At 72.1% G+C, this 229208-nt stretch carries 202 protein-coding genes, 2 tRNA genes, 3 rRNA genes, 1 pseudogene and 2 riboswitches (2 of these 210 running past the window's edge); of the genes and pseudogenes, 93 read left to right on the plus strand and 115 right to left on the minus strand.

Annotated features, from left to right (window positions below; translation table 11 throughout):
• Both ACTFAP_RS09140 and ACTFAP_RS09145 read left to right on the plus strand, forming a co-directional pair.
• On the plus strand, positions 1-2459 hold the 3' portion of the coding sequence (locus tag ACTFAP_RS09140; protein WP_500468765.1) for a bifunctional glycosyltransferase/CDP-glycerol:glycerophosphate glycerophosphotransferase. Its footprint begins 325 nt before the window's first position; the window shows 2459 of its 2784 coding nt (coding positions 326-2784); its start codon lies beyond the left edge, outside the window; it ends in the stop codon at positions 2457-2459.
• A complete protein-coding gene (locus tag ACTFAP_RS09145) occupies positions 2459-3601 on the plus strand; it encodes a glycosyltransferase (protein WP_500468766.1) in 1143 nt (380 codons plus the stop codon). Before ACTFAP_RS09140 ends, ACTFAP_RS09145 begins: the two co-directional genes overlap by 1 nt.
• Before the next feature lie 6 nt (positions 3602-3607).
• On the opposite strand, the gene ACTFAP_RS09150 is transcribed toward ACTFAP_RS09145, so the two are convergent.
• The 6 genes from ACTFAP_RS09150 to ACTFAP_RS09175 all read right to left on the minus strand — a co-directional run bounded on the left by ACTFAP_RS09150 (position 3608) and on the right by ACTFAP_RS09175 (position 12943).
• Positions 3608-4081, minus strand: a complete 474-nt coding sequence (locus tag ACTFAP_RS09150; protein WP_500468767.1) for a hypothetical protein — start codon at positions 4079-4081, stop codon at positions 3608-3610.
• Positions 4082-4164: 83 nt separating this feature from the next.
• Positions 4165-5979, minus strand: coding sequence for an alpha/beta hydrolase (locus tag ACTFAP_RS09155; RefSeq protein ID WP_500468768.1), 1815 nt, complete (start codon positions 5977-5979; stop codon positions 4165-4167).
• Positions 5976-6395 (minus strand): hypothetical protein, encoded by a 420-nt coding sequence (locus ACTFAP_RS09160; RefSeq protein ID WP_495684177.1) that lies wholly within the window; start codon positions 6393-6395, stop codon positions 5976-5978. Before ACTFAP_RS09160 ends, ACTFAP_RS09155 begins: the two co-directional genes overlap by 4 nt.
• Before the next feature lie 120 nt (positions 6396-6515).
• The gene (locus ACTFAP_RS09165) at positions 6516-11489 is read right to left on the minus strand and encodes an NAD-glutamate dehydrogenase domain-containing protein (RefSeq protein WP_495684178.1); all 4974 of its coding nucleotides are present in this window, start codon (positions 11487-11489) and stop codon (positions 6516-6518) included.
• 273 nt (positions 11490-11762) lie between these two features.
• Positions 11763-12449, minus strand: a complete 687-nt coding sequence (locus ACTFAP_RS09170; protein WP_495684179.1) for an HAD family hydrolase — start codon at positions 12447-12449, stop codon at positions 11763-11765.
• Positions 12450-12490: 41 nt separating this feature from the next.
• Positions 12491-12943 carry a DUF6912 family protein gene (locus tag ACTFAP_RS09175; RefSeq protein WP_495684180.1) on the minus strand — a complete coding sequence of 151 codons (453 nt, stop codon included), beginning with the start codon at positions 12941-12943 and terminating at the stop codon, positions 12491-12493.
• Between the two features lie 118 nt (positions 12944-13061).
• On the opposite strand from ACTFAP_RS09175, the gene ACTFAP_RS09180 reads away from it, so the two are divergent.
• Positions 13062-13565: an Rv3235 family protein gene (locus ACTFAP_RS09180; RefSeq protein ID WP_495684181.1), complete on the plus strand. Its 504-nt coding sequence runs from the start codon at positions 13062-13064 to the stop codon at positions 13563-13565.
• 524 nt (positions 13566-14089) lie between these two features.
• Here the strand turns inward: ACTFAP_RS09180 and secA are convergent.
• Positions 14090-16870 carry a preprotein translocase subunit SecA gene (gene secA / locus ACTFAP_RS09185; protein ID WP_390123163.1) on the minus strand — a complete coding sequence of 927 codons (2781 nt, stop codon included), beginning with the start codon at positions 16868-16870 and terminating at the stop codon, positions 14090-14092.
• 123 nt (positions 16871-16993) lie between these two features.
• Between secA and ACTFAP_RS09190 the strand changes: the two genes are divergently transcribed.
• Complete coding sequence (locus ACTFAP_RS09190) at positions 16994-18214, plus strand: DNA glycosylase AlkZ-like family protein (RefSeq protein WP_495684182.1); 1221 nt, start codon at positions 16994-16996, stop codon at positions 18212-18214.
• Positions 18215-18263: 49 nt separating this feature from the next.
• Here the strand turns inward: ACTFAP_RS09190 and ACTFAP_RS09195 are convergent, their stop codons facing one another.
• The 6 genes from ACTFAP_RS09195 to mtrA all read right to left on the minus strand — a co-directional run bounded on the left by ACTFAP_RS09195 (position 18264) and on the right by mtrA (position 25188).
• Positions 18264-19016: a response regulator gene (locus tag ACTFAP_RS09195; protein WP_030725009.1), complete on the minus strand. Its 753-nt coding sequence runs from the start codon at positions 19014-19016 to the stop codon at positions 18264-18266.
• A 149-nt stretch (positions 19017-19165) separates the two neighbouring features.
• Complete coding sequence (hpf, locus tag ACTFAP_RS09200; protein ID WP_495684183.1) at positions 19166-19861, minus strand: ribosome hibernation-promoting factor, HPF/YfiA family; 696 nt, start codon at positions 19859-19861, stop codon at positions 19166-19168.
• A 158-nt stretch (positions 19862-20019) separates the two neighbouring features.
• Positions 20020-20757, minus strand: coding sequence for a ComF family protein (locus ACTFAP_RS09205; protein ID WP_500469440.1), 738 nt, complete (start codon positions 20755-20757; stop codon positions 20020-20022).
• A gap of 46 nt (positions 20758-20803) precedes the next feature.
• Entirely contained in the window at positions 20804-22654 is a 1851-nt protein-coding gene (locus tag ACTFAP_RS09210) for an LpqB family beta-propeller domain-containing protein (protein ID WP_495684184.1), read from the minus strand.
• Positions 22644-24509 (minus strand): MtrAB system histidine kinase MtrB, encoded by a 1866-nt coding sequence (gene mtrB, locus ACTFAP_RS09215; RefSeq protein WP_500468769.1) that lies wholly within the window; start codon positions 24507-24509, stop codon positions 22644-22646. The genes ACTFAP_RS09210 and mtrB overlap by 11 nt, the downstream gene beginning before the upstream one ends.
• Before the next feature lies 1 nt (position 24510).
• Entirely contained in the window at positions 24511-25188 is a 678-nt protein-coding gene (gene mtrA, locus ACTFAP_RS09220; protein WP_386541107.1) for a two-component system response regulator MtrA, read from the minus strand.
• A gap of 194 nt (positions 25189-25382) precedes the next feature.
• Here mtrA and ACTFAP_RS09225 point away from each other — a divergent pair, with 194 nt between their 5' ends.
• The 5 genes from ACTFAP_RS09225 to ACTFAP_RS09245 are packed head-to-tail and all read left to right on the plus strand — an operon-like array spanning position 25383 to position 30866.
• The gene (locus tag ACTFAP_RS09225; protein WP_500468770.1) at positions 25383-26636 is read left to right on the plus strand and encodes a DUF7544 domain-containing protein; all 1254 of its coding nucleotides are present in this window, start codon (positions 25383-25385) and stop codon (positions 26634-26636) included.
• Positions 26637-26675: 39 nt separating this feature from the next.
• Positions 26676-27341, plus strand: coding sequence for a DUF4129 domain-containing protein (locus ACTFAP_RS09230; protein ID WP_500468771.1), 666 nt, complete (start codon positions 26676-26678; stop codon positions 27339-27341).
• The gene (locus tag ACTFAP_RS09235; RefSeq protein ID WP_500468772.1) at positions 27338-28579 is read left to right on the plus strand and encodes a DUF4350 domain-containing protein; all 1242 of its coding nucleotides are present in this window, start codon (positions 27338-27340) and stop codon (positions 28577-28579) included. Before ACTFAP_RS09230 ends, ACTFAP_RS09235 begins: the two co-directional genes overlap by 4 nt.
• Positions 28576-29559, plus strand: coding sequence for an AAA family ATPase (locus tag ACTFAP_RS09240; RefSeq protein ID WP_390123143.1), 984 nt, complete (start codon positions 28576-28578; stop codon positions 29557-29559). The genes ACTFAP_RS09235 and ACTFAP_RS09240 overlap by 4 nt, the downstream gene beginning before the upstream one ends.
• Positions 29559-30866: a DUF58 domain-containing protein gene (locus ACTFAP_RS09245; RefSeq protein ID WP_500468773.1), complete on the plus strand. Its 1308-nt coding sequence runs from the start codon at positions 29559-29561 to the stop codon at positions 30864-30866. Before ACTFAP_RS09240 ends, ACTFAP_RS09245 begins: the two co-directional genes overlap by 1 nt.
• A gap of 22 nt (positions 30867-30888) precedes the next feature.
• Here the strand turns inward: ACTFAP_RS09245 and ACTFAP_RS09250 are convergent, their stop codons facing one another.
• Positions 30889-31752, minus strand: coding sequence for a LysR family transcriptional regulator (locus ACTFAP_RS09250; protein WP_436980628.1), 864 nt, complete (start codon positions 31750-31752; stop codon positions 30889-30891).
• Positions 31753-31897: 145 nt separating this feature from the next.
• On the opposite strand from ACTFAP_RS09250, the gene ACTFAP_RS09255 reads away from it, so the two are divergent.
• Positions 31898-32770 (plus strand): aldo/keto reductase family oxidoreductase, encoded by an 873-nt coding sequence (locus ACTFAP_RS09255; RefSeq protein WP_500468774.1) that lies wholly within the window; start codon positions 31898-31900, stop codon positions 32768-32770.
• Positions 32771-32863: 93 nt separating this feature from the next.
• Here the strand turns inward: ACTFAP_RS09255 and rrf are convergent.
• From rrf to ACTFAP_RS09275, 4 genes are all read right to left on the minus strand, one after another.
• A 5S ribosomal RNA gene (gene rrf, locus ACTFAP_RS09260) occupies positions 32864-32980 on the minus strand.
• 50 nt (positions 32981-33030) lie between these two features.
• Positions 33031-36153: ribosomal RNA gene (locus ACTFAP_RS09265) — 23S ribosomal RNA — on the minus strand.
• Between the two features lie 188 nt (positions 36154-36341).
• Positions 36342-37871 (minus strand): 16S ribosomal RNA (locus ACTFAP_RS09270).
• The 16S, 23S and 5S rRNA genes sit together here, the layout of an rRNA operon.
• 484 nt (positions 37872-38355) lie before the next feature.
• Positions 38356-39363, minus strand: a complete 1008-nt coding sequence (locus ACTFAP_RS09275; RefSeq protein ID WP_390121875.1) for a stage II sporulation protein M — start codon at positions 39361-39363, stop codon at positions 38356-38358.
• A gap of 38 nt (positions 39364-39401) precedes the next feature.
• Between ACTFAP_RS09275 and ACTFAP_RS09280 the strand changes: the two genes are divergently transcribed.
• Positions 39402-40244 carry an RDD family protein gene (locus ACTFAP_RS09280; protein ID WP_500468775.1) on the plus strand — a complete coding sequence of 281 codons (843 nt, stop codon included), beginning with the start codon at positions 39402-39404 and terminating at the stop codon, positions 40242-40244.
• Here ACTFAP_RS09280 and ACTFAP_RS09285 read toward each other — a convergent pair.
• From ACTFAP_RS09285 to ACTFAP_RS09315, 7 genes are all read right to left on the minus strand, one after another.
• Positions 40228-40854, minus strand: a complete 627-nt coding sequence (locus ACTFAP_RS09285) for a hypothetical protein (RefSeq protein ID WP_500468776.1) — start codon at positions 40852-40854, stop codon at positions 40228-40230. The genes ACTFAP_RS09280 and ACTFAP_RS09285 overlap by 17 nt on opposite strands.
• 48 nt (positions 40855-40902) lie before the next feature.
• Entirely contained in the window at positions 40903-42333 is a 1431-nt protein-coding gene (gene ahcY, locus ACTFAP_RS09290; RefSeq protein WP_500468777.1) for an adenosylhomocysteinase, read from the minus strand.
• A 215-nt stretch (positions 42334-42548) separates the two neighbouring features.
• Positions 42549-43763: a mannose-6-phosphate isomerase, class I gene (gene manA, locus ACTFAP_RS09295; RefSeq protein WP_500468778.1), complete on the minus strand. Its 1215-nt coding sequence runs from the start codon at positions 43761-43763 to the stop codon at positions 42549-42551.
• Between the two features lie 19 nt (positions 43764-43782).
• On the minus strand, positions 43783-44937 hold the full coding sequence (locus ACTFAP_RS09300) for an SIS domain-containing protein (RefSeq protein ID WP_500468779.1): 1155 nt from the start codon (positions 44935-44937) through the stop codon (positions 43783-43785).
• Positions 44934-45116, minus strand: a complete 183-nt coding sequence (locus ACTFAP_RS09305; protein ID WP_030735568.1) for a Trm112 family protein — start codon at positions 45114-45116, stop codon at positions 44934-44936. Before ACTFAP_RS09305 ends, ACTFAP_RS09300 begins: the two co-directional genes overlap by 4 nt.
• Positions 45117-45233: 117 nt before the next feature.
• Positions 45234-46604: a phosphomannomutase/phosphoglucomutase gene (locus ACTFAP_RS09310; RefSeq protein ID WP_495684198.1), complete on the minus strand. Its 1371-nt coding sequence runs from the start codon at positions 46602-46604 to the stop codon at positions 45234-45236.
• A gap of 30 nt (positions 46605-46634) precedes the next feature.
• On the minus strand, positions 46635-47072 hold the full coding sequence (locus ACTFAP_RS09315) for a DUF3499 domain-containing protein (protein WP_234306938.1): 438 nt from the start codon (positions 47070-47072) through the stop codon (positions 46635-46637).
• 153 nt (positions 47073-47225) lie between these two features.
• On the opposite strand from ACTFAP_RS09315, the gene ACTFAP_RS09320 reads away from it, so the two are divergent.
• Positions 47226-47681: a metallopeptidase family protein gene (locus ACTFAP_RS09320; protein WP_390121885.1), complete on the plus strand. Its 456-nt coding sequence runs from the start codon at positions 47226-47228 to the stop codon at positions 47679-47681.
• Between the two features lie 6 nt (positions 47682-47687).
• Here the strand turns inward: ACTFAP_RS09320 and ACTFAP_RS09325 are convergent, their stop codons facing one another.
• The 3 genes from ACTFAP_RS09325 to ACTFAP_RS09335 all read right to left on the minus strand — a co-directional run bounded on the left by ACTFAP_RS09325 (position 47688) and on the right by ACTFAP_RS09335 (position 53312).
• A complete protein-coding gene (locus ACTFAP_RS09325) occupies positions 47688-49202 on the minus strand; it encodes a DUF5719 family protein (protein WP_500468780.1) in 1515 nt (504 codons plus the stop codon).
• Entirely contained in the window at positions 49199-52846 is a 3648-nt protein-coding gene (locus ACTFAP_RS09330) for a glycosyltransferase (RefSeq protein ID WP_500468781.1), read from the minus strand. The genes ACTFAP_RS09325 and ACTFAP_RS09330 overlap by 4 nt, the downstream gene beginning before the upstream one ends.
• Positions 52847-53048: 202 nt before the next feature.
• Positions 53049-53312, minus strand: a complete 264-nt coding sequence (locus ACTFAP_RS09335) for a WhiB family transcriptional regulator (protein WP_019435379.1) — start codon at positions 53310-53312, stop codon at positions 53049-53051.
• Positions 53313-53785: 473 nt separating this feature from the next.
• Here ACTFAP_RS09335 and ACTFAP_RS09340 point away from each other — a divergent pair, with 473 nt between their 5' ends.
• The 6 genes from ACTFAP_RS09340 to ACTFAP_RS09365 all read left to right on the plus strand — a co-directional run bounded on the left by ACTFAP_RS09340 (position 53786) and on the right by ACTFAP_RS09365 (position 59042).
• Positions 53786-54274 (plus strand): cysteine dioxygenase, encoded by a 489-nt coding sequence (locus tag ACTFAP_RS09340; protein WP_386540831.1) that lies wholly within the window; start codon positions 53786-53788, stop codon positions 54272-54274.
• A gap of 12 nt (positions 54275-54286) precedes the next feature.
• Positions 54287-55252 (plus strand): 2-phospho-L-lactate transferase, encoded by a 966-nt coding sequence (gene cofD, locus ACTFAP_RS09345; protein WP_390121888.1) that lies wholly within the window; start codon positions 54287-54289, stop codon positions 55250-55252.
• Complete coding sequence (locus ACTFAP_RS09350) at positions 55249-56559, plus strand: coenzyme F420-0:L-glutamate ligase (RefSeq protein ID WP_500468782.1); 1311 nt, start codon at positions 55249-55251, stop codon at positions 56557-56559. The genes cofD and ACTFAP_RS09350 overlap by 4 nt, the downstream gene beginning before the upstream one ends.
• 84 nt (positions 56560-56643) lie before the next feature.
• A complete protein-coding gene (locus ACTFAP_RS09355; protein WP_500468783.1) occupies positions 56644-57957 on the plus strand; it encodes an AAA family ATPase in 1314 nt (437 codons plus the stop codon).
• 76 nt (positions 57958-58033) lie between these two features.
• Positions 58034-58567, plus strand: coding sequence for an RloB family protein (locus tag ACTFAP_RS09360; protein ID WP_500468784.1), 534 nt, complete (start codon positions 58034-58036; stop codon positions 58565-58567).
• Between the two features lie 88 nt (positions 58568-58655).
• Positions 58656-59042 carry a hypothetical protein gene (locus tag ACTFAP_RS09365; RefSeq protein WP_500468785.1) on the plus strand — a complete coding sequence of 129 codons (387 nt, stop codon included), beginning with the start codon at positions 58656-58658 and terminating at the stop codon, positions 59040-59042.
• On the opposite strand, the gene ACTFAP_RS09370 is transcribed toward ACTFAP_RS09365, so the two are convergent.
• The gene (locus ACTFAP_RS09370) at positions 59012-60013 is read right to left on the minus strand and encodes an LCP family glycopolymer transferase (RefSeq protein ID WP_495684205.1); all 1002 of its coding nucleotides are present in this window, start codon (positions 60011-60013) and stop codon (positions 59012-59014) included. The genes ACTFAP_RS09365 and ACTFAP_RS09370 overlap by 31 nt on opposite strands.
• Before the next feature lie 81 nt (positions 60014-60094).
• Between ACTFAP_RS09370 and ACTFAP_RS09375 the strand changes: the two genes are divergently transcribed.
• Positions 60095-61120, plus strand: coding sequence for a glycosyltransferase family 2 protein (locus tag ACTFAP_RS09375; RefSeq protein WP_500468786.1), 1026 nt, complete (start codon positions 60095-60097; stop codon positions 61118-61120).
• A 4-nt stretch (positions 61121-61124) separates the two neighbouring features.
• Here ACTFAP_RS09375 and ACTFAP_RS09380 read toward each other — a convergent pair whose 3' ends face one another.
• From ACTFAP_RS09380 to ACTFAP_RS09395, 4 genes are all read right to left on the minus strand, one after another.
• A complete protein-coding gene (locus ACTFAP_RS09380; RefSeq protein ID WP_500468787.1) occupies positions 61125-62678 on the minus strand; it encodes an LCP family protein in 1554 nt (517 codons plus the stop codon).
• A 127-nt stretch (positions 62679-62805) separates the two neighbouring features.
• Complete coding sequence (locus ACTFAP_RS09385; protein ID WP_495684208.1) at positions 62806-64668, minus strand: LCP family glycopolymer transferase; 1863 nt, start codon at positions 64666-64668, stop codon at positions 62806-62808.
• Positions 64669-64784: 116 nt separating this feature from the next.
• On the minus strand, positions 64785-65003 hold the full coding sequence (locus ACTFAP_RS09390; protein ID WP_400012338.1) for a hypothetical protein: 219 nt from the start codon (positions 65001-65003) through the stop codon (positions 64785-64787).
• Positions 65004-65042: 39 nt separating this feature from the next.
• Positions 65043-65798: a TIGR03089 family protein gene (locus ACTFAP_RS09395; RefSeq protein ID WP_400012337.1), complete on the minus strand. Its 756-nt coding sequence runs from the start codon at positions 65796-65798 to the stop codon at positions 65043-65045.
• Positions 65799-65925: 127 nt separating this feature from the next.
• On the opposite strand from ACTFAP_RS09395, the gene ACTFAP_RS09400 reads away from it, so the two are divergent.
• Both ACTFAP_RS09400 and ACTFAP_RS09405 read left to right on the plus strand, forming a co-directional pair.
• Positions 65926-67179, plus strand: coding sequence for a peptidoglycan recognition protein family protein (locus ACTFAP_RS09400; protein ID WP_500468788.1), 1254 nt, complete (start codon positions 65926-65928; stop codon positions 67177-67179).
• Positions 67180-67223: 44 nt separating this feature from the next.
• Positions 67224-68150, plus strand: coding sequence for a DNA-3-methyladenine glycosylase family protein (locus ACTFAP_RS09405; RefSeq protein WP_436980605.1), 927 nt, complete (start codon positions 67224-67226; stop codon positions 68148-68150).
• A 55-nt stretch (positions 68151-68205) separates the two neighbouring features.
• Here the strand turns inward: ACTFAP_RS09405 and ACTFAP_RS09410 are convergent, their stop codons facing one another.
• Entirely contained in the window at positions 68206-68733 is a 528-nt protein-coding gene (locus ACTFAP_RS09410) for an acyl-CoA thioesterase (RefSeq protein WP_390121899.1), read from the minus strand.
• A gap of 99 nt (positions 68734-68832) precedes the next feature.
• Between ACTFAP_RS09410 and ACTFAP_RS09415 the strand changes: the two genes are divergently transcribed.
• A complete protein-coding gene (locus tag ACTFAP_RS09415; RefSeq protein ID WP_500468789.1) occupies positions 68833-70104 on the plus strand; it encodes an LCP family protein in 1272 nt (423 codons plus the stop codon).
• A gap of 115 nt (positions 70105-70219) precedes the next feature.
• On the opposite strand, the gene ACTFAP_RS09420 is transcribed toward ACTFAP_RS09415, so the two are convergent.
• A complete protein-coding gene (locus ACTFAP_RS09420) occupies positions 70220-71563 on the minus strand; it encodes a nucleotide sugar dehydrogenase (RefSeq protein ID WP_495684211.1) in 1344 nt (447 codons plus the stop codon).
• Between the two features lie 104 nt (positions 71564-71667).
• On the opposite strand from ACTFAP_RS09420, the gene ACTFAP_RS09425 reads away from it, so the two are divergent.
• The gene (locus ACTFAP_RS09425; protein ID WP_495684212.1) at positions 71668-72828 is read left to right on the plus strand and encodes an acyl-CoA dehydrogenase family protein; all 1161 of its coding nucleotides are present in this window, start codon (positions 71668-71670) and stop codon (positions 72826-72828) included.
• 25 nt (positions 72829-72853) lie between these two features.
• Here ACTFAP_RS09425 and ACTFAP_RS09430 read toward each other — a convergent pair whose 3' ends face one another.
• The gene (locus ACTFAP_RS09430) at positions 72854-73618 is read right to left on the minus strand and encodes a TetR/AcrR family transcriptional regulator (protein ID WP_500468790.1); all 765 of its coding nucleotides are present in this window, start codon (positions 73616-73618) and stop codon (positions 72854-72856) included.
• A gap of 108 nt (positions 73619-73726) precedes the next feature.
• On the opposite strand from ACTFAP_RS09430, the gene ACTFAP_RS09435 reads away from it, so the two are divergent.
• Both ACTFAP_RS09435 and ACTFAP_RS09440 read left to right on the plus strand, forming a co-directional pair.
• Positions 73727-74689, plus strand: coding sequence for an ATP-binding cassette domain-containing protein (locus ACTFAP_RS09435; protein WP_500468791.1), 963 nt, complete (start codon positions 73727-73729; stop codon positions 74687-74689).
• On the plus strand, positions 74686-75486 hold the full coding sequence (locus ACTFAP_RS09440; protein ID WP_500468792.1) for an ABC transporter permease: 801 nt from the start codon (positions 74686-74688) through the stop codon (positions 75484-75486). The genes ACTFAP_RS09435 and ACTFAP_RS09440 overlap by 4 nt, the downstream gene beginning before the upstream one ends.
• A gap of 123 nt (positions 75487-75609) precedes the next feature.
• Here the strand turns inward: ACTFAP_RS09440 and ACTFAP_RS09445 are convergent, their stop codons facing one another.
• From ACTFAP_RS09445 to ACTFAP_RS09460, 4 genes are all read right to left on the minus strand, one after another.
• The gene (locus ACTFAP_RS09445; protein WP_495684216.1) at positions 75610-76392 is read right to left on the minus strand and encodes a peptidoglycan DD-metalloendopeptidase family protein; all 783 of its coding nucleotides are present in this window, start codon (positions 76390-76392) and stop codon (positions 75610-75612) included.
• A gap of 5 nt (positions 76393-76397) precedes the next feature.
• A riboswitch (cyclic di-AMP (ydaO/yuaA leader) is annotated at positions 76398-76569 on the minus strand.
• A gap of 303 nt (positions 76570-76872) precedes the next feature.
• The gene (locus ACTFAP_RS09450; RefSeq protein ID WP_495684922.1) at positions 76873-78084 is read right to left on the minus strand and encodes a membrane dipeptidase; all 1212 of its coding nucleotides are present in this window, start codon (positions 78082-78084) and stop codon (positions 76873-76875) included.
• 5 nt (positions 78085-78089) lie between these two features.
• Entirely contained in the window at positions 78090-78629 is a 540-nt protein-coding gene (gene purE / locus ACTFAP_RS09455; RefSeq protein ID WP_500468793.1) for a 5-(carboxyamino)imidazole ribonucleotide mutase, read from the minus strand.
• On the minus strand, positions 78626-79774 hold the full coding sequence (locus ACTFAP_RS09460) for a 5-(carboxyamino)imidazole ribonucleotide synthase (protein ID WP_500468794.1): 1149 nt from the start codon (positions 79772-79774) through the stop codon (positions 78626-78628). The genes purE and ACTFAP_RS09460 overlap by 4 nt, the downstream gene beginning before the upstream one ends.
• A 311-nt stretch (positions 79775-80085) precedes the next feature.
• On the opposite strand from ACTFAP_RS09460, the gene ACTFAP_RS09465 reads away from it, so the two are divergent.
• Positions 80086-80556 (plus strand): GtrA family protein, encoded by a 471-nt coding sequence (locus ACTFAP_RS09465; RefSeq protein ID WP_390121909.1) that lies wholly within the window; start codon positions 80086-80088, stop codon positions 80554-80556.
• On the opposite strand, the gene ACTFAP_RS09470 is transcribed toward ACTFAP_RS09465, so the two are convergent.
• From ACTFAP_RS09470 to ACTFAP_RS09485, 4 genes are all read right to left on the minus strand, one after another.
• Entirely contained in the window at positions 80532-81791 is a 1260-nt protein-coding gene (locus ACTFAP_RS09470; RefSeq protein WP_495684220.1) for an ATP-binding protein, read from the minus strand. The genes ACTFAP_RS09465 and ACTFAP_RS09470 overlap by 25 nt on opposite strands.
• Before the next feature lie 10 nt (positions 81792-81801).
• Positions 81802-82479 carry a response regulator transcription factor gene (locus tag ACTFAP_RS09475; RefSeq protein WP_390121911.1) on the minus strand — a complete coding sequence of 226 codons (678 nt, stop codon included), beginning with the start codon at positions 82477-82479 and terminating at the stop codon, positions 81802-81804.
• Between the two features lie 68 nt (positions 82480-82547).
• Positions 82548-83087 (minus strand): ATP-binding protein, encoded by a 540-nt coding sequence (locus ACTFAP_RS09480; protein WP_500468795.1) that lies wholly within the window; start codon positions 83085-83087, stop codon positions 82548-82550.
• A gap of 243 nt (positions 83088-83330) precedes the next feature.
• Positions 83331-83711, minus strand: coding sequence for an STAS domain-containing protein (locus ACTFAP_RS09485; protein WP_386536618.1), 381 nt, complete (start codon positions 83709-83711; stop codon positions 83331-83333).
• 246 nt (positions 83712-83957) lie between these two features.
• On the opposite strand from ACTFAP_RS09485, the gene ACTFAP_RS09490 reads away from it, so the two are divergent.
• Positions 83958-84872, plus strand: coding sequence for an RNA polymerase sigma factor SigF (locus ACTFAP_RS09490; protein ID WP_390121914.1), 915 nt, complete (start codon positions 83958-83960; stop codon positions 84870-84872).
• 81 nt (positions 84873-84953) lie between these two features.
• On the plus strand, positions 84954-85625 hold the full coding sequence (locus ACTFAP_RS09495; protein WP_495684223.1) for an MOSC domain-containing protein: 672 nt from the start codon (positions 84954-84956) through the stop codon (positions 85623-85625).
• Here the strand turns inward: ACTFAP_RS09495 and ACTFAP_RS09500 are convergent.
• The 5 genes from ACTFAP_RS09500 to hutU are packed head-to-tail and all read right to left on the minus strand — an operon-like array spanning position 85622 to position 91221.
• A complete protein-coding gene (locus ACTFAP_RS09500) occupies positions 85622-85768 on the minus strand; it encodes a hypothetical protein (RefSeq protein WP_495684224.1) in 147 nt (48 codons plus the stop codon). The genes ACTFAP_RS09495 and ACTFAP_RS09500 overlap by 4 nt on opposite strands.
• A gap of 59 nt (positions 85769-85827) precedes the next feature.
• On the minus strand, positions 85828-86997 hold the full coding sequence (gene hutI / locus ACTFAP_RS09505; protein WP_500468796.1) for an imidazolonepropionase: 1170 nt from the start codon (positions 86995-86997) through the stop codon (positions 85828-85830).
• Positions 86998-87008: 11 nt separating this feature from the next.
• Positions 87009-88361, minus strand: coding sequence for a formimidoylglutamate deiminase (locus tag ACTFAP_RS09510; RefSeq protein ID WP_500468797.1), 1353 nt, complete (start codon positions 88359-88361; stop codon positions 87009-87011).
• A complete protein-coding gene (locus ACTFAP_RS09515; protein WP_495684227.1) occupies positions 88352-89560 on the minus strand; it encodes an allantoate amidohydrolase in 1209 nt (402 codons plus the stop codon). The genes ACTFAP_RS09510 and ACTFAP_RS09515 overlap by 10 nt, the downstream gene beginning before the upstream one ends.
• Complete coding sequence (hutU, locus tag ACTFAP_RS09520) at positions 89560-91221, minus strand: urocanate hydratase (protein ID WP_500468798.1); 1662 nt, start codon at positions 91219-91221, stop codon at positions 89560-89562. Before hutU ends, ACTFAP_RS09515 begins: the two co-directional genes overlap by 1 nt.
• A 109-nt stretch (positions 91222-91330) precedes the next feature.
• Between hutU and ACTFAP_RS09525 the strand changes: the two genes are divergently transcribed.
• Positions 91331-92683, plus strand: a complete 1353-nt coding sequence (locus ACTFAP_RS09525; protein ID WP_500468799.1) for a type III PLP-dependent enzyme domain-containing protein — start codon at positions 91331-91333, stop codon at positions 92681-92683.
• Between the two features lie 45 nt (positions 92684-92728).
• Here ACTFAP_RS09525 and ACTFAP_RS09530 read toward each other — a convergent pair whose 3' ends face one another.
• Positions 92729-93589, minus strand: a complete 861-nt coding sequence (locus ACTFAP_RS09530) for a MurR/RpiR family transcriptional regulator (RefSeq protein WP_500468800.1) — start codon at positions 93587-93589, stop codon at positions 92729-92731.
• A gap of 102 nt (positions 93590-93691) precedes the next feature.
• On the opposite strand from ACTFAP_RS09530, the gene ACTFAP_RS09535 reads away from it, so the two are divergent.
• Positions 93692-94159: a hypothetical protein gene (locus tag ACTFAP_RS09535; protein ID WP_495684231.1), complete on the plus strand. Its 468-nt coding sequence runs from the start codon at positions 93692-93694 to the stop codon at positions 94157-94159.
• A gap of 304 nt (positions 94160-94463) precedes the next feature.
• Here ACTFAP_RS09535 and ACTFAP_RS09540 read toward each other — a convergent pair whose 3' ends face one another.
• Positions 94464-95861 carry a cystathionine beta-synthase gene (locus ACTFAP_RS09540; RefSeq protein WP_495684232.1) on the minus strand — a complete coding sequence of 466 codons (1398 nt, stop codon included), beginning with the start codon at positions 95859-95861 and terminating at the stop codon, positions 94464-94466.
• A 221-nt stretch (positions 95862-96082) separates the two neighbouring features.
• Between ACTFAP_RS09540 and ACTFAP_RS09545 the strand changes: the two genes are divergently transcribed.
• From ACTFAP_RS09545 to ACTFAP_RS09570, 6 genes are all read left to right on the plus strand, one after another.
• A complete protein-coding gene (locus ACTFAP_RS09545; protein WP_495684923.1) occupies positions 96083-97183 on the plus strand; it encodes a GDSL-type esterase/lipase family protein in 1101 nt (366 codons plus the stop codon).
• A 279-nt stretch (positions 97184-97462) separates the two neighbouring features.
• Positions 97463-98683, plus strand: a complete 1221-nt coding sequence (locus tag ACTFAP_RS09550; protein WP_500468801.1) for an acetyl-CoA C-acetyltransferase — start codon at positions 97463-97465, stop codon at positions 98681-98683.
• A 261-nt stretch (positions 98684-98944) separates the two neighbouring features.
• Positions 98945-99847 (plus strand): hypothetical protein, encoded by a 903-nt coding sequence (locus ACTFAP_RS09555; RefSeq protein ID WP_495684234.1) that lies wholly within the window; start codon positions 98945-98947, stop codon positions 99845-99847.
• Positions 99848-99917: 70 nt separating this feature from the next.
• Entirely contained in the window at positions 99918-100226 is a 309-nt protein-coding gene (locus tag ACTFAP_RS09560) for a nuclear transport factor 2 family protein (protein ID WP_436980586.1), read from the plus strand.
• A 125-nt stretch (positions 100227-100351) separates the two neighbouring features.
• Complete coding sequence (locus ACTFAP_RS09565; RefSeq protein ID WP_400012311.1) at positions 100352-100825, plus strand: carboxymuconolactone decarboxylase family protein; 474 nt, start codon at positions 100352-100354, stop codon at positions 100823-100825.
• A gap of 43 nt (positions 100826-100868) precedes the next feature.
• A complete protein-coding gene (locus tag ACTFAP_RS09570) occupies positions 100869-101234 on the plus strand; it encodes a hypothetical protein (RefSeq protein WP_500468802.1) in 366 nt (121 codons plus the stop codon).
• A 77-nt stretch (positions 101235-101311) separates the two neighbouring features.
• On the opposite strand, the gene ACTFAP_RS09575 is transcribed toward ACTFAP_RS09570, so the two are convergent.
• The 6 genes from ACTFAP_RS09575 to ACTFAP_RS09600 all read right to left on the minus strand — a co-directional run bounded on the left by ACTFAP_RS09575 (position 101312) and on the right by ACTFAP_RS09600 (position 105854).
• The gene (locus ACTFAP_RS09575; protein WP_390121928.1) at positions 101312-102175 is read right to left on the minus strand and encodes a Bax inhibitor-1/YccA family protein; all 864 of its coding nucleotides are present in this window, start codon (positions 102173-102175) and stop codon (positions 101312-101314) included.
• A gap of 125 nt (positions 102176-102300) precedes the next feature.
• A complete protein-coding gene (locus ACTFAP_RS09580; RefSeq protein WP_500468803.1) occupies positions 102301-102927 on the minus strand; it encodes a TetR/AcrR family transcriptional regulator in 627 nt (208 codons plus the stop codon).
• A 514-nt stretch (positions 102928-103441) separates the two neighbouring features.
• Positions 103442-103684 (minus strand): hypothetical protein, encoded by a 243-nt coding sequence (locus ACTFAP_RS09585; RefSeq protein ID WP_500468804.1) that lies wholly within the window; start codon positions 103682-103684, stop codon positions 103442-103444.
• Positions 103681-104175: a hypothetical protein gene (locus ACTFAP_RS09590; RefSeq protein WP_500468805.1), complete on the minus strand. Its 495-nt coding sequence runs from the start codon at positions 104173-104175 to the stop codon at positions 103681-103683. Before ACTFAP_RS09590 ends, ACTFAP_RS09585 begins: the two co-directional genes overlap by 4 nt.
• Before the next feature lie 165 nt (positions 104176-104340).
• Positions 104341-105564 carry a helix-turn-helix domain-containing protein gene (locus tag ACTFAP_RS09595; RefSeq protein ID WP_500468806.1) on the minus strand — a complete coding sequence of 408 codons (1224 nt, stop codon included), beginning with the start codon at positions 105562-105564 and terminating at the stop codon, positions 104341-104343.
• Positions 105565-105772: 208 nt separating this feature from the next.
• Positions 105773-105854, minus strand: a tRNA-Leu gene (locus ACTFAP_RS09600).
• A gap of 458 nt (positions 105855-106312) precedes the next feature.
• Here ACTFAP_RS09600 and ACTFAP_RS09605 point away from each other — a divergent pair.
• Positions 106313-107092: an ABC transporter ATP-binding protein gene (locus tag ACTFAP_RS09605; RefSeq protein ID WP_200366735.1), complete on the plus strand. Its 780-nt coding sequence runs from the start codon at positions 106313-106315 to the stop codon at positions 107090-107092.
• A gap of 95 nt (positions 107093-107187) precedes the next feature.
• Entirely contained in the window at positions 107188-109722 is a 2535-nt protein-coding gene (locus tag ACTFAP_RS09610) for an ABC transporter permease (RefSeq protein ID WP_500468807.1), read from the plus strand.
• Here the strand turns inward: ACTFAP_RS09610 and ACTFAP_RS09615 are convergent.
• Entirely contained in the window at positions 109709-110980 is a 1272-nt protein-coding gene (locus ACTFAP_RS09615) for a class I SAM-dependent methyltransferase (protein ID WP_500468808.1), read from the minus strand. The genes ACTFAP_RS09610 and ACTFAP_RS09615 overlap by 14 nt on opposite strands.
• 285 nt (positions 110981-111265) lie before the next feature.
• On the opposite strand from ACTFAP_RS09615, the gene ACTFAP_RS09620 reads away from it, so the two are divergent.
• The 4 genes from ACTFAP_RS09620 to ACTFAP_RS09635 all read left to right on the plus strand — a co-directional run bounded on the left by ACTFAP_RS09620 (position 111266) and on the right by ACTFAP_RS09635 (position 113005).
• Positions 111266-111655 carry a hypothetical protein gene (locus tag ACTFAP_RS09620; RefSeq protein WP_500468809.1) on the plus strand — a complete coding sequence of 130 codons (390 nt, stop codon included), beginning with the start codon at positions 111266-111268 and terminating at the stop codon, positions 111653-111655.
• A gap of 202 nt (positions 111656-111857) precedes the next feature.
• Entirely contained in the window at positions 111858-112370 is a 513-nt protein-coding gene (locus ACTFAP_RS09625) for a hypothetical protein (protein WP_495684244.1), read from the plus strand.
• Positions 112327-112806 (plus strand): hypothetical protein, encoded by a 480-nt coding sequence (locus ACTFAP_RS09630; protein ID WP_500468810.1) that lies wholly within the window; start codon positions 112327-112329, stop codon positions 112804-112806. The genes ACTFAP_RS09625 and ACTFAP_RS09630 overlap by 44 nt, the downstream gene beginning before the upstream one ends.
• Positions 112807-112852: 46 nt before the next feature.
• On the plus strand, positions 112853-113005 hold the full coding sequence (locus ACTFAP_RS09635; RefSeq protein ID WP_495684246.1) for a hypothetical protein: 153 nt from the start codon (positions 112853-112855) through the stop codon (positions 113003-113005).
• Between the two features lie 49 nt (positions 113006-113054).
• On the opposite strand, the gene ACTFAP_RS09640 is transcribed toward ACTFAP_RS09635, so the two are convergent.
• Complete coding sequence (locus ACTFAP_RS09640) at positions 113055-114443, minus strand: NAD(P)/FAD-dependent oxidoreductase (protein WP_390121939.1); 1389 nt, start codon at positions 114441-114443, stop codon at positions 113055-113057.
• 287 nt (positions 114444-114730) lie between these two features.
• Here ACTFAP_RS09640 and ACTFAP_RS09645 point away from each other — a divergent pair, with 287 nt between their 5' ends.
• Positions 114731-114871, plus strand: coding sequence for a hypothetical protein (locus ACTFAP_RS09645; RefSeq protein WP_158708063.1), 141 nt, complete (start codon positions 114731-114733; stop codon positions 114869-114871).
• Here the strand turns inward: ACTFAP_RS09645 and ACTFAP_RS09650 are convergent.
• The 8 genes from ACTFAP_RS09650 to ACTFAP_RS09685 all read right to left on the minus strand — a co-directional run bounded on the left by ACTFAP_RS09650 (position 114868) and on the right by ACTFAP_RS09685 (position 123553).
• Positions 114868-115806: a Ppx/GppA phosphatase family protein gene (locus ACTFAP_RS09650; protein ID WP_500468811.1), complete on the minus strand. Its 939-nt coding sequence runs from the start codon at positions 115804-115806 to the stop codon at positions 114868-114870. The two genes, ACTFAP_RS09645 and ACTFAP_RS09650, sit on opposite strands and share 4 nt — an antisense overlap.
• Entirely contained in the window at positions 115803-116351 is a 549-nt protein-coding gene (locus ACTFAP_RS09655) for a DUF501 domain-containing protein (protein WP_495684249.1), read from the minus strand. Before ACTFAP_RS09655 ends, ACTFAP_RS09650 begins: the two co-directional genes overlap by 4 nt.
• A gap of 13 nt (positions 116352-116364) precedes the next feature.
• On the minus strand, positions 116365-116871 hold the full coding sequence (locus tag ACTFAP_RS09660; RefSeq protein ID WP_390121941.1) for an FtsB family cell division protein: 507 nt from the start codon (positions 116869-116871) through the stop codon (positions 116365-116367).
• 94 nt (positions 116872-116965) lie between these two features.
• Positions 116966-118246: a phosphopyruvate hydratase gene (eno, locus tag ACTFAP_RS09665; RefSeq protein ID WP_030735770.1), complete on the minus strand. Its 1281-nt coding sequence runs from the start codon at positions 118244-118246 to the stop codon at positions 116966-116968.
• A gap of 271 nt (positions 118247-118517) precedes the next feature.
• Positions 118518-119207 carry a transglycosylase family protein gene (locus tag ACTFAP_RS09670; protein WP_453872628.1) on the minus strand — a complete coding sequence of 230 codons (690 nt, stop codon included), beginning with the start codon at positions 119205-119207 and terminating at the stop codon, positions 118518-118520.
• Positions 119208-119210: 3 nt separating this feature from the next.
• A riboswitch (cyclic di-AMP (ydaO/yuaA leader) is annotated at positions 119211-119356 on the minus strand.
• A 342-nt stretch (positions 119357-119698) separates the two neighbouring features.
• Positions 119699-120667 (minus strand): transglycosylase family protein, encoded by a 969-nt coding sequence (locus ACTFAP_RS09675; RefSeq protein WP_500468812.1) that lies wholly within the window; start codon positions 120665-120667, stop codon positions 119699-119701.
• A 242-nt stretch (positions 120668-120909) separates the two neighbouring features.
• A complete protein-coding gene (locus tag ACTFAP_RS09680; protein ID WP_500468813.1) occupies positions 120910-122160 on the minus strand; it encodes a cytochrome P450 family protein in 1251 nt (416 codons plus the stop codon).
• Between the two features lie 10 nt (positions 122161-122170).
• A complete protein-coding gene (locus tag ACTFAP_RS09685) occupies positions 122171-123553 on the minus strand; it encodes a histidine kinase (protein ID WP_495684252.1) in 1383 nt (460 codons plus the stop codon).
• Between the two features lie 191 nt (positions 123554-123744).
• Here ACTFAP_RS09685 and ACTFAP_RS09690 point away from each other — a divergent pair.
• A tRNA-Gln gene (locus ACTFAP_RS09690) sits at positions 123745-123817 on the plus strand.
• A 93-nt stretch (positions 123818-123910) separates the two neighbouring features.
• On the opposite strand, the gene ACTFAP_RS09695 is transcribed toward ACTFAP_RS09690, so the two are convergent.
• The 3 genes from ACTFAP_RS09695 to ACTFAP_RS09705 form a co-directional block, all read right to left on the minus strand.
• The gene (locus tag ACTFAP_RS09695) at positions 123911-125176 is read right to left on the minus strand and encodes a serine/threonine-protein kinase (protein WP_500468814.1); all 1266 of its coding nucleotides are present in this window, start codon (positions 125174-125176) and stop codon (positions 123911-123913) included.
• Positions 125173-125685 carry a hypothetical protein gene (locus tag ACTFAP_RS09700; protein WP_495684254.1) on the minus strand — a complete coding sequence of 171 codons (513 nt, stop codon included), beginning with the start codon at positions 125683-125685 and terminating at the stop codon, positions 125173-125175. The genes ACTFAP_RS09695 and ACTFAP_RS09700 overlap by 4 nt, the downstream gene beginning before the upstream one ends.
• Positions 125686-125858: 173 nt before the next feature.
• Complete coding sequence (locus ACTFAP_RS09705) at positions 125859-127727, minus strand: N-6 DNA methylase (protein WP_500469443.1); 1869 nt, start codon at positions 127725-127727, stop codon at positions 125859-125861.
• A gap of 193 nt (positions 127728-127920) precedes the next feature.
• On the opposite strand from ACTFAP_RS09705, the gene ACTFAP_RS09710 reads away from it, so the two are divergent.
• A complete protein-coding gene (locus ACTFAP_RS09710; protein WP_500468815.1) occupies positions 127921-128541 on the plus strand; it encodes a DUF4352 domain-containing protein in 621 nt (206 codons plus the stop codon).
• Positions 128542-128669: 128 nt separating this feature from the next.
• Here ACTFAP_RS09710 and mfd read toward each other — a convergent pair whose 3' ends face one another.
• A complete protein-coding gene (gene mfd / locus ACTFAP_RS09715) occupies positions 128670-132212 on the minus strand; it encodes a transcription-repair coupling factor (protein ID WP_500468816.1) in 3543 nt (1180 codons plus the stop codon).
• Positions 132213-132429: 217 nt separating this feature from the next.
• Between mfd and ACTFAP_RS09720 the strand changes: the two genes are divergently transcribed.
• Positions 132430-132927 carry a hypothetical protein gene (locus ACTFAP_RS09720; protein WP_390121952.1) on the plus strand — a complete coding sequence of 166 codons (498 nt, stop codon included), beginning with the start codon at positions 132430-132432 and terminating at the stop codon, positions 132925-132927.
• 27 nt (positions 132928-132954) lie between these two features.
• On the opposite strand, the gene ACTFAP_RS09725 is transcribed toward ACTFAP_RS09720, so the two are convergent.
• A complete protein-coding gene (locus tag ACTFAP_RS09725) occupies positions 132955-133575 on the minus strand; it encodes a TetR/AcrR family transcriptional regulator C-terminal domain-containing protein (RefSeq protein WP_495684258.1) in 621 nt (206 codons plus the stop codon).
• A gap of 67 nt (positions 133576-133642) precedes the next feature.
• The gene (locus ACTFAP_RS09730) at positions 133643-136240 is read right to left on the minus strand and encodes an ABC transporter permease (protein ID WP_500468817.1); all 2598 of its coding nucleotides are present in this window, start codon (positions 136238-136240) and stop codon (positions 133643-133645) included.
• A 234-nt stretch (positions 136241-136474) separates the two neighbouring features.
• On the opposite strand from ACTFAP_RS09730, the gene ACTFAP_RS09735 reads away from it, so the two are divergent.
• From ACTFAP_RS09735 to ACTFAP_RS09750, 4 genes are all read left to right on the plus strand, one after another.
• Complete coding sequence (locus ACTFAP_RS09735; RefSeq protein WP_500468818.1) at positions 136475-137602, plus strand: acyltransferase family protein; 1128 nt, start codon at positions 136475-136477, stop codon at positions 137600-137602.
• Positions 137603-137666: 64 nt separating this feature from the next.
• Positions 137667-138992, plus strand: coding sequence for a DUF6716 putative glycosyltransferase (locus tag ACTFAP_RS09740; protein WP_500468819.1), 1326 nt, complete (start codon positions 137667-137669; stop codon positions 138990-138992).
• Positions 138993-139116: 124 nt separating this feature from the next.
• The gene (locus tag ACTFAP_RS09745) at positions 139117-139776 is read left to right on the plus strand and encodes a SurA N-terminal domain-containing protein (RefSeq protein WP_495684261.1); all 660 of its coding nucleotides are present in this window, start codon (positions 139117-139119) and stop codon (positions 139774-139776) included.
• Entirely contained in the window at positions 139773-140756 is a 984-nt protein-coding gene (locus ACTFAP_RS09750) for a nucleoside triphosphate pyrophosphohydrolase (RefSeq protein ID WP_500468820.1), read from the plus strand. The genes ACTFAP_RS09745 and ACTFAP_RS09750 overlap by 4 nt, the downstream gene beginning before the upstream one ends.
• A gap of 52 nt (positions 140757-140808) precedes the next feature.
• Here ACTFAP_RS09750 and ACTFAP_RS09755 read toward each other — a convergent pair whose 3' ends face one another.
• Positions 140809-141324, minus strand: coding sequence for an SUKH-3 domain-containing protein (locus ACTFAP_RS09755; protein WP_495684924.1), 516 nt, complete (start codon positions 141322-141324; stop codon positions 140809-140811).
• Between the two features lie 75 nt (positions 141325-141399).
• Positions 141400-141807 (minus strand): annotated as a pseudogene (locus ACTFAP_RS09760) (YwqJ-related putative deaminase); the annotation flags it as partial.
• A gap of 164 nt (positions 141808-141971) precedes the next feature.
• Here ACTFAP_RS09760 and ACTFAP_RS09765 point away from each other — a divergent pair.
• The 7 genes from ACTFAP_RS09765 (at position 141972) to ACTFAP_RS09795 (ending at position 150151) form a co-directional block, all read left to right on the plus strand.
• Positions 141972-142946 carry an HNH endonuclease gene (locus tag ACTFAP_RS09765; RefSeq protein WP_495684263.1) on the plus strand — a complete coding sequence of 325 codons (975 nt, stop codon included), beginning with the start codon at positions 141972-141974 and terminating at the stop codon, positions 142944-142946.
• Between the two features lie 7 nt (positions 142947-142953).
• Positions 142954-145506 (plus strand): SUKH-4 family immunity protein, encoded by a 2553-nt coding sequence (locus tag ACTFAP_RS09770; protein WP_500468821.1) that lies wholly within the window; start codon positions 142954-142956, stop codon positions 145504-145506.
• 123 nt (positions 145507-145629) lie between these two features.
• The gene (glmU, locus tag ACTFAP_RS09775; protein WP_500468822.1) at positions 145630-147096 is read left to right on the plus strand and encodes a bifunctional UDP-N-acetylglucosamine diphosphorylase/glucosamine-1-phosphate N-acetyltransferase GlmU; all 1467 of its coding nucleotides are present in this window, start codon (positions 145630-145632) and stop codon (positions 147094-147096) included.
• A 131-nt stretch (positions 147097-147227) separates the two neighbouring features.
• Positions 147228-148205 (plus strand): ribose-phosphate diphosphokinase, encoded by a 978-nt coding sequence (locus tag ACTFAP_RS09780; RefSeq protein ID WP_390121963.1) that lies wholly within the window; start codon positions 147228-147230, stop codon positions 148203-148205.
• A 174-nt stretch (positions 148206-148379) separates the two neighbouring features.
• Positions 148380-148970: a 50S ribosomal protein L25/general stress protein Ctc gene (locus ACTFAP_RS09785; protein ID WP_495684266.1), complete on the plus strand. Its 591-nt coding sequence runs from the start codon at positions 148380-148382 to the stop codon at positions 148968-148970.
• Positions 148971-149036: 66 nt separating this feature from the next.
• A complete protein-coding gene (gene pth, locus ACTFAP_RS09790; RefSeq protein WP_390121967.1) occupies positions 149037-149624 on the plus strand; it encodes an aminoacyl-tRNA hydrolase in 588 nt (195 codons plus the stop codon).
• A 44-nt stretch (positions 149625-149668) separates the two neighbouring features.
• The gene (locus tag ACTFAP_RS09795) at positions 149669-150151 is read left to right on the plus strand and encodes a hypothetical protein (RefSeq protein ID WP_500468823.1); all 483 of its coding nucleotides are present in this window, start codon (positions 149669-149671) and stop codon (positions 150149-150151) included.
• Between the two features lie 10 nt (positions 150152-150161).
• Here ACTFAP_RS09795 and ACTFAP_RS09800 read toward each other — a convergent pair whose 3' ends face one another.
• A complete protein-coding gene (locus ACTFAP_RS09800) occupies positions 150162-151106 on the minus strand; it encodes a DMT family transporter (RefSeq protein WP_500468824.1) in 945 nt (314 codons plus the stop codon).
• Positions 151107-151188: 82 nt separating this feature from the next.
• On the opposite strand from ACTFAP_RS09800, the gene ACTFAP_RS09805 reads away from it, so the two are divergent.
• Entirely contained in the window at positions 151189-151506 is a 318-nt protein-coding gene (locus ACTFAP_RS09805) for a hypothetical protein (protein ID WP_500468825.1), read from the plus strand.
• Positions 151507-151889: 383 nt separating this feature from the next.
• Positions 151890-152618 carry a hypothetical protein gene (locus ACTFAP_RS09810; protein WP_495684269.1) on the plus strand — a complete coding sequence of 243 codons (729 nt, stop codon included), beginning with the start codon at positions 151890-151892 and terminating at the stop codon, positions 152616-152618.
• Here the strand turns inward: ACTFAP_RS09810 and ACTFAP_RS09815 are convergent.
• Together ACTFAP_RS09815 and ppc are read right to left on the minus strand one after the other, a co-directional pair.
• Positions 152567-153268 (minus strand): hypothetical protein, encoded by a 702-nt coding sequence (locus tag ACTFAP_RS09815; protein WP_495684270.1) that lies wholly within the window; start codon positions 153266-153268, stop codon positions 152567-152569. The two genes, ACTFAP_RS09810 and ACTFAP_RS09815, sit on opposite strands and share 52 nt — an antisense overlap.
• A 160-nt stretch (positions 153269-153428) precedes the next feature.
• Positions 153429-156182 (minus strand): phosphoenolpyruvate carboxylase, encoded by a 2754-nt coding sequence (gene ppc, locus ACTFAP_RS09820; RefSeq protein ID WP_400012266.1) that lies wholly within the window; start codon positions 156180-156182, stop codon positions 153429-153431.
• 255 nt (positions 156183-156437) lie between these two features.
• Here ppc and ACTFAP_RS09825 point away from each other — a divergent pair, with 255 nt between their 5' ends.
• Together ACTFAP_RS09825 and ACTFAP_RS09830 are read left to right on the plus strand one after the other, a co-directional pair.
• Positions 156438-157529: an acyl-CoA desaturase gene (locus ACTFAP_RS09825; RefSeq protein ID WP_500468826.1), complete on the plus strand. Its 1092-nt coding sequence runs from the start codon at positions 156438-156440 to the stop codon at positions 157527-157529.
• A 7-nt stretch (positions 157530-157536) separates the two neighbouring features.
• The gene (locus tag ACTFAP_RS09830; RefSeq protein WP_030735868.1) at positions 157537-158232 is read left to right on the plus strand and encodes a TetR/AcrR family transcriptional regulator; all 696 of its coding nucleotides are present in this window, start codon (positions 157537-157539) and stop codon (positions 158230-158232) included.
• A gap of 180 nt (positions 158233-158412) precedes the next feature.
• Here ACTFAP_RS09830 and ACTFAP_RS09835 read toward each other — a convergent pair whose 3' ends face one another.
• From ACTFAP_RS09835 to ACTFAP_RS09850, 4 genes are all read right to left on the minus strand, one after another.
• Entirely contained in the window at positions 158413-158817 is a 405-nt protein-coding gene (locus ACTFAP_RS09835) for a rodlin (protein ID WP_030735870.1), read from the minus strand.
• 139 nt (positions 158818-158956) lie between these two features.
• On the minus strand, positions 158957-160819 hold the full coding sequence (locus tag ACTFAP_RS09840; RefSeq protein WP_500469445.1) for a rhamnogalacturonan lyase: 1863 nt from the start codon (positions 160817-160819) through the stop codon (positions 158957-158959).
• A 121-nt stretch (positions 160820-160940) separates the two neighbouring features.
• Positions 160941-161300: a VOC family protein gene (locus ACTFAP_RS09845; protein WP_500468827.1), complete on the minus strand. Its 360-nt coding sequence runs from the start codon at positions 161298-161300 to the stop codon at positions 160941-160943.
• A complete protein-coding gene (locus tag ACTFAP_RS09850; protein WP_500468828.1) occupies positions 161297-162118 on the minus strand; it encodes a trans-aconitate 2-methyltransferase in 822 nt (273 codons plus the stop codon). Before ACTFAP_RS09850 ends, ACTFAP_RS09845 begins: the two co-directional genes overlap by 4 nt.
• A gap of 87 nt (positions 162119-162205) precedes the next feature.
• Between ACTFAP_RS09850 and ACTFAP_RS09855 the strand changes: the two genes are divergently transcribed.
• From ACTFAP_RS09855 to ACTFAP_RS09865, 3 genes are read left to right on the plus strand one after another with little or no spacing between them, the layout of a single operon-like run.
• The gene (locus ACTFAP_RS09855; protein ID WP_400012260.1) at positions 162206-162703 is read left to right on the plus strand and encodes a MarR family winged helix-turn-helix transcriptional regulator; all 498 of its coding nucleotides are present in this window, start codon (positions 162206-162208) and stop codon (positions 162701-162703) included.
• A 52-nt stretch (positions 162704-162755) separates the two neighbouring features.
• Positions 162756-163688 (plus strand): SDR family NAD(P)-dependent oxidoreductase, encoded by a 933-nt coding sequence (locus ACTFAP_RS09860; RefSeq protein WP_500468829.1) that lies wholly within the window; start codon positions 162756-162758, stop codon positions 163686-163688.
• A gap of 55 nt (positions 163689-163743) precedes the next feature.
• Positions 163744-163872, plus strand: coding sequence for a hypothetical protein (locus ACTFAP_RS09865; RefSeq protein WP_500468830.1), 129 nt, complete (start codon positions 163744-163746; stop codon positions 163870-163872).
• 12 nt (positions 163873-163884) lie between these two features.
• Here the strand turns inward: ACTFAP_RS09865 and ACTFAP_RS09870 are convergent, their stop codons facing one another.
• Together ACTFAP_RS09870 and ACTFAP_RS09875 are read right to left on the minus strand one after the other, a co-directional pair.
• The gene (locus ACTFAP_RS09870) at positions 163885-164328 is read right to left on the minus strand and encodes a PIN domain-containing protein (protein WP_500468831.1); all 444 of its coding nucleotides are present in this window, start codon (positions 164326-164328) and stop codon (positions 163885-163887) included.
• On the minus strand, positions 164325-164585 hold the full coding sequence (locus ACTFAP_RS09875; protein WP_390121979.1) for a ribbon-helix-helix domain-containing protein: 261 nt from the start codon (positions 164583-164585) through the stop codon (positions 164325-164327). The genes ACTFAP_RS09870 and ACTFAP_RS09875 overlap by 4 nt, the downstream gene beginning before the upstream one ends.
• A 169-nt stretch (positions 164586-164754) precedes the next feature.
• On the opposite strand from ACTFAP_RS09875, the gene ACTFAP_RS09880 reads away from it, so the two are divergent.
• The 4 genes from ACTFAP_RS09880 (at position 164755) to ACTFAP_RS09895 (ending at position 169178) form a co-directional block, all read left to right on the plus strand.
• Positions 164755-165723, plus strand: coding sequence for an arsenic resistance protein (locus ACTFAP_RS09880; RefSeq protein WP_500469446.1), 969 nt, complete (start codon positions 164755-164757; stop codon positions 165721-165723).
• Positions 165724-165864: 141 nt separating this feature from the next.
• On the plus strand, positions 165865-167952 hold the full coding sequence (locus ACTFAP_RS09885) for an ATP-binding protein (protein WP_500469448.1): 2088 nt from the start codon (positions 165865-165867) through the stop codon (positions 167950-167952).
• 172 nt (positions 167953-168124) lie between these two features.
• Positions 168125-168550: a hypothetical protein gene (locus tag ACTFAP_RS09890; protein WP_500468832.1), complete on the plus strand. Its 426-nt coding sequence runs from the start codon at positions 168125-168127 to the stop codon at positions 168548-168550.
• A gap of 145 nt (positions 168551-168695) precedes the next feature.
• The gene (locus ACTFAP_RS09895) at positions 168696-169178 is read left to right on the plus strand and encodes a hypothetical protein (protein ID WP_500468833.1); all 483 of its coding nucleotides are present in this window, start codon (positions 168696-168698) and stop codon (positions 169176-169178) included.
• A 60-nt stretch (positions 169179-169238) separates the two neighbouring features.
• Here the strand turns inward: ACTFAP_RS09895 and ACTFAP_RS09900 are convergent, their stop codons facing one another.
• A complete protein-coding gene (locus ACTFAP_RS09900) occupies positions 169239-169889 on the minus strand; it encodes a LuxR C-terminal-related transcriptional regulator (RefSeq protein WP_390121984.1) in 651 nt (216 codons plus the stop codon).
• 328 nt (positions 169890-170217) lie between these two features.
• On the opposite strand from ACTFAP_RS09900, the gene ACTFAP_RS09905 reads away from it, so the two are divergent.
• Positions 170218-171120 (plus strand): sterol desaturase family protein, encoded by a 903-nt coding sequence (locus ACTFAP_RS09905; RefSeq protein ID WP_500468834.1) that lies wholly within the window; start codon positions 170218-170220, stop codon positions 171118-171120.
• Here the strand turns inward: ACTFAP_RS09905 and ACTFAP_RS09910 are convergent.
• The 12 genes from ACTFAP_RS09910 to rsmI all read right to left on the minus strand — a co-directional run bounded on the left by ACTFAP_RS09910 (position 171090) and on the right by rsmI (position 183398).
• Positions 171090-171422: a hypothetical protein gene (locus tag ACTFAP_RS09910; RefSeq protein WP_500468835.1), complete on the minus strand. Its 333-nt coding sequence runs from the start codon at positions 171420-171422 to the stop codon at positions 171090-171092. The genes ACTFAP_RS09905 and ACTFAP_RS09910 overlap by 31 nt on opposite strands.
• Positions 171423-171457: 35 nt before the next feature.
• Positions 171458-172594, minus strand: a complete 1137-nt coding sequence (galK, locus tag ACTFAP_RS09915) for a galactokinase (protein WP_500468836.1) — start codon at positions 172592-172594, stop codon at positions 171458-171460.
• The gene (galE, locus tag ACTFAP_RS09920; RefSeq protein ID WP_500468837.1) at positions 172591-173565 is read right to left on the minus strand and encodes a UDP-glucose 4-epimerase GalE; all 975 of its coding nucleotides are present in this window, start codon (positions 173563-173565) and stop codon (positions 172591-172593) included. The genes galK and galE overlap by 4 nt, the downstream gene beginning before the upstream one ends.
• A complete protein-coding gene (gene galT, locus ACTFAP_RS09925; RefSeq protein ID WP_400012247.1) occupies positions 173562-174617 on the minus strand; it encodes a galactose-1-phosphate uridylyltransferase in 1056 nt (351 codons plus the stop codon). Before galT ends, galE begins: the two co-directional genes overlap by 4 nt.
• A 389-nt stretch (positions 174618-175006) precedes the next feature.
• Positions 175007-175696, minus strand: coding sequence for a LuxR C-terminal-related transcriptional regulator (locus tag ACTFAP_RS09930; protein ID WP_030735914.1), 690 nt, complete (start codon positions 175694-175696; stop codon positions 175007-175009).
• The gene (locus ACTFAP_RS09935) at positions 175693-177363 is read right to left on the minus strand and encodes an outer membrane protein assembly factor BamB family protein (RefSeq protein ID WP_500468838.1); all 1671 of its coding nucleotides are present in this window, start codon (positions 177361-177363) and stop codon (positions 175693-175695) included. The genes ACTFAP_RS09930 and ACTFAP_RS09935 overlap by 4 nt, the downstream gene beginning before the upstream one ends.
• Before the next feature lie 97 nt (positions 177364-177460).
• Entirely contained in the window at positions 177461-179326 is a 1866-nt protein-coding gene (locus tag ACTFAP_RS09940; protein ID WP_500468839.1) for an ABC-F family ATP-binding cassette domain-containing protein, read from the minus strand.
• Between the two features lie 2 nt (positions 179327-179328).
• Positions 179329-180264: a 4-(cytidine 5'-diphospho)-2-C-methyl-D-erythritol kinase gene (locus tag ACTFAP_RS09945; protein ID WP_495684283.1), complete on the minus strand. Its 936-nt coding sequence runs from the start codon at positions 180262-180264 to the stop codon at positions 179329-179331.
• A 203-nt stretch (positions 180265-180467) separates the two neighbouring features.
• Complete coding sequence (rsmA, locus tag ACTFAP_RS09950) at positions 180468-181328, minus strand: 16S rRNA (adenine(1518)-N(6)/adenine(1519)-N(6))-dimethyltransferase RsmA (protein ID WP_500468840.1); 861 nt, start codon at positions 181326-181328, stop codon at positions 180468-180470.
• Positions 181321-182163, minus strand: a complete 843-nt coding sequence (locus ACTFAP_RS09955; RefSeq protein WP_495684285.1) for a TatD family hydrolase — start codon at positions 182161-182163, stop codon at positions 181321-181323. The genes rsmA and ACTFAP_RS09955 overlap by 8 nt, the downstream gene beginning before the upstream one ends.
• Before the next feature lie 37 nt (positions 182164-182200).
• Entirely contained in the window at positions 182201-182488 is a 288-nt protein-coding gene (locus ACTFAP_RS09960) for a hypothetical protein (RefSeq protein WP_200366657.1), read from the minus strand.
• A 31-nt stretch (positions 182489-182519) separates the two neighbouring features.
• The gene (gene rsmI / locus ACTFAP_RS09965) at positions 182520-183398 is read right to left on the minus strand and encodes a 16S rRNA (cytidine(1402)-2'-O)-methyltransferase (protein WP_495684286.1); all 879 of its coding nucleotides are present in this window, start codon (positions 183396-183398) and stop codon (positions 182520-182522) included.
• A gap of 31 nt (positions 183399-183429) precedes the next feature.
• Between rsmI and ACTFAP_RS09970 the strand changes: the two genes are divergently transcribed.
• Both ACTFAP_RS09970 and ACTFAP_RS09975 read left to right on the plus strand, forming a co-directional pair.
• On the plus strand, positions 183430-185175 hold the full coding sequence (locus ACTFAP_RS09970) for a phospholipid carrier-dependent glycosyltransferase (protein WP_495684287.1): 1746 nt from the start codon (positions 183430-183432) through the stop codon (positions 185173-185175).
• Positions 185176-185239: 64 nt separating this feature from the next.
• On the plus strand, positions 185240-186877 hold the full coding sequence (locus tag ACTFAP_RS09975; RefSeq protein ID WP_500468841.1) for a penicillin-binding transpeptidase domain-containing protein: 1638 nt from the start codon (positions 185240-185242) through the stop codon (positions 186875-186877).
• 72 nt (positions 186878-186949) lie between these two features.
• Here the strand turns inward: ACTFAP_RS09975 and ACTFAP_RS09980 are convergent, their stop codons facing one another.
• Complete coding sequence (locus ACTFAP_RS09980; protein ID WP_500468842.1) at positions 186950-187720, minus strand: hypothetical protein; 771 nt, start codon at positions 187718-187720, stop codon at positions 186950-186952.
• A 164-nt stretch (positions 187721-187884) separates the two neighbouring features.
• On the minus strand, positions 187885-190119 hold the full coding sequence (locus ACTFAP_RS09985; RefSeq protein WP_495684297.1) for an MMPL family transporter: 2235 nt from the start codon (positions 190117-190119) through the stop codon (positions 187885-187887).
• A gap of 178 nt (positions 190120-190297) precedes the next feature.
• On the opposite strand from ACTFAP_RS09985, the gene ACTFAP_RS09990 reads away from it, so the two are divergent.
• The 3 genes from ACTFAP_RS09990 (at position 190298) to ACTFAP_RS10000 (ending at position 194577) form a co-directional block, all read left to right on the plus strand.
• Positions 190298-193642 carry a S41 family peptidase gene (locus tag ACTFAP_RS09990; protein WP_500468843.1) on the plus strand — a complete coding sequence of 1115 codons (3345 nt, stop codon included), beginning with the start codon at positions 190298-190300 and terminating at the stop codon, positions 193640-193642.
• Between the two features lie 76 nt (positions 193643-193718).
• Positions 193719-193904, plus strand: coding sequence for a hypothetical protein (locus tag ACTFAP_RS09995; RefSeq protein WP_200366641.1), 186 nt, complete (start codon positions 193719-193721; stop codon positions 193902-193904).
• Positions 193905-194031: 127 nt separating this feature from the next.
• Complete coding sequence (locus ACTFAP_RS10000) at positions 194032-194577, plus strand: pyridoxamine 5'-phosphate oxidase family protein (protein ID WP_500468844.1); 546 nt, start codon at positions 194032-194034, stop codon at positions 194575-194577.
• Between the two features lie 96 nt (positions 194578-194673).
• On the opposite strand, the gene ACTFAP_RS10005 is transcribed toward ACTFAP_RS10000, so the two are convergent.
• The 4 genes from ACTFAP_RS10005 to ACTFAP_RS10020 all read right to left on the minus strand — a co-directional run bounded on the left by ACTFAP_RS10005 (position 194674) and on the right by ACTFAP_RS10020 (position 199868).
• The gene (locus tag ACTFAP_RS10005) at positions 194674-196065 is read right to left on the minus strand and encodes an LCP family glycopolymer transferase (protein WP_495684300.1); all 1392 of its coding nucleotides are present in this window, start codon (positions 196063-196065) and stop codon (positions 194674-194676) included.
• A gap of 88 nt (positions 196066-196153) precedes the next feature.
• Positions 196154-198868, minus strand: coding sequence for a magnesium-translocating P-type ATPase (mgtA, locus tag ACTFAP_RS10010; protein WP_500468845.1), 2715 nt, complete (start codon positions 198866-198868; stop codon positions 196154-196156).
• Complete coding sequence (locus ACTFAP_RS10015; protein ID WP_495684302.1) at positions 198852-199238, minus strand: metalloregulator ArsR/SmtB family transcription factor; 387 nt, start codon at positions 199236-199238, stop codon at positions 198852-198854. Before ACTFAP_RS10015 ends, mgtA begins: the two co-directional genes overlap by 17 nt.
• 33 nt (positions 199239-199271) lie before the next feature.
• Complete coding sequence (locus ACTFAP_RS10020) at positions 199272-199868, minus strand: TetR family transcriptional regulator (RefSeq protein WP_495684303.1); 597 nt, start codon at positions 199866-199868, stop codon at positions 199272-199274.
• A gap of 94 nt (positions 199869-199962) precedes the next feature.
• On the opposite strand from ACTFAP_RS10020, the gene ACTFAP_RS10025 reads away from it, so the two are divergent.
• Positions 199963-200955 (plus strand): ABC transporter permease, encoded by a 993-nt coding sequence (locus ACTFAP_RS10025; RefSeq protein WP_500468846.1) that lies wholly within the window; start codon positions 199963-199965, stop codon positions 200953-200955.
• A gap of 13 nt (positions 200956-200968) precedes the next feature.
• Here the strand turns inward: ACTFAP_RS10025 and ACTFAP_RS10030 are convergent, their stop codons facing one another.
• The gene (locus ACTFAP_RS10030; protein ID WP_495684305.1) at positions 200969-201463 is read right to left on the minus strand and encodes a GNAT family N-acetyltransferase; all 495 of its coding nucleotides are present in this window, start codon (positions 201461-201463) and stop codon (positions 200969-200971) included.
• 162 nt (positions 201464-201625) lie between these two features.
• Here ACTFAP_RS10030 and ACTFAP_RS10035 point away from each other — a divergent pair, with 162 nt between their 5' ends.
• The 5 genes from ACTFAP_RS10035 (at position 201626) to ACTFAP_RS10055 (ending at position 208255) form a co-directional block, all read left to right on the plus strand.
• The gene (locus ACTFAP_RS10035; RefSeq protein ID WP_500468847.1) at positions 201626-202435 is read left to right on the plus strand and encodes an exodeoxyribonuclease III; all 810 of its coding nucleotides are present in this window, start codon (positions 201626-201628) and stop codon (positions 202433-202435) included.
• 202 nt (positions 202436-202637) lie between these two features.
• Positions 202638-203624, plus strand: coding sequence for an ABC transporter permease (locus tag ACTFAP_RS10040; protein WP_390122014.1), 987 nt, complete (start codon positions 202638-202640; stop codon positions 203622-203624).
• Positions 203625-203689: 65 nt separating this feature from the next.
• Positions 203690-204565: an ABC transporter permease subunit gene (locus tag ACTFAP_RS10045; RefSeq protein WP_495684928.1), complete on the plus strand. Its 876-nt coding sequence runs from the start codon at positions 203690-203692 to the stop codon at positions 204563-204565.
• 14 nt (positions 204566-204579) lie between these two features.
• Positions 204580-206244, plus strand: coding sequence for an extracellular solute-binding protein (locus tag ACTFAP_RS10050; protein WP_500468848.1), 1665 nt, complete (start codon positions 204580-204582; stop codon positions 206242-206244).
• Between the two features lie 133 nt (positions 206245-206377).
• Complete coding sequence (locus ACTFAP_RS10055; RefSeq protein WP_500468849.1) at positions 206378-208255, plus strand: Dyp-type peroxidase; 1878 nt, start codon at positions 206378-206380, stop codon at positions 208253-208255.
• A gap of 12 nt (positions 208256-208267) precedes the next feature.
• On the opposite strand, the gene ACTFAP_RS10060 is transcribed toward ACTFAP_RS10055, so the two are convergent.
• The 4 genes from ACTFAP_RS10060 to ACTFAP_RS10075 all read right to left on the minus strand — a co-directional run bounded on the left by ACTFAP_RS10060 (position 208268) and on the right by ACTFAP_RS10075 (position 210766).
• Positions 208268-209341: an LLM class flavin-dependent oxidoreductase gene (locus ACTFAP_RS10060; RefSeq protein ID WP_500468850.1), complete on the minus strand. Its 1074-nt coding sequence runs from the start codon at positions 209339-209341 to the stop codon at positions 208268-208270.
• A 182-nt stretch (positions 209342-209523) separates the two neighbouring features.
• On the minus strand, positions 209524-209730 hold the full coding sequence (locus ACTFAP_RS10065) for a DUF397 domain-containing protein (RefSeq protein WP_500468851.1): 207 nt from the start codon (positions 209728-209730) through the stop codon (positions 209524-209526).
• Entirely contained in the window at positions 209727-209942 is a 216-nt protein-coding gene (locus ACTFAP_RS10070) for a DUF397 domain-containing protein (RefSeq protein ID WP_500468852.1), read from the minus strand. The genes ACTFAP_RS10065 and ACTFAP_RS10070 overlap by 4 nt, the downstream gene beginning before the upstream one ends.
• On the minus strand, positions 209918-210766 hold the full coding sequence (locus ACTFAP_RS10075) for a helix-turn-helix domain-containing protein (protein ID WP_500468853.1): 849 nt from the start codon (positions 210764-210766) through the stop codon (positions 209918-209920). Before ACTFAP_RS10075 ends, ACTFAP_RS10070 begins: the two co-directional genes overlap by 25 nt.
• A gap of 136 nt (positions 210767-210902) precedes the next feature.
• Between ACTFAP_RS10075 and ACTFAP_RS10080 the strand changes: the two genes are divergently transcribed.
• Entirely contained in the window at positions 210903-211136 is a 234-nt protein-coding gene (locus ACTFAP_RS10080; RefSeq protein WP_432746619.1) for a hypothetical protein, read from the plus strand.
• A gap of 510 nt (positions 211137-211646) precedes the next feature.
• Positions 211647-212537, plus strand: a complete 891-nt coding sequence (locus ACTFAP_RS10085) for a protein kinase (protein WP_500468854.1) — start codon at positions 211647-211649, stop codon at positions 212535-212537.
• On the opposite strand, the gene ACTFAP_RS10090 is transcribed toward ACTFAP_RS10085, so the two are convergent.
• A complete protein-coding gene (locus tag ACTFAP_RS10090) occupies positions 212516-213373 on the minus strand; it encodes a putative RNA methyltransferase (protein ID WP_500468855.1) in 858 nt (285 codons plus the stop codon). The two genes, ACTFAP_RS10085 and ACTFAP_RS10090, sit on opposite strands and share 22 nt — an antisense overlap.
• Positions 213374-213591: 218 nt before the next feature.
• Here ACTFAP_RS10090 and ACTFAP_RS10095 point away from each other — a divergent pair, with 218 nt between their 5' ends.
• From ACTFAP_RS10095 to ACTFAP_RS10125, 7 genes are all read left to right on the plus strand, one after another.
• A complete protein-coding gene (locus ACTFAP_RS10095) occupies positions 213592-213918 on the plus strand; it encodes a WhiB family transcriptional regulator (RefSeq protein WP_436980512.1) in 327 nt (108 codons plus the stop codon).
• A gap of 84 nt (positions 213919-214002) precedes the next feature.
• Complete coding sequence (locus ACTFAP_RS10100; RefSeq protein WP_030736007.1) at positions 214003-214254, plus strand: type B 50S ribosomal protein L31; 252 nt, start codon at positions 214003-214005, stop codon at positions 214252-214254.
• 54 nt (positions 214255-214308) lie between these two features.
• On the plus strand, positions 214309-214848 hold the full coding sequence (locus ACTFAP_RS10105; RefSeq protein ID WP_390122020.1) for an MSMEG_1061 family FMN-dependent PPOX-type flavoprotein: 540 nt from the start codon (positions 214309-214311) through the stop codon (positions 214846-214848).
• Between the two features lie 64 nt (positions 214849-214912).
• Complete coding sequence (locus tag ACTFAP_RS10110) at positions 214913-215950, plus strand: FecCD family ABC transporter permease (protein WP_400012218.1); 1038 nt, start codon at positions 214913-214915, stop codon at positions 215948-215950.
• Positions 215947-217008, plus strand: coding sequence for a FecCD family ABC transporter permease (locus tag ACTFAP_RS10115; protein ID WP_400012216.1), 1062 nt, complete (start codon positions 215947-215949; stop codon positions 217006-217008). Before ACTFAP_RS10110 ends, ACTFAP_RS10115 begins: the two co-directional genes overlap by 4 nt.
• A gap of 58 nt (positions 217009-217066) precedes the next feature.
• Entirely contained in the window at positions 217067-217870 is an 804-nt protein-coding gene (locus ACTFAP_RS10120) for an ATP-binding cassette domain-containing protein (protein ID WP_495684316.1), read from the plus strand.
• Positions 217871-217891: 21 nt separating this feature from the next.
• On the plus strand, positions 217892-218908 hold the full coding sequence (locus ACTFAP_RS10125) for an iron-siderophore ABC transporter substrate-binding protein (protein WP_500468856.1): 1017 nt from the start codon (positions 217892-217894) through the stop codon (positions 218906-218908).
• An 81-nt stretch (positions 218909-218989) separates the two neighbouring features.
• On the opposite strand, the gene ulaA is transcribed toward ACTFAP_RS10125, so the two are convergent.
• From ulaA to ACTFAP_RS10145, 4 genes are all read right to left on the minus strand, one after another.
• Positions 218990-220396 carry a PTS ascorbate transporter subunit IIC gene (gene ulaA / locus ACTFAP_RS10130; protein WP_500468857.1) on the minus strand — a complete coding sequence of 469 codons (1407 nt, stop codon included), beginning with the start codon at positions 220394-220396 and terminating at the stop codon, positions 218990-218992.
• A 124-nt stretch (positions 220397-220520) separates the two neighbouring features.
• Entirely contained in the window at positions 220521-220802 is a 282-nt protein-coding gene (locus ACTFAP_RS10135; RefSeq protein WP_019433515.1) for a PTS sugar transporter subunit IIB, read from the minus strand.
• Positions 220799-221254 carry a PTS sugar transporter subunit IIA gene (locus ACTFAP_RS10140; protein ID WP_500468858.1) on the minus strand — a complete coding sequence of 152 codons (456 nt, stop codon included), beginning with the start codon at positions 221252-221254 and terminating at the stop codon, positions 220799-220801. Before ACTFAP_RS10140 ends, ACTFAP_RS10135 begins: the two co-directional genes overlap by 4 nt.
• A 34-nt stretch (positions 221255-221288) precedes the next feature.
• A complete protein-coding gene (locus tag ACTFAP_RS10145) occupies positions 221289-222017 on the minus strand; it encodes a GntR family transcriptional regulator (RefSeq protein ID WP_386533655.1) in 729 nt (242 codons plus the stop codon).
• Positions 222018-222262: 245 nt separating this feature from the next.
• Here ACTFAP_RS10145 and ACTFAP_RS10150 point away from each other — a divergent pair, with 245 nt between their 5' ends.
• The 4 genes from ACTFAP_RS10150 to ACTFAP_RS10165 all read left to right on the plus strand — a co-directional run bounded on the left by ACTFAP_RS10150 (position 222263) and on the right by ACTFAP_RS10165 (position 227087).
• Positions 222263-224290: a thiamine pyrophosphate-binding protein gene (locus ACTFAP_RS10150; protein ID WP_495684319.1), complete on the plus strand. Its 2028-nt coding sequence runs from the start codon at positions 222263-222265 to the stop codon at positions 224288-224290.
• Positions 224287-224937: an HAD-IA family hydrolase gene (locus ACTFAP_RS10155; RefSeq protein WP_495684320.1), complete on the plus strand. Its 651-nt coding sequence runs from the start codon at positions 224287-224289 to the stop codon at positions 224935-224937. Before ACTFAP_RS10150 ends, ACTFAP_RS10155 begins: the two co-directional genes overlap by 4 nt.
• 65 nt (positions 224938-225002) lie before the next feature.
• A complete protein-coding gene (locus ACTFAP_RS10160) occupies positions 225003-225485 on the plus strand; it encodes an HIT family protein (RefSeq protein ID WP_500468859.1) in 483 nt (160 codons plus the stop codon).
• Positions 225486-225734: 249 nt separating this feature from the next.
• Positions 225735-227087, plus strand: a complete 1353-nt coding sequence (locus ACTFAP_RS10165) for a carboxyl transferase domain-containing protein (RefSeq protein ID WP_500468860.1) — start codon at positions 225735-225737, stop codon at positions 227085-227087.
• A 33-nt stretch (positions 227088-227120) separates the two neighbouring features.
• Here the strand turns inward: ACTFAP_RS10165 and ACTFAP_RS10170 are convergent, their stop codons facing one another.
• Together ACTFAP_RS10170 and ACTFAP_RS10175 are read right to left on the minus strand one after the other, a co-directional pair.
• Entirely contained in the window at positions 227121-228626 is a 1506-nt protein-coding gene (locus ACTFAP_RS10170; protein ID WP_500468861.1) for a cytochrome P450 family protein, read from the minus strand.
• A gap of 65 nt (positions 228627-228691) precedes the next feature.
• Positions 228692-229208: the end of a right-handed parallel beta-helix repeat-containing protein gene (locus tag ACTFAP_RS10175; RefSeq protein WP_500468862.1), read on the minus strand. 1838 nt of this gene lie beyond the right edge of the window; 517 of the gene's 2355 nt are visible here — the last part of the coding sequence; its start codon lies off the right edge, out of view; its stop codon occupies positions 228692-228694.

Here is a 229208-nt window from a genome sequence, read left to right on the forward strand (position 1 = left end):
CCCTGCTGCTGACCGCCGAGGCCACCGGCGTCGACTTCGTCACCGGCGAAGTCACCCGGGTGAACGAGGAGAACGGCGCCCGCGGACTGTGGTACCCCGAACTGTTCGACAGCGACGTACGCGTGGTGGACGGCATCGCGCGGGCGCCCGAATTCTTCACCGACCACCTGTCCACCAACAAGCTCTACCGCGCCGCGTTCATCGCCCGCCACCGGCTGCGCTTCCCGACCGGCATGCACTACGAGGACCAGTTGTTCACCGCGAAGGCGTTCACCCTCGCCGACCGCTTCGCCGTCGTGCCCTGGCCCGTGTACACCTGGTACCTCGCCCACGACCCCGGCCAGCTGTCCATCTCCTCCAGCCGGCACAAGATGGCCAACGTCCGCGACCGGGTACACGCCGCCCGGCTCATCGACACCTTCCTCACCGACAGCGGCAACGCCGCGCTGCGCCCCGCCAAGGACACCAAGTTCCTCCGCCACGACCTGCGGCTCTACCTCGGCGACCTGCCCTTCCGCGACCCGGCCTGGATCGAGGAGTTCACCGAGGTGGTCTCCGAGTACCTCAGCACCGGGATCACCCCGCAGGCGCGCGCCGAACTCCCCCGCGAACAGCGCGTCTGCCAGTACCTGCTCACCGCCGGCCGTTTCGAGGACGCCCAGGCCGCCGCCCGCACCCTGGGCCGCCCGCTGCTCGCCCCCCGCGCCGTGGTCCGCGACGGCGAACGCACGTACTGGGGCGACCACCTGCCCGACGACCCCGACGCGCTCGCCGAACTCGACATCACCGAGTGGCAGCTGGACGCCCAGCCCTTCACCTCCCGCCCCGTACGGCACGAGCTGACCCGGGTCACCACCGCCGGCGCGAGACTGCGCCTCGGCCTGCGCACGTACGACCCGGCCCGGCTGCTGGCCGACCCCGACGGCATCACCGCCGAACTGTGGCTGGCCGCCGCGGGCGAGCCGCTGCGCGTCCCCTTCGCCTACGTGCCGGCCGGAACCGACCGCTACGAGGCCGACATCGAGGTCGACCTGCGCAAAGTGCCCATGGCCGCCAAGGGGTTCAAGGGCCGCCGCCACCCGGTGATCGCCCTGGAACGGCTCGGCCTGCGCCGCACCGACATCCTGCTCGCCCCCGGCGATCTGCCCGCCCGCCGCACCCGGCTCGCCGGACACTCCATCGGCGTCGCCGTGGAGGAACGCGGCGCCGGCCGCCTCGAACTCACCTGGTCCCGCTCCGGACTGCTGGCCGGCGCCGAGGTCATCGCCCCGACGCTCGGCCCGGTCCGCCGCAAGACCGCCCGCATCAGCCGCCGGCTGTCCGGACCCCGCCTGAAGACCTGGACGTACCAGGAGCTGAAGCGGCTGCCCCGGGACCGCGACCTGGTGGTCTTCGAAGCGCTGGAGGGCCGCGGCTACGCCGACAGCCCCCGCTACATCTACGAGGAACTGGTGCGGCGCGGGCTGCCCCTGAACGCCGTGTGGTCCCACGCGGGCGACCCGTCCGGCTTCCCGCCCGGCGTCCCGCTGGTGCGGCGCGGCAGCTGGGAGTACGTACGGACCCTGGCCCGCGCCCGCTACTGGGTCGACTCGCACGGCTTCCCCGCCGCGTACGGCAAGCCGCGCGGCACCCGCTACCTGCAGACCTGGCACGGCCAGGCGTTCAAGCACATGGGCTTCGACATCCCCGAACTGCGCTTCGGGAGCGAGGAGAAGCAGCGCCTGCACCGGGACGCGGTCGCCCGCTGGGACCTGCTGATCGCGCCCAGCGAGGAGTTCGAGCGCACCTTCGTCCGGGCCAACGGCTACACCGGTGAACTGCTGCGCTGCGGACTGCCGCGCAACGACGTGCTGGTGCGCTGGCGGGAGGTGGAGGCCAGGGACCGGGCCCAGGCGGCGCGGGTGCGGCTGCAGATCCCGGACGGGCGCAAGGTACTGCTGTACGCGCCCACGTTCCGGGACGGAGCACGCGGCTCGGGCGCGTCACTGCGGGTGGACCTGGCCCAACTCGCGGCCGGCATCGGGCAGGAGTGGACGATCGTGGTCCGCCCGCACTACTACGAACGCTTCGAAGTACCGCGCGAGGTGGCCCCGGTGGTGCGGGACGGGCGCGGCTTCCCCGACATCAACGATCTGCTGCTGGCCTCGGACGCGCTGCTGACGGACTACTCCTCGGTGATGTTCGACTACGCCAACCTGGGGCGGCCCGTCCTGCTGTTCGCCGACGACTACGAGCACTACCGCAACAGCGCGCGCGGCGCGTACTACGACCTGGCGGAGATCGCGCCGGGCCCGGTGCTGACGGAGACCGGGGAGCTGGTGGAGGTGGTGAACGACCTGGACCGGGTGCAGAAGGAGCACGCCGACCGGTACGCGGCGTTCCAGAGCCGCTTCACGACCTACGAGACCGGCGGCGCCAGCTGGGCCGTGGTGGAACGCTTCTTCGAAGGAATCGCCTGATGAAACACCGCAACATCTTCCTGACCGGCATCGACGTGGACTCCATGGGCGGCTCCCAGCGGGTGCTGCACACCCTGGCCCAGGGGTTCGCCGGGCGCGGGCACCGCGTGGAGCTGATCGGCATCCGGCCGAGCCCCGAGCCGCACACGTACCAGCCGGACCCCGGCTACGGGCACACCACGCTCTACCCGGAGCCGGCACCCGAACCGTGGCGGGCCAACACCTTCGCCGAGCGGCTCAACTGGTCCCGGATGAGGGAACAGCGCGCACGGTCGGACCACCGCGACGAGGCGCTGGTGAAACTGAAGGAACGGCTGGCCGCCGTCGACACCGGCTACCTCATCATCGGCTCACCGTGGGCGGCCGACTGGCTGCGCGCCGCCGAATGGCCGCATCTGCGCGGCATCGGCCAGTACCACGAGTCGTACGAACAGGCCCGGGCCTCCGCCAACCTGCGGCTGATCCTGCGGCACTACCCGGAGCTGGAGAAGTCCGTCTTCCTCAGCGAGGGCGACGCCGCGCTGTTCCGCCGCGACCGCCTCCCCAACGCCGCCACCATCCCCAACCCCCTCCCGTTCAGCCCGGGCCCCGCCGCGCGTCTGGACACCCGGCGGATCGGGGCGGTCGGCCGCCTGGAACCGGTCAAGCGCCTGGACCGGCTGATCGACGCGTTCGCGGACACCACCACCCGGGCGCCCGACTGGGAACTCCACCTCTTCGGCGACGGCCCGCTGCGCGGCACGCTGGAGGCGCACGCGGCCTCGCTCGGAGTGGCGGAACGGGTCCACTTCCGCGGCAGCGTCCAGAACATGGCCGCCGCCTACCGCGAACTGTCCCTGCTGGCCCTCACCAGCGACCGCGAGGGCCGCCCCATGGCGGTGGCGGAGGCGGCGGCCTGCGGCGTCCCGACGGTGAGCTTCGACCTGTCGGCGGGAGTGCGCGAACTCGTCAAGGACGGCCATACCGGCACCCTGGTCCCGCCCGGCAACACCCACGCCTTCACCCAGGCCCTCACCCACCTGATGACCGACACCCCCCGCCGCCACCACTACGGCGCGGCGGCCCGCAACCACGTGGCCCCCCTGGACCTCCCCCGGGTCCTGGACCGCTGGGAAACCCTCTTCGAGGAGATCGACCGCTGACCCGACTCAGAACTCATTCTTGGGGCTCTGCCCCTGCGGCGTGCTGAAGCAGGCGGACGTCAAAGAGACCAGCAGGAGAGAATCGGCGTCCGTCTTGCCCGCCAGAGTCACGTAAACGGCGTATTCGACATCGGTGTTCTCGAGCAACATCATGGGAGACCGGTTCGCGTTGTTCGCCTCCCCTTCCTCGACAACCGTCCACCCCTCCTGCGGAAGCGATTCCCGAAGGCGCTCCATTCCCTCCCTCAGGGCCTCCCTGGGGACTCCGCGGATGGACCACGGGTGATGGATCTTGTAGAGCCTTTCCTTGTCGGGGTCCTCTTCACAGATGGTCACGCCAGGCCCTGGCTGAGATGCCTCACCCTGGACGGAAATGATGTCGAACAGCCTGCTGGAGAGTTGCCTGGCCGCCTCACGGGAGTCGTCCACGGAACTCACCGTCGGCGCGTGATCCAGTTGTTCTTTTCCGGGTTCATCCATGACCGAGCACCCCATACACCACAGCGTGAGACCGACAACACCCATGATTGCTTTGTTCCGCCATGGACCGCTCTTCACCGTATTCACTCCAGACCGACCTCATCGTATCGGCCGACGACAACCCATGACTGGTTGACCAGACTCGTCGATCCTCTGTCCCAGTAACCGCTGTGGCCGATGGAGTCGGTCTCCATCCGATTGGCCCCGAACAACCGGTCGGACGGAACATTGGGAACGAAATCGGGGTCCACGTACGGTATCCCGAGCGGCCCTTGGTGGATGCCAAAATCACTCTCACCGTGATACCACCGCCCAAGATCCGGGACTTTGTCCCCCTCACCGATCAGATCGTCCCCGGAAAAGGGCCCGGCCGCCATGGACCACACGTGCTCGCTGCCGATACCGAGGTCGTCCGCACGCGACACCAGCATGCCGGGACTTCCGACCGCGATGATGTCGTCCGGAGCAATGCCGCCTTCCTTCGCCGCGGCACCCACCACCGTGCTTCCGTAACTGTGCCCGATGACCGTTGTATGGCTGGCGTCGGGCCCTCCCTGGACAGCTTCCACACCCGCGGTGAAGCGACTCAGCCCGGGTGCGGCGTCGTAGGCATAGCTGCGCTGTGTCGCGTCGGGAAAGACGTCCTGCGGCGCGTCATAACCTATCCAGGTAATCGTCGAGACGGAATCACCCCCTGCTACGGCGTTACTGGAACGCCACAGGTCGACCATGCGGTTGATGTCACCCGCCGCACCGGAGAGATTGGACCCCGTTCCCGGCACGTAGATCGCGGTGTGGTCAGCGTGGTCCGGATTTCCGTTCGCCACAATGGCATGACCGAGACCCTCCGTGTCAAAGCCGAGGAGGTATGCCTCGGGAAGAGCCTCCCCGCCGTCGGCCGGGGTCCCGGACTGTGCGAAGCGAGCGTTGATGGCATCGATTCCGGCCAACTGCTCTTGGAGCTGCTCGCGACGCTCGTTCCATTCGCCTCGGCCCATGCCCCCGGGTTCCCCGAGCGACGCCGCCAGGGCGAAATGTTCGGTCAGTTCTCCCCGCAGCCGGGCCTCCTCCATCTGCAGGACGGAGCGGTTGGCCATGTCCCGTGTCTCGGACGGCAGGCCGTCCAGGGCGCCGATCTCCGCAGGGCGCAGAGCCAGGAACGCGTCCTGCTCGGCTTCCGTCAGGCCACGCCACCAGTCCGCGTTCTCCTCCGGCGTCCCCCCTGCGGGGATGTCGCCGACATCCCCGATGCCCCGGATCGAGGTGGCCGCCGTCTCCAGGTCGGACTGGGCGTCCCGCCACATCGCGTCCGTGATCACGATGCCCCGGTCGCAGACCAGTTCGCGCAGGGTGCGGGCGTAGCGCGTGTCGATGTCGGCCGCGGCCTGGAGTACGCCGCCGATCCGGTCCGCCAATTGCTGGGCCACCATCGGATGCCCGAACAGCGGCAGCCCGACGCGGTCCAGGATGCGTCCGAAGACGGAACCGGAACGGACGGCGGTGCCCGCCTCGTAGCGGACACCGCCGTCCTCGTCCAGCGTTTCGGGGTAGGAGACGCTGCCGTCGTCGGCCACCGGGTACCCGTGCTCCGCCGCCTCCGTGAGCGAGGAGCGCAACCGCGCGCGTACCTCTGCCAGTTCCTCCGCCAGGCCCAGCAACGCGGCATGCACCAGGCCGGCCTGGAGCCTGGCGTACTCGCAGTTGTCCGCGATGAGCTGCAACCGGGTCTCGGCGGCCGTCGCCGTCTCGCCGGTCAGTTTCTCCCGCAGCGGCGCGAGCATCTGGCGGTCCACGTGCGCCCGCCCGTTCTCGCCCCACTCGACGACGGTCCGCCACTCACCGGCGCGCGTCGTCAGGACGTCCGTCCGCAGGTCCCGCAGCTGGGCCACGGTCATCATCGGGCGGTGTCCTCGGCCAGCACCTCATCGGCCCAGGACGGGTTCGCCCGCTGGAGGTCGGCCTGTGCGCGCGCCTCCGTTTCCGCGAATCCGCCCGCCGCCGAGGTGAAGCCCTCGCCCAGCCGCACGCACTCCTGCTCCACATCGCCCAGCCGGTCGCGCCAGCTGCTGAGCACCGAGCGCAGCGCCGTCTCGGACTCAAGACCGGTGCCCGTCTCCTCGCCGTCCCCCCGCAGCCCCGGCAGCACCACCTGCGTCAACTGGCCGCCCAGCGCGGTCGCGTCGGAACCCAGCTGAGTCAGCGTCCCGCCGTCGATCTCCAGGTCGAACATCCCGGCGCCGCCGGCGCCTTCCGGTCCCGGCCCCTCGTCCCACGCGTTCAGCCGGGTTCCCACGCCCTCATCCTGCGATGTCACCGCATCCCCCTCCAGATCGGACATCCGGGTTCATCGCAGGATGCTAGCCAACGCGAAGGGCCCGCGCATGAGTATCGCTACTCAGGCGCGGGCCCTTCGGCACCGCCCGGGGGCCTTCGGTCAGCGGTTGCTGCGCAGCAGGGTGCGCATCGTGCGCATCGCCACCGACAGGTTCGCCAGATCGAAGGTGTCCGAGGACTGGATCTCGCGCAGCGTGGCCCGGGCACGGGTCAGGATCGCCGCGTGCCGGCCGGCCCAGGCCGCGTACAGCTCCTCGGGGCCCGCCTCGGACTCGCCCGCCGCCAGCACGTCGGCCGCGATCAGCTGGTGCGCCGCGTACAGGTCCTCGCGGATCGCCGTGCGCGCCATGGACTGCCAGCGGTCGGCGCGCGGCAGTTCGCTGATGCGGTCCTGGAGCTGCGAGATGCCCAGCTGGTCGCTCAGGTGGTAGTACACCTCCGCGACGTCGAACAGCTCACGTCCGCTGCGGTCGGCGACCGCCACGATGTCCAGGGCCGAGAACGCCGCCGAGAACCCCGCGACCTGCTGGGCCAGATCCGCCGGTACGCCGTTCTCCACCAGCTCGTCGAACATCCGGCCGTGCAACTCCAGGTCCTGGCCGCGCAGCAGCTTCGGCAGCTCGGCCCACACCTGGGCGACCCGATCCTCGAACAGCTCGATGGTGTCGCCCAGTTGCAGCGGCTGCGGCCGGTTGTTCAGCAGCCAGCGTGCGCCGCGTTCGACCAGCCGCCGCGAGTGCAGCCGCAGCCGGGTGACGACGTCCGCCGCCACCTGGTTGTCGAGCCGCTCCGCCGCGTCCCAGATGGTGTTGAGGCCGAAGATCGCCCGCGCCGCGGTGTGCGCGCGGATGATCTCCTCCGTGGAGGCGCCGCTCTCCTCGCCCATGCGGTGCACGAACGAGCTGCCGCCGGTGTTGACGGTGTCGTTGACGAGCAGCGTGGTGATGATCTCGCGGCGCAGGGTGTGGCCCTCGATACGCTCGGGGAACCGTTCCCGCAGCGCGGTCGGGAAGTACTGGGCCAGCAGCCGCTTCACGTACGGGTCATCGGGCAGGTCGCTGCCGATCAGGTCCGCCGTCACCGACAGCTTGGCGTACGCCAGCAGCACCGACAGTTCCGGCTGGGTCAGCCCCTTGCCGGCCGCGCGCAGCTCCCAGATCTCCTCGTCGGCCGGCAGGAACTCCAGCCCCCGGTCCAGCCGCCCGTCGGCGGACAGCTTCCGCATCAGCCGCTGGTGGGCGAGGAGCAGCCCGGGCGCGGTGGCCTCGCTGTTGGCCAGCGCCACGTTCTGCGCGTAGTTGTTGCGCAGTACCAGCTCGGCGACCTCGTCCGTCATCGCGGCCAGCAGCGTGTTGCGCTGCTTGAGCGTCAGATCGCCGCCCGCCACCAGCGAGTTCAGCAGGATCTTGATGTTGACCTCGTGGTCGGAGGTGTCCACCCCGGCGCTGTTGTCGATCGCGTCGGTGTTGCAGCGGCCCCCGGACTGCGCGTACTCGATCCGGCCGCGCTGGGTGAGGCCGAGGTTGCCGCCCTCGCCGATGACGCGGGCCCGTACGTCCCGGCCGTCGATCCGGATGGCGTCGTTCGCCTTGTCACCGACGTCGGCGTGGGTCTCGCCCGACGCCTTCACGTAGGTGCCGATGCCGCCGTTCCACAGCAGGTCGACTGGCGCCTTGAGGATCGCCTTCATCAGCTCGGCCGGGGTCATCGACACGATGCCGGGGCTGATGCCCAGCGCCGCGCGCACCTGCGGGGTGATCGCGATGGACTTCGCGGTGCGCGGGTGGATCCCGCCGCCCTTGGAGATCAGCTCCGTGTCGTAGTCCGCCCACGACGAGCGCGGGAGGTCGAACAGCCGCTGCCGCTCCGCGTACCCGACGGCCGCCTCGGGCTCGGGGTCCAGGAAGATGTGCCGGTGGTCGAACGCGGCCACCAGCCGGATGTGCTGGGACAGCAGCATGCCGTTGCCGAACACGTCGCCGGACATGTCGCCGATCCCGGCGACCGTGAAGTCCTGGCGCTGGGTGTCGTGGCCCAGCTGCCGGAAGTGCCGCTTGACGGACTCCCACGCGCCGCGCGCCGTGATGCCCATGCCCTTGTGGTCGTAGCCGGCCGAGCCGCCGGAGGCGAACGCGTCGCCCAGCCAGAAGCCGTAGGACTGCGCGACCTCGTTCGCGATGTCCGAGAACGTGGCCGTTCCCTTGTCGGCGGCGACCACCAGGTACGTGTCGTCACCGTCGTGCCGCACCACGTCGCGCGGCGGGGTGACCTCGCCGTCGACGAGGTTGTCGGTGATGTCCAGCAGCCCGCTGATGAACGTCTTGTAGCAGGCGATGCCCTCGGCCAGCCAGCCGTCGCGGTCCTCCGCGGGGCTGGGCAACTGCTTGCCGACGAAGCCGCCCTTGGCGCCCACCGGCACGATCACCGTGTTCTTGACCTCCTGGGCCTTCACCAGGCCCAGGATCTCGGTGCGGAAGTCCTCCTTGCGGTCCGACCAGCGCAGCCCGCCGCGCGCCACCTTCCCGAACCGCAGGTGCACGCCCTCCACGCGGGGCGAGTACACCCAGATCTCGTAGGCGGGGCGCGGCTGCGGCAGGTCGGGGATGGCCTGCGGGTCGAGCTTCAGCGACAGGTACGGGTGCGGGTTGCCCTCGTCGTCGCGCTGGAAGTAGTTGCAGCGCAGCGTGGCCTTGATGACGGTGAGGTACGCCCGCAGGATGCGGTCCTCGTCGAGGTTGACGACCTGTTCCAGGGCGCCGTCCAGCTCCTCCAGCAGGCCGTCGGTCAGCTCCCGTCCGGCGCTGACGCGCTGCGGGGAGAGCCGGGCCTCGAACAGCGAGACCAGCAGCCGTGTGGTGTGGACGTTGCGGCGGAGCGTGGCCTCCATGGTCTCCCGGGCGAACCGGGCGCCGGCCTGCCACAGGTAGCGGGAGTAGGCGCGCAGCACCATCGCCTGCCGCCAGGTCAGCCCGGCGGAGATGACCAGCGCGTTGATGCCGTCGTTCTCGGCCTGCCCGGTCCAGGCGGCGGCGAACGCCTCCTGCACCCGTTCCCGGGTGTCGCCGCCCAGCAGCGGCGCCAGCGCCTCGGGGATCCGCAGCCCGAAGTCGTAGATCCAGGCGGGAGCGCCGTCGGTGGGCCGCAGCTCGTAGGGCCGCTCGTCGACGACCTCGACGCCCAGGTGCTGGAGCACCGGCAGCACGGCGGACAGCGAGACGGGCTCGCCGCGCCGGTAGATCTTGAACCGGCGCTCACCGGTGGCGGCGCCCACCGGCTCGTACAGGTTGAGGGCGAAGTCGGCGCCGGGCTCGCCGGGGCGCAGCCCGATGACGTACTGGAGGTCGGCGACCGCCGCCCGCGGCGGGAAGTCCGCCTTGTAGCCCTCGGGGAACGCGTTGTGGTAGCGGCGGCTCAGTTCCGCCGCCTGCTCCTCGCCGCACTCGTTGAGCAGCGCGTCGGCGAAGCCGTCGCTCCAGGAGCGGGACGCCTCGGCGAGCCGCGCCTCGATCCGGTCGACGTCGGCCTCGGTCAGCTCGGGCAGGTCGGTGCCCGGCTCCACGCGGACGACGAAGTGCAGCCGGGAGAGGACCGATTCGGTGTTCCAGGCGGTGAAGTCGACGGAGGAGCCGTCCAGTTCCTCGGTGAGGATGTCGATCAGCCGCATCCGGACCGAGGTGGTGTAGCGGTCGCGCGGCAGGTAGACCAGCGCCGAGTAGTACCGGCCGTACTCGTCCTGGCGCAGGAACAGCCGCAGCCGGCGGCGCTCCTGGAGGTGCAGTACGGCGGTGGCGATGGAGCGCAGCGTCTCCACCCCGGTCTGGAACAGCTCGTCGCGCGGGTAGGTCTCCAGGATCTGGAGCAGGTCGCGTCCGCTGTGCGAGTCGGGCGCGAACCCGGCGGCGGACAGTACCTCGGAGACCTTGCGGCGGATGACGGGGACCCGGCGCACCGACTCGGTGTAGGCGGCGGAGGAGAACAGCCCCAGGAAGCGCCGCTCCCCGACCACGCGGCCGTCGGCGTCGAACTTCTTCACGCCGATGTAGTCGAGGTAGGAGGGGCGGTGCACGGTGGCGCGGCTGTTGGCCTTGGTGAGGATCAGCAGCTGCGGCTCGCGCGCCTTGGCCCGCGCCGAGGGTGACAGCCGGGCGAACGCCGGGGAGGCGGCCGGGTTGAGCGGTACGGGGTAGGCGGGGTGGCCGTCCGGGTACTGCTGCGGGTCGGAGCGCAGAATGCCCAGGCCGCTGCCGGGGACGGCGCGCAGTTCGTCGTCCTCGGCGCCGTTGTGCCGGGTCAGCTCGTACTCGCGGTAGCCGAGGAAGGTGAAGTGGTCGGCGGCGAGCCAGCGCAGCAGCTCCCGCGCCTCCTCCACCTCCTGCGAGCGCAGCTCGTCGGCCTTGGGCTCGGTGGGCAGCTCGTCGGCGATGCGCAGGGCGGCGCCGCGCATCTTCTGCCAGTCCTCGACCGACTCGCGCACGTCGCTGAGGATGCGGCGCAGGTCGGCCTCGATGCGGGTCAGGTCCTCGCGGTCGGTCTCGCGGTCGATCTCGACGTGGATCCAGGACTCGGTGACGGCGTCGGCGGGCAGTTCGGCCGGGTCGTAGGTGGTGGCGGACGGGCCGAACGGGTCGCGGCCGGCGTCCAGCACCTCCAGGAGCTTGCCGGCGACGTCGCGGCGCACGATCACCTGAGGGTGGATCACGATGTGGATGCCGCGTTCCTGGCGGGAGAGCTCATTGGTGACGGAGTCCACCAGGAACGGCATGTCGTCGGTGACGACTTCGACCACGGTGTGGCTGCACGTCCAGCCCATCTCGTCGACGGTCGGGGTGTAGACGCGGACGTTGGCGGTGCCCTGCGGGCGGGTGGCGGCCAGCCGCAGGTGGGCGCGGGCGGCGCCGTACAGGTCGACGGGCTCGCGCTCGCTGACGTCCTCGGGCGAGATGTACTGGTAGTACCGCTGGAGGTAGGCCGTGAACGCGGCGGCATCCATGCCCGCCGGCCCCCCATCTCCCACCCCTACCTCGGCGGCCTGCACCAGCAGTGCGGCTTTGGCTTCATCCAGCTTGGTGTGCATGTCCTCAGGCTCCTGTCGCGCGCCGTTGCGTGACGTCGGGAAACGGTCACCGGGCAGCGCTCGATCTCACGTGACGGATGCTCCCGGCGAAGAACGGATCAGTGGCGGACCTCGCCCCATGAACCGGGCCCCGAGGGGAGGCGGCACCGCCTCCTGCCGATATCGCACTGATCACGTGAGCAAGGCTATCGCTCCCGGTGGGACGAGCGGATGAGAACGGTGTGAACAAAATCGCAGTACAGGGCCGGTTCAAAGCACCCGGCGTGGCGCTGCTCACGCCGCCAGCTCCGCTGCCAGGTCAACCGCTTCGGCCAGCGTGTCCACGACGGGGACGCCGGCGCGCTGAAGACTGCGACGACTGTGCGAACCGCCTGTATACAACACGGCGTGCGCCCCGATGTGCGCGGCGGCCCGTGCGTCGTCGACGGCGTCACCGATGACGACGGTCCGTGCGGGGGGCACGGCCCCGAGGGCGGCCAGGTGACGGGCCATCTGCTCGGCCTTCCCGATCCGGTTGCCCTCCCCCGTGCTGCCGTCGACGCGGGTGAAGTGGCCGGCGATGCCCATGCGGCTGACCAGCGGGGTGAGCTGGTCGTGCAGGGCCAGCGAGCACAGCGACTGGGTGTGCCCGGCCCCCCGCCAGGAGACCAGCAGGTCGGCGGCGCCCTCGGTGAGGGCGGCCCGCGCCGCGTGGGTGGCGTAGTGCGACTGGAACGCCGCGTCCAGCCGCAGCCACTCCGGCTCGCTCAGCTCGCGGCCCAGCAGCTGCCGGTAGAAGTCGGGGATCGGTATGCGGTACTCCTCGCGGTACCGCTCCACGGTGATCGGCGGGGCCTCGAAGACGGCCAGGCAGGCGTTGACGGACTCGACGACCACGTCGGTGTCGTGGAGCAGGGTGCCGTTCCAGTCCCACACGATGTGGGCGGAGCGCGGCGCGGGGATCTGGGTGTCCGGAACCATGCCTCGACGGTACGGGGCGGCACTGACAGGCGCGAAATGTATTAGAGGAGGTGGGGGATCTCCTGGACGCCGTACCACAGCAGTTCGTGGCCGGGGTCGGTGTCCCCGTCCCCGGCGGTGGCGGCCGCGGCCACGGCGGGCTCGGCGTCGGCGGCGTCCAGGTGCACGGAGGCGAGCCGGGCCAGCGGTACGGGGGCGGTGAGCGTGACGGCGCCCGGCTCCCGGGGGTCGGCGTCCACCGCACCGTCCGCGACCTCGGCGACGACGACCACCCGCCGCCGCGGGGCCGCCGGATCAGCGGCGAGCAGCCGCAGCGCGCCCGCCGCGGCCTCCCCGAGCGCCCCGTACTCCAGCTCCTCCTCGTCGGCCCCCTCGCCGTACCAGTCGCGCAGCGCCGGCGTGACGGCGAAGGCGGTCAGCGGCGCGGGCCCCAGCTCTCCCGAGCGGTGCAGGGCGGCGAGCCCCGGGAGGGTGAGGGGAACGTAGACGCGCATGACTGCCGCTTTCATCACAGGACTTGACGGGTGAGGAGTCCAGGGTACGCCTTGCCGCTCCGCGATCGCATGACTACACTGCGTCATAGTTACTCGCCAGTACACGCAGGGGGACGGCATGCGCGCCAGCACCAGCGGATTCGACCGACGCCCCCGGCCGGGCGCCGGACCCGTACCCCGGACGCGGCGCACGGACTCCCGCCGCCCCGGCGTCCCGCTGCCCCGCACGGCGGGCGGCGTGCGGACCCCGCAGCACTGGTTCGCCGAACGGCTGCTGCTGATCCTCAGCGGGCGCCGCCCCGTCCACCTGCTGCTGGGGCACACCACGGCCGAGGCGTACGAGGCGCTCATCCACGCCGCCGACCACGCTCCCTTCGCCTCCTCCGGAACCCCGGTACTGCGGCGGGTGGGCGCCACCCAGCCGGCCCCCGGCGCGGTCGAGGCGTTCGCCCGCGTGACGGTGGGCGAGCGCACCCGGGCCCTCGCCTTCCGCCTGGAACAGACGCCCGCCGGCTCCTGGCGGTGCGCGGCCCTGGAACTGGACACGATGCACCCGGGCCACCAGGACCCGCCCCACCCCACCGCACCACCCCGCCACCGCCCGGACGGCCGCCGCCGCTGAGCCCCCGGGGGGCCGGCGGCGGGACGGTTGGCGTTCGCCGTCGTACGTGTCGGGACGCTGCCGCACCCAACCCGGCCCCCGGGGGCCACCGGCCCGCCGCCCGTAGGGCGCACGGGCCCGGCGGGCGGCTGTCGCGTGCAGTGCCGCTCACCGGACACGCCCCGGGCGGGCAGCCCCGGCGGGCACGGCCTCCGCCGCCCCCGCGCAGCATGGAAGGCCCCAGACGGACCCCCCGCGCCAACCGCCTCCAAGTCACCCGAGGGCCCGGGCGAGCCCCATCCCGCACGGAGAGCGGAAGGCCGGGGGAGTTCGCCCCGGCCCTACCAGCTGGAGCGCACGGACCGCGTTGCCCGGTGGCCGTCGGTCGTCAACCTCGGAAGACCTGTGAGGTCGCCCTCCCGGGGGATCTCGCCCCCCCCACAACGCCCGGAGGGGCGGTGGGAACGGCCTCCCGGCCGTTCCCACCGCCCCTCCGGCGGTTCACCGTGCGCCGCGCCCCGTGCGGGCGCGGCGCACCGTGTGCGTCACTTCTTGCGGCGCCGGCCGCCCTTCTGGGCCTTGCGGCGGTCCGCCCGGCCACCGGTCACCGGCTGGTCGGCGTCGGTCACGACATCGCTCTCCACGACGCCGCCCTCCCCGTCCACCGACGGAGCCGACAGGTGCAGCCGGTCCGCCCGCTTCGGGGCCTCCAGGCCCTTCGCCAGGATCTTCGGCGCCGCCCCGCCCTGCTCCGCGCCCGGAGCCGCCGCCTGGACCGGAACCTGCTCGACCTTCCGCTCCACCTGGACCTCCAGGTTGAACAGGTAGCCGACCGACTCCTCCTTGATCCCGTCCATCATGGCCGTGAACATGTCGAAGCCCTCGCGCTGGAACTCCACCACCGGGTCGCGCTGCGCCATCGCGCGCAGCCCGATGCCCTCCTGGAGGTAGTCCATCTCGTACAGGTGCTCACGCCACTTGCGGTCCAGCACGGACAGCACCACGCGCCGCTCCAGCTCGCGCATCACCTCGGCGCCCAGCTCCTCCTCGCGGGCCCCGTACTGCTGGTGGATGTCCTCCTTGATGGACTCGGAGATGAACTCCGGCGTCAGACCGTCCCGGCCGTCCGCCTCCTCCTCCAGGTCCTCGACGGTGACCTTCACCGGGTAGAGCTGCTTGAACGCGCCCCACAGCCGGTCCATGTCCCATTCCTCGGCGAAGCCCTCGACGGTCTCCGCCTGGACGTAGGCGTCGATGGTGTCGTCCATGAAGAACTGGATCTGCTCGTGCAGGTCCTCGCCCTCCAGCACCCGGCGCCGCTCGCTGTAGATGACCTCGCGCTGCCGGTTCAGGACCTCGTCGTACTTGAGGACGTTCTTGCGGATCTCGAAGTTCTGCTGCTCGACCTGGCCCTGGGCGGAGGCGATCGCGCGCGTCACCATCTTGTTCTCGATCGGCACGTCGTCGGGCACATTGGCCATGGCCATGACCCGCTCCACCATCTGCGCCTTGAACAGCCGCATCAGGTCATCGCCGAGCGAGAGGTAGAACCGCGACTCCCCCGGGTCGCCCTGTCGTCCGGAACGGCCGCGCAGCTGGTTGTCGATACGCCGCGACTCGTGCCGCTCGGTGCCCAGGACGTAAAGCCCGCCCAGCTCCTTGACCTCGACGAACTCGTCCTCCACGGCCTTCTCGGCGCGCTCCAGCGCCTGCGGCAGCGCCGCCGCCCACTCCTCGACGTGCTCGGCCGGGTCCAGGCCCTTCTTGCGCAGCTCGGCCTCGGCGATGTCGTCCGGGTTGCCGCCCAGCTTGATGTCGGTACCACGGCCGGCCATGTTCGTGGCCACCGTCACCGCGGCCTTGCGGCCGGCCTTGGCGACGATCGCCGCCTCCCGCTCGTGGTTCTTCGCGTTGAGCACCTCGTGCCGCACGCCGCGCTTGTTCAGCTGCTGCGAGAGGTACTCGGACTTCTCCACGGAGGTGGTACCCACCAGCACCGGCTGCCCGGAGCGGTGCTTCTCCACGATGTCCTCGACGACCGCGTTGAACTTGGCCACCTCGGTGCGGTAGATCAGGTCCGCCTGGTCGATGCGCGCCATCCCCCGGTTGGTGGGGATCGGCACCACGCCCAGCTTGTAGATCTGGTGGAACTCGGCGGCCTCGGTCATCGCCGTACCGGTCATCCCGGACAGCTTGTCGTAGAGGCGGAAGTAGTTCTGGAGGGTGATCTTGGCGAGCGTCTGGTTCTCGTCCTTGATCTTCACCCCCTCCTTCGCCTCGATGGCCTGGTGCATGCCCTCGTTGTAGCGGCGGCCCGCGAGGATACGGCCGGTGTGCTCGTCGACGATCACGACCTCGCCGTCGATGACGACGTAGTCCTTGTCGTTCTTGTAGAGCTCCTTGGCCTTGATGGCGTTGTTCAGGTAGCCGACCAGCGGGGTGTTCACCGACTCGTAGAGGTTGTCGATGCCCAGCCAGTCCTCGACCTTGCTGACGCCGGCGTCGTGGATGGCGACGGTGCGCTTCTTCTCGTCCACGTCGTAGTCGCCGGTCTCGGCGATCTGGCGGGTCGGCTGCGCCGCCTCGCCCTTCTCCAGGCGCTTGACCAGCTTGGCGAAGTCCGCGTACCACTTCGTCGCCTGGTCGGCCGGGCCCGAGATGATCAGCGGGGTGCGCGCCTCGTCGATGAGGATCGAGTCGACCTCGTCCACCACGGCGAAGTTGTGGCCGCGCTGCACCAGTTCGTCCTTCGACCACGCCATGTTGTCGCGCAGGTAGTCGAAGCCGAACTCGTTGTTGGTGCCGTAGGTGATGTCGCACGCGTACTGCGCCCGCCGCTGCGCCGGGGTCATGCCCGCCGTGATGCAGCCGACCTCCAGGCCCAGGAAGCGGTGCACCCGGCCCATCCACTCCGAGTCACGCTGGGCGAGGTAGTCGTTGGTCGTGATCAGGTGCACGCCCTTGCCGGACAGCGCGTTCAGATACGTGGGCAGCGTACCGACCAGCGTCTTGCCCTCACCGGTCTTCATCTCGGCGACGTACCCCATGTGCAGGGCGGCACCGCCCATCAGCTGCACGTCGTAATGGCGCTGCCCCAGGACCCGCTTGGCGGCCTCCCGGACCGTGGCGAACGCCTCCGGCAGCAGGTCGTCGAGCGACTCGCCCTCGGCGATGCGCTCCTTGTACTCGTCGGTCAGCGCCCGCAGCTCCGCGTCGGAGAGATCAAGGAAGTCCTCTTCAATGGAATTCACCTGAGCGGCGATGCGGTGCAGCTTGCGCAGGATCTTGCCTTCGCCTGCACGCATGAGCTTGTTGAAGACGGACACGAGGGCTGGTCTCCTTGGGTCGGGCCTGCTGGGTCGCGGGCACAGCGAGAATGGCCCCGCCGCACCGGCCATGGTATGCGAGCGCCGACGCGACTGTCAGTGGTCGGCCCTACGATCGCCCGCATGACTGTTGCTCCTCCACGTCTGACCGCCGACGAAGCCCGCCGGATCGCCCTGCGTGCCCAGGGACTGCTGGGGGCCGTCGACCGCAGAGCGGGCGTGCGCGGGATGCTGCGCCACCTCGGCCAGGTCCAGCTGGACACCATCTCGGTGCTGGCCCGCTCGCACGAGCTGCTGCCCTACGCCCGGCTCGGCGCGGTCGGCCGGGACGCGGTGGAGGGGGCGTACTGGTCGGGCGGCACCGCTTTCGAATACTGGTCGCACGCGGCCTGTGTGCTGCCCATCGAGGAGTGGCCGCTGTTCGCCTTCAGGCGCCGCGCCTTCCGCGAGCGCGAGTCCTGGCACCACGGGCTCGGCGAGGGCGTGTACGAGCGCGTCATCGATCAGCTGCGGGCCGAGGGGCCGCTGACCGCCACGGAGCTGGGCGGGGCGAAGAACGGCGGCCCGTGGTGGGACTGGAGCGATGTCAAGGTCGCCGTCGAGCGGGCACTGATGTTCGGGGAGGTCGTGTGTGTGGAGCGCCGCGGCTGGAAGCGGGTGTACGACCTGGCCGAGCGGGCCGTCCCGGACGCCCTGCTCCACGACGACCTCGACGACACCGCGTGTCTGCGCAGGCTGGTCGCCCAGTCGGGGTCGGCGCTGGGCGTGGCCACCCAGGCGGATCTGGCCGATTACCACCGGCTCAAGGGCGCCCAGGTCGCCTCGGTCGTCGAGGACACCGGTCTGGTGGAGGTCACCGTGGACGGCTGGGAGCCGCCGCGCGGGCGCGGCGACGGCCGCAACCGCGTGTGGGCCGACCCGGCGGCCCTGGCCACCGCGCCGCGCGGCCGGCACCGTACGACGCTGCTCTCCCCGTTCGACTCCCTGATCTGGGACCGCGCCCGCACGGAGCGGATGTTCGGCTTCGTGCACCGCCTTGAGGCGTACGTGCCCCGGCCGCGCCGCGTCTACGGCTACTTCGCCATGCCGCTGCTGTCCGGCGGGCGGCTGCTGGGCCGGGTGGACCCGGCGCGCGAGGGCAGCACCCTCATCGCCCGGCATGCCGCCTTCGAGGGCACCACGGAACGGGCCGCCAAGGCGCTCCCGGCGATGGCCGAGGCCCTGGTGGAGGCCGCCGCGTGGGTGGGCGCGGACACCGTACGGGTGGAGCGCACCACCCCGGAGCAGCTGCACGAGCCGCTGCGGCGCGCGGTGGGCGACGCCTTCCGGGCCGCCTACCGCTGACCGGCGCGCGCACCGGACCGCGCAGCCAGCACAGTCCGCGCGGTCCGGCTCAGCCGGTCTCCAGGTCCAGGATCTTCTCCCGCATCGCGTACACCACGGCCTCCATCCTGGAGTGCAGCTGCAGCTTCTCCAGGATGTTGCGCACGTGGTTCTTCACGGTGTTCTCGGAGATGAACAGCGCCTTGGCGATGTCCCGGTTGTTCTTGCCGGTGGCCACCAGCTTCAGCACCTCCAGCTCACGGTCGGTGAGCCGGGGCGCGGGCACCAGCCGCCGCTCGTCGGTGCGCTGGATCATCGACTTGAACTCGGTGAGCAGCTTGGCCGCCATCGAGGGGCTGATCTGCGACTGCCCGTCGGCCACCGCCCGGATCGCGGCGGTCACCTCGTCGGTGGAGATCTCCTTGAGCAGATAGCCGGTGGCCCCGGCCTTGATCGCGTCGTAGAGGTCCGCCTCCTCGTCGCTGATCGTCAGCATGATGATCCGCGCGCTGGGGGCGACCTCCTTGATGGAAGTGCACGCCTCGATCCCGCCGCGCCGCGGCATCCGCACATCCATCAGCACGATGTCGGGCAGCAGGTCGGCGGCCTTCTCCACCGCCTCGGCCCCGTCCCCGGCCTCCCCGATGACCTGGATGTCCTCCTCCTGCGCGAGCACGATCTCCAGGCCGCGCCGGAACAGTTCGTGGTCGTCCACCACCAGCACCCTGATCGGCTCCCGCCGCTCGGGCGCGCCCTGCGGCGCCTCCCGCCGCGACGGCTCCGCACCGGTGCGGGGCATCACGGGCCCGAAGCCGTCCACCATCGTCGTATCCCCCTGCACAGGCCGGTGCCGCCCACCGGACAACGGATGGCCACCGTACGCCGGTTGGCAGGACCATGATTCCATGACGGGCGCCCCCGCCGGGTCCATGATCCGGCCAAGGGGCGCCCTTCATCAGCGGGTGGCGGAGGCTAACCTCCCAGCGCCGCTCCCGCACCGACCGGGGCGTGCTCCGCCAGCGGATCGGCTTCCAGATGGATCACGCCGTAGTCGTACCCGTGCCGCCGGTAGACGACGCTGGGCTGCTTGGTCTCGATGTCGACGAACAGGTAGAAGTCGTGCCCCACCAGCTCCATCTCCTCCAGCGCCTGTTCCAGCGACATGGGGGCGGCGGTGTGGGTCTTCTCCCGAACGACGAGCGGCCCGTCGCCCTGTACCTCGATCGATCCGGTGCGGCGTACGGTCACCGCGGGCTCCGGCTCCTCGGGGCCCGCGCCCAGCTCGCCCTCCTCGTTGATCACCGCGGCGTCGGGGACGGCGTCTCCCACCTCGCTGGCGGGGATGCGGCCCTTGCCACGACGGCACTTGCGCTTGTCATGCTGCCTGCGCAACCGGGATTCCAGCTTCTCGACGGCCAGGTCGAGCGCACCGTAGGGATCGGCCGCCGACGCCTCCGCGCGGACCACGGGTCCGCGGTGGCGCAGCGTGATCTCCACCCGGTCGGAACGGTCGGCCTGACGCGGGTTGTGTTCCTTGGACACTTCCACGTCGAGGCTGGTCACCTTGCCGTCGAATTTCTGGATACGGTCCAGCTTCAGCTTTTCGGCCACGTGCCTCCGGAATCGCTCCGGTACCTCCGTCTTGCGGCCTTTGACGACGATGTCCACGCAGAACTCCGTTCCCGGATCGCCCCGCCTGCGCCGGCGGAGCAGCTCCCTTGGTACAGAACGAATGTGCACTTTTTACGGTGGTTCGCACCACCACGCCTTGTATCGAAAGTACCTCCAATGGCCCATCCAAGACACCCTTACCAACGCGTAGACCCCTACCCAGGTTCCTCACGGGCACTCCGTGTCCCCGCGACCACCGCCGCTCCCAGCAGCCGGCCACCCGCCGCCCGGACCGCGCGCGCCGCCTCGGCAAGGGACGCACCGGTGGTCACCACGTCGTCGACCAGCACCACCGATTCACCGTACGCGAGCACCCGACCGCCCTCCGCGGTCAGCGCGCCCGCCAGATTGGCCCTGCGTGCCTCCGCCCCCAGGCCCGCCTGATCGGCCACCGTGCGTCGCTGCCGCAACACCGGCAGCACCCGTACCGCCAGACCCTCGCGTCGCAGCCGCGCCGCCGCCGCCACCGCGATCCGGCGCACCGGATCGTGCCCGCGCCGCCCGGTGGCCGCCCGCGCCGAGGGCACCGGGACCAGCGCCAGCACCTCACCTCCGGCGCCGCGCCCCACCGTGTCCGCCACCCGCTCGCCGTGCGCCCGCACCGCCGTTACGCTCAGCGCCAGGGCCCGGCCCAGCGGCGCGGCCAGCGCCAGCGCCCCGCGTTCCTTGTGCGCCAGGAGCACCGATCTGGGCTCACCCGCGTACTCGACCGCCGCGTACACCGGCGGCAGCCCGGCCGGCTCCGGCGCCGGCCGCACCCTGCGCGCCGTCCCGGCCAGCGCCCCGTACAGCAGCGCCCGGCAGCCGGTGCACAGCACCGCCCGAACCGCGCCGCACCCGGCGCAGCCCGCCGGCAGCACCAGATCCCCGATCTCCCGCCACCAGATGCGCAACGACTCCACCGCCCACGTACCGGACCCGCCCGGTCGTGTTCCGGGCCTACCCCGGGTAGAACGGCGCCGACCCCTGCTCGGTCACCAGCCTCCACTGGTCCTGGAGCCGGACGATGCCGTCGGCGGTCTCCGCCAGCAGCGGCAGGGTGTCGTCCTCGGACGCCGCGAGCCCGGTCACCAGGCCCGGCATGGTGGAGGAACTGGCCGGTGAGCCGTCGGTGGCCAGGTACTGCAACTGCTCCACGCCGTCCGCCGGGCGCCCGACGACGACCAGTTTGCTGACCCCCGCCCACGAGGCCGCCGTGACCTTCTCCAGGACCGGGGTGACCGCGCGCAGGCCCTGGACGGAGACCTCGACCGCCTCCCCGGCGGCGGCCCGGTGGATCCGGCCCATCCACAGCGTGGCCGAGCCGTCGTCCCCGGCCAGCAGCATCGCGAGGCGCACCCCGTCCGAGGCGACCCGTACCGAGGCGATGTGCTGCCCGGCCGGCAGGCCCTCCACGGTGACCTCCTGCGGGCTGCCCACTCCGCCGGACAGCCGCAGCAGCCGGGGGCCGGCCGGGTCCCGGTCGGCGACCCACAGGTCGCCGAGCCCGTCCCAGCTGGGGCGGGACAGGCCGGTCTCCGGGTCGGCCGAGGCGCTCAGCGTCAGCGGCTCGGGGGTGGGGTCGGTGCCCCACATCTCGGTGACCAGCAGCGATCTGCCGTCCTCGGTGATGCCGGCGGCCCGGTCCTCACCGCGGCTGACGGCGGCCTCGCGCAGCGGCACGGCGCCCTGCCCCAGCGCGCCGGTGACGATCTGCGGCTCGGCGTCCACGTCGGGGACCGTCAGCAGCCGGTCCTCCCCGTCCAGGAAGTACGAGCTGCCCGTGCGCGCGTCCAGCTGGCCGGGCGCCAGGCCGTTGGCCTCGGCGCGCGAGAGCGAGCACAGCCGGGAGCCGTCCGTACCGTCGGTCAGCCGGACCTCGGAGACCTCGCTGGAGGACTGCTCCTGCACGGTGTGCAGGACCTGTGCGCCCATCAGTTCGCAGCGGTCGCGGTTCAGCCCGGGGTCCACACCGGTCAGTGCCACGGTGAGCGTCCCGGAGTCCATGGTGATGGCGTTGCGCTCCGGCGCCAGGCCGACGTCCTGCGGGATCTCGGTGCGCACCACCGGGGCCAGCCATTCGCCCGGCCCGTTCAGCAGTTCCCTGACGGCTTCCCCGACCGGGTCGATGCGCCAGCGTACGTAGATCGGGTCGGCGACCAGCGCCTTGGCGGTCTCGCCCGCCTTGCCCGTCTCCGGGCCCCAGTCCGCGTAATAGAACGTGTTGACGGAGTGGTAGTTGCGCTGGAAGTCGGCCTCGCTCATGATCAGGCCGTCCGGCAGCTCGTCGATCCGCCACTCGCCCTCGACCCGCTGGAGCCGGAACGGCTCCCGGTAGCCGCCCTCCTGCGGGGTGTACCCGTGTGCGGCGTCCACCGTCGCCAGCAGCGTTCCCCCCACGTCGACGACCGCGGTCTCGGCGCTCTCCGCGGCGTCGCCCTCGGCGGCCAGCAGGTCGCCCTCCGGCAGCCGGCTGGTGAAGTTCGGCCCCGACGCCAGCACCGTGGTGCTCGCGAACGGGTCCCACACCTGCTGCCGCTGCGGCGTCAGATACTCGCGCGCCGTGTCGAACTGCGCCTCGTCGCTGGTGATCGCCTCCAGGAAGCCCCGGACGATCTCCTGCTGCGTCGCGTTCTCCTGCGGCGAGACACCGAAGATCCGCACCGGGGACTCGTTCTCGGCGCGCTCGGCCGCGTCCACCCGCTGCACCGGACCACTGGAGGGCATCGCCGCGCAACCGCCCACCAGCAGTCCGCCGGCCAGCAGCACACCGACCGTCTTCACGCCGCCCCGCCACCGCTCACCTGCCACGGCCGCTGTCCTCCTCCACCGTCGACACGGAGCCGGACGGACCGGAACCGCCGGACCCACCGGACCCACCGGACCCACCGGAACCGCTGGACCCGCCGGCCGCACCGGACGCGCCGCTGCCCCGGCCCTGCGCCGGAATCGCCACCGTCCGCCGCCGCGCGTCCCCCGGCTCCAGCGGCAACGGCGACCCGCGCAGCGTCCCGCCCGCCACCTTCGGCAGCGTCAGCCGGAACTGCGCGCCCCCGCCCGGCTCGCCCCACGCCTCCAGACGCCCGCCGTGCAGCCGCGCGTCCTCCACCGCGATCGACAGCCCAAGACCCGTGCCACCGGTGGTACGCGCCCGCGCCGGATCGGCCCGCCAGAACCGGTTGAACACCCGCTCCGCCTCGCCCTCACCGAGCCCGATCCCGTAGTCGCGCACCGCGAGCGCCACCGCGGAACCGTCCCCGGACTCCGCCAGCCGGATGACCACGTCACGGCCCTCGCCGTGCTCGATGGCGTTGACCACCAGATTGCGCAGCACGCGCTCGATCCGCCGCGCGTCCACCTCGGCGACCACCGGTGCCTCGGCGCCGCGCACCAGCAGCGCGCTGCCCTTGCGCTCCGCCAGCGGCTCGGCGCCCTCGATCACCCGGTGGACCACGTCGCGCAGATCGCTGTGGTCCGCCTCCAGGCTCGCCGCCCCCGCGTCGAACCTGCTGATCTCCAGCAGATCCGCCAGCAGCGACTCGAACCGCTCCACCTGGCCGAGCAGCAGCTCCGCCGAGCGTGCCGTCACCGGGTCGAACTCCTCGCGCGCCTCGTGGATGACCTCGGCGGCCATCCGCACCGTGGTGAGCGGGGTCCGCAGCTCGTGGGACACATCCGAGACAAATCGCCGCTGCATCCGGGAGAGATCCTCCAGCTGGGAGATCTTCACCTGGAGATTGCGGGCCATCTTGTTGAACGACTCGCCCAGCCGCGCGATGTCGTCCTCGCCGCTGACCTTCATCCGTTCCTTCAGCCGCCCGGCCGCCAGCCGCTCGGCGATCCCGGCCGCCATCCGCACCGGCGTCACGACCTGGCGGACCACCACCCAGGCGATCGCGCCCAGCAGCACCACCAGGAAGATCCCGGCGGTCGCGATGGTCCCCATCACCAGGCTGAGCGACTTCTCCTCCTGCGTGAACGGGAAGAGGTAGTACAGCTGGTACTGGCCGTTGTCGTTGTCCGTCAGCCGCCGGCCCACGATCAGCGCCGACTCCGAGCTGCCGTCCGGGCGCACGATCGTGCCGTACTGCCGGTGCGTGGCCGGGTCACGGTCCAGCGCCTGCCGCAGCTCGGCCGGGATGCTCTCCTCCGGCCGGATGTCCGCCGACGCCCGCGGCCCGCGCATCGCCGCGCTCGGCTCCCCCGTGAACGGGGTCGACGACAGCTGCGAGCTGAGCGCCACCACCGAGTACACACCCTGGCCGCCGGAGGCCAGCTGTTCCACGATCCCCGTCATCCACGACCCGGGATCGGTGACCCCCTGGCCGGTGACCGGGTCGGAGCCGTCGTGCGCGTTGTTCGCCAGGTCCTCGGCGACCGCGAACCCGCCGTCGGCCTGGCTGATCGCCGTCTGCCGCTTCGCCTCCAGCAGCCCGTTGCGCACCTGCCCCATGACGACGATGCCCAGCACGAGCACCACCGCCACCGACATCAGCAGTGTGGTCGCCACCACCCGCAGCTGGATATTGCGCCGCCACAGGCGCAGCACCGGCAGCAGCGGGCCACGCGCCCACCGGCCGAATATCCGCATCGCGGGCTGGGCCCGGCCGCTCGTCGCCCCTCCGGGGAGCAGCCGGGAACCACGCCGCCACAGCCGGGCACTCACCTCAGCTGGATCCGGCCTTGTAACCGACCCCCCGCACCGTCACGACGATCTCCGGCCGCTCCGGGTCCTTCTCCACCTTGGAACGCAGCCGCTGCACGTGCACGTTCACCAGCCGCGTATCGGCCGCGTGCCGGTACCCCCACACCTGCTCCAGCAGCACCTCACGCGTGAAGACCTGCCACGGCTTGCGCGCCAGCGCCACCAGCAGGTCGAACTCCAGCGGGGTCAGCGAGATCGTCGCCCCGCCGCGCTTCACCGAGTGACCGGCCACGTCGATCACCAGATCGCCGATGGCCAGCTGCTCGGGAGCGGGCTCCTCGGACCGGCGCAGCCGCGCCCGGATCCGTGCCACCAGCTCCTTGGGCTTGAACGGCTTGACGATGTAGTCGTCGGCGCCCGATTCCAGGCCGACCACGACGTCCACCGTGTCGCTCTTGGCGGTCAGCATGACAATCGGCACCCCGGACTCACCGCGGATCAGCCTGCACACCTCGATACCGTCCCGGCCGGGCAGCATGAGGTCGAGCAGCACCAGATCCGGCTTGATCTCCCGGAAGGCCGCCAGCGCCTTGTCGCCATCTGCCACGAACGACGGTTCGAATCCCTCGCCGCGCAGCACGATGCCGAGCATCTCCGCCAGCGCGGTGTCGTCATCGACGACGAGTACGCGTCCCTTCATGCCTTCATCATCCCATCCCCTGATCGTGACTTCCCCGAACGTGATCTGGAACACATCCCGGCCTCGTGCCCATCCGTCCCGGGTACGGGAACTACCACAGCCCGAACACCCACCGGCACGCCATGGCACGATGTGCACCCAGATCCCGTTGAAACAACAAACACCGAGCAGTACGAGCGTAGGAGTACGAAGCCGTGAGTGACGCGCCAGGCTGGACCTCGCCCGGCTCCCAGCCGCCCGAGCACGACCCGGACACCACCACGGCCCCGCCCGCGCAACCGCAGCCCGGCGCCCAGCAGCCCGCGCAGCCGCAGGGCTGGACCGCCGGCCCCGGCGTCCCGCCCCAGGGCGGCCCGTACGGCCAGCCCGGATACGGACAGCAGCCAGGACCGTACCCCGGCCAGCAGCCCGGCGGCCCCGGCCACCACCCAGGCTACGGCCAGCAGCCCCCCGCCGGCTGGGGCGCACCGCCCCCCACCTGGGGCCCCAAGGAGTACGCCGCCAAGCCCGGCGTCATCCCGCTGCGCCCGCTCGGCCTCGGCGAGATCCTCGACGGCGCCGTCTCCACCGCCCGCGCCCACTGGCGCACCGTCCTGGCCATCTCCCTCGGCATCGCCATCGTCATCCAGCTGCTCTCCGGCGTCGCCATGAAACTGTGGCTCTCCGAGAGCTCCGGCATCGCCGCCCTGGAGAACAACCCCGACCCCACCACCGAAGAGCTGCGGGACGGCCTCCTGGACCTCGGCGCCTTCAGCTCCGTCGCCGGCATCGCCATGCTGGTGGGCAGCGTCCTGGCCACCGCCATGCTCACCATCGTCGTCAGCCGCGCCGTCCTGGGCCGCAGCGTCACCCTCGGCGAGGCCTGGGACGACTCCCGCCGCCAGCTGGGCCGGCTCCTCGGCCTCACCCTGCTCACCGGCCTCGTCATCGTCGCCGCCGTCTGCGTCCCCGTGCTGCTCGGCGTCCTGGTGGGCAGCCCCGGCCTCGCCATCCTCGGCATGATCGCCGGCATCATCCTCGCCGTCTGGCTGTGGGTACGCCTCTCCCTCGCCGCCCCCGCCCTGATGCTCGAACGCCAGGGCGTCTTCACCGCTCTGCGCCGCTCCTACAAGCTCGTCAGCAACTCCTGGTGGCGCATCTTCGGCATCCAGCTGCTCATCACGATCCTCATCACGATGGTCGCCGGCATCCTCGAATTCCCCTTCACGATCCTCGCCGAACTGGTCGGCTCCGGCAGCGTCGACGGCTTCATCAGCGGCTCCCTGGCCGACGTCACCTGGACCTACCTGCTGATCTCCGGCATCGGCGGCGTCCTGGGCTCCGCCATCACCCTCCCCATCAGCGCGGGCGTCGCCGCCCTCCTCTACATCGACCTGCGCATCCGCCGCGAGGCCCTCGACCTGGAACTGGCCCGCGCCGCCGGCATCACCCCGCACCCGGGAAGCTGACACCATGCAGGGGGCCGGGACCGGGGGGAGAACAGCAGCATGATCAGCGTCATCATGACCGGAGACGGCGACGGACCGCCGCTCACCATCGACCGCGAGGCCGCCCGCGAGGCGGCCGAGCGCGAACTGTCCCAGCAGATATACGCCGAACACGAACCCGGCCTCGTCCGCCGGGTCTTCAACTGGGTCCTCGACCAGATCTTCGGCGCCCTCGAATCCGTCGCCTTCCACGCCCCCGGCGGCTGGCTCGGCGTCTTCATCCTCACCCTCGTCGTCATCGGCCTCCTCATCGCCCTGCGACTGCGCCTGGGCGCCCTGCGCACCGCCCGCTCGGGCACCGGCGGCGCGCTGTTCGAGAACCGCCCCCGCACCGCCGCCGAACACCGCGCCACCGCCGCCCGGCACGCCCAGCTCGGCCAGTGGGACCAGGCCGTCCAGGAACAACTGCGCGCCCTCATCCGCTCCCTGGAGGAACGCGCCCTCCTGGGCCCCCGCCCCGGACGCACCGCCAACGAGGCCACCACCGACGCCGCCCGCGTCATGCCCGCCCTCGCCACCCGGCTGCGCGCCGCCGCCACCACCTTCGACGCCGTCACCTACGGCGACGGCCGGGCCACCCCCACCGACCACCACGAACTGCGCGACCTGGACGAGACGGTGCTGCGTACCAAACCCGACCTCACCGGCGCCGGAGCCCCCCGATGACCGCCACCGACACCGGCACGGACACCGGAACCTCCGTCTCCCCCGACGCCCGCCGACTGTGGCGGCGCGGCCGCGGCCTGCTCATCGCCGCCGCCGCCCTCCTGATCACCGGCCTCGTCCTGGCCCTGTTCCGTTCCGGCGACAACGGCACCCTGCACCCCGGCTCCGCCGCCCCGCTCGGCAGCCGCGCCATCAGTCAGCTCCTCACCGACCACGGCGTCGACATCACCGTGGTCCACACCTCCGAAGAGGTACTCGCCGAGCTGGACCGCCTGGACCGGAACGACTGGCCCGCCGCCACCCTCCTCATCACCCACCCCGAAGACCTCGCCCCCGAACGCCGCGACGCCCTGCGCCGCGAAACCCTGCGCACCGGCACCCGTACGGTCCTGGCCGGCGCGGGCCCCGACACCGCCGCCGCCTTCACCCCCGGCATCGAGGTCGCCCCGTCCGCCCCCACCGGCGAACTCGACCCCGGCTGCGCCACCGACCTCACCGAGCGGGCCGGCAGCGCCCAGCTCGGCGGCCACCGCTACCTCCTGCCGCCCGACACCGACCGGGCGACCGCCGCCGCGGCCTGCTACCCGTTCGCCGGACTGCCCACCCTCGTCACCCACCACGCCGGCGGCCCCTCCGAGACCGTCCTGCTCGGCGCCCCCGACCTGCTGTACAACGCGAACCTGGACGCGTACGGCAACGCCTCCCTGGCCCTGCAACTCCTCGGCGCCCGCGAGCACCTCATCTGGTACCTGCCCACCGCCGCCGACGCCCCCGGCAGCGGCGCCGACCGCAGCCTCACCGACCTCATGGCCCCCGGCTGGCGCTGGGCCGCCCTCCAGCTCGCCATCGCCGCCGCACTCACCGCGTTCTGGCGCGGCCGGCGCCTGGGCCCCGTCGTCACCGAACGGCTCCCCGTCTCCGTACGCGCCGCCGAAACCACCGAGGGCCGCGCCCGCCTCTACCACCGCAACGGCGCCCGCGACCGCGCCGCCGAAGCCCTGCGCTCCGCCGCCCGCACCCGCCTCGCACCCCGCGTCGGCGTCGCCCCGGCCGCCGCCCACACCCCCGAGGACCTGCTGCACGCGCTCGCCGCCCACACCCACCGGGCCGCCGCCGACCTGCACGCCCTCCTCTTCGGCCCGGCCCCCGCCGACGACCCCGCGCTCGTCGCCCTCGCCGACGACCTCGACGCCCTGGAAGCAAGCCTCACCCCCGACCCGAAGGACCCGAGCCAGTGACCAGCCCGACCGGAACCGCCGAGCCCACCCCGTCCTCCCCCCGCACCGCCCTGGAGGCCCTGCGCGGCGAGATCGGCAAGGCCGTCGTCGGCCAGGACGCCGCCGTCACCGGCCTGGTCGTCGCCCTGCTGTGCAAGGGCCACGTCCTCCTCGAAGGCGTCCCGGGCGTCGCCAAGACCCTGCTGGTCAAAACCCTCGCCACCGCACTCGAACTCGACACCAAGCGCGTCCAGTTCACCCCCGACCTGATGCCCTCCGACATCACCGGCTCGCTGGTCTACGACACCCGCACCGCCGAGTTCTCCTTCCAGGCCGGCCCGGTCTTCACCAACCTCCTGCTGGCCGACGAGATCAACCGGACCCCGCCCAAGACCCAGGCCTCCCTGCTCGAAGCCATGGAGGAACGCCAGGTCTCCGTCGACGGCACCCCGCGCCCGCTCCCCGAGCCGTTCCTGGTCGCCGCCACCCAGAACCCCGTCGAGTACGAGGGCACCTACCCCCTCCCCGAGGCCCAGCTCGACCGCTTCCTCCTCAAGCTGACCCTCCCGCTGCCCAGCCGCGAGCAGGAGATCGACGTCCTCAACCGGCACGCCGCCGGCTTCGACCCCCGCGACCTGGCCGCCGCGGGCGTGCGCACCGTCGCCGGCCCCGGCGAACTCGCCGCCGCCCGCGAGGAGGTCGCCAAGGTCACCGTCTCCCCCGAGATCAGCGGCTACGTCGTCGACCTGTGCCGCGCCACCCGCACCTCGCCCTCCCTCGCCCTGGGCGTCTCCCCGCGCGGCGCCAAGGCCCTGCTGTCCACCGCCCGCGCCTGGGCCTGGCTGTCCGGACGCGCCTTCGTCGTCCCCGACGACGTCAAGGCCCTCGCCCTGCCCACCCTGCGGCACCGCGTCCGGCTGCGCCCGGAGAGCGAGATGGAGGGCATCAGCGCCGACACCGTCATCACCGGCCTCCTCGCGCACGTCCCGGTCCCCCGCTGATGGCCCTGACCGGACGCACCGCCCTCATCGCCGCGCTCGGGGCGCTGATCGCCGGCCTGCTGCCGGGCTGGGGCGGCATCGCCGCCGTCTGCCTGCCGCTGCTGGCGGCCATCGGGTACGACCTGCTGCGCGCCGCCCCGGTCCGCACGCTCCACCTGAGCCGCCCCGCGTCGGTCTCCATCCGGCTGGGCGAGAGCGCGGAGGTGGACCTGACGGTCACCAACCTCTCCGGACGGCCGCTGACCGCGGACCTCAGGGACGCCTGGCCGCCCAGCAGCTGGCAGCCGGGCACCCAGTACGCCGCCGCCCGCCACCACCTGACCGTCCCGGCCGGCGAACGCCGCCGCGTCACCACCGTCCTGCACCCCACCCGCCGCGGCGACCACGCGGCGGTACGGGTCACGATCCGCTCGCACGGCCCGCTCGGTCTCGCCGCCCGCCAGGGCAGCCACCGCGTCCCGGGTACGGTCCGGGTCCTGCCGCCGTTCAGCAGCCGCAAGCACCTGCCGTCCAAACTGGCCAGGCTGCGCGAGCTGGACGGCCGCACCAGCGTCATGCTGCGCGGCGAGGGCACCGAGTTCGACAGCCTGCGCGACTACGTGCCGGGGGACGACATCCGTTCCATCGACTGGCGGGCCACCGCCCGCCAGTCCGCCGTGGCCGTCCGCACCTGGCGCCCCGAACGCGACCGCCATCTGCTGCTGGTCCTGGACACCGGCCGTACGGCGGCCGGCCGGGTCGGCGACGTCCCGCGCCTGGACGCCGCGATGGACGCCTCCCTGCTGCTGACCGCGCTGGCCGCCCACGCGGGCGACCGCGTCGACCTGCTGGCCTTCGACCGCCGCACCCGCGCCGCCGTACGCGGCCGGACCGGCAAGGACGTGCTGCCGGCCGTCGTCCAGGCCCTCGCACCACTGGAACCCGCGCTGATCGAGAGCGACATGACCGCCCTGGCCACCGCGGCCCGGGCCGGCGCCCCGCGGCGCTCGCTGATCGTGCTGTTCACGACGCTGGAGACCGCCCCGGTGGAGATGGGCCTGCTGCCCGTACTCCCGCAGCTGACCCAGCGTCACACCGTGCTGGTGGCGGCGGTGGGCGACCCGCGCGTCGAGGAGATGCGCACGGCCAGGGGCACCGCCACCGCCGTCTACGAGGCGGCGGCAGCGGCCCAGCACGACGAGGAACGCCGCCGGACGAAGGCCCGGCTGGCCCGGCTCGGCGTCACGGTGGTCGAGGCCCCACCCGCCGACCTCCCCCCGGCGGTGGCGGACGCGTACCTCTCACTGAAGGCGGCCGGCAAACTCTAGTGCCCGCCCGGGACGCCGCGCGTCACAACCGGGTGGCCGTACGGACCAGCCCGGCGAGGGCCAGCGAACGGCTGTGCGCGGGCCAGGCGATGTGCGTGACGACGGGAGGCGCGTCGCTCAGCGGGACGGCGGCGTGCTCGGCCCACAGCCAGGCGCGGGCCGAGTCGGGGAAGACCGCCACCGTACGGCCCAGGGCGATCAACTGGGCCAGCTGCGTCTGATCGTGGATCTCCGGCCCCGGGCCGGGCGGGTACGTGCCGTGCCGGGCCCACCGCGCGAGCGGCAGACCGGGGATGCCGGCGACCTCGGCCAGGGACAGCGAACCGCGCGCCGCGAGAGGGTGCCCGGCCGGCAGGACGGCGATCTGTCCCTCGGTCCTGAGTTCCTCGCTGTCGAATCCGGCGAGGGAGTTGAACGGGGCGTGCATGAGCGCCACATCGGCACGACCGTCACGCAGCATCTCGCCCTGCTCACAGGTACCGCTCGGCAGCACCTCGATCTCGGCGGCGCCCGGCCCGGCCGCGTAGGCGTCGAGGAGCGCGTGCAGCAGGTCGTGGGACGCGCCCGCCTTCACCGCCAGCACCAGACGCTCGCCGCCGCCCTCGCGGTCACCGGCACCACCGGCGCGACGGGCACGGCGGGCGGCAGCCGTGGTCGCGTCGAGGGCGGCACGCCCCTCGTGCAGCAGGACCTCGCCCGCACGCGTCAGCCGGACGCCACGGCGGTTACGGGTCAGCAGCGGGACGCCGATCCGCCGCTCCAACTGCTGGATCGCCCGCGACAGCGGCGGCTGCGCGATCCCGACGCGCTCGGCGGCACGGCCGAAGTGCAGTTCCTCGGCGACGGCGACGAAGTACCTCAACTCACGGGTCTCCAGGGTGTCCACGCCCTCACTCTAGACCGGTGATACCGGCCAGGTATCACCGTGCACCGGATGGGTGTTGGCCGCACGGCGCGTCCGCGGGCGAGGATCACGCTGAACGGCTCACCGAGCCTCAGCGGCCATCCGGCCCAGCGAGAAGGACACCGACATGACCACACCCTCCACGTCACTGCCCGGCGGCACCTGGGCCCTGGGCGATCTGACCGTGACCCGCTTCGGTTACGGCGCCATGCAGCTGGCCGGCCCAGGGGTCATGGGCCCGCCCGCCGACCCTGCGGGGGCGCTGGCGGTGCTGCGCGAGGCCGTCGCCCTGGGGATCAGCCACATCGACACCGCGGGCGCCTACGGACCACGTGTCACCAACCGGCTGATCCGCGAGGCGCTGCATCCCTATGCCGCACCCCTGCGCATCGTCACCAAGGTCGGCGCCGTGCGCGACGAGCGCGGCGGCTGGATCCCCGCCCGCCGGCCGGAGGAACTGCGCGACGCGGTACGGGAGAACCTCGAGGACCTGGGTCTTGACGCGCTCGACGTGGTGAACCTGCGGCTCGGGGATGCCCAGGGCCCGCGTCAGGAATCGCTCGCCGAGCCCTTCGAGGCTCTCCTGGAACTCCAGCGGCAGGGCCTGATCCGGCACCTGGGCGTGAGCAACGCGACGGCGGAACAGGTCGCCGAGGCGCGGGCGCTCGCGCCGATCGTGTGCGTGCAGAACATGTACAACCTCGCCCACCGCCAGGACGACGCACTGATCGACGAGCTGGCCGGGGCGGGCATCGCCTACGTGCCCTTCTTCCCGCTCGGTGGCTTCACCCCGCTGCAGGCGACGGCGCTGTCCGCCGTGGCCGACCGGCTGGCGGCGACGCGGATGTCGGTCGCCCTGGCGTGGCTGCTGCGGCGGTCGCCGAACATCCTGCTCATTCCCGGTACCTCGTCGGTGGCCCACCTGCGCGAGAACGTCGCCGGCGCGGGGCTCACGCTCTCCGAGAAGGATCTCGCCGAACTGGACTCGATCGGCCGGTAGCTCCGGTAACTCCGGCAGCTCCGAGGGCACAGAAAAACAGAAAGAGGCCCGTTGGGGGATCGAAATCCCCCAACGGGCCTCTTCTCAAAGATTGTTCGGCGGCGACCTACTCTCCCACACGGTCCCCCATGCAGTACCATCGGCGCTGAAAGGCTTAGCTTCCGGGTTCGGAATGTAACCGGGCGTTTCCCTTTCGCCATGACCACCGAAACTCTAAAAGGTTGTCATTCGAAAAAAAATCACAGTGGACGCGAGCATCTGAGGACAAGCCCTCGGCCTATTAGTACCAGTCAACTCCACCTCTCACGAGGCTTCCATATCTGGCCTATCAACCCTGTCGTCTACAGGGAGCCTTACCCCATCAAGTGGGTGGGAGTCCTCATCTCGAAGCAGGCTTCCCGCTTAGATGCTTTCAGCGGTTATCCCTCCCGAACGTAGCCAACCAGCCATGCCCTTGGCAGAACAACTGGCACACCAGAGGTTCGTCCGTCCCGGTCCTCTCGTACTAGGGACAGCCCTTCTCAAGACTCCAACGCGCACAGCGGATAGGGACCGAACTGTCTCACGACGTTCTAAACCCAGCTCGCGTACCGCTTTAATGGGCGAACAGCCCAACCCTTGGGACCAACTCCAGCCCCAGGATGCGACGAGCCGACATCGAGGTGCCAAACCATCCCGTCGATACGGACTCTTGGGGAAGATCAGCCTGTTATCCCCGGGGTACCTTTTATCCGTTGAGCGACGGCGCTTCCACAAACCACCGCCGGATCACTAGTCCCTGCTTTCGCACCTGCTCGACCTGCCAGTCTCACAGTCAAGCTCCCTTGTGCACTTACACTCACCACCTGATGACCAACCAGGCTGAGGGAACCTTTGGGCGCCTCCGTTACTCTTTAGGAGGCAACCGCCCCAGTTAAACTACCCACCAGACACTGTCCCCGATCCGGATCACGGACCCAGGTTAGACATCCAGCACGATCAGAGTGGTATTTCAACAACGACTCCACCTGAACTAGCGTCCAGGCTTCACAGTCTCCCACCTATCCTACACAAACCGAACCGAACACCAATATCAAGCTATAGTAAAGGTCCCGGGGTCTTTCCGTCCTGCTGCGCGAAACGAGCATCTTTACTCGTAGTGCAATTTCACCGGGCCTATGGTTGAGACAGTCAAGAAGTCGTTACGCCATTCGTGCAGGTCGGAACTTACCCGACAAGGAATTTCGCTACCTTAGGATGGTTATAGTTACCACCGCCGTTTACTGGCGCTTAAGTTCTCAGCTTCGCCACACCGAAATGTGACTAACCGGTCCCCTTAACGTTCCAGCACCGGGCAGGCGTCAGTCCGTATACATCGCCTTACAGCTTCGCACGGACCTGTGTTTTTAGTAAACAGTCGCTTCTCGCTGGTCTCTGCGGCCACCCCCAGCTCAGGAAGTAAATTCCATCACCAGAAATGGCCCCCCTTCTCCCGAAGTTACGGGGGCATTTTGCCGAGTTCCTTAACCATAGTTCACCCGAACGCCTCGGTATACTCTACCTGACCACCTGAGTCGGTTTAGGGTACGGGCCATTGTGAAACTCGCTAGAGGCTTTTCTCGACAGCATAGGATCATCCACTTCACCACAATCGGCTCGGCATCAGGTCTCACCCTCGTGTGGAACGGATTTACCTGCTCCACGGGCCACACCCTTACCCCGGGACAACCACCGCCCGGGCTGGACTACCTTCCTGCGTCACCCCATCACTCACCTACTACAGGTCTGGACCACCGACTCCACCACTCCACCCACCCCCGAAGGGACAGATGGCGGCTTCGCGGGCTTAGCATCGCCTGATTCAGCGTTGGCGCTCCACAACGGGTACCGGAATATCAACCGGTTATCCATCGACTACGCCTGTCGGCCTCGCCTTAGGCCCCGACTTACCCTGGGCAGATCAACTTGACCCAGGAACCCTTAGTCAATCGGCGCAAGAGTTTCCCACTCTTGTATCGCTACTCATGCCTGCATTCTCACTCGCATACCGTCCACAACTCGTTTCCACGGCTGCTTCACCCGGCACACGACGCTCCCCTACCCACCACAACCTTCGTTAGAAGTATTGTTGTAGTGACACGACTTCGGCGGTGTACTTGAGCCCCGCTACATTGTCGGCGCAGAATCACTCGACCAGTGAGCTATTACGCACTCTTTCAAGGGTGGCTGCTTCTAAGCCAACCTCCTGGTTGTCTCTGCGACTCCACATCCTTTCCCACTTAGCACACGCTTAGGGGCCTTAGTCGATGCTCTGGGCTGTTTCCCTCTCGACCATGGAGCTTATCCCCCACAGTCTCACTGCCGCGCTCTCACTTACCGGCATTCGGAGTTTGGCTAAGGTCAGTAACCCGGTAAGGCCCATCACCTATCCAGTGCTCTACCTCCGGCAAGAAACACACGACGCTGCACCTAAATGCATTTCGGGGAGAACCAGCTATCACGGAGTTTGATTGGCCTTTCACCCCTAACCACAGGTCATCCCCCAGATTTTCAACTCTGGTGGGTTCGGGCCTCCACGAGGTCTTACCCTCGCTTCACCCTGCCCATGGCTAGATCACTCCGCTTCGGGTCTAGGGCATGCTACTCAATCGCCCTGTTCGGACTCGCTTTCGCTACGGCTACCCCACACGGGTTAACCTCGCAACACACCGCAAACTCGCAGGCTCATTCTTCAAAAGGCACGCAGTCACGGCCATACACACAAGTGCGCATGACGACGCTCCCACGGCTTGTAGGCACACGGTTTCAGGAACTATTTCACTCCGCTCCCGCGGTACTTTTCACCATTCCCTCACGGTACTATCCACTATCGGTCACCAGGGAATATTTAGGCTTAACGGGTGGTCCCGCCAGATTCACACAGGATTTCTCGGGCCCCATGCTACTTGGGAAACCTCTAAGTGAGCCATGCAGATTTCAGCTACGGGGGTCTTACCCTCTACGCCGGGCCTTTCGCATGCCCTTCGCCTATCCACACAGTTTCTTACTCACCGACCGTCCGGCAGAACGATCAAAAAAGCTCCCACAACCCCGCATGCGCAACCCCTGCCGGGTATCACACACATACGGTTTAGCCTCCTCCGGTTTCGCTCACCACTACTCCCGGAATCACGGTTGTTTTCTCTTCCTGCGGGTACTGAGATGTTTCACTTCCCCGCGTTCCCTCCACACCGCCTATACATTCAGCAGTGGGTGACAGCCCATAACGACTGCCGGGTTTCCCCATTCGGAAACCCCCGGATCACAGCTAGGTTGACAACTCCCCGGGGACTATCGCGGCCTCCCACGTCCTTCATCGGTTCCTGGTACCAAGGCATCCACCGTGCGCCCTTAAAAACTTGGCCACAGATGCTCGCGTCCACTGTGCAATTCTCAAACAACAACCGAAGATTCGACCTTTCACAGCCGTACCTTCAGACACCCAACAGCGAACCAAATGTTGCAGTCAATGTTCCACCCATGAGCAAACCACCGCCGAACACTCGCCGGCGTAGTGGCTCTGGACCGCTATCGCGGTCTAGAAGCTCCTTAGAAAGGAGGTGATCCAGCCGCACCTTCCGGTACGGCTACCTTGTTACGACTTCGTCCCAATCGCCAGTCCCACCTTCGACAGCTCCCTCCCACAAGGGGTTAGGCCACCGGCTTCGGGTGTTACCGACTTTCATGACGTGACGGGCGGTGTGTACAAGGCCCGGGAACGTATTCACCGCAGCAATGCTGATCTGCGATTACTAGCGACTCCGACTTCATGGGGTCGAGTTGCAGACCCCAATCCGAACTGAGACCGGCTTTTTGAGATTCGCTCCACCTCGCGGTATCGCAGCTCATTGTACCGGCCATTGTAGCACGTGTGCAGCCCAAGACATAAGGGGCATGATGACTTGACGTCGTCCCCACCTTCCTCCGAGTTGACCCCGGCAGTCTCCCGTGAGTCCCCGGCACCCCCGAAGGGATCCGCTGGCAACACAGGATAAGGGTTGCGCTCGTTGCGGGACTTAACCCAACATCTCACGACACGAGCTGACGACAGCCATGCACCACCTGTACACCGACCACAAGGGGGCGACCATCTCTGGCCGTTTCCGGTGTATGTCAAGCCTTGGTAAGGTTCTTCGCGTTGCGTCGAATTAAGCCACATGCTCCGCCGCTTGTGCGGGCCCCCGTCAATTCCTTTGAGTTTTAGCCTTGCGGCCGTACTCCCCAGGCGGGGCACTTAATGCGTTAGCTGCGGCACGGACAACGTGGAATGTTGCCCACACCTAGTGCCCACCGTTTACGGCGTGGACTACCAGGGTATCTAATCCTGTTCGCTCCCCACGCTTTCGCTCCTCAGCGTCAGTATCGGCCCAGAGATCCGCCTTCGCCACCGGTGTTCCTCCTGATATCTGCGCATTTCACCGCTACACCAGGAATTCCGATCTCCCCTACCGAACTCTAGCCTGCCCGTATCGACTGCAGACCCAGGGTTAAGCCCTGGGCTTTCACAATCGACGCGACAGGCCGCCTACGAGCTCTTTACGCCCAATAATTCCGGACAACGCTTGCACCCTACGTATTACCGCGGCTGCTGGCACGTAGTTAGCCGGTGCTTCTTCTGCAGGTACCGTCACTTTCGCTTCTTCCCTGCTGAAAGAGGTTTACAACCCGAAGGCCGTCATCCCTCACGCGGCGTCGCTGCATCAGGCTTTCGCCCATTGTGCAATATTCCCCACTGCTGCCTCCCGTAGGAGTCTGGGCCGTGTCTCAGTCCCAGTGTGGCCGGTCACCCTCTCAGGCCGGCTACCCGTCGTCGCCTTGGTAGGCCACTACCCCACCAACAAGCTGATAGGCCGCGGGCTCATCCTGCACCGCCGGAACTTTCCACACACGAGGATGCCCTCATGTGTCGTATCCGGTATTAGACCCAGTTTCCCGGGCTTATCCCAGAGTGCAGGGCAGATTGCCCACGTGTTACTCACCCGTTCGCCACTAATCCCCGGCCGAAACCGGTTCATCGTTCGACTTGCATGTGTTAAGCACGCCGCCAGCGTTCGTCCTGAGCCAGGATCAAACTCTCCATGAATGCTTCATGTAAGAGCAAGGAAAATCCTCGCTAATTGCTGCACCTCAGACGAGGTCGAGGCACAGACTTCAGTAAATAATCTGGCATTGACTATTTGGCACGCTGTTGAGTTCTCAAGGAACGGATGCTTCCTTTGGTTCCCTCTCGGGCCCCTCCGGGCTTTCCCTTCGTGTTTCCCAGCTTACCACACTCGGTTTCCCGAACTTGGCCTCCGCTGAGAGGAGTTGGGCCTTTCGGCCCGGTAAGTTTTTCGCCCTCCGGCGTGTTCACTACTTTAGAGGATTTCCCCGCCGGATTCAAAATCCGGGGCCGAGTACCGAATTTGGGCAAGCCAAATAAGGCCCTCGCAGGGTCGTTCTCTTTCGAGTGAGTGCCGCTTTCGTGATCGCGTGATCATGTGCGGCGAGATGTGCCGTCCAGGCCCCGAGGGGCGGACAGCTCGGAGAACATTACGCATCCCCCACCCCACCGTCAAATCCACTGCTCAGGCCGCGACAGGTACCTCGGCCGGCCGGTCGGCCTCGGCCATGTCACCCGTCTCGCCGGCCTCCACCGCGCGCTTCCCGACCACGAACACGTACGCCAGGAACGCCAGCTCCGCCACCACCCCGATCGCGATCCGCGCCCAGGTCGGCAACCCCGACGGGGTCACGAAGCCCTCGATCAGTCCGGAGACGAACAGCACCAGCGCCAGACCCAGCGCCATCCCGATCGCCGCCCGGCCCTCGGCCGCCAGCGCCGTCAGCCGGGTCCGCGGTCCCGGGTCCAGCACCGTCCAGCCGAGCCGCAGCCCTACCCCCGCCGCCACGAACACCGCCGTCAGCTCCAGCAGCCCGTGCGGCAGGATCAGCCCCAGGAACACGTCGAGCCGGTCGGCCGACGCCATCAGCCCCAGGCCCGTCGCCACATTCACCGCGTTCGTGAACAGCACCCACAGCACCGGGATCCCGAGCAGCGCACCGAACGCCAGCGACATCCCCGCCACCTGCGCGTTGTTCGTCCACACCTGGGCCGAGAACGCCGCCGCCGGACTGCTGGAGTAGTACGTCTCGTACTGACCGCCGGGACGCGTCATCTCCCGCAGCTCCTCCGGTGCCGCCATCGACGCCTGCACCTCGGGGTTGGCCGCGATCCACCACCCCATGCCCGCCACGGCCAGCGTGAAGAGCACCGCCACCGGCACCCACCACCGCCGGGTGCGGTACAGCGCCGCCGGGAAGCCGGCCGTGAAGAAGTGCGCCGCGTCCCGCCACGTGGCCTTCCGCGTCCCCACCACCTTCGCCCGTGCCCGCGCCACCAGCGTGGTCAGCCGGTTGATCAGCACCGGATCGGGTGAGGAGGACTGGATCTGCGACAGCTGCGTCGAGGTGCGCTGGTACAACACCACCAGTTCGTCCGTCTCGGCCCCGCTGAGCCGCCGGCGCCGCCGCAGCAGCTGGTCCAGCCGGTCCCACTCCGGCCCGTGCGCGGCCATGAAGACATCGAGATCCATAGGGAAAGCTTCCCAGATGACAATGCGAGACTGGGCAGATGAGTCAACTCGTCACGGGTGATGCGGTGGTGCTCGGGCTCCAGCCCGCGCGGGTCCCGACTCGGGCGCTGGCGATCGCCATCGACGCCCTCCTCATCATCACCGGCTATCTGCTGATCAGCCTGCTGCTCCTGTCGGCCGTCGTCCCGCTGGGCTTCGCCACCGCGCAGGCCGTGCAGGTCGCGCTGCTGATCCTCATCCTCATCGGGGTGCCGATCGCGGTCGAGACCCTCACCCAGGGGCGCTCGCTCGGCAAGCTGGTCCTCGGGCTGCGCGTGGTGCGCACGGACGGCGGACCCGTACGGTTCCGGCACGCGCTGGTGCGCGGCGTGATCGGCTTCGTCGAGATCATCATGACCGGCGGATCCGTCGCCCTGATCGCCTCCCTCGTCTCGCCCCAGGGACGCCGGCTCGGCGACGTGTTCGCCGGGACCCTGGTGGTCCGCGAGCGGCTCCCCGGCCGCCGCACCCTCCCGCTGCCCGCGCCGCCGCCCGAGCTGGCCGGGCAGTTCACCGCACTCGACCTCTCCCAGGTGCCGGACGGGCTGTGGCTCGCGGTACGCCAGTACCTGACCCGGATGGGCAAGATGGAGCCCACGGCCGCCTGGTCCATGGGGCAGCGGCTCGCCGGGGACCTCGCCACCCGGGTGGGCACGCCCGCGCCGCCCGGCCTGCATCCGGCCGGCTATCTGTCGGCGGTGGCGGCCGAACGGCGGCGCCGGGACAGCGAGCGGGTCTTCGGCCGCGGCCCCGCGGCGGCCCCGCACGTCCCCCCGTACGCGCCCGCCCCGGTCCTCGCCGAGCGGCGGCCCTCCCCCGGCGGTCCTACCCCGCCGTCCTGAACTCCGAGGGCGGCGTGTCCAGCTCCTCCAGCTCGATCCCCGGCCCCGACAGCACCACATCACCCGCCAGATGCAGGGTGTGCCGCTCCCCCGTCTCCTGGTCGTCGATCCGGTACGCGTGGACGGTCAGCGCCCCGCCGCCCTCCGCCGCGTGGGTCTCGCTGCCCAGCAGCGACCACGTCTCGTCCCGGGTGCGCGGCGCCAGCACCGGCTCGGTGAACTCCACCAGCCGGACCCGGGTCGCCCCCTCCCCCGCGCGCAGCCGCAGCAGCTGGGCGACGGCCAGCAGATGCGCCGGCGAGCGCCCGGCGAAACCGTGCGCCGCCGCGTTGCCCTCCTGGGCGAGTTCGCCGGTGGGATCGGTACGCACCCACGTCACCCCGGACAGCGCGGCACCGCGTACCTGCCAGTCGCCGGCGTGGAGTTCGAGCCGCAGCGGGCGGCCGAGATCGTCCAGGGTGAGATCCACGGAGCCGGCCGGGGCGCCGTCCGCGGCGGTGGTGCGCGAGACGTAGCGCCAGCCGTGCGGGCCGGGAGCGCACTGGAAGCGCTCCTCCCCCAGCGGTGTTCCGTCGTACGGGTCGTGGAGGCTGTAACGGCCGCGTGGCATGAGGGCCAGGATACGGCCCTCATGCCAGGTCGCGTCGTGCCGAGTGGATCAGTAGCGGTAGTGGTCCGCCTTGTAGGGGCCCTCGACCGGGACGCCGATGTAGTCGGCCTGGTCCTTGGTCAGCTCGGTCAGCCGGACACCGAGGGCGTCCAGGTGGAGCCGGGCGACCTTCTCGTCCAGGTGCTTGGGCAGGGTGTAGACGCCCACCGGGTACGCGTCGGGCTTCGTGAACAGCTCGATCTGGGCGATCGTCTGGTTGGCGAAGCTGTTGGACATCACGAACGAGGGGTGCCCGGTGGCGTTGCCCAGGTTCAGCAGCCGGCCCTCGGAGAGCACGATGATGGCGTGCCCGTCGGGGAAGGTCCAGGTGTGCACCTGCGGCTTGACCTCCTCGCGCACCACACCCGGGATCTTGGCGAGGCCGGCCATGTCGATCTCGTTGTCGAAGTGGCCGATGTTGCCGACGATCGCCTGGTGCTTCATCCGCACCATGTCGGCGGCCATGATGATGTCCTTGTTGCCGGTGGTGGTGACGAAGATGTCGGCGGTCTCCACCACGTCGTCCAGGCGGGCCACCTGGTAGCCGTCCATGGCGGCCTGGAGCGCGCAGATCGGGTCGATCTCGGTGATGATGACGCGCGCGCCCTGGCCGCGCAGCGACTCGGCGCAGCCCTTGCCGACGTCGCCGTAGCCGCACACGACGGCGACCTTGCCGCCGATGAGGACATCGGTGGCGCGGTTGATGCCGTCGATGAGGGAGTGGCGGCAGCCGTACTTGTTGTCGAACTTCGACTTGGTGACGGAGTCGTTCACGTTGATGGCCGGGAAGAGCAGGCTGCCGTCCCGGAACATCTCGTACAGGCGGTGGACGCCGGTGGTGGTCTCCTCGGTCACGCCCTGGATCTCGGCGGAGGCCCGCGTCCACTTCTGCGGGCTCTCGGCGAGGGTGCGGGTGAGCAGTTCGAGGATGACGCGGTGCTCGTCGCTCTCCGCGGCGGTGGCCGGGTCCGGAACGGCGCCGGCCTTCTCGTACTCGACGCCCTTGTGGACCAGGACGGTGGCGTCGCCGCCGTCGTCCAGGATCATGTTGGGGCCGCCGGTCGGGGAGTCGGCCCAGGTGAGGGCCTGCTCGGTGCACCACCAGTACTCTTCGAGCGTCTCGCCCTTCCAGGCGAAGACGGGGATGCCGGCCTCGGCGATGGCGGCGGCCGCGTGGTCCTGGGTGGAGAAGATGTTGCAGGAGGCCCAGCGGACGCGTGCGCCGAGCGCGACGAGGGTCTCGATGAGGACGGCGGTCTGCACGGTCATGTGCAGCGAGCCGGTGATACGGGCGCCGGCCAGCGGCTGGGATGCGGCGTACTCCTCGCGGATCGCCATCAGGCCCGGCATCTCGTGCTCGGCGAGGGTGATCTCTTTGCGCCCGAAGGCGGCCAGCGAGAGATCGGCGACCTTGAAGTCCTGGTCCTGGTCGTGGGACATGACTGCTGCTCCTCCTGGGAGGGTTGGCTGACGGACAGAATGCAGTTGCCGGACGAACCACGCGGCGCGCGAGGCGTGCGGGGGCCCGGGCTTCGCATCCGTCGGAGGGCCTTCTTACCCCTCGGCCGGGCCGGGCCTCACGGCCGCCCGACTGCCATCAGCAGCGACGTCTACTCCTACTCCGGGCCCAAATCTACACGCCTTGGGCGGTGCGGTCACTGGGCCACAGTGGCACGGAAGAGGGTGCCGGGGCCGGTGATCGTGACGGTTTCGGACGCCGGTACGTACGCGGAACGGCCAGGGCGCAGGGTCAGTTCGGCGCTCTCCGGGGCGTCGGTGCGCAGGGTGACCGTGCCGTGGGTGCACAGCAGGATCTGGGGTCCGCCGGCCGGGATGGTCCGGGCGCCGGTGCCGGTGTGCGTTCCGGTATCCGTTCCGGCGTCCGCCGCCAGGACGTAGCGGGAGAGCCGGAACTCGTCGATGGGCGCCGGGTACACCTCCTCGCCGCCGGGGCCGGGTTCGGGGCGCAGGACGCCGGCGTCGGTGGGTTCGAAGCGGACGACCCGCAGCAGTTCGGGGATGTCGACGTGCTTGGGGGTGAGACCGCAGCGCAGCACGTTGTCGGAGTTGGCCATGATCTCGACGCCCAGGCCGCTGAGGTAGGCGTGCGGGACGCCGGCACCGAGGTACAGGGCCTCGCCCGGCCGCAGCGTGACGTGGTGGAGCAGCATCGCGGCGAGTACCCCGGGGTCGCCGGGGTGGTGCCGGGCGATGCCGGCGTACGGGGCGTAGTCGCCGCCGAGGCGTTCGGCGGCGCGGGCGGCCCGGTCGACGGTCGGGGCGAGGGTGGTGCGGTCGGCGCCGAGGAGGCCGGTGAGGACCTCGCGCAGCGCCTCGTCCGCGGGCCGGGAGCGCAGGGTGAGCGCGTACGGCTTGAGTTCGTCGATGCCCAGGCCCTCCAGGAGGGCGGCGGCCCGCGCGGCGGGGCGGAAGCCGCACAGTCCCTCGAACGGGGTGAGGGCGCAGATGAGTTCGGGTTTGTGGTTGGCGTCCTTGTAGTTGCGGTGCGGGGCGTCGAGGGGGACGCCCCTGCGCTCCTCGTCCGCGAAGCCGCTCTGGGCCTGGGAGCGGGAGGGGTGGACCTGGAGGGAGAGCGGGGAGCCGGCGGCGAGCACCTTGAGGAGGAAGGGCAGCCGGGGGCCGAAGGCGGCGAGGGCGCGCGGGCCGAGTTCGCTCTCGGGGTCGGCGGTGATGATCTCGCCGAGGGTGCGGGGTCCGGCGCCGCGGTTCAGGCGGGAGGGGGCGCCGGGGTGGGCGCCCATCCACAGTTCGGCCTGGGGTTCGCCGGTGGGCTCGGTGCCCAGCAGTGCCGGGAGGGCGGTCGTCGAGCCCCAGGCGTAGGGCCGGATCGGGTTGTCGAGGCTGTCCATGACCCCATGATTCCGGGCGTCAGGCGAGCGTCAGGTAAACGGCGGCGAAATCCAGGGGGGCGAGGAGGTCGGCGAGGGCGGCCAGCGGACCTTCGGCGTCCTCGGCGGGGGCGATCTCGCCCAGGGCGATGCCGTGGTCACGGGCGAGGTCGCGGGCGGCGGTCACGGCGCTTTCGGCCGGGACGGCCGCGGCGTCCTCGCGCAGCAGGAGGACGCGCGGGCGCGGTGCCTCGGGTTCGTCGACGCGGTCGCGGAAGAAGTCGTCCTCGGAGGTGTGGGTGGTGCGGGTGAGCAGCGCGCCGTGGGCGGTGAGGGCGCCGGGCAGCGCGGCGGCGAGCGCGGGGGTGCCGGCGAGCGCGGTGAACGTGGCGGTGCAGTGCCGGGCGACGGCGCCGGCCAGCGGGCCCTCGCTCCACAGCAGCGGCAGGGCGGCGGAGCATTCGGTGGCCAGGGTCTTGCCGGGGTTGCCCGCCGTGGGGGCGGTGGGGCCGCAGCGTTCGGCGTGCCGGTCGAGCCGGTCGGCGAGGGCGGCCACTTCGGCCTGTCCGGCGCCCTCGTACAGGCCGAGCCGGTCACCGAGCAGCAGCAGCGGGGTGAGCAGGGACCAGTACGGGCCGAAGGCCGGAGGAAGGTGTCCGGCGGACTCCAGGTGGGCGGGCCGGGTGAGCGGCACGGTGAGGTTGCGGCGGTGCGCGGTGGCCTCGGCGAGCGGGCTGCCGGCCGGGGTGACGGAGACGATGGAGCAGCCGCGCCGGTAGGCGGCGTCCACCAGGAGCGACAGCCCGGCCTCGGTGCCCTCGGCCGAGGTGATGAGCAGCAGGTCCATGGGGCCGGCCCAGCGCGGCAGCGTCCAGCGCAGGGCGCCGGGTGCGGCGAGCGGCCCGGTGGCGGGCAGCACGGCCAGGGGCGCGGAGCCTCCCGCGGCCTCCGGCCGGGAGGCACTTGCGGGCAGGGCGGTCAGCAGGTCGGCGGCGAGGGGTACTTCGGGGCCGGTGCCGGCGATGAGGATGGTGCCGGGGCGGCCTTCGGGGCGCAGCCCGTCGATGCCGGCCTCGGTGGCGGCGCGGGCGGCGGTGCGTACCTGTGCCCCGGCGGTGGCGGCTCCGCGCAGCAGGCCGCGGGTGTCGGCGCGCAGCAGCCGCTCGGAGTCGTCCAGCAGGGTCTCGTCGATCACCGGGCGGGCCTGCGGGCCTCGTCCTCCAGGAGGACGGGGACGCCGTCCCGGACCGGGTAGGCGAGGCCGCAGCCGGCGTCGGTGCAGATCAGTTCGGAGCGGTCCTCGTCCTCCCGGAGCGGTGCGTGGCACACGGGACAGGCGAGGATCTCCAGCAGCGCGGCTTCGACGAGCGGCATGGGTGGTGTCCCTCCGGGGAGTTGCGGACGGTGCGCGGGTGTCGCGCCGGGGTTCCTCAGCCTACCGCCGCCCGTCCGGACGGGCGGGCGGCGGCAGCGGCAGTGGTGACGGCCGGGTCAGGCCGTGATGAGGGCGAGGACCTCGTCGCGGATCCTGGCCACGGTCTCCTCGTCCCTGGCCTCGACGTTCAGCCGCAGCAGGGGCTCGGTGTTGGAGGGGCGCAGGTTGAACCACCAGTCGGGGGTGGTGACCGTCAGCCCGTCCAGGGTGTCGATGTCCGTGTCGCTGCCGCCCTCGTACCGTTCGCGGACCGCGGCGGTGCGGCCCGCCTGGTCGGCGACCTCGGTGTTGATCTCGCCGGAGGCGGGGTACCGGTCGTAGGCGGCGACGAGCTGGGAGAGCGGGCCGTCCTGTCCGCCGAGGGCGGCGAGGACGTGCAGCGCGGCGAGCATGCCGGTGTCGGCGTTCCAGAAGTCGCGGAAGTAGTAGTGGGCGGAGTGTTCGCCGCCGAAGATGGCGCCGGTCCTGGCCATCTCGCCCTTGATGAAGGAGTGGCCGACCCGGGTGCGCACCGGGGTGCCGCCGTTCTCCTCGACGACCTCGGCCACCGACCAGGAGGTGATGAGGTTGTGGATGACGGCGGAGCCGGGGGCCTTGGCCAGTTCGCGGGCGGCGACCAGCGCGGTGATGGCGGACGGGGAGACGGGTTCGCCGCGTTCGTCGACGACGAAGCAGCGGTCGGCGTCGCCGTCGAAGGCGAGTCCGACATCGGCGCCGGTCTCCCGCACCCGGGCCTGGAGGTCCACGATGTTGGCCGGGTCCAGCGGGTTGGCCTCGTGGTTCGGGAAGGTGCCGTCGAGTTCGAAGTACATCGGGTCGACCTCGACGGGCAGGCCGGCGAAGACGGTGGGAGCTGTGTGGCCGCCCATGCCGTTGCCCGCGTCGATGGCGACCTTCAGCGGGCGGATGGCGGTGAGGTCGACCAGGCCGCGCAGATGGCCGGCGTAGTCCTCCAGCACATCGCGTTCGGTGATGGTGCCGGGGGTGGCGACGGGCTCCGGCGCGCCGCTGTCCGCCCACCGCTCCACCAGGGCGCGGATCTCGGCGAGTCCGCTGTCCTGCCCGACGGGCCTGGCACCGGAGCGGCACATCTTGATGCCGTTGTACCGGGCGGGGTTGTGGCTGGCGGTGAACATGGCGCCCGGCAGGTCGAGCGCGCCGCTCGCGTAGTACAGCTGATCGGTCGAACACAGCCCGATCTCGGTCACGTCGGCGCCGCGGGCGGCGGCGCCGCGCGCGAAGGCGTGAGCGAGGCCGGGCGAGGAGGGCCGCATGTCGTGGCCGATGACGATGCCGTCGCTGTCGCCGAGGGCGACCTCGACGAAGGCGGCGCCGAAGAGTTCGGCGAGGTGTTCGTCCCACTGGTCGGGGACGACCCCGCGTACGTCGTAAGCCTTGACGAGCTGTGACAGGTCCGTTGCGGGCACAGTTCACCCCTTGTCCGTGTTGGTGTGGGCCTACTGTTCGGGAGAGCGGAGGATCCGCAGATGGCCGCGACGGGCGACTTCCATGGCGCTCGTGGCGTCCCTGACCGGCCGGCCCGCCGATTCCGCGAGGTCCTCGGAGGACGGCGGCGGGGTACGGGCGGCCTCCCGTACGGCGTCGGCGAGCGCTTCGAGGTCGTCACCGCTGGGGCGGGAGGCGGAGGTGTCCACGGCGAGGCGGACCACCTCCCAGCCGCGGGGGGCGGTCAGCCGCTCGGAGTGCTCGGCGCACAGGTCATAGCAGTGCGGCTCGGCATAAGTGGCGAGGGGACCGAGTACGGCCGTGGAGTCCGCGTAGACATACGTCAGCGTCGCCACGGCGGGACGGCCGCACGCGGTGCGCGAACAGCGACGTACGGGGCTCACGATGTTGGACCGTACCGCACTCCTGAGCGGGCCGCGACGACTCACCCCGGCGTCACCCTCCCGTGTCGCCGCGCCGTGCCCGTTTTCGGACCGGATTCGTTCCGGGACGTACGGTTTGTTCCCCGTCATGGACTGAAACGTTGAAGGAACCGGTATCGAACCGGTACAGCCACCCATCGTCATCTAAGGTCGGAGCCGATGGACAATCGCAGCGTCCCCCCAGGTCCGCCAGGTCCCGACGGCCGCCGTCCCCGGCGCAGGGACCGGCACGGCCGCGGCATGCGCGGACCGGTCGCGCCACCGCAGGTGCCGCTCGCCCTCACCCGCTCCGACACCTTCGACTCGCTGGTGCTGGAGTCCGCCGACCGGCTGCGGCGGCGGCTGCCGGAGCTGGGCCGGGTGGACTTCGGGGTGCGGGAGGTGCCGCCGGTGCTCCCCGAGGGGGACGACGCCACGGTGCCGCTGGGCGGCATCGTCCGCGCGCGGACCCCCGACGGCCGCGACCTCGTCGTGGTCTACCGCCGCCCCGTGGAACTGCGCAGCCGGGACCGCGACGAGCGGGCCCACCTGGTCCACGAGGTGGTGGTCGAACAGGCCGCCGAACTCCTGGGCCTGTCCCCGGAGTCGGTGGACCCCAGGTACGGCCAGGAGTGAACGGCGTCAGTCCGTGAGGACGGACAGGTCGGGACCGGTCTGCGGCACGGACACCGTCGAGCGGTCGTCGGGGATCGTCTGGACCGTGAAGGTCACCATGTCGTCCTGCTTCTTGGACAGCGTGCGGGACGCGTACAGTTCGCCGCCGCCGAGGCGTTCGATGGTGATGGCGTAGCGGCCCTTGGCGCCGTCGGGCAGCTCGGGCGCAATGGCCAGGGTGCTCCTGGCCTCCACCGTGTACGTCTCCGGCTCCGAAGCGTCCCCGCCGCCGCTGCCGCCCGAGACGGTGATCCGTACCTCGGCCGCCTCGTCCGGCGCGACCAGCGAGAGCGTGGTGCCCTTCGCGGTGTTGCCCGCCACGCTCGCGCGCTGCTCTATGGGAGCGGTGGCCGGGATGAACGCCATCTCGCGCTCGTCGTCCTCGCCCTGGGTCACCCGCAGTCCGACCACCACCCGGCCGTCGCCCGACCCTGAGGACGGGGTGAGGACCAGCGAGCCGGGCTGGCCCTGCGTGAGGTCCTCCAGGTCGATGGCGGTGAGGGTGCGCGAGCGCAGGGTGATCGACTCGTTGCCGGCCGGGGTGAAGGAGCCGGTGGGCCCGGACAGCGCCACGTCCAGCGCCACGTCGTCGTCGCCGGGCGCGTACGCGACCAGCCGGACGGTACGGGCGTCGGCGGGGATGCCGGGGAGCACCAGCGGCCCGGTGGTGGCGGAGACCGGGGTCAGCCAGTCGACGCCGAGCTGGGCGTCGGTGGCCTCGATCTGGGCGCCGATCCGGCCGGTGCGGGCGGTCACCTGGACGGCCAGGTCGGCCAGCGGCTCATCGGTGAGCGTGGTCAGCCGGACCGGGACCGAGGTGCCGCCGGGGACGGTGACGCCCTCGCCGCCGAGCCCGGACTCCAGCCGGCCCTCCGGGCCGTACAGCTGGATGTCCACGACGACGGGGCTCTCGTCGGGGTTGGTGAGGTGGACGTAGTCGTTACGGGCGTCGGCCGTGCTGGCACCGGCGAACCAGAACTCGCTGTCCGGGACCTGGCAGGCGGTGCCCATCAGGCCCTGGCCGCTGCCGGACCGCACGCTGGTGGTCTGCTGCACCGTCCAGCCGGGGGCCAGCAGTTGCTCGGCGGTGCCGGCGAGGGCGGGCGCCCCGTAGGTGTCGATGCTCTCGGCGACGGGGACGCCCGGCTGCTCCAGGGCGACCAGCGGCTCGGGGCCCTCGCCGTCCTCGTCCTCGTCGGTGCCGAAGCCGGCCGTGTACTCGGGGGCGGGCAGGAGGTAGGCGTGGCCCTCGCCCCGGCCCTCGGCGGCGCTCTCGGCGGCCGGGGTGTACGCGGTGTACTCGGTGGTCGCCAGTTCCGCGTCGGTGGGGCGGGGGCAGGTGAGGGCGGTGCGTTCCACCGGCATCTCACGGGCCTTGCCGGCGGGGGCGGTGTCCTCGGCGCCGTCGCCGAGGGAGGCCACGCCGGTCACCGCGACGAGCGCGGTGACCGTGGCCAGCAGGGAGATGGTCGTCCGGTTCATCGCTGGCTGCTCCCGTCGCCGTAATCGGCGGGATAGTCGTACGGCGCCTGGTAGTTCTGCTGTTGCTGCGGCTGCTGCTGCTGCTGCGGGTACTGACCGTCCCAGCCGCCGTACTGCTGCTGTTGCTGCTGCTGGTCGTAGTAGCCGGACCAGTCCTGCTGTTGCTGCGGCTGCTGGTCCGGGTAGTAGCCCTGCTGCTGCGGCACGTACCCGGGCTCCGGTACGGGCTCGGGCTGCGGCTCCGGGCCGGCCCCGGCCGGCGGCGGCGCGTGGTCCGCCGCGTCCGCCGTGTCCACGGCGTCCGCCGTCTCTCCCGCCCGCGCCGCCTCGGCCGCCTCCGCTGCCGCGCGGCGACGCGCCCCGCGTCCCTGCGAGGGCACCGCGGCAGCGGCGGCCTCCTCCGGGTCCGGCAGGTCGTCGTCCAGCTCCTTGCGGCGGCCCGGCAGCGCCAGCACCGCCACCACCAGCAGCAGGAAGCCCTGCGTCCACACCCACAGGGTGTGCGTGCCGGGGGTCTCGTACGTGAGGGCCAGCTTGCCGCCGCCCTCCGGCAGTTCGAAGCCCTGCGCCCAACCGCCGACCGTCACCGGCGTCAGCGGCGTACCGTCCAGCGTCGCGGTCCACGCCTCGTCCGCGGTGTCGGCCAGCCGCAGTACGCGCCCGGCCTCGCCCTCCGGGAGGTCGGTGTGCGCCTCGACCGGTCCGGCGGGCAGCGCCACCGGCGCCTCGGCCGAACCCTCGGCGGGCAGCACCATCACGCGGCCGACCGGGCTCTCCACCCGCCACAGCGCGCCGCCGTCCTCCTGGCTGAGCCGCTTGAGACCCGGCGTGGTGTCCAGGACGCGGCGCAGTTCGGCGGGCGAGCCGTCCTGCACCAGCACATAGCGCACGGCGTAGGCGGCGAGCGCCTCGGTCTGGTCGGCGCCGGAGCCGGCCACCAGGTCGCCGACCGCGCGGGTCAGCGCGGTGTCCTCGCCCAGCAGCCGGGCCACGTCCGCGTCGCCGAGCCGGGCGCCCGAGCCGCGTACCAGTGTGTAGGTGACGCGCTCGGTCAGGCCGTCCGCGCTGTCGCTCTCGCCGGCCAGCACCAGCGTGCGGGCCTGGTCGCGCGTCGAGGACTCCTCGGCGACGAAGGCCGGCACCTGCACCGGGTCACGGCGCTGGAGCGGGCCGTCGGCGCCGCTGATCATCCAGCCGGCGGCGACCAGCAGCGGCCCCGCGGCAGCCGCGGCGGCGACCGCCACGGCGACCGGCTGCCGCCAGCCGAAGCTCTGCGCGGCAACGCGTCCGCGCGCCCCGTCCGCGCCGAGGACGGCGGCGGACAGCAGGGCGATGCCGTACAGCAGCGTCGCGGGCCCGGCCCAGGCACTGTCGTTGACCCACACCCCGAACAGCAGGGCCAGCAGCGCGCCGCTCCAGGCGGTGCCGATCGCCAGGCGCCGGTCGGTGCGCAGCAGCGCGCCCAGCGCGGCCAGCAGCAGCCCGATCAGCAGCCAGCTGCCGGGGGTGCCGGGGCCGCCGGGATTGGCGTTGAGCAGCTGGGTGGCCGTGGCGGCGCCGGTGTCGAAGCGCAGCCCGGCCTCGTGCCGGAACTCCTCGGGGCTCAGCAGCACCGAGAAGGACCACGGCGCGAGCAGCAGCAGCGGGGTGAGCAGGATCGCCGCGAACCGTACGGCCTTGGCCACCCGCAGCGCGCCCTCCAGGCGCAGCGGCAGGGCGAGCGAGACGACGGCGAGCAGGACGGCCAGCGGCCACATCACGGGGGTGAAGGCGGTGGCGACGGTGAGCAGCAGGGCGGCGGCCCAGGCGGCGCGCCAGGAGCCCTTGCCGCTGTCGCGGGTGTGCCCGGCGGCGGACACGGCGCAGCGGACCAGCGGCGGCAGGAGGACGGCGAGTACGGCGGTGCCGACGCGTCCGGTGGCCAGCGCGCCGGTGACGGCGGGCAGGAAGGCGTACGCGATGGCGGCCCAGGCACGCAGCAGACGCGAGGTCACCAGGGGCTTGGAGGTGAGGTACGCGCTGACGCCGGCCAGCGGCACGGAGCACACCAGCAGCGCGGTCATGGCGACGCCGGGGTTGCCGAGCAGCGCGCCGGCGAGCAGGGCGAGGGCGCCGAGGTAGGGGGGCGCGCTCTCGGCGCCGCCGGTGCCGATCGGCTGCCAGGTCTGCCAGACGCGGTCCCACCAGGTGGAGATGTCGGCGGGGGCGGGCAGCAGGGCGCCGCCGGCCAGCGCGCCGCCGCCGATGAGATCGCGGGCGGCGACGGCGGCGACGGCGAACAGGCCGACGAACAGCACGAGTCCGGGCTTGCGGGCGAGCCGCTTGAGCCGGGCGAACTGCTCGACCTGGAGCGATTCGGTGTCGTCGTCGCCGGGCCCGGATTCGACCGGGCCGCCGTGCCGGCCGCCGCCGCTGGTGGCGGCGGCCGCCTCGGAGCGGGCGGACACGGCGCCGACGATCTGCTCGACGGTGGCCCGCAGGGTGGCGCCCGCGGGGGGGAACAGCGGTCTCAGTTCGCCGGGTTCGGCGGCCTTGGGACGGCGTTTGCGGGCGGCGAGGACGCGCTCGGGACGCAGCAGGGTGGCCAGCAGCCCGGTCGCCTCGTCGAGGGCGCGGCCGGGGAGTTTGCCCACCAGGTAGCCCAGGACGCGCAGCATCGTGCCCAGGACGAGCCGGAACAGGACCCAGGGCAGCGCGCGGGTGCGCACGCCGGTGAGCAGGGTGTACGCGGCGGCGGCCTTGTCGACGCGGTGCGGGTTGACGGCGGTGCGGCCGGAGCAGTCGATGGTGCGGCGTTCGCGGGCGGCGGCCTCGGCGTGCCGCAGGACGGCGCCGGGGGCGACCAGGACGTTGTGGCCGGCGGAGTGGGCACGCCAGCACAGGTCGACGTCGTCGCGCATGAGGGGCAGTCGGCGGTCGAAGCCGCCGAGTTCCTCGTAGACGTCGCGGCGGATGAGCATTCCGGCGGTGGAGACGGACAGCACGGGGCGGACCTGGTCGTGCTGGCCCTGGTCCTGTTCGCGGCGGTCCAGGCCGGTCCAGCGGCGGCCGCTGTTGGCGATGGTGACGCCGGCTTCCAGGAGTTGGCGGCGGTCGTACCAGCCGCGGAGTTTGGCGCCGATGACGGCGGCGGAGGGGCTGGCGTCGGCCTGCCGCAGGAGTTCGGCGAGCGCGTCGGGCTCGGGGGCCGAGTCGTCGTGCAGCAGCCACAGCCAGTGGATGGGTTCGCCGTGCGGGAATTCGGGCAGGTCGTAGACGTCGTTGTTCCAGGTCCGCGTCGTCGGGTCCCACGCCTCCGGGCGTTTGAGGTACGGGAGGTCGTCGGGGGTGAGCACGGGCGCGCTGCGGGCGGCCTCGGCGACGGCGGTGCCGAAGCCGGTGCGGCGGGCGAGGTGCAGCACCCGGTCGGCGCCGAACGCCTCGGTGACCAGGGTGGCGGAACTGTCGGCGCTGCCGGTGTCGGCGGCGATCACGTCCTGGACGGGCCGGTCCTGGCCCAGCAGTCCGGTGAGGACCTCCGGGAGCCAGCGTTCGCCGTCGTGCGAGACGAGCACGGCGGTGACCACATGCTGCGGGAAGGCTGGGGTGGCGGCGGCAGCGGTGGTGGCGGACGGGTGCGCCGGCTGCTGGCTGTGCACGGACATCGAGGTGCGGACCCCGGTTCGCTCGGTGGGCTGGGGGACGCGCGCGCCCTGCGGCAGCGGCGAGTGCGTCGGGGACAGCGCACCACACTAGCGGCTGGGGCCGACGGCGCTCCGCGTACCGGACAACTGTCCATGGCCCGCCGGGGAGATGTACGGCTGTGCCGCGGTGTTCTCGGCGGTGTTCTTCGCGGCCTCGCCGCGGTCAGACAGCGGCCTTCTTCAGTCGGCGGCGTTCACGCTCGGACAGGCCGCCCCAGATGCCGAAACGTTCATCGTTGGCGAGGGCGTACTCCAGGCATTCGGAGCGCACCTCGCAGGCCAGGCATACTTTTTTGGCTTCGCGGGTGGAACCGCCCTTCTCGGGGAAGAACGACTCCGGGTCGGTCTGGGCGCACAGCGCGCGCTCCTGCCAGCCCATCTCTTCGTCCGCTTCGTTGACCAGCAGTTGGTGGAACAGCTCGGTCATGTGCGCGCCCCTCGTCCTCTTTGCTACCCCGTGATGCCATCGCTCGCTATCGATTGCCGTCGAACGACACGAGTGAAATTACAGGTGCGTCACTCCCGGGCAGTCAAGCCACGATCTGCCATTCACCCGATGATTCACCCTCTGGCACCACAGCCATACGGAAAGTGTTCAAATCGCCACAAACTATGCTCACGCAACTCAGCACGTTCGCTTTATCCGATCTTCATTTCGGATCAAAGAGGGGCACTGATGAGATACGCCCCTGACCGCGTACTGCGTGACTGATGCGTGCTCCTGACCGCTTCAGGCGGTGCATAAACCTTTCAGCAGACAGCACGACCGGATGTGGTGAAAGAATGCGCCAAGGGATGGACCCGAGTTGACAACCCGGTGGCCGTTCCGAATCAATCTGCACGCACACATCTTCTGCCCCACCTCTCCTCACTTCCGGAAGCACTGAGACCACCTCACACATGAACAACGACAACGAGATCGCCGGAGATCCCTTCTCCGTGCCGCATCTTCTGCAGCCCGTCGCCGAGCACCCATCCACCGTCGCGCAGTTCGCCGGGATGGCCACCGCTCTCGCGGGTGATCGTGAGTGTTGGGCTCCCCTGGTGCGGTACGACGAGACCACCCGCTGGTACCACCGGCTGCGCACCGGCCCCGGCTACGAGGTGTGGCTGCTGAGCTGGGTGCCCGGCCAGGGCAGCGGGCTCCACGACCACGGACCGTCCAGCGGTGTCCACACCGTGCTGGAGGGAACGCTCACCGAACGCACCGCACGCGGCCCGCGCCGCCTCACCCCCGGCGCGCTGCACGTCTTCGCGCCCGGACACGTTCACGAGATGGTCAACGACTCCCTCGAAGGGGCCGTCAGCCTGCACGTGTACTTCCCGGGCCTGACCGAGATGCCCATGCACGCCCAACGGGCCCGGACGCAGCCGCAGGTCGCCTGCTGACAGACTGGCCGCATGCGACGCATCGTGGTTCTGTCCGGCGGCATCGGCGGCGCCCGCTTCCTGCGCGGTCTCCAAGGAGCCGCGCCGGACGCGGACATCACCGTCATCGGCAACACCGGCGACGACATCCATCTGTTCGGCCTCAAGGTCTGCCCCGACCTCGACACCGTGATGTACACCCTCGGTGGCGGGATCCACGAGGAACAGGGCTGGGGCCGGGCGGCGGAGACCTTCGCCGTCAAGGAGGAACTCGCGGCGTACGGGGTCGGACCCGAGTGGTTCGGCCTCGGCGACCGCGACTTCGCCACCCACATCGTGCGCACCCAGATGCTGGCCGCCGGCTATCCGCTCAGCGCGGTCACCGAGGCGCTGTGCCGGCGCTGGCAGCCGGGCGTCACGCTGCTGCCGATGACGGACGACCGGGTCGAGACCCACGTGCTGACGGACGCCGAGGACGGCACCCGCAAGGCCATCCACTTCCAGGAGTACTGGGTACGCCTGCGCGCCGCCGTGCCCGCGCACGCCGTCGTCCCGGTCGGCGCCGAACAGTCCACGCCCGCCCCCGGCGTACTGGAGGCGATCGGCGCCGCCGACGCCATCATCTTCCCGCCGTCCAACCCGGTCGTCTCGGTCGGCACCATCCTCGCCGTGCCCGGCATCCGGGAGGCCATCGCGGAGGCCGGCGTCCCGGTGGTGGGCCTGTCCCCGATCATCGGCGACGCGCCGGTGCGCGGCATGGCCGACAAGGTGCTCGCCGCCATCGGCGTGCAGCCCACGGCGGCGGCCGTCGCCCAGCACTACGGATCCGGGCTGCTGGACGGCTGGCTGGTGGACACGGTCGACGCCCACGCGGTGAAGGCGGTGGAGGCCGACGGCATCCGCTGCCGCGCCGTACCCCTGCTGATGACGGACGCCGCCGCCACCGAGGCGATGGCGGCCGAAGCGCTGAACCTGGCCGAGGAGTTGAGGACCGTATGACCCTGCGCGTGTGGGCGCTGCCCGGCATCCCCGAGGTCAACCCCGGTGACAGCCTGGCCGAGTTGATCGCGACGGCGGCCGGCGCCGGGGACACCCCCGGCCTGGCCGACGGTGACATCCTCCTCGTCACCTCGAAGATCGTCAGCAAGGCCGAGGGCCGGGTGCTCCAGGCCGATGACCGCGAGGCGGCGATCGACGCCGAGACCGTACGGCTGGTCGCCCGGCGCGGAGCGACCCGCATCGTGGAGACCCGGCACGGACTGGTGATGGCAGCCGCCGGGGTCGACGCCTCCAACACCTCCAAGGGCACCGTGCTCCTGCTGCCCGAGGACTCGGACGCCTCGGCGGCGCGACTGCGGCGCGGGCTGCGGGACCTGCTGTCGGTGGACGTCGGCGTCATCGTCACCGACACCTTCGGCCGGCCGTGGCGCGAGGGCCTGACGGACGTGGCCATCGGCGCCTCGGGCGTGGAGGTGCTGGACGACCTGCGCGGCGGCACCGACACCCACGGCAACCCGCTGGGCATGACGATCACCGCACTCGCCGACGAACTCGCCGGGGCCGGCGACCTGGTGAAGGGCAAGACCTCGGGGCTGCCGGTGGCGGTCGTACGCGGTCTGGCGCACCGCACCGACCCGGACTCGCCCGAGACCGCCCGGGCGCTGATCAGGGACGCCTCGCTGGACATGTTCCGGCTCGGCACCTCGGAGGCGATCCGCGAGGCGGTGACCCAGCGGCGCACGGTGCGGGAGTTCACCCCGGACCCGGTCGACCCGGCGGCGGTCCGCCGCGCGGTCGCGGCGGCGATCACCGCCCCGGCCCCGCACCACTCCACGCCGTGGCGCTTCGTCCTGCTGGAATCGGCGCAGAGCCGTACGGCGCTGCTGGACGCGATGCGCGAGGCGTGGATCGCGGACCTGCGGGCGGACGGCAAGCCGGAGGAGTCCATCGCGAAGCGGGTGAAGCGCGGCGACGTCCTGCGGGCCGCGCCGTACCTGGTGATCCCCTGCCTGACCACGACGGAGTGGGCCCACCCCTACCCCGACGCGCGCCGGGCGGGCGCGGAGGCCGAGATGTTCACGGTCTCGATGGGCGCGGCGGTCCAGAACCTCCTGGTCGCCCTGACGGCGGAGGGCCTGGGCTCGGCGTGGATCTCCTCCACGATGTTCTGCCGCGACACCACCCGGGCCGCCCTGGACCTCCCCCCGGACTGGTCCCCCATGGGCGCGGTGGCGGTCGGCCACCCGGCCACCGAGGCCAAACCCCGCCCGGCCCGCGAGGCGGACGACTTCATCGTCACCCGCTGAGATCTCCTCAAGCCGTTGCTTGAAGTCAGATCGTGCCGTTTACTCGCAGAGAAGGCGACGTAATCCGTAGAAGGAGGGATCGGGATGCTGCTGAGCTTCAGGGTGGGGAACCACCGCTCGCTCTGGGAGGAGCAGCAACTGAACCTCACCCCGGTCTACGAAGCGGACCGCCCGGAGGGCACGGCCTGGGAGGCCGTACCGGTGGCGGCGATCTTCGGCGCGAACGCGGCGGGCAAGTCGAACGTGGTGGACGCGCTCCGGTTCATGAAGCGAATGGTCACCCAGTCCCACCGCGACGCGGAGCCCGGCGGTGGTATCGCGCGCAATCCGTTCGCCCTCTCCTCCGATGGGCCCGCTTCCCCCTCCTGGTATGTGGTGGACCTGCTGCTGGAGGATGTCCGGCACACGTACGGCTTCACCATCGACGGCGAGCGGGTGCTGGACGAATGGCTCTACAGCTACCCGCACGGACGCCGGCGCAAGATCTTCCAGCGCTCGGAGTCGGAGACGGCCTTCGGGGACGCGGTACCGGAAAAGGAACTGCGCCTGGTCGAGCGCATCACCGAGCCGAACGCGCTCTTGCTCTCCGTCGCCGCCCGGTCCCGGCAGGAGTCGGTGCTGCCGGTGTACTTGTGGTTTTCGCATGCGCTGAGCATCAAGAACCGGCCCCTGCGATGGGCGTCCTCAGCCGCGACTGGCCTGTTGTCCGACGCCGACCGGGCCGCTTCCGTCGTTTCGTTGCTGCGTGCGGCAGATCTCGGCATCGAGGACGCGGGCCTGCGAAAGCGCTTCGTTGACGTCAAGACCTTCCGCTCCACGGGTGGAACGGTGACGTGGAAGCTCAGGGAGCTCTCCAGGGATGCACGGCCCGGCTCCGATGAAGCGGACCTGTGGCAGGAAGAGGTGTGGATCGCGCAGCGGGGCCGCAACGGAGTCACCCGGCTGGGCCTGGAAGAACAGTCGGAAGGCACTCGGATGCTGCTCGCCTACTCCGGTCCGGTCCTGGAAGCCCTGGAGGGCGGCGGCCTGCTGGTCATCGACGAAGTCGACGCCAGTCTCCACCCCAAGCTGACCGCGCACCTCATCAAGCTGTTCCAGGAGCCACAGACCAACCCGCACGGGGCGCAGCTCATCCTCACCTCCCACGACGCCAGCCTGCTCGGCCGCAGTGGCGGGGAGGAGATCCTCAAGCGGGACCAGGTCTGGTTCGTCGAGAAGAACGAGTACGGCGAGACCAGCCTCTTCCCGCTGTCGGATTTCAAGCCGCGTCAGGACGAGAACCGCGAGCGGCGCTACCTCGGCGGCAGCTACGGTGCGGTGCCGTTCCTGAGCGACGAGCGGTTCGAAGCGGCGGTGGCCGCCAGGGGGAGGACGAATGGCGAGGAAACCGGGGAGTAGCCCGCGACGCGGGCCTCGCTTCGAGTCCGACCTGCGCAGGTCCGGCCGTGGACGGCAGCCCAGGGAGCGGATCCTGGTGTTCTGTGACTCCGATGTCACGGAGCACGACTATCTTCGGGCGCTGGTGAACCATGTCGCGAACCCGGCCATCACGGTCAGGATCAGGAACAAGCCGCGCTCACCCTCCCAGTTAGTGGCCTATGCCGCCGACTTCCGGGACAGGGCCCCGGAGGATTTCGACCAGGTCTGGTGCGTCTTCGATGTCGACGATTACCCCGACATCCCTCAGGCCGTGAAGAAGGCCCGTGACCTCGGGATCGAGCTGGCCGTCTCCAACCCCTGCTTCGAGTTGTGGCTGCTGCTGCACCACACCCCGCACACCGCCCATGCCACGGGCTACCAGCAGTTGGCCGACCTGCTCGGCAAACACGTCCCGTCCTACGACAAGGCCAAGATCAACTTCCCCCGTGATTTCGGGCCTTCCTGGGCCACGGCAGTGGAACGGGCGCGCGATCTGGCACCCACCGGCCAGGAGTACGCCGTCAATCCCTCCACCGGCGTCTGGGCGCTGGTGGAGATCATCGGGGGCGGCAGTGGCCGGCGAGGCTGAGTTCTTCTGCTGGGTCGACTCCTTCGTCCCCAGGCCGCCGGCTCCCCCGCCGCCGCGGGAGAAGCGGCAGGGCCGGGGATGGAGGCCGTTGCTCGTCGTGCTGGTGATCATCGACGGGCTGGGGCTGATCCTCGAACTGCTGGTCGAGGGTCTGAAGCGCCTCGCCGTGGCGATCTGGCGCCCGGTGCGGGGGCAGGTGTGGAGCGGTGACTGGGAGAGCGAGGCGGGCCGTTTCGTCGTCGCGGTCCGGGAATCGTCCCGGCGGGCCGTGCTGACACCGGAGGTCGGCGGGGCGCGGTGGCGCCGGCCGGACCAGGTGGTGGCCGACGCCGTTCCGCTCGCGTGCTCGGTACGCCGGCGGCGCGGACGCCGCGTGGAGATCGGGTTCGGGGACGGGTCGTGGGTGACGGTGTGGATGCGGTCGTTGCCCGCCGCTGAGCGGTTTCATTCGCAGAGTGTGTCGTTCGCCGTCTGAGTCGGGTGGGTTGTCGCCGCCGTGGGCAGTTTCGGTTTCGGGAGGGGGAGGTCCTTCTTCAGGGTGGTGAACAGGGCGGCCGCCTCGCGTTCGTTCCACAGGACCGTGGAGCCCAGGTCGGGGTGGGCGTGGTCGCGGTCGGCGACGGGGACCGAGGCGTAGTCGATCGTCGTGCGGTTCGGGCCGGCCAGGATCTCGGCCAGGTCGAGCATCTCCTGGGCGCCGAAGCCGGGGTCCGCGCGGACGGAGGTCAGCAGGGCCTCGGCGGTGGCGGGGATGCGGGCGGGGGTGGCCAGGGCCTTGGTGGCCAGGGCGGCCAGCAGACGTTGCTGGCGTTGCATGCGGCCGAAGTCGGCCGTGGGGTCGACGGTGCGGGCGCGAGCGTACTGGAGGGCCTCGCCGCCGGTGAGGGTGGAGGTACCGGTGGGGAGGTCGAGGCCGGATTTCTCGTCTTTGAGGGGGCGCGGGGTGCAGACCTCGACGCCGCCGACCGCGTCGACCGCGCGCATGAAGCTGACGAAGTTCACTTCGAGGTAGTGGTCGATCCGCAGGTCCGTGAGGTTCTCGACGGCACTCACCATCAGTTCCGGGCCGCCGCTGGAGAGGGCGGCGTTCAGCTTGGCGGGTTCGGGGAGGGCGGTCAGGGTGTCGCGCGGGAGGCTGACGATCGAGGCGCGGTCCCCCGTGGCGGAGAGGTGGACCAGCATGATGCTGTCCGCGCAGTGGCAGCCCTCCCCGCCCAGGTGGTAGGCGCGCCGTTCCTCCTCGGTCAGGCCGTCGCGGGTGTCGGTGCCGATGACCAGGAGGTTCAGCCCGGGGTCGCCGTCCGGGCGGTCCTGGTCGCGGAGGCCGGCGAAGGGGTCGACGCGTTCGACGCCGTTTTCCACCTTGCTGACCATGGCGTGTCCGACCCCGCTGATGGTCAGCAGCAGGGCGGCGAGGGTGGCGGCGATCCGGAACCTCACAGACATGGCAGCCAAAGGTATTTCCAGATGATCTACATACCGGGGCGGCGCGCTGGGGCGTCCCCCATTCGCGGTAACGTGAGCCGGGTGACCAGCACCCCGCCCCCCGCCGTGTCCGTCATCATGCCGGTGCTCAACGAGGAACGGCATCTGCGTAACTCCGTCCAGCACATCCTGGCCCAGGAGTATGCCGGTGAGCTCGAGGTCGTCATCGCCCTCGGCCCCAGCGCCGACGACACCGACCGGATCGCCCAGGAACTCGTCGCCGAGGACGCGCGGGTCAAGACCGTCGCCAACCCCACCGGGCGGACCCCGGCCGGGCTGAACGCCGCCATCAAGGCGTCCCGGCACCCGGTCGTCGTGCGGGTCGACGGGCACGGGATGCTCTCCCCCAACTACATCGCCACCGCCGTGCGCCTCCTGGAGGAGACCGGCGCGGCCAATGTCGGCGGCATCATGCACGCCGAGGGCGAGAACGACTGGGAGCGGGCCGTCGCCTGCGCCATGACCTCGAAGATCGGCGTCGGCAACGCCGCCTTCCACACCGGCGGGCAGGCCGGCGAGGCCGAGACCGTGTACCTGGGCGTCTTCCGGCGCGAGGTGCTGGAGGCCCAGGGCGGCTACAACGAGGAGTTCATCCGGGCCCAGGACTGGGAGCTGAACTTCCGCATCCGGCAGGCCGGCGGGATGATCTGGTTCTCCCCCGAGCTGCTGGTCTCCTATCGGCCCCGGCCCAGCGTCCGGGCGCTCGCCAAGCAGTATCTGCACTACGGCCGCTGGCGGCACGTGGTCGCCCGCTACCACGCCGGGTCCATCAACCCGCGCTATCTCGCCCCGCCGACCGCCCTGGTCGCCATCGCGGCCGGGATCGTCGTCGGCGCGGTGCTCACCCCCTGGGCCTTCGTGGTGCCGGCCGGCTACCTGGCCGCCATCACCCTCGGCTCGATCCCGGCCGGCAAGGGCACCTCGGCCGGCGTGCGGCTACGGATCCCGGTGGCGCTGGCGACCATGCACATGTCGTGGGGCTGGGGCTTCCTCACCAGCCCCCGCAAGCTGGCCCGCCGCGTCAAGGCCAGCAGCGTCGAGCGGCAGGCCGGCGCTCACCAGATGTGAGCGCTCACCAGATGTGAAGCGGGTTGACCGTCATGCAGGCGTTCTCGTCCTTGCCGGTCACCGCCTCGTCCTCCCGCAGAATCTCCTCGGGGGCGTCGTCGTCCCTCTCACGGTCCCCGGCGTCCCCGGTCTCCTCGGCGTCCGCGTCGGGCTCCTCCTGCGGTGCCGGGTACAGTGCACCCTCGCGCCAGTCCGCGCCGATGGTCAGGACCAGCACCGTCGTGCCCTCGCCCTCGCCCTCGCTCTCGCGCACCGCGCTCGCCGGCAGACCCAGGGCCTCCGCCACCGCCCGCGCGTCCGCCAGCCGCTGCGGGTCCCCGGCCGGGTAGCCGAGCGTCGTCGCGTCCTGGGTGACCCAGGTGTCGTCCGCGTACGCCTGGGTGAAGCCCTCCCCGTACAGTGCGCCCGCGACCTCCGAGGCGCGCCCGGTGACCGGGCCGATGGCGGCCGTTCCGGTACCGTTGCGCACCGCCACCGCGATCTCCTCCGCCGGGGCCGGGTCCGGCGCCTCGGCGGCCAGCCGCTCCGCCTCGGCCTCCTCGGCCGCGCGCAGCCCCTCGGCGTCGTCCAGGGCCACATCGTTGCGGATCGCCGAGAAGATCCGCTCGGCGCGCTCGGCGTGCGGGATGACGTGGGCCGCCGGGCGCTGCGGGTCGGGCAGCCACGGCATGGTGACCATCGTCATCGCGTCGCTCGGCACGTTCTTCACGTCCTCGCCCAGGTCGTACAGCGCCTCGACGCTGCCCAGGCCCGGGTCCACGGTGAGCGCGTCGGTGGCGGCCTCGGCCAGGTCCATCAGCTGGACGGGATCGGTCAGCTTCGTGCCCTGCTGCAACTCGGTGGCCATCGCCGTGAAGTACATCTGCTGCGCCTTGGTGCGGCCGATGTCGCTGCCGTCCTCGAAGCCGTGCCGGGTGCGCAGCCACTGGAGCGCCTGCTCACCCCTGACCTCGGTGGTGCCGGCCTCCAGGCGCAGGCCCGAGTCCTCGTCGTGCACGTTGTCGGCCACACACACCGGTACGCCGCCCACCGCGTCGGCCAGCGAGACCGCCCCGGCGAACTCGACCATCATGAAGTGGTCGATGGGGATGCCGGTCAGCTCCTCCCAGGTGGCCACGGTGCAGCCGGGGCCGCCGTGCTGGATGGAGGTGTTGATGGTGCGTTCGGTCTCCGGGTAGACCGTGCCGTCCTTGGGGTCGGTGCACTCCGGGATGGTGACGCGGGTGTCGCGCGGGATGCTGAGCGCCGAGATGTGGCCGCGGTCGGCCGAGACGTGGATGAGCATCTGGGTGTCGGCCAGGCCGGGGCGGTCCGCGTTGTCGCGGGCGCCGCCCAGTTCGGCGTTGGCCTCCGAGCCGCGGCTGTCGGAGCCGAGCAGCAGGATGTTGATCGGGGTCTGGCCTTCGGCGTTGGGCGTGGCGCGGGGCAGCGGGGGTTTGCTGCCCAGGTTCAGCTCCTCCTTGGTGAGGTTGCTGTTGAGGTGCCGGAGGTAGAGGTAGCCGGCGCCCGCGGTGCCCAGGAGGGCGACCGCCAGGCCGCCCGCCGTCCAGCGCAGCACGCGCACCCAGCGGCGGCGCCCCGGCGGGCGGGACGGGCCGGGTATCTCTCCCGGTTCCTCGTCACCGCCCGCCGTCGCGCTGTCTTCGGTTGCCGCTGCCGCATCGGGTGCGTCAGGTGTGTCGGATTTATGAGGCACAGATGCTCTCGTCGTCAGCGGTGATGGTGTCGACATCGGCCGGCTTCTCGGCCTTGACCTCGATCGGGATCCCCACGCCCTGGAAGTCGTCGCCGAGGGTGAGGACCATCGGGGTGTCCCCGGCGTCCGCCGAGCCCTCCTTGAGCGCCTTCTTCGGCAGCCCCATCAGATCCGCGAGGGTCACGGCCTGTCCCGCCTGGTCGGGGCCGTACTCCAGGGTGGTGGTCTCCTGCGAGTCGGCGTTGGAGGCGTTGGTGGACAGCAGCACCCCGTGGGTGTTCTGGAGCCAGTTGACGGTGTCCTGGGCGGCGCCGATCACGTTGCCGCCGTTGTAGACGTCGACGCGGACCTCGGAGGCGGGGGCCGGTTCGGCCTTCTCCTCGTCCTCCTTGTCGCCGTTCTTCTCCTCGTCGCCGCTGTCGGTCAGCGACAGGTCCTCCTGGAGCATCCGGAACAGCGGCTCGGCCTTGCCGCTGTCGAGCACGACGGTCGCCTTGGCGTCCTCCGGCTCATCGGGGTTGTCCACCACCGGGAGGGTGACGAAGGAGATGTCCTTGACCGGGACCTTGCCCAGCTCCTGGGCGATGTCGTTCAGCTTGTCGATGCTGCCGATGCCGGTGTCCACGGTCAGCGCCTTGGTGGCAGTGTCGGCCAGGCCCCACAGCTTGGTGGGCTCCTTGAGGGTGCCGACCATCTCGCGGGCGAGCGAGCCGAGGAACTGCTGCTGGAGCTTGATGCGGCTCAGGTCGCTGCTCTGGCCCACGCCGTAGCGGGTACGGACGAAGCCCAGCGCGTCCTCGCCCTGGAGGCGGTGGGTGCCGGCCTCCATGTGGAAGTGCGACTTGTCGTCGCTGATGTCCTTGGCGAGGCAGACCTCGACGCCGCCGACTGCCGTGGACAGGTCCTTCACGGCGTTGAAGTCGGCCATCATGAAGTGGTTGATCTCGACGCCGGTGATCTCCTCGACCGTGCGCCACACACAGCCCGGGTCGCGGCCGTCCACGCCGAGGCTGTAGTTGAAGCGGGTCTGCGCGGTGCCCGGGATGGTCACGGTCTCGCCGTCCTGCTTGACCTCACAGTCCGGGATGTCGGTGATGAGGTCCCGGGGGATGCTCAGTCCGGTGGCGTGGGTCCGGTCCTGGGAGAAGTGCAGAAGTATGACGGTGTCGGCGCGGCCCTCGTCGCCCGAGTTGCCGTAGTCCTCGTTGCCGGCCCCGGTGCGCTTGTCGGTGCCGATGAACAGGACGTTGACCGGCGCGTCCTTCTGGAACGGGTTGTCCGCGCCGACGACGTCGACCTTGTCGATGTTGCCGTTGAGCCGTTGGTAGGCGTAGAAGGCGGTGGCGCAGCCGACGACGAGCAGCAGTGCCAGCCCGCCGCCTATCCACATCAGGGCTTTCTTGCCCTTGCCCTTCTTCTTCTTGGCCTGGGCCTTGCGGCGGTCGGCGCGGCTGCCGGTGGGGCCGGCGGCGGATCCGGAGCGCGCCGTGGCGTCCTCCTTGCGGCGCCCGCCGGCGCGCTGGGCGGGTACGGCGCGCTCGCCCGTGCCGGAACCCGAACCGGTGCCCGTGCCCGAACCCGTGCCGGAACCCGAACCCGCGCCCGGACCGCTGCCGGTGCCCCGGCTGGTGTCCTCCCGGGGGGAAGACGGCGCGCGACGCTGGTGTGGCGGAGCGTTACGGGGGGTAGGTCTGTCACCGGAAGCCGGGGAGTGTGCCCCGGAGCGCGGTCTGCCGGGCCGCCCGGTGGTGTCACCGGGCAGCCTGAGTTCGTAGTTACCGGTGTCCGGGTTCAACACCCACTGGTCTGCGGGATCGATGTCGCCCGCGCCCCCACGTCCCTGCGCGTCCACGTAACCGTGCGCCCTCCGTGTGCCGACTGAGAAGTCAGACGGCACACACTAGCCGCACGGTTCCGCGGGTCCGCACGGCGGTGACGTATTCCACCCGGGCCCGGCGAGGAGAATATTTAGATACTTCCGTTTTTCTGGTCCTTCGTCGGCAGCGAGGACGCGTAGATCAAGCCGTGGTGCAGGGCGTATCCGGTGCCGGCGACCGCCAGGACGACGGCCGCCACGGTCACCGCCAGCCGCCGCGCCCAGCGGGTGGCGCCGGGGTGGGTGCGGGCGGGGGCCGGGGCGCTTTCCTCGTACGGCCGGTGGCGCGTGGCCTGTCGGGGCAACCTCATGGTGCTGATCCTGCGGGCCCGCCGCCCGGGCGGCCACTGTCAGTCGGCGAAGTGGGTGACGCCCTCGCTCGTCCGGCGGGCGGCCAGCGCCGCCTCCTCCAGCCGGTCCGCGCCGGGAGCCAGCACCACCGAGGCGCCGGCCGCCAGCGGCGCGAACAGCCCCGCGGACAGCCCTTCCCAGGTGTCGTAGCCGCGCAGCGACAGCAGCCGGGCGCCGGCGGACAGGCCGAGGTCGCCGGCGTCCTCGCGGGCGGCGGCCAGCACCTCGGCGCCGGTCATCTCCTGGCCCTCGACCACCAGCACCGGGTCCTCGGGGCCCGGCGGGTCGAAGGAGGTGAAGGTGTCGCCCTGCCCGGGGATGAGCAGCGCGTGGTCCTGGAAGCCGTCCGGCGGACCGGCGGGGAAGCGGGCGCCGAGCGGGTGCAGGCTGACCGCGACGCGCTCACCGCGGCAGGCCCGGGCCTCCTCGATCCGGTCGGGGCCGGCGACGACGGCATCGGCGTCCTCCGGGTCGCCGTCGATCTCGGCGACGACTCCGGTGGCGGCGCACGCCAGCAGCCAGGCGGCGGTCTGCCAGTGGGTGGGCAGCAGCAGGGCGAGGCGCTGCCCGCGCTCGACGAGGAGGTCGTCCTGGAGGGCGTTGGCCATCTTCGCCACCCAATTGGCGAGGGTGGTCGCGGAGAGTTCCACGCGGGCACCGAGGGTGTCGTCGTAGTACGTCACCAGGGGGCGGCCGGGGTCCGCGGCCAGGGCGGAACGCAGCAGGTCGGCGGGGGTGTGTTCGGAAGAGTTCATCACCGCCACAGTACGCCGGGCGGGTTGCCGCCGCAGGGGGCCCGAGCGGGGGGCGGCGCGGCTCCTTGCTTACGGAGCGTCAGATTACAAATGGCAGTTTTGAACCACTGTGTCCACGATCATTGTCATGCGTGCATTCATTGCTTCCACCATCGGTGTCACCTGTGCTGCCGCACTCGCCGTCCCGCTCGTTCTGCCCCTGGGCACCGGGGGTGCCGTCGCCGCGTCCGCTCCCCGTACGGCCGCCACCAGCACGGAGGCGAGCGGGATCCAGTCGCTGCCGCTCGAACCGCTCGCTGCCGCGGCCCGTTCGGCGGACGGCGGCGGGGAGGTGGGGCTGCCGGCCCGGGAGACCGCACCGTTCTCGCTGCTCGGCGTCGTGTGGGCGGACGCCGCCGAGGAGTTGCACGGCGAGGCCGAGGTGCGCACCCGCGCCCTGGACGGCGACTGGTCCGGGTGGCAGCCGCTGGAGACCCACACCGACCACGCCCCGGACCAGAACACGGCCGAGGCGGCGGACGGCGCGCTGCGCGGCGGCACGGCGCCGCTGTGGGTGGGAGCCTCGGACGCCGTCGAGGTGCGGGTGTGGCCCGAGGACGGCACGGCGCCGGTGACCGGGCTCCCCGAGGGGCTGAGCCTGGAACTCATCGACCCGGACACCGGACTCGACGCCGCGGTCGCCGTCGACGCCGCCGGCACCAGCGTGGCCTCCGGCCGGGGCGCGACACCCGCCGCGGGCACCTCGGACAGCGGGGCGCAGTCCGCCGCCGCCTCGTACCCGGGGCCGCGCCCGCCGATCACCACCCGGGCCGGCTGGGGCGCCGACGAGAGCCTGCGCGAGAGCGCCTTCGCCTACACCGACATGGTGAAGACGGTCTTCGTGCACCACACCGCGGGCGGCAACAACTACTCCTGCTCGGAGGCCCCCGCCATCATCCGCGGCATCTACCGGTACCACGTGCAGTCCCAGGGCTGGCGGGACGTCGGCTACAACTTCTTCGTGGACAAGTGCGGCACCATCTACGAGGGCCGGGCCGGCGGCGTGGACCGGGCCGTGCAGGGCGCGCACACCGCCGGGTTCAACCACAACAGCATGGGCGTGGCCCTCCTGGGCAGCCACGGCTCCACCGCCCCCACCAAGGAGGCCCTGAACGCGGTCTCCCAGCTGTCGGCCTGGAAGCTGGGCCTGTCCGACATCAACCCCAAGAGCTCCCGCAACCGCACCTCGATGGGCGGCGGCCTCTACGCGAAGGGCGTCACGGTGAAGATGGCCAACATCTCGGGCCACCGCGACGGCTTCGCCACCGAGTGCCCCGGCGAGAAGCTGTACGCGCAGCTGCCCGCCATCCGTTCCACCGCTGCCGGGTTCCAGGGCCGCTGACCGCCTCGGGCGCCGGGCCGGCCACCGGCTAGCCTGGCCGGAACATGACCGAACGCCCTCTCGAAGAACACTGGACTCCGCCCGGGTCCCAGCCGTACGACCTGCGCCGCAGCATCGGAGTGCTGCGGCGCGGGCCGTACGATCCCGCGTTCGGCACCGATCCCGACGGCACGCTGTGGCGGGCCACCCGCACCCCGCACGGACCGGCCACGCTGCGGCTGCGCCAGGACCACGCGCCGGACCGCACCGTGCGCGCCGCCGCCTGGGGCCCGGGCGCCGGCTGGGTGCTGGAGCGGCTGCCGGCCCTGCTGGGCGGCGAGGACGACCCGTCCGGCTTCGTCCCCCGGCACCGGGTGGTGGCCGAGTCCTGGCGCCGCAACCAGGGTCTGCGGCTGATCCGTACCGGCCAGGTCATGGAGGTCCTGGTGCCCTGCGTGCTGGAGCAGCGGGTCACCACCGAGGACGCGCACCGTTCGTGGCGGCTGCTGCTGCGCCGGTTCGGCGAACCGGCCCCGGGGGCGCCGCACCTGTACGTGCCGCCGGACGCGCGCACCCTGGTCCGCGTCCCGTCGTGGGAGTGGCACCGGGCGGGGGTGGACGGCAAGCGGTCGGCGGCGATCGTCCGGGCGGCCCGGGTGGCGCGCCGGATGGAGGAGGCGGCGGCGATGGACCTGCCGGCGGCCGTCGCCCGGCTGTGCGCGATCGACGGCATCGGCCCCTGGACGGCGGCCGAGACGCTGCAGCGCAGCAACGGCGCGCCGGACGCGGTGACGGTGGGGGATCTGCATCTGCCCGGCCTGATCGGCTACGCGCTCACCGGGGTACGGGGCGCGGACGACGCGCGGATGCTGGAGCTGCTTGAGCCGTACGCCGGGCAGCGTCACCGGGCGGCCCGGCTGATCCTGCTGTCGGGGGTCGCCCCGGCCCGGCGCGCTCCGCGTCAGCGGCACGCGCGGATCGCCCGGCTGTGAGCCGGCGTGCGCCGCGCTGACCGCCGGGGCACGGTGACAAAGCTCACCGCCCGGCTCACGCGCCGCGCGACTCCTTGATGGCCCGCCGCCTGGCCAGCCGGTGGCTGCGGCGGATCTGCGCCTCCTGGTGACGGCGGCGGTCCTCGTCGTTCTCGGGCACGACCGGGGGGACGGGGCGGGGCTTTCCGTTGTCGTCGACGGCGGCGAAGACGAGGTAGGCGGTGCCGACCCGGGTGGCGGGGGTGGACTCGTTCCAGCGCTCGGCCATGACCTTGACGCCGATCTCCATGGAGGAGCGGCCCGTCCAGTTGCACTGGGCGTGTACATGCACCAAGTCGCCGACCTTGACGGGCTCCAGAAACACCATCTCGTCCATCGAGGCGGTGACGGCGGGGCCGCCGGAGTGCCGTCCCGCGACGGCGCCCGCGGCGTCGTCGACGAGCTTCATGATGACTCCCCCGTGCACGGTTCCCATCAGATTGGTGTCGTTCTGGGTCATGATGTGCGACAGGGTGGTGCGCGAGGCGCCGGTGGGCTTGCCGGGAAGATCGTTCTCCGGGCGGGAAATGACGTGGTCTGTCATAAGACCAGCGTAAGGCGGGGAATCCTTGTGCATCAGCTCTGCCACAAGTGACCGGGGCCACTCCCCACCGGCCCTGGCCCCGGGGGACACTGCTGAGTTATGAGCGACTGGCCCCAGGGATGGACGGACGACGATCAGCCGCGCGCGGACCGCTACGGGCGGGGCAGCGGCAGCGGCCCCGAGGGCGCCCGGGTGATGCCGCACGTACGGCGGCCCGCGCCGGGCGGCACACCCCAGGGGCCTCCGCAGCCGAGAGGCGGCGGCCATGACGCGTACGACGACGGTTACAGCGAGGGGCAGGTCTACCGGGGCTCGGGGCAGGGCGGCCCGCGCCATCCCGGTCCGCCGCCGGCCGCGCGGGGCCCGTACGACGACGGCGGGCCGCCGCGGCGGCCCGTCCGCTGGGGACGGCGGATAGGGTACTCGGCGCTCGCGCTGGTGCTGGCGCTGCTGGTGATCGCGACCGGCACGTACTTCTGGGCGAACAGCAAGCTCAACCGTGACGTGGACCTCGCCTCCGTCGAGGACCGGCCGGACAGCGGCAAGGGCACCAACTATCTGATCGTCGGCTCGGACAGCCGCGAGGGGCTGAGCGACGAGCAGAAGAACGATCTGTCCACCGGCTCGGCCGAGGGCAAGCGCACGGACACCATGATCCTGCTGCACGTCGGGGACAACGGCTCCACGATGATCTCGCTGCCGCGTGACTCGTGGGTGACGATCCCGGAGTTCACCGGCTCGGTGTCCGGCAACCGCATCCCGGCCCAGCAGCAGAAGCTCAACGCCGCCTTCTCCATCGAGGGCCCCGAGCTGCTGGTGCGGACGGTGGAGTACAACACCGGGGTGCGCATCGACCACTACGTGGAGGTCGGCTTCGGCGGCTTCGCCAATGTCGTGGACGCGCTGGGCGGGGTCGAGATGTGCTTCGACAAGGCCATCCAGGACAAGAACAGCGGCGCCGACTTCGCCGAGGGCTGCCAGACGCTGAACGGCGCCGAGTCGCTGGCGTTCAACCGGCAGCGGTACCAGGAGGCCGAGGGCGACCTGGGCCGTACCAAGAACCAGCAGAAGTTCCTGGGCGCGCTGGCTTCCCAGACCGGCTCCCCGGCCACCGTGCTGAATCCGTTCAAGCTGTACCCGACGCTGAGCGCCACCACGGACGCGCTGATCGTCGACAAGGACATGAGCCTGTGGCAGCTGGGCCGGATGTTCCTGGCGATGCGCGGCGCCGAGCAGATGAACATCCCGGTCGCCAACCCCGGTTACGCCACCGACAAGGGCTCGGCGGTGCTGTGGGACATGGAACAGACCGAACTGCTGATGAGCCAGATCAACAATGACGAGAAGGTCACCGTCGGCGTGAAGGACTGAGCGGACGCAGGAAGACCGGAAGCCGCCGGGTGGCGGGCGGACGGAACGGAAGGAGGGGCGGGACGGCCGGTCGGCCGTCCCGCCCCTCTCCTGTCCTCAGTCCTCAGTCCTCACCTCACGCGGTGGGGCGGCCCATCGCCCGGTACGTCCAGCCGGCCTTGCGCCACACCGCCGGGTCCAGGGTGTTGCGCCCGTCCAGGATGCGGCGCTCGGTGACGACCTCGCCCAGCGCGGCCGGGTCCAGCTCGCCGAACTCGCGCCACTCCGTCAGGTGCAGCACGGCGTCCGCGCCCCGGGCCGCGGTCAGCGCGGTGTCCGCGTAGCGCAGGGTGGGGAAGACTGCGCGGGCGTTCTCGGTGCCCTTGGGGTCGTACACCGTCACCTGGGCGCCCTGAAGGTGGAGCTGGCCGGCGACGTTGAGCGCCGGGGAGTCCCGTACGTCGTCGGAGTCCGGCTTGAAGGTGGCGCCGAGGATGGCGATCCGCCGGCCGAGCACCGAGCCGCCCAGGGCCTCCTGGGTCAGCTCGATCATGTGGGCGCGGCGCCGCATGTTGATGGAGTCGACCTCGCGCAGGAAGGTGAGCGCCTGGTCCACGCCGAGTTCGCCGGCCCGGGCCATGAAGGCGCGGATGTCCTTGGGCAGGCAGCCGCCGCCGAAGCCGATGCCGGCCCGCAGGAACTTGTGGCCGATCCGGTCGTCGTACCCGAGCGCCTCGGCGAGGCGCACCACGTCGCCGTCGGCCGCCTCGCAGATCTCGGCCATCGCGTTGATGAAGGAGATCTTGGTGGACAGGAAGGCGTTGGCCGCCGTCTTGACCAGCTCGGCGGTGGGCAGGTCGGTGGCCAGGAACGGGGAGCCCTCGGCGATCGGGGTCGCGTACACCTGGCGCAGCAGCGTCTCGGCGCGCTCGCCGGTGACACCGGCGACGATCCGGTCGGGGTGCAGGGTGTCCTGGACCGCGTAGCCCTCGCGCAGGAACTCGGGGTTCCAGGCCAGCTCGATGTCGGCGGCGGCCGGGGCGAGTCCGGAGATGAGCGCGGCGAGCCGGGCGGCGGAGCCGACCGGGACGGTGGACTTTCCGACCACCAGCGCCGGGCGGTTCAGGTGCGGGGCGAGCGAGGTGACGGCCGCGTCGACGTAGCTCATGTCGCAGGCGTACTCGCCCGCCTTCTGCGGGGTGGTGACGCAGATGAAGTGCACATCGCCGAACTCGCCGGCCTCCGGGTAGGAGGTGGTGAAGCGCAGCCGCCCCGTCGAGCCCTCGATCCCGGCCACATGACGGCGCAGCAGCTCTTCGAGGCCCGGCTCGTACATCGGGGCGCGGCCTGCTCTGAGCAGGTCGATCTTCTCCTCGGCGATGTCGAGGCCCAGCACCTCGAAGCCCAGTTCGGCCATGGCGGCGGCATGGGTCGCGCCGAGATAGCCGGTGCCGATGACGGTGATCTTGAGCGGGGGCATGAAGCGAGCATAGTCCCCGTCTGGCGGGGGGAGGGTCCCAGGATCTAGGGTTAAGTTACTTAACAGTCATTAGCATGGTGGCGCGTCACACGGGAGTGAGTGCGGTGGCAGGAGCAGCGGACTTCGATCTCTACCGGCCGGCCGAGGAGCACGAGCTGCTCCGGGAATCCGTACGCGCCCTCGCCGAGGCGAAGATCGCCCCGCACGCGGCGGAGGTGGACGAGCAGGGCCGCTTCCCGCAGGAGGCGCTGGACGCCCTGGTGGCCAGTGATCTGCACGCGGTGCACGTGCCCGAGAGCTACGGGGGCGGCGGTGCGGACGCCCTGGCCACGGTGATCGTGATCGAGGAGGTGGCGCGGGTGTGCGCCTCCTCCTCCCTCATCCCGGCGGTCAACAAGCTGGGGTCGATGCCGGTGCTGCTGTCGGGCTCGGAGGAGCTGAAGGCGCGGTACCTGGCGCCGCTGGCGCGGGGCGAGGCGATGTTCTCGTACGCGCTGTCGGAGCCGGACGCCGGCTCGGACGCGGGCGGGATGCGCACCCGGGCGGTGCGGGAGGGCGACACGTATGTCCTCAACGGCGTGAAGCGCTGGATCACCAACGCCGGGGTCTCCGAGTACTACACGGTGATGGCGGTCACCGACGCGGACAAGCGCACCCGGGGCGGGATCTCGGCGTTCGTGGTGGAGAAGGGCGACGAGGGCGTGTCCTTCGGCGCCCCGGAGAAGAAGCTCGGCATCAAGGGCTCGCCGACCCGCGAGGTCTACCTGGACAACGTCCGCATCCCGGCCGACCGGTTGATCGGCGAGGAGGGCACCGGCTTCGCCACCGCGATGCGGACTCTGGACCACACTCGGATCACCATCGCGGCGCAGGCGCTGGGCATCGCGCAGGGCGCGCTGGACTACGCCAAGGGGTACGTCGCCGAGCGCAAGCAGTTCGGGCGTCCGGTCGGTGACTTCCAGGGCGTGCAGTTCATGCTGGCCGACATGGCGATGAAGCTGGAGGCGGCCCGCCAGCTGACGTACGCGGCGGCGGCGCGCTCGGAGCGCGGCGACTCCGACCTCACGTTCTTCGGCGCGGCGGCGAAGTGCTACGCCTCGGACGCGGCGATGGAGATCACCACGGACGCGGTGCAGCTGCTGGGCGGCTACGGCTACACCCGGGACTACCCGGTGGAGCGGATGATGCGGGACGCCAAGATCACCCAGATCTATGAGGGCACCAACCAGATCCAGCGCATCGTGATGGCGCGCAACCTGCCCTGACGCACGGGCCGGGAACGGCGGGCGGTCAGGGCGCGATGCCCTGGGCCGCCCGCCGTTTTTCCATGAGGGCCTCGACCCCGTCGAGGATGAAGTCGAGGCCGTAGAAGAACTCCTCCTCCGGCGTGGTGCGGTCATCGGCGAAGACGCCGGCCTCCACGATCGCGCTGAGCGCCGGGTAGCACCCCTCCTCCACCACCCTGGCCAGCACCTGGTGGTACGCGGCGCCCCATTCGGTGTAGGTCAGGCCGGTGGAGGGGGCGGCGCGGCGGACCACTTCGGCCTGGCGCGCCTCGGTCAGCGCGTAGCCGGAGATCACGCTGAGCACGCCCATCCGGTCCTCGGGGGTGAGCGGGGTGGGCTCCATGGCGGACAGGCCCGCTTCCATCCAGGCGACGTTGTTGGGCCCCATGGGCGGGGTGCCGATGGGGACGTCGAGCAGCCAGGGCCGGGCCATCAGGACCTGGTACTGGGCGTGCGAGAAGGCCCGGACCCGGGCGCGCCACTCGGTGGGCCAGTCGGTGGTCTCCGGCCGCCCGGTCGCCTGTTCGAACATCAGGTCGACGAGGTCGTCCTTGCCGGGGATGTACCGGTACAGCGACATGGTGGTGACTCCCAGCCGCTTGGCGACCTTGCCCATGGTCACCCCGGCCATGCCCTCCGCGTCCGCGAGCTCCACCGCGGTGTCCACGATCTGATCCACCGTCAGTGCACCGCGTGGCCCGCGGCTGCCCGGCCGCTGCCTGCGCCACAGCAGGTCGGCCGTGTGCTCGGGGTCGCGCCGCGCCGCCATGCCGTTCTCCTCCGGTCCCGTTCACGATTGACGCCATCTTAAAACTGTGTATCTTGTAGACAGTAGTGTACTTGATACACAGTTTCGGGGACGGGAAAGGCACCACCCATGGCAGAGCACGCCATCGTGGCCGAGGGGCTGCGCAAGCGGTACGGGGGCACCTACGCCCTCAACGGATTCGATCTCACCGTCGAGACGGGCACCCTGCACGGTGTGCTCGGCCCCAACGGCGCCGGCAAGACCACCGCCGTGCGGGCGCTGGCCACCCTGCTGCGGTACGACGCGGGCCGGGCCACCGTCTGCGGCCTGGACGTGGCGCGCGAGCCGCAGCGGGTACGCGGCGCCATCGGGCTCACCGGCCAGTACGCCGCCGTCGACGAGACGCTCAGCGGCCGGCAGAACCTGGTGATGTTCGGGCGGCTGCACCGGATGTCCAAGGCGGCGGCCGGACGGCGCGCCGACGAACTGCTGGAGCGGTTCGGCCTCACCGCCGCCGGCGCCAAGTCGGCCGGACAGTACTCCGGCGGCATGCGGCGCCGGCTGGACCTGGCCGCCAGCATCATCCGCACCCCCCGGGTGCTGTTCCTGGACGAGCCCACCACCGGACTCGACCCGCGCAGCCGCAACGAGGTGTGGGACGCGGTGCGCGACCTGCTCGCCGCCGGCACCACCGTGCTGCTGACCACGCAGTACCTGGAGGAGGCCGACCAGCTCGCCGACCGCATCTCGGTGGTCGACGCGGGCCGGGTCATCGCCGAGGGCACCGCCGACGAGCTGAAGGCCCGCATCGGGGGCGACCGGGTGGAGATCGTCACCCGGCGGGCCGGGGACCTGGTGACGGTGGCCGCCCTGCTGGAGCGGATAGCGGGCGCGCCCGCCACCACCGACCCGGACACCCGGCGGGTGGGCGTCCCGGTCACCGACCGGGTGGCGGCGCTGACCGAGGTCGTACGGGGTCTGCACGACGCCGGACTGACGGTGGAGGACATCGGCACCCGGCGGCCGACCCTCGACGAGGCGTTCCTGCACCTCACGGCGGGGCGTACGGGGAAGACGGAGGTGGCGGCATGAGGAAGCTCCGTCTGGCGGCGGCCGACAGCTGGGTGATGACGGGCCGCAACATGGCGCACGTGGTGCGCTCGCCCGAGGAGATCGGCATCTACTTCATGCTGCCGATCATGTTCGTGCTGGTCTTCGGCTACGTCTTCGGCAGCGGCATGCAGCTGCCGGACGGCGGCAACTACCGGGAGTTCCTGCTGCCGGGCGTGTTCGCGATGACCATGCTGTACGGGATGGGGGCCACCGCCACCTCGGTCGCGCACGACGCCCAGCGCGGGGTGGTGGACCGGTTCCGTTCGCTGCCGATCGCCCGCTCCGCGCTGCTGACCGGGCGCAGCGTCGCGGATCTGTTCCGGGCGCTGCTGGAGATCGCCGTCCTGGTGGGATGCGGGCTGCTGGTGGGCTGGACCTGGCACCGCGGCATCGGGTACGCGCTGCTGGCGGTGGCGCTCGTACTGGCGCTGCGGATCGCGATGACCTGGGTCGGGATCTTCGTGGGGCTGCTGGTGCCCAACCCGGACACGGTCGGCGTCATCGTCTTCCCGCTGGCCTTCCCGCTGACCGCGGTCTCCAACGTGTTCGTGGCGCCCGAGCTGATGCCGGGGTGGCTGGGCACGATCTCGGCGTGGAACCCGCTGTCGGCGACGGTGTCGGCGATCCGGGAGCTGTTCGGCAACCCGGGTCTGCACACGGCGGGCGCCAGCTGGCCGACGGAGAACGCGATGGCGCTCGCCATCGCGTGGCCGGTGGTCCTGGTCGCGGTGTTCGCGCCGCTGGCGGTACGCCGCTACCAGAACCTCAGCCGCTGAGCCGGAGCCGGGGGCCGGGCGGATAAGCCGGGGCCCGGGGCGGGTACGGAGAACGCCCGCCCCGCCGTCCACGGGGGGGCGGCGGGGCGGGCGGGGCCGGTGCGGGCGGCCGTCGGGGAGGCGTCAGAGAGTGACGCCCTGGGCCCGCAGGTAGGCCAGCGGGTCGATGTCCGAGCCGTAGTCGGCGCCGGTCCTGATCTCGAAGTGCAGGTGCGGCCCGGTGCTGTTGCCGGTGCTGCCGACGCCGCCGATCTCGTCACCGGCGGACACCGACTGGCCGGCGCTCACCGAGAGCGAGGACAGGTGGGCGTACTGGCTGTAGTGGCCGTCCGCGTGCTGGATGACGACCTGGTTGCCGTAGCTGCCGCCGTCGCCGGCCGAGATGACCTCGCCGTCGCCCACGGCCAGCACCGGGGTGCCGGTGGCGGCCGGGAAGTCGATGCCGGTGTGGTAGCCGCTGGCCCACATGGAGCCGGCCACCTTGTAGCCGGTCGCCAGGGCGCCGTCGGCGATCGGGGAGACCCAGCCGCCGGTCGCCGGGGCGGGCTCCGCCGCGGGGGTCTCCACCTCGGCGGTGGCCGTCTTGGTGCCCGCGTAGGTGGACAGCTCCAGCTTCAGGCCGGGCTTGATGAGACCGGCGTCGGCGCCGATGGCGGCCTTGTTGTCGGCGTACAGACCCTTCCAGCCACCCTCCAGACCCAGGTCGCGGGCGATCTTGCTCAGGGTGTCACCAGCCTTGACGGTGTACGTGGCGGTGACGGCCGGCTCGTCGGCGGCGTGTGCGGCACCGGCGGTGGCCAGCGGCACGGCGATGCCGGCGCCGCCGATGGCCAGCAGCACGGAGGCACGGGTGAGACGGGTGAAGCGATGGGCGCGCGAGGCGCGGTGACGACCGCGTCCGGACATACGGGGACTCCTCTCATCGCCTGCGAGGTGAGCTGTCGGGTTCGGGCCGAGAAGGAGCCCGGCCACTGCCGTCGGACGAGCCGCGCGGCGGTGGCTTCACCCCGAGCCGGTCCGTGCTGCGTACGGGCCGGCGGGAAGTGGTTCCCCCGCTCCTGTCATGGGGAAGGACTGCGTTTCCGTGGCCGGTGACAGGATTGGGCGTCCGGTCGCGGATCGTCGCGGGTGCGACGCGGGAGCACCGTAATCCCGTTAATTCGGACAAGACAACAAGCGGCGGCGGGCGCGGGCTTGATCACGCAACAGAAACGGGAATGATCACCTTCGGGCGATCATTCCCGTTCTGCACCAACTTCACGTATGAATGTCCCACTTGCCGACCTTGCGGAGCGGCGCCCCGCACCTCGCCGGAACCCCGTCAGGGGCGGAAAGTGAGGTCGGTCACCACGCATCTCCCAAGAGACGCTATCCCACCCAATGTTCTCAATGTCCGGAATCGGCAGTGACCGGGCCGTCCAGCTGCTCGATGGTGGCGTTCGAGGGACCGCGCCGCGCGCCGAGACCGGCGGCCACCGTCTCCGCGTCACGCAGCACGCGGACCGCGTTCTGCCAGGTCAGCTTGGCCAGATCGGCGTCCGACCAGCCGCGCCGCAGCAGCTCCGCGATGAGGTTGGGGTAGCCCGCCACCGAGTCCAGGCCCTGGGGCAGGAACGCCGTGCCGTCGAAGTCACCGCCGATGCCGAGGTGATCGACGCCCGCCACCTCGCGCATGTGGTCCAGATGGTCGGCCACCGTCGCCGGGGTCGCCACCGGACGCGGGTGGGCCTCCTCGAAGGCCCGCTGGACGCGCATACCGGCTTCCGTGGTGTCCAGGTGGTGCAGCCCGTGCGCGCGCATGTTCTCGTCCGCGCGGCGCGTCCACTCCACCGCCGCCGGCAGCACGAACTTCGGCACGAAGGTCGCCATCGCCACCCCGCCGTTGCCCGGCAGCGCGGCCAGCACGTCGTCGGGGATGTTGCGCGGGTGGTCGCACACGGCGCGCGCCGAGGAGTGCGAGAAGATCACCGGCGCCTCGCTGACCCGCAGCGCGTCGCGCATGGTGTCGGCGGAGACGTGGGAGAGATCGACGAGCATGCCGATCCGGTTCATCTCGCGCACGACCTCCTCGCCGAACGCGCTGAGGCCGCCGTGCCGGGGCTCGTCGGTGGCCGAGTCCGCCCAGTCGATGGTGTCGTTGTGGGTGAGCGTCATGTAGCGCACGCCCAGCGTGTACAGGGCGCGCAGCGTGGCCAGCGAGTTGTTGATGGAGTGCCCGCCCTCGGCGCCCATCAGGGAGGCGATCCGGCCCTCGGCGCGCGCCTTCTCCATCTCGTCCGCCGAGGCCGCCGGGGCGAGTTCGCCGGGGTGGCGGGCGAGCAGCTGCCGTACGACATCGATCTGCTCCAGGGTGGAGCTGACCGCCGCGTCGCCGGCGTAGTCGGAGCGGGTGTACACCGACCAGAACTGCGCGCCGACCCCGCCCGCCCGCAGCCGCGGCAGGTCGGTGTGCAGGTGGGCGCTCTGGTCGGTGGCGATGTCGCGCCGGTCCAGGTCGTAGCGGACCTGCTCGCGCAGCGCCCACGGCAGGTCGTTGTGGCCGTCCACCACGGGGTGTTCGGCGAGCAGGGCGCGGGCCCGCTCCAGGTGTGCGCTCAGGTCGCTCACCGGGCGGCCTCCCCGTCCTTGCGCAGCGAGGCCCGCAGCTTGCGGCCCTTCTCGGTGGCCTGCGCGTTGAGCACGGTCTGGAAGTCCCGCATCCGGTCGCGCAGCTTCGGGTCGTGCGCGGCGAGGATGCGCACCGCCAGCAGGCCGGCGTTGCGGGCGCCGCCCACCGAGACGGTGGCGACCGGCACCCCGGCCGGCATCTGCACGATGGACAGCAGCGAGTCCATGCCGTCCAGGTGCTTGAGCGGCACCGGGACGCCGATGACGGGCAGCGGGGTGAGGGCGGCGAGCATGCCGGGCAGATGGGCGGCGCCGCCGGCGCCGGCGATGATGGCCTTCAGCCCGCGCTCGGCGGCCCGTTCGCCGTAGGTGACCATCTCGCGCGGCATGCGGTGCGCGGAGACCACGTCCGCCTCGTAGGGCACCTCGAACTCGTCGAGGGCCTGGGCGGCGGCCTGCATGACCGGCCAGTCGGAGTCGGAGCCCATGACCAGGCCGACCACGGGAGGTGCGGCCGGCGCGTTACGGATGCTCATTCGTCGATCGTTCCCCGCAGGTAGTCGGCGGCGTGCCGGGCGCGTTCGCGGACCTCGGACAGCTCGTCGCCGTAGGTGGTGACATGGCCGACCTTGCGGCCGGGCTTCACGTCCTTGCCGTACATATGGATCTTCAGCCCGGGGTCGCGTGCCATGCAGTGCAGATACGCCGGGTACATGTCCGGGTAGTCGCCGCCCAGGACGTTGACCATGACGGTCCACGGGGCGCGCGGGCGGGGGTCGCCCAGCGGGAGGTCGAGGACGGCCCGCAGGTGGTTGGCGAACTGGGAGGTGATGGCGCCGTCCTGGGTCCAGTGGCCGGAGTTGTGCGGGCGCATCGCCAGCTCGTTGACCAGCACCCGGCCGTCGGTGGTCTCGAACAGCTCGACGGCGAGGTGGCCGGTGACGTTCAGCTCGGCGGCGATCCGCAGGGCCAGCTGCTGGGCGGCGGCGCCCAGCTCCTCGGGCAGGCCGGGGGCGGGTGCGATGACCGTGTCGCACACGCCGCGCACCTGGATGGACTCCACGACCGGGTACGCCACGGCCTGGCCGTGCGGGGAGCGGACCACGTTGGCGGCCAGCTCGCGCGTGTAGTCGACCTTCTCCTCGGCGAGCACCGGCACGCCGGCCAGGAACGGCTGGGCGATGGCCGCGTCCTCGGCGGAGTCCACCACCCACACGCCCTTGCCGTCGTAGCCGCCGCGCACGGTCTTCAGGACGACGGGGAAGCCCCCGGCCTCCTCGGCGGCGAACCGCGCCACATCGGCCGGGTCGGCGACGATCCGGTGCCGGGGGCAGGGGATGCCGAGCTCGGTCAGGCGGGCCCGCATGACGCCCTTGTCCTGGGCGTGCACCAGGGCGTCGGGGCCGGGGCGCACGGGGATGCCGTCCGCCTCCAGTGCGCGCAGATGTTCGGTCGGGACGTGCTCGTGATCGAAGGTGATCACATCGCAGCCCTTCGCGAAGGCACGCAGGGTGTCGAGATCGCGGTAGTCGCCGATGACGACCTCCCCCACGACCTTGGCCGCCGAGTCCTGCGGCGTATCGCTGAGAACCTTGAACTTGATGCCGAGCGGGATGCCCGCTTCGTGGGTCATCCGGGCGAGCTGCCCGCCGCCCACCATGCCGACTACCGGAAATGTCACGGTGCCCAGGGTATCGGCCGGGTGCGGGGCTGCCGTGGGCAGTGGTGGGGAAGGAGCCGGGAGACGTCCGGGGAGCCCGTACGGAACCGGCCGGGAGCGTACGGAACCGGCGGGGCCCGTGCTCGCGTCGGCTCCGGGTACGGCCCGCCCGTGGCCGGCAGTGCTCCGCCGCGGTCTCCCGGCGGCCTTCGCGCGGCGGGTCCGGCTGTTCACCGGGCGCCGTGCCGGGGGAGCTGGTTAGCATGATCGCAGTCTTATGTGATGTTCTGTACGATTTTGCTGTGCCGCCGACGTGACACGGAAAGGGTCCGATGCGCCCCAGGCTCCCGCTGCCTCCCCCGCTCGCCCGCGAGGCGGCGAAGTTCGGCACGGTCGGCGCCTTCGGCTTCCTCGTCAACGTCGTGGTCTTCAACCTCTGCGCCCAGGCGCTGGGCGTCGAACCGCTGCTGTCCGGGCTGCTGGCCACCTGCGCCGCCATCACGGCCAACTACTTCGGCAACCGGCACTGGACCTACCGGGACCGCGACAAGGGCAGGCAGCGCCGCGAGGCCGGGCTGTTCGTGCTGTTCTCGTGCGTCGGCCTGCTGCTGGAGAACGCGGCGCTCGCCATCTCGCACTACGGCCTCGGCTTCACCTCGGTGCTCGCCGACAACCTCGCCAAGAACGTGATCGGGCTGGGCATCGCGTCGGCGTTCCGCTTCTGGTCCTACCGCACCTGGGTCTTCAAGGAGCGCGCGCCCCGCGACGGCCGCCCCGCTCACTCCCCCGCCGACGCCGTCTGATCGGCCTCCCGGCTCAGGAACAGCGCGAACACCGGGGGCCGCTGCTGGAGCAGCTCAAGACGCCCGCCGTCCGCCTCCGCGAGATCACGGGCCACCGCGAGTCCCAGCCCGGTGGAGTTGCGGCCGGACACCGTCCGCTCGAAGACCCGCGCGCCCAGCTCCACCGGCACCCCGCGGCCCTCGTCCGTGACCTCGACGACCACCTGGTTGCCGGTGGTGCGGGTGCGCAGCGCCACCGTGCCCGCGCCGTGCATGAGTGAGTTCTCGATCAGGGTGGCCAGCACCTGCGCCACGGCCCCGGGGGTGCCCACGGCGCGCAGCCCGGCCTTGCCCGAGTGCACCAGGGCCCGCCCGGTGCCCCGGTAGGCGGGCTTCCACTCCTCCAGCTGCTGGAGGACGACCTCGTCGATGTCGAAGCCGACCGCCGAGCTGGAACGGGCGTCGCGCGAGTTCGTCAGCAGCCGCTGCACCACATCCGTGAGCCGCTCCACCTGGGTGAGCGCGATCGCCGCTTCCTCCTGCACCGTGTCGCGGTCGTCGGCGGTGGCGATGATCTCCTCCAGCCGCATGGACAGCGCGGTCAGCGGCGTCCGCAGCTGGTGGGAGGCGTCGGCGGCCAGCCGGCGCTCGGCGGTGAGCATCCGGGCGATCCGCTCGGCGCTGCCGTCCAGCACATCCGCCACCCGGTCCAGCTCGGCGACCCCGTAGCGGCGGTGGCGCGGGCGCGGATCGCCCGAGCCCAGGCGCTCGGCGGTCTCGGCGAGGTCGGTCAGCGGGGCGGAGACCCGGGCGGCCTGCCGTACGGCGAGCAGCGCGGCGGCGGCGACGGCCCCCAGCGACACCACCAGGATGATCATCAGAATGCGGGTGATCTCGTCATCGACGACGCTGCGCGGCTGCCGCACGGTGACGGTCTCGCCGTTCACCCCACTCTCGGTGGCGGTCAGGGCGTCCGCGCCGGCCTGGACGCCCAGCGAGATGGGCGGGTGCTCCGGCTGCTCGATGAGCACATGGCGGTCCTCCGGCACGAAGGACGCCATCTTCGCGGCGGTGACCTGCTCGCCGGCCGCGATCCGGCTCTCCACGACCGCGACCAGCCGGGCCGCCTCCGACTGGAGCCGGTCGCGGGCGGTGGACTCGATGGAGCGGGCCTCGACGAAGAACAGCGAGACGCCGAAGACCGCGATGACGACCAGGACGACGGCGAGGGTGGAATTGATCAGACGGCGGCGCACGGGGTGGTGATCAGCTCTTCTCGAAGCGGAAGCCGACGCCCCGTACGGTGGCGATGTAGCGCGGGTTGGCGGCGTCGTCGCCGAGCTTCTTGCGCAGCCAGGAGATGTGCATGTCGAGCGTCTTGGTGGAGGACCACCAGGTGGTGTCCCACACCTCGCGCATGAGCTGCTCGCGGGTGACCACCCGCCCGGCGTCCCGTACCAGGACCCGCAGCAGATCGAACTCCTTGGCGGTCAGATGCAGCTCGGTCTCGCCCATCCAGGCCCGGTGCGACTCCACGTCGATGCGGATGCCGTGCACGGCGGGGGCGACGGCGGGCTCGGTGGTGCCGCGCCGCAGCAGGGCCCGGACCCGGGCCAGCAGCTCGGCCAGCCGGAAGGGCTTGGTGACGTAGTCATCGGCACCGGCGTCCAGACCGACGACGGTGTCCACCTCGTCCGCGCGGGCGGTCAGCACCAGGACCGGCAGGCCAAGCCCCTCGGTGCGCAGCCGCCGGCACACCTCCAGACCGTCCATGCCCGGCAGGCCGAGGTCGAGCACGACCAGGTCCACGTCGCCGCGCAGCCCGGCACGCAGCGCGCCGGGGCCGTCCTCGCGCACCTCCACCTCGTAGCCCTCACGGCGCAGGGCGCGGGCCAGCGGCTCTGAGATGGATGCGTCGTCCTCGGCGAGCAAAACTCGGGTCATGGGGCCGATGGTAGACGGCCCGGACTGCTCGTCCCGGTGGGATACGGCAGGTCGTGCCCCGGGGGCACTCATGGGGCGGTGGGTGCCGCCAGTTCGGCCCAGACCGTTTTTCCGGGGGCGCCGGAGCCGTCCTGTGGGCCGGCCTCACGGGCCACGCCCCAGTCCAGGCACAGGCGCTGCACGATGAACATGCCGTGGCCGCCGGGGCGCCCGGCGCGGCGGGCGAGGTCGGGGGCGGGCAGTCCGCTGCCGCGGTCGGAGACCTCCACGCGCAGCACCTTGGGGCCGCAGCCCAGGCGCAGCTCGTCGGGGCCGTTCGCGTGCAGGCAGGCGTTGGTCACCAGCTCGGAGACGACCAGCAGGGCGTCCTCGGCGGCGGCCCTGGCCTCGTCGGTGGCGGCGGGCAGCCATCCCCAGTCGTGCAGGGCGGCGCGGGCGAACTCACGGGAGCGCGAGACCACGCCGGAGGTACCGATCAGGCGCAGCCGGCGGATCTGGCGCACCGCCTCGGCCCGGTCGGGCCGAACCGCCCCACCGGGGCCGGCGGCCTCCACCGCCGCGTCGTCCCCACCGTGCTCTCCCGCCGGATACGGATGGGTCGTACTCACTGCACGCCTCCCTCGCCGTATCACCACGTGCCGCCGCACCTGAGCCGCACCGATCTATCGCTCTGATAGATCGCCCTGACCTGCCGGCCGGTTCCCGGGCCGGCCGCCGGCTCCATCTGGGTCCGGCGTGCCTGGGCTCCTGCCCGGAAGAGCGAGGAGAACACCCGCCCGATCCGGGGAATAGTGTGACCCGGCCGACCCCCTCCCGTACAGCGGGGCCGACCTGCGCAAACGGGGGAAGGATCAGCTGCCGGGAAGCGCCGCGAGGGCGTCGTCCAGGCTCGGGTGCACGGAGAAGACCGCGCCCGCGCCGGTGATCTCGAAGACACGGGCCACCATGGGCCGCATCGCGGCGAGGTGGACGCCGCCACCGGCGGCCTCGGCGTCCACGCGGGTGGACAGGAGCACATTGAGTCCGGTGGAGTCGCAGAACTCCAGGCCCGAGCAGTCGATAACGATTCGGGAACATCCGCCGGCGACGCAATCGTCGAGTGACTCACGCAACATTCCGGCGGAATGGTGATCGAGTTCCCCCGCGGGCGAGACAACCGCTCCGGCGTCGATACGCCGCACATCGACCGTCAACTGGCGCCGGTTTCCGCTGCCCGGCATCGCGCGGTCCATGCAGCCCCCTTCAATTGGAATGGGCTTCCTGGCTAGCACCGAACCTTAGCCCGTTGCGACGTGGCCCAACACCCGAACAGGACAGACATAGCAATCAATTCAGACATAGCAGACTTGCTATTCCCGGCGGAAGACGGGTAGGGCTAGTAAGGCAACAGCAGACCACGCCGGCTTTGGAGGCGCCGCACCTCGCAGTGCACGTCATGGCTTCGGCAGCCATATGCCGAGAGACTACGGAGGACACCCATGTCACCCGCCCCCCGGACAGAAGAACCGCATAGCGTGACCGAGCAGCCCACGGTGCACGAGATCTCCGAGGCCGCCGCCCCGTCGGCGCCCGAGAGCATTCACGAGCTGCTGCCCGAGATCCCCGAGGATCAGCGATTCGACGAGATCGCCCCGATGGACGCGCGTGCGCTGTCCAAGAGCCTGTTCGTCAGGCTGCGGAATCTCGAAGAGGGCACCCACGAGTACGCGTATGTCCGCAACACCCTGGTTGAGCTGAATCTGGCGCTGGTGAAGTTCGCCGCCTCGCGATTCCGCTCCCGCAGTGAGCCGATGGAGGACATCGTCCAGGTCGGCACCATTGGACTTATCAAGGCGATCGACCGATTCGAGGCCGATCGCGGGGTGGAATTCCCCACCTTCGCGATGCCCACGATCATCGGGGAGATCAAGCGTTTCTTCCGCGACACCTCCTGGTCGGTACGGGTGCCGCGACGACTCCAGGAACTGCGCCTGGACCTGGCCAAGGCCGGCGACGAACTCGCGCAGCAGCTGGACCGCTCCCCGACCGTGGCCGAGCTCGCCGAGCGGCTGAACCTCAGCCACGACGAGATCGTGGAGGGCATGGCCGCCTCCAACGCGTACACCGCCAGTTCGCTGGACGCGCAGCCCGAGGAGGACGACGCGGAGGGCGCGCTGGCCGACCGGATCGGCTACGAGGACCACGGCCTGGAGGGCATCGAGTACGTCGAGTCCCTCAAGCCGCTCATCGCCGAACTGTCGCCGCGCGACCGCAAGATCCTCTCGCTGCGGTTCGTGGCCAACATGACGCAGTCGGAGATCGGCGAAGAGCTGGGCATCTCCCAGATGCACGTCTCGCGGCTGCTCGCGAGAACGCTGCGCAAGCTGCGCCAAGGTCTGATGGTCGAGGACTGACCGCGCGACCGCCGTCCGGGGCCGGAGCTCCGCGGCGGCGTACCGGACGCAGGGGCCCGGCCGGGCCGTAGGGTGGCATCCATGGAGCTGCTGTCCGTCAACATCGGCCGGGCCCGCGTCGTTTCGTACACCGACACGGCGGGCGGGTTCACCGGCATCGACAAACGCCCGGTGGCCGGCCCCGTCGCGGTGGCCTCCCCCGGCCCGAGCGGCGCGGGCGGCAGCGGGCTGGCCGGCGACACGGTGAGCGACGCGCGCCACCACGGCGGGGCCGACCAGGCGGTGTACGCCTTCGCCCGCGAGGACCTGGACCGCTGGGAGGCCGCGCTGGGGCGCGAACTGGCGCCCGGGGTCTTCGGCGAGAACCTCACGACGCTCGGCGTCGACGTCAACGGCACCCTCATCGGGGAGCGGTGGCAGATCGGTGACGAGGTCGTCCTGGAGGCCACCGCGCCGCGCATCCCGTGCCGCACATTCGCCGAATGGCTGGGCGAGCGCGGCTGGGTCAAGCGCTTCACCCAGGACGCGGCGCCCGGCGCGTACTTCCGAGTCCTGCGGCCCGGCACGGTGCGGGCCGGCGACCCCGTACGGGTGCTGCACCGGCCCGACCACGAGGTGACGGTGGCGTTCCTCTTCCGCGCCAGGACGACGGCCCCCGAGCTGCGCCCGCGGGTCATCGCGGCGGGCGAGGCCCTGTCGCTGGAGGAGCACGCCCGCGCGGTGACGTGGGCGCGGCAGGCCGCTGCCGGTTAGCGGGATTCCGTACGGCGGGGCAGCGTGCGTTCGGTGAAGTGCCGGCGCACGGAGAAGTACAGCCCGAAGGACACCACGGCCGCCACCGCGAACGGCGTGCGCGGGCCCGCCTCGCGGCCCGCCGTCTGTTTCACCAGTGTCACCGGCCCACCCCGGCACGGGGGTTGTGGCCGCGCCATGGGGACTCGCCCTGGCCGGTGCCTTACGGGACGCGGGCGCCGTCCCGCCAGACCGCCTCGATCAGCGGGACGCCGGGGCGGTACGCGAGATGCACCGGGGAGGGCGCGGCGAGCAGGGCGAGGTCGGCGCGGGCGCCCGGGGTGAGGTGGCCGATGTCGTCGCGGGCCAGGGCGGCGGCGCCGCCGGCCGTGGCGGACCACAGGGCCTCGTCGGGGGTCATGCCCATCTCGCGGACGGCGACGGCGAGGCAGAAGGGCATGGAGGAGGTGTACGAGGAGCCCGGGTTGCAGTCGGTGGCCAGCGCGACGGTGACGCCCGCGGTCAGCAGGCGGCGGGCGTCGGGGTACGGGGAGCGGGTGGAGAACTCGCAGCCGGGGAGCAGGGTGGCGACGGTGTCGCCGTCGGCGAGCGCGGTGACGTCCGCGTCGGTGAGGTGGGTGCAGTGGTCGGCCGAGACGGCGCCGGCCTCGACGGCAAGTTGGACGCCGGGGCCCGGACCGAGCTGGTTGGCGTGCACCCGGGGGGCCAGGCCCCTGGCGCGGCCGGCGGCCAGGATCGTCCGGGCGGCGTCCGCGCCGAACGCGCCGCGCTCGCAGAAGACATCGATCCAGCGGGCGTACGGGGCGCAGGCGTCGAGCATCGGGCCGGTGACGAGGGCGACGTAGGCGTCCGGGTCCTCGGCGTACTCGGGTGCGGTGATGTGCGCGCCGAGGTAGGTGGTCTCGGGGGTGTGGGCGCGGGCGACGCGCAGGGCGCGGGCCTCGTCGTCGGTGGTGAGGCCGTAGCCGGACTTGGTCTCCACGGTGGTGGTGCCCTGGCGCCGCATCTCGGTGAGGTGGGCGGCCAGGTTGGCGTCGAGCTGCTCGTCGCTCGCACGGCGGGTGGCGGTGACGGTGGAGCGGATGCCGCCGGCGGTGTAGGGGCGGCCGGACATGCGGGCGGTGAATTCCTCGGTGCGGTCGCCGGCGAACAGCAGGTGGGAGTGGGAGTCGACGAAGCCCGGGATGACGGCCCGCCCGGCCGCGTCGTGGTGACTGTCAGTGGCGGGTGTTTCACTGGTCGTACCGATCCAGGCGATGCGGTCGCCGTCGATGACGACGGCCGCGTCGTGGAGTTGTCCGAGCGGGCCGTGGCCCAGGGAGGGGTTGTTGGTGATGAGCGTGCCGATGTGGGTGATTGCCGTGCTGGCCATCGTCGTCGTCCTCAGCGGGGGTGGTTCAGGGCGCGGATGGTACGGGCCAGGGTGCCGGCCGTGTCGTGGACGGTCTGGTGCACGCCGTCGCGCACGATGTGCCGGCCGCCGACCACGGTGTGCCGGACATCGGCGGCGGTGGCGGCGTAGATCACCGCCTCGGTGGCGAGTGAGGGGGCGGGGCCCGCCGTACGGACGGTGTCCAGCGCCACGGTGGTGAAGTCGGCGAGCGAGCCGGGTTCCAGGCGGCCGGCGTCGGCCCAGCCGAGCGCCGCGTGGCCCTCCTCGGAGGCGGTGCGCAGCAGTTGGGCGGCGGTCCAGTGGCCGCGGGCGCGGGTGCGCAGCCGTTCGTTGAGTTCCAGGGCGCGGGCCTCTTCGAGGAGGTCGATGACGGCGTGGCTGTCGCTGCCCAGGCTCAGGGGGCTGCCGGCGCGTTCGAGGGCGGCGGCGGGGCCGATGCCGTCGGCGAGGTCGCGTTCGGTGGTGGGGCACACGCACACGCCGGTGCCGGTGGCGCCGAGCAGGGTGATGTCGTCGTCGGTGAGATGGGTGGCGTGCACGGCGGTGGTGCCGGGGCCCAGGATGCCGTGGTCGGCGAGCAGCCGGGTGGGGGTGCGGGCGTGGGCGCGGTGGCAGGCGTCGTTCTCGGCGGGCTGCTCGGACAGATGGAGGTGCAGGGGGGCGCCGCGGTCGCGCGCCCAGTCGGCGACGGTGGTGAAGGCGGTGGCGGGGACGGCGCGTACCGAGTGGATGGCGGCGCCGATCCGGGCGTGGCCGGTGTCGGCCAGGGCGGCGGCGCGGGTCGCCCAGGCGTCGGCGGTGCCGTCGCTGAAGCGGCGTTGCTGCGGGGTCGGCGGGGTGCCGAAGCCGGAGGTGAGATAGCAGGTGTCGAGGAGGGTGAGGCGGATGCCGGCCTCGCCGGCGGCGGCGATCAGGGCCTCGCCCATGGCGTTGGGGTTCTGGTACGGGGTGCCGCCGGGGGCGTGGTGCACGTAGTGGAACTCGCCGACGCAGGTGATGCCGGCCAGCGCCATCTCGGCGTAGACGGCGCGGGCGAGTTCGTGGGCGGATTCGGGGGTGAGCTGGGAGGCGACCAGGTACATGGCCTCGCGCCAGGTCCAGAAGGTGCCGCCGCCGATCTGGGCGGCGCCGCGCAGCGCGCGGTGGAAGAAGTGGCTGTGGGCGTTGGCCAGTCCGGGGACGGTGAGCCCGCCGAGCGGGACGGCGCCGACCGGCGGCTCGGGGACGCCGGTGCGGACGGCGGTGATCCGGCCGTCCGCACCGGTGGAGATGACCGTGCCGGCCTCGACCGTGCCGTTGAGCCAGGCATGGGCGGCCCAGTACGTCTGTGCGCTCAGCGACACACCAGTTCCTCCAGTACCTCGGCGAGGGCGGTGACGCCGGCCTCGCAGTCGTCCTCGGTGGCGTGCTCGGTGGGCGCGTGGGAGATCCCGGTGGGGTTGCGCACGTAGAGCATGGCCGTGGGCACGGTGGCGGACAGAATCCCGGCGTCGTGCCCGGCGCCGGTCGGCAGCAGCGGCGCGCCGCCGTGCCGCTCGGTGAGCAGGGCGGCCAGCCGGTCGCGCAGCGCGGTGTCGAACTCGACGAGGCCGGTGCGGGATTCCTCGGTGACGGTGACGCCGACCCCGTCGCGGTCGCCGCGTTCGGCGGCGGCCCGCTCGATCTCGGCGACCATGGCGTCCAGCGTGGGCCGGTCGGCGGCGCGGGCGTCCAGCCAGCCGCGTACCAGGGAGGGGATGGCGTTGACGCCGTTGGGTTCGACGGCGACCTTGCCGAAGGTGGCGAGCGCCCCGGCCAGCCGGGCCTTCTTGCGGGCGCCGAGCACGGTGGTGGCGTAGGTCAGCATCGGGTCGCGGCGGTCTTCGAGGCGGGTGGTGCCCGCGTGGTTGGCGGCGCCGTGGAAGTCGAACCGCCAGCGTCCGTGCGGCCAGATCGCGGAGGCGACGCCGACGGGGTGCGGGGTGTGGTCCAGGGCCCGGCCCTGTTCGATGTGCAGTTCGACGAACGCGCCGATGCGGGCGAGCCGTTCGGGGTCGGCGCCGATGGCGTCCGGGTCCTGCCCGGCGCGTTCCATGGCCTGCGGCAGGGTGATGCCGTGGGCGTCGCGCAGGCTGTGGGCGCGTTCGGGGGTGAGGATGCCGGTGGCCAGCCGGGAGCCGACGCAGGCGACGCCGAACCTGGCGCCCTCCTCGTCGGTGAAGTTGACGATGCCCAGCGGCCGTCCGCCGGGCGGCACCCGGTCCACGGCGGCGAACGCGGACACCACCCCGAGCGGCCCGTCGAAGGCGCCGCCGTCGGGCACCGAGTCCAGGTGGGAGCCGGTGACCACGGCGTCCCCGGCGGCGGGGTCGCCGCGCCAGGCCCACTGGTTGCCGTTGCGGTCCACCTCGTAGCGCAGTCCGCGTACCTGGGCCTGGTCGCGGAACCAGTCGCGGCAGTCGCCGTCGGCGCCGCCCCACGCGTACCGCCGGTAGCCGCCGGTGCCGGAGTCGCGCCCGATGGGCGCCAGGTCCCGCCACATGGCGGGGAAGCCGTCCGCCATCACGCCTCCCCCTCCCGCATGGGGACGCGGACGCCCCGCTCGGCCGCGACGGTCTCGGCGCTCTCGTAGCCGGCGTCGACGTGCCGGATGACGCCCATGCCCGGGTCGTTGGTCAACACCCGCTGGATCTTCTCGCCGGCCAGCCGGGTGCCGTCCGCGACGGTGACCTGTCCGGCGTGCAGGGAACGGCCCATGCCGACGCCGCCGCCGTGGTGCAGGGAGACCCAGGAGGCGCCGGAGGCGACGTTGACCATGGCGTTGAGCAGGGGCCAGTCGGCGATGGCGTCGGAGCCGTCCCGCATGGCCTCGGTCTCGCGGTAGGGGGAGGCGACGGAGCCGCAGTCCAGGTGGTCGCGGCCGATGACGACCGGGGCGGCGAGTTCACCGGAGGCGACCATGTCGTTGAAGCGTTCGCCCGCCCGGTCGCGTTCGCCGTAGCCGAGCCAGCAGATCCGCGCGGGCAGGCCCTGGAAGCGGACGCGTTCGCCGGCCAGCTTGATCCAGCGGGCCAGCGACTCGTTCTCGGGGAAGAGGTCCAGGACGGCCCGGTCGGTGGCGGCGATGTCGCGCGGGTCCCCGCTCAGGGCCGCCCAGCGGAAGGGCCCCTTGCCCTCGCAGAACAGCGGCCGGATGTAGGCGGGGACGAAGCCGGGGAAGGCGAACGCCCGCTCGTACCCGGCCAGCCGGGCCTCGCCCCGGATCGAGTTCCCGTAGTCGAAGACCTCCGCGCCCGCGTCCTGGAAGCCGACCATCGCGGCGACGTGGCGGGCCATCGACTCCCGGGCCCGCCGGGTGAAGCCGGCCGGGTCGCGTTTAGCCTCGTCCGCCATGTCCTCGAAGGCGGTGTCCACCGGCAGATAGGCCAGCGGGTCGTGGGCGCTGGTCTGGTCGGTGACGATGTCGATGGGCGCGCCCAGCTCCAGCAGCCGGGGTACGGCCTGCGCCGCGTTGCCCAGCACGCCGATGGACAGCGGGCGGCGCGCGTCACGGGCCTCCTCCGCGCGCCGCACCGCGTCCTCCAGGGAGTCGGCGCGGACGTCCAGGTAGCCGTGTTCGATGCGCCGGGCGATGGCGCGCGGGTCGCAGTCCACGCAGATGACGACGCCGTCGTTCATGGTGACGGCCAGCGGCTGGGCGCCGCCCATGCCGCCCAGCCCTGCGGTGAGGGTGATGGTGCCGGCCAGGGTGCCGCCGAACCGCTTGGCGGCGACGGCGGCGAAGGTCTCGTAGGTGCCCTGGAGGATGCCCTGGGTGCCGATGTAGATCCAGGACCCGGCGGTCATCTGCCCGTACATGGTCAGGCCCAGTTGCTCCAGCCGGCGGAACTCCTCCCAGTTGGCCCAATCGCCCACCAGGTTGGAGTTGGCCAGCAGCACCCGGGGCGCCCACTCGTGGGTGGTGAGCACACCCACCGGGCGGCCGGACTGGACCAGCAGCGTCTCGTCACCGCGCAGCGTGCGCAGGGTGCGGGTGAGGACGTCGAAGGAGGCCCAGTCGCGGGCGGCCTTGCCGGTGCCGCCGTAGACGACCAGTTCGTCGGGGTGCTCGGCGACCTCGGGGTCGAGGTTGTTGTGCAGCATGCGCAGGGCGGCCTCCTGCTGCCACCCCCGGGCACTCAGCTCGCTGCCGCGCGGCGCGCGCACGGGTCGCGGTCCTGACATCGCCCCTGCCTCCCTGCTGAGGATAGATATTCAGCCACCTGTGGCGCTGAATAGTTTCAGTCAACAACCCTTCTGCCCATCGCGGCCCCGATCATGCTTATGTGGTCGTATGTCTGCTGTCCCTGCCGTTCCGCCTGCCGACCGCACAGAACGCCGGGATCTGGCCGTCGCCGCGGCCGTGACCCACGACCTCCTCGACGACCACAGCCCGCTCATCGGCCTCCTCGACCTCCAGGACATGCGGGACACCGTCTCCGCTCTCCATGCTGCCTTCGATGAGGTGACGGCGCCCGGTCAACACGTCCTCCACACCTTCGCCGTCAAAGCCGCGTCACTCGCCCCCGTACTGCGCCGGCTGGGCGCCCTGGGCATGGGTGCCGAGGTCGCCGGCCCCGGCGAGCTGGCCCTGGCCACCGCCGCCGGATTCCCCCCGGACCGCGTCGTGCTGGACTCCCCCGCCAAGACCCGCGCCGAACTGCGCGAAGCCCTCGCCCAGGGCATCGCCCTCAACGCCGACAACCGCCAGGAACTCGACCGGATCGCCGAGCTGATCGACGCGGGCCCCGGCACCGGCACCACCGGCGGCCACGGCCCGATCGGGCTGCGCGTCAACCCGCAGCTGGGCGGCGGCAGCATCGACGCCATGAGCACGGCCACCGCCACCTCCAAGTTCGGCGTCGCACTGCGGGACGAGGGAGCCCGCGCCTGGGTACTGCGCGCCTTCGCCGAACACCCCTGGCTCACCCGGCTGCACTGCCACGTCGGCTCCCAGGGCATCCCCCTGGAACGGATGGCCGCCGGGGTGCGCGCCACCCACGAACTGGCCGAGGAGATCAACGCCGCCCTCGGCCGCCGGCAGGTCGACACCCTGGACATCGGCGGCGGCCTCCCCGTCAACTTCGACGGCGAGGAGACCACCCCCACCTTCGCCGCGTACGCCGCCCTGCTGCGCCGCGAGGTGCCGGAACTCTTCGACGGGCGGTACGGCCTGGTCACCGAGTTCGGCCGGTCCCTGCTCGCCAAATCCGGGCTGATCCTCACCCGGGTGGAGTACACCAAGACCGCCGGCGGACGCCCCATCGCCGTCACCCACGCCGGCGCCCAGGTCGCCACCCGCACCGTGTTCGCCCCGGACGCCTGGCCGATCCGGGTGGCCGCGTACGACGCCAAGGGCCGCCCCAAGACCGGCGTCCCGCTGCGCCAGGACGTGGCCGGCCCGTGCTGCTTCGCGGGCGACCTGGTGGCCCGCGACCGCGCCCTGCCGCCGCTGGCCCCCGGCGACCTGACCGCCCTGCTGGACACCGGCGCGTACTACTTCTCCACCCCGTTCGCCTACAACTCGCTCCCCCGCCCCGCCGTCTACGGCTACGCGTACGAACCGGACGGGACCCTCGCCTTCACCATGCTGCGCCGCGCCCAGACCCTCGCGGAGGTGGTCGCCGAATCCGGCGGCGACCTGTGAGACGGGGAGCGCGCGGGACCGTACCGGACCGGCACCCCGGCCCGTTCACTCCAGGAACAGCGCCCGCTCCGCCGCCCGCGCGTCGAAGGACTCCAGCCGGGCCGGCGCGTCCGGCAGCGCGTCGCACATCGCCTCCAGCAGCACCCGCCCCAGCAGCATCGGCGCGCACACCGTGTCGAACGCCAGCGTGGTACTCACCGGAGCCGGCAGCAGCAGATCGTCCGGGTGCACCACCGGGGCGAACGCGCTGTCCGCCACCGTCACCACCCGCAGCCCGGCCGCCCGCGCAAGCTCCAGCGCCCGCGCCGTCTCGCGCGGGTGGCGGGGCAGCGCGAAACACAGCAGCGCGCCCGCCCCGGCCGCCACCGCCGCGTCGATCCGGTCGGCCAGCATCGAGCCGCCCTCGTCCAGCAGCCGCACCTCCGGATGCACCTTCGCCGCGAAGTACGCGAAGCCGCGCGCCTGGGCCGCCGCCGCCCGCAGCCCCAGCACCGGCAACGGCCGGGAGCCGGCCAGCAGCCGGCCCGCCTCCGCCACCGGCCCCGGATCGGCCAGCGACGCCGCCAGCTGCCGCAGATTCTCGATCTCGGACGCCACCGCCCGCTGATAGACATTCGCCCCGGGCCCCTCGGCTCCCCCGGGCTCCCCGCCCTCCTCCGCCACCGGCGCGCGCAGCGCCCGCCGCAGCGCCGGATAGCCGTCGAAGCCCAGCGCCACCGCGAACCGCGTCACCGACGGCTGGCTCACCCCCGCCAGCCGCGCCAGCTCCACGCTGGACAGATACGCCGCTTCCTGCGGCTGCCGCACCATGCAGTGCGCGATCCGCCGCTGGGCCGGGGTCAGCCGGTGCCCCTCGAACAGCGTCCGCAGCCGCGCGCCCGCCCGCGCGCTCGCCGTCTCACTCATCTGCATAAGTCTATGCAGCCGCCCGTCCCGGCGGAGCGGTCGTGGCGAAAGTGGGGTTAGCCCCAGTGCCGCACGCGCCCCCGCGCGCGTACCGTGGCGCCCATGAGCGACCCCGAGCTGGCGCATGACCTCGACGCGGCCGTACATACGCTCCCCCAGACTTCGTCCGGGGGTGCCCCCAGGGAACTCGGCTCGACCTACGAGTCCGAGCTGATCGAGTCCTTCCTGGAAAAGGTGGAGCAGCGCATCGACGCCACCGTGGACATGGGGGCACCTCCGGACGAAGTCTGGGGGAGGGTCCGCCGCCAGGTCGCCGAACAGCAGATGGTGGTGGCCAGGGGCGGGCGGCCCGAGGGAATACGGCGCTCCGGCTCCGGCTCCGTGCTGGAGGGCCCGGCCGGGGCGTTCGCCCTCGCCGTGGTCTCCCTGGTCCTGGCCGTCCCGCTGTCGGCGATCGCCGCCGCCAACCTGGGCCTGGCCGGGCTCGTGGTCTGCTGGGGCGGCATCGTGGGCATCAACGCCTGCTACACCATCGGCGGTTCCCTCCGCCGGCCCGACCACGGCGACTGACCCGGCTCCGCGAAACGGCAGGCCCGGCCGGGCCTGCCGCTGGAGGAGGAAGTGGGCGGGGACCGCCGCACCCCGGTGAGATCACCAGGGGCGGGACGACGGCGGTCCCCGCGGGGACACGGGCCGGGTCGGGGCCGCGCGTCCGGGCGACCAGGGAGGTCCGGGAGCCGCTCCGGAGGTCCTTGGTGCCGACATCCACTACAGTGCCGGACCGGTGTTAACGACGCGTTGCCCGGCCGTGACACTTCGGGATCGATTGCCCGTACCGGGATCGCCACCCGTGTCCCGGGAGCCTGCTCGCGCGTTACTTCTCGGACCGCCGGCCGGCCGCCAGGAACGCCAGCAGGTCCTGCCGGCTGACCACCCCGGTGGGCTTGCCCTCCACCAGCACGATCGCCGCGTCCGCCGACTCCAGCACCGCCATCAGATCGGCCACCGGCTCCCCGGAACCGACGTGCGGCAGCGGCGCGCTCAGATGCTTCTCCAGCGGGTCCTCCAGCGCGGCGCGCCCCGTGAACAGCGCGTCCAGCAGCTCCCGCTCCACCACCGAGCCGACGATCTCCGCCGCCATCACATCGGGGTGCCCGGCGCCCGGCTTGACCACCGGCATCTGCGAGACGCCGTACTCGCGCAGCACGTCGATCGCCTCGCCGACCGTCTCCTCGGGGTGCATGTGCACCAGCGAGGGCAGCGCCCCGCCCTCCTTGCGGCGCAGCACGTCGGAGACCCGGGTCTGCGGCTCGCCGCCCTCCAGGAAGCCGTAGTCGGCCATCCACTCGTCGTTGAAGATCTTGCTCAGGTAGCCGCGCCCGCTGTCCGGCAGCAGCACCACGACCACGTCGTCCGGGCCGAGCCCGCGCGCCGTCTCCAGCGCGGCGACGACCGCCATCCCGCAGGAGCCGCCGACCAGCAGCCCCTCCTCGCGGGCCAGGCGCCGGGTCATCTGGAAGGAGTCCTTGTCGGAGACCGCCACGATGCCGTCGGCCACCGTGCGGTCGTACGCGGTCGGCCAGAAGTCCTCGCCGACGCCCTCCACCAGGTACGGGCGCCCCGAGCCGCCCGAGTACACCGAGCCCTCGGGGTCGGCGCCGATCACCTTCACCCGGCCGTCGCTGGCGTCCTTCAGGTAGCGGCCGGTGCCGCTGATGGTGCCGCCGGTGCCGACCCCGGCCACGAAGTGGGTGATCCGGCCCGCGGTCTGCTCCCACAGCTCGGGCCCGGTGGTCTCGTAGTGCGAGCGCGGGTTGTTCGGGTTGGAGTACTGGTCGGGCTTCCAGGCGCCGGGCGTCTCGCGCACGAGGCGGTCGGAGACGTTGTAGTACGAGTCGGGATGCTCGGGGTCGACGGCGGTCGGGCAGACGACGACCTCGGCCCCGTACGCGCGCAGCACGTTGATCTTGTCGGTGGAGACCTTGTCGGGGCACACGAAGACGCAGCGATAGCCCTTGCGCTGGGCGACGATGGCCAGGCCCACCCCGGTGTTGCCGGAGGTGGGCTCGACGATCACGCCGCCGGGGCGCAGCTCGCCCGACTCCTCGGCCGCCTCGATCATCCGCAGGGCGATCCGGTCCTTGACCGAGCCACCCGGATTGAAGTACTCGACCTTGGCCAGGACCGTGGCCCGGATCCCCTCCGTCACGCTGGTGAGCTTGAGCAGCGGGGTGTTGCCGACAAGGTCGATCATCGACTCGTGATACTGCACTGTGGTCTCCGCACATCCCGGGGCGGGTTCGTCCACCCACTGAGTGCACCCTATTGCCCCGCGCGTGGACGTGGACGCGCGTTGCGCGGCCCAGCACCCTGGGCAGACACACAGAGCAGAGACACAGAGCAGAGACGGCAGCGGGGAACCGCAGGGAGCGGAAGCCGGCGGACGGCGGACGAGACGGGAGGCGCAGCGGCCCCATGTCCAGCAGAGAGCGCGTGGCGCGGCGGATCGCGACGGCGGCGGCGTACGGCGGTGGTGGCATCAGCCTGCTGGGCGGTGCGGCGGTCGGTCTGGTGTTGACGGAAGTTCAGCTGGCGCGGCGGCAACTGCTGCGCAATGGCCGGGAGGAGCCCCCGCCGCTGGCGGACGGCGTATACGGCGCCGAGTACGCGTCGGGGCCCACGGCCGGTCCCCGGGCGGCGGTGCCGTGGCGGCTGGCGATGCTGGGCGACTCGACGGCGGCCGGGATGGGGGTGCACCGGCCCACCCAGACGCCGGGCGCGCTGCTGGCCTCGGGTCTCGCGGCGGTCTCCGAGCGGCCGGTGGAGCTGCACAACGTGGCGCTGTCCGGTGCCAAGTCGGACGATCTGGAGCGGCAGGTGTCGATGCTGCTCACCGAGCCGGGGCGGGCCCCGGCCCCGGACGTGTGCGTGCTGATGATCGGCGCCAACGACATCACCGGCCGGATGTCCCCGGCCGAGTCGGTGAAGCATCTGTCCCAGGCGGTGGCGCGGCTGCGGACGGCGGGCTGCCAGGTGATCGTGGGCACCTGCCCCGATCTGGGCTCGGTGGAGCCGGTGGCGCAGCCGCTGCGCTGGATCGCGCGCCGGGTGTGCCGGCAGCTGGCGGCGGCGCAGACGATCGCGGTGGTGGAGCTGGGCGGGCGCACGGTGTCGCTGGGGGATCTGCTGGGCCCCGAGTTCGCGGCGCATCCCGGGGAGCTGTTCGGCCCGGACCGGTACCACCCCTCGGCGGTCGGGTACGCCACGGCGGCGATGGCGGTGCTGCCGACGCTGTGCGCCTCGCTCGGGGTGTGGCCGGAGGAGGAACGGGTGGAGGCGCGGCGCCGGGAGGGCTATCTGCCGGTGGAGCGGGCCGCGGCCAGGGCGGCGGCGGAGAGCGGTACGGAGGTGAGCGCGGCCGGGGAGGAGAGCGCGGCGCGGCGTACGCCGTGGGCGCTGCTGAAGCGGCGGCGGCGCCGGCAGCTGCCGCGGCCCGAGGAGTCGGAGACCTCGGAGCGGCCGGAATCCCCGGAGGGACCGGCGCCCGCGGAGCAGCCGGAGCGTCCCGGCCCGTCGGAACGGCTGTCTCCCTAGGTCCTGTCTGACACATCCCGCCTGGCCCGCGACCCTCCCCCAGCCTTCGGCCGGGAGGTGCCCCCAGGCACGGCACCTCGCTGCGTTGTCGAGACGCCCGAGTAGCCCACTACGAGGGCGCCCCTCCGCCTTGCGATGCACCGCACCAGACGCCGCGGGCCTGACCGGCGCCATGTGTCAGACAGGACCTAGGTCTTGCCGCCGCCGGGTTACCTGCCGGTAGCTTATGAGGGCGCGTTCGTCGCATCCGCACGATGCACAGCACTCCGGAGGAATTCCATGCCAGAAGCAGTGATCGTCTCCGCCGCCCGCACCCCGATCGGGCGGGCCGTCAAGGGCTCACTGAAAGATGTCCGCCCCGATGATCTGACCGCCGGAATCGTGCGTGCCGCGCTCGCCAAGGTGCCCGAGCTGGATCCCGCCGACATCGACGACCTGCTGCTGGGCTGCGGCATGCCCGGCGGCGAGCAGGGCCACAACCTGGCCCGCGTGGTCGCCGTACAGCTGGGCCACGACACTCTGCCGGGTGCCACCGTCACCCGTTACTGCTCCTCCTCGCTCCAGACCACGCGGATGGCACTGCACGCCATCAAGGCGGGCGAGGGCGATGTCTTCATCTCGGCCGGGGTGGAGACCGTCTCACGCTTCGCCAACGGCAGCAGCGACGGCCAGCCCGGCACCCGCAACCCGCTGTTCGACCCGGCCGGGGCCCGTTCGGCGGAGCGCGCCGAGCAGGGTGGCGTGGGCTGGCACGACCCGCGCGAGGACGGCGCGCTGCCCGACATCTACATCGCCATGGGCCAGACCGCCGAGAACCTCGCCCGCCACAAGGGCGTCACGCGCCAGGAGATGGACGAGTTCGGGGTCCGCTCGCAGAACCTCGCCGAGAAGGCCATCGCGGACGGTTTCTGGCAGCGCGAGATCACCCCGGTCACGCTCCCGGACGGCACGGTGGTCAGCAAGGACGACGGCCCGCGCCCCGGCGTCACGCTGGAAGGCGTGCAGGGCCTGAAGCCGGTCTTCCGCCCCGACGGTCTGGTCACGGCCGGCAACTGCTGTCCGCTGAACGACGGCGCCGCCGCCCTGGTGATCATGTCCGACACCAAGGCGCGGGAGCTGGGGCTGACCCCGCTGGCCCGCATCGTGTCCACCGGCCTGTCCGCGCTCTCCCCCGAGATCATGGGGTACGGGCCGGTCGAGGCGTCCCGGCGGGCGCTGGAGCGGGCCGGGCTGACCATCGGGGACATCGACCTGGTGGAGATCAACGAGGCGTTCGCCGCGCAGGTCATCCCCTCCTACCGGGATCTGGGCATCGACATCGACCGGCTGAACGTCAACGGCGGCGCCATCGCCGTGGGTCACCCGTTCGGGATGACCGGTGCCCGCATCACCACCACCCTCGTCAACTCGCTCCAGTGGCACGACAAGCAGTTCGGCCTGGAGACGATGTGTGTGGGCGGCGGTCAGGGCATGGCCATGGTGCTGGAGCGTCTCAGCTGAGGTGATAAAAGAGAGGTTCCGCTTCCGCGATCCCCGCGATCCGCGAGTGATCACGCCAGGGTCGCGGGGGCGATACCGAAGTGTGCCCGGGATGTGATGCACGCCGCCATCCCGGGCGAATGCGCAGGTCAGCGGGGCGGGCGGGGTGGGCGTCGGGACTGAGGTCCTGTCCATTTCGTGACGTTTCACCCTGCCCGGCGTGGCCGCGTCCCGGAAACCTGAGATAGGAAGTCAGGGACCGAGAGCACTGGGAGACAGTCCGTGAGCGCCATATCCGTCATCCTGCTGGTGACCGCAGGCACCTCCGTGGCTTTGAGCGCGGCTGCCCTGCACACCATCCGTGGCCTGCGTACCGAGGTCTCGGGTCTGCGCCGCGCGCAGCTCCCGGCCGCCCGCAGGCCCGTACCGGCCGAGGAGATCCGCGCCGCCGTCGCCGAGGCACTGGCCGACGAGCGGGAGCGGGAGCTGGCGGAGGCCCGCGCCTTCTGGGCCGAGCAGGACGCACGGGAGAGCGAGGGGCCGGGCGCGCTGCTCGCGGGGCGCGGCCTGGAGTACGAGGTGGCCGAGGCGGACGAGGATCTGCTGGACGCTCTGCTGGAGCGGTACCTGCTCAGCGACTCGGGGCAGGAGGCCGGTGACGGTACGGTGTTCGTCCCCCGGCAGCAGGACCTGTGCAGCGCGGCCGAGCAGCAGCACCAGCAGTCGGCCGCCGAGCGTGACCGTGACCGTGACCGCGACCGCGAGGCCGCCGGGGAGGACGGCGAGTCCGCCGAGCTGGCCGCCGCCCGCCGCCGGCACCCCTCGCACCCCGGCTACACCCTGTCCGGGGACCCCGTGGAGGCCACCGGCCCACGCCCCGGGATCGAGGAGCAGCAGCGCCGCACCACCGACCAGCTGAGCCAGCTGGCCGAGGCCCGCACTCCGCTGGCGGACGTCCGCCCCGGGCCGCTGGGCACCCTGGACGTGTACCTCTTCGAGGACGGCACCACCCTGTGCCTGTCCCCCAGCCAGCAGGAGACCGCCGAGCGGCTGGCCGCGGCGGTACGGGACGGCGAGGCCCCCGTCCTGATGGGCGGCTCGGGCATCTCCGGCGCGTACGCCCTGACGTTCGCCTGCGGGCAGGACAGCGTCTACCTGCTGGCCGACCGCATCGTCTCCACCTGAGCCTCCCCGAGCCCACCTGACCGGTCCGCGCCGGGCTGCGGCGCCCCCGGTACCGGTGTTCAGTGGGGGCATGCTGACCGACCCTGCCGTACGCGCCCTCGTGGCGGCGGTGAACGCGGGCGACCGCGAAGCCTTCCACGGCCTCCTGACCCCGGACGCCACCATGTCCGACGACGGCTCGGACCGCGATCTCCAGCAGTGGACCGACCGGGAGATCTTCGACGCCGGCGGGCACATGGACATCGAGTCGGAGTCCGGGGACGGCCGCTCACTGATCGTCCGGTTCCGCAACGACACCTGGGGCGAGATGCGGACCGCCTGGCGGTTCGAGGTGGCGGAGAACGGACGGATCTCCCGCTTCGAGACGGGCCAGGCCTGAGCCCCCGGCCCGGCAGCGGGTCTGTGTGACGCGGGCCATATCCGCCCCGGTCACACTCCCGCCCCCCGCCGTGTCACCCAGGTGCACGCACCCGCCGGCAACGGAACGGACCACAGGAGCTCACCATGGACGCCCGTCTCAACCTCTTCGGCAACCAGGTCACCGCCAAGACCCTGCGGCACATCAACTCGGCCGGCAAGGTCATCACCGACTCGCCCCTCCCGCCCGCGACCCAGGAGCTGGTGAAGCTCCGCGCCAGCCAGATCAACGGCTGCGGCTTCTGCACCGACATGCACACCAAGGAGGCCGCGGCGGCCGGGGAGAGCACCGTACGGCTCCACCTGGTCGCCGCCTGGCGGGAGGCCACGGTCTTCACGGAGGCCGAGCGCGCCGCCCTGGAGCTGACGGAACAGGGCACCCGGATCGCGGACGCGGCCGGCGGGGTCACGGACGAGGCGTGGGCGGCCGCCGCCCGGCACTACGACGAGGACCAGCTCGCCGCCCTGGTGTCGCTCATCGCCGTCATAAACGCCTACAACCGGCTCAACGTCCTCGTACGCCAGCCGGCCGGCGACTACACCCCCGGACAGTTCGGCTGACCGACACGGCCGGGCCGGTTCGGCCGCCGATACAGTCGGGCCCGTGAACAACACGGACACCGACACCCCGACCGACACCGGATCCGGCGCCTACCGCCAGGAGCTGACCGCCCTGGAGGAGGCCGTGGAGCAGGACGCCGGACGGCTGCGGGGGCTGGCCGAGAGCCGGCTGCGGCAGGGGGCCGCGGCCGAGGGCCTCGCGCGCGCACGGGAGCTGTCCCGCCGCGCCCAGCTGATCGAACGCCCCGGGACCGAGCCGCGCGTCATGCCCGACCACGGGGTGTTCGCGGTCGGCGATCAGCTGGCCGTCGCCGGGCACGACCTGGTGCGGGCCCTGCGCGAGCACCCCGACCCGGGCGCGGTGGCCGCCGCCCGGGAGGTGCTGCGCCGGGAGACCGCGCGCCCCTGAGAGAAACGACGGAGGGCCCCACGGGAGACGTCCCGTGGGGCCCTCAAGCCGTACGACCGATGCCGTCCGGCTGTGGCTCAGTCACCCTGGAGGATGGCGATCAGCCGCAGGAACTCCAGGTAGATCCAGACCAGGGTCATGGTCAGACCGAAGGCGGCCAGCCAGGACTCCTTCTCGGGGGCACCGTAGGCGATGCCGTCCTCGACCATCTTGAAGTCCAGCGCCAGGAAGCAGGCGCCGAGCACGATGCCGACGACACCGAACAGGATGCCCAGGCCGCCGGAGCGCAGGCCCAGACCGTCACCGCCGCCGATGAGGGCGACGATCAGGTTCACGGCCATCAGCAGGGTGAAGCCGATGGCACCCGCCATCACGAACTTGGTGAAGCGGGCGTTCACCTTGATGATGCGCTGCTTGTACATGAACAGCACACCGGCGAAGACCGCCATCGTGCCGAGCACGGCCTGCATCGCGGCGCCGGGCGCCCACTGGTTGATGTAGTTGCTGATGACACCGAGGAACAGACCCTCGGCCACCGCGTACGAAAGGATCAGCGCGGGCGAGGCCTCACGCTTGAAGGACTGCCACAGGCCGAGACCCATGCCGACGAGGGCGAAGAGGATGCCCACACCGATGGGAAGGTCCATGATCCAGGCGAAGGCCGCCGCGACGACGACCGAGCCCAGGGTCAGGGCGGTACGCGAGACGACCGAGTCGATCGTCATCACACCCGGACGGGTGCCGGGCGCGCCCGGCGCCATCACACTGCCGTCGGGGCCTACCTGGGGCTGCGCATAGGGATTCCCTGGCTGCGCGTAGGGGTTGCTCGGGCTGCCCGCGTACGGAGTCCCGGTCTGCGGCTGCGGTCCGGCGTTGAAGCCGGCGTAACCGCCGTCCCGACTGAACCCCCGACGCGTGAAGACCGGGTTGCTGCTCCTCATCTCACTCCTCCATGGCCGCACGGCACGGCCTTGCGTATCAGAGTAATGCGTTCGCAAAGACCGCACGCTAGTGCACCCGTGATAACGCTGAAAAGAGGTGAGAAGGTTCCCTCCCTCGCAGGTCGTTACCGACGTGTCAAGGCGGCCACCTCGGGAATGGCGGCGAAAGCGGACCGCATCCGCTCATACAGCGCGTCCCGGCCGGGGCCCGTGTCGCCACTCCGGTGGGCGGCGGACCACTCTCTGAGCGCGTGCCGCCACGCGGAGAGCATCAGTTCGAAGAGAAGCCGCTGCGGCAACGCCGGCCGCTGTCCCTCTTCCGTGGTCCGCTCGAGCACCTGATCGGTCACCTGGGAGCAGTGCTCCAGGCTCTGCGCGACCAGGGCCGGGGTCCGGTCGCACAGCGCCCGGCTGACCACGAAGCGCTGCTCCCAGCCCTCGGCCATCCCCGCGACCGCGGCGAAGAGCATCTCCTGGAACTCGCCGAGGCCGGGAACCCCGCCGCCCGCCCACCGGTCGACCTCGCGGAGATACGCCGCCCACAACTCCCGCTCCGGGGCGAGAGCCACGTCCTCCTTCGAGCTGAAGTTGCGGAAGAAGGTGCGCTGGGACACGTCCACCGCGTCCACCAGCTCGTCGAGCGTCGCCTCGGCGAACCCCTTCTCGCTGAACAACCGCAGCGCCTCGTCCACCAGGGCACGCCGGGTCCTGAGCTTTTTGCGTTCGCGGAGGGTCAGTCCGGTGTCGGTCACGCCGAGAGTCTACGCACGGGGAGCCCCTTTTATGCCGCTGAACGGCACTTGCTGCCTGCTGGCACAAGACGGGTGGGTGCGCGGTGGTAGCGCCCGGGGGACACTCCGGGTCAAACGACACACCCGACGGTGACCACGAGGACGACCAACACGATCGCCAGCACGGCCACGCAGGCGCCTACAGCCCGGCGGAGCCCCCTCAGCCGGCCATCATCACCCGGTGGCTCCGGCAGCCGGTACGCGGGCATGGCCCCGGCCGCCCGGCCGGTGGCACAACGGGTGGCACGCCCCGGCCGGGAGAAGGGCGGCGCGTACGGGACTACGGCCGGCCGAACCCGGGGACGACAGTCCCAGCACACCAGTACAGGGGTGTACGGTCCGCCCCGTGACGGCGGTCCGGTCCAGGTCACTGGCCGGTCCCGGCGGCGGCAGCCGGCGCAGGTGCCGCGCTCCCACCAGCCGTCCAGGGTTCCGGCCCGGCCCACACCCAGGTTGAGGCTGCGGCGCGGGGCGGTCATGTGCCCCCCGCTTCCGGACGGTGGCGGTCGTGCGGCACCAGGGCGCGGTAGGCGTTCGGCACCTCGGGGAGCCGCGCCTCGCCCGCCACCGTGTGACAAGAGCAGCCGCAGTCGCTGTACAGCGTGTACGTGCGGGTGATCGGCGTGGCGCCCAGTCCCGGACAGGTCCAGTGCCACCAGGCCGGGCCCGTACCGGCCGTGGCAGCCCGGCAGACGCCGGTGACGGTGCGCTCGTTCACGACCCGGTCCGCCCTGTCCGCCCCAGCCGGTCGGCCGCCAGCGAGGCGGTGGCCCGCAGCACGGCGGTCATGGTGTCCGCGCACCCCTGACAGGTGATCACGGTGACCGTGCCGCCACCCGGAGCCGGTCCGGTGATGGTCGCCGAGGGAGCGGCGGGCCGATGGCAGCGGTCACAGCGTTCCGGCAGACCGGCGAGCAGCGCGCGCAGGGCGCCGGGGTCGGTGAGACCGTCGCCGCGCGGCGCCGCACGCCAGGTCAGCCACCAGCCGGTGCGCCACTCACCCGGCGGCACCGGCAGGTGATAGCCGCGCCCCAGCACCCGCACGCCGCCCCGCCCCCACCCGGCGCGAGCCGTCCCCACAGGGAGCAGCCACGTGAGCACGTCCTCAGCCTGGTCCTCCAGCACGCCCCCGCCGGGCACCTCCCCCGCGAGGTCCCGCTGCCGCGACCGGGGCACCTGGACCGCGTCCCACCACCGCCCGCACGGCACGAGCCGGATGCCCTTCCCGACCGGTGGAATCCAACGCAGACAAGCACCCATGTCCAGCTCCAGTGAGGTGACGATCGCTGACCGTCAGCACTGTGCCGAAAGGGAGAGACCCTGGCTTTCCACACTTTGTGAAAGTCAGAGGCCCATGAACCACCTTGTGATGTGTTAGACGCCCACCCACCGCGCGAAGCCGGACAGCGCACGATGCGGCGTCCGGTGCCGACGCAGGAGCGCCAGCACGGTCTCCCGGGTGCTGGGGTGGTACCGGGTCTGTACCGGGGCCACCGCCTTGGCCGCAGTCAGCGACCGGAGAGAGGCCTCGCCCCGGCCCAACTGCTCATACGCCCGCGCCATGTCCATGTGATGGTGCCCGATTCTGCTGACCGCCCATCCCTTCGGCACATGAATCCGCTCACCCCGCTCCACGGCAGCTCCCAGGTCGCCCAGATCGACCTGTATGGCGGCAGAGTGGATCTCAACGTTCCAAGAGTCGAAGACCAGGCCGTAGGGGTCGGGCTGCCCAGAGATTCGGCCGGCGATCTTCCGGGCCTCCTCGACGTGGGCAACCGCCTCCGTACCCGAACTGGCGGTATGCCTCCGGGCTTCCAGAATCGCCTTCTTCAGATGGACGCTCCCCTGTACTGACAAGGCACGCGCGTCCCCCCTGCGGGCAGGCTCCGCCAAGGCGGATTCGGCCCGGGCCATTTCCCGCAGCCCAAGGCGGTAGCTGCCGTGCGCCAGCAGGACGATCGCGCGCTTCTCGGCTACCACCGACGGCAGCAACGGATCGGCGGCGTGCTGAGCTGCCTGATCCGCTCGTTCCAGCGCCAGGAGCGCGAGATCGTGAAAGCCGAACTTGTAGGCGAAGGTGTGGGCGAAGCGGTACACAACACCGAGCAACTCATACAAGCGCTCCCGCTGATGGCCCGGCGCGCTCTCGTGGATCAGCGTGAGGAGTTCATCCACCACAGGCGGCAGTCCGACCCCTACCGATAGGTAGTCACCGCGGAGTCGCTCCGCTTCCAGCGCGTCTATGGCGTCTGCCAGGTCCACCGGGCTGCGCGGGCGCAGTCCCTCCTCGGGTGGCAGCATGGGGTTGACCACGGCGGCCCGTACCGGTTGGACCAGTTCCTCAAGCTGATCCTGGCGCAACGAATCGAAGAAGGGCTGCCCGGTGAGGTCCGTGACCGGGACTCGCAGCGCCCGTGCGCAGGCCGCTGTCAGGGTCGGGGTGGCCGCGCGGTGGCCGGATTCGACCTTGGTGATGGCGCTGTACGAGATGTGGGCCCGCTGGGCGAGTCCCTGTTGCGTCAGCCCGCGCTGGAGGCGGATCGCCTGGATCCGCCGGCCGATCGCCGCGTCGTACCGGTGGTCACTGCTCTCGGACATGGTGAACTCTCCCATCCGAACGGGACATTCAGACGGTACCCCCGGCGCGGCCGGGGGGAACGGCGATGTGTCCTTCCACGGCGGCCTGCGGCGCCCGGGGCGGGAATTGTTCACCGTCCGGGAGTCAGCTCGGACCGATGTCCGAATCTACGGCGCCAAGGCGCCGGAACGCGGCTGTCCCCGCAGGTCAGAGGCTGGGGTGGTGGTGTGCCCGGAGCCGGACTTGAACCGGCACGACCCGAAGGTCAGCGAGTTTTAAGCTCACCGTGTCTGCATTCCACCATCCGGGCACAGAATCCCCAAGCCGTACCAAGCGCGTGTGCGCAACAGGGCGTGTCCGAGCTTATCGGGGTCACGAGCTGCTAACACCGGTGCCTGGCACCGTTGTTGTCTGATTTTATGAGCCCCTGATGGGTCATCAGCTCTGGACCGGCCCCTCACCGGCCCCTCCGCGCCCCCTCCACCCCCAAGGAATGACGCAAATCAACCCTCGGGAGCACCAGGGGTGACGTCATCCCCAGGGATGACGGACGGGCTCGGCCCGTACCCCTCAAGAAGGCCCCACAACCACCAGCGGGACGGATCCCAGGGGGGCGCGCGGCCGGAAGGATAGGGCGTGGGATTTCGTGGGCACGCCGTCCGCGCCCGTTCGACATCCATCGCCGCACCGGATCACCGGCTCATCGGCACGGGGGTTCACCGAACCGCCGACCCGCCGGCCCACCGCACCGTTCGACAGGAGACCACCGTGTCCACCATCGCCACCGAGACCCCGACCACGCCGACCGGCTCCGCGGCGGCCCGGGCCACGGACCTCACCAAGATCTACGGAGAGGGCGAGACCAAGGTGGTCGCCCTCGATCACGTGTCGGTGGAGTTCCGGGCGGCCGAGTTCACCGCGATCATGGGCCCCTCCGGCTCGGGCAAGTCGACCCTGATGCACTGCATGGCCGGGCTCGACTCCATCTCCGCCGGGTCCGCCCGCATCGGGGACACCGAGCTGACCGGGCTCAAGGACAAGAAGCTCACCCAGCTGCGCCGGGACCGGATCGGCTTCATCTTCCAGGCGTTCAACCTCCTGCCGACCCTGAACGCCCTGGAGAACATCCGCCTCCCCATGGACATCGCGGGCCGCAAGCCCGACCAGGAGTGGCTGGACCGCGTCATCGAGACGGTCGGCCTGTCCGGGCGGCTCAAGCACCGCCCCGCGCAGCTCTCCGGCGGTCAGCAGCAGCGCGTCGCCGTGGCCCGCGCCCTGGCCAGCAAGCCGGACATCATCTTCGGTGACGAGCCCACCGGAAACCTCGACTCGCGGGCCGGCGCCGAGGTCCTGGGCTTCCTGCGCAACTCCGTGCGCGAGCTGGGCCAGACCGTGGTGATCGTGACCCACGACCCGGTCGCCGCCGCGTACGCGGACCGGGTGGTCTTCCTCGCCGACGGCCGCATCGTGCACGACATGGCCGACCCGACCGCCGAGCGGGTGCTGGAGCACATGAAGCAGTACGACGCCCGGGGCCGTACCAGCTGATCCGCCCCGCGCGCACCGCACCTCCGCGCGCACCGCTTCCGCACCGCCCGTTTCCTCCTTCGCAGACTTCACCCACCATCTCCCGGGACCGCTCCATGCTCCGTACCGCCCTGCGCAATGTGCTCGCGCACAAAGCCAGGCTGCTGATGACCACCCTCGCCGTCCTGCTCGGCGTGGCGTTCGTGTCCGGCACCCTGGTGTTCACCTCGACCATCTCCACCGCGTTCCAGAAGAGCGCGGAGGAGGGCCTGACCCACGTCGACGTGGCCGTCCGGCCCGACAACGACGCGGACGCCTCCGGCCCGGGCGCCGCCGCCTACCTCGGCCAGGACCTGCTGACCGAGGTCGCCGCGCTCCCCGGCACCGGCAACGCCATAGGCGTGGCCTCCGGGTTCGCCGCTCTCGCCGACAAGGACGGCAAGCTCGTCGGCGGCGGCTTCGACTCCCGGGGCGCCAACTACTACCCGGGCGGCGAGGGCGAGGACACGCGGTACCCGATGTCCGCCGGCCGCGCCCCCGAGGCGCCCGGTGAGATCGCCCTCGACGCCAGGACCGCCGAGCGCACCGGCTACGAGGTCGGCGACACCGTCCGTCTCTCGGTGAACGGCCCGGTCCGGGAGGAGACCGTCACCGGCATCTTCACCACCGACGACGGCAACGTGGCGGCCGGCGGCACCCTGGTGCTGTTCGACAACGACACCGCGCAGAACCTCTACACCGCCCCCGGCGCCTACAGCCAGATCACGGTCGAGGCCGCCGAAGGCACCTCGCAACAGCAGCTCAAGGACGAGGTCACCGCGCTGCTGCCGGCCGACGCCGAGGCCATCACCGGCCAGCAGCTGGCGGACGACGAGGCCGAGATGATCGACATGGCGATGAGCGGCATGCAGACCGCACTGCTGATCTTCGCGGGCATCGCGCTGTTCGTCGGCGTCTTCATCATCGCCAACACCTTCACCATGCTGGTCGCCCAGCGCACCAAGGAACTCGCCCTGCTGCGCGCGGTCGGCGCCAGCCGCCGCCAGGTCACCCGCTCCGTTCTCATCGAGGCGCTCGTCGTCGGCGTGGTCGCCGCGGTCTCCGGGCTGCTGGCCGGCGTCGGCATCGCCGCGGGGCTGCGCGGGCTGATGAACGCCTTCGAGCTGACCGTCCCGGACGGCCCGCTGGTCATCACCGTCTCCACCGTGATCGCCTCGCTCGTGGTCGGCGTCGGCGTCACCATGCTGGCCGCGTACCTCCCGGCCCGCCGCGCCGCCAAGATCCCGCCGGTCGCCGCGATGAGCAGCGTGCACGCCACCGCCACCACGCGCGGTCTGCTGGTACGGAACACCATCGGTTCGATCCTGGCCGCCGGCGGTGGCGCCCTGGTGCTGGCCGGCATCAACCAGGACGACAACGGCCTCACCATGGGCCTGGGCGCGGCCGTGCTGGTGATCGGCGTGTTCGTGCTGACCCCGCTGCTGTCCCGCCCGGTCATCGCCGCCGCCTCCCCGCTGCTGCGGCTGGGCGGGGTCTCCGGCAAGCTGGCGCGGCTGAACGCGGTGCGCAACCCGCGCCGTACCGCCGCCACCGCCTCCGCCCTGATGATCGGCCTGACGCTGATCACCGGGATGACGGTCATCGCCGGCAGCACCCAGAAGGCCATCGACAAGCTGGCCTCCGAGGCGATCACCGCCGACTACGTCGTCTCCACCGCCAACTTCACCCCGCTGTCCCCGGAGATCGCCGACACGCTCGCCGAGCGCTCCGACATCACCGCCGTCTCCCCGCTGCGCATGGCGCCCGTCTACCTGGACGGCGGCAGCAAGGACGAGTACCTGACCGGCGTCAACGGCGACTCCATCGCCGAGCTGGTCAACCTGCCCTTCGCGTCCGGCTCCTTCGACGGGCTGAGCGGCGACAACGCGGTGGTCGACACCGACACGGCGGAGAAGCACGGCTGGCAGGAGGGTGACAGCTTCGGCGTCACCTACGAGGACGGCACCGCCGGCGAGCTGACCATCACGGGCGTGTACGAGGCCAACGAGATGATCCGCGGCATCATGCTCGACAACGCCACCATCACCCCGCACATGCAGCGCGTGCAGGACTTCCAGGTGATGCTCAGCACCACCGCCGGCGTCTCGGACGGCACGAAGTCCGCCCTGGAGGAGGCGCTCGGCAGCAACCCGGCCATCCTCGTCCAGGACAAGCAGGACATCTCCGAGGACATCGCCTTCATGTTCACGCTGATGCTGAACATCCTGTACGGGCTGCTCGCCATGGCCGTCATCGTCGCCATCCTCGGCGTCATCAACACCCTGGCCATGTCCGTCTTCGAACGCCAGCAGGAGATCGGCATGCTGCGCGCCATCGGCCTGGACCGGCGCGGCACCAAGCGGATGGTGCGCCTGGAGTCGGTGGTCATCGCCCTGTTCGGCGGGGTACTCGGAGTCGGCCTGGGTGTCTTCTTCGGCTGGGCCGCCGGCGAGATGATCGCCACCAGCATGGACACCTACGAACTGGTGCTGCCCTGGGGACGGATGGGCGTCTTCCTCGCCCTGGCCGCGCTGGTCGGCGTCCTGGCCGCCCTGTGGCCGGCCAGGCGCGCCGCCAAGCTCAACATGCTGCAGGCGATCAAGACGGAGTGATCCAGTCGCGGGTGCGCAGCGGCAGACCGGACGCCCCCTCGGGGGTCATCCGCACCGCGAGGATCTGGTTCACACCGATGCGCGCCCGCTCGAATGCCAGCGCCGAGGCGGCCATGTACAGGCGCCACACCCGGGCCCGGCCCGGGGTGGTCAGCCGGGTCGCCTCGGCCCAGCGGCTCTCCAGATTGCGCACCCACTCGCGCAGCGTGAGGGCGTAGTGCTCGCGCAGCGCCTCCACGTCGCGGACCTCGAAACCGGCCTCCTCCAGCAGGGACACGGTGCGCCCGACCGGCGCCAGCTCCCCGTCGGGGAAGACGTAGGCGTCGATGAAGGCATCCACGTGGTACGCCTTCTCGCCCCGCTCCCCACCGGGAGCGGGGCGTCGTGCGATCTGATGGTTCAGCAGCCGGCCACCGGGGCGCAGCAGATCGTGCAGCCGGGCCGCGTACTCGCGGTAGCGGTCGGAGCCGACGTGCTCGGCCATGCCGACCGAGGAGATCGCGTCGTACGGGCCGTCCCCCGTCTCGCGGTAGTCCTGGACCCGGATCTCGACCCGCTCCTCCAGGCCCTCCTCGGCGATCCGGTGGCGGGCGTGGGCCGCCTGCTCCCCGGAGAGCGTGATGCCCGTGGCGCGCACCCCGTAGTGCCGGGCGGCGTGCAGCACCAGCGCCCCCCAGCCGCAGCCGACGTCCAGCAGGCGCTGGCCCTCGCGCAGCTCGAGCTTGCGGCAGATCAGATCCAGCTTGGCGCTCTGGGCCTCCTCCAGCGTGGGCGTCTTGTCGTCCCACACGGCACACGAATAGACCATGGACGGGCCCAGGACCAGGCGGTAGAAGTCGTTGCCCACGTCGTAGTGGTGCGAGATGGCGCGCCGGTCGCGGCGCAGCGAGTGCAGCGGGCCGCCGCGCCGGTGCCGCACCTCCTCGCGGGGCGGGGCCGGCGGCAGCCCGGGACCGGCCAGCGCGGCGAACTCGCGCACCGCGGCGAGACGGCGCCGCCCGCCGGGCGCGGCGAGCCCGGCGTCCGCCCGCTCCCAGATGAGGGGGGCGAGGGTGTCGAGCACCGCGTAGAGGTCGCCCTCCACATCGATGTCCCCGGCCACCCAGGCGCGGGCCAGGCCGATCTCGCCCGGCTTGTACAGCAGCCGGCGCAGCGCACGCCGGTGCCGGACGACGATGACGGGCCCGCCCGCGTCCGGCGGCCCCGCCTCGCTGCCGTCCCAGGCCCGGATCCGTACCGGCACAGTGGCGCCGAGCATCTGCTCGGCGAGAGCGACTAGTCGAGGGGCAACGGCCATGCGGACACACCTCCGTCACGGGGATCGGGACAATCCCGCCCACCATGGCAGGAACCCCCCGCCCCGCCCCGCGATTCCGCCGCTTGTGGGGGCGGCGCGACGCGACGAACCCGGGTACCGTGGGCGACGGACGACGGCCCCATCGTCTCGTTCGCCCGTCGCTGACCACGGGATGCCCGTCCGTGACGTCCCGCCTGGCACCGGGGGCGTCTGTACGGCGGAGGACCCCTCGGTGGGAGGAACGGTATGACCACCGGCGATCCGTCGATCATCCCGGACATTTCACACGCCACGGTGCTGAGAATTTTCGAGATACGCGACCTCGACAATGCAGTGGCGGCGGTGCAGGTCGTCTTCTCCGATCGCACGGCGCTGGTCTGCACCGTGTGGACCGACTGGTCGCTCGCCCTGAAGGAGGAAGCACGCACCGATCTGCCCTCATACTTCTGGCCACACGGGGACTACTCGCGTGAACGCATTGATGTCTGCCTCTCGACGGAAGGGTCGCCCGTCGTCCTCCAGCGTCCCGTGTTCAACGAGGTGGGCACTCTCGTGGGAATCGACATCACCGGGGAAGAGTTCACTGTCTCCGTGGAGTCCAGCGGAGGGGAACTCAAGGCCCGGGTCTCCGAGTGATCCAGCAAGCGGCGTTGCGGTGTGCGGCGACGACGCCTGGCCCGCCGTGCGCGGGGACGGTGGGAGGCGACCGAGGTGCGGGAAACCGTGCCACCCCGCAACGAGTGGCCTCTACCGGATCCGGCTCGCGAAGTGGCCTGCTGGTGCGTCGTACGGGAGGGCCTGGCTGCCATGACCACGGAAGCAGGAGTTCACAGCACCGATGAAGACCAATGACGCGATGCGGCGGCTGGTCGGTGATGTCGGTATCCGGGGGCTGGGGATCGACGATGTGCCCGACGTGCTGCGCCCGGTGCTTGAGCGCGGGTGGACCACCACTCGCGACGGGGCGTACCTGCTCCGCGGATTCCTCGACGGATACGTGGGGGACCTGGACGCGTTCCGGGATGTCGTCGCCCTCGAGACGGCGGTGAACGGAAGAGCGGTGACGGACTTCGATCTCCCCCTGGAGGACCGTCACCGGCGGCGGCCTCTGCTGCGCAGGGCGTTCGCCTTCGCGCTCTCGGGTCTCGCCGCGGCGGAGGACCAGGGATTGCGGGGGATGCGCGCCCATGTGTCGCTGTCCCGGGCCGCGGTCGAGGGGCGGCCGCTCACCGCCCACGTCACCTTCTGCGGGGTCCATCCGGGCCTGCCGCCCTATCTTGGCGGACCCGGAGTCGGTGGAGAGCGCCGTGGCGGAGCTGAGCGTGGCCGACCTCCCGCGGCAGCGGGCTGAGGTGAGGCGATCACCCGAGACAGTGTCGCTCCTGGCCTCCGACGGTGCCGGGCGGGGCGAGGAACTGCGGCTCGCGCTCTCGGACCACGGGCCGCCGTTCCGCGTCGAGGTGACGCGGGAGTCGGGGGCCCGCACGACGTACGAGGGGGGCACGTACGGCATCTGTCTCGCCAAGCTTCAGCTGGACATGGAGGACGAAGGGCTCCAGCTCTGCTGTCAGGGAGCCCGCCCCGACACCATGTCCTCCAGCCTGCTGCACGCCTCCGGGGGCCGGCACCTGTACCTCGTCGATCCGGAGGCCAAGAAGGTCACCGACGAGCTGGTGGACATCTTCGACCCCGCTCCGTACGAGGCGGTGACGACCTACGCCGAGCAGCGCAAGGCGTTCTTCGCCTTCACGGGGATGACGGACAGCGGCTGGCAGATGCCCCGCTGAGAGGGGGCGGCACCGGCCGTCGTGCGGGAGGAGTGGGATCCGCGCTGTGGACTGGTATCAGGAGCGGGCCCGGCGGGCCGGGGGCGCCTGGGAGGGGGCCGTGGCGGGGCTGCCCCTGGGGTCCCGGGTGGCCGGGGAAGTGTTCTGGCACGAGGGCCACAACCACCAGGTGCTGCTGCGGCTCGACGCGTGGACATGACGAGGGGCCCCACCCTTCGGTGGGGCCCCTCGTCACAGGTGTCGCAGCCTCAGCTCGCGGTCGCCTTGGGCTTCTCGGCCTTCTTGGCCTCGGCAGCCGCCGTGACCGGGGCCGCCGCCTCGTAGAACTCCTCGCGGGGGTTCTCCATGGCGCCCAGGGAGACGACCTCGCGCTTGAGGAACATCCCCAGGGTCCAGTCGGCGAAGACCCGGATCTTGCGGTTCCAGGTCGGGACCGCCATGCCGTGGTAGCCGCGGTGCAGGTACCAGCCGATGCGGCCCTTGAAGCGCAGCGTCATCTTGCCGAACTTCAGCGCCGCCACGCCCTTGTGCAGGCCCAGGCCGGCCACCGCGCCCTTGGAGGCGTGCTTGTACTCGCCCTGCGGGAAGCCGCGCATCCCGGAGATCACGTTGTCGCCGAGGACCTTGGCCTGGCGCAGCGCGTGCTGGGCGTTCGGCGGGCACCAGGCGTTCTCCACGCCCTGGGCGCGCAGCACCAGGTCCGGGACCTGGGCGTTGTCGCCGGCGGCCCACACGTAGTCGGTGCCGCGGACCTGGAGGTTGCCGTCGACGTCCACGTGGCCGCGCGGGCCGAGCGCGATGCCGTAGCGGGCCAGCGCCGGGTTGGGCTTGACGCCGGCCGTCCACACGATGGTGTTGGAGTCGGCGATCACGCCGTTGGACAGCTCCACGTGGCCGTCCACGCAGGAGTTGACGGAGGTCTTGAGGTGGACCTCGATGTCGCGCTTCTTCAGGTGCTCCAGGCCCCACTCGCCGAGCTTGGGCCCGACCTCGGGGAGGATCTTGTCGGCCACGTCGACCAGCACGAAGCGCATGTCCTCGCGCTTGATGGACGGGTAGTACTTCGTGGCGTCGCGGGCCATGTCCTCGACCTCGCCGATGGTCTCCGCGCCGGCGAAGCCGCCGCCCACGAAGACGAAGGTCAGCGCCTTGCGGCGGACCTCCTCATCGGTGGTGGAGTCGGCCTTGTCGAGCTGCTCCAGCACGTGGTTGCGCAGGCCGATGGCCTCCTCGACGCCCTTCATGCCGATGCCCTGCTCGGCGAGCCCGGGGATCGGGAAGGTGCGGGAGACGGCGCCCAGCGCCACCACCAGGTAGTCGAAGGGCAGCTCGTACGGGGCGCCGACGATCGGGGCCACGGAGGCGACCTTGCGGTCCTGGTCGATGGAGGTGACCCGGCCGGTGAGGACCTCGGCCTTGGGCAGAACGCGACGGAGCGGCACCACGACGTGCCGCGGGGAGATACTGCCTGCGGCAGCCTCCGGGAGGAAGGGCTGGTACGTCATGTACGAGCGCGGGTCGACGACGGTGACAGTCGCCTCGCCGTATCGCATCTTCTTCAGAATGCGGCGCGCGGCGTACAGACCGACGTACCCGCCACCCACGACGAGGATTCGGGGACGCTCCGTGGTGCTCATGCCATCGAGTATCCACCCACCCCCGAGGGGGACCTCGTGAGGCCCTTCACAAGGATTCCGGACCCCTCTGGTATAGTGCGCGCCCCTTTCCACCCCTAACCGCCGCGACCTGCGGGGTTGTCCCGCGCGGGGGTGTGGCACGGGTGTCCTGAGGTGCGCCGCGGGGTCCTGTGGATCACGATTCGGCCGTTGTCACCCGTTCCCCGCGGCACGCCCATGTGAAAAACTTCACGAAGTTCTCTGCCCTACGGTGAAAACCTCCCCGATCACCGGAAGGACCGTTCACCGTGCCCGAGTTCTCCGTCCGCCCCCCGGCCCAGCCGCACCGGTTCGCCGCCCCGATCGACCGCCTGCTGGTGGGCGCGGGCTGTCTCCTGGTGATCGGGGCGCCGCTCCTGGCCCTGGCCTCCTGCACCGTGTGGCGCTAGGGCCTGCCAGGCCGCCGCTCCACGGTGCTCCACAGCAGGCCGTCGAGGATGTCGCTCTCGGAGACCACCACCTCCGCCGTCCCGCTGCGCGCCATGATCCGCGACAGGATCAGCGCGCCCGCGCCGATCACGTCGGTGCGGCCGGGGTGCATCACCGGGATCGCCGCGCGTTCGGCGTGGGTGGACGCCAGCAGGCGGTCGGAGATCGCCCCGACCGTGGCGGCCGGGATGCGGGAGTGGTGGATCGCCGCGGGGTCGTAGGCGGGCAGCTCCAGGGCGATCGCCGCCACCGTGGTCACCGAGCCCGCCAGGCCCACCAGCGTGTCCGCCCCGGTCAGCGGGACGGTTTCCTGGGCCTCGTCCAGGGCGGCGTCGATGTCGGCGGTCAGGGCGGCGATCTGAGCGGCCGTCGGCGGGTCGCTCAGCGCGTGCCGCTCGGTCAGCCGCACGCAGCCGATGTTCACGCTGCGGGCCGCTGTTACCTCGCGGTTCCCCAGTACGAATTCGGTGGAGCCGCCGCCGATGTCCACCACGAGGGCGGTGCCGGCGCCGGTCAGCTCGCGGGTGGCACCGGTGTACGACAGGGCGGCCTCCTCCATGCCCGTGATGACCTCCGGCTCGATGCCCAGGATGTCCCGGACACCGTCCACGAAGTCCGCGCGGTTCTGCGCGTCCCGGGTCGCCGAGGTCGCCGCGAAGCGGATCCGCCCGGCCTCGACGCCGTGCCCCTCGATCGCCGCCGCGTACCGCCGGCACGCCTCCAGGGTGCGTTCCAGCGCCTCGGGGGCCAGCCGCCCGGTACGGTCCACGCCCTGGCCCAGCCGGACGATCTCCATCCGGCGGTCCAGGTCCTTCAGCTCCCCGGTGGCCGGATCGGCGTCGGCGATCAGCAGCCGGATGGAGTTGGTGCCGCAGTCGATCGCCGCCGCCTTCACGCGCCCGCCCCCTCGGCCGTCGCCGTCGCGCACTGCGTGCCGTCCGCGCTCACGCAGGGGCCCTTCTTCCACCACTCCGGGAGCATGGCGAGTGCCTCGTCGCCCAGCGGGTTGACCCCGGGGCCCGCCGCCAGGGAGTGCGCCACCAGCACGTGCAGGCACTTCACCCGGTCCGGCATCCCGCCGGCGCTCGGGAAGCCCTCCAGCACCTCGATGGCGTCCCGGCGCGCGAGGTAGTCCTCGTGCGCCGCCCGGTAGGCGTCCGCCAGCTCCGGGTCGGTCGCCAGCCGCGCCGTCATCTCCTTCATCACCCCGTTCGCCTCCAGGGTGCCGATGGCGGAGGCGGCGCGCGGGCACGTCAGGTAGTACGTGGTGGGGAACGGGCTGCCGTCCTCGAGCCGCGGCGCGGTCTCCACCACGTCGGGGTTGCCGCACGGGCAGCGGTGCGCGACTCCGCGCAGTCCGCGCGGGAGCCGTTCCAGCTGGGCCGCCACCGCCGCGGTGTCGCGGTCGGTCGCGGTGTCGCTCTCGGTGTTGTTCGTCATCGCTCTCATCGTGTCAGGGGACGGGGGCCGCTCGGTCGGCCTTGTCGACGCCGTCCCACAGATTGTCGTACCAAGGGCGGTTGGCGGGCGCGCTCCGGTTGCGGAGCCGCTCCTGATCGCCGTCCTCCTGGGCGCCGGGCGGGGCGGGGAGGATGTAGCCGGTCTCCCCCGGGCGTACGTAGTGCAGATGACGGCGCGCCTGCTGCTCCACGAACGCCGGGTCCTGCCAGCGGGCCTTCTCGTCCCGCAGCTCCTCCACGCGTTCCTCGGCGTCCTGTGCCTTGCGCCGCTCGTCGCCGATCTCCGAGCGCTGCGAGACGTACTCGCGCAGCGGGTAGGCGAGCGCCACGATCAGGGCGCAGATGACCAGCGCCAGCAGCGCCGCCCGGCCGGTGAGCCGGCTGCGGCGCACAGGGCGGCGCAGCCGCCGGTTCTGTGCCCGGTAGACCCGGGCCGCGGCCTGTTCGCCCAGCGCCCTGATCCGGGTCGCGGTGGAGAACCGGTCCCGGTCCGCCGCCACATCAGCCTCCCCGTCACGCCGTCCCGCACCAACAGCTGTCCCCGCCACCGTACGGGACGGGTGGCGGGGACGGTGGCACCGGCGGCCGGGGTTGTCAGCCCTGGAAGCGCGGGAAGGCGCTGCGGCCCGCGTAGACGGCCGCGTCGTCCAGGATCTCCTCGATCCGCATCAGCTGGTTGTACTTGGCGACCCGCTCGGAGCGCGCCGGGGCACCGGTCTTGATCTGGCCGCAGTTGGTGGCGACGGCCAGGTCGGCGATGGTGACGTCCTCGGTCTCGCCGGAGCGGTGCGACATCATGCAGCGGTAGCCGTTGCGCTGGGCCAGCTCGACGGCGTCCAGGGTCTCGGTCAGCGAACCGATCTGGTTGACCTTCACCAGCAGCGCGTTGGCGGTGCCGGAGTCGATGCCGCGCTGGAGGCGCTCGGGGTTGGTGACGAACAGGTCGTCGCCGACGATCTGCACCTTGTCGCCCAGCTGGACGGTGAGGGTGTGCCAGCCCTCCCAGTCGTCCTCGTGCAGCGGGTCCTCGATGGAGACCAGCGGGTACGCCTCGACCAGCTCGGCGTAGTACGCGGTCATCTCCTCGGCGGTGCGGGTCTTGCCCTCGAAGGTGTAGACGCCGTCGCTGTAGAACTCGCTGGCGGCCACGTCCAGGGCGAGCGCGATGTCCTGGCCGGGGGTGTAGCCGGCCTTCTGGATGGCCTCGATGATCAGGTCGAGGGCCTCGCGGTTGGAGTCGAGGTTCGGGGCGAAGCCGCCCTCGTCGCCAAGGCCCGTGGACAGCCCGCGCTCCTTGAGCACGGACTTGAGGGTGTGGTACGTCTCGGCGCCCCAGCGCACGGCCTCCGAGAAGGACTCGGCGCCGATCGGGGCGATCATGAACTCCTGGATGTCGACGTTGGAGTCCGCGTGCGAACCGCCGTTGAGGATGTTCATCATCGGCACCGGCAGCAGGTGCGCGTTGGGGCCGCCCAGGTAGCGGAAGAGCGGCAGGTCGCGGGACTCGGACGCGGCGTGCGCCACGGCCAGCGAGACGCCGAGGATGGCGTTGGCGCCGAGCGAGGACTTGTCGGCGGTGGCGTCGAGGTCGAACATCGCCTGGTCGATGAGGCGCTGCTCGGTGGCGTCATAGCCGACCAGCTCGGGGCCGATCTGCTCGATGACGGCCAGCACGGCCTTCTCCACGCCCTTGCCCTGGTAGCGGCCGGCGTCTCCGTCGCGCAGCTCCAGCGCCTCGAAGGCTCCGGTGGAGGCGCCCGAGGGGACAGCGGCGCGGCCGGTACTGCTGTCGTCGAGGCCAACCTCGACCTCGACCGTGGGGTTGCCTCGCGAGTCGAGGATCTCGCGGGCTACGACGACGTCGATGGACGGCACAAGGTTCTCCTTCGTCTGGACGGACGTCTGTCTTATGGCGTCTTGAAACCCTCTGAGCCTAACCGGCTCCCGTCGCGCCACCGCTCACAAGCTCGCCACAAACTGTGCCGCTGGGGGTGTTGTCGCTGGTCAGAGATGGTTTTCCGGCCAGGCATCTTTTTGTTTACGAGCGGAAGAAAACCCGGCGCGGGGCGGCTGAACGGCAGGTTGCGCTGCCGCTCGCCACCCCGCGCCGGGCGCGAGGATCGTTTCGCCGGTCCTTCGGGTCAGCTCACAGGGCGAGCTGCTGGCCGGGGAAGATCAGGTTGGGGTCGTCACCGACGACCGACTTGTTCTGCTGGTACAGCTGCTGCCAGCTGACGCCGTGGGCGGCGGCGATCTTCGACAGCGAGTCGCCGGCCACCACCGTGTAGGTGTCGCCGGACGCCACGGGGGCGCTCTCGTCGGTGTTCTCGGTGGACTGCGGGGCCGGGGCCGGGGCTTCCTCGACCGGGGCCGGGGTCTCCTCGACCGGGGCCTCCTGCGCCGGGGCGGGTGCCTCGGTGGTGGCGCCGGCGTCCGGGTTCACCTCGGCGGCCGGGCCGCCGGCGGACAGACCCGCACGGGCGCCGCACACCGGCCAGGCGCCGGGGCCCTGCATGGACAGCAGCTGCTCGGCGGTGGCGATCTGCTGCTCCTTGGTGGCCTGGTCGGCCTGCGGGGCGTACTGGGTGCCCCCGGCCGCCGCCCACGAGGAGTTCGAGAACTGCAGGCCACCGTAGTAGCCGTTGCCGGTGTTGATGGACCAGTCGCCGCCCGACTCGCACTGGGCGACGGCGTCCCAGGTGTCCACGGAGGCGGCCTGGGCGCCGGTGGCACCGATCAGGGGGATGGCGACGGCGGCACCGGTGACGCCGGCGGCGGCCGCGAGACGGGTGGGCTTGGAGGGGCGGCGGTGACGGCCCTTACCGGAGAACAGCATGACGATCCTTCTCACCGGACGCCTGCGAGGTGAGCTGTCGGGTTCGGGTCAGTGAGTTGCCCGGCCGGGACGGACGGATCCGTCCCGGCTTCACCCCAAGCCGCCCCGGGTCCGGCCCGTTCCGGGGAACGGATCGGTCTCGGTACGGCGTTCCGCCGCCCGGCCGCCTGACGGCCGCCGGGTGACGGACTGGGTCCCCCGCTCCTGCCAAGCGGTTGTGGCGCAGTGGTGGTCCCCCGGCCGGCGGCAGGATTCGGCGTACGGCCAGGGCGCCCGGTGTGTAAATCCGAGCGCTGGACACTAAACACAGGCCGACTAACGATTCAAGAACGATGAAGATCGCGGCGCGGCCTGGGCTTGACTCCGAACGGGGGATGTCTCCGCAGGTCAACGGGGAATCGGACAGTGCGGACCAGTCGGGCGGCATTGCCGCATAACGAGACGATGGTCACACTTAACACGGTACGGAAGTCGCCGCCCGCATCCGCCCTTTATGCGCCCTTTCCGCCCAACTCAAGCTGCAGACCCGGGACTATATAGTCAGGGTTGTCCCCAATGACCGATTCGTTCGCCTGGTAGAGCGCCGGCCAACCACCGTCCACCGTGAGCGCGTCGGCGATCTCCGAGAGCGTGTCGCCGGTGAGGACCTCGTACGCGCCGGACGCGGCGTCGTCCGCCACGGCCGCCTCGGCGTCCTCCTCGGAGGTTTCGCCGGTGGCCGGGTCGGTGCGCTCCCCGTCGCGGTCCGCGGGGCGTTCGGCGTGCCGTCCGGTGCCGTCGGTGTTCTCACCCGGCTGGGCGTCCGACTCGGGCGCGGCCTCACCCCGGTGGCGGCCGGAGCCGGAGCCGGAACCGCCGTCCGTGCCGGTGTCGGCGGCGGAGCCGCCGTCCCGCTCGCCGGCGTCGGCGTCGGCGTCCGCCGTCTCGTCCGTGGCCTTGTCGGCGGGCTTCCCGGTGCTCTTGTCCGTGGCCCCGTCGGCCGCCGCGTCCCGCGTCGCGTCCGCGCCGGAGCCGGTGGCCTTCTCGTCCTCGGTGTCCGCCGCCGTCTCCTCGGGGAGGACCTCGCCGATGCCGCTCTCGGTGGCGCCGGGCACCTCGGCGGTGGCGTCCGTCTCCTCCTGGCCGCCGGCGCGGTACTCCTGCCACAGACCGGTGGTCACGGCACAACCGGGGAACGCGGCCTTGCCCTGCGCCGCCAGCATCCGCTCGGCGACCGTGATCTGCTGCGCCCGCGAGGCGAGGTCGGGTCGCTTGGCGAAGTCGGTGCCGCCGTGGGCCTCCCACTGCGCCAGCGGGATCTGGAACCCGCCGTAGTAGCCGTTGCCGGTGTTGGCGGTCCACACCCCGTCGCTCTCGCACGCGGCGGCGGCGTCCCAGGTCTCGGGGGTCACGGCGTTGGCGGACGTGGCGCCCAGCAGTGGCAGGGCGATGCCCGCTCCGGTGACTCCCGCGGCCACCACGAAAGCGGGGGCCTGCTTGGGACGACGATGACGACCTGTGCCGGAGCGCATGTGACTGCCTCTCGTGCGAATGACATGGAAACGGTGGTGCGGTACTGCGGTGCTGCGGTGTGCTGCGGTGTGCTGCGGTGTGCTGCGTACTGTCCGGCCGCTGTGGCGCGGTGGTGCAGTTGAGCGCAGAACCTAGCCCGCCCTCCGGTGCGATCACAAGCTGATCCCACCGAGATCACATACAGATCACACTACTGACTCTGCGTCACATGGCTGGATGTGAACTCTACCGGCAGTGAGCGGAGCCCTCGCATGATGAGCCCACCGCGCCACCGCAGATCCTCAGGATCCACCGCAAGCCGGATATCCGGCAGTTCGCTCAGCAGCATCCCGATCGCCGCCCGCCCCTCCAGCCGCGCCAGCGGCGCCCCCAGGCAGTAGTGGATGCCGTGCCCGTACCCCAGATGCTGGTTGTCGCGCCGGGCCAGATCCAGCACATCGGGCCGCTCGAACCGGCGCGGATCGCGGTCCGCGCCGGCCAGCACCACCAGCACCGGATCGCCCCGCTCCACCCGCTGCCCGCCCAGCACGAGCGGCTCCCGCGCGAACCGCCACGTCGCCAGCTCCACCGGGCCGTCGTACCGCAGCAGCTCCTCCACCGCGCTCGCCAGCAGCGCCTCCTCCCCCGCCGCCAGCGACCGGCGCAGATCGGCCAGTTCCGCGGGGTGGCGCAGCAGCGTGTACAGGCCATTGCCGATGAGGTTGACCGTGGTCTCGAACCCGGCGAACAGGAGGATGAAGGACATCGCGGCCGCCTCGTCCTCCGTCAGATGTTCGCCGTGGTCGGAGGCGCGGATCAGGTCGGAGATCAGATCGTCCCCCAGATCGGCGCGCTTACGGTGGATCAGGTCGCCGAGATAGGCCCGCATCCGCTTCACCGAGCGCCCGACTCCGCCCCGCTTTCCCGACGGATGCAGCATCATCCCGGCCCAGTCGCGGAAGTCGTCCTGGTCCTCCCGGGGGACGCCGAGCATGTCGCAGATGGCGTAGATCGGCAGCGGGAAGGCGAACTCATGAATCAGGTCCGCCTCGCCCCGCCCCGCGAAGGAGGCGATCAGCGAGCCGGTCAGCTCCCGCACCCGCGGCTCGAAGGCCGCCACCCGGCGCGGGGTGAACGCCTTCGCCACCAGCCGGCGCAGCCGGGTGTGATCGGGCGGATCGATGTTCAGCAGGTGCGTCATGACATTGGCGCCGCGCTCCCCCGGGATGCCCACCCGGCCGCTGTGGTGCGCCTGCGCGCTGTGCCGGTCGGGGTTCTTGCTCAGCCGCGGGTCGGCCAGCGCCGCGCGGGCGTCCGCGTACCGGGTGACCAGCCAGGCCGCCACCCCGCTGGGCAGCTCCGCCTTGTACACCGGGGCGTTCTCCCGCAACCAGGCGTACGCGGGGTACGGGTCGGCGCCGAATTCCCGGCTGAAGAGGGGAGGGGAGGGAGTCGTCTGCACCCGTACGACGCTACGACGCGAGTCCGACACCGGGTGCGGCCGGGGACCTGTCCCGGTCCGGAATGACCGCCGAGACCCGGAAACCGCCCCCGTCCAGCGGCCCCGACACGAACCCGCCGCCCAGCGCGGTGACCCGCTCCCGCATGCCCAGCAGCCCGTTGCCGCCGGAGGGCAGCGCCGCCGGCGCGCCGTGCGGGCCGCCGCCCAGCGGGGCCTCGTTCAGCACCTGCACCGCCACCTCGCCGTCGCGGTGCGCCAGCCGCACCCGCGCGGCGGCGCCGGCCGCGTGCTTGTGCACATTGGTCAGCGCCTCCTGCACCACCCGGTACGCGGTCGACTCCACCTGCGCCGCGTAACCGCGCGGCTCCCCCTCCACCGACAGCTCCACGGCCATCCCGGCCGCCCGGGACTGGTCGACCAGCGAGGCCACCTCGCTCAGCCGCGGGCCCCGCGCGCCGCGCCGCCCGGCCGCCGCGATCTCCGCGAGCCGGGCCGCCGCGTCGGCCGCGCTCTCCGGCTCGCCGCCCGCCGCGCCCGCAGCACCCGCCGCCTCGCGCGGCTTCTCCTCGGCCCGCAGCACACCCAGCATCGTCCGCAGCTCGGTCAGCGCCTGCCGCCCCATGTCCGCGACCAGGCCCGCGTTCTTCGCCGCCTTGTCCGGATCCTTGGGCGCCACCGCCTGCAGCGCCGCCGCGTGCACCACCATGAGGGACACCCGGTGCGCCACCACGTCGTGCATCTCGCGGGCGATCCGGCGCCGCTCCTCGCCGCGCGCCCACTCGGCGCGTTCCTCGGCGCGCTCGGCGAGCAGCCCCAGTTCCCGCTCCAGACCGTCCGCGCGGTCGCGCAGCGACTCCACCAGCCGGCGCCTGGCGCGGACGTACATCCCCAGCAGCACCGGCGGCAGCGTGGTGGCCACCGCGAAGAGCGCCGCCACGAACGGCTTGAACCACATCGGTATCGGCTGCTCGCGCAGCCCGGCGTCCTGTTCGATGAGCAGGAACGTCACCAGGGCGGTGCCCACGCACACCATGGACGCCATGACCCCGATGATCCGGCGCGGCACCTCGGTGGTGGCCAGCGTGTACAGGCCCACCGCCGCCATGCCCATGCCCATCTGGGCGGGCAGCACCGCGATGGACACCAGGATCACCGCCAGCGGCCAGCGCCGCCTGACCAGCAGCACGGACCCGGCCAGCCCCCCGAACAGCGCGGTGGGCACCACCGGCAACCCCGTACGGCCGGCGAAGACGACGCTCTGGACGACGCACTCGATCGCCGAGGCCAGGGCCAGCGCCCCGTCCAGCAGGACGCTGCGCCGCCGCTCCCACCACCACAACGCGGCGCCCCCCGGCCCCGCCTCCCCGGTTTTCTCCGCCCCCGACTCGCTCATACCACCCACCCTAAGGGCGCGGTCCACACCTTTTCCGACGCCGGGAGGGATCGGTGCCGGGCGGGGAGGGCGGCCGGCGCGGATCGCGGGCGTCCCGCTCCGGGAGGGCGCGTGCGGCGGAGGCCGAAGTGCCGTTCACGGCCTCGGATTCCGGTCGGCGGGGTCGGCTCGGGTAGGGTCTGTCCCGGCGATCCGCCGTGGGGTAATCGGTAGCCCGCAGGACTTTGAATCCTTGTAGTGCTGGTTCGAGTCCAGCCGGCGGAGCCCATCGGAGGCGGGGGTCCGGCAGGCGGCCGGGCCCTTCGCCCCACCGCCCCTCCCCCTTCGGCCCGCGCTGTCGACCGGTCCGGACACTCTCTAGCGGTGCCCCAGCCGGGACAGGCACTCCGCCTCGTCGGAACGCAGCTGGATCACCGTCCGGTCGTACGGGCCCCGCTCGGCGGTGAAGTCCTGGAGCAGCCGCTGGATCTCCGGCAGCGCGCGGCCGTACTGGGCGGTGGCCATCAAGGTGGCGGCGTACTGCTTGCGCAGCGTGCGCACCACCGGGGAGTGCTGGCCGTAGCGGGCGGCGGCCCGGGGCACGGTGTGGCTGAGCAGCTCGGCCGCCTGCGCGTACTGGTGCCGGTCCAGCAGCCGCCGTACCTCCTCCACCACGGCCGACAGGTCCTGTTCGCGGGCGCGCGGCCGGGTGGCGGGCCAGGGGGCCATCGGGTGCCAGAAGGGGCGGGTGGGGTCCATGGGGACGGCGGGCGGCGCGCCGGAGGCGCCCGGGGCGGGCAGCAGCGGGGTGAGCGCGGCGAACACCTCGTGCGCGTCGGCGGGGCGGCCGGAGGGGTCCTTGGCCAGCAGCCGGTGGACGAGCACGGCGAGCCCGGGCGGGATGTCGGGGCGCAGCTGCTGGAGCGGCAGCGGGTCCTCGTGCAGCTTCTTGTAGAGCAGACCGGCCGCGTTCGGGGCGCGGAAGGGTGCCTGCCCGGTCAGGAGTTCGTACCCGATGGCGCCAAGCGCGTACAGGTCGGCGGCCGGGCCGACCGGCGGGCCGCCGACGGCCTGTTCGGGGGCCATGTAGACGGGGGTGCCGAGCAGGGCGCCGGTGCGGGTGAGCCGGGTCTCCTCGTGCTCGCCGCGGACGGCGGCGATGCCCAGGTCGAGGATGGTGACCCGACCGTCCATCCGGATCATCACATTGCCGGGCTTGAGGTCGCGGTGCACGATCTCCACGGCGTGCACGGCGGCGAGCGCCGAACACAGCTGGGCGAGGGCGGCGACCGCCCAGGTCCAGGGGTACGGGTCGTGCTCGGCCAGGTGGTCGGAGAGGTCGCTGCCGTCGATGAGCTGCATGACGAGGTACAGCTCATCGCCCTCGCTGCCGGCGTCGTGCACCGCCACCAGGCCCGGGTGGTCGATGCGGGCGGTGGCGCGGGCCTCGCGCAGGAAGCGGCGGCGCAGTTCCTCGGGGTCGGTGGTGCCGGACAGGGAGGACAACTGGTTGGCGTGCAGCAGTTTGACGGCGACCCGCCGCCCACCGAGCGCGGAGTCCTGGGCCGCCCAGACCTCTCCCATGCCGCCCTTGCCCAGCGGCTCGGTCAGCCGGTAGCGGCCGGCCAGCACGCGGGGGGTCACCGGTTCCCGCCCTCTTCCTCTTTCCTGAGGTAGGCGCCCAGCTCGTCGAGTTCGTCGGCGACCTGCCGCATCCGGGGCGAGGCGGGCGAGGGCGGCGCGGTGGCGGGGCCGGGAGCGGCGGCCGGCGGCGGTGCGTAGGGGGAGGGCGGACCGTACGGGGCGGGGGGCGCGTAGTACGGAGCGGGGTACGCGACCGGCGTGTGCGCCATGGCGGGTGCCCGACCCGGGCGCTCGAAGCGGTCACCGCGGACCGCGTGCACGGTGGCGGCGACAATGAGCGAGAGCCAGAAGAAGCCGACCAGCGCGGACACCTCGGCGACCTCGCCCTCCTCGGTCTCGGTGGTGGGCAGGAGATCGAGCCACACCAGCAGGCCGACGGTCAGCAGGACGTACAGGCCCAGCACCGCCCAGTCCAGGGAGCGCCTGCGCTGCACCGCGAAGCGCAGCATGGGCACCCAGGAGAGCAGGCCCAGTGACCACACGGGAAAGCTGGCGAACAGCGTGCGCATGATGAGCGCCCGCGCGCCGGGGCCGCGGCGCGGTGCGGCGACGGCCGGGGCAGGCCCCGGAACCGGCGGCGGGCCCGCGGGCGAAGACGGCCCATACCCGTACATGTGGTCTCCCCGTCACCCGTTCGGCTCCCGCTTTCCGCGGGGAAGGATGATATCCGGGGCGGGGGCGCTCAGTCTCCGGGCGGCAGGGTTCCCTCGGTGAGCCCGTCGACGGTGCCCTGGACCAGTTGCCGGCCGAGCTCGGCCGCGTGCTGGAGGGCGTCCTCGAACGCGGCGAGATCACGGAAGCCGCGCCCGTAGCGGCGCTGGGTCTCCAGCGGCAGCCGGGGGACCTTCAGCCGCCGGACGTCCACCCGCGTCGCGCTGGAGGCGTAGCTGCTGGCCTGCCGGGTGTTGGCGGTGCCCCGCAGGAACCCGGCGAGGAACCAGGGGTCCAGGGCCGCGGTGTCCGGGCGCAGCAGGGACAGCCGGCGGTCCGGCGGTTCGCCCGCTCCGGCGTCGGTGACGACATGGGTGGCGGAGCCGTCCAGCAGCAGCGGTACGAGGACGTCCCCGGCGCGGGTGGCGGGCGGCGGCTCTCCGGCGGCGGAGTGCGTGTGCAGTTCGAGGGCGCCGGCGCGGATGAGTTCGCCGATGGTGACGGTGGACCAGTGCGCGCCGGGCGCGGTGCCGCTCCCCTCGTCCGGGTGGACGGCGGCGGCCAGGGAGGCGGTACGGCGCAGGGTGCCGCGCAGTTCCTCCTGCACGGCGGCCAGGGCGGCGGTGCCGGTGGCCTCGGCGGGCGGCGGGAGGTGGCGGGCGGGGGCCAGGTCGACCTCGTCGTCCAGGAGGTCGATGACCGGCAGTGCCCGGCGGATGCCGGGGACGGGGCCGATGTCGCCCGCGCGCCGGAACTCCTGCCAGGCGTCGAGGATCGTGCGGCGCAGCCCGGGCCAGTCCAGGCCCGCCCGGCCGCCGCCGGCCGGACGGTGCGTGGTGGCGGTGTCGACGACCAGCAGCCGGGGGTCGGGGGCGGTGGTGCCGTCGGGCTTGCGCAGCACCCACAGATGGAGCGGGAGGCTGTGCGGCGGGGCGGCGCCGGCGGGCAGCGCGATGACGGCGCGCAGCGCCCCGCGGCGCAGCAGGGCGGCGCGGACCCGGCGTCCGGTGCGGCGGGAGGCGGCGGCCGGGGGCATCAGCAGGACGGCGGTGCCGCCGGGGCGCAGCCGGGCCAGGGCGTGCTGGACCCAGGCGAGTTCGGATTCGGCGCGGGCGGGCAGGCCGTACTCCCAGCGGGCGTCGTAGGTCAGCTCGCTGTGGCCCCAGTGGCGTTCGTTGAACGGGGGGTGGCACAGCACGGCGTCGACGGTGAGGTGCGGGAAGGCGTCGGCGAGCAGGGTGTCGCCGTCGCGGACCTGGACGGTGGCGGAGCCGCGCAGGGCCAGCCGCAGGGCGCCGAGCCGGGCGAGCACCGGGTCCGCGTCCTGGCCGTACAGCTCGGTGGGCGGCGCGGCGGGTCCGCGCCGGGCGGCGGCGAGCAGGCCGCCCGCGCCGCAGGCCGGGTCGAGGACGGAGTGGGCCGGTCCGGCGAGCGCGGCCATCAGGTCGGCGGTCTCGGGCGGGGTGAGGGTGAGGCGGGCGGCGGCGCCGTCGGTGTAGCGGCCGAGCGCGAACGCGTACACCTCGGCCGGGTCGCTCCCGGTGGCGGCGCGGGCGGCGGCGCGGGCGAGGGGGGTGTCGGGCGGGCCGCCGTCTCCCGGGGTCCCGGCGCCGTGGCCCAGGTACTGCTCGCCGAGCGCGGTGAGGGCGGCGCTCTGGCCCGCCGGGTCGGACTCGATCAGCTGCCACAGCCGTTCGCGCGGCGGCACCTCGGCGAGTTTGCCCTGGTCGCGCAGCCATCGCTCGATCTCGGCGAGGGAGAAGGTGGGGCTGGTCTCGGTGCCGCCGACGGGCCGGGGGAAGTGCTCGTAGCGGCGGCGCCAGTTGCTGACGGCGGCGCGGCCGACGCCGGCGAGGCGGGCGATCCCGGCCGCGGTGACCTCGGTGGTGTGGTCCGGCACCTGCGTCACTCCCATCCCCGCCCTCTGCGCTCCGTGTGTGTAACGGACCTTACCTACCCCAGAGTGCCCGCTCGATACACGGGAAGTCCATATCGGGAACCCATTTTCCATGTTGACTCGGTTCACAGGCTGTGTTGTAGTTACGCCATCGGTTCACAGAGAGCCGTGACAGCACCCTGGGAGGGGACCCGTCATGACCGCCACCGCCACGCCGCAGCAGCCCCGTACCGCCTTCCGCCGCCGGCGGATCCAGGCCCTGGCCGGCCTCGCGGCCGTCACCCTGGCCATGGGCGCCCTGACCGCCTGCGGCGAGGACAAGCCGACGAAGAACGAGGGCGCGGCGAGCCCGGCGGACAGCGACACGACGCAGGAGGAGACCCCGGACGAGGAGACCCCGGAGGACGACGCGGCGGCCGGGTCCGGCTCGGACTACTTCACCGTCGACGACATGGCGGTGTGGGAGGAGAGCGGGATCGAGATCACCGCGGAGGCTCCCGAGGCCTTCACCCCGGGCGAGTACGCGTTCATCGAGGCCGAGGAGTACGACGCCTACACGGTCGAGTTCACCCTCACGAACACGGGCACCGAGCGGCTGGAGACCGCCTTCATCATGCCGTTCGCCTACGACGAGAACGGCATCGAGGTCGAGGACATCTACGACGGCGACATCGGCATGGGCTTCCAGAGCAAGGTCGACCCGGGCGTCACCGTCACCGCCGAGTTCGGCTTCGCGCTTCCCCCCGGCAGCACGTCCTTCACCGTCGAGATCTCCGACCTGCTCGACGAGGAAGCGGTCTGGAAGTTCGAGCTCTGAGGCGCCGCCCCGCACCCCCTCGCCCGCCGCTGAACGGAGGGAGCGGCGGGCGGACGCCGAGGGGCCCGGGGGCACGTACGCCGCGTACGTACCCCGGGCCCCTCCCGCGTGCTCGCGTGCCCCCGGGGTCAGGACCCCGGAATCGTGGTCAGGAACTCGCCCGTCCACGCCAGCAGCTGCCGCCCCGTCAGCGGCTTCCCGCCGACCCTCGCCGTCGCGGGGCGCGGCACCAGCACCTGCCCCGCCGCCCGCTTCACCACGGACCCCGGGTACACCCGGGTCAGCCGCAGCTCCTGCGACTCGCGCAGCTCCACCGGCGAGAAACGGATCTTGTTGCCCTGGAGCGTGATGTCCCCCACCCCGCAGGACCGCGCCAGCATCCGCAGCCCCGCCACCAGCAGCAGGTTCTCCACCGGCTCGGGCAGCGGACCGTAGCGGTCGGTCAGCTCCTCGCGCACCGCCGCGATGTCCTCCTCCGTCGTCGCCGCCGCGATCGAGCGGTACGCCTGGAGGCGCAGCCGCTCACCCGGCGCGTAGTCGTGCGGCACATGGGCGTCCACCGGCAGCTCGATCTTCACCTCCAGCGGCGCCTCCTCCGGCTCGCCGCCACCGGCCTCCAGCGTCGCCCGGTAGTCCGCCACCGCCTCGCCGACCATCCGCACATACAGATCGAAGCCGACCCCGGCGATGTGCCCGGACTGCTCCCCGCCCAGCAGATTGCCCGCGCCCCGGATCTCCAGGTCCTTCATCGCCACGTACATGCCCGCGCCCATCTCGGTGTGCTGGGCGATGGTCGCCAGCCGCTCGTGCGCGGTCTCCGTCAGCGGACGCTCCGGCGGGTAGAGGAAGTACGCGTAGCCGCGCTCGCGGCCCCGGCCCACCCGGCCGCGCAGCTGGTGCAGCTGCGAGAGCCCGAAGGTGTCGCCGCGCTCCACGATCAGGGTGTTGGCGTTGGAGATGTCGATGCCGGACTCCACGATCGTCGTCGAGACCAGCACGTCGAACTTCTTCTCCCAGAAGTCCACCACCACCTGCTCCAGCGCCGACTCGCTCATCTGCCCGTGCGCCGTCGCGATCCGCGCCTCCGGCACGATCGCGCGCAGCCGCGCCGCCGCCCGGTCGATGGACTCCACCCGGTTGTGGATGTAGAAGACCTGGCCCTCGCGCAGCAGCTCACGCCGCAGCGCCGCCCCGATCTGCTTCTCCTCGTACGGGCCGACGAACGTCAGCACCGGGTGCCGCTCCTCCGGCGGCGTGGTGATCGTCGACATCTCCCGGATGCCGGTCACCGCCATCTCCAGGGTGCGCGGGATCGGCGTCGCCGACATCGTCAGCACGTCCACGTTGGCCCGCAGCTTCTTCAGCTGCTCCTTGTGCTCGACGCCGAACCGCTGCTCCTCGTCCACGATCACCAGACCGAGGTCCTTGAACTTCACCTCGGAGGAGAACAGCCGGTGGGTGCCGATCACCACGTCCACAGACCCCTCGCGCAGCCCTTCGAGCACCGCCTTGGAATCGGACTCCGACTGGAAGCGGGAGAGCGCCCGCACCGCCACCGGGAACTGCGCGTACCGCTCGGAGAACGTGCCGAAGTGCTGCTGCACGAGGAGGGTGGTGGGCACCAGCACCGCCACCTGCTTGCCCTCCTGCACCGCCTTGAACGCGGCGCGCACCGCGATCTCGGTCTTGCCGTACCCGACGTCGCCGCAGATCAGCCGGTCCATCGGGACCGACTTCTCCATGTCCTCCTTGACCTCCCCGATCGTGGTGAGCTGATCGGGGGTCTCGGCGTACGGGAAGGCGTCCTCCAGCTCCCGCTGCCAGGGGGTGTCCGGGCCGAAGGCGTGCCCGGGGGCCGCCATCCGCGCCGAGTACAGCTTGATCAGGTCGGCGGCGATCTCCTTGACCGCCTTCTTCGCCCGCGCCTTGGTCTTGGTCCAGTCCGCGCCGCCCAGCCGGTGCAGCGTCGGCGCCTCGCCGCCCACGTACTTGGTGACCTGCTCCAGCTGGTCCGTGGGGACGAACAGCCGGTCGCCGGGCTGGCCGCGCTTGGCCGGGGCGTACTCCACCAGCAGGTACTCGCGGGTCGCGCCCTGCACGGTGCGCTGCACCATCTCGATGTAGCGGCCCACCCCGTGCTGCTCGTGGACGATGTAGTCGCCGGCCTCCAGGGTCAGCGGGTCCAGCGTCTTGCGGCGGCGGGCCGGCATCCGGGTGCCGTCGCGGCCGGCCGCCTTCTGGCCGGTGAGGTCGGTCTCGGTGAGGACGGCGAGACGCAGCGCCGGATCGGTGAAGCCGTGCTCGATCGCACCGCAGGCGACGTGGACGAGCGCGGGAGCGATCTCGCCCGGCAGCCCCCTGGCCGCCAGCCGGGCCGCGATGCCCTCGCCCGACAGCACCTCGGCGGTGCGGGAGGCCGGGCCCTGGCCCTCGGTGAGGTAGACGACGCGCCAGCCGTCCGCCAGCCAGCCCTTGGTGTCGGCGAGCGCCCGCGCGGTGTCGCCCCGGTAGGACTCGGCGGCCCGCAGCCCCAGCCGGACGGTGTCGTCCTCGGCGGTGGCGTCCGCGCTGAACGGGCTGACCGTCCACCACGGCATGCCCAGCTCGGCGGCGTGCTCGCGCACCTCGGCGATGCCGCGCAGCGAGGCGGCGCCGACATCGATGGGCGCGTCCCCGCCGCCGGCGCTCGCCGCCCAGGAGGCCATCAGGAACTCCTGGCTGGTGGCGACCAGGTCGGCCGCCCGGGTGCGGACCCGCTCCGGGTCGCACACCACGGCCATCGCCCCGGCGGGCAGGACGTCCAGCAGCAGCTCCATGTCGTCGACCAGGACCGGGGCGAGGGACTCCATGCCCTCCACCGCGATGCCCTCGGCGATCTTGCCGAGCAGTTCGCCCAGCTCCGGGTGCTCCTCGGCGAGCACGGCGGCCCGCTCCCGTACGGCGTCGGTCAGCAGCAGCTCACGGCACGGCGGCGCCCACAGGCCGTGCTCGGCGATCTCCAGGGACCGCTGGTCGGCGACCTTGAAGTAGCGGATCTCCTCGATCTCGTCGCCCCACAGCTCCACCCGCAGCGGGTGCTCCTCGGTGGGCGGGAAGACGTCGAGGATGCCGCCGCGCACGGCGAACTCGCCGCGCTTCTCGACCAGCTCCACCCGCTGGTACGCGGCGGCGGCGAGCGCGGCGGTCACCCGCTCCAGCTCGACGCTCTGCCCGCCCCGCAGGCTGACCGGCTCCAGATCACCGAGCCCGGCCACCTGCGGCTGGAGCACGGAGCGGATCGGCGCGACCACGACGGAGACGGGGCCGGCGCCCGGGTCGTCCGCACTCGGGTGGGCCAGGCGCCGCAGGACGGCGAGCCGGCGGCCGACGGTGTCGGCGCGCGGCGAGAGCCGCTCGTGCGGCAGCGTCTCCCAGGAGGGGTACTCCACGACGCCGTCCGGAGGCAGCAGCGAGCGCAGCGCGGCGGCCAGGTCCTCGGCCTCCCGCCCGGTGGCCGTGACGGCCAGCACGGTACGTCCGGCGCCGCGCGCCAGGGCGGCGACGGACAGCGCCCGGGCGGCGGGTGGCCCGACGAGATCCACCTGCCGGCGCGTGCCGGCGCGCGCGGCGGTGACCGCCTCGGCGAGGGCGGGGTCTTCGACGACGGCATCGAGCAGGCCGTGCAGGCTCATGGAGGTCCATCCGGTCCGGTCACGGGGCGGGCAGGCACGCACAACAGCCCGGTACGCGCAGCGGACCGGGTTTCCCCCAGCCTACGCCTCCACACCTCCACCCAAATGGGTGCATCATGCAAGCGGATGGATACACGTGGTGACCGGCGGTAGAGGGCGCCGGGGACGGGGAACGAACCCTGTGGGTCGTTTCACGTCGGAACTACGGGGTGGTCGTGTGTACAGGCAGCCGGGCACGTATGCGCGCACGCGCCGCCGCAGACCGGGGCGTCCGCCCGCCTTCGGCACTCTGGCGGCGATCGCCCTGGGCATCACGCTGACCGCGTTCGCCGGCCAGTGGTACCTGGACCGCGCGGTGAACCATGTGGCGGGCGGCTGGCGGGAGAGTTCCTGCGAGGAGGCGTACGCGGCGGCCGGCTTCGAGCCGCCGCAGGAGGTCGCGGACGCCCGCTGCGCGCGCCGGGCTGCGGACTTCGCGGCGGTGTTCACGGTGCGGGGCCCGGATTTCGAGGACTGGCTGACCGAGCAGCACGGCCTGGACACGGCGGCCCTGCACCACCCGCCGACCGCGCCGGACAGTTCGGCGGATCAGACCCTTCAGTGGTCCCCGCCCGACCACGCCCCGGCGCTGACCCGCTCACAGTCGGGCCTGAGCGTGACGGCCTACGACACCCCGGAGGGCGACACGCGGGTGCGCTGGCTGTTCAGCGCGTGACCCGTCCTGGCCGGGGGCGGCCCCCGCTCAGCGCGGCGCGGCGCTCAGGCCCGTCAGGAGGAGGTCCAGGCCGGCGTGGAATTCCTCCGCCGGGGGGATCCGGGCCGCCTCGGTCGCGGTGCGGGACAGCAGGGGGTACGCCTCGGGCGGCAGGCCGGCCAGGGCGGTGGTGGCTTCGCCGGACAGCGGGGCCAGGTGTTCGTTCTGCAGGGCGCCGGTGAGGTAGGCGAGCAGGGCGCGCAGGACCAGGGCGCGGCGGCGCGGGGTGAAACCGGCGGTGGTGAGGACGCGCAGGACCGCCTCCGACCACAGCTGGACGGCGGCCGAGGTGTGCCGGTGGCTGACCGTCAGCGGGACCACGCCGGGGTGTGCGGCGACCGCCGCGCGGACCCGGTCCAGGAGTTCGGCGAGCTGCCGCTGCCAGGGTTCGCCGGGCGGGGGCGCGGTGTGGACGGTGCCGAGCACCAGGTCCACCACCTGCCGTTCCAGAGCCTGGCGGTCCGGGACGTAGCGGTACAGGGACATGGTGGCGATGCCCAGTTCGGTGGCCACCGCGCGCATGGACAGGGCGGGGAGGCCGTCGCGGTCGATGACGGTGAGGGCCGCGGTGGCGAGTTGCTGCGGGGTCAGGGAGCGGGGACGGGGCACGGCCGAAAAGCGTACACCATACGCTCACGACCGGTCCCGGCGCGCCCCGCCCCCGATTCCCGGCCGGCTACTCGGTGGCGATGGCCGTCAGGATGTTCATCCGCCCGGCCCGGTACGCCGGGGCCAGCGCCGCCACCAGGCCGACCAGCGCCGCGCCCGCGAACACCGCCGTGATCACCGGCCACGGGATCTCCAGCACCGGCATGCCCTCCAGCGCCATCAGCCGCTGTGCCGCGGCGCCCCACGCCAGCCCGAGCCCGGTCCCCAGCAGCGCGCCGAACAGCGCGATCACCACCGACTCCAGCCGGATCATCCGCCGCAGCTGCCGCCGGGAGAGCCCGATCGCCCGCATGAGCCCGATCTCCCGGGTGCGCTCCACCACCGCGAGCGCCAGGGTGTTCACCACGCCCAGCACCGCCACGATGACGGCGAGCGCCAGCAGCCCGTACACCATGTTCAGCAACTGCCCGATCTGCGCGCGGATCTGCTCCTTCAGCTCGTACTGGTCGAGCAGTTCCATCTGCGGGTACGGCTCCAGCGCCGTCTCCAGCGCCGTGCGGGCCTCGTCCGCCCGCCCGTCCTGCGCCGTGACGAACAGCATGAGGGGCAGCGGCAGCGCCTCGTCCGGCACATGGGCCCGCGCGGTCTCCAGCGAGAGGGCCCAGGTGCCGCCCTCCAGGGTGGACTTCTCGGTGATCGCGCGCACGGTGAGCACGGCGCTCGCGCCCCGCTCGAAGGCCACCGTCAGTTCGTCGCCGACGCCGATCCCGAGGTCGGCCGCCGCGTCCGCGTCGACGGCGATGCCGTCGCGCTCGTACGCCCGCTCCAGGTCGCCGGCGACCGTGCCCACCGTCAGGTCCGTCAGCATGCTGGGCTGCGCGGAGGACAGCTGCCGCTCCGTCACCCGCCCGTCGGCCGTGGTGATCTCGGCGGAGAGCATCCGGTACTCGGTGACGGAGGCGAGCGGGCCGCCGTCGCTCTCGCGCACGCCCGCCACCGCGGCGCCCACGTCCGGCAGCACCGGGCCGAAGTCGACCGGGCTGACCATGAAGTCGGCGCCCACCGAGCGGTCGATCTCGTCCGTCGCCGAGGAGACCATCGAGGCGCCCACCACCGACAGCGCCGACACCAGCGCCAATCCGATCATCAGCGCGGAGGCGGTGGCCCCGGTACGCCGGGGGTTGCGCAGCGCGTTCCGCTCCGCCAGCCGTCCCACCGGGCCGAAGGCCCGCAGCAGCAGGACGCCCAGCACCCGTACCACCACGCCCACCAGCGCCGGGGCCACCAGGATCAGGCCCAGCAGGCTCAGCACGATGCCCAGCGCCAGGTACCCCCAGCCCTGCGACGCGGCGTCCACCGTGGCGGTGGCGGCCAGCAGCCCGAGCCCGGCCACCGCCAGCACGCCGCCCACCGCGGCCCGCACCCGGCCGGCCCGGACGTCCCCCGGGGTGCCGGCCTCCCGCAGGGCCGCCATCGGCGTGATCTTCCCGGCCCGGCGGGCGGGGATGTACGCGGCCAGCAGCGTCACCACCGTGCCCAGCACCACCCCGATCACCGGCACCGACCATCCGATGGTCAGATCGTCGGTGCTGAGGTTCATGCCGAACTCCCGCAGCACCACCATCAGCCCCACCGCCAGGCCGATCCCCGCCCCGAACCCCAGCACCGAACCGATCAGCCCCAGCAGCAGCGCCTCGATCAGCACCGAGCGGTTGACCTGTCCCCGCCCCGAGCCGATCGCCCGCAGCAGCCCGATCTCCCGGGTGCGCTGCGCCACCAGCATCGAGAACGTGTTGACGATGAGGAACACCCCGACCAGCAGCGCGATCCCGGCGAAGCCCAGCAGCACGTACTGGAGCACCGACATCACCTCGCCGATGGCGTCCTTGCTGTCGTCCGCGTACTCCTGTGCCGTGCGCAGCCGGTAGTCCTCCGCGCCGACCGCCGCCGCGACCGCGTCCCGCAGCTCCTCGTCCGTACGGGACCCGTCCCCGTCGACGTACAGCTCGGTGTACGCGTCCTCGCCGCCCAGCAGCACCTGCTGCGCCACCGGCCCCTCGAAGTACAGGACCGTCGCGCCCGGGTTGGTGACCGTGAACGCCGCGATGCCGCTGATCCGCACCGGGAAGTCGCCGAAGGCGGTCAGCACCCGCAGCGGATCGCCCACCGCCAGGCCCTTCTTGCCCGCCGTGTCGGCGTCCACCATGATCTCGTCCGGCCCGCGCGGCGGCGCCCCCTCCCGCACCTCCATCGAGCGCAGTTCCACCTCGGACCAGCCGCTCGCGATGGTCGGCGCGCCCGTCGTCGGCCCGATGTTCTCGTTCGCCGCGTCCACGACGACCACCAGCTGCGAGGAGACCATGCCGGTGACCCGCTCCACCCCCGGCACGGCCGCCACCTCCCCGGCCAGCGCGGCGGGCACGGTGTCCGGCTTGCCGACCGCCGAGGGCACGTCGAAGCCCCCACCGCCCGGCCGCTCCACCGGACCGACCATCACATCGGAGGCGGTGCGGGCGAACAGCTTGTCGAAGGTGGTCGTCATGGTCCCCGTGAACACCAGCGTCCCGCACACGAACGCCACCGACAGCAGCACCGCCATCCCCGACAGCACCATCCGGCCCTTGTGGGCCATGAAGTTGCGCACCGATGTCCTGACCACCGTCATGTCGCCGCCCTCCCCCGTCCTCACCCGTTGTCCCCTGCCGCGCACTCAGGCTAAGGACGGCCGCCGCCCGCGTCATCGCCCTGCGGAACGACCGTCGCCCGGCCGCCCTTAGGGGCTTCCCCCGACCGGCGCGTCCCGTTCACCCCCCCGTTCCCCGCCGTGCATCCAACGACGCCCCCGCCCCGCTAGCCTCCCCCGGCCCCCTCCCGTCGTCCCGTCATCCGAGGTCACCCCATGCGCCTGCCCATCCCCCGACGGCGGCCCCGCGCCCACCGAGCCAGCCGTGACCCGCACTGGGACAACATCCGGTACTTCTCGGGCGTCCTCGTGGTCTTCGGGCATGTGATGGACTCCGTCGCGGACCGCGACGGACTGCGCTGGCTGTACATCGCCTCCTGGGCGATGCGGGTGCCCGTGTTCGTCATGGTCGCCGGCTACTTCTCGCGCGCCGACACGCTCACCCCGCGCGAGGCCCGCCGCCTCATCGAGTCCGTCCTCGTGCCCTACCTGGCCATCGGTCTGCTGCACAGTCTCCAGCGCCACCACTACGACGGCGGCGAGTGGACCTTCTACACGGCCGAACCCGGCTGGGGACTGTGGTTCCTGCTCTCCCTGCTGTGCTGGCGCGCCGCCCTGCCCTACCTCGCCCAGCTGCGGTACCCGCTCGCCACCTCCGTGTGCGTGGCGCTGCTGGTGGGCTACATCGCCGACATCGGCGCCTACCTCTCGCTCTCCCGCACCTTCACCTTCCTGCCGTTCTTCCTCCTCGGCTGGCGGCTGCGGCAGGGCTGGTTCCGCGACGCCATGGTGGCCCTCTGGAGCCGGTACGCGGCGCTCGGCGTCATCGCCGCCACCCTCGTCATCGCCTGGGTGGTGCGGCACGAGGTGAAACTCGGCTGGCTGTCCATGAAGGGCCCGTACGGCCAGGGCCACCTGCTGGACGCCCCCTTCGCCTGGATCACCCGGGCCGGCGCCCTCGCCGTCGGCTTCGTCGTCGCGCTCGCCTTCATCCGGCTCGTCCCGCGCCGCCACCTCCCCGTCATCAGCTACCTCGGCGCCGGCGGCCTGTACATGTACCTGCTGCACCCCCTGCTGCTGCGCCCGCTGCTGGAGCGCTACGGCGTCGACTGGGTCGGCCCCTGGCCCGAGCAGGCCGCGCTGCTGCTGTTCGCCGTCGCGCTGGCGACCGCGCTGGCCACCCCGCCGGTACGGTGGCTGCTGAGGCCCCTCGTGCAGCCCCGGATCGGATGGCTGTTCAGGCCCGAGACGGCCCCCGCGCCGCGCGGTCGCAGGCCCGGCGCCGACAAGGACGCCACCTCCGGTTCACCTGAACGCCAACTCGACGTCGCGCGGCCGGTGTAGACAGGAACGGCGCCCAGCACGACCGAGGACCTCGCGTCCCATCGAAGGGAAACGTAAAAAAGAGATGGGAAGCGGAACCCCACGCGTCGTCGTCCTCGCCGACTCCGACAGCCGCTGGAAATGGGCGGCCTCGGTCGCCCGGCGGATCGCCCCCGAGCACGCGATCGACGCCCGTTTCCTGGCCGTCGCCACCACCCCCACCGAACGGCAGATCGCCGAGGTGGGCATCGTGCCCGACACCACCGCCGTCGTCAGCTGCGTCGAACTGCTGGATGACCCGGCCGTGCACACCGCCGACCTGGTGGTGCTGGGCACCACCGGCGGCACGGTGCTCTCCCTCATCCACTCCCTCGGTATGGCCTGGGAGGGCAGCCCGCACCGGCCGCTGCTCGTCACCGGCTATGTGGGCGTCGTCTACGAGAACCTCGTCGACGGGCTGCTGCTGCGGGTCGGCTCCGACCTGATACTCGCCAACTGCGCCCACGACGCGGAACGCTTCCGCTCCGTCTACCGCAGCATCGGCGCCGACCCCGAGGACATCGTGGAGGCGGGCCTGCCCTTCCTGGGCGGCGACCCGTACGACCCGCCCGCCGTCTTCGGCGCCCACGGGCGCGACCGGCAGCCCGCGGGCGCCCGGCCGTTCACCGTCACCTTCGCCGTCCAGCCCTCCGTACCCGGCACCCGCGCCGCGCGGTTCGGGATGCTGGAGAAGCTGGCCCGGCACGCGCGCCTGCACCCGGACCGCGAGGTCCTCATCAAGCTGCGCAACCGCCCCGGCGAGGCCGTCACCCACACCGAACGCCACTCGTACCAGTCGCTGTACGAGGAACTGCCGAACCCGCCGGCCAACCTCACCCTCGTCTACGGCGACATGGGAGAGGTCCTGGATCGCACGGATTTGCTGGTCACGGTCTCCTCCACCGCCGCCATGGAGTCGATCCACCGCGGCATCCCCACCGCCATCCTCACCGACTACGGGGTGCGCGAGGCCCACGGCAACCACTACTTCATCCACTCCGGACTGCTCGCCTCCTGGGCCGAACTCGACAAGGGACTCATCCCCGCCGTCGACCCCGGGTGGGCCGCCAGCCGCGGCGTCGGCCACCAGGACCCGTACGCCGCCGCCCGCGCCCGCATCGCCGAACTGCGCGCCGCCGCCCCGGGCACCCGGGTGCCCACCCACCCCTACTACACGCCGCGCAGCGCGGCCGACTACCTGGAGACGCTGCTGTCCCGGCGCGGACTCGGCCTGGACGGCAAGGCACTGCCGCCCAGCCACGACCGCGCCCCCACCGCCGTGCGCCGCCTCATCCGGCGCGGCGCCGGCGGCCTCTACCAGGTCGGCCGCAAGCGCGTCGCCCCGGTGATCCGGCGGCTCGCCAAGGGCTGAACCGCCCACGGCCGGCCCGGGGCCGGGTGGAAAGCCGCGCTGCGCAGGGTAGTCACCACCGTGCAGCCTGCTTAAGATCGATCCGACCCGAACCGGACACCACGCCACCCCGCGGGGAGCAGCAATGAAGCGCCGCACCACAGCCCTGTCCGTCACCGCCGCCGCCCTGCTGGTGGCCGCGCCCCTGCTGACCGGCTGCTCCACCGGCGCCCATCCGGGAGCGGCAGCCGTCGTCGGCGGGGAACGGATCTCCATCTCCCAGGTCCAGGGCCACGTCGAGGCGGTGCGTGCCGCCCAGCGCCAGCAGCCCGACGCCGACGAGCTGATCTCCACCAGCAGCACGCTCACCCGCGAAACCGTCAACTTCCTCGTGTACCTCCAGGTCGTGGACCGCGCCGCCCAGTCCCAGGGCGTGGAGGTCACCCGCCGCCAGGTGCAGGAGGCGCGCGCGGACGCCGAGGCCAACGCGGGCGGCCCCGAGGCGCTGGCGCAGAGCGCGCTCAGCGGACAGGGCGGCCTGCCGCTGACCTCCGGCCAGATCGACGACGTACTGCGCAGCAACCTCCAGATCCAGGGCATCGCCGAGCGGCTCGGCGTCCTGACGGACCCGCTGGGCGGCGAGAAGGTCGGCGCGCTGCTCGCGGACACGGCGCAGGAAGTCGGGGTGGACATCAACCCCCGGTACGGCACCTGGGACGCCCAGACCGTCTCCCTGGTGGACCTCCAGGAGCCCTGGCTGCGGACCACCGACCGTGATCAGCAGGCGGTTACGCTCGACGGGTGACCGACTCCGCCCCGGCCGGCCCCGGCCGTATCGTCCTGCTCACCACCAGCCACCGGGTGGCGCCCGGGCTGCTGTCCTGGCCCGCCTGGCAGCTGCTGCGCGCCGCCGACCGCGTCTACGCGCGGGACGGCGGCCACCCGCTGCTGCCGTACCTCCAGGAGGCCGGGGTCACCGTGGCGGGCGCCGCCCCGGGCGGCGCCGGGCTGCTGGAGGAGTGCGCGGGCGGCCGTACGGTCGTGGTGCTGGCGGGCGCGGACGGCGAACGGCGGCTCACCGACGAGCTGGCGGCCCTGGCCGGCTCCGGACGGCACACGATGCCCGCGCTCGAACTGCTGCCCGGCGCGTACGACCTGCCCGGTGCCCGGCTGCTCGACCTGGTGCAGGTGATGGACCGCATCCGCAGCGAGTGCCCGTGGTCCTCCACCCGCGGCCACCGGGACCTCGCGAAGCACGGTCTCGAGGAGATGTACGAGCTGGTCGAGGCGATCGAGGCGGGCGACCGCACCGAGCTGCGCGAGGAGCTCGGCGACGTCCTGCTCCAGGTCGTCTTCCACGCGCGGATCGCGCAGGAGGACGCGGAGGAGCCGTTCGACGTGGACGACGTGGCGGGCGGCCTGGTCGCCAAGCTGGTCCACCGGCACCCGCACATCTTCGGCGACGAGCAGGCCGAGACGCCCGAGGACGTACGGAAGCTGTGGCTGCGCACCAAGGCCGAGGAGAAGCGGCGGGACTCGGTGACCGAGGGCATCCCGCTGAGCCAGCCAGGACTGGCGCTGGCCGCGAAGCTGGCGGGCCGCGCCCGCACGGCCGGTCTGACGGCCGAACTCCCCGCGCCCGCAGGACCCGAGGACTTCGGCGCCCGGCTGCTGGCCCTGGCGGCGGAGGCGGAGGCGGCCGGGGTGGACCCGGAGACCGCGCTGCGCACGACCGCCCGCGCCTACCGCGACACGATCCGCGCGGCGGAGGCCCCCGCGTCCTGACGCCCACCCCGGCGGGGCGCCGCCGGGCCCGGGGTCGATCAGCGGGGGTCGATCAGCGGCGGCTGTCAGCGGGGTTGATCAGCCGGCCCGGCTCCGCCCCGCTCAGCAACGTGGTGAGCGCGGTCCGCAGATCGGGGCCCAGGTACCAGTCGCCGGTGTGGTCCAGGGCGTACATCCGCGCCTCCCGGTCCATCGCCAGCAGCGCCGTTCCGCCGCCCTCCGCGCCCAGCGGGCACAATTCGGTCTCCAGCGCCTGCCCCAGATCGCTCAGGGTGCGGGCCCAGTGCAGCCCGCGCAGCGGGTCGATGACGACCGAACCGGGCGCGTACCGGCGCCCCGGGCCCATCGGGTGCAGCCGCAGCCCGCCGAACTCCGCCCAGGTCTCGAACGCCGCCGGGAACAGCGCGTGCGGGTGTCCCAGCGGCGAGCGGTGCCCGCTGAGCGTGTCGGCCCACCGTTCGGCCTGCTCGATCATGCGGCGGCCCGGCTGCCACCCCGCGTAGCCCAGCGCCTGGTCCAGATCGAAGCCGTGGCCGGCACCGCCGCCGGCACGGGTCTCCGCCGGCATCCGCAGGGTCAGGGTGGGGCCGGTGAGGTCCGCCCCCGGCGCTCCCTCACTGACGCTCTCCACCCCGAAGTGCGCCAGCAGCGCCGCGCACGAGCGGCAGTGCGGCGCGTACGTGCCGTGCTGCGGGTCGCCGTCCTCCCTGATGTGCCGGGTGGTGATCACCGCGCCGCGCAGCAGCCGGGCGTCGCCGCCCTCGCTCAGGTGCCGGGAGATGAGCGCCACCTCGGGGCAGCGTCCTGCGTGCCGTTCGCGGTCGGCCGGGCCCAGCGCGTCCAGTAACTCCCGTACCAGCGGGTGCAGCCGCGGGGCGTCCTGGGCCGAGCGGAGCACGGCCGCGCCCTTGAGCGGGTGTTCGCGTCCCGGCAGGGACAGCGCGGCGGCGGTGGTGGGCAGGATGCCGTCGCGCCGGTGCCGCAGCACGGGGACGGCCGGCCCGGCGTCCGCCTGGCCGTCCTGGCCCTCAAGATCCAGCGTCACCGGCATCCTCGTGCTTTCTCCCCCGGTCCTCCCCACAATGCCGATCAGCTTGCCACAAGCCGTTGTCACGACCGGTTAAGCAGCCCTGGGACGGTGCCCATGACACATTGACCTCGTAGGCTGTCGGGCAACAGCGTGACCGCGCAGGAAGCAGCAGGGGGCCAAACGCCATGACGACAGGTCGGCTCGGGCAGCATGCCGCGCCACCGAACGGGGCCTATGCGGGACAGCTGGTGCAGTTCCCCGACCCGGTACGGGCGGCCCGTTACCCGCAGGGCGTCCGGGTGGACGCGGAGGGATTCCCGGATTTCTCCCCGTTCGCGAGAGCGGCGGCCGAGATCGCCGAGCCCCCCGAGGGCTTCGGCATCGACGAGCTGCGGCTGACCGACTACGTGTCGGCCAACGCCGCGCTGCACGCCGCCGGTCACGAACTGTGGGCCGATCTGCCGCCGGTGGCCACGCCGCACGGCTGGACCTGGCACCACGTGGCCCGCTCCCGCCGCCTCGAACTCATACCCGTCGAGGTCAAGGCGCTGCTGCGGCACCACGCCGGGCTGGCGACCACCGCCGTGGACCAGGACAAGCGCGGCACCCGCCCGCTCCAGGACCCGAAGCCGGTGCATTTCGCCGCCCCCTACTCGGTGGCGGTGGAGGAGGACCGGCTGCGCGCGGCCGAGGACAAGCTGGGGTACCCGCTGCCGGGCGCCTACCGCTCCTTCCTCAAGGCGGCCGGCGGCTGCGCCCCGGTGGGCCTGGCGCTCGACGCCGAGCTGGGGCTGCTGATCGACCAGCCGTTCTTCACCCTCAGGGAGGAGGCGGCGGTCAACGATCTCGTCTACATCAACAAATGTCTGCGTGATCATCTGACGAAGGATTATCTCGGGGTCGCCTTCGTGCACGGCGGGATCATCGCCGTGAAGGTCAAGGGCGAGGACATCGGTTCGGTGTGGCTGTGCGCCTACGACGACGCCCGCGACCGTGACGGGCTGACCGTCCAGGAGCGGGTGGACACCCTGCTGCTGCCGTGCGGGGCCGACTTCGACGCGTTTCTGCTCCGGCTGGCGGGCAGCCCGCCCGAGCTGGAGACGGTGGCCGATCTGATGGTGGACGGCGGCTTCGCCCGCGCCGTCCCGGTGGAGGGGTGAGGCGGCGATGGTGACCTTCGCACAGGCGCAGGAGCGCGCCGACCGCTGGGTGAACGGCTCCGCCACCGGGGAACGCAGCCGCGAGGTGCGGGTGCGCGAGTTCGATCTGGGCTTCGTGGCCTGGGCCGAGGACTGCGGCGGGAAGCTGGTGATCGCCCGGGACAGCGGCGAGTCGACGCTGTGGCCCGCGCTGCCGGTGAGCGAGGTGATACGGCGGTACGAGGAGACGTACGGTGCCGCGCTCGCCGCCGCCCCGGCCGCCGAACCGCAGGGCCGGATGGACCTGGAGGCGACGTCGTTCCTGCTGACGCCGCCGGACTGGCTCCAGGAGGCGGCGGACCGGGCCGCGTCGTCGGCCGCCGACGGGGCGGACGCCGCCGAGCCCGCGCAGGCGGACACCGGCTCGCTCGCCCCGTCCGCACCGGACCCGCAGCCCGCGGCCGAACCGGACCCGTGGGCCGGCACCGACACGGCGGGGGCCGCTTCCGGCTCCGGCGCGTGGGCGACGGGGGCCGACGCCACGGGAGAGCACGGCTCCGACGCGGACGGCTCCGGGCCGGCACCCGCGGCCGACCCCGACCCGTGGGCGGGCACCGACACGGCCGGGGCGCCCCCGGCCGCCGGCGCGGGCGCGGCGTCCGGCCCGGAGCCGGAGGCCGATCCGTGGGCCGGTACCGACACCGCCGGGCCGCCCTCGGCCGGCGGCTCGGTGTGGGACGCCACCGACACCTCGGGCAGCGGCACGGACATCCCGTCCGTGGCTCCGCCCGCCACCGTCTTCTCGCCGCCGGTCGTGCTGGACCGCGAGCCGCCCGCCGGGCTCGGCAGGGACGACCGGGACGCCCCCGGGTCCGCGCCGGCCTCCGAGGCCCGTACCTCCGTGCTGCCGCAGGGCAGCGCGCTGCCCAAGACCCAGCTGCACGACGCCCTGCCCCCGGCGGGTTCGGCCCAGCCGCCCCAACTGCCGCCGGTGCCGCCGGCGCCCGCGCTTCCGGGCGGTACGGGCGGCGGTGGCGCCGCCGATCTGGCGTCCGCCGACACCGCCAAGGCGGCCATGGCGCCCACCGCCCCGCAGGGCGGCCCGCCGCCGGCCCCCTCCCGGCCGGGTGCCTCCGTGCCCCCGCCGCCGCCCCCCGCGCCGGCCGTGCCGGGTGCGGCGAGCAGCGGCGGCGACGACTCCTACATCCCCACCCAGCAGGTCAGCCCGGAGGAGATCGCCGCGCTGAAGGCGGCGGCCTCCCGGCCCACCGCGCCCAGCCCGTCCCAGACCCCGCCGCCCGGCCCGCCGAGCGGCCCGGGGGTCCCCGGCGCTCCCGGCGGCCCCGGCGGCCCCGGCGGCCCCGGCGGCAATGTGCACGCCGCCGCCACGATGCTCTCTCCCGCCCCCGGCACTCCCGGTGCCGGTGACACCGGCGGCGTCCCGTTCCCGCCGCCGGCCCCGGCCGGCCCGGGCCACGGCACCCCGCCGCCCCCGCCGCCGGGCCCCGCGATCCAGGCGCCGGGCGGCCCCGGCACCCCGCCGCCCCTGGGGCAGCACTCCCCGCCGTCCCAGGGCCAGGGGTACGGCTATCCGCCGCCCGGCATGCCCACGGTGGGCTCCGGGTACATGGCGGTGCTGCGCTACCGTGCGCCCGACGGCTCCGAGCAGCAGCTGATCCGCCGCTCCGCGCCGGGCATGCCGCACCCGGAGTGGCAGCTGCTGCACGAGCTGCACGCCATGAACGTGCCGCCGCAGCAGGTCCTCGAACTGCACACCGAGCTGCAGTCCTGCGAGCTGCCCGGCGGCTACTGCGCCCGGATGATCCGCGAGAACTGGCCGCAGGTGCGCATCACCCACACCGCCGCGTACGGCCACGACCACACCTCGCGGCAGGCGGGGGTGCGGCATCTGGTGGAGCACCAGGACGAGCTCCAGCAGTTCGCCGACGGGCCGCCGCGCTCCGCCCCCGTGCGGGCCCAGCTGCCGCAGCAGCAGCCGGCCCCGGCGGTGGGTCTGGACGTGATCGGCCAGGAGCTGGCGGACGCGTTCGGCCCGCAGGCGATCTTCCGCTACGACCAGCAGTCGGTCTCCCGGCAGGGGGTGCCCGAGATCGTGGCGCACACCCTGCTGTGGTCGGGGCTGCCGCTGGAGATCGCGCCGATCTTCTGGGCGTACGCGCAGCCGGGCCGGCTCGTGCCCACCCTCGCCGAGGTGGCGGCGGAGCGCGGCGTGCAGCCCGCCCCGGACGCCGGTTCGTACCTCGTCATGGGCACGGACTTCGGCAAGCAGCTGTGTGTCCAGTACGGCACGGCGCACATCGTGGCGGTGCCGCTGGAGGCGGGGCCGGGCGGGGCGCCGGTGACGCCGCAGTTCGTGAACGCCTCGCTGCCGCAGTTCGTGCGCTGTCTGGCGCTGCTGGGGCGGATGTGGCGGCTGCGGTACGGGCTGAACCCGGAGCAGGCGGGGCGCTGGACGACCGATTTCCAGGCGCAGCTGGCCTCGCTGGACCCGCAGGCGGTGGCCGACCCGGAGAACTGGTGGTCGGTGCTGCTGGAGCAGATGTGGGACGGACTGCTGTAGGGCGCCCGGCCCGGTGCCCGCATCCCCTCGTCCGGACGGAGCGGGCGCCCCATGCGGGGGCCCCGCGGTGATCCTGCGGTTATCCTGCGGGAACCGGCCATCTCCATCGAAGGGCACAGTCACGTGAGCTCCGTTCGCCCGGCAGCCGTCATCGTTCTCGCAGCGGGTGCGGGGACCCGCATGAAATCCGCCACCCCCAAGATGCTGCACGAGATCTGCGGCCGGTCGCTGGTGGGCCATGTGGTGACCGCCGCGGCGGAGCTGGAGCCCGAGCGGCTGGTCGTGGTGGTGGGCCACGCGCGGGAGCAGGTCGCGGCGCATCTGGCGGAGGTGGCGCCGGCCGCGCTGACGGCGGTGCAGGAGAACCCGAACGGCACCGGGCACGCGGTCCGCGCCGCGCTCGCCGAACTGGGCGGAGCCGGTGAGCTGTCCGGCACCGTGCTGGTGACCTGCGGCGACACCCCGCTGCTGACGGCGGACACGCTGGCGGAGCTGGCCCGTACGCACGAGGCGGAGGGCAACGCGGTCACGGTGCTGACCGCCGAGGTGCCCGACCCCACCGGTTACGGCCGGATCGTGCGGGACGCGGCGGCCGGCGGCGCGGTGACGGCCATCGTGGAGCAGCGCGACGCGGACGAGGCGCAGCGGGCGATCCGGGAGATCAACTCGGGGGTCTTCGCGTTCGACGCGCGGCTGCTGGGCGAGGCCCTGGCCCAGGTCTCCACGGACAACAGCCAGGGCGAGGAGTATCTGACCGATGTGCTGGGCATCCTGCGCGCCGCCGGCCACCGGGCGGGCGCCTCGCGGGCGGCCGAGCACACGGAGATCGCCGGGATCAACAACCGGGTGCAGCTGGCCGCGGCCCGGCGGCTGCTGAACGACCGGCTGCTGGAGCGGGCGATGCTCGCCGGGGTGACGGTGGTGGACCCGGCCACGACGTTCATCGACGCGACGGTGACCTTCGAGCCGGACGCGGTGATCCACCCGGGCACCCAGCTGCTGGGCACCACGCACATCGGAGGCGGTGCGCAGATCGGCCCGAACACGCGGCTCACGCACACCTCGGTGGGCGACGGCGCCACGGTGAGCAACACGGTGGCGGACAGCGCGCGGATCGGCGACGGGGCGAGCGTGGGCCCGTACGCCTATCTGCGGCCGGGTACGGTGCTGGGCCGCGCGGCGAAGGCGGGCACGTTCGTGGAGATGAAGAACTCCACGGTCGGGGAGTCGACGAAGGTGCCGCATCTGTCGTATGTCGGTGACGCCACGATCGGTGACTTCACCAACATCGGCGCGGCGAGCGTCTTTGTGAACTACGACGGGGAGTCGAAGCACCACACCACGATCGGCTCTTACTGCAAGACCGGCTCGGACAATATGTTTGTGGCGCCCGTCACGGTCGGGGACGGTTCTTATACGGCGGCGGGTTCCGTCATCACCAAGGATGTGCCGCCGGGTTCACTGGCGGTGGCGCGTGGTCAGCAGCGGAATGTGGAGGGCTGGGTGGCCCGTAAGCGCCCGGATTCCCCGGCGGCGCGGGCGGCCGAGGCGGCCTCCGCGGCACGGGAGCACAAGCCCTCCGAGAACTGATCCGCAGGTCGGGTCCCTCCCCCGCTGTCCGAAGGGCGAACCGCGCCAAGCGGCGGCGATGGGCGGGAAGTACCGTAGAGGTGCCCCGAACGGGCCGATACGCGCAGAAGCGGACTCCAAGGAGACACACTGTGACCGGGATCAAGACGACCGGCGAGAAGAAAATGATGCTCTTCACCGGCCGCGCCCACCCAGAGTTGGCAAAGGAGGTCGCCGCCGAATTGGGCGTGGGACTGGTCCCGACGACGGCCCGGGAATTCGCGAACGGCGAGATCTATGTACGTTTTCAGGAGTCGGTGCGCGGCGCCGACTGTTTTCTGATCCAGAGCCACACCGCGCCGATCAATACGTGGATCATGGAACAGCTGATCATGATCGATGCGCTCAAGCGTGCTTCCGCGCGCAGTATCTCCGTGATCATTCCGTTCTACGGCTACGCCCGGCAGGACAAGAAGCACCGCGGCCGTGAGCCCATCTCGGCCCGGCTGATGGCGGATCTGCTCAAGACGGCCGGCGCCAACCGGATCATCACCATGGACCTGCACGCCGACCAGGTGCAGGGCTATTTCGACGGCCCCGTGGACCACCTCTTCGCACTGCCGGTGCTCACCAGCTACATCGGGGGCCGGGTCGACCGCGGCAAGCTGACCGTGGTCTCCCCGGACGCCGGGCGGGTGCGGGTCGCGGACCGGTGGGCGGACAAGCTGGGCGCCCCGCTGGCGATCGTGCACAAGCGGCGCGACCCGGACGTGGCGAACCAGGTGACCGTGCACGAGGTCGTGGGTGATGTGAACGGCCGGGTGTGTGTCCTGGTCGACGACATGATCGACACCGGCGGCACCATCTGCGCGGCGGCGGACGCCCTGTTCGCCAACGGCGCGGAGGACGTCATCGTGGCGGCCACCCACGGCGTGCTGTCGGGCCCGGCGGCCGACCGGCTGAAGAACTCCAAGGTCTCGGAGTTCATCTTCACCAACTCGCTGCCCACCCCCAGCGAGGTGGAGCTCGACAAGATCACCGTGCTGTCGATGGCCCCGACCATCGCCCGCGCGGTGCGCGAGGTCTTCGAGGACGGCTCGGTGACCAGCCTCTTCGAGGGCGACGCGTAACCGGATTCGGGCAGGGCCTTCCTCGCCGGGTACACTGCCCGGGTTGCTCGGCGAGGGAGGTCCCCCAGCGGGGGGCGTCCGTTATCGACGCGCTCGTGTTCCACGCAGCAGGTCCCACCAGGGCCGGGTGACATGTGCCGTATCCATACCACCCAAGCCTGAGGGAGAACCACCATGGCTGATGTGAAGATCGCCGCCGAGGTCCGCGAGGAGTTCGGCAAGGGCGCCTCGCGCCGTATCCGCCAGCAGGACAAGGTCCCGGCCGTCATCTACGGGCACGGCGGCGACCCCGTGCACGTCACCCTGCCGGGCCACGCCACCATGCTGGCGCTGAAGAACTCCAACGTCCTGATCACCCTGGACATCGCCGGCCGCGAAGAGCTGGTCATCCCCAAGGCCGTCCAGCGTGACGCGCTCAAGGGCTTCCTCGTCCACCTCGACCTGCTGGTCGTGAAGAAGGGCGAGAAGGTCACCGTCGAGGTGCCGCTGGTCACCGAGGGCGACCTGGCGCCGGGCGCCGGCCTGCTGGAGCACGTGCTGTCCGCGCTGCCCGTCGAGGCCGAGGCCACCGACATCCCGCAGTCCCTCACCGTCTCCGTGCAGGGCCTCACCACCGGCGACTCGGTGCTCGCCAAGGACGTGAAGCTGCCCCAGGGCACCTCGCTGGCCATCGACGGCGAGGACATCGTGGTGCAGGTCGTGCAGCCGCAGGCCGAGGAGCCGGCCGCGGGTGCCGAGAACGGCGAAGAGGGCGCGACCGCCTGAGGTCGTGACCGTCCCGTACGGGACTGAGCCCGGGCCGGTGACGGCGGGGATGGAAGGATGCGGGGCATGAGTGAAAGCACCTCTCCCGCTCCCTCCCCCTGGCTGATCGCCGGCCTGGGCAATCCCGGTCCGCAGTACGCGGGCAACCGCCACAACGTGGGCTTCATGGTGGCCGATCTGCTGGCCGACCGGATCGGCGCCCGTTTCAAGGCGCACAAGTCCCGGGCGATGGTGGCGGAGGGGCGTCTCGCCGGCCACCGGGTGGTGCTGGCCAAGCCGATGACGTACATGAACGTCTCCGGCGGCCCCACCGGCGCGCTGAGCGCCTTCTACAAGATCCCCGCCGAACACGTCATCGCCATCCACGACGAACTCGACATCGACTACGGGGTGCTGCGCCTCAAGCGGGGCGGCGGCGACAACGGCCACAACGGGCTGAAGTCACTGACCGCGACCCTGGGCCGCGACTACTACCGGGTGCGCTTCGGGGTGGGCCGCCCGCCGGGGCGGATGGATGTGGCGGCGTTCGTGCTCAAGGACTTCTCCGGCACCGAACGCAAGGAACTGGACTACTTCGTGGACCGGGCCGCCGACGCCGTGGAATCCCTGATCACGGACGGTCTGGAGCGGGCGCAGGGCACGTACAACGGCTGACCGGGGGTTGACCCGGCGCAGGGCGTTGGCCAAAGATCTGCGCCATGCCCGTCCGACGCGACCGACTGCGGCGAGCAGGGGAGCGCGCGTTCGGCGCGCTGCTGCTCACCCGGATGATCCTGATGACCCTGCTGGCCCTGCTGATGGTCACCGGTGGCGCCTGGAGTTCCTGGGACACCGCGCGGGACGCGCTGCGGTCACCGGAGGGTGCGGCGGGCCCGCTGACGCTCCAGGAGTGCGACCGGGAGCGCTGCACGGGGACGTTCGGCCCTTCGGGGGAGGCCGTCGCCCTGTATCAGCGGATCGGCCGGGAGCCGGGCGAGACGCTGGAGGTGGCGCGGCGCCCCGGCACGGCGGAGGTGGTCCGCACCGGGGCGCCCGGGGTGATGTACGCCTGCCTGCCGCTGGCCGGTTCGCTGCTGCTGGCCGGGATCGTGATCGCGGGCGGTCTGCGGATGTACCGCACCGCGTGGGCCACGGCGGGGGCGGGCATCGCGCTGCTGGCGGCGGCCTTCGCGCTGTGGTGAACGGGCCGGGTCAGCCGGCGTGCTCCCGCGCCACGGCCGGCTCCGGCACCGCCGGACCGGTACGCGCCCGGGGCCGGTAGCGGGAGACGGCGACCCCGGCCAGGCACAGCGCGCCACCCAGCAGCCCGACCACGCCGGGCACCTCGCCCAGCAGCACCCAGGACATCAGCACCACCAGGGCCGGCACCACATAGGTGGTGGCGCTCATCCGCCCGGCGGTGGTGCGGGCCAGCGCGTACGCCCACGTGGTGAAGGCCAGGGCGGTGGGGAACAGGCCCAGGTAGACCATGTTGAGGGTCGCGGAGGCGGGCGCGTCGGCCAGTTCGGACACCAGCGCGCCGCTGAAGGGCAGCGCGGCCACCAGGCCCACCAGGGCGCTGAAGGTGACCACCTGGAGCGGCCCCGCGTAGCCGAGGGCGGGCTTCTGCAGCACCACCCCGGCCGCGTACGTCACCGCCGCCAGCAGGCACAGCAGCACCCCCGTGGTGGACGCGTCGCCCTCGCCCGACATGCCCAGGCCCACCACCACGGCCCCGGTGAAGGAGATGCCCATGCCCAGCAGCAGCGTGCGTGGCAGTCCCTCCCCCAGCATCCGGCCGCCGATGAGCGCGACCAGCAGCGGCGCGATGTTGACCAGCATGGCGGCGGTGCCGGCGTCGACCTCCTGCTCGCCCCAGTTGAGGGCGACGTTGTAGACGCCGAACCACAGGAAGCCGGAGGCCGCGATCCACGGCCAGGCGGCCCGCGGGGGCCACCCCACCCGTCGCACCAGGCAGACCGCGCCCAGCGCCAGCACGGCGAAGAGCAGCCGGCCCAGGGTCAGCGCGCCGGGCGAGTAGACCTCCCCGGCGCTGCGGATGGAGACGAAGGCCGAGGCCCACAACACGACGGTGACCCCCGCCGCGACGGGCGCCAGCCACTTCTCGCGCCCACTGTCAGGTGCATCGCTGCTCATGCTGCTGACAGTAGCCGCATCGGGCCACCCACTCAACGCCTTTCGTTCTGCGAAGCGCGACATCCGACGTAGTGTGGATGTCATGCCCGCCGCCTACGACAGCGTGCCCTTCAGCGAACTGGTGCGCGGCGGCAACGTGGCGGTACTCCGCGATGTTCTGCCCGACGCACTGCCCTGGACCACCTTCCTCCCGGAGCGAGACCTCGACAGCTTCATCGGTGAGCTGGCCTCGACCGCCCAAGATGCGGCAGCCCCGGACCATATGAATCCCCCGGCCCTGCTCCTCACCCAATGGCGCCACAGCGCGGAGATCTACGCCGACCCGGCCCTGCACGCGGCCATCACCCGGGAGCCCGAAGGCGACCTGGGTCCCGTACCCGCGCCGGAGGCCACCGAATGACGTCGATGCGAGGCGACCGCGCCGCTCCCCCGCCGGTCGCGGACGAGTACGACCCGCGGTTCGGGCCATCACTTCGGGCCCACGTACCGCAGTTGCCGGAGAGGAAAGCCGCCGACCTCACCCTCGAAGAGGCGCGGCCGAGGCGGGCGGCATCGCCGCACGCTCCTGCGTCACCGCCGACGACGTGCGACGGGTCATCGCCGAGACTCGCGAAGCCCGCCAATGACCGTCCTGGAATTCGCCCTGACCGAGTTCCTGATAGGCACCGAAGAACACCCGCCCCTTCGCAGGCCGTTGAGCGGCCTGTGCGACGTACGGGTACTCCCCGCGCCCCTACCGCTGTTGACCGTCGCATGGCCCGGCGGTGGGTAGGGTGCGGGATCGTGGTGATCGATGAGAACCGGCTGGCCGCGCTGCACAACGAGGCCGTGACCGGAAACCCGGAAGCCGCCCGGGAGTTGGGGCGGCTGCTCTGCCTCCTCCCGGACGAACCGGACGGCGAGGCATGGCCCTTACCCCACTGGCCCGGCGAGCCCTGGCTGCGGGCGGCGCTGACCGCCCGCCCCGACGACGCGTCCGCCGCCGTCCTGCTGGCCGGGGTACTCGCCCAGCAGATCGAACTGCGGTATCTGCTGGGCGACCCCGACGCCGCCATCGCCCGCCGGCAGGGCGAGGCCCTGCACCTGTACCGGGCCGTGCTGCGCACCGACCCCGGCCACCCCACCGCCCGCGCCGGACTCGAGGTGCTGCGCCGCCCGGCCACCGCGCTCACCGGCGACGACACCTACAGCTACTACCGGCTCGACGGCACCCCGCCCGAGGGCGGCACCGCCCGCCTCATCACGCCGGACCCCCACGAACTGCGCTGGGCCGCGGGATCGTTGCTCGGCGCCGCGGACCTGGCCCTCACCGTCCACACCCCCGTGGACAAGCCGCACACCCTCCAGCTTCCGGAGGGACTGCTCCCCGTCGAGTTGCCGCAGCTCCCCGGCCCGGCCCTGCCGCCCGGCCATCCGGTGCGGCTCGCCCTGGACCGGGCCGAGGTCATCGCCTACTACGGCTACGCGGCCGAGCCCAGGTCCCAGCGCAGGTTGCTGTCGTCCGCGCGGTAGATGTTGCCCGGCCCCAGGTAGATCTCGACCTCCACCGGATCGCTGCCCTCGGGGATCAGCACCGTCTTGCACTTCTCCACGACGGACCCGGCGGGCAGTTCCTCCATCGCGTCCCCGGTGTCGTCGGGGCACCGGCCCTCGAACGCCAGCGGGTACACGCTCAGGACGTTGGTGGAGGAGTCGCCGTCCGCCGTGCGCACCAGCAGATTGGCACCGGCGTAGTTGTAGGGCAGGTCCTCGCCCTCCACATGGGCGACCGACACGTGGACGGCGGCCGGTCGCAGCCCCTCCACGTCCTCGGGTTCGAAGTAGCCCTCCAGCGCGGAGTGGTCCCCGACCTCGACCCGGTCCACGGTGATGTCCACCATGGCTTCCCAGCTCCCGCCGTCGTTGTACTCGACGGCGAACGGCACCGGCCCCGAGGATTCCCCCACCGCCAGCGCGGGGGCCGGCCCGGTCTCCGGCTCCGCCTCCGGCTCGGTGTCCTGTCCGGCGGACGGCTCCGCGTCCGCACCGGTGGTGCTCTCCTGCCCCGGCGTCTCCGCGGCGGCGTCCCCGTCGCCGCCAGAGCCGCCGTCCCCGCCACAGGCCGTCACCAGTGCCAGCAGCACGGCGGCAGCCGTCACCGGCAGTATCTTGGTCCCACGCATGGGCAACTTTCCCCGATTCCCCTTGAGTGATGGAATCAAACACCCTACGCACCAGGGGTGTTGAACCCTCCGGAGGCCCCGCCCCGGGACGCGCTCCGCACAGCCCGAGGGCCCCGCCCGGCGCGGCGGCCGGGCGGGGCCCTCGGGGTGGGTACGGGCGTCAGCCGGTGTTGCGCAGCCCCGCCGCCACCCCGTTCACCGTCAGCAGCAGCGCCCTGGTCAGCAGCGGATCGGGGGCCTCGCCCCGCTCGGCCGCCTCCCGCTGGCGGTGCAGCAGCGACACCTGGAGGTAGGAGATCGGGTCCAGGTACGCGTCACGGATGCGCAGGGTGCGCTGGAGCGCCGGGTTGGCGTCCAGCAGCTGCGACTCCCCGGTGATGCGCAGCACCTCGGACACCGTCAGCGCGTGCTCCGCCTCGATGACGTCGAAGATGTGCTGGAGCTCCTGCGGCACCAGCGTGTCCACGTAGTGCCGGGCGATCCGCAGATCCGTCTTCGCCAGCGTCATCTCCACGTTGGACAGGAAGTTCCGGAAGAAGTGCCAGTGACCGAACGCCTCGGTCAGCGTGTCCTCCAGACCCGCCTCGCGGGCCGCCCGCAGACCGGTGCCCGCCCCGAACCAGCCCGGCACGATCTGCCGCGACTGCGTCCAGCCGAACACCCACGGGATCGCCCGCAGTCCGTCGAGACCCGCCCCCGAGTCGGGCCGCCGCGAGGGGCGCGAGCCCAGGTGCAGCTCCGCGAGCTGGTCCACCGGGGTGGCCGCGAAGAAGTACGCCGGCAGGTCCCGGTCCTCCACCAGCTTCCGGTACGCGCCGTGCGCCGCCTCCGAGACGGTGTCCATCGCCGCGTCCCAGCGCGCCAGGTCCTCGTCCGACTGGCGCGGCGCGGTGTGCAGGGCCGAGGCCTGCAGGGTGGCCGCCACGGTCAGTTCCAGGTTCTCCCGGGCGAGCGAGGGCACCAGGTACTTGTCCGAGATGACCTCGCCCTGCTCGGTCACCTTGATCTCGCCCTCCAGCGTGCCCCACGGCTGCGCCAGGATCGCGTCCTGCGTCGGGCCGCCGCCCCGCCCCACGGTGCCGCCGCGGCCGTGGAACAGCCGCAGCCGTACCCCGTGCCGGTGCGCCACGTCGCGCAGCCGCCGCTGCGCGCGGTGGATCTCCCACTGGGAGGTGGTGATCCCGCCGAACTTCGAGGAGTCGCTGTAGCCGAGCATGACCTCCTGCACGTCGTCGCGCAGCGCCACCAGGCGGCGGTAGGACGGGTCGGACAGCATCGCGTCCAGCAGTTCGTCCGCGATCCGCAGCTCGTCCGTGGTCTCCAGCAGCGGCACGATGCCGATCTTGGCCCAGCCCGCGTGCAGGTCCAGCAGCCCCGCCTCGCGCGCCAGGATGGCCGCCGCGAAGACGTCGTCCGCGCCCTGGCACATCGAGATGATGTACGACTCGATGATCTCCGGGCCGAACGCCTCCAGCGCCTTGCCGATCGTCCCGAAGACCCCCAGGGTCTTGGCACCCGCGGCGTCCAGCGGCGCCGGGGAGGGCGCCAGCGGGCGGCGTGAGCGCAGTTCCTTGGCCAGCAGCTTGGTGCGGTACTCGCGCGGCATGTCCGCGTACCGCCAGGACTCCTCGCCCAGCCGGTCGAAGAGCTGGCCGAGCGCGTGGTGGTGGGCGTCCGCGTGCTCGCGCACGTCCATGGTGGCCAGCTGCAGGCCGAACGCCGCCACCGTCCGCATGAGTCGCTCCAGACGGCCGTCGGCGATCAGGGCACCGCGGTGCTCACGCAGCGAGCGCTGGACGACGGACAGGTCCGCCAGCAGCTCCCCGGTGCCCAGGTAGTCGTGCCCGGGTACGTGGGTGGCGCCGGCCGCCAGCCGGGTGCGGGTGTTCAGCAGCTTCTGCCGGACGCAGGTCACCTTCAGCCGGTAGGGCTCCTCGGCGTTGAGCCGCTTGTAGCGCGGGGTGATCTCCGGCAGCGCCTCCAGGTCAGCGGCGAGCGAGTCCAGCAGCTCCTGGGTGGCGCCGCTGTTGCGGATGGAGTTGGACAGCGCGCTGCGCAGCTGGTCGATGTGCTCCAGCGCCATGGTGATGCCGTGCTCGTGCTGGAGCAGCAGCACGTCCCAGGTCACCGACGGAGTGACGTTGGGGTTGCCGTCGCGGTCGCCGCCGATCCAGGTGCCGAAGGTCAGCGGGCGGGTGCCGGCCGGGAGCGGGGCACCGGCGCGCTCCAGCTCGGCCGCCAGGTCCTCCAGGAGGTCGCCGACCGCGCCGTGGTGCAGCTCGTCCAGGTAGTAGACGGCGTTGCGGGCCTCGTCGGTGGGTTCGGGGCGGGTGACGCGCAGCTCGTCCGTCTGCCAGATGAGGTCGATGTTCTCGGCCAGGCGCAGCTCGGTGCGGCGCCGGTCGCCGCCGTGCTCGCCCTCCGGGCGTTCCAGCAGCTCGGCGATCTTGCGCAGCTTGGTGAGGACCGAGCGCCGGGCGGCCTCGGTGGGGTGCGCGGTGAACACCGGGCGTACCCCGAGGTTCGCCACGGTCTGCCGCAGGTGCGCCGGGTCGGCGTCCTTGAGCATGTCGGCGGTGCGCGAGAGCGGGCCGCCCTCGGTGGCCCGCCGGGCGGCGAGTTCGCGCCCGCGGTGCACCTGTTCGGTCACGTTCGCGAGATGGAAATAGGTGGAGAACGCCCGAACGAGCTTGGCCGCCGTCTGGAGATCCGTGTCCCCGAGCAGGGCGGCGGCGGCCTCGCCGTCCGTACGGGTGAGGGATCGGACCCGCTCGACGAGATCGAGCAGCTCAGGACCGTCCTGCCGGACCAGCGTCTCCCCGAGAAGGTCCCCCAGACGGCGGATATCCGCCCGCAGGGCACTACCACTTTCGGGGCTTTCCGCTCTCTCCGGCTTGCTGTCGGCACTGCTCACAGTTGCGGCTCCTCGCAGCTGAATGAAGCTGAATGGACAGGGATCTGGCTGGTCACGGACCGCGTTGTCCGACGGACCCCCATGGTAATGAGGCCGCCCCGCCGGGGCGGGGGCGCTTCAGGGCGTGAGATGACCTCACGGATTGCGATACAAACGTCGCCGTAGGTTACGGTCCCGTAGGTAAGCCGTGGAGGAGGACATCAGCCTCTACGTACCCCCCTATCCCCATTTCCCTCACCCGAGGAACGCTGCCTCATGTCGACCAGCCCCGACCTCGTACCTTCCCAGGCCGCGCCCCCCGACCCCGCGCCACCGTCCTCCCCCGCGCTGTCCGGCACGCTGGGCGGCGAACGCCGGGGCTCGGTGGAGCAGGTCGCCCTCACCGTCTTCATCGTGCTCCCCTTCCTGGCCGTGCTCGCCGCCGTCCCGCTCGCCTGGGGCCGGGGGGTGAGCTGGCTCGACCTCGGGCTGCTCGTCGCCTTCTACTTCGTCGGCTGCCACGGCATCACCGTCGGCTTCCACCGGCATTTCACGCACAGCGCCTTCAAGGCCAGGCGTCCGCTGCGCGTCGCGCTGGCCATCGCCGGCTCGCTGGCGCTGGAGGGCCCGGTGGTGCGCTGGGTCGCCGACCACCGCAAGCACCACCAGCACTCGGACGCCGAGGGCGACCCGCACTCCCCCTGGCGGTACGGGGAGACCGTGCCCGCGCTGCTCAAGGGCCTGTGGTGGGCGCACACGGGCTGGCTGTTCAACGTGGAGCAGACCCCGCAGCACAAGTACGCGCCCGACCTGATCAAGGACCCGGACGTCCGGCGGGTCTCGCGGCAGTTCGTGCTGTGGGCCACCGTCTCGCTGACGCTGCCGGCGGTTATCGGCGGCCTGGCCACCTGGTCCTGGCAGGGGGCGCTGACCGCGTTCTTCTGGGGCTCGCTGGTGCGGGTGGCGCTGCTGCACCACGTCACCTGGTCCATCAACTCGATCTGCCACGCCACCGGCAAGCAGCCGTTCCGCTCGCGGGACCGTTCGGGCAACGTGTGGTGGCTGGCGGTGCTGTCCTGCGGGGAGTCCTGGCACAACCTGCACCACGCCGACCCGACCTGCGCGCGGCACGGCGTGGACCGGCATCAGGTGGACTCCAGCGCCCGGCTGATCCGCTGGTTCGAGAAGGCGGGCTGGGTGTACGACGTGCGCTGGCCGAAGCCGGAACGGCTGGCGGCGCGGCGGGCCGCAGGCACGGACGCGGGGGACGAGAGCGCGCCGGAGGCCCCGGATCCGGCCCCCGCGACGGCCGCCGGCGCGTCCACCGAGCGAAACCCCGGGGAAGGCGCGTCCACGAAGACGGCATGATGGTGGGGTGGCGACCGACGAGAGCAGCAGTAACGGCAATCAGCGAGCGGTCCGGGGCGGCGCACGCAAGGAGCGTCCGCCCCGGCGCCCGCGCCGGCGGATGACCGGCACCGAGCGCCGTGAGCAGTTGCTCGACATCGGTCGCACCCTGTTCGCCGAGCGGGGCTTCGAGGGCACCTCGGTGGAGGAGATCGCCGCCAAGGCCGGCGTCTCCAAGCCGGTGGTCTACGAGCACTTCAGCGGCAAGGAGGGGCTGTACGCGGTGATCGTGGACCGCGAGATGACCCGGCTGCTGGACATGGTGCAGGGTGCGCTCACCGCGGGGCATCCGCGCGAGCTGTGCGAGCAGGCGGCCTTCGCGCTGCTGGACTACATCGAGCAGTACACGGACGGCTTCCACATCCTGGTGCGCGACTCACCCGTCGCCCAGTCCACCGGGACCTTCGCCTCCCTCATCGGGGACATCGCCACCCAGGTCGAGGACATCCTCGGCCTGGAGTTCAAGGCGCGCGGTTTTGATCCGAAGCTGGCGCCGATGTACGCCCAGGCGCTGGTGGGGATGGTGGCGCTGACCGGGCAGTGGTGGCTGAACGTGCGGCGCCCGGAGAAGTCCGAGGTCGCGGCGCACCTGGTGAATCTCGCGTGGAACGGCCTCCAGGGCCTGGAGCACTCCCCCCGTCTGGTGGGCCACCGCCGGGTGTGAGCCGCCCGGGCCCCGGGCCGATCCGACCGACCGGTCCCGGGACACAGAGAACCGCCCCCCGGCTGCCGTGCAGCCGGGGGGCGGTTCTGATGCGGGGCAACGCCGGGGACGCCGGGGCCGCACCGGAGGGTGTGCGGCCCCGCCGCCGGATGTCCCGGCGATAGGTCAGCCGGAGCTGGATCAGCCGTTGCCGACACCGTTGTTGGAGAGGATCCCCAGGCCGGTGAGGACGTGCGACAGAGGCGCGTCGCCCTGGACGGAGCTGGAGTTCTCGGCGCAGGTCTGGTTCTGCTTCTGGGTGAGCAGGTCCTGGATGCCGACGTTGACCAGGCCAACGACGTTCTGGACGTCGACGCTGTTCAGCGGAACCGCGATGCACGGCTTGTTCAGCGAACCGTTGATCAGCGCGAAGTTCGGGGAGAACTTGCCGCTGGTCGTGGTGTTGCCGTAGATCTGGTCCGAGGCGTTGCCGTTGGACGAGATCGGGCCCAGCTGGTTGTCGGTGGCCATCGCCGGAGCAGCGGCCGCGCCCGCCATACCAACAGCCGAGGCGGCGACGGCGACCGTGGCAAGGGTCTTCTTCACGAGATGTTCCTTCCGTGTGTGGATGCCCCGCTGCGGGAGCATCCTGAACAACACGGCTGAGCGGGATCGGTTGTCATTGTTCACTCGGTCGGACCTATTACGTGCCCCTTTCAGGGGAAATGCAGGCTTCAACCATTACCTATTCACCCGCCAGAGGCGTGCCGAGGGTGGTCGGCCGGGGAGCGGTGCCCATCCCCTGCCCCAGGTAGAAGCTGGTGTGCGGCGGCTGGTTGTACGCGGTGTTCTGCCAGGCGAGGCCGGTGCGGTACATCCGGTCGTGGAGCAGCGTGGTGATCTTGCGGTCGGTCTCGATGGGGGTCGAGTAGATCCGCAGCGCGCCGTTGTTGCTGGTGCGCCAGATGACCTCCTCGCGCCAGTCGCCGAGGATGTCGCCGGAGAGCACCGGGGTGGCCTTGGTCCCGTTGTTGGAGGCCACGCCCGAACCGGTCAGCAGCCGGGTGTCGCCGCTGGGCCCGTACTTGTCGATGCGGGTGTCGTCCAGCAGCTCGCGCACCGGGTCGCCGTCCCACCACACCAGGAAGTTGGTGCTGGAGGGCTTGCGGCCGATCTGCTGGCCGTTGACGTCGCGCAGCTGGCCGTCGCGCGAGGACCACATCTGGGCGCCGACCGAGCCGGACCAGATGTTGCCGGCCACCCCGCGCCCGTTGTCGCCGCCGGCGGCGGTCTGCCAGCGGATCTGGCCGTTGGCGGGGTTGATGTACAGGGAGGAGGGCTGGCTGCCGGACTCGGAGACCTTGAAGTAGTCCAGGCCCGGGGTGCCGGGGTTGAAGTTGCCGAGGTGCTGGGCGTCCCCGTGGCCGGTGCGGGTGGTCCACAGCCGGGACCCGTTGTCGTCGACGGCCATCGCCCCGTAGACGATCTCGTCGCGGCCGTCCCCGTCGACGTCGCCGATGGACAGGCTGTGGCTGCCCTGCCCGTCGTAGCCCTGACCGACGTTGGTGGAGCTGTTGGTGTCGAACGTCCAGCGGCGGGTCAGCTGGCCGCCCCGCCAGTCCCAGGCGGCGATGACGGTCCGGGTGTAGTAGCCGCGCGCCATGATGATGGAGGGGCGGGAGCCGTCCAGGTAGGCGGTGCCGGCCAGGAAGCGGTCCACCCGGTTGCCGTAGTTGTCGCCCCAGGAGCTGACGTTGCCACGGGCCGGGACGTAGTCGACGGTGGCCATGGCGGCGCCGGTGGTGCCGTTGAAGACGGTGAGGAACTCGGGACCGTCCAGGACCCGGCCCGCGCTGTTGCGGTAGTCGGCGGAGGCGTTGCCGATGACCCGGCCCGTGCCGTCGACGGTGCCGTCGGCGGTCTTCATGACCACCTCGGCGCGGCCGTCGCCGTCGTAGTCGTACACCTGGAACTGGGTGTAGTGGGCGCCGGAGCGGATGTTGCGGCCCAGGTCGATCCGCCACAGCCGCTGTCCGGCCAGGGTGTAGCCGTCGATGATCGTGGTGCCGGTGACCCCGTCGTTGGCGTTGTCCTGGGAGTTGGAGGGGTCCCACTTGAGGACGATGTCGAGCTGGCCGTCGCCGTTGAGGTCGCCGACGGAGGCGTCGTTCGCGTTGTACGTGTAGCCGGAGCCGCCGGGCGGCTGCTGGATCGGCACGTCGTAGTAGCCGGAACGGAACTGGATGGCGTGCGGGGACCAGTCCTGCTCGGCACCGCCCACCACGGCCCGCACCCGGTAGTCGGCGCTGTTGGGGACGTCGCGGTGCAGGAAGTTGGTGGTGCCGGTGATGGGCTGGTCGTTGACCTTGACGCTGCCCCGGTAGACGTTGAAGGCGACGTTGTCCGGGTCGGTGGCCAGATAGCGCCAGCTGACCAGGTTGTTGCCGCCGGAGTGGACGCTGACCAGACCGCGGTCGAGGTTCTCCAGCTGGGAGGCGGCCACCGAGACCCCCTCAGCGGCGGACGGGAGGCCGGCGGACGGCTCGTCGTCGGCGGCGGCGGGCGCGGTCGGGGCGGCGAGCACCCCGGCGAGTACGGCGGCGCCCATCAGCAGCCAGGTGCGGCGGCGACGGGGATGGCGTGGAGCTGCCACGTTCTCTCCTCGGGAAGTGGGAGGCGACTCAAGCGAAAAGAAGTCGCCACAACCCACCAGAAGGTTGCCGGACCGCTCACTCCGGTTCGAGGAATTCCAGCCGGTTGCCGACCGGGTCCTCGGTGTGGAAGCGCCGGTACCCCGGCAGCGCGCCGTCCGGGACGACGGTGGTTCCGTGCGCGGCCAGCCGCGCGGCGAGCGCGTCGAGGCCGGTGACGAGGATCCCCGGGTGCGCCTTGCGCGCCGGCCTGAAGTCCCGTTCGATGCCCAGGTGCAGGACGCACGTCCCGGACCCGAACCAGCAGCCGCCGCGGGCCGCGAGCCCGGGCGGCTTGGGCAGCTCCGTCATCCCCAGGAGGCCGCCGTAGAACGCCCGCAGCCGGTCCTCGCTGCCGGGCGGGGCGGCGAGCAGGACATGGTCCAGCCCGGTGATCACGGCGCCACCGCCACGGCGAAGATCCGGCGGAACGGGTACGGCGTGACGCCGCCCGGCCCCGCCGGATAGGCGGCGCGCAGCGCGTCCCGGTATTCGAAGAGGAAGTCCACCCGGGCCTGCGGGTCCTCCTCCAGGGCGGCGAGCACGGGCCGCAGTCCGGTGCCCAGCATCCAGTCGAGCACCGGGTCCTCGCCGGTCAGCCGCTGGAGGTAGGTGGTCTCCCAGATGTCGACGTCCGCCGCCCCGCCGGGACCGGTCAGCGCCTCGGCGTACCCGGCCGGGCTGAGCACCGGGCGCGGCTCCCGCAGCACGCCGGCGAGCCGGTCGCGCCAGCGCGGGCTCGCGGCCTGTTCGCGCATGAGCACGTGGCTGGGGGCGTCGAAGTTCCCCGGCACCTGGAAGGCGAGGACCCCGCCGGGGGTGAGCCCGGCGATCCACGCGGCGAAGCGCTCCGGGTGCCCCGGCACCCACTGGAGGGCGGCGTTGGAGACGATCAGCTCGTGGGAGGCGGGCGGCGGGGTCCACCGTGCGAGGTCGGCTGGGGCGAAGGCCACCGAGCCGCCGCCGTCCGTGGGGCCGGCGTGGGCGGCGGCCTCGGCGAGCATCGCGGGTGAGTTGTCGTACCCGGTGATGGCGGCGTCCGGCCAGCGCCGGGCCAGCAGCCGGGTCGGCGCGCCGGGCCCGCAGCCGAGGTCGGCGATCCGGGGCCCCGGCGGGTGCCCGGGCAGCCCGGGCACCCGGGCGAGCAGATCGAGCAGCGGCCGGGCGCGGTGGCCGCTGTAGCGCTGGTACTGACCGGGATCCCACAGATCGCTCATGGTCCGACCCTGCCCGGACTTTATCTCGATGTCAAGATAAACGGCTTCAAGAGACTTCACGTCGACAGAACTACTACACTGCTCCCCATGAAGGACGAGGTCGATCGACTGGTCGCGGCCTGGCGCCGGGAGCGCCCCGATCTCGACGTGGAGCCGCTGGAGGTACTGAGCCGCGTCAGCAGGCTGGCCCGCCACCTCGACCGCGCACGGCGCCAGGTGTTCGCCGAACACGATCTGGAGTCGTGGGAGTTCGACGTCCTCACCGCACTGCGCCGGGCCGGCACCCCGTACCAGCTCTCCCCCGGCGCCCTCCTCACCCAGACCCTGGTCACCTCCGGCACCATGACCAACCGCATCGACCGGCTGGCGAAGAAGGGCCTGGTCGAACGGCTCCCCGACCCCAGCGACCGGCGCGGCGTCCTCGTCCGCCTCACCCCCTCCGGCCGCCACCACGCGGACGCCGCCCTGGCCGGCCTGCTCGACCAGGAGCGCGCCATCCTCAACGGCCTCAGCACCCCCGAACGCCAGAACCTGGCCACCCTGCTGCGCACCCTCACCGCGCCCTTCGACAACACCCCCGCCTGAGCCCGCGCCGCGCACTTGCCCTGGAGCGCACTCCCGTTCGTACGGTGGGGAGATGACCACCACCGCACAGCACAGCATCGGTTCCGGGTTCGGCGCGCACAGCACGGCGCGGGACGTCGTCAGCGGGATCGACCTGTCGGGACGGCTCGCGATCGTCACCGGCGGATCCGCCGGGCTCGGCCTGGAGACCACCCGCGCCCTGGCCGGGGCCGGTGCCCACGTCGTCGTCCCGGCGCGGCGGCCGGCGGCGGCGCGCGAGGCCCTCGACGGGCTCGCGGAGGTCGCCGAACTCGACCTCGCCGACCTGGAGAGCGTACGGCGCTTCGCCGACGCCTTCCTGGACACCGACCGCTCCCTCGACATCCTGATCAACAACGCCGGCGTCATGGCCTGCCCCGAGACCCGGGTCGGCCCGGGCTGGGAGGCCCAGTTCGCCATCAACCACCTCGGGCACCACGCGCTCGCCAACCGGCTGTGGCCGGCCCTCGCCCGGGACGGCGGCGCCCGGGTCATCGCCGTCTCCTCGGCCGGCCACATGCGCTCCGGCATCCGCTGGGAGGACGTGCAGTTCACCAGCGGCTACGACAAGTGGCTGGCGTACGGGCAGGCCAAGACCGCGAACGCGCTGTTCGCCCGGCACCTGGACACCCTCGGCCGGGACGCGGGCGTGCGCGCCTTCTCCCTGCACCCCGGGCCCATCATGACCACCCTCCAGCGCCATCTCGCCGCCCAGGAGATGACCGAGCTGGGCTGGACCGACGCACACGGCACCGTGCGCGCCGACTTCAAGACCCCGGCCCAGGGCGCCGCCACCCAGACCTGGGCGGCCACCTCCCCGCAACTGGCGGGCGAGGGCGGGGTGTACTGCGTGGACTGCGACATCGCCGGACCCGACTCCGTACGGGAGTGGGCCACCGACCCGGAGCAGGCCGCCCGGCTGTGGACGCTGTCGGCCGAACTCACCGGGGAGGACGCGTTCGCCTGACGGGAACGGGCGGGACACCGGGCGGCACAGCGGCGGACCGCACTACCGTCGCACCATGCGCACGACGACGGAAGAACGGCGGCGGGTACGTGAACTCCTCCTGCGGCGGGCGGAGCACGACCCGGACATCACGGCCGCCGCCCTGACCGGCTCGGCGGCGGCGACGCTCGCGCCCGAGCTGTGACGCGGTGCGCGCTCAGAGCGGGAGATCGTCCGGCAGCACCCGGAACGCCTTGTGCCGGCCGAGCGGCCGCACGGCCCGGAAGTCCCGGCGGTCGAGCGTGAGGATCGCGTCCGTGTCGTAGTCGGAAGCCAGCGCGACGTTCACCGCGTCGGCCAGGTCGAGGTCGAGTCCGCGGTACCGGACGCGCACGGACTGGGCCGCGGCCAGGTGGTCCTCGGTGATCTCGGGCACGATGACCCGCCCCTTGCGCATCCAGCGCCGGATGTCGTCCACGGAGGTCATCGCCGCCGCCCGCCCCAGCTCACGCGTGGCGACATGGTCCAGTTCCGCCAGGAGCAGCGGGGACATCACCAGCAGGCCGGCCGTCAGGATGGCCTCGTTGGCGGCCCCGTGCTCCGGATGCCGGCTGTCGAGAGCGGCCAGGAGCCCCGAGGTGCCGGCGACGACAATGATCACGCGGCGGCCTCTGAGCCGCTCTCCCGCGCCACCGCGTCGCTGACCGCGTCCCGGACCTCTTCCTTGCCCGGTGTGTGTCCCGGCCCCTCGTACACACGGGAGAACAAGGGCTCGTCCCAGACCCGGTTGGCCATGGCCGCGAGATGGATCCCCTGGCGGATGATCTCGGCCTCGCTGACGCCCCGCCGCCGGGCGGCCTCCTTGATGATCGCCAGGTCCTCGGGATCGGCGTAGACATTGGTCCGCTTCATCGACATGTACCAAGGGTAGTTCATACATCAGTTTGGCGTATGCTCACCGGCGTACCGGCGGGGAGGGAGCGCCACCCGGCGGCCGGGCGGTACCCGCTCCCCGGGCGCACCGGCCTCCCTTCCCCCTTCTCCAGGAGCACGTACGTTGTCACCGTCATCCGGCCCGGTCGCGGCCATGGAACGGCACCAGGTCCCCGTCTATCTGGGTGCGCTGGCCGCCGGTGGCCTGGTGGGACGGCTGGCGCCCGGCGCGGGGCCGGGCCTGGAACACGCCATCAACCCCGTCCTGGCCGCCCTGCTCTACGTCACCTTCCTCCAGGTGCCCGCCGCCGAACTGCTGCGTTCGCTGCGCGCGGGCCGTTTCCTGGCCGCCGCGCTGGTGGTGAACTTCGCGGTGGTACCGCTGGTGGTCGCGGGGATGTTCCCGTTCCTGCCCGAGGACCGGGCCGTGCGTCTTGGCGTACTGCTGGTGCTGCTCGCCCCGTGTGTGGACTACGTGATCGTCTTCAGCGGCCTGGCGGGCGGCAGCGCCGAACGGCTGCTCGCCGCCACCCCGCTGCTGCTGCTCGCGCAGATGGTGCTGCTGCCCGGCCTGCTGTTCCTCTTCATGGGCCCGGACCTGGGCGCTGTCGTGGAGGCCGGCCCGTTCGTCGAGGCGTTCACCGTGCTGATCGTCATCCCGCTGACCCTGGCCTGGCTCACCCAGGCGTGGGCGGCGCGGCGGCGCGCGGGACAGCGGGTCGCCGGGGCGATGGGGACAGCGATGGTGCCGCTGATGGCCGTCACCTTGCTGACCGTGGTCGCCTCGCAGGTGCCGAAGCTCGGCGACAACCTGGGCGATGTGGCGCGGGTGGTCCCGTTCTACGTTCTCTTCCTGGTCGTGATGGCCTTCGCCGGCCTGGGCGTCAGCCGGCTCTTCCGGCTGGGCACGGCGGACGGCCGCGCCGTCGTGTTCACCGGCGCCACCCGCAACTCCCTGGTCGTACTGCCCCTCGCCCTGGCGCTGCCCGACGCCCTGGCGATCGCCGCCGTGGTCGTGGTCACCCAGACGCTGGTGGAGGTCGTGGGCATGGTGGTGTACGTCCGGGCGGTGCCCCGGCTGCTGCCCGCCGGCGCCCCCGGCCGGAACGGGCAGCCCGGCTGACCGGGAGGGCAACGCCGCCCTCCCCCCGGCCGTCCCCCGCCGCCCTTGTGGCCCCGCGCGCCACCTCCGCACAATGGCACCCGTCGGGGTGGAACGCGCCGCCGACCGGCCACACAGGAAAGTACGACGGTGAACCGCACGGTGGATGAGGTCCCCACGGATCCGCCAGGACCCACGACGAACCCCCCGCCTCCACCCGCCGGACCGGACGGCCCACCGTCCCGCTCCGATCCGGCCCTGCCGCTGCTCACCCGGCTCGGCGCGCTGCGCGAGCGGATCGCCACCCTGGTCGAGCTGCGCTCCGCGGACGACCCCACGGCCGGTGACCCGCTGCGCGGCCTGCATCTGCCCCCCGAGGCGATCGGGCGGCTGCTGCGGGGCCGCCGGGACGAGGAGGTGGACGCGCCCCTCCCCGGCCCGGGGCCGCTCGGGCCCGCCGACCGGATCGCCACGCTGGCGCTGCGGATGCGGCTGTCCGACCTGGACACCGTGATCCTGCTGATCGCCCTCGCCCCGGACCTCGACCGGGACTTCGAGACGCTGTACGCCTACCTCAACGACGATGTCAGCCGTCGGCGGGCGACCATCGGCCTGGCTCTGGACGTGTGCGGCCTGTCCCTCCTGGACGCCGCGGCGCGCGACCGCTTCCACCCCACCGCGCCGCTGTCCTGGCTCGGCCTGCTGCGGGTGGAGGATCCCGACGCCCCGTTCCTGAGCCGCCCGCTGCGCGTCCCCGACCGGCTGGCCGCCCATCTGCTGGGCAACGACACCCCCGACAGCGCGCTGGACGGGCGGATCCGCGCGCTGCCGGTCTCCCCCGGCGCCCCGGCCGGCGGCGGCGAACCGCTGACGGACCGGCTCGCCAAACTGCTGACGCGGGAGACGCCGCCCCTGGTCTATCTGCGCGAGCGGCGCGAGGGTGACGGCCTGGCCTGCGCCGTGGCCGCGCTCACCGCCGCCGGCCGCCCCGCGCTGCACCTCACCACGGCGGACCGGATCACCCCGCACGACACCGCCCCGATTCCGCAGCTCCTCCTGGAGGCCCGGCTGCGGGGCTGCCCGATCGTGGTCTCCCCGCTGCCGGAGCGGCCCGCCGAGCTGATCAAGGCGCTCGACGTGGGCGACGTACCGGTGATCCTCACCGGGCCCGCCGCGTACGACCCGCAGTGGTGCGACCCCGACCCGCTGGTCCTGGACGCGCCCAGGCCGCGTTCGGACACCGCCGGGCTGTGGGCGGACGCGCTCGGCCTGGAACCGGGCGAGGACCCCGGCTTCGACCTCACCTCGACGGTCGCCGCCTACCGGCTGGGCGGCGACCGGATCCGCCGTGCCGCCCGTTCCGCCCTGGGTCTGGCCGCGCTGGAGGACACCACGCTGACCGCGGGCCATCTGCGGCTGGCGGCCCGGCAGCAGTCCGCTTCGGGTCTGGAACAGCACGCCCGCCGGATCATGCCGGACGTCGGCTGGAATGACCTGGTGCTCCCGGACGCCACCCGCGAGCAGCTGCACGAACTGGCGCAGCGCGCCCGGCACCGCGAACGGGTCCTGGGTGACTGGCGGCTGAGCGCGGGCGGCGGCCGGGGGCGGGGGGTGCTCGCGATGTTCGCCGGGGACTCCGGCACCGGCAAGACGCTCTCGGCGGAGGTGGTCGCCGCCGATCTGGGCCTCGACCTGTACGTCGTGCAGCTCTCCTCGGTGGTGGACAAGTACGTCGGCGAGACCGAGAAGAACCTGGAACGGATCTTCACCGAGGCGGACCGCACCGACGCGGTCCTGCTCTTCGACGAGGCGGACGCCGTGTTCGGCAAGCGCTCCGAGGTCAAGGACTCGCACGACCGGTACGCCAACCTCGAAAGCGCCTATCTGCTGCAACGGCTGGAGGCGTTCAGCGGCATCGCCCTGCTCACCACCAACCTGCGCTCCAACATCGACGAGGCGTTCACCCGGCGGCTCGATCTCGTGGTCGACTTCCCCTTCCCCGACAAGGACCAGCGGCTGGCCCTGTGGCGGCACAGCCTGACCCACGTACCGTGCGCCGAGGACATCGACGCGGCCCCGTGCGCGCGGGACTTCGAGCTGGCCGGCGGCGCGATCCGCAGCGCCGTCATGACCGCCGCCTACGCGGCCGCCGCGCGCGGCTCCGCCGTCACCTCGGAGGACCTGCTGACCGGCGCCCGGCGGGAGTACCGCAAGGCGGGACGTCTGGTGAAGGAGATCGGCAGCTGGTGAGCGCGCGGGCGCGGGGGCACCGGCACCGGCGGCAGTGCGGTTCCGCGCGCCGCCCATGCGGATCTCTTCCGTCTCCGTGCGAGTGACGCGGGGTGTGCCCGGTCCCGCCGGCCCGGCGGGGCGTGGCTGCATGGACGCGGACGCACCACCGCCCCGACCCGAGGAGCACCCCATGCGCACCGCGCGCGCCTCCCTCCCGCTGGCCGTTCTGTTCGCCGTCCCCCTCGCGCTCGCGCCCGTTCCCGGGGCCCACTCCGTGCAGCAGGACCCGCAGCCCTGCGGGAACAACGAACTCTGCTTCTACGCCGAGCCGGACGGCCACGGCGAGATCGTCTACCGCACTCCGCTCGCCGTGACCTGGACCCAGGACGAGGACGGCGAGTGGGAACCGTGGCGGATCGAGTTCGCCGACGTGGAGTCGATCGACCCGCCGTTCACCGCCGGTTCCGCCCGGGGACCGCTTCCGGAGGTGACGGACTGCGCGGTGGGCGCCTACCCGGAGCCGGACCAGGGCGGCGACGCCCAGTGGGTCGGCTCGTTCCTGGTGAACCTCGCGCCGGACTCGCGGGTCGGCTCCCTGGTCATGGACTGCGGCTGACCCGTACGGAGGCCCGCCCGGGCCACCGCCACCTCCACGACTCTCCCCCGCGCTCCGGTGCGGGGTGACGGCGCGTCGTGTATCCGCCGCCCCCGCCCGTGACCCGCGTGACCCCGTACGAACCCCCACCCCGAGGAGCACCCCCATGCGCGTCGCCCGCGTCGCCCTCCCGCTGACCGCCCTGCTCGCGGCCCCCCTGGCCCTCACCCCCCACGCCCACGCCGTGCACGCCCCGTACGCCGCCCACCTCCCGCACACCGCGCCGGGCGTGCCCGCCGCACGGGACGTGCGGCAGGACCCCGCGCCGTGCGGGTTCGACGAGATCTGTTTCTACTCCCAGCCGACCGGTCAGGGCGACATCGTGTACCGGGCCCCGCTGACCGCCGGATGGCACTGGAACGAGAACGGCGAGTGGCGGGTGCACGAGATCGAGTTCAGCGACGAAGCGGCGATCGACCCGCCGTTCACGGCGAGCTCCGCCCGTACCCCGCTGCCGCTGGACCAGGACTGCGGGATCCTCGTCTACCCCGAGGAGGACCAGGGGGGTGAGAGCCAGTGGGTCAACGGGCCGCTGACCCAGCTCGCCCTGGACTCGGAGATCCGCTCGATGGCGATGGACTGCGGCTGACCGGCACGCCCACCGCGCGGTGCCCGGGTGAGCGCGACGCCCCGGGCATTCGCGGGGGTCTCAGTCGGCCGGCGGGACGCCCGCGCGGCGGGCCAGCGCGACGGCCGCCAGGGTGGAGTGGACACCGAGCTTGCCCAGGACGTTCTGCATGTGGGTGCGCACGGTGTGCGGGGACAGGTACAGGCGCTCGGCGACCGCCTTGCGGCCCAGGCCCGACAACATGCAGCGCAGGACCTCCAGTTCCCTGGGGGTCAGTGAGGCGACCAGCCGCTGGTGCTCGGTGCGGTTGCGACGGTCGTGGGTGAGCTCGCGTAAGACGCCGGTGAGCAGGGCGGGCGGGACGTGGGTCTCCTCGCGCAGCACACCGCGTACCACCACCAGCAGCCTGGCGAGTGAACTGTCCTTGGCCACCCAGGCGTTGGCCCCCGCAGTGAGGGCCTGCGCGGCGCGCCGCGGGTCGTCGTAGGTCGCGAGCATCACGGGGCGCAGCTCACCGTGGCGCTCGCGGACGAGCGTGAGCAGGGTCTGCGACTCGGCCATGTCGACGTCCAGCAACAGGACGTCGTAGCCGGCCCGTTCCAGCTGGTGCACGGCTGCCGGAACCGTGCCGACGGCCGCCGCCTCCACATCGGTCTCCGCCGTGAGAGCGGTGGCCAGCGACTCGGCGAAGATGCGGTGCTCGTCCACCACCAATACGCGTATGCGATCCATTGGATTCCGCCCCCTGACGCGAACGGGCGGGCCTGGTGGGCGCATTCGGGTACGGCCGCCGCCGTCCCGTAGCACCCACCGCTCTCGCCCCCTGAAAAACAGCTGTCGGCCCCCACCGATGCTGTCCCTCCAATGTACGGGCGGAAACGTCTGGGTGAAGGGGTTTGACGGAAGTCGGCCATCCCGGAAAGGAGTACGAAGACGGAATCGCGCGCCCGGCGGGGCGCCGTGCTCTGCGCGGTGCGCGCCATGCGCGAGCGCTATTCATCCTATAGGCGGTCTTATCCGATGGAGGGGTGGTATACCGGCTCTCCGGGTAACATCCGCCGTGGACACTCTGCCCGAGACAGAATACGTACCCATCCGGTCGAATTCACTACTCCGCAAAACCGCTTATCCGCTCCTTCTGTTCGCTCTCGTCGCCACCGTCGCGTCCACGCTCGCCTTCGGCTGGGATCTGAGCACCGCCAGCATGCCCTTCCTCATCGGCACCATCGCGTACCTCGCCATCCTGGAGCGGCTGATCCCGCACAACCCGGACTGGCACCCCAGCCGCCGCGAGTGGGGCCGCTACGGGATCTACTACGCCCTCACCACCATCGGCAGCGTGATCGCCGAACTCGCCGTGCTCGCCGGGGTGGAGCGGCTGTCCCCCGACGTGCCCCGGTTCGGGCTCGCCGTCGAGATCCCGCTGGCGCTGCTGGTCGGCTCGCTGGCCAGCTACCTCATCCACCGCTGGGGGCACACCAACAAATACCTGTGGCGGCTGCACGGCGTGCACCACGCCCCGGACAAGGTGAACGTCGCCAACAACGGCGTCAATCACGTCCTTGACATCATGATCTCCCAGGGCATCGTGCAACTCGCCCTGGCCCTGGCCGGGTTCTCGGCCCAGGCGGTCTTCGCGGTCGGCCTGTTCGTCGTCGCGCAGGGCTTCTTCGTGCACGCGAACATCGACGTCCGCACCGGCTGGGTCGGCTACGTCCTCGCCAGCCCCGAACAGCACCGGCTGCACCACAGCACGGAACTGTCCGAGGCCGGCCACTACGGAAGCGACCTGTCCATCTGGGACAGCCTCTTCGGCAGCTTCACCTGGTATCCGGGACGCCGCCCCGAGCGGGTCGGGCTGCACGACCCCACGTCGTTCCCCCCCACCGACGCGGTGGTCGCCAGCATGATCCACCCGTTCCGGCAGGCCCGTCAGAGGGACAGGCGGCCCACATCGAGCTGACCGGGGTCACCGGCTCCGCGCTCGAAGGAGAACAGCATGGAGCACGGGTCCCGGACATCGACGCGCACCGGCCGGCCGAGCCGGACGCACAGGGCCCGTGCCACCTCGGTCAGGCGGGTGCGCTCCTCGGGGGAGTACGCCGGGAAGCGCGCCCAGCTCTTCTCCTCCAGCTCCCGCGCGATGAGCTCCATGAACGCCACCCGGGCCCGCTGCTCCTCCTGCGGGGACATCGGGGTGAGGATCACCTCGTCCGTCGCCCCTCCGTCGGCCGCCGCACGCACGTTGTAGAGATCGCGGATCACTAACTCTCCCGTCCCGTAAGCGAGTTGGACGGCGATCAGCGTACGGGCAGCCTCCGGGCACCCGGCGACGGGATGGCGGTAAAGATCCTCGGGGCGGCGTGCCCGGCCGCCCCGAAAGCGTCGGACACGGCCTTTCCGGTCACCTCCGCCGCGTCCTCCTCCACCAGGACGACGGCCGAGCCGCCGAAGCCGCCGCCCGTCATCCGGGCACCGAGCGCACCGGCGGCGGCCGACGCCTCGACCACCAGGTCCAGCTCGGGGCAGGAGACCTCGAAGTCGTCGCGCAGCGAGGCATGGCCCTCGAACAGCAGCGGGCCGATCTCGCGCACCCGGCCCGCGTCCAGCAGCGCGGTCACCCGCTCCACCCGGTGGTTCTCGGTGACGACGTGCTTCACCCGGCGGCGGATCTCCTCGTCGGACAGCCGGGCCAGGGCCCCCTCCAGCTCACCGAACGGGACGTCGCGCAGCGCCGCCACCCCCAGCGCCGCCGCGCCCGCCTCGCAGGAGGCGCGCCGCTTGCCGTACGCGCCGTCCGCGTGCGCGTGCTTGACCTGGGTGTCCACCACCAGCAGCCGCAGCCCCTCGGCGGCCAGATCGAAGGGGATCTGGCGCTGCGCCATGTCCCGGGTGTCCAGGTGCAGGGCGTGGCCCTCCGTGCAGCAGGCGGAGGCCATCTGGTCCAGGATGCCGGTCGGGGCGCCGACGTAGCCGTTCTCGGCGCGCTGCCCGATCCGGGAGATCTCCTCGCGGCTCAGCCCCAGGTCGTAGAGGTCGCTCAGCGCCAGCGCGGTGACCACCTCCAGGGCGGCGGAGGAGGAGAGCCCGGCGCCGACCGGGACGTCGGAGGTGTAGTGGATGTCCGCGCCGCCGACCTCGTGACCGGCCTCGCGCAGCGCCCACAGCACACCGGCCGGGTACACGGCCCAGCCGCCGACCGAGCCGGGGGCGAGGGTCGCGGGGTCGATGACCACCGGCGGGCCGGCTATCTCGCGCGAGTGCACCCGCACGATGCCGTCCGCGCGCCGCGAGACGGTGGCGGTGGTGCTGTGCGGCAGGGCGAGCGGCATGACGAAGCCGTCGTTGTAGTCGGTGTGCTCGCCGATGAGGTTGACCCGCCCCGGGGCGGTCCAGGTGCCCTCGGGGGCGGCCCCGTACAGCTGCTCGTGCGTCACTGGGTGCTCTCGCTCTCCTGCCGGCGCGCGAACGTCCACGCGTCCTCGATGATCCCGGCCAGATCGGTACGGGTGGGCTGCCAGCCGAGCACCTCGCGGGCGCGGTCGGCGGAGGCCACCAGGACGGCGGGGTCGCCGGCCCGGCGCGGGGCCTCGGTCTCCGGGATCTCGTGGCCGGTGACCTTGCGGGCGGTCTCGACGACCTCGCGGACCGAGAAGCCGTTGCCGTTGCCGAGGTTGCAGATCAGGTGCTCGGAGCGCTTGGCGGCGGTGAGGGCGAGCAGGTGCGCCTCGGCGAGGTCGTCGACGTGGATGTAGTCGCGCACGCAGGTGCCGTCGGGGGTCGGGTAGTCCGTGCCGAAGACGGAGATGCTGTCGCGGCGGCCCTGCGCGGTGCGCAGCACCAGCGGGATGAGGTGGCTCTCGGGGTCGTGCCGCTCGCCGTAGGCGCCGTGCGCACCCGCCACGTTGAAGTAGCGCAGTGAGACGGCGGCCAGCCCGTGGGCGGCGGCCTCGCTGGTGATCATGTGGTCGACGGCGAGCTTGGTGGCGCCGTACGGATTGGTGGGCGCGGTGGCCGCGTCCTCGGTGATGGGGGTGGTGGCGGGCTCGCCGTACACCGCCGCCGTGGAGGAGAAGACGAGGGTGCGCACGCCCGCGTCGCGCATGGCGGCGAGGAGTTCGATGGCGCCGCCGACGTTGTTGCGCCAGTACTTCGCGGGGTCGGTCACGGACTCGCCGACCTGCGAGCTGGCGGCGAAGTGCAGGACACCGTCGTAGGAGCCGTCCAGCCAGCGGGCGGCGTCCTGGACCCGGCCCTCGATGAACTCGGCACCGGCCGGGACGCCTTCGCGGAAGCCGGTGGACAGGTCGTCCAGGACGGTGACGCGGTGGCCCGCGGCCAGCAGGTGGGCGGTGACCACGCTGCCGACGTAGCCGGCACCGCCGGTGACCAGGTAACGGTTGCTCATGCGGTTGCCACCTCTCGCAGCCGGGCGGCGGCGGCCTCCGGCAGGGAATCACTGACGAACACATTCATACCGGACTCGGAACCCGCCTGGTACTTCAGCTTGTCCGGGCCGCGGCGGATGGTGAACAGCTCCAGGTGCAGGGCGAAATCGGCGCGCGCCTCGTCGGTGATGCCGCGGAAGGGAGCCTGGTGCCAGCCGGAGATGTACGGGGTGGGCGGCATGCCGGGGCCGAAGACGCGGTCGAAGCGGCGCAGGATCTCCAGGTAGACGGTGGGGAACTCCGCGCGCGCCGCGTCGTCCAGGGTCCGCAGGTCGGGGACGCGGCGGTTGGGGTAGAGGTGCACCTCGTACGGCCAGCGGGCGGCGTAGGGGACGAAGGCCGTCCAGTGCTCCGTGGCGAGCACGACGCGGGAGCCGTCGGCGCGCTCCTCGGCGAGCAGGTCGTCGTAGAGGTTGGCGCCGCCGGTGGCGCGCTTGTGCTCGGCGACGGCCGCCAGGGCGCGCTCGGTGTGCGGGGTGAGGAACGGGTAGCCGTAGATCTGCCCGTGCGGGTGCGCGAGGGTGACGCCGATCTCGGCGCCCCGGTTCTCGAAGGCGTAGATCTGGGTGACGGCCGGGTTCTCGGCGAACTCGGCGGTGCGGTCCGTCCAGGCGTGCAGGACGAGGGCCGCCTGCTCGGGGGTGAGATCGGCGAAGGAGCCGTCGTGGCGCGGCGAGAAGCAGACCACCTCGCAGCGGCCGAGGTCGCCGGAGAAGGACGGGAAGCGGTTCTCGAAGACGACGACGTCGTAGTCGGCGGCCGGTATCTCGCTCAGCCGCTCGCCCTGCGAGGGGCACAGCGGGCACTGGTCGGCGGGCGGGTGGTACGTACGGCTCTGGCGGTGCGCCGCGTATCCGACGGACTCGCCCCGCAGCCGGTCGCGGCGGATCTCGGAGGCGGGGGCGGCGAGCTCCAGCGGCCTCCGGTCGAGCGCGGTGCGGTCGGCGTCGTCGCGGGAGTCGAAATAGATCAGCTCTCGCCCATCGGCCAGCTTGACCGTGGTCCTCTTCATGCCGTCCTCACTTGCCAGCACCCACTCCAACAGAATCAAACATAATGAAGCATACCCCTGCAGTGGGCGTCAACCACATCGGTCGTGCCCCGGGGTGACGGCGGAACGCCGCACGTTCCCGGCCGCGCGACCCCGGCGACGGTGCGAGGAGGACGCGAGTCCGCCCACCGGCCGCACGACCGCACGGCACATCACTCCCCGGAACCGGACAGCAGGAACCACCACACGCTCGGGAAGAACAGAACTCCCCACCGGCCACACGGCGCGGCGCGCGCCCGCGCGGGGAAGGCGCAAGCGCGGGTGCGGGCGGGCGGATGGGGAGAAGGGGCGGGCGCGCGCCGGCCGAGACGCCGCCCGCGCGTTCAGGGGCCGCCGCGCCGGCCCGGCGCTCAGCCGGGAGGCAGCGGGGCGGTGCGGGGCGGGAGGTGGTTCAGCAGGCCGGTACGGACGGCCAGGGCCGCCGCCTCCAGGCGGGAGGCCGTGCCCAGTTTGGTCAGCAGCCGCTGGACATGGGTACGCGCGGTGCTCGGGGCCACCCCCAGACCGGCCGCGATGAGCCGGGTGTCCTCGCCCTCCACGATCCGCAGCAGCACATCGATCTCGCGCTCCGTCAGCAGGGACGCCAGCCGCGCGCCCTCCGCGTCCGGGCCGCTGCTGGGGCTGAGCAGTTCGGTGAACGCCTCCCGCAGCAGCGCGGGCGCCACCGCCGCCTCACCGGCCCGCACCTTGGCCATGGCGCGTTCGACGCCCTCGATGCGCTCGTCGTGGCGCACATACCCGCGCGCGCCGGTCGCGAAGGCCACCGCGACCCCGCGCGGGCTGGGCACCGGGCCCAGCACCAGCACGCCCACCCGCGGTGCCTCGCGGCGCAGCCGCTGCACCAGATCCAGCGCCCCCGGCGCCTCCGGCGCCGCCGAACCCAGCAGGCAGACCTCGGGCTGCTTGCCCAGCACCAGGTCCGCCGCGCGCCCGGCCGGCGCGCCCGCGCCCAGCACCCGGTGCCCGCGGACCCGCAGCGCGGAGGCCAGCGCCTCCGCCACCAGCCGCCGGTCGTCGACGACCACGACCCGTACGCTCATCGATAGACCAGCGCGGCGGGTGTGTCGGGCTCGTCGTGGGTGTAGTACCGCTCATTGACCATGACGAAGGCGCCGTTGTGCCACAGCAGCATCGTGTCGTCGTCGATGACGTCACTCATCATCGCCCATTCCACATCCCTTTGCGTGCGGTCCAGCGTCATCAGCGGGGTGGCTTCCTCGGTTTCGGGATCAATGGCGACCACCATGCCCTCAGTCTGCGAGTCGGCGGGCTGATACGCGAGCACTTGACCGTGCACGACCGCGAACGGCTTGATATAGCCGCCGCCGATGGGCTTCACGTCGTACAGTGCCGTCCCGGTGCTGAGGTCGAAGGCGACCACCGAGTTGCCGTCTCCTCCCACCGAGGGCTGCCCGGTGAGGTAGAGGAATCCGTCGGTGACCTCCGCGCCGCGGCAGTCGTCCAGGATGTTGACCCGGCACGGCCGCAGTTGCCGCTCCGGGTCGTAGTCGATGACGTGCGCGATCTCCTGGTACGCGTCGTCGATCACCCAGATCTGCTGCACCGGGCTCTCGGTCATCTCACCGACCCGGGTGGCGACCACCAGCGGGGCGATGGACAGGACGGCGTCGACGGTGAACGGCTCCCCCTCGTGTTCGGCGCCGAACTCCCACTCCCAGAGGTCCTCGCCGCCCGGCGCGGTCGCGCGGACGCTGCCCCGGTCGAACTCCAGCATCCCGCCGCAGGTCATCACGGCGATCAGGGTCTCGTCGATGTTGGCGTAGTTGCGCTCGCGGCAGTCGTCGTCCGAGCGCGGCTCCCAGATCTTCTTGGCGTCGGTGATGCTGTAGCCGGAGCCGCCGTTGGCGGTGCCGATCGCCACGATGTCACCCACGATCGCCGGGTAGTCCCAGCCGCCCAGCGAGCTGCCGCTCGCCTCGTGCCGCAGGGTGAACAGCTCCTCCCCCGCCGCGATGTCCACGACCGTCAGGAACTCGCACTCCAGGCCCTGGAGCACCGCCACCCGGTCCTCGGAGGCGGTGACGGACGCGTTGCAGCCGCCCTCGTGGTGCTCCAGCGGCACGGTCCACACCTCGGTGCCGTCCGTCAGGGCGTACGCGACCAGGCCCTGCGGCATCAGCCGCACCAGGTGGTCGCCGGAGATCCAGGTGCCGGATGCCTGGATCAGGCCGTCGCCGACCTCGGGGATGGACTCCTGCCAGGCCAGGGAGGCGTCGACCGGTTCGGTGGGCAGCGGCTCCTGTTCGCCGGGCGCGGCCTGCTCGCCGTTCCCGCCGTCCGCGCCCTCACCCGCGCCGTCGCCGGCGAGCAGCCACACCGTGCCGCCGCCGATCAGTGCGAGGGCGAGCAGCCCGGCCACACCCATCAGCGCCCACTGCCAGCCGGGCCGCCGGGGCTTCCTGACCTCGATGGAGCCCGCGCCGTACGGGGCGGGCGCGGGCAGCGGGGTGCCGGGCGCCGGGTGTGCGCCGGGCGAGGTCGGCGGGCCGAAACCGCCGGTCGGCGGTCCGGCCGGCGGGCCCTGCCCGGAGTCCGCCCCGTACCCCCACCCGCCGGACGGCGCGGGCGGCGGCGTGGCCGGGCCGAAGCTTCCGCTCGGGGGCCCGGCCGGTGGCGGGGTCGCCGGACCGTAGGGGGACGGCGGTGGTGTGGACGGCGGCTGGGACGGCGGTGGCGGCTGAGACATGGACTCCCCCTGGGCGGCGGCACGCCCGTTCTTTCTACCACCGAGCCCCGACAGGACGGACGGCCGTCCCCCGGCGCCCGGCCCGTCCCGACCGGTCTCAGGCGCCCTCGGACAGCTCCAGCCAGCGGGTCTCCAGCTCGTCCCGGCGTGCCGACAGCTCCCGCAACCGGCTGTCGAGGCCGGCCACCCGCGCGAAGTCCGTGGCGTGTTCGGCCATTTCCTTGTGCAGATCGGCCTCCTCGCCGTCGAGCCGCTCCAGTTGCCGCTCGATCTTCTGGATCTCCTTCTGCGCGGCCCGGGACAGCTGCGCCGGGGACGCGGCGGCCGGGGCGGACCCGGCCCCTCCCGCGACCGGCGCCGGCTGCGCCGCCTGCGGTGCCTTCCGCGCCGACCTGCGCTCCAGATACTCGTCGATGCCGCGCGGCAGCATCCGCAGCGTCTGGTCCCCCAGCAGCGCGTAGACCCGGTCGGTGGTCCGCTCCACGAAGTACCGGTCGTGGCTGATCACCACCAGCGAACCGGGCCAGCCGTCGAGCAGATCCTCCAGCTGGGTCAGCGTCTCGATGTCCAGGTCGTTCGTCGGCTCGTCCAGGAACAGCACGTTGGGCTCGTCCATCAGCAGCCGCAGGATCTGCAGCCGCCGCCGCTCACCTCCCGACAGGTCGCCGACCGGCGTCCACTGCCGCTCCTTGGTGAAGCCGAACCGCTCGCACAGCTGCGAGGCGGTCATCTCCCGCCCCTTGCCGAGTTCGACGCGCGACCGCACGGACTCCACGGCCTGGAGCACCCGCCACGACGGGTCCACCTCCCGTACCTCCTGGGAGAGATAGGCCAGCCGTACGGTCTTGCCGGTCTTGATCCGGCCCGCGGTCACCAGCGGCGAGCCGCCGCGGTCGCCTTCGGGGTCGGCGGCGGACTCCGCCATGGCGCGCAGCAGCGAGGTCTTGCCCGCGCCGTTGACGCCGACCAGGCCGATCCGGTCACCGGGGCCGAGCTGCCACGTGAGGTGGCGCAGCAGTTCGCGGCCCGCGCCGTCCTCCCCGCCGACCCGTACCGTCACGTCCTCCAGGTCGAAGACGGTGCGGCCCAGGCGGGCGTTGGCGAACTTCATCAGCTCGGCGGTGTCGCGCGGCGGCGGCACGTCCGCGATCAGCGCGTTGGCGGCCTCCATCCGGAAGCGCGGCTTGCTGGTACGGGCCGGGGCGCCGCGCCGCAGCCAGGCCAGCTCCTTGCGCATCAGGTTCTGCCGCTTGACCTCCTCGGTGGCGGCGACGCGCTCCCGCTCGGCGCGGGCGAACACGTAGTCGCTGTAGCCGCCTTCGTAGGCGTGCACCGCGCCGCGCTGCACGTCCCACATCCGGGTGCAGACCTGGTCCAGGAACCAGCGGTCGTGCGTGACGACCACCAGCGCGGAACGGCGGGTGCGCAGATGGCCGGCCAGCCAGGAGATGCCCTCCACGTCCAGGTGGTTGGTGGGCTCGTCGAGCACGACCAGGTCCTGCTCGGCGATCAGCAGCTTGGCGAGCGCGATGCGGCGCCGCTCGCCACCGGACAGCGGGCCGATGACGGTGTCCAGGCCCTGCGGGAAGCCGGGCAGGTCGAGCCCGCCGAACAGGCCGGTCAGCACGTCCCGCACCCGGGCGTCGCCGGCCCACGCGTGGTCGGGCAGATCGCCGATGACCTCGTGCCGGATGGTGGCGGCCGGGTCGAGGGAGTCGTGCTGGGTGAGCAGGCCGAGACGCAGCCCGCCCACGTGGGTGACCCGGCCGCTGTCCGGCTCCTCCTGCTTGGCGAGGACGCGGATGAGGGTGGTCTTGCCGTCGCCGTTGCGCCCCACCACGCCGATCCGGTCGCCCTCCCCGACGCCCAGGGAGATGCCGTCCAGGAGCGTACGGGTGCCGTACACCTTGCTGACGGACTCCACGTTGGCGAGGTTGCGGGAGGAGGAAGAGGGGGTGGACAAGGTCAGGCTCCTGAGATGGTGAGAACGCCGGCGCCGGGGGCCGGGGAGGTGGTGGCGCGGGCGGCGCGGCAGGTGCCCGAGCCCTCCAGGACGGTGGCGATCCGGGCGGCGGTGGGGGCGTCGGGGGCCAGGAAGGCGCAGGTGGGCCCGGAGCCGGAGACCAGTCCGGCGAGGGAGCCGGCGGCGCTGCCGGCCTCCAGGACGTCCTCCAGGGCGGGGCGCAGGGAGATGGCGGCCGGCTGGAGGTCGTTGCTCAGCGCGCCGGCCAGGGCGTAGGCGTCGCCGTCGCGCAGGGCGGCGAGCAGGGCGGGGGACGCCTCCGGGGCGGGGGCGGGGTCGGCGCCGCGCAGCCGGTCGCACTCGCGGTAGACCTCGGGGGTGGACAGGCCGCCGTCGGCCAGGGCGAACACCCAGTGGAAGGTGCCGCCGACCGGGAGCGGGGTCAGCAGCTCGCCGCGGCCAAGGCCGAGGGCGGCGCCGCCGACGAGGGCGAAGGGCACGTCGGAGCCGAGCCGTCCGGCCAGTTCGAGCAGCTCCTCACGGGGGGTACCGGTGCCCCACAGTTCGGCGCAGGCGAGGAGGGCGGCGGCACCGTCCGCGCTGCCGCCGGCCATGCCGCCGGCCACCGGGATGTCCTTGTCGATGTGGAGGTGGACGTCGGCCCGTTCCCGGCCGGTGTGCTCCGCGAGCAGCTCGGCGGCGCGGGCGGCGAGGTTGGTGCCGTCCAGGGGGACGAGGGCGCTGCCGGGTCCTGCACAGGTGATGGACAGCCGGGGCGCGGGGCGGGCGGTGACACGGTCCTGGAGGCCGACCGCGAGGAAGACGTTGGCGAGGTCGTGGTAGCCGTCCGCGCGCGGCGGACCGACGGCCAGTTGCACATTGACCTTCGCGGGAACGCGGATCGTGACGGCCGGCACGGAGGCGGCGGGATGGGACATGCCCCACAGCCTAGGGCTTGCCGGCGGGGCCCCGCCCAGGTGATGGCGGGAGAAAACCGGCCGGGGAACCGGGTGCCCCGCCCGGCCCGGTGAAACCGGGCCGGGGATCGGCCCGGGGCGCGTTCCGGGTTCCGGAACCCGGGCGGCAACGCGTCCTGCTTCGTCCGGCCCGCTGCCTGACGCCCCGCACGGACCGCCCGCCGTCAGGCGGGGCGGTGTTCCGCGATCCGGGCGAAGTCCTCCACCGACAGCGCCTCGCCGCGCGCGCCCGGGCTGACCCCGGCCGCCGTGCACGCCGCCTCCGCCGCCGCCGGGGAACCGGCCCAGCCGGACAGGGCCGAGCGCAGCGTCTTGCGGCGCTGCGCGAACGCCGCGTCGATCACCGCGAAGACCTCTTCGCGGGACGCGGTCGTCACCGGCGGTTCGCGGCGGGTGAGGGCGACCAGGCCCGAGTCGACGTTGGGGGCCGGCCAGAAGACGGTACGGCCGATCGCCCCGGCCCGGCGCACGTCCGCGTACCAGGCGGCCTTGACCGACGGCACCCCGTACACCTTGGAGCCGGGGGGCGCGGCCAGCCGGTCGGCGGCCTCGGACTGGACCATCACCAGGCCGTGCCGGATGCCGGGGAAGAGCGCCAGCATGTGCAGCAGCACCGGGACGGCCACGTTGTAGGGCAGGTTGGCGACCAGCGCGGTGGGGGCGGGGCCGGGCAGTTCGGTGACGCGCAGCGCGTCCCGGTGCACCAGGGAGAACCGGTCGGCGCGCTCCGGGAGCCGGGCGGCGACCGTGGCGGGGAGCGCGGCGGCCAGGGTGTCGTCGATCTCGACCGCCGTGACGTGTCCGGCGGTGCGCAGCAGGGCCAGGGTCAGGGAGCCGAGTCCGGGGCCGATCTCGACCACGACATCGTTCTCGCCGACGCCGGCCGCGCGCACGATGCGGCGCACCGTGTTGGCGTCGATGACGAAGTTCTGGCCGCGCTGCTTGGTGGGGCGGACCCCCAGGGCCGCGGCGAGTTCGCGGATGTCGGCCGCGCTGAGCAGGTCCCCGTCGAGTGCGTCAGTCATCGCCGAACACCCGCGCCGTGTTGGCCGCGATGTGCGCGGCGAGCTCGTCCTCCGGCAGGCCCTTGATCTCCGCCATGGCGCGCAGGGTGACGGGGATGAGGTACGGGGCGTTGGGGCGGCCCCGGAAGGGTGCGGGGGTGAGGAAGGGGGCGTCCGTCTCCACCAGGAGCAGTTCCGGCGGGGCGGCCAGCAGGGCGTCGCGCAGCGGCTGGGCGCTGGCGAAGGTCACGTTGCCCGCGAAGGACAGGTAATAGCCCTCGGCCGCGCAGATCTCCGCCATCGCCGCGTCACCGGAAAAGCAGTGGAACACGGTGCGTTCGGGAGCGCCTTCTTCCCTGAGAATGCGCAGCACATCGTCGTGGGCGTCCCGGTCGTGAATGACCAGCGCTTTCCCGTGCTCTTTCGCGAGGGCGATGTGACGGCGGAAGGAATGGTGCTGGGCGGCCTTTCCCTCGTCGCCGGTGCGGAAATAGTCGAGCCCGGTCTCGCCGATGGCCCGCACCTGCGGAAGGCCGGCCAGCGAGGCGATCTCCGCCAGGGCGGCGTCCAGCCCGTCCCCCAGCCGCGGCGCCTCGTTCGGGTGCAGGGCGACGGCCGCCCAGATCCGGTCGGGGTACGTGGCGGCGGTCTCGGCGGCCCAGTGGGCGCGGGCGACGTCGCAGCCGATCTGCACGACCCGGGTCACTCCCACGGCGGCGGCAGCGGCCAGCGCCTCCTCGACGGTGGTGTCCTGCATGTCGAGGTGGGTGTGCGCATCGGCGACGGGTACGGCCAGCGGCTCGGGCGGCGGAGGCGGTACGGACTGCTCCGCCTTCGCCTTGGCGGACTTGGGCATGGGGTCGATCCTACGGCGCCGCGCGGCGCCCCCGTGCTCAGCCCCGGGCCCGCCGGACGGCCGCCACCCGCCCGGGCCGCATCACCCGCACCCGGTGCCCGTCGCAGTTGGGGCAGGTCGGATAGGTGAGCGGCGAGCGGACCTGTTTTCCCCCGACGTAATACTCGACGATGGGGCGGCCGTGCGGATCACGCAGATGCTCGACGCTGAATTTCTGCTCCCAGCCGTAGCCGCAGCTCAGGCAGGCGAAGGAATACGCGGCGTGGGTTGTGTACCCCTCCGCGCCGCCCATTTCCGGCGGGAGATTCGGATTCGGAACATTCATGGTGCGGCTCCTTGGAGACCTTCACACCATTTTAGTCCGCTTTGGCCGCCACCACCGCGTCGAAGACGTTCCGCTTGGGCAGCCCGGCCTCCTTGGCGACCTCGGCGATGGCCTCCTTGCGGCGCTGTCCGGCCTCCTCGCGGGCGGCCACCCGGCGCGCCAGCTCCTCCGCGTCCACCTCGGCCGTCCCGGCGGCCGGGGCGCCCTCGACGACGACGGTGATCTCCCCCCGTACCCCCTCCGCCGCCCAGCGGGCCAGCTCGGCCAGCGGCCCGCGCCGTACCTCCTCGTACGTCTTGGTCAGCTCCCGGCACACCGCCGCCCGCCGCTCGGTGCCGAAGACCTCGGCCATCGCGGTCAGGGTGGCGGCCAGCCGGTGCGGCGACTCGAAGTAGACGAGCGTGCGCGGCTCCTCGGCGACCTCGCGCAGCCGCGCGGAGCGCTCCCCCGGCTTGCGCGGCGGGAACCCCTCGAAGCAGAACCGGTCCACCGGCAGCCCGGACAGCGCCAGCGCGGTGAGCACGGCGGAGGGCCCCGGCACCGCGGTCACCCGTACCCCGCGCTCGACGGCGGCGGCGACCAGCCGGTAGCCGGGGTCGGAGACGGAGGGCATGCCGGCGTCGGTGACCAGCAGCACCCGGGCGCCGCGCACCAGCTCCTTGATCAGCTCGGCGGTGCGGACCGTCTCGTTCCCCTCGAAGTACGACACCACCCGGCCACCGGTCTGCACCCCCAGCGCCTGGGTCAGCCGGCGCAGCCTGCGGGTGTCCTCGGCGGCGACGATGTCCGCCGCCTCCAGTTCGCCGCCCAGCCGGGGCGGGGCGTCCGCCGGATCACCGATCGGGGTGCCCGCCAGCACCAGGGTGCCCAGCTCCCCCTCGTACGCCGTGTACTGCGTCTCCTCCGTCATACGCCCCATCCTCCCAGGCCCGGATGTCAAGATGGCCCGCGTGAGCAGTAGCGAGAGCGGCCGGACGCTGACCGACGCACCGCCCCGCCCCGAGCCGGGCGGCGGCGCGGGCGGCGGTGGCTGGACGGAGCGGCTGCGGTCCTTCGGCTACCGGCCCCCGCCGGGCCCGCGCGGGGTGCGCGAACGGCTGGCGCCCTCCCCTCCCGCCCCGGCCGGGCGCCTGTGGCGCTACTTCGGGATCGCGCCGGGACCGGCCGCCGCGCTGGCCCGCGCGATGGGCTGGCTGGGCCCGCTGCTGGTCGCCACCCTCGCCGGGGCGCTGCGCTTCACCCGGCTCGGCGAGCCGGACGCCGTCATATTCGACGAGACGTACTACGCCAAGGACGCCTGGTCGCTGCTCCAGCACGGCTACGAGACGGTGTGGCCGGACGACGCGAACCAGCGCATCATCGACGGCGACATCCCGGCCACCGACGCCGCCGCGTACATCGTGCATCCGCCCGTGGGCAAGTGGATGATCGCGCTCGGCGAGTGGGCGTTCGGCATGAACCCCTTCGGCTGGCGCTTCATGGTGGCCCTGCTCGGCACCCTGTCGGTGTTCATGCTCTGCCGCATCGGCCGCCGGCTGTTCCGCTCCACCGCGCTGGGCTGCCTGGCCGGGCTGCTGATGGCGGTGGACGGGCTGCACTTCGTGATGAGCCGCACCGCGCTGGTCGACTTGGTGCTGATGTTCTGGCTGCTGGCGGCCTTCGGCGCGCTGCTGGTGGACCGCGACCGGGCCAGGGAACGGCTCGCCGCCGCGCTGCCCACCGCGGGCGAACCCGTCCTGCGCCCGCACCGGCCCACCGCCGAACGGCTCGGGCTCGGCCTGCGGCCGTGGCGGATCACCGCCGGAGTCTGCCTGGGCCTTGCCTGCGCCACCAAGTGGAACGGCCTGTATGTGCTGGCCGCCTTCGGCATCCTCACCGTGCTGTGGGACGCGGCCGCCCGCCGGACGGCCGGCGCCCCGCACGGCCCGCTGGTCGCGCTGCGCAAGGACGCGCTGCCCGCCTTCCTCGCGCTGGTGCCGGTCTCGCTCGCCGTCTACCTGGTGTCGTGGACCGGATGGTTCGCGACCTCGGGCGGCTACTACCGCACCTGGGCGGAGCGCGAGGGCGCCGGGCCCAGCGCCTGGGAGTGGGTGCCGGGGCCGCTGCGCAGCCTGTGGCACTACACGAGTGAGGTGTACACCTTCCATCTGGGGCTGACCTCGGACCACTCCTACGAGTCGAACCCCTTCAGCTGGCTGGTGATGGGCCGCCCGGTGCTGTACTTCTACGAGTCGCGCGACCCGGGCGAGGACGGCTGCGACCGGGCCGGGGGCTGTGTGCGCGAGGTGCTGGCGCTGGGCACCCCGCTGCTGTGGTGGACGGCCTGCGCGGCGCTGGTGTACGCGCTGTGGCGCTGGCTGCTGCGCCGCGACTGGCGGGCGGGCGCCGTACTGTGCGCGGTGGGGGCGGGCTATCTGCCGTGGCTGATGTACCAGGAGCGCACGATCTTCTCGTTCTACGCCGTGGTGCTGGTGCCGTTCCTGTGTCTGGCGGTCACGATGCTGATCGGGGCGCTGCTGGGGCCGCCCGGCTGCCCGGAGCGGCGGCGCGCGCTGGGTGTGGTCGCGGCGGGGGTGCTGGTGCTGCTGATCGTGTGGAACTTCATCTACTTCTACCCGATCTACGCGGGCCAGGAGATTCCGGTCGACGGATGGCGGGCCCGAATGTGGCTGGGCACCTGGGTCTGAACACGGAGGGTCAGCGGCTGCTTGTAGGCTGCGCACGCGGGGTGGATCGAGGGGCAGGGACGGGATGCGGAACGGGCAGAAGATCGCCGTCATCGCTGGGGTTTTCGTGGTGGTGGCGACGGGCGCCGGATTCGGTGCCTACAGCATGCTGAGCGGTGACGGCGACGAGGGCGGGCAGCAGAACGCGTCGTCCACCTCGGACGCGAAGCCGGAGGAGAGCGCGCCGCCGTCGGCGGCCGAGGTGCTCGAGGTCTCCGGGGACTTCCTCGACGCCTGGGCGGCCGGGGACACCGACGGTGCGGCGGCGCTGACGGACGACGCCGGGTCCGCCTCCCAGGCGCTGGCGGCGCTGGCCGAGGACGCGTCGGTGAGCGGATTCACGCTGAGCGCGGGCGCCCCCGAGGGCGGCTCGGTGCCGTTCGGCGTGGTGGCGAACATCGCGTACGAGGAGCTGCCGGAGCGGGAGTGGAGCTACGACTCCGAGCTGACGGTGGTGCGGGACGCCGACTCGGGTGAGATCGTCGTCGACTGGGAGCCGTCGGTGCTGTACCCGGGGCTGGTGGAGGGGCAGCGCATCGAGACCGGGCCCAGCGGTGAACTGCCGCCGGTGACGGTGCTGGACGCCGAGGGTGGTGAGCTGACCGCGCAGGCGCATCCGACGCTCAAGGGCGTGCTGGAGGACATCGGCGAGCGGTTCGCGGACCACTCGGGCGCCAGCCCTGCGGTCATCACCCGGATCGCGGACGCCGAGGGCGGGACGGTCGAGGAGCTGATCGAGCTGGCGGAGCCGGTGGCCGGCGAGGTGCCGACCACGATCGTGCCGGCGATCCAGGCGGCGGCCGAGGCGGCGGTGGCGGACAAGGACCGGGCGGCGGTGGTGGCGATACAGCCGAGCACCGGCGCCATCCAGGGCGTGGCCAACGCCCCGGCGGACAGCTTCGACATCGCGTTGCAGGGCAGTTACGCGCCCGGCTCCACCTTCAAGATCGTGACGGCGTCGCTGCTCATAGACGAAGGGCTGGCCTCGGCCGGGGCGAAGCACCCGTGCCCGAAGTACTTCGAGCACGGCGGCTGGAAGTTCCAGAACCTCGACAAGTTCGAGATCAAGGACGGCACGTTCGCGGACTCCTTCGCGGCCTCCTGCAACACGGCCTTCATCAGCCAGGCGGGCGAGCTGTCGGACGATGCCCTGGGGGACCACGCGCGTGACGCGTTCGGGCTCGGCCTGACCTGGAGCGTGGGGGTGTCCACGCTGGACGGGGCGGTGCCCACCCAGTCGCTGGCGCAGATGGCGGCCTCGCTGATCGGCCAGGGCGGGGTGCGGATGAACCCGATGACGATGGCGTCGGTGTCCGCCACCGTGAAGTCCGGCACGTTCAAGCAGCCCTACCTGGTGCCCGCCGAGATCGGCGGCCGGGAGCTGGCGACGGCGGCGGGACCCTCCGCGGCGACCGCCCAGGAGCTGCGGTCGCTGATGAACCGGACCGCTGTGAACGGCACCGCCGCCGAGGCAATGGCCGGGCTGAGCGGGGACATCGGCGCCAAGACCGGCTCGGCCGAGGTGGACGGGCAGGACAAGCCGAACGCCTGGTTCACCGGGTACCGCAACGATCTGGCGGTGGCCGCCGTGGTGCCGGACTCCGGGCACGGCGGCAGCAACGCGGGCCCGGTCGTGGCCCAGGTCCTGAGCGCCGCTCCGTAGGGGCATGCGCCGTCCCGCCGGACGGCGGAACGGGTGGACGGAACCCGGCGCCCCTCGTGGGGGGCTCGATGTTCAGCAGTTGACGCCCACGGTGGTGGGCGGGCTGAGGGCGAGGGCCCGGTCTTCGGTGGAGGTCCAGCCGAAGGCCGGGCCCTCGGCGTCGACGGTCAGACCGCTGATGCCGGTGTCGTTCCAGGTGTGGGCGAAGGCGGAGCGGACGGTGATGTCCCGGCAGCCGCCGGTGCCTTCGAAGACCAGGGCGGTGCGGCCGGTGGCGACGTCGGTGTCGGTGGCGTTCTGCCGGGGCGTCAGCAGGAAGCCCACGCCGTGGCCGTTGACGACGGCGGCGTCCTCGTGGCTGACGCTGGGGAAGGCGGGGGTGGTTCCGCTGTGGTGGACCACCTGGAGGATGGGCCTGATCTCGCCGTCGAACCAGGTGGCGACACCCTGTTCGCCGCGCATCGGATACCCCGGGGCTTCCTGCCACTGCCAGGCGCTGATCGCCACCCAGCGGTCGACGCCGCCCACGGTGGTGATGACGTACACGTCGGGTGCGGCGAGGTCGATCAGGTCGGCGTCGGGGATCGGGGGTTCGGCGGCGGTGGCGCGTACCAGGCAGGCGCGGGCGGCCAGTTCGGCGTCGACCGCGGGGTCGTCCGCGCCACTCGCGCGCAGGGTGTCCACCAGGGCGAGCACCTGGTCGGCGCCCGAGCCGGTCGCCGTGTCGAGGGCCGCTTCGGGGACACAGGCGCCGCCGTCCGGGGCGGGGTCCGCGTGCCCCTGGCCGGCCGTGGCGGCGGCCAGGGCCAGGACGAGGGCGGCCGTGGTGACGATGCGTCGCATCCTGGTCCCTCCCGGGGTCGCCGGCTGCCGATGCTAGCCCAGGGGCCAGGGACGTACCAGGAAAACCGGCCGCGAACGGCCGGAGCCCGGCCACCCGTACCACGCGGGTACGGACGGCCGGGCTCCGTTCACTCCGGTCTCCCGGATCCGGATCTCCGGGACGGTCAGCTGACGCCGGCCGGCTCGGGCTCCTTGGCGGTGGCGTCCTGACGCCCCTTGCCGGTGGACTCCAGGTACTTCTCCAGCGTCTCGCCCTCGACGTCGACGTTGGGCAGGACGCGGTCCAGCCACTTGGGCATCCACCAGGCGCGCTCGCCCAGCAGGCCCATCACGGCGGGCACGATGGTCATCCGGACCACGAAGGCGTCCAGCAGGATCGCCATCGCGAGGCCGAAGCCCATCATCATGACCATGGACTCGCCCATCGTCATGAAGCCGGCGAAGACCGAGATCATGATGACGGCCGCGGCGGTGACCACCCGGGCGTTCAGGTTGAAGCCGGTGATGATCGCCTGGCGCGGGGACTCGCCGTGGACGTGGGCCTCGCGCATCCGGGTCACGAGGAAGACCTCGTAGTCCATGGCGAGACCGAAGACCACACCGATCATGAAGATCGGCATCATGCTCATGATCGGCTGCGGCTCGGCCCCGAAGGCGCCCAGCCAGCCCCACTGGTAGACCGCGACCACGGCGCCCAGGGAGGCAAGCACCGAGAGCAGGAAGCCCAGGGCGGCCTTCAGCGGCACCAGCACGGAGCGGAAGACCAGCATCAGCAGGATGAAGGCGAGGCCGACGACCAGCGCCAGGTACGGGACCAGCGCGTCCGAGAGCACCTGGGAGAAGTCGCTCTGCGCGGCGGTCTGGCCGGAGACCAGGATGTTCACGCCGGTCTCGGCCTCCAGCTGCGGGGCGAGGTCGCTGCGGATCTCGGAGACCAGGTCGGTGGTCTCCGCGCTGGAGGGACCGCTGCCCGGGAAGACCGACATCATCGCGACGTTGCCGGCCTCGTTCGGGAACGCGGGCGCGGTGGCGACCACGTCGTCCAGGCCGCCGATGGCCTCGGCGATGGTGTCGGCGGACGCCATCACGTCGCCGCCGTCCGGCGCCTCCAGGACGATCATCAGCGGACCGTTGAAGCCGGGGCCGAAGCCGTCGGACAGCAGGTCGTACGCCTGGCGCTGGGTGGTGTCCGTGGCGGCGGTGCCGTTGTCGGGCAGGCCCAGTTCCAGGCTGGCGACCGGGGCGGCCATCAGGCCGAGACCGGCGACGGAGGCGACCAGCACCAGCCAGGGGCGGCGCAGGACGCCCTTGGCCCAGCGGGAGCCGAAGTTCTCCTTGCCGCCGCTGAGGGAGGCCGGGACTCCGGTCTCGGGGTTCTGGGCGCGCAGCTTCTTGCCGAAGATCCGCTTGCCGACGATCGCGAGCGCGGCCGGCACCAGGGTGAGGGCGATGAGTACGGCGACGACGACGGTGGCGGCGGCGGCCAGACCCATCTTGGTGAGGATCGGGATGCCGACGACAGCCAGGCCGGAGAGCGCGATGACCACGGTCAGGCCGGCGAAGACGACGGCGGAACCGGCGGTGCCGGTCGCCCGGCCGACGGCTTCCTCGCGGCTGTGCCCGGCCATCAGCTCGGCCCGGTAGCGGGAGGCGATGAACAAGGCGTAGTCGATGCCGACCGCCAGACCGATCATCATCGCGAGGATGCCGGTCATCTCGGTCAGGCCGAGGGTGGCGGACAGGGCGCCGATGGCGGACATGCCGACGCCGACCCCGATCAGGGCGGTGAGCAGCGGCAGACCCGCGGCGACCAGCGAGCCGAAGGTGATGACCAGCACGATGGCGGCGACGACGATGCCGATGATCTCGCCGCTGCCCATGTTCATCTCGGCGGTGACGAGTTCGCCGCTGGACTGGACGGTCAGGCCCGCGTCGGTGCCGGCCTCGACGGCGGACGCGAACTGGTCGCGCATGTCGTTGTCGACGTCGGCCCAGGAGCCGTCGTAGGTGACATCGACGTAGCCGATGGTCTCGTCGGGGCTGAGCTGGCCGCCCTCGTAGAAGTCGGTGACGGATATGACCTTGTCACCGGTGGCCAGCTGGTCGGTGACGGCGCGGACGGCCGCCTGGTTGGCGGGGTCGTTGAGGGTCTCGCCCTCGGGCGCCTGGAAGACGACCTTGGTGGTGAGGGCCTCGGCGTTGGCCTGGGGGAATTCCTCTGCCAACAGGTCGAACGCCTGCTGTGCCTCGGTCCCGGGCAGCGAGAACTCTTCCTCGGCGGGGTCGCCGGCGGTGGCCGCCGCGGCGCCGACGGCGACCAGCAGTGCCATCCACACCGACACCACCAGCCAGCGCCGCCGGAAACTCAGGCGGCCGAGCTTGTATAGAAACGTAGCCACGGGGCAGGTTCTCCTGTCCGGGTATCAGGGCGTGTGCAGGAAAGAGAAGTGTCAGTTCATGCCACGAGACGCCGACCCCGGCGGGCAGGATGAGAGAAATTGCCATAATGTGGCCTAGATCACATGAACTGATCCTTCACGAGTTGCCCTGGGGCATGCTGCACCGAAGCATGGACACGTGAGCGACGAAGCCGAGCACGTAGACAGCTATCTGCGGTTCCCGCATCTGAACGGTGAACTGGTCTGCTTCACCGCCGAGGACGATCTGTGGCTCGCGCCGCTGCCCGCGCCGGGACACCGCACCGAACGCGCCTGGCGGCTGACCGTGGACCGGACCCGCCTCGGCCCTCCGCGCTTCTCCCCCGACGGCCGGCACATCGCCTTCACCACCTGGCGCTCCCTGGACCCGGAGATCCATCTCGCCCCGGTCGCCGGCGGCCCGGCCCGCCGGCTGACGTACTGGGGCTCGGCCGACACCCGGGTGTGCGGCTGGACCCCCGAGAGCCCCGCCGACCCGGGCGGCGCGCCGGCGCAGGAACCGCGCATCCTGGCGGTGGGCTCGCACGACCAGCCGTTCTCCCACTTCACCTGGGCCTATCAGGTGCCGCTCGACGGCGCGCCAGGCGACCGGCTGCCCTGGGGCCCGGTGGCCGACATCGCGGTCAGCGGCTGCGGCGGCGAGCGGCGCACCCTGCTGCTGACCGCCAAGGCACCGCACGAGCCGGCGGCCTGGAAGCGCTACCGGGGCGGGGCGACCGGACAGCTGTGGCTGCACGGCGAGCGCCTCCTCCCGGACCTCGCGGGCCACATCGAGTGCCCGATGTTCGTCGGTGACCGGATCGCCTTCCTTTCCGATCACGAAGGGGTCGGGAATCTCTACTCCTGCCGCCCCGACGGCAGCGGGCTGCGGCGGCACACCGACCACGACGCGTTCTACGCCCGGCAGGCCGCCACCGACGGCGAGCGCGTCATCTACAGCTGCGCCGGGCAGCTGTGGCTGGCCGCGGACCTGGACGACCCGGCCGCCGTACCGCGCCGCCTGGACATCCGGCTCGGCGGCCCGCGCGCCGGGCGCCGCCGCTACCAGGTGCCCACCGCCAGCCACGTCGACTCGCTCGCCGTGGACACCACCGGCCGCGCCTCCGCCGTGTGCGTGCGCGGCAGCCTGTACTGGCTCACCCACCGCGACGGCCCGGCCCGGGTCATCGCCGCCACCCCCGGGGTACGGGTCAGGCTGCCGGAGATGCTGGGCGACACCGGCCGCATCGCGTACATCACCGACGCGGACGGCGCCGACGCCATCGAGATCGCCTACCTGCCGCGCGCCAGCGGCGGCCGTGACCCGCGCCGGCTGCGCACCGGGGACCTGGGCCGGGTCCTGGAGCTGATCGCTTCCCCCGACGGCAAGACGCTGGCGGTCTCCTCGCACGACGGGCGGCTGCTGGTCGTGACGGTCCCGGAGGCGGAGGAGGAGCCGGACGAGACCGCGCCGCAGGAGCTGATCCGCTCCATCAACGGCCCCGTGCGCGATCTGGCCTTCTCCCCCGACTCGCGCTGGCTGGCGTGGGCGCACCCCGGCATCGGCCGCTCGCTCTCCCAGATCAAGATCGCGCGGTGGGCGGAGGCCGAGCGCACCGTCCTCGATGTCACCGACGGCCGTTTCGAGGACGAGGGCCCGGTCTTCACCAGCGACGGCCGTTTCCTCGCCTTCCTGTCCTGGCGCGGCTTCGACCCGGTGTACGACGTGCACAGCGGCGATCTGTCCTTCCCGCTGGGGTCGCGCCCCTATCTCGTCCCGCTGTCCTCGGCGACCCGTTCCCCGTTCGCGATCACCCCCGAGGGGCGGCCGGCGGCCGGCGGCCTGGACCCGGACGAGACCAGCAGCGCGACGGGCGCGGACGGCTCGGTGCGGGTGGAGGCGGAGGGCCTCGCCAGCCGGGTGGTGCCCTTCCCGGTGTCCGCCTCGAAGTACTCGGCGCTGTGCCCGGTCAGCGGCGGCGGCCTGGTGTGGCTGCGCTGGCCGATCTCGGGCGCGCTGGGCGAAACGTTCCTGAACCCGGACGACACCTCGGGCAAGCCCACGCTGGAGCACTTCGACCCGGTGCGGGCCAAGCGCACCGAGCTGACCGAGGACGTGGACTGGTTCGCGCTGAGCGCGGACGGCACGCGGATGGTTGTGTGCGAGGACGACGAGCTGCGCGCGGTGCCGGCCACCGAGCTGGGCGACGGCGACTCGACGGTGGTCCTGGACCTGCGCCGGATCGTGCACGAGGCGGACCCGGCGGCGGAGTGGCGGCAGGCGTACGCGGAGGCGGGCCGGATCGTCCGGGCCTACTTCTGGGAGCCGGACATGTGCGGCATCGACTGGGACGCGGTGCTGGAGCAGTACCGGCCGCTGGTGGAGCGGGTGGCGACGCCGGACGAGTTCGCCGATCTGCTGCGCGAGGTGATGGGCGAGCTGGGCACCTCGCACGCCTATGTGACGGGGGCGCGGCGCAGTGAGGGGCCGCGGCACTACCAGCGGGCGCAGGGGCTGCTGGGGGCGGATTTCACCCGGTCCAAGGAGGCCGGGGCGTGGCTGCTGGCGCGGATCCTGCCGGGCGAGTCCTCCGATCCCAAGGCGCGTTCGCCGCTGGCGGGTACCGGGGTGCGCGAGGGCGCGGCGCTCACGCATGTGGACGGACGCCCGGTGGATCCGGTGGCGGGCCCGTATCCGCTGCTGGCGGCGACCGGCGGGACGTCGGTGGAGCTGACGTTCGCGGAGGAGGACGGCGCGGGCACCCGCCGGGTGGCGGTGGTGCCGCTGATCCACGACCAGCCGCTGCGGTACCAGGACTGGGTGGCGCGGCGCCGTGCGGTGGTGCGGCAGCTGTCCGGCGGGAAGTGCGGCTATGTGCACATCCCCGACATGGGGGGCTCGGGGTGGGCGCAGTTCAACCGGGATCTGCGGCGCGAGTTCGCGTATCCGGCGCTGATCGTGGATGTCCGGGGCAACGCGGGCGGCCACATCAGCGAGCTGGTGGTGGAGAAGCTGACCCGCACCATCGTGGGCTGGGACCTGACGCGCAACGCGCAGCCCGTCTCGTACGCCTCGGACGCGCCGCGCGGTCCGGTGGTGGCGCTGGCGGACGAGGCGACCTCCTCCGACGGGGACATGATCACGGCGGTCTTCCGGTTGCAGGGGGTGGGCCCGGTGGTCGGCAGCCGCACCTGGGGTGGGGTGGTCGGCATCACGGGGCGGCACCGGCTCGGGGACGGGACGGTGATCACGGTGCCGATGAACGCGGCGTGGTTCGAGGGGTACGGCTGGGGCGTGGAGAACTGGGGCGTGGCGCCGGACATTCCCTCCGGGCGGACCCCGCTGGACTGGGCGGAGGGCCGGTACGGGGTGCTGGACACGGCGGTGCGCACGGCGCTTGACCTGCTGGAGCGGCATCCGCCGGGGTCGCCGCCGGACTACCGGGAGGTTCCGGACCGGCGGCGACCCGTGCTGCCGCCGCGTACCGCTGGCCCGGGTGCGTGATTGGGCCGTTCGTGGGACGGTGAATGAAAGGGATGCAACGGACATTTCTTTCTGCCGATCGCGCGAAGGAGCACCCATGGGCATCGGAGACCAGTTCAAGGACAAGGCGCAGGAGCTTCAGCAGCGCGCCAAGGACGCCATGAACAAGGACAAGGACGAGCAGGACCAGAACAAGAACCAGGACCAGAACCCCGAGCGGGGCCGGCAGCAGAACAGCTCCGGCCAGGACCAGGGGTACCGGGACGATCAGGGCGGCACCTGACCGCAACGGCCCTTCCGTGCGCCGTGCCCTCCACCTCCGGGTGGGGGGCACGAGCGGTGTACGGGTGCGCGCCCCGCACGCCGGCCGCGCGGTGGCGCGGCCGCCGGGCCCGGTCCACCGTGGAACCATGACCAGCACCCGCAAAGAGCCGCTGACCTCCCTCGATGTCCGCTACAGCAGCCCGGAGGCGCGCGCCATGCCCTGGGCCGAGGCCTGGACCATGCTGGAACGCGCCGAGCTGTACTGGCTCTCGACCGTACGGCCGGACCACGCCCCGCATGTCACCCCGGTGCTGGCCGTCACCCACGCAGGGGCGCTGTACTTCACCACCGGGGAGCAGGAGCGCAAGGGCCGCAACCTCGCCGCCAACCCCGCCTGCGTGCTGACCACCGGCTGCAACTCCCTGGCCGGGGGCACCGATCTGGTGGTGGAGGGACGGGCCGAACGGATCACCGGCGACGCCCTGCTCCAGGCCGTCGCGGACGCCTTCCTCGCCAAGTACGGTCCGGACTGGCACCTCACCGTGCGGGACGGGTTCCTGGTGCTGCCGGGCGGGGGCGCCTCCGGGACGGAGTCCGGGGAGGGGCCGCGGGCGGCGGCGTTCGAGGTGCGCCCGGCCACCGCCTTCGGCTTCCGCAAGGGCGTCTACGGTCAGACCCGCTGGCGCTTTTGAACCGCGCCCCGCAGCGGCCGGGCCGCGCCCACCGGCGCGGCACTCGGCGTCTCGGCCCGGCGGCGGTTCACCGCCCCGGCCCCGTCCCCGTCCCCGTCAGCCCCGGACGCCGTCGAAGTCGGCGCCGATCGTCAGGGTGAGCACGCCGGGCAGATCGTCGGTGGTCTGCCGCGTCTCGGCCCCCGGCACCCGCGAGCCCAGCACGTCCGCGTGGCCCTCCAGGCCCTCCGGGTAGCTGATGGTGGTGGTCTCGGCCGGGTCGGCGTTGCCGGTGGAGACCACCTGGAAGCCCAGGTTCCGCAGCCGGTCGGCGACCTCGGCGGCCTGTCCCGTGGTGCCGGTGCCGTTCAGCACCCGCACGCGTACCTCGGACGGGGACGGCGCGGACTCGGCGGCCTGCTCCAGCTGCTCCTTGGTGATCTCCTCGTCCTTGGCGAGCGAGGTGAACAGCATCTCGGTGGCCGGGTAGTCCCACACCACATTGGCCTTGTCGGTGGGGACGTCCAGCTCGCGCGGGTAGTTGGGGACCGTGATGAAGGTCAGCTTGTCGGCCGGCACGCCCTGGAGCTCGGTGGCCAGGTTGTACAGCGCGTCCAGGCTGGCCAGCTCGGGGTCGGTGGTCAGCGACTTGGTGACCGCGTCCATGAACCCGTACAGCGAGGTGGGGCTGGTGAGCTTGGACTGCGCCTTCTCGGCCAGCGCGTTCATGAAGTCCTGCTGGCGCTCGATACGGCCGATGTCGCTGCCGTCGCCGACGCTGTAGCGGACCCGGACGAAGCCGAGCGCGTCCTCGCCGTCCAGCGTCTGGCAGCCGGCCTCCAGGCTGACGTGCGCCTTCACGTCGTCGATCGGCTCGTCCAGGCACATGTCCACGCCGCCCAGGGCGTCCACCATGTCCTTGAAGCCGAGGAAGTCGAGGGAGACGAAGTTCTCGATGCGCAGCCCGGTGTTCTGCTCCAGGGTGCGGATGGTGCAGGCCGCCGCGCCGCCCGCGTCGCCGTTGATGCCGCCGAGCGCGTACGACTCGTTGATCTTGGCGTGGTGCGGCTCGGTCATCACCCCGTCGCCCATGTCGCAGGACGGGATCTCCACCCAGGAGTCACGCGGGATGGACACCACGGTGGCCCACTCCCGGTTCTCCGCGATGTGCAGGATCATCAGGGTGTCCGAGCGCATCCCCTCAACCGCGCCGTAGTCGTCCATGCCCTCACGGGTGTCCGAGCCGGCCACCAGGATGGTCTTGGCGCCGGGGCTGAGGTCCTCGGGGCGGTCCTCGCCGAGCTTGTCGTCGATGGTCGCGGAGGTGATGTTGCCGTTGAGCTTCTGATATATCCAGTACACGCCGCCGGCGCCGGCCAGGATGACGAAGGCCAGCACCCCCGCGGTCCACAGCAGCACGCGTTTGCCGCGCTTGCGCCCGCCCGCCGAGCCGTCCGTGCCGCGCTTGCGTCGCGTCGGCGCGTTCTTCGAGCGATGTGAGCCGGCCACGCTGCTCCCCCGTTACGAATTTCCGCGCGTCATGAGTCGTTCGATCCGACGCCCTGGGACGGACACCAGTTCCCCGATTGCGCAAACTCTAAAGTATGGAAATGGCGCCCCGGTAACGCGCCCTGATGAAGCCCAGCGCTCCGGCGTACACCACGAGCACCACCCCCAGCAGCGGATAGTACGCGCCGGGCAGGGTGGCGGTCAGCCCCAGGGCGGGCGCGAGCGCCGACAGCGGCAGCAGCAGCCCGATCGCCGTGAGCCCGGCCACGGCCGCCACGAGGGGCGGCGGCATCCGGCGCGCGGAGCCGGGCCGCAGCAGCCAGATCACCAGCGCCTGGGTGAGCAGGTTCTCGGTGAACCAGCCGGCGTGGAAGACCGCGTGCGCGTCCAGGCCGGCCGCCGAGGGCAGACTCAGCAGCCAGCCGAGGGCGGCGAAGGTCCCCAGGTCGGCGGCGGCGTTGAGGGCGCCGAAGCGCAGGACGAAGGCGGTGAAGGCGCGCGGACGCAGCACGGTGGGGCCATCGCGGGCCCCGGCGCGGGGCTCGGCCCGGTCGAAGGCGAACGCGAGCTGGGCGGCGTCGAAGCACAGGTTCTGGACCAGCACCTGGAGCGGCAGCATCGGCAGGAAGGGCAGCAGCAGCCCGGCGACCATCATCGCGATGACGTTGCCGAGGTTGGAGGAGAGCACCACCCGCAGATAGGTGGTGATGTTGCGGGTGGTGTCCCGGCCGCAGGTCACCGCGCGGTCGATCGCGGTGAGGTCCTTGCCCGCCAGCACCACGTCCGCCCCGGCCCGGGTGACGTCGGCGGCGCCCAGCGGGCAGATGCCGACGTCGGCGGCGTGCAGCGCGGGCAGGTCGTTGACGCCGTCGCCCAGGAAGCCGGTGGGGCGCCCCGCCGCGCGCAGCACCTCCACGACGCGGGCCTTGTGGGCGGGGGTGCAGCGGGCGAAAACGGTACGGGTGGCGGCCAGCTCGGCCAGCTCGGCGTCGTCGAGGGTCTCGGTGTGCGCCCCGGTGACCACCGTGCCCGGCGGCCCCGGGTCCAGGCCCAGGTCACGGCAGGCGCGGGCGGCGGTGGCCGGGTGGTCGCCGGTGAGCACCTTGACGGCTATGCCCCGGCGGGCGAGGGCGGACAGCGCCTCGGCGGCTCCGGGCGCGAGTTCGTCGCGCAGGGCGACGAAGCCCAGCAGGGTCAGCTCGCGTTCGGCGGAGGCGGGGGTGAGGCCGGCGGGTACGGTCCGGCCGGGGCGGCGGGCCATGGCGACGGCCAGCAGCCGCAGCCCGGCGGCCGCCTGCCGCTCGGCGAGCGCCAGCACCTCCAGCCGGCGCGCCTCGTCCAGCGCGTGCTCCCCGCCCGCCTCCGTACGCAGGCGCGTGCAGCAGGGCAGCACCTCCTCCACGGCACCCTTCACCACCACCGTGTGCGTACCGGGGTGGTCGGGCTCGCGGACGACGGCGGTGGCCCGGCGGCGTACCGGGTCGAACGGCAGCGCGGCGAGGCCGGTCAGCCGGCCGCAGGGATCGCCGGGATCGGGGTCACCGGGGCCGCCCGCCCGCAGGACGGCCTCGTCCAGCGGGTCGGGGGCGGGCAGCTCCGCCAGGTGCAGCGTCCAGTGCGCGTTGACGGCCGCCCAGCCCAGCACCTCGGGGTCGGGCCGGCCCCAGGGGTCGAGCGCGCTGTGCAGCACGGGCCGGTCCCGGGTGAGGGTGCCGGTCTTGTCGGTGCACAGCACCTCCATGGCGCCCAGGTCGTGCAGGGCGGGCAGCCGGCGGACCATCACCGCGTGCTCCCCGGCGAGCCGCACCGCGCCCCTGGCCAGCGACACGTTCACCACCACCGGCAGCATCTCGGGGGTGAGGGCCACGGCGACGGCCACCGCGAGCGGCACGGTGTCCAGGGCCGGGCCGCGCAGCACGGTGTGCGCGGCCAGCACCAGCGCGGCGGCGCACAGCATCAGCCGGATCAGGGTCCACGAGACGCCGCCCAGCGCCTGGTGGAAGACGGTGCCGCTGGTGGTCCTGCGCGGGACCGGGCGGGACTGCCGGGCCCAGAACGTGCCCGCGCCGGTGGCGACCACCACCCCCGTACCGCTGCCGGTGGCCACGCTGCCGCCCTGCAGGCACAGGTGCCGCTGCCCGGGGAGGTCCCAGGGAAGCGGAGTGTCGGGGGTGTCCTGCGCGGTCCTGGTGACGGGGGCGGACTCGCCGGTGAGCGCGGGCTGGTGCACGGTCAGCCCGGTGGCGCGCAGCAGCCGTACATCGGCGGGCACCACGTCCCCGGGCCCCAGCAGCACCACATCGCCCGGCACCAGCTGGTCGACGGGCAGTTCGCGCACCTGCGGCTCCGCGCCGGGGGCGGGGCGGCGCCGTACGGTCGCGGTGGCGGCGACCAGCTCGCGCAGCCCGGCGGCGGCGCGTTCGGCCCGGTGTTCGCCGGCGGAGCGCAGGACGCAGCTGATGACCACGAGCACGGTGATGACGGCGGCGGTGGCCCAGGCGGAGACGGCGGCGGACACCACGCCCAGGACGAGCAGGACGGCGCTGAACGGGTCGCGCAGGCTGCGGGCGAAGCGGCGCAGCCGGCCGGGTGGGTGGGCGGCGGGTGGCGTGTTCTCGCCGTAGCGCTCCAGGAGCCGCTGGGCCCGGGCTTCGTCCAGGCCGCGCGGTGAGGTCTCCAGCGCGCGCAGGACTTCCAGGGTGGTCAGCCGGCCCAGTGCGGCCGGATCGGTGGTGTCCGGGCGGGCTGCGGTGAGCTGCGGGGGCGCGGCGGGGCGCGCGGACGCCTCAGATCCCCAGGCCATGCGCGCGCCGGGGCGCCTGGGGCACCGCGGCGCGGCGCGGGGTGCGGTCGGCGAGCTGGCCGACCATCAGCCGTACGACGGTGACCACATCGGGGTCGTCCACGAGGTAGACGACGCGGCGGCCCTCGCGCCGTGATCTGACCAGACCGGCGAGTTTGAGCTTGGCGAGGTGCTGGCTGACGGCCGGGAGGGTGCCGCCGACGCGTTCGGCGAGACCGCTGACGTCGCTCTCGCCCTCGGCGAGCGCCCACACGATGTGCAGCCGGGCGGTGGAGGCCAGCAGCCCGAAGGCGGCGGCGGCTTCCGTCAGCAGTTCGGGTGACGGGTCCCCGTCACGCCCGCCCGCCGGCCCCGCCGTTGTGCCCACCACGCACCTTCCGCCATCGGAACGCCTCCGAAGGCCTCAGTCTAGGGTCAATGAGGTCAGGCCCCGAAGACCGTCGCGCAGCACGTCCGGCCGGAGATCGGGCGCGACCAGCGCGCGCTGGATCAAGAACCCCTGGGCACAGGCGGCGACGGTACGGGCGACGTGCTCGGCGGGGACGTCGTCGCGCATGAGCCCCTGGCGCTGGTAGTTCTCCGCGATGGCGGTCCAGGAGGAGATCACCGTGTTGATGCCCCGGTGCAGGACGGCGGCGAGTTCGGGGTTGCGCAGGGTCTCCGCCCACACCTGGATGATCAGCGAGGGGGGCACGTCGAGGGTCTGGAGCACCTCCTCCAGGGTGTCGGCCAGCACGTCCCCGGGCTGGGCGGGCGGCTCGGCGGCGGCGGCGCGGGAGAAGGAGCCGCCGACCCGTTCCAGGACCTCCAGGGCGAGGGCGACGATGATGGCGTCCTTGGAGGGGAAGTAGCGGTAGACCGCTCCGGCGGACAGGCCGGTCTCCTTGAGCACGTCCTGCATGGACGTGGCGTGGAAGCCGTCGCGCGCGAAGCAGCGCGCGGCGCCCTCCACGATCTGCCGGCGGCGGGCATCGAGATGTTCCTGCGAGACACGGGCCACGGCGCCGAGCCTAAAACGAACGTTCCTTCTTGACAACCGTCGCGCCCCGGTCGTAAAACGAATGCTCATTCTCTTTGAATCCGGAGCATCCGCCATGCCATCCCAGACCCGGAAGCTGATCGCCGTCCTGGTGGCGCTGCCGCTCGCCATCACCTTCATCCTGTGGGCCTTCGCCTGGCCGGTGGCCAGGACCGCCCCCCACGACCTGCCGCTGGGCGTGGCCGGCCCCGCCGAGGCGACGGCCCCCGTGGTGGCCGGGCTCGACGCGCGGGGCGGCGCGTTCGACGTGCACACCTACCCGGACGCGGACGCCGCCACCGCCGCGATCGAGAACCGCGACGTCTACGGCGCGCTGGTGCTCGGCCCGCAGGGCGCCGAACTGCTGACCGCGTCCGCCGCGAGCCCCTCCGTCGCCCAGCTGCTGGAGCAGGTCGCCGCCCAGGGGCTGCCCGAGGGCACCGAGCTCACCGTGACCGATGTCGTACCGACCCCGGACGGCGATCCGCGCGGCGCCGTCTTCGGGGTGAGCGTGCTGCCGATGGCGATGGCGGGCATCGCCCTGGGCGCGCTGGTCACCCTGCTGCGGCTGCGCGGCCGGTACGCGATCGCGGCGCTGCTCGGCACGGCGGCGCTGGTGGGGGTGGCCGGGGCGCTGATCGGCCACAGCTGGCTGGGCGCGATGGCCGGGAACTGGTGGACGGTGGCCGCCTCGCTGGGGCTGATGGCGCTGGCGGGCGGGGCGACGGTGGCCGGGCTGGCGGCGCTGCTGGGGCCCCGCGGCATCGGGGCCGGCGCGGTGCTGCTGATGATGCTGGGCAACCCGTGGTCGGGCGCCACCTCGGCCCCGGAGATGCTGCCGAGCCCGGTCGGGACGCTGGGTCAGCTGCTGCCCACCGGCTCGGGGGCGACCCTGCTGCGCGATGTCGCGTTCTTCGACGGCGCGGGGGCGGCGTACCCGCTGGCGGTGCTCACCGCCTGGGCGGTGGCCGGGCTGGCCACGGTGGCCGTGGTGCACCACCGCCGCCGCCGGGGCGGCCCGGTGGCGGACGCCCCGCCCGCCTCGCCGGCCCCGGCGATGGCGCGCTGACCGGCCGCCGCGGTCAGCCGAGCGGCTTGGTGTAGCAGCGGCTGCTGGTGTGGAAGCGGTAGTAGCCGAACTTGCCGCCCTCCGGCACCAGGGCGTAGCCGCTGGACTCGTACAGCTGGATCGCCTCGGGCTGCTTGGTGCCGGTCTCCAGCACCATCCGCCGCCGCCCGGCGGCGCGGGCGGTCTCCTCCAGATGGGCCAGGATCAGCCGGGAGAAGCCGTGCCCGCGGGCCTCGGGGACGATGTACATCCGCTTGATCTCCGCGTCGCCCAGCGCGTACCCCTCGCCGAGCGAGGTCTCGTCGTGGGAGCGCCAGCCGCCGGTGCCGATGGGGACCCCGTCGGCGTCGTACGCCAGGACGTACAGGCCGCTGGGCGGGTCGAACATCTCGGGGGCGAGCGGGGTCAGGTCACCCTCGTCCTCGTAGCGGACCGCGTACTCCGCCTGCACCCGGTCGTTGAGCTTCCGGGCGTCGGGGTGATCAAAGCGGGCGGTGACGAGCTTCATGCAGGTCATCGTACAAACCCGGAGGGTCGTGACGGTACGGGCACCTGAGGCGATTGATCACCATCTGGCCGGGTTGTCCCCGGGTTGGCGCGGTGGCGTAGGGTCGCGCGCGGAATCCTCAGCACCCCACGCATCAGGGCATCAGCCGGGAGGGCACTCACTGTGCACACCGTCACCACGGTCAACGTCAACGGCCTGCGGGCCGCCGCCACCAAGGGCTACCGGGAGTGGCTGGCCGCCACCGAGGCGGACGTGGTGTGCCTCCAGGAGGTGCGCGCCGAGGAGAAGCAGCTGCCCGAGGACGTACGGGAGCCGGCCGGCTGGCACGCGTACTGGGCGCCGGCCGCCGCCAAGGGGCGGGCGGGTGTGGCGCTGCTCACCCGGCGCGAGCCGGACGCCGTGCGCACCGGGTTCGGGGTCGCGGAGTTCGAGGACTCCGGGCGCTATCTGGAGGCCGACCTGCCGGGCCTGACCGTCGCCAGCCTCTATCTGCCCTCCGGCGAGGTGGGCACCGAGCGGCAGGCGGAGAAGGAGCGCTTCATGGCGGCCTTCCTGCCGTACCTGGCCGGGCTGCGCGAGCGTGCCACCGCGCAGGGGCGCGAGGTGCTGGTGTGCGGCGACTGGAACATCGCCCACCAGGAGGCCGATCTGAAGAACTGGCGCGCCAACCGGAAGAACTCCGGCTTCCTTCCGGAGGAACGCGCGTGGCTGACCCGGGTGTTCGGGGCCGAGGGCGGCTACACCGATGTGGTGCGCGCGCTGCACCCCGAGCAGGAGGGTCCCTACTCCTGGTGGTCCTACCGGGGCCGGGCGTTCGACAACGACGCGGGCTGGCGGATCGATCTGCTGGCCGCCACCGGGGGGCTGGCCGGGCGGTGCGTCAAGGCGTACGTGGAGCGGGCGGCGACGCACGGGGAGCGCTGGTCGGACCACGCCCCGGTGACGGCGGTCTTCGAGGGCCTGCCCGGCTGAGCCCGTTCGGTTCTGTGCGTTCCTGACATCTGACCGGCCGCGGGTCCCTGCGGCCGGTCGGCGCAGCAACACGTTTGCTATGCCTCTCAACAGGCAGTTCTGTCCGAACTGTTGACCTCCCTCAGCAATCGCTCTACCTTCCGTGAACCGTTTGAATCCGTTGGTTCCGTTGGGTAGATGCACCGAGCTGAGGGAGTGTTCGATGACGAGCACCATCGAGCAGGCCGGCGGTTCCCCCGCCCCGTCCGCCGACCCGCCCGACCCGCCGCCCCGCTCCCCCGCGCGCACGGACCGCCTCGCCCGCTGGGGCAGGGAACTGCGCGGCCAGCGCACCCTGTTGCTGCTCGCGCTCCCGGGCATCGCGTACTTCCTGGTCTTCCACTACGCCGCGCTGTTCGGCAATGTCATCGCCTTCAAGGACTTCGTCCCCTTCCAGGGCCTGTGGGAGAGCCCCTGGGTCGGCCTGGACAACTTCCAGCGGATGTTCGAGGACGCCGCCTTCTGGCAGGCCGCCTGGAACACCCTGGCCATCGCCGTGCTCCAGCTGGTGTTCTTCTTCCCGCTGCCGCTCGCCCTGGCGCTGCTGCTGCACAGCCTGGCGCGCGGCGGCGTCCGCAAGCTGATCCAGTCGGTCGTCTACCTGCCGCACTTCCTGTCCTGGGTCATCGTGGTCGCGCTGTTCCAGCAACTGCTCGGTCCGACGGGGATGTTCGGCGGCAACGTCGCCTTCGTGACCGATGTGCTCGCCAACCCCGACGCGTTCAAGCCGCTGATGGTCGTCCAGATCATCTGGAAGGACTGCGGCTGGGGCACGATCATCTTCCTGGCCGCGCTCAGCCAGGTGAACCAGGATCTGTACGAGTCGGCCGCCCTCGACGGGGCGGGCCCGCGCCGCCGCTTCTGGCACGTCACGCTGCCCGCGATCCGGCCCATCGTCATCCTGCTGCTCATCATGCGGCTCGGCGACATCCTCACCGTCGGCTTCGAGCAGATCCTGCTGCAACGCGACGCGGTCGGCCCCGAGGCCGGCGAGGTGCTGGACACCTTCGTCTACTACCAGGGCGTACTCGGCGCCGACTGGGGCTATTCGGCGGCGGCCGGGCTCTTCAAGGGCGTCGTCGGCGCGGTGCTCGTCTTCAGCGCCAACAAGATCGCCCACCGGCTGGGCGAGCAGGGGGTCTACAAGTGAGCCGAGACAGCCAGCACACGCTCCTGGACCGCGTGGCGGGCCCCAGGGAACGCCGCCCCTCCTGGATGGAGAAGCCGAACCCGCTCACCCAGGTGGGCAAGGCGGTCTCCCTCGTCATCATCTGCGCGCTGATCCTCGTGCCGATCCTGGTGGTGTTCTCCACCTCGCTCGCCTCGCCCGCCGAGGTGACCGAGAACGGCGGCTGGGTGCTCTTCCCCACCGAACCGACGCTCCAGGCCTACCAGGACATCCTCTCCGGCGGCACCATCACCCGCTCGCTCGCGGTGAGCGTGGGCATCACGGTGGTCGGCACGGCGGTCAGCCTGTTCGGCACCATCACCCTGGCCTACGTGCTCTCCCGCGAGCACTTCAGCCTGCGCAAACCGCTGCTGCTGATGGTGCTGTTCACCTTCCTCTTCCCGCCCGGGATGCTCCCCGGCTACCTGGTGGTCAAGGGCCTGGGGCTGCTCGACTCGTACTGGGCGCTGATCCTGCCGGTGGCCATCAACGTCTTCAACCTGGTCATCATGCGCGGCTTCTTCCAGGGGCTGCCACAGGAGCTGTACGACGCCGCCCGCATCGACGGGGCCGGCGAACTCACCGTGCTGCTGCGGATCGTGCTGCCGCTGTCCAAGGCGGTCATCGCGGTGATCGGCCTCTTCTACGCGGTCGGCTACTGGAACAGCTTCTTCTCCGCGATCCTCTACCTCAACGACTCCTCGAAGTGGCCGCTCCAGGCGGTGCTCCAGACGGTGGTCACCAAGGGCGCCAACCTGGGCGGCAACACCACCGACGCGCTCTCCGACTCCGGCGCCGTCGCGGCGCCGCAGACGTACCAGATGGCCACGGTCGTCGTCGCGGTGATCCCGATCCTGATCATCTACCCCTTCATCCAGAAGTACTTCACCAAGGGCGTGCTGACCGGCGCCATCAAGAGCTGAGCGAAGGAGCGGACATGACCGTGAATCCCCGTGCCGGTGCTCCCTCCCGGCGAGGTTTTCTGCGCGGCTCGCTCGGTGTTTCGGCGGCGCTGGCCGCCGGGCCCGCGCTGGTGGGCTGCGCCACCTCGCAGGTGCGCAGCGCCCGCAACGCCGGCACCGAGCCGGTGCCGTGGCCCGAGTACGTACCGGTGGAGGGCCCGCGGCCCGATCTGCCGCCCGACCCGCGCGGGGTGGACGCCGGCTTCCTGCGCTACCCCGACCACCTGGTGTCCTCGGTACCCGAGCGGCCGGGCAGCGGCCAGACGGTGACCGCGATGGTGGAGACGTACGAGGCGCCGCCGCGCGGACCCGGCGCCAACCGCTACTGGGCCGCCCTCAACGAGGCGCTCGGCGTCGATCTGAAGCTCCAGCTGGTGCCCAGCGGCAACCTCAGCGCGAAGCTCGCCACGATGATGGCCAGCGGGGACATGCCCGACCTGGTGATGGTGCGCAACTGGATCCCGCGGGTGGCCGACTACGCGGCGAACGTGGCGGCCGATCTGAGCGAGCACCTGAGCGGCCCCGCCGTGCGGGACTACCCGAACCTGGCGAACCTGCCGACCTACGCCTGGCGGGACATGGGGCTGATGGGCGGCCGGATCATGGGGGTGCCCATCACCCGGCCGCGCACCGGCTCCGCGATCCTGTCGAACCGCGAGGAGATGACGGAGCTGGCGGAGGGCACGTACAACGACTGGACGGCGGAGGAGTTCACCGACACCCTCAAGCGGGGCACCGGCGGCAAGAAGTACGGCTTCGGGGTGGCCTCGGGCGGCTGGCTGTTCGGGGTGCCGCTGCTGTCGTCGTGGCACGGAGCGCCGAACCTGTACGGGATGCGGGACGGCGCGTTCGTCAAGGCGGAGCTGACCGAGGAGTACCGGGCGGCGGTGGAGTTCGCGCGGCGGCTGCACGTGACGGAGAAGGTGTACTACCCGGGCACGGCGACGATGCCGACCGAGACGATGAAGTCGCTGTTCTTCAACGGGACGGTCCGCGCCCAGCTGGACAATCTGCCCGGGTACCAGGCGGCGAACATCGCGGTCGGGGACGCGTTCACGGTGGATCTGCTGCGCCCGCCGACGGGCCTGGGCGCGGGGGCGACCTCGCACTTCAGCGGCGGGACATACGGGTACACGCTGCTCAAGCCGGGGCCGCCGGAGCGGATCGCCCTGATGCTGCGGATCATCAACTACCTGGCGGCGCCGTTCGGCACCACGGAGTACGAGCGCACGTACTACGGGGTGGAGGGCGAGCACTTCGAGCGGGTGGACGGCGATCTGGAGCTGACGGAGCTGGCGAAGACGGAGAACCCGAGCACGGTGCCGGTGAGGTACATCACCGCGCCGCCGCCGGTGCACTTCTACCCGGGCAACCCGGACGCGGTGCGCCGCGTGCACGCCTTCCAGACCCAGGACGTGGAGACCGGGATCGCGCCGCTGACCAGCGGGCTCGTGGTGCGCGACGCGCTGCGGCCCTACACCAGGATGCGCAAGCTCTTCGAGGACGCGGTGATCTCGGTGGTGCAGGGGCACGACTCGATGAAGAAGTGGGACGAGGCGGTGCGGACCTGGCGTACGCAGGGCGGGGATCAGGTCGACGCGGAGCTGGCGGAGGAGTACGCGGCCGTCAATCAGACATAGGGCAGCCACTCGTTGGGGTGATTCTGGGAGGGAATCACCCCAACTGCCCTCACGTTCGGTAACGTCATCCATGTCAAGGGAGACACACAGTCACCATGGGAGGTGGCTGGCATGGACGCACGGGGGGCGTGTGATGGCGAACATCCAACCTGACATCGGCCGGGTCACCGCACGGGACGCACGGGAGGACAGCCCGGACGGCGGCGAACTGCCACTGCGCGAGAGCACCGAGATCCAGGGCGACATCCTGGCCGGGTTCAAGAAGGACCACGCCCGGCTGCTGATGCTGCGCTTCGGCGACCGGCGGCAGGCGAGGGAGTGGCTGGGGCGGCTGCGCCACCGGATCTCCACGACGGCCGAGGTGGCGGCGTTCAACGAGTCCTTCAGCCGGGCCCGGCGCACCGCCGAGGGGGCCGACCCACTGCACGCCGCGGCGGTGTGGCGGGGCGTGTCCCTCACCTACCCGGGGCTGGCCGAGCTGATCGGCGGTGATCCGCTCACCGACGTGCCGGCCGGCAGCACCCAGGAGGCGCTGGCGCAGGGCTGCGCGCGGCGCAAGGAACTGCTGGGCGACACAGGAGAGAGCGACCCGGCGCACTGGCTGTTCGGCGCCGGCCACCAGGAGCCGGTGCACGCGGTGCTCACCCTCGCCGCGGACCGGCCGGGTGAGCTGCGCGCGGCCGTGGAGGAGGAACGGGCCGCCTGCGAACGGCACAAGGTGTTCCTCGTCTTCGAGCAGCGCGCCGCCACGCTGCCGGGGGCGCGGCGCGGACAGGAGCACTTCGGCTTCCGGGACGGCATCAGCCAGCCCGGGGTGCGGGGTTTCGACGCCCCCGATCCCCTGGACCCGGTCCATCAGAAGGGCAAGCCGGGCACCCGGCTGATCGCCGCGGGCGAGTTCCTCATCGGCCGTACCCCGGACCACCGGGTGGTGACCTGGCTGCCGGACTGGATGCGGGACGGCACCTTCCAGGTGGTGCGGCGCCTCGCCCAGGACGTCGAGGGCTGGTGGGAGCAGGCCGAGCAGCATGTACGGGCCCTGCGCGCGGTGGGCGCGGCGCCGCCCGGCGCCGGCAAGGAGTGGATGGCGGCCCGGATGATGGGCCGCTGGCCCTCGGGCACCCCACTGCCGCACTCCCCCGACCGGGACACGCCGCTCCCCCCGTGCGCATCCCCGACCAACGACGTGTCGTTCGGCGACGATCTGGACGGGCGGGTCACCCCGCTGTTCTCGCACCTGCGCAAGACCAACCCCAGGGACGGGCTCAAGGCCACCGAGGACGACAAGGAGGCGCTGGCCCAGGAGGGCATCCTGGATGGCCGCCGGGTGCTGCGCCGGGGCGTCCCGTTCGGCCCGACCGCCGAGGCAGGGGGCCGGGACGCCGCGCGCGGGCTGCTGTTCATCAGCTATCAGTCGGATCTCATCGCCCAGTTCGAGTTCATCCAGCGCACCTGGGTGGAGGCCGGTGACTTCCCCGAGCGGCAGAGCCCGGTCGGCCGGGATCCGGTGATCGGCGGCGCGGGCTCCGGATCCTTCCCGGTCGGCGAGTCGGGGCACCACCCGCTGGACTTCAAGAAGTTCGTGCGCACCGAGGGCGCGCTGTACACCTTCGTGCCCTCGCTCTCCGCCCTGAAGTGGCTGGCGGAGGGGGTGATCCCGGTGGGCGGCGGGCCCCTGGAGGACCAGCGGTACGCCGCGCCGCTCACGCTGCGGCGCGGGGAGGTGATCAGCTCGGGCAAGGCCCGGCTGCGCTTCCAGGAGAGCGGTGACCTCACCGTCCACGACGAGCGGGAGCACGAACGCTGGCGCTCCACGACCGACAGCGGCGCGGTGCTGGCGCAGTTCAGGCCCAGCGGTGAACTCGCCCTGCTCTCCGAGGAGGGCGAGGCGATCTGGGCAACCCCGACCGCCGGTCACCCGGGGGCGGTCCTCACGGCCCGCACCACAGGTGACGTCGAGATCCGTTCGGCGGAGGGGGAGTTGCTCTGGCACACCGACACCGCCCACTGAGGGCGGGCCGGATCAGCCCTGCTGGTAGACGTCCGCGATCAGCTCGTAGCTCCGCAGCCGGGCCTCGGCGCCGTGGCCCATGGAGGTGAGCATGAGTTCATCGGCCCCAGTGCGCTCGGCCAGCGCGTCCAGGCCCTCGCGGACGGTGTCCGGTGTTCCGTGGATGACGTTGCTCAGCCACTCGTCCACCACGTCCTGCTCCATCGCGCTGAACGGGTAGCTCTCGGCCTCCTCGGGGCTGGGCACCAGGCCCGGCCGGCCGGTACGCAGCCGCACCATCGACAGCGCACCGGTGAGGACCTGCCGGTACGCCTCGTGCCGGTCCTCGGCGGCCAGGGCGTTGACGCCGATCAGGGCGTACGGCTCGGAGAGCACCTCGGAGGGGCGGAAGGTGTGCCGGTACAGCTCCAGGGCGGGCAGGGTGTGGGCCGAGGAGAAGTGGTGGGCGAACGCGAAGGGCAGTCCGAGGCGCCCGGCCAGCTGCGCGCTGAACCCGGAGGATCCCAGCAGCCACACCGAGGGCCGGCGGTCCGACTGCACCCCGCCCTGTACCCGGCCCTGGATGGGGCCGGGGACGGCGTGGATGCGGGCGTAGGGGTGGCCCTGCGGGAAGTCGTCGTCGAGGAAGCGGACGAGTTCGGCCAGCTGCTCGGGGAACTCGTCGGCGCCGTCGGTGCGGCCCCGGCGCAGGGCGGCGGCGGTGGCCTGGTCGGTGCCGGGGGCGCGGCCCAGGCCCAGGTCGACGCGGCCGGGGGCCATCGCCTCCAGCGTGCCGAACTGCTCGGCGATCACCAGGGGGGCGTGGTTGGGCAGCATCACGCCGCCCGAGCCGAGCCGGATGCGGTCGGTGTGGGCGGCGAGGTGGGCGAGGATCACGGCGGGCGCCGAGCTGGCGACACCGGGCATCGAGTGGTGCTCGGCCACCCAGAACCGGTGGTAGCCGCGCCGCTCGGTGAGCTTGGCCAGCTCCACCGAGGTGGCCAGCGCCTGGGTCGCCGTCCGTCCGCTGCCCACGGTGGCCAGGTCCAGCACCGACAGCGGTACGGGGGCCGTCCCGAAGCTGCTTCCCCTGATGGCGTCCGACACGGCGGTGTCCTCCCTGTTCCTGCGGCTCGGTACGGGAGGTCAACCCTCAGAGAGGCGGGATCATTCCGTTCCCGCCGCGAAAGGCAGGAAGTGAGACGGACACCACGGGGCCGGCCGACACCGGAGCTCCGACATGATCACGCCTCAACCGTTTTCCAGCGGGCACGAGCAAGCGGCTGCCGTCACCAGGGAGCGCCGCGCTTGACGGCAGCGACGAATGTGGCCCATGCGGACGAGGAAACGGCGAGGGACAACTCTGGACGCTTGCTGTCGCGGACAGGGATCACATCAGGGATGCCGTCCGCGACCTCCAGGCACTGACCACCACTGGCATTGCTGTAGCTGCTGGCGCGCCACACCGGCCCGCCCGTGATCGGCCGCTGCATCATGCGAGCGGAAATTCGCCCGCCTTGACGCTGGTGACGAACCCGGCCCAGGCGGAGGAGGAAACCATCAGGACAGGGCCGAGGCACTTGCTGTCACGGACCGGGGCAACCCCGGGGAATCCGTCCGCGACCTCCACGCACTGGCCACCGTTGGCGTTGCTGTAGCTGCTCGCGCGCCACACAGCGGCGCTCAGATCGAGTCCGGCGGCTCGCATGTTGCACTTTCCTCCAGCAGAGAACGAATGAATGCCACAGACTCTACCGGTGTCAAGGCCGCATCGCGCAGGCGATCGTAAGCCAGCTTGCGAGTCTCTACCTCTCCCGGTTCTTCCATCAACTCCCCCGTCGTGCTGCTCTCCTCGTAGACGACTGACGTGCCATTGGGCACCGTCAGCACGGTGAGGGAACCGCCCAACTGATCTTGCAGCCCCGCTGAGAAGGGAAACACCTGAATGATGATGTTGGGGCGCTGGGCTGCCTTCAACAGATGGGCAAGCTGCCGGGTCCAGGCTTCCGGGTCGTTGAGCCGCCGGTGCAGGGCCGACTCATCAAGGATGGCCCGCAGATGCAGCGGGCTCTCCCGGGTGAGCACCTCCTGCCTGCCCATCCGTGCCGCAACCTGTTCTTCCAACTCGTTCTCGTCTTTGGGCCAAGCGGTCTGCTGCTGTTCCCGGGCATACTCCTCCGTCTGCAACAGCCCCATGATCGTGCTGGCCGAGTAGTTGTGCATGACCATGGCCTCGCTCTCCAGCTTCATATAGCGCTTGTAGCGGTCCAGAAACACCTCCTCCTTCGCCAGCTTCCACAACAGCTGAAGGTGGCGCCCCGTGCCATAGCACTGGTCGAGTGCCCTGCTCGTGGCCTCATCACCCAGGCGCAGCCCCGTCTCCAGCTTGTGGAGGTAGCTGCGGTCGAAGCGGACCTTCTCCGCCAGCTGGGCCAGGGACATCCCCGACTCCTCGCGCAGGAGCGCGAGTTCTTCCATGAAGATGCGCCTGGCGTGTGGCTTGCGGGTGGAGGTGGACTTGCTCGCAGCCATGGAAGTTCCGCCCTCTGTCGAATGGCTGTGCGTGGCCCGTGTGATCCGGACCACTCCTTTCCCCTGGTCAGCGTAATACCGCCCGTTCAATCCTTGTAGTCGTCCGAATACAGAACGGCAGCAAGAGGGACACGCAATGACGTTCGAGACCCCCACGATCGTGCCGAAGATCGGTGAACTGGCGAGGGACAGCCGGCTGGACCGGGTGGGAGTGGTCATGGATCACATCGGTCCCAGCTATCAATTGCGTCCGGTGGGCGGCGGGCGAGAGTGGGACGTCTTGCCCGAGGACCTCCGGGCGGCCGATTCCGGGGATCTGTTGCGGGCCAAGGTTGAGGAGCGCAACCACCACAGCAGGAAGCGGATCTGATGCCCACCGGGTCCGAAACTGTCAGCCGGGTCTGCGCTGTGGCGCGAGAGCCGGGGTTCGGCGAGTTTCACGCCTCGTGTCCGGACGCGCCAACCGGCTGTGCCTGTGCGTGTCATCACGGCGGGCTGGACGCCGGACCGAGCATGGAGGCCACCGTCGTCGCCCAGGCGCTGGCCGGCGCCATCGCGGTCGCTGTCCTCGGCCTGTCGGTCATCGGGCGGTGAACCCCGGTCTTCCGCCGGTCTCGCGGCTCTCCCCGGAACAACAGTGCGGTCTCGCCTGCATCCGGTGCGGATATCGGTTTCCCGCCGTCTGGCGTGCGGCACGACTGATCGGCGCTGTCCGGCATCCCGCGTTCGGCTACGCGTACGGCCTGTGGGCCTGCGCCCCGCGCTGTGCGGCGCACACTGGTGACATGCCCCCGCCCGGAAAGGCCGCAGGCCAGTAACAACTGCTGCCCCGAACAGCCCTTCCTGCCGGATCAGTGGTGCGACGCCGGTTGCAGCCACAATGACTCGTGTGAACCGGGTCATCCGGGAACTGAATGCCCTCCGAACACCTGTGGGACCTATGAAACGGGAACATCCCGGCTCCGCTTTCTGGGAATTGATTCACCCGCACACCGGAGCTGTGGGTCACGCGGAGCCCAAGCGGGGGTTCGGAGCGGACCTCACGGAGCTGGTGCGGTGCGAGAAGGGACCGTTCTTCGTCAAGGCGATGCGCAACGCGGGATGGCACCGCGATTCCATCGTTCGCGAGAAACTGATCAATCCCCACGTTCAACCAATCTCCCCCGCTGTGCTGTGGGAAGTGGAGAACGAGGAGTGGATCGTGCTGGGATTCGAGGTCGTTGATGGCAGGCGATCAGCCTTCGCCCCGGGCTCGCCGGACTTGCCCGCCATCGTCGGACTCCTCAACCGGATGGCGTCGGTAGAACTTCCCGGTGTCGCCCATGGCTGGCACGAGACTCGTTGGGACAGGTACGTCGCGGACCAGGCGGAGGCCGCTCTCCTGCGAGGCGATGCCCTGCTGCACACCGACATCAATCCGAGCAACCTGCTGATCGGGGAGCGGGACGCGTGGGCGGTGGACTGGTCGTGGCCCACGCGCGGGGCGGCATTCATCGACCCGGGCATGCTCGTCGTGCAGCTCGTGTCATCCGGGCACAGCCCTGAGTCCGCCGAGTCGTGGGCGTCCGGTTGCAAGGTGTGGGAAAACGCGGCCCCGGAGGCGATCGACGCCTTTGCCGCTGCCACCACGCGCATGTACTGGTCGTTCGCCAAGTGGCGCCCCGAGGAATCGTGGCTCAAGGCCATGGCGGAGGCGGCCGAGGCATGGGCCAATCACCGGGGGGTGATCGTCGGGCCCGGCCTGATGGATCAGTCCTTGCAGGGGTCGTAACGGGAGAGGGTGACGGAGACCACGACCGGCACCGGGCCCGGCTGTTCGGCGAGCCAGGCGCGGGTGGCGTCGGTGTCCAGGTGGTGGGCCGAGGGGCCCATGGCGATCAGGTGGGCAAGGTCGGCGGGCGGCAGCTCGGCCCGGTACTCCACGGTGCGGCTGCCGGCGGGCTCGAAGTGGCCCTCCAGGGTGCGGCGCAGCCGCGCGTCCTTGTCGGGGTCGATGGCGAGCAGGCCCAGGCGCTCGCGGGGCAGCCCGGACAGATGGCGGGCGGTGGGGGTGATCACCAGCAGGGTGCCGCCGGGGCGCAGTACGCGGTGGAACTCGGGGCCGTTGCGCGGGGCGAAGACGTTGATCAGCAGATCGACGTGGTGGTCGGGCAGCGGCAGCGGGCGCCACACGTCCCAGACGGCGGCGGACAGCCGTGGGTGGGCGCGGGCGGCGCGGCGCAGGGCATATTTGGACAGATCCAGGCCGATTCCTTGCGCTGAGGGGAGCGCGTCGAGGACGGCGGCGAGGTAGTAGCCGGTCCCGGTGCCGGCGTCCAGAACGGTCCCATCGCGGGGGACCTGTGCCCCGGCCGCCTCCGCGGCGAGGGCCTCGGCCAGCGGACGGTAGTGGCCGGCGGCCAGGAAGGCGTCCCGGGCGGCGACCATGGCCTGGGTATCGGCGCCGGCGGGCACCTTGCCGCCGGTCAGCAGACTCGCGTACCCCTGCCGGGCGATGTCGAAGGTGTGGCCCTCCGGGCAGCGCAGGCTGGTGTCGTGGGGGGTGAGCGGCTGCCCGCACAGCGGGCAGCGCAGCGCGGCGAACGGAGAGGGCGCGGAGGCAGACACGGGATTCCCTGAGGGGTGCGGGGCAACCGTCACCCTATCTCCGAGCCGTCCGCCCCGTCCCAGTTGCCTCTGGCATCACTCCTGAGAGTGACCTGGCCCTTGGCATAGTCCCATCGGGCCATGCCAGATGGGACCGACTGGGGGTGTTGCCATGCCGTCGCATTCCGTAACGTCCTCAGCTGAGAATGGTCGTGGGACCGTGGGAGGACGGCACCGGGATGAGTTGGGAAACCGACTGGAGCAAGAACGGGATCTGTCGCAAGACCGATCCGGACGAACTGTTCGTGCAGGGCGCGGAGCAGAACCGCGCCAAGGCGGTGTGCACCGGCTGCCCGGTGAAGACCGAGTGTCTGGCCTACGGCCTGGACCACAGGATCGAGTTCGGGGTGTGGGGCGGGATGACCGAGCGGGAGCGGCGGGCGCTGCTGCGCCGGCGGCCGACGGTCACCTCCTGGCGGCAGCTGCTGGAGACGGCCCGCGCGGAGTACGAGCGCTCCACGGCGGCGGGCGAGGAGCCCCGGGCCGGCGCCGCCGACGCGGCGTAGGCGGGCCCCGGCCCGTTCCGGTTGCGGGGGCGTCCGGGCGCGCCGAGCATGAAGGGAGGCATCCGCCCCAGTCCGGGAGGAACCGTGCAATCGGACATCCACCCCCCTTATCGGCAGGTGGTCTTCCGGGACCGTTCCGCCGGGTACGCCTTTCTCACCCGGTCGACGGCCACCAGCGACCGCACCATCGAGTGGGACGACGGGGAGACGTATCCGGTGATCGATGTGGAGATCTCCTCGGAGAGCCATCCCTTCTACACGGGCAAGGCCCGGGTGCTGGACTCCGAGGGCCAGGTGCAGAAGTTCGAGCAGCGCTACGGGCGCCGGGAGCGCTGAGCCACCGCCACCCGTCTGCGCACCCGCCGGGGGCCGGGTGAGAGCATCGGCCGGATGATGTACGAGCACGCGGTCACCTCCGCCGATGAACTGTCCGAGATCGTCGGCACCCCGCACCCTGCCGTGATCGACAAGGTGAAGAAGGAACTCGGGGCGTTCGAGCGGAAGTGGCTGGCCACCTCCCCGTTCTGCGTCCTGTCCACCTCGGCCGCCGACGGCAGTTGCGATGTCTCGCCGCGGGGCGATCCGCCCGGGTTCGCGCAGGTGCTGGACGACTCCACGATCGCGATACCCGACCGGCTCGGCAACCGCCGGACCGACAGCTGGCGCAATGTGCTGAGCAACCCCCAGGTGGGGCTCATCTTCATGATCCCGGGAGCCGCCGAGACGCTGCGGATCAACGGCCGGGCCACGCTGGTGCGGGACGGGGAGTTCTTCGACCGGATGGTATTGAAGGGCCGCCGCCCGGCGCTGGCCCTGATCGTGGAGACCGACGAGGTCTTTCTGCACTGCTCCAACGCGCTGCGCCGCTCGGGCCTGTGGGACCCGGAGTCCTGGCCGCAGGACCTCTCGGAGCTGAAGGTCACCTACTGACGCGCATGTTAGGGTAGCCTTCCCTTACTGGGAGACCGGCGCACAGACAGACGCGATCAGACACATGGGCATACGCAACACGACGGCCACGCCGTCCTCGCGCTCCCGCCCCGTGCTCGCCGCCGGGCTCATCCCGGCGGCCGCGGCCCTGCTGCTCGCGGTCATCGCCTCCCTCACCCTGGGCACCGCGAGCATTCCGGCGCACACCGTGTGGCAGGCGCTCACCGCCTACGACCCCTCCGACACCCAGCAGCTGATCATCCATGAGGTCCGCGTCCCGCGCACCGTCATCGGCGTGCTGGCGGGGGTGGCGCTGGGCCTGGCCGGAGCCGTGATGCAGGCCGTGGCCCGCAATCCGCTGGCCGACCCCGGCATCCTCGGTGTCAACGCGGGCGCCGCCCTCTTCGTCGTCCTCGCCATCAACACCCTGGGCATCGTCACCCTCAGCGGCTATGTGTGGTTCGGCTTCGCCGGGGCGCTGTGCGCCTTCGCGCTCGTCTACGGGGTCAGCTCCCTGGGCCGCGAGGGCGCCACCCCCATCAAGCTGGCCCTGGCCGGTGCGGCCACCACCGCCGCACTCGGCTCGGTCACCAGCGCCATCATCCTCACCAGCAACGACGCCTTCGACCAGTACCGCTTCTGGCAGGTCGGCGCGCTGACCAGGACCGAGGACGGACTGCTCACCCAGGCCGCGCCGTTCATCGTGGCCGGCGCGCTGTGCGCGCTGGTCAGCGGACGCTGGCTCAACACCCTCAGCATGGGCGACGACACCGCCCGGTCACTGGGTCAGCGGGTGGGCGCCGTGCGCGCCCTCGCGGCCTGCGCCGTGGTGCTGCTGTGCGGCACGGCCACGGCCATCGCCGGGCCCATCGCCTTCGTCGGCCTGGTCATCCCGCACATCGCCCGCGCCTTCACCGGCCCCGACTACCGCTGGATCCTGCCCTACTCGGCGCTGCTGGCCCCCACCTTGCTGCTGGCCGCCGACGTGGTGGGCCGCCTCGTCGCCCGCCCCGGCGAACTCCAGGTCGGCATCGTCACGGCTGTGATCGGCGTACCCCCCTTCATCGCCCTGGTCCGCCGCAGGAAGACGGGCGCGCTGTGACGACGGAGACCCGAGCGACAACGGACATCAAGGCCATCGGCGCCATCCGGCACGCCCGGCGGACCCGGCGGCGGCGCACCCTCGTGGTCTGCGCCGGGCTGCTGGCCGGGGCGATCGCCGTCTTCCTGCTGTCGCTGGCGACCGGGGACAAGTCGATCCCGCTGCCCGACGTGCTGGCCACCCTCACGGGGGGCGGCAGCCGGGGCGATGAGTTCATCATCATGGAGCTGCGGCTGCCGCGCGCCGTCACCGCCGTCGGGGTGGGCGCCGCGTTCGCGGTGGCCGGGGCCATCTTCCAGTCCCTGCTGCGCAATCCGCTGGCCAGCCCCGATGTGATCGGCATCAGCGCCGGGGCCAGCGCCGCGGCCGTGGTCTCCCTCGTGATCCTGGGCCTGAGCGGTCCGGCCGTCTCGCTGGCCGCGCTCGGCGGGGCACTGACCGCCGCCGTACTGATCTACGCGCTCGCCTGGCGGCGCGGCGTCACCGGCTACCGGCTGGTGCTGATCGGTGTCGGGGTGGCCTCCGCCCTCACCAGCACCGTCTCGTACGTGATGACGCGTTCGGAGACGATGGTCGCCCAGCAGGCCTTCGTCTGGCTCGCGGGCTCCCTCCACGGCCGGTCCTGGGACCAGGCCCGCCCCCTGCTGCTGGCCCTGGCCCTGCTGATCCCGCTGACCGTGCTCGCCGCCCGTGCCCTCCCCGCGCTCCAGCTGGGCGACGACACCGCCCGGGGTCTGGGCGCCCGCACCGAACCCTCCCGCGTCGCCCTGCTGCTGTGCGCCGTGGCCCTGGCCGGGGTCGCCACCGCCGCCGCGGGACCGGTGGGCTTCGTCGCCTTCGTCTCCGCGCCCATCGCCCGTGGCCTGCTGCGCCGCCAGGACGCGGCACTGCTGCCGGCCGCCCTCACCGGGGTGCTGGTGGTGCTGCTCTCCGACTACATCGGCCAGCATCTGCTCGGCCCGCACCAGATCCCGGTCGGCGTGGTCACCAGCGTGGTCGGCGCCCCGTACCTGCTGTGGCTGCTGGCCACCGCCAACCGCGTCGGCCGCGGCGGCTGACCAGCGCCGCCGGCATTCGCGCCCGCACCCGGGCCCGTCCAAGGGAGAACCTCCGCCCATGACCGTTCAGCACACACTGCGCACCGAGGAGCTGCGGCTCACCTACGACCGCCACGAGGTGGTCAAGGGCCTGTCCCTGGACATACCGCCGGGCCGGATCACCATGATCGTGGGGCCGAACGCCTGCGGGAAGTCCACCCTGCTGCGCGGTCTGGCCCGGCTGCTGACCCCGGCCTCCGGTTCGGTGCTGCTGGACGGCGCGTCCATCCACTCGCGCCCCACCCGCGAGGTCGCCACCACGCTCGGGATCCTGCCGCAGACCCCGGTGGCACCCGATGGCATCACGGTCACCGATCTGGTGGGCCGGGGCCGCTATCCGCACCAGGGCTGGTTCCGGCGCTGGAGCGACGAGGACGAGCGGGCGGTCGCCGAGGCGCTGGAGGCCACCGATGTGGCGGAGCTGGCGGACCGGTCGGTGGACGAACTCTCCGGCGGCCAGCGGCAGCGGGTGTGGATCGCGATGGCGCTGGCCCAGGGCACGGACCTGCTGCTGCTGGACGAGCCGACCACGTACCTGGACATCACCCATCAGGTGGAGGTGCTCGATCTGCTGACCGACCTCAACACCTCGGCCGGCACCACCGTGGTGGTGGTGCTGCACGATCTGAACCTGGCCTGCCGGTACGCCGATCACCTGGTGGCGATGCGGGACGGGCGGATCGTGGCGGAGGGGCCGCCGGCCGAGGTGGTCACCGAGCAGGTGGTGTCGGACGTGTTCGGGCTGCGCTGCACGCTGGTGGACGACCCGGTCTCCGGGACGCCGCTGATCGTACCGATGGGGCGGCATCACTCGGTCAAGTAAGGGCAGGCTAACCTAAGCGGCATGAGACATCTGCCCCGTGTGCGGCTGGCCCTGCTCGCCGTCGCCGCCCTCGCCCTCCCCCTCGCCGCCTGCGGCTCCGACGACGACACCGCGGCGAAGCCCGCCGGCCAGGAGGAGAACGCCTCCCCGGACGGCGGCGCCTTCCCGGTCACCGTCGCCACCGCCTTCGGCGACGTCACCATCGAGGAGGAGCCGCAGCGGATCGTCGCCCTCGGCTGGGGCGACGCCGAGACCGCCCTGGCGCTCGGCGTGCAGCCGGTCGGCGCCAGCGACTGGCTGGCCTTCGGCGGCGAAGGGGTCGGCCCCTGGGCCGAGGGCCTGTACGACGAGGCCCCCGAACTGATCGGCACCATGGAGCCCGAGCTGGAGCGCATCGCCGAGCTCGACCCGGACCTGATCCTGGACCTCAACTCCAGCGGGACCCAGGAGCGGTACGACATGCTGGAGCGGATCGCCCCCACCGTGGGCATCCCCGAAGGCGGCCAGCAGTACAAGATCTCCTGGCGCGAGCAGGTCACCATGATCGCCACCGCGCTGGGCCGCGCCGAGGCCGGCGAGCAGCTGATCGCCGACACCGAGGACGCCTTCGCCCAGGCCGCCGCCGACCACCCCGAGTTCGAGGGCAAAACGATCGTGGTCTCCGCGGTCACCTCCGGCGGTTACGGCGCCTACGTCCAGAACAGCGGCCGGGTGGACTTCGTGGAGGCGCTCGGCTTCACCAACAGCCCCGCCGTCAACGAACTGGCCGGTGAGGACTTCTCCATCCCGGTCTCCAAGGAACGGCTGGACCTGCTGGACGCCGATGTCACCATCGTCACCCCGATCGGCGTGCCGCCCACCGACATCAGCGAGGACCCGCTCTACCAGGCGATCCCCTCGGTCGCGGACGGCCGCGGGCTGGTCCTGGACGACCCGGAGATCTCCCTGGCGTTCGCCACCAACACGGTGCTCTCCCTGCCCTACGCCCTGGACCTGGTGGTCCCCCTGCTCTCCGACGCGGTGGCCGGCAACGCCTGACCGGCGCCGGGAAACCCGACGGCCCGGGCCCGTACGGTACGTACCGTACGGGCCCGGGCCGTTCTCCGAGGGCCGGCCGGGTCAGGAGACGGGCTGCGTCTGCTGCTCCGGGGCTGCCTCGTCCGCGGGCGGGCCGTTGCGCTTCTCCCGCCGGTCGACCAGCGCGCTGCCCACCAGCACACCCACCAGCGAGCCGAGCACCAGCACGATCACCGCGACGTGACCCCAGTTGGCGGCGTTGCCCACCAGGAACCCGGCGACACCGAAGTCGGCGTCCGAGAAGGTGGAGTTCGCCAGGCCGACATCGCCCAGGCGGGGCAGGATCAGCAGCGGCAGGAAGGTGATCAGCAGACCGTTGGCGATCGAGCCGAGGACGGCGCCGCGCCGGCCGCCGACCGCGTTGCCGATGACACCGGAGGCACCACCGGTCATGAAGTGCGCCACGATGCCCGGGATGATGATCGTGCCGCCGACGGCCGCCAGCACACCCATGCCGATCAGACCGGCCGCGAAGCTGGCCAGGAAGCCGATCAGCACCGCGTTGGGCGCGAAGGTGAAGACGATCGGCACGTCCAGGGCGGGCTTGGCGTTGGGGACCAGCTTCTGCGAGATGCCCTTGAAGGCGGGGATGATCTCGGCCAGCACGACCCGCACACCGGCCAGGATGATCGTCACACCGGCCGCGAACATACCGGCCTGCATGATCGCCCAGATCACGAACCACTGGCCGCCGCTCAGCTCGCTCTCCACGTAGCCGGGCCCGGCGATCAGCGTCACCAGCAGGTAGATGACACCCATGGACAGCGCGATGACGACCGTGGTGTCCCGCAGGAAGCCCAGACCGGAGGGGATCTTCAGGTCCTCGGTGGACTTGGCGGCGTCACCCTTGGTCAGCTTGGCGACCCAGCCGGAGGTGGCGATGCCGACGTTGCCGGTGTGACCCAGCGCCACGTTCTCCTGCTTGGTGACCTTGCGCATGAACGGCTGCACCAGGGCGGGCGAGACGGTGGTGACGATGCCCTGGGCGATCGAGCCCCACAGCACGGCCTCCCACGACTCGAAGCCGTTGGCCATCAGGATCACGGCGGTCATCGCGGCCAGGTACAGCGCCACGTGCCCGGACATGTAGATGTACTTGAGCCGGGTGAAGCGCGCCAGCAGCACGTTCACCACCATGCCGAAGAAGAAGATCAGCGCGGCCTGGGTGCCGAAGTCGGTGAGGACGGTACCGACGATGGCCTCGTTGTTCGGCACCACGCCCTGCACGTCGAAGGCGTGCTGGAACATGTCGCCGAACGGGGTGAGGGCGCCGGAGACGACCCCCGCGCCCGCGGCCAGCACGAGGAAGCCGACGAACGCCTTGATCGTTCCCTTGAGGGTGTCCGAGGCGGACTTGCGCTGGAGGACCAGACCGAGCAGAGCGATCAGGCCGATGATCACGGATGGTTCGCGGAATATGTCCACGAGGGTGTTGAGGAAGCCGTTCACGGGTGGCGCCTTTCTACGGCACGACGAGCGGTTCGGTCGCGATGCAGGTGACGTCAGCAGTGGACAGACGTTCCTTGCTGTGGATCGGGGAGCGAGCGGGGGGACGGGTGGAGCCGGGGAAGGGTTACAGCAGGCCCTTGCGCACGGCGGCCGCCTTGACCGCCTCGCGCAGTTCCTCCTTGTCGATGATGCTTTCGAGCACCACCACGTCCCCGAGGCCGGCGGCGGTGTCCGCCAGGTCCTTGGCCACGAAGAAGACATCCGCGCTCTCGGGGCCCGCCGAGCCGATGTCGGTGTGGTCGACCTCGACGCCACTGACGCCGAGTTCGCCCAGGACCTCGTCGATGTTCATGTGGACCATGAAGCTGGAGCCGAGGCCCGAGCTGCACATCGCCAGGAACTTCATTTCTTCTCCTCGAATGCGGTGATGAGCCGGTGGACGTCGGAGGCCGAGCGGGCGGCGCGCAGCGCCTCCCGGGTCTCGGTGTCCGACAGAATGCGGGCCAGGGACGACATGGCCTGGGTGTGCGCGGTGGCGTCGACCGCCGCGAAGCAGAAGTAGAGATCGACGGCGTGCTCGGGCTGGTCGAGCAGCGGGGCCGGCTCCTCAAGACGCAGCATCGAGATCGAGGTGCGCACCGCGCCCTTCTCGGGGCGGGTGTGGGCCAGGGCGATGCCGAAGCCGAGGTCGATGTAGGTGCCGCCCGCCTCGATGGAGGCGATCATGGCGTCGACGTACTCGGCGGTGATGTCGCCGGCGGTCAGCAGGGGTTCGGCGACCTGGGTCACCGCTTCCCGCCAGCCGAGGCGGTCGGCGGAGAAACGTATCTTCTCCTCGGTCAGCAGTTCGCTGAGCATGGCACTTTCTCCGTGATCTCTCGTGCTCGTGGTGCTAGTCGGCGTCGGCGAGGATGTCGAAGGACAGCTCGGCGCTCTCCGGCAGGAATTTGGACGTCCCGTGCACCACCGGCCGCCGCTCCAGGTCGAAGACCGTGGAGGTCGCCAGCAGCAGGGGCGAGCCGTCCGCCACATCCAGCAGATGGGCCTCGCGCCCGTCACAGGTGTGCAGGCCGACGACGATCTCGTTCCGCGTGAGCACCACGTCGTGGTGCGCCCGCAGATGGGCGTACAGGGAGGTGGCGGTGAAGTCCGCCCCCAGCACGTCGGGGAACCGCTCCTCCGCCACGAACGACTCGGCGAGATGGTGCGTGACGCCGTTCACCCGGCGCAGCCGCTCCAGCCGTACGACCGGGGCGGCCGGCGAGATGTCCAGGGCTGCCGCCAGCCGGCTGCCGGCCCGCGTCCGCTTCTGGGCCAGCACCTCGGAGGTGACGGCGTGGCCCTGCCGGGTCATCTGCGTGAAGAAGCCGGTGACCTCGCTGACGAACCGCTCACGGTGCTTGAGGGCGTAGCGGGGCCGGGAGACGAAGGTGCCCTTGCCGTGCTGACGGATCAGGTAACCGTCGTTGACCAGATCGTCGACGGCCCGGCGCAGTGTGATGCGGCTCACGGCGTACTCCTCGCAGAGCGCCGCCTCGGGGGGCAGTTGTCCGCCGACCGGGAGATCGCTGACCCGGTTCAGCAGATGGTCGCGCACCTGGGCGTATTTGTGCTCGGCCACCGCCGCCTCCTCACTGAGAACGTGTCGTCGAGACGTCATGATGACTAGAAACCCAGAGGACGTCAATAGGTCAATTCGATGTAACCGTACTGCGCGGCGGAAGCTTCCGGAATCGGTCAGATCCCCCGCAACTCACTCCGTACAAAAGGGACAAAACACCCTCTAGCGTCGCTGAACAGCGATGCGTTACGTTGTTTCAAGTCATCATGACGACATGATCTCGTAGCTCACAGAGGAGCCCCGCCGTGACCGGAACCGGATCCATACTCGGCCCCGCCGACCGCCAGGCGGTCGCGGTGGCCCGCGCCCTGGCCATGGACGCCGTCGAGGCGGCGGGCTCCGGCCACCCCGGTACGGCGATGGCCCTGGCCCCGGTCGCGCACCTGCTCTACCAGCGGCACGTGCGGCACGACCCGGCCGACCCCGCCTGGGAGGGCCGCGACCGGTTCATCCTGTCCTGCGGCCACGCCAGCATCCTGCAGTACACCCAGCTCCACCTGACCGGCTACGGACTGGAGCTGGAGGACCTGCGGCGGTTCCGTCAGCTCGACTCGCTCACCCCCGGGCACCCCGAACTCGGCCACACCGCCGGGGTCGAGATGACCACCGGACCGCTGGGCCAGGGCGTCGCCACCGCCGTCGGCATGGCCATGGCCCTCAAGCGCGACGCGCTGCGCCTGACCGGCGCCGCCGAGACCGGCCTCCCCGACCGCACCGTGTGGGTCCTCGCCTCCGACGGCGACCTGCAGGAGGGCATCTCCTACGAGGCCGGGGCGCTCGCCGGCCGGCACGAGCTGGACAACCTGGTCGTCATCTGGGACGACAACAGCATCCAGATCGAGGGCGGCACCGACCTCGCCACCCGCGAGGACACCGGCGCCCGGTTCGCCGCCCAGGGCTGGGCGGTTCGCGAAGTCGGCCTCGGCACGGACGGCGACATCGACACCGACGCGCTGGACGCCGCCCTCACCGCCTCCCGCGCCGAACGCGGCCGCCCCGCCCTGATCGTCCTCAAGTCCCAGATCGCCTGGCCCGCCCCGCACGCGATCAACACCCCCGCCGCGCACGGCGCCCCGCTCGGCGCCGCCGAGGTCGCCGCCACCAAGGAACGCCTGGGGGTCGCCGCCGAGCCGTTCACCGTGCCCGCCGAGGTCCTCGCCCACACCCGTACCGCCCTGACCCGCGGCGCCGCACTGCACCACGCCTGGGACACGGCCCTCGACGCCTGGGCGACCGCGCACCCCGAGCGGGCCGCCGCCCGCGCCCACGCCATCACCGCCCCCGCCGCCGCCGATCTCGCCGAGGCACTCCCGGAGTTCACCCCCGGCACGCCGATCGCGCCCCGCGACGCCTCCGGCACCGTCATCCAGGCGCTGGCCACCGCGCACCCCGCGCTGTGGGGCGGCTCCGCCGACCTCGGCGACTCCAACCGCACCACCATCAAGGGCGGCGGATCCTTCCTCCCCGAGGACCTGTCCGGCCGCAACATCCACTGGGGCGTGCGCGAACACGCCATGGCCGCCGCCCTCAACGGCATCGCCATCGTCGGCTACGACGCCCCGTTCGCCGGCACCTTCCTGGTCTTCAGCGACTACCAGCGCCCCTCGCTGCGGCTGGCGGCCCTGATGCGGCTGCCCGTGATCCACGTCTGGTCCCACGACTCCGTCGCGCTCGGCGCGGACGGCCCCACCCACCAGCCCATCGAGCACCTCGCCGCGCTGCGCGCCATGCCGGGCCTGACCGTGGTGCGCCCCGCCGACGCCACCGAGACCGCCGCCGCCTGGCTCGCCGCGCTCGGCCACCGCGGCCCGGTCGGCCTCGTGCTCGCCCGCCAGGGCCTGCCGGTCCTGCCCACCCCGGCCCCGGCCGTGCGCGAAGGGGTGGCGCGCGGCGCCTACGTCGTCGCGGACGGCACCGACGTGCTGCTGCTGGCCAGCGGCAGCGAGGTGGCGCTGGCCCTGACCGCCCGCGAGAGCCTGGCAGGACAGGGCGTCTCGGCGCGGGTGATCTCGGTGCCCGCCAAGGAGTGGTTCCTGGCCCAGGACCGGGAGTACCGCGACCGCGTACTGCCCCCGGCGGTCCGCGCCCGCGTCGTCGTCGAGGCGGCCTCCCCGTTCGGCTGGCACGACCTGCTCGGCGAGGCCGGCACCACCGTCACCATCGACGACTTCGGCCTGTCCGCCCCGGCCGGCGACGCACTGGCGGCCAAGGGCATGACGCCGCAGGCCGTCGTCACCGCCGCGCTCGCCTCGATCGAGGCGGCCCGCGCGTGATCGCCGACACCGTACGGCTGGTGATCTTCGACTGCGACGGGGTGCTGGTCGACACCGAGACCATCGGCCCCGCCGTGGTCGCGGAGATGGCCACCGAGGCCGGCTGGCCGCTCACCCCCGACGAGGTGCGTGAACGGTTCCTGGGCCGGCCCGAGGCGTACCTGTACGAGCAGATCCGCGCCCACGCCACCACCCCCATCGGTCCCGACTGGCTGGTCACCTACCACGCCCGGGTCAGCGAGGCGTTCGCCGCCCGGCCGCACACCATGCCCGGCGTGGTGGACCTGCTGGACGCCCTGGACGCGCGCGGCCTGCCGTACTGCGTCGCCTCCAGCGGCAACCACCGGCGGATCCGGCACTCGCTCACCCACTCCGGGCTGTGGCCGCGGTTCGCCGGGCGGATCTTCAGCGCGGACGACGTGGCGCACGGCAAGCCCGCCCCCGACCTGTTCCTGCACGCGGCCCGCACGATGGGCGCCGCGCCGGCCGACTGTCTGGTGATCGAGGACAGCCCGGCCGGTGTGGACGCGGCCCTGGCCGCCGCGATGCCCGTCATCGGCTACACCGGCGGCCCCACCACCCCCGCCGAACTCGCCCACGCCACCCACGGCGTACTGGACGACCTGCGGAACGTCCTTACGGTGTAGGGACACCACGGACGCGGCCGGGCCAGAGTGCCCGGCCGCGCCCGTTCCCGCGAGGAAGGGCCGCCATGACCTGGGACGCGAGCAGCTATGCCGAACGGGCCAGGAACGGCCCCTGCTTCATCTGCTCCTTCCTCGCCGGAGAGCCTGGTTACGCGCACGAGAGGGTCCACGAGGACGACACCCACATCGTCTTCCTCGACCGCTGGCCCACCCTCCCGGGCAAACTCCTCGTCGCCCCCAAGGCCCACCTCGAACACGTGGTGCGGGACATGGACGAGGCCGGCTATCTGCGGATCATGGCCCTCGTACGGCGGGCGGCTCTGGCCATGGAGGAGGTCCTGGCGCCCGAGCGCACCTATCTGCTGTCCCTGGGCAGTCAGCAGGGCAACGCCCATCTGCACTGGCACATTGCCGGGTTGCCGCCCGGTGTCCCCTACCACCGGCAGCAGTTCGCGTCCCTGATGGCCGAGAACGGTGTCCTGGAACCGTCCGCCGAGGAGAACGCCACCCTTGCCCGGCGGCTGCGCGCCGTCCTCGACCGGCCGTGACCCGTGGACGCGGACCGGCTTCCGGCGGCCGATGGCGCGCGCAGGGTTCTGGCGGCGGTGGTGCCCGCCGTGGTGGGGTGGGTACGGATCATGCCCGGCGCCCCGACCGTCCCCGCCCGCCCGGAAGGACTCCCTGCCATGACCGCGTCCCTTCCCTGCAACGGCCGGCGCCGCGCTTCACCCCCGGGATGCGATGTCCGACCGACCCGCCCTGCGACGCCATGGGCACGAGCATGAAGCGAGCCCCGCATGCGTGACCTCGTCCACCGACTGACCGACCCCGGCACCTTCACCCCCCTGACCGTCGCCCCCCGCACCCAGCCGGCGGACGGCCCGATCGGCTGGCCCGGCTACGACGCGACCCGGGCCCGCGCCGCCGAACGCACCGGCGAGGACGAGTCGGTGCTGGTGGGCACGGCCGAACTCGGCGGCGTCCCGGTGGTGCTGATCTCCTTCGTCTTCGGCTATCTCGGCGGCTCGCTGGGCGAACGCACCGGCGACCGCCTGGAGACGGCCTACGCGACGGCTCTGGAGCGGCGGCTGCCGCTGGTGTCGCTGATCGCCACCGGCGGCAGCCGCATGCAGGAGGGCATGCGGGCGCTGACGCAGTTGCAGCGGGTGGCCCGGCGTTCGGCGGCCCTGCGCGACGCGGGGCTGCCGCAGCTGGCGGTGCTGTGCGACCCGACCACCGGCGGCGGCTGGGCCGTGCTGGGCGGCGCCGCGGATGTGGTGATCGCCCTGCCCGGCGCCCAGGTCGGCTTCGCCGGCTCCCGGGTCCGGCCCCCGGACGCCGACCCGGCCGCGTACACCGCCGAGAGCCAGCTGGCCACCGGGCAGATCGACGCCATCGTCCCGCCCGAGCAGCTGCGCACCACCCTCACCGGCTACGTCACGGCACTGACCCGCCCGCACCCGGGCGCCCCGCCGCCGCCCGCCCCACTGACCGGCACCCCGCTGCCGGAGACCGGCTGGGCGGCGGTGAAGGCGGCCCGCGACCCGCGCCGCCCGCGCGCCGACGCCTACCTGGACGCCTACTTCGAGCCGGGGCCCGGCCCGCTGCCGCTCAGCGGCGACCGGGCCGGCGGCCTGGACCCCGGACTGCGCTGCGGGATCGGCCTGCGTGACGGGCGCGGCATCGTGTACGTCGCCCAGCGCGGTACGGCCACCACGCCCGCCGGGTTCCGCACCGCGAGCAGGGTGATCCGGCTGGCCGGGCGGCTGGGGCTGCCGGTGCTCACCCTCATCGACACCCCGGGCGCCGCCAATGACGCGCGCGCGGAGCGGGCCGGGGCCGGCCCGGCCATCGCGGAGACGTTCACGACGGTGGCCACCGCCCCGGTCCCCATCACCTCGCTGCTGATCGGCGAGGGCGGATCGGGCGGGGCGATGGCCCTGGCGGCCGCCGGCAACACCTGGGCCACCCCGGACAGCTACTGCTCGGTGATCGCGCCCGAACTGGCCGCCGCCATCCTCAAACTGCCGCCCGAGCAGGTGCCGCAGCTGTCGGACGCGCTGCGGCTGCGCCCCCAGGACCTCGCCGCCCTGGGGGTCGCCTCGCTCGTCAGCCCGCCGCCGGAGCGCCGGACGCCGGACGCGGAGTGACCGCCCCCACGAGGGCGTACTCCTCACGGAGGGTCATCGCTTGGGCCACCACGCCGCCGGGGAGCGCCACAGCGGCAACCGGCCCCGCTGGGCGGCGGACCCACCCTTCCCCGTCGGAGAGGCCGTCCGGGGCGGAGGGGAGGTGAAGGGGCTGTGCTGCTGCTCCGGCCGGGCCGCCGGCGCGGTCTCCGAAGGACCCGATGTCAGTGTCCACTCCTCCGACGCACCGTTCGGCAGGTCGGCGGAGGGCCGGGGGAAACGCACCGGGAGCGCGTTGGGCGTTCGTTCGACATGCGGCAGCGACCATTCCAGGGCTTCCCGGGACACCGCGAGTTCCATGTCCGGCAGGCGGTCCCACAACCGCTCCAGGCCGGTGCGCACGATGAGCGCGCCCAGTTCGCGCGCCGGGGCCGGGCAGCCGTGGGTTCCGGAGCCCCAGGCCAGATGGGCGTTGTTGGTGCGTGAGGTGTCCAGTCCGACCGAGCGCATCGCCGGGTCGGCGGCGGCGGCCCCCAGGCTGATGACCGCCATGTCGCCGGCGTTGATCCGGTATCCGCCGAGCCAGGTCGGCCGGGTGGCCCAGCGGCCGATGAGGTTCTGGATCGGCGCGTCGATCCACATGACGTGGTTCATCGCCTGATCCATCGAGCAGCGGGCCGCCGCGACATCCTCGTTGAGCCGCTCATTGGTCATCAGTTCCAGCAGGGTGTTGCAGATCCAGGCTGTGCTCGCGCCGCGCCCGACGGCGATCTGGAGCCAGATGTCGTCGGTCAGCTCGGCGGGGGTGAGCGCGCCGTCCTGGTTGTGGTGCAGCATCCAGGAGACGAGGTCGGGGCCCGGCTCCTGCCGCTTGTGCTCGACGAGGCCGGCCATCAGGGTGGCCAGTTCCTCCATGGCGTGCTGGGCTCCGGCCGGACCGGAGAACATCTCGTGGACGGCGGTGCCCGAGGTCAGCGCCTCGCGCTCGTCCATCCCGGTGAGCCGCGTCAGCACCAGCAGGGGCAGCGGCAGCGCGAACTGCCGCAGGATGTCGACCTCGACGGTTTCCGCCTCCGGGTCCCCACCCTGGAAGAAGGAGTCGATGAGCTGGTCGGCGAGTTCCTCGACGAGATCGCCGACGCGCAGCGTGTCCATCCTGGCCAGCGCCTTGTTTCCCGGGCCCGACAACCGGGCGTGCTCGGCACCGTCGGAGCACAGCCGGCCGCGGCGGTGGACGAGTTGGGCCGTGATCGGGTGGTCCGCGGGCAGGGCGCCTTCGGCGAGATCGCGGTACCAGCGCGGGTCGCGGGTCCAGATCTGCTGCTGGTCCCGGAGGATCTCCAGCTGGGCCGAGTGATCGATGACGAGATAGCCGCGGATGCGGTGGGTCTCCTCGAGCGATACCGGCACCACCGCGCCGACGTGGCGGCGCAGGTTGTCGTAGTACGAGAAGGGGTCACGCGCGAAGTCGGGACCGTGGAGAGGGTAGATGTGTTCCGGCCCCGGCGTGCGCTCGGGCCACTGTTCACCAACGGGAGTTAATGTTAAGGGAGTTGCCACAGAGATCAGCGTTGCCTACGGCGTCCCCCGGGGTCAAAGGGACCCGGGGGACGCCGTGGCCGCGCTCAGCGCCGCGAGCCGTCCAGCGCGCCGATCACCGAACGGTGCGTACCGGCCTTGTTCAGCGGGGAACGCTGCGCCGGGCGCAGGAAATCACCGTGCTCAGGGGTGCCGTCCCGGCCGCGCGCGTACCGCTCCGGCAGTTCGAGGGAGCGGAAGTCGGCGGCCGTCGCGACCGTCGTACCGTCCGCGTTCGTGGCCCGCTCGCCGTCGAAGAGCACATTGGTGCGATCGACGTCCCCGGCGATGAAGTCCGTCTCCGGCTCGTCGCCGCCCCGGCCGCCCGGGGTCCGGAAGGAGAGGTTGTCGCGGTAGACGCCCTGCTCCTCCGGGGAGAAGTAGGGGCTGAAGCGCATGAGGTAGTTGAACCGCTTGTTGTCGAAGGCGGTGTTGTTGGTGAGGGTCAGCCGCCCGGGGTTGAAGTTGTCCGAGAAGCCGTCCATGTTGTTGTCGTAGGCGATGTTGCCGCGCACCACGTGGTCCACGGGCAGTCCCTCGCCGCCGAGCTTGAAGCCGTTGCCG

This window comes from Streptomyces sp. PH9007 (assembly GCF_059813725.1).

Excerpts from the sequence above, each read along its gene's own strand:
- ACTFAP_RS09145 (WP_500468766.1), top strand. The coding sequence starts at position 2,459 with ATGAAACACCGCAACATCTTCCTGACCGGCATCGACGTGGACTCCATG.
- ACTFAP_RS09150 (WP_500468767.1), bottom strand. The coding sequence starts at position 4,081 with ATGGATGAACCCGGAAAAGAACAACTGGATCACGCGCCGACGGTGAGT.
- ACTFAP_RS09155 (WP_500468768.1), bottom strand. The coding sequence starts at position 5,979 with ATGATGACCGTGGCCCAGCTGCGGGACCTGCGGACGGACGTCCTGACG.
- ACTFAP_RS09165 (WP_495684178.1), bottom strand. The coding sequence starts at position 11,489 with ATGCACACCAAGCTGGATGAAGCCAAAGCCGCACTGCTGGTGCAGGCC.
- ACTFAP_RS09170 (WP_495684179.1), bottom strand. The coding sequence starts at position 12,449 with ATGGTTCCGGACACCCAGATCCCCGCGCCGCGCTCCGCCCACATCGTG.
- ACTFAP_RS09175 (WP_495684180.1), bottom strand. The coding sequence starts at position 12,943 with ATGCGCGTCTACGTTCCCCTCACCCTCCCGGGGCTCGCCGCCCTGCAC.
- ACTFAP_RS09180 (WP_495684181.1), top strand. The coding sequence starts at position 13,062 with ATGCGCGCCAGCACCAGCGGATTCGACCGACGCCCCCGGCCGGGCGCC.
- ACTFAP_RS09190 (WP_495684182.1), top strand. The coding sequence starts at position 16,994 with ATGACTGTTGCTCCTCCACGTCTGACCGCCGACGAAGCCCGCCGGATC.
- ACTFAP_RS09195 (WP_030725009.1), bottom strand. The coding sequence starts at position 19,016 with ATGGTGGACGGCTTCGGGCCCGTGATGCCCCGCACCGGTGCGGAGCCG.
- mtrA (WP_386541107.1), bottom strand. The coding sequence starts at position 25,188 with ATGAAGGGACGCGTACTCGTCGTCGATGACGACACCGCGCTGGCGGAG.
- ACTFAP_RS09230 (WP_500468771.1), top strand. The coding sequence starts at position 26,676 with ATGATCAGCGTCATCATGACCGGAGACGGCGACGGACCGCCGCTCACC.
- ACTFAP_RS09235 (WP_500468772.1), top strand. The coding sequence starts at position 27,338 with ATGACCGCCACCGACACCGGCACGGACACCGGAACCTCCGTCTCCCCC.
- ACTFAP_RS09245 (WP_500468773.1), top strand. The coding sequence starts at position 29,559 with ATGGCCCTGACCGGACGCACCGCCCTCATCGCCGCGCTCGGGGCGCTG.
- ACTFAP_RS09255 (WP_500468774.1), top strand. The coding sequence starts at position 31,898 with ATGACCACACCCTCCACGTCACTGCCCGGCGGCACCTGGGCCCTGGGC.
- ACTFAP_RS09275 (WP_390121875.1), bottom strand. The coding sequence starts at position 39,363 with ATGGATCTCGATGTCTTCATGGCCGCGCACGGGCCGGAGTGGGACCGG.
- ACTFAP_RS09280 (WP_500468775.1), top strand. The coding sequence starts at position 39,402 with ATGAGTCAACTCGTCACGGGTGATGCGGTGGTGCTCGGGCTCCAGCCC.
- ACTFAP_RS09285 (WP_500468776.1), bottom strand. The coding sequence starts at position 40,854 with ATGCCACGCGGCCGTTACAGCCTCCACGACCCGTACGACGGAACACCG.
- ahcY (WP_500468777.1), bottom strand. The coding sequence starts at position 42,333 with ATGTCCCACGACCAGGACCAGGACTTCAAGGTCGCCGATCTCTCGCTG.
- manA (WP_500468778.1), bottom strand. The coding sequence starts at position 43,763 with ATGGACAGCCTCGACAACCCGATCCGGCCCTACGCCTGGGGCTCGACG.
- ACTFAP_RS09305 (WP_030735568.1), bottom strand. The coding sequence starts at position 45,116 with ATGCCGCTCGTCGAAGCCGCGCTGCTGGAGATCCTCGCCTGTCCCGTG.
- ACTFAP_RS09320 (WP_390121885.1), top strand. The coding sequence starts at position 47,226 with ATGGACAATCGCAGCGTCCCCCCAGGTCCGCCAGGTCCCGACGGCCGC.
- ACTFAP_RS09325 (WP_500468780.1), bottom strand. The coding sequence starts at position 49,202 with ATGAACCGGACGACCATCTCCCTGCTGGCCACGGTCACCGCGCTCGTC.
- ACTFAP_RS09330 (WP_500468781.1), bottom strand. The coding sequence starts at position 52,846 with ATGTCCGTGCACAGCCAGCAGCCGGCGCACCCGTCCGCCACCACCGCT.
- ACTFAP_RS09335 (WP_019435379.1), bottom strand. The coding sequence starts at position 53,312 with ATGACCGAGCTGTTCCACCAACTGCTGGTCAACGAAGCGGACGAAGAG.
- ACTFAP_RS09340 (WP_386540831.1), top strand. The coding sequence starts at position 53,786 with ATGAACAACGACAACGAGATCGCCGGAGATCCCTTCTCCGTGCCGCAT.
- cofD (WP_390121888.1), top strand. The coding sequence starts at position 54,287 with ATGCGACGCATCGTGGTTCTGTCCGGCGGCATCGGCGGCGCCCGCTTC.
- ACTFAP_RS09350 (WP_500468782.1), top strand. The coding sequence starts at position 55,249 with ATGACCCTGCGCGTGTGGGCGCTGCCCGGCATCCCCGAGGTCAACCCC.
- ACTFAP_RS09355 (WP_500468783.1), top strand. The coding sequence starts at position 56,644 with ATGCTGCTGAGCTTCAGGGTGGGGAACCACCGCTCGCTCTGGGAGGAG.
- ACTFAP_RS09370 (WP_495684205.1), bottom strand. The coding sequence starts at position 60,013 with ATGTCTGTGAGGTTCCGGATCGCCGCCACCCTCGCCGCCCTGCTGCTG.
- ACTFAP_RS09390 (WP_400012338.1), bottom strand. The coding sequence starts at position 65,003 with ATGAGGTTGCCCCGACAGGCCACGCGCCACCGGCCGTACGAGGAAAGC.
- ACTFAP_RS09395 (WP_400012337.1), bottom strand. The coding sequence starts at position 65,798 with ATGAACTCTTCCGAACACACCCCCGCCGACCTGCTGCGTTCCGCCCTG.
- ACTFAP_RS09400 (WP_500468788.1), top strand. The coding sequence starts at position 65,926 with ATGCGTGCATTCATTGCTTCCACCATCGGTGTCACCTGTGCTGCCGCA.
- ACTFAP_RS09405 (WP_436980605.1), top strand. The coding sequence starts at position 67,224 with ATGACCGAACGCCCTCTCGAAGAACACTGGACTCCGCCCGGGTCCCAG.
- ACTFAP_RS09410 (WP_390121899.1), bottom strand. The coding sequence starts at position 68,733 with ATGACAGACCACGTCATTTCCCGCCCGGAGAACGATCTTCCCGGCAAG.
- ACTFAP_RS09415 (WP_500468789.1), top strand. The coding sequence starts at position 68,833 with ATGAGCGACTGGCCCCAGGGATGGACGGACGACGATCAGCCGCGCGCG.
- ACTFAP_RS09420 (WP_495684211.1), bottom strand. The coding sequence starts at position 71,563 with ATGCCCCCGCTCAAGATCACCGTCATCGGCACCGGCTATCTCGGCGCG.
- ACTFAP_RS09430 (WP_500468790.1), bottom strand. The coding sequence starts at position 73,618 with ATGGCGGCGCGGCGCGACCCCGAGCACACGGCCGACCTGCTGTGGCGC.
- ACTFAP_RS09435 (WP_500468791.1), top strand. The coding sequence starts at position 73,727 with ATGGCAGAGCACGCCATCGTGGCCGAGGGGCTGCGCAAGCGGTACGGG.
- ACTFAP_RS09440 (WP_500468792.1), top strand. The coding sequence starts at position 74,686 with ATGAGGAAGCTCCGTCTGGCGGCGGCCGACAGCTGGGTGATGACGGGC.
- ACTFAP_RS09445 (WP_495684216.1), bottom strand. The coding sequence starts at position 76,392 with ATGTCCGGACGCGGTCGTCACCGCGCCTCGCGCGCCCATCGCTTCACC.
- purE (WP_500468793.1), bottom strand. The coding sequence starts at position 78,629 with ATGAGCATCCGTAACGCGCCGGCCGCACCTCCCGTGGTCGGCCTGGTC.
- ACTFAP_RS09465 (WP_390121909.1), top strand. The coding sequence starts at position 80,086 with ATGCGCCCCAGGCTCCCGCTGCCTCCCCCGCTCGCCCGCGAGGCGGCG.
- ACTFAP_RS09475 (WP_390121911.1), bottom strand. The coding sequence starts at position 82,479 with ATGACCCGAGTTTTGCTCGCCGAGGACGACGCATCCATCTCAGAGCCG.
- ACTFAP_RS09485 (WP_386536618.1), bottom strand. The coding sequence starts at position 83,711 with ATGGACCGCGCGATGCCGGGCAGCGGAAACCGGCGCCAGTTGACGGTC.
- ACTFAP_RS09490 (WP_390121914.1), top strand. The coding sequence starts at position 83,958 with ATGTCACCCGCCCCCCGGACAGAAGAACCGCATAGCGTGACCGAGCAG.
- ACTFAP_RS09495 (WP_495684223.1), top strand. The coding sequence starts at position 84,954 with ATGGAGCTGCTGTCCGTCAACATCGGCCGGGCCCGCGTCGTTTCGTAC.
- hutI (WP_500468796.1), bottom strand. The coding sequence starts at position 86,997 with ATGGCCAGCACGGCAATCACCCACATCGGCACGCTCATCACCAACAAC.
- ACTFAP_RS09515 (WP_495684227.1), bottom strand. The coding sequence starts at position 89,560 with ATGGCGGACGGCTTCCCCGCCATGTGGCGGGACCTGGCGCCCATCGGG.
- hutU (WP_500468798.1), bottom strand. The coding sequence starts at position 91,221 with ATGTCAGGACCGCGACCCGTGCGCGCGCCGCGCGGCAGCGAGCTGAGT.
- ACTFAP_RS09525 (WP_500468799.1), top strand. The coding sequence starts at position 91,331 with ATGTCTGCTGTCCCTGCCGTTCCGCCTGCCGACCGCACAGAACGCCGG.
- ACTFAP_RS09530 (WP_500468800.1), bottom strand. The coding sequence starts at position 93,589 with ATGAGTGAGACGGCGAGCGCGCGGGCGGGCGCGCGGCTGCGGACGCTG.
- ACTFAP_RS09535 (WP_495684231.1), top strand. The coding sequence starts at position 93,692 with ATGAGCGACCCCGAGCTGGCGCATGACCTCGACGCGGCCGTACATACG.
- ACTFAP_RS09550 (WP_500468801.1), top strand. The coding sequence starts at position 97,463 with ATGCCAGAAGCAGTGATCGTCTCCGCCGCCCGCACCCCGATCGGGCGG.
- ACTFAP_RS09560 (WP_436980586.1), top strand. The coding sequence starts at position 99,918 with ATGCTGACCGACCCTGCCGTACGCGCCCTCGTGGCGGCGGTGAACGCG.
- ACTFAP_RS09565 (WP_400012311.1), top strand. The coding sequence starts at position 100,352 with ATGGACGCCCGTCTCAACCTCTTCGGCAACCAGGTCACCGCCAAGACC.
- ACTFAP_RS09575 (WP_390121928.1), bottom strand. The coding sequence starts at position 102,175 with ATGAGGAGCAGCAACCCGGTCTTCACGCGTCGGGGGTTCAGTCGGGAC.
- ACTFAP_RS09595 (WP_500468806.1), bottom strand. The coding sequence starts at position 105,564 with ATGTCCGAGAGCAGTGACCACCGGTACGACGCGGCGATCGGCCGGCGG.
- ACTFAP_RS09610 (WP_500468807.1), top strand. The coding sequence starts at position 107,188 with ATGCTCCGTACCGCCCTGCGCAATGTGCTCGCGCACAAAGCCAGGCTG.
- ACTFAP_RS09615 (WP_500468808.1), bottom strand. The coding sequence starts at position 110,980 with ATGCTCGGCGCCACTGTGCCGGTACGGATCCGGGCCTGGGACGGCAGC.
- ACTFAP_RS09620 (WP_500468809.1), top strand. The coding sequence starts at position 111,266 with ATGACCACCGGCGATCCGTCGATCATCCCGGACATTTCACACGCCACG.
- ACTFAP_RS09625 (WP_495684244.1), top strand. The coding sequence starts at position 111,858 with ATGAAGACCAATGACGCGATGCGGCGGCTGGTCGGTGATGTCGGTATC.
- ACTFAP_RS09640 (WP_390121939.1), bottom strand. The coding sequence starts at position 114,443 with ATGAGCACCACGGAGCGTCCCCGAATCCTCGTCGTGGGTGGCGGGTAC.
- ACTFAP_RS09655 (WP_495684249.1), bottom strand. The coding sequence starts at position 116,351 with ATGACGAACAACACCGAGAGCGACACCGCGACCGACCGCGACACCGCG.
- ACTFAP_RS09670 (WP_453872628.1), bottom strand. The coding sequence starts at position 119,207 with ATGCTGTTCTCCGGTAAGGGCCGTCACCGCCGCCCCTCCAAGCCCACC.
- ACTFAP_RS09685 (WP_495684252.1), bottom strand. The coding sequence starts at position 123,553 with ATGAGCGAGTCGGGGGCGGAGAAAACCGGGGAGGCGGGGCCGGGGGGC.
- ACTFAP_RS09700 (WP_495684254.1), bottom strand. The coding sequence starts at position 125,685 with ATGCGCACGCTGTTCGCCAGCTTTCCCGTGTGGTCACTGGGCCTGCTC.
- ACTFAP_RS09710 (WP_500468815.1), top strand. The coding sequence starts at position 127,921 with ATGACCGCCACCGCCACGCCGCAGCAGCCCCGTACCGCCTTCCGCCGC.
- mfd (WP_500468816.1), bottom strand. The coding sequence starts at position 132,212 with ATGAGCCTGCACGGCCTGCTCGATGCCGTCGTCGAAGACCCCGCCCTC.
- ACTFAP_RS09730 (WP_500468817.1), bottom strand. The coding sequence starts at position 136,240 with ATGACGGTGGTCAGGACATCGGTGCGCAACTTCATGGCCCACAAGGGC.
- ACTFAP_RS09735 (WP_500468818.1), top strand. The coding sequence starts at position 136,475 with ATGCGCCTGCCCATCCCCCGACGGCGGCCCCGCGCCCACCGAGCCAGC.
- ACTFAP_RS09740 (WP_500468819.1), top strand. The coding sequence starts at position 137,667 with ATGGGAAGCGGAACCCCACGCGTCGTCGTCCTCGCCGACTCCGACAGC.
- ACTFAP_RS09745 (WP_495684261.1), top strand. The coding sequence starts at position 139,117 with ATGAAGCGCCGCACCACAGCCCTGTCCGTCACCGCCGCCGCCCTGCTG.
- ACTFAP_RS09755 (WP_495684924.1), bottom strand. The coding sequence starts at position 141,324 with ATGCCGGCGGAGACCCGTGCCGGCGGCGGTGCCGGCCACGGCTTCGAT.
- ACTFAP_RS09765 (WP_495684263.1), top strand. The coding sequence starts at position 141,972 with ATGACGACAGGTCGGCTCGGGCAGCATGCCGCGCCACCGAACGGGGCC.
- ACTFAP_RS09770 (WP_500468821.1), top strand. The coding sequence starts at position 142,954 with ATGGTGACCTTCGCACAGGCGCAGGAGCGCGCCGACCGCTGGGTGAAC.
- ACTFAP_RS09785 (WP_495684266.1), top strand. The coding sequence starts at position 148,380 with ATGGCTGATGTGAAGATCGCCGCCGAGGTCCGCGAGGAGTTCGGCAAG.
- pth (WP_390121967.1), top strand. The coding sequence starts at position 149,037 with ATGAGTGAAAGCACCTCTCCCGCTCCCTCCCCCTGGCTGATCGCCGGC.
- ACTFAP_RS09795 (WP_500468823.1), top strand. The coding sequence starts at position 149,669 with ATGCCCGTCCGACGCGACCGACTGCGGCGAGCAGGGGAGCGCGCGTTC.
- ACTFAP_RS09800 (WP_500468824.1), bottom strand. The coding sequence starts at position 151,106 with ATGAGCAGCGATGCACCTGACAGTGGGCGCGAGAAGTGGCTGGCGCCC.
- ACTFAP_RS09805 (WP_500468825.1), top strand. The coding sequence starts at position 151,189 with ATGCCCGCCGCCTACGACAGCGTGCCCTTCAGCGAACTGGTGCGCGGC.
- ACTFAP_RS09815 (WP_495684270.1), bottom strand. The coding sequence starts at position 153,268 with ATGCGTGGGACCAAGATACTGCCGGTGACGGCTGCCGCCGTGCTGCTG.
- ACTFAP_RS09825 (WP_500468826.1), top strand. The coding sequence starts at position 156,438 with ATGTCGACCAGCCCCGACCTCGTACCTTCCCAGGCCGCGCCCCCCGAC.
- ACTFAP_RS09840 (WP_500469445.1), bottom strand. The coding sequence starts at position 160,819 with ATGGGCGCCGCCGTACTCGCCGGGGTGCTCGCCGCCCCGACCGCGCCC.
- ACTFAP_RS09850 (WP_500468828.1), bottom strand. The coding sequence starts at position 162,118 with ATGAGCGATCTGTGGGATCCCGGTCAGTACCAGCGCTACAGCGGCCAC.
- ACTFAP_RS09855 (WP_400012260.1), top strand. The coding sequence starts at position 162,206 with ATGAAGGACGAGGTCGATCGACTGGTCGCGGCCTGGCGCCGGGAGCGC.
- ACTFAP_RS09860 (WP_500468829.1), top strand. The coding sequence starts at position 162,756 with ATGACCACCACCGCACAGCACAGCATCGGTTCCGGGTTCGGCGCGCAC.
- ACTFAP_RS09865 (WP_500468830.1), top strand. The coding sequence starts at position 163,744 with ATGCGCACGACGACGGAAGAACGGCGGCGGGTACGTGAACTCCTCCTG.
- ACTFAP_RS09875 (WP_390121979.1), bottom strand. The coding sequence starts at position 164,585 with ATGTCGATGAAGCGGACCAATGTCTACGCCGATCCCGAGGACCTGGCG.
- ACTFAP_RS09880 (WP_500469446.1), top strand. The coding sequence starts at position 164,755 with ATGGAACGGCACCAGGTCCCCGTCTATCTGGGTGCGCTGGCCGCCGGT.
- ACTFAP_RS09890 (WP_500468832.1), top strand. The coding sequence starts at position 168,125 with ATGCGCACCGCGCGCGCCTCCCTCCCGCTGGCCGTTCTGTTCGCCGTC.
- ACTFAP_RS09895 (WP_500468833.1), top strand. The coding sequence starts at position 168,696 with ATGCGCGTCGCCCGCGTCGCCCTCCCGCTGACCGCCCTGCTCGCGGCC.
- ACTFAP_RS09900 (WP_390121984.1), bottom strand. The coding sequence starts at position 169,889 with ATGGATCGCATACGCGTATTGGTGGTGGACGAGCACCGCATCTTCGCC.
- galE (WP_500468837.1), bottom strand. The coding sequence starts at position 173,565 with ATGAGCAACCGTTACCTGGTCACCGGCGGTGCCGGCTACGTCGGCAGC.
- galT (WP_400012247.1), bottom strand. The coding sequence starts at position 174,617 with ATGAAGAGGACCACGGTCAAGCTGGCCGATGGGCGAGAGCTGATCTAT.
- ACTFAP_RS09930 (WP_030735914.1), bottom strand. The coding sequence starts at position 175,696 with ATGAGCGTACGGGTCGTGGTCGTCGACGACCGGCGGCTGGTGGCGGAG.
- ACTFAP_RS09935 (WP_500468838.1), bottom strand. The coding sequence starts at position 177,363 with ATGTCTCAGCCGCCACCGCCGTCCCAGCCGCCGTCCACACCACCGCCG.
- ACTFAP_RS09945 (WP_495684283.1), bottom strand. The coding sequence starts at position 180,264 with ATGTCCCATCCCGCCGCCTCCGTGCCGGCCGTCACGATCCGCGTTCCC.
- rsmA (WP_500468840.1), bottom strand. The coding sequence starts at position 181,328 with ATGACTGACGCACTCGACGGGGACCTGCTCAGCGCGGCCGACATCCGC.
- ACTFAP_RS09955 (WP_495684285.1), bottom strand. The coding sequence starts at position 182,163 with ATGCCCAAGTCCGCCAAGGCGAAGGCGGAGCAGTCCGTACCGCCTCCG.
- ACTFAP_RS09960 (WP_200366657.1), bottom strand. The coding sequence starts at position 182,488 with ATGAATGTTCCGAATCCGAATCTCCCGCCGGAAATGGGCGGCGCGGAG.
- rsmI (WP_495684286.1), bottom strand. The coding sequence starts at position 183,398 with ATGACGGAGGAGACGCAGTACACGGCGTACGAGGGGGAGCTGGGCACC.
- ACTFAP_RS09970 (WP_495684287.1), top strand. The coding sequence starts at position 183,430 with ATGGCCCGCGTGAGCAGTAGCGAGAGCGGCCGGACGCTGACCGACGCA.
- ACTFAP_RS09975 (WP_500468841.1), top strand. The coding sequence starts at position 185,240 with ATGCGGAACGGGCAGAAGATCGCCGTCATCGCTGGGGTTTTCGTGGTG.
- ACTFAP_RS09980 (WP_500468842.1), bottom strand. The coding sequence starts at position 187,720 with ATGCGACGCATCGTCACCACGGCCGCCCTCGTCCTGGCCCTGGCCGCC.
- ACTFAP_RS09995 (WP_200366641.1), top strand. The coding sequence starts at position 193,719 with ATGGGCATCGGAGACCAGTTCAAGGACAAGGCGCAGGAGCTTCAGCAG.
- ACTFAP_RS10000 (WP_500468844.1), top strand. The coding sequence starts at position 194,032 with ATGACCAGCACCCGCAAAGAGCCGCTGACCTCCCTCGATGTCCGCTAC.
- mgtA (WP_500468845.1), bottom strand. The coding sequence starts at position 198,868 with ATGGCCTGGGGATCTGAGGCGTCCGCGCGCCCCGCCGCGCCCCCGCAG.
- ACTFAP_RS10025 (WP_500468846.1), top strand. The coding sequence starts at position 199,963 with ATGCCATCCCAGACCCGGAAGCTGATCGCCGTCCTGGTGGCGCTGCCG.
- ACTFAP_RS10030 (WP_495684305.1), bottom strand. The coding sequence starts at position 201,463 with ATGAAGCTCGTCACCGCCCGCTTTGATCACCCCGACGCCCGGAAGCTC.
- ACTFAP_RS10040 (WP_390122014.1), top strand. The coding sequence starts at position 202,638 with ATGACGAGCACCATCGAGCAGGCCGGCGGTTCCCCCGCCCCGTCCGCC.
- ACTFAP_RS10045 (WP_495684928.1), top strand. The coding sequence starts at position 203,690 with ATGGAGAAGCCGAACCCGCTCACCCAGGTGGGCAAGGCGGTCTCCCTC.
- ACTFAP_RS10050 (WP_500468848.1), top strand. The coding sequence starts at position 204,580 with ATGACCGTGAATCCCCGTGCCGGTGCTCCCTCCCGGCGAGGTTTTCTG.
- ACTFAP_RS10055 (WP_500468849.1), top strand. The coding sequence starts at position 206,378 with ATGGCGAACATCCAACCTGACATCGGCCGGGTCACCGCACGGGACGCA.
- ACTFAP_RS10065 (WP_500468851.1), bottom strand. The coding sequence starts at position 209,730 with ATGATGCAGCGGCCGATCACGGGCGGGCCGGTGTGGCGCGCCAGCAGC.
- ACTFAP_RS10070 (WP_500468852.1), bottom strand. The coding sequence starts at position 209,942 with ATGCGAGCCGCCGGACTCGATCTGAGCGCCGCTGTGTGGCGCGCGAGC.
- ACTFAP_RS10075 (WP_500468853.1), bottom strand. The coding sequence starts at position 210,766 with ATGGCTGCGAGCAAGTCCACCTCCACCCGCAAGCCACACGCCAGGCGC.
- ACTFAP_RS10080 (WP_432746619.1), top strand. The coding sequence starts at position 210,903 with ATGACGTTCGAGACCCCCACGATCGTGCCGAAGATCGGTGAACTGGCG.
- ACTFAP_RS10085 (WP_500468854.1), top strand. The coding sequence starts at position 211,647 with ATGACTCGTGTGAACCGGGTCATCCGGGAACTGAATGCCCTCCGAACA.
- ACTFAP_RS10095 (WP_436980512.1), top strand. The coding sequence starts at position 213,592 with ATGAGTTGGGAAACCGACTGGAGCAAGAACGGGATCTGTCGCAAGACC.
- ACTFAP_RS10105 (WP_390122020.1), top strand. The coding sequence starts at position 214,309 with ATGATGTACGAGCACGCGGTCACCTCCGCCGATGAACTGTCCGAGATC.
- ACTFAP_RS10110 (WP_400012218.1), top strand. The coding sequence starts at position 214,913 with ATGGGCATACGCAACACGACGGCCACGCCGTCCTCGCGCTCCCGCCCC.
- ACTFAP_RS10120 (WP_495684316.1), top strand. The coding sequence starts at position 217,067 with ATGACCGTTCAGCACACACTGCGCACCGAGGAGCTGCGGCTCACCTAC.
- ACTFAP_RS10125 (WP_500468856.1), top strand. The coding sequence starts at position 217,892 with ATGAGACATCTGCCCCGTGTGCGGCTGGCCCTGCTCGCCGTCGCCGCC.
- ACTFAP_RS10135 (WP_019433515.1), bottom strand. The coding sequence starts at position 220,802 with ATGAAGTTCCTGGCGATGTGCAGCTCGGGCCTCGGCTCCAGCTTCATG.
- ACTFAP_RS10140 (WP_500468858.1), bottom strand. The coding sequence starts at position 221,254 with ATGCTCAGCGAACTGCTGACCGAGGAGAAGATACGTTTCTCCGCCGAC.
- ACTFAP_RS10160 (WP_500468859.1), top strand. The coding sequence starts at position 225,003 with ATGACCTGGGACGCGAGCAGCTATGCCGAACGGGCCAGGAACGGCCCC.
- ACTFAP_RS10165 (WP_500468860.1), top strand. The coding sequence starts at position 225,735 with ATGCGTGACCTCGTCCACCGACTGACCGACCCCGGCACCTTCACCCCC.